Origin of the sequence: Kutzneria sp. CA-103260 (assembly GCF_018263855.1) — a bacterium.
In the GTDB taxonomy this organism is placed as follows: Bacteria; Actinomycetota; Actinomycetes; order Mycobacteriales; family Pseudonocardiaceae; genus Kutzneria.
This window is the reverse complement of record NZ_CP073318.1, coordinates 1,953,446-2,180,243: the sequence shown is the minus strand read 5'-3', so window position 1 is coordinate 2,180,243 and position 226,798 is coordinate 1,953,446. Positions and strand designations below refer to the sequence as shown.

221 protein-coding genes and 2 pseudogenes (1 of these 223 only partly in view) are annotated in these 226,798 nt (G+C 70.9%); 123 read left to right on the top strand and 100 right to left on the bottom strand.

Going from position 1 to position 226,798, the window contains the following annotated elements:
• The 7 genes from JJ691_RS09650 to JJ691_RS09620 all read left to right on the top strand — a co-directional run.
• Positions 1-941, top strand: the 3' portion of a protein-coding gene (locus JJ691_RS09650; RefSeq protein WP_249227798.1) for an alpha/beta hydrolase. Its footprint begins 508 nt before the window's first position; 941 of the gene's 1,449 nt are visible here — the last part of the coding sequence; the start codon falls outside the window, past its left edge; its stop codon occupies positions 939-941.
• Between the two features lie 404 nt (positions 942-1,345).
• Entirely contained in the window at positions 1,346-2,377 is a 1,032-nt protein-coding gene (locus JJ691_RS09645; protein WP_249227797.1) for a LacI family DNA-binding transcriptional regulator, read from the top strand.
• Positions 2,378-2,509: 132 nt separating this feature from the next.
• The gene (locus JJ691_RS09640; protein ID WP_211768432.1) at positions 2,510-2,722 is read left to right on the top strand and encodes a hypothetical protein; all 213 of its coding nucleotides are present in this window, start codon (positions 2,510-2,512) and stop codon (positions 2,720-2,722) included.
• An 11-nt stretch (positions 2,723-2,733) separates the two neighbouring features.
• Complete coding sequence (locus JJ691_RS09635; RefSeq protein WP_211768431.1) at positions 2,734-4,110, top strand: glycoside hydrolase family 6 protein; 1,377 nt, start codon at positions 2,734-2,736, stop codon at positions 4,108-4,110.
• 50 nt (positions 4,111-4,160) lie between these two features.
• Positions 4,161-5,186 carry a lytic polysaccharide monooxygenase gene (locus JJ691_RS09630; protein ID WP_249227796.1) on the top strand — a complete coding sequence of 342 codons (1,026 nt, stop codon included), beginning with the start codon at positions 4,161-4,163 and terminating at the stop codon, positions 5,184-5,186.
• 140 nt (positions 5,187-5,326) lie between these two features.
• Entirely contained in the window at positions 5,327-5,758 is a 432-nt protein-coding gene (locus JJ691_RS52150) for a hypothetical protein (RefSeq protein WP_249227795.1), read from the top strand.
• 184 nt (positions 5,759-5,942) lie between these two features.
• Positions 5,943-6,968, top strand: a complete 1,026-nt coding sequence (locus JJ691_RS09620; protein WP_211768430.1) for an MBL fold metallo-hydrolase — start codon at positions 5,943-5,945, stop codon at positions 6,966-6,968.
• 8 nt (positions 6,969-6,976) lie between these two features.
• Here JJ691_RS09620 and JJ691_RS09615 read toward each other — a convergent pair whose 3' ends face one another.
• Positions 6,977-7,825 carry a hypothetical protein gene (locus JJ691_RS09615; RefSeq protein WP_211768429.1) on the bottom strand — a complete coding sequence of 283 codons (849 nt, stop codon included), beginning with the start codon at positions 7,823-7,825 and terminating at the stop codon, positions 6,977-6,979.
• 347 nt (positions 7,826-8,172) lie between these two features.
• Positions 8,173-10,341, bottom strand: coding sequence for a HelD family protein (locus JJ691_RS09610; RefSeq protein WP_211768428.1), 2,169 nt, complete (start codon positions 10,339-10,341; stop codon positions 8,173-8,175).
• Positions 10,342-11,369: 1,028 nt separating this feature from the next.
• Between JJ691_RS09610 and JJ691_RS09605 the strand changes: the two genes are divergently transcribed.
• The gene (locus JJ691_RS09605) at positions 11,370-12,167 is read left to right on the top strand and encodes an Ig domain-containing protein (RefSeq protein WP_211768427.1); all 798 of its coding nucleotides are present in this window, start codon (positions 11,370-11,372) and stop codon (positions 12,165-12,167) included.
• Positions 12,168-12,854: 687 nt separating this feature from the next.
• A complete protein-coding gene (locus JJ691_RS09600) occupies positions 12,855-13,397 on the top strand; it encodes a hypothetical protein (RefSeq protein ID WP_211768426.1) in 543 nt (180 codons plus the stop codon).
• Positions 13,398-13,606: 209 nt separating this feature from the next.
• Here JJ691_RS09600 and JJ691_RS09595 read toward each other — a convergent pair whose 3' ends face one another.
• Genes JJ691_RS09595 through JJ691_RS09580 form a run of 4 tightly spaced genes read right to left on the bottom strand, consistent with a single transcriptional unit; the run spans position 13,607 to position 18,686 of the window.
• A complete protein-coding gene (locus tag JJ691_RS09595; RefSeq protein ID WP_211768425.1) occupies positions 13,607-14,347 on the bottom strand; it encodes an FkbM family methyltransferase in 741 nt (246 codons plus the stop codon).
• Between the two features lies 1 nt (position 14,348).
• Positions 14,349-15,542 (bottom strand): cytochrome P450, encoded by a 1,194-nt coding sequence (locus JJ691_RS09590; protein ID WP_211768424.1) that lies wholly within the window; start codon positions 15,540-15,542, stop codon positions 14,349-14,351.
• Positions 15,539-17,149 (bottom strand): FAD-dependent monooxygenase, encoded by a 1,611-nt coding sequence (locus JJ691_RS09585; RefSeq protein WP_211768423.1) that lies wholly within the window; start codon positions 17,147-17,149, stop codon positions 15,539-15,541. The genes JJ691_RS09590 and JJ691_RS09585 overlap by 4 nt, the downstream gene beginning before the upstream one ends.
• 25 nt (positions 17,150-17,174) lie before the next feature.
• Positions 17,175-18,686: a flavin monoamine oxidase family protein gene (locus JJ691_RS09580; protein ID WP_211768422.1), complete on the bottom strand. Its 1,512-nt coding sequence runs from the start codon at positions 18,684-18,686 to the stop codon at positions 17,175-17,177.
• Between the two features lie 227 nt (positions 18,687-18,913).
• On the opposite strand from JJ691_RS09580, the gene JJ691_RS09575 reads away from it, so the two are divergent.
• A complete protein-coding gene (locus JJ691_RS09575) occupies positions 18,914-19,705 on the top strand; it encodes an alpha/beta hydrolase (RefSeq protein WP_211768421.1) in 792 nt (263 codons plus the stop codon).
• 45 nt (positions 19,706-19,750) lie between these two features.
• Here JJ691_RS09575 and JJ691_RS09570 read toward each other — a convergent pair whose 3' ends face one another.
• Genes JJ691_RS09570 through JJ691_RS09540 form a run of 7 tightly spaced genes read right to left on the bottom strand, consistent with a single transcriptional unit; the run spans position 19,751 to position 29,206 of the window.
• Positions 19,751-20,251: a flavin reductase family protein gene (locus JJ691_RS09570; protein ID WP_211768420.1), complete on the bottom strand. Its 501-nt coding sequence runs from the start codon at positions 20,249-20,251 to the stop codon at positions 19,751-19,753.
• Positions 20,248-21,504, bottom strand: coding sequence for a cation:proton antiporter (locus JJ691_RS09565; RefSeq protein ID WP_211768419.1), 1,257 nt, complete (start codon positions 21,502-21,504; stop codon positions 20,248-20,250). The genes JJ691_RS09570 and JJ691_RS09565 overlap by 4 nt, the downstream gene beginning before the upstream one ends.
• A 12-nt stretch (positions 21,505-21,516) precedes the next feature.
• Entirely contained in the window at positions 21,517-23,058 is a 1,542-nt protein-coding gene (locus tag JJ691_RS09560) for a tryptophan halogenase family protein (protein ID WP_211768418.1), read from the bottom strand.
• A gap of 34 nt (positions 23,059-23,092) precedes the next feature.
• On the bottom strand, positions 23,093-24,091 hold the full coding sequence (locus tag JJ691_RS09555; RefSeq protein WP_211768417.1) for a methyltransferase: 999 nt from the start codon (positions 24,089-24,091) through the stop codon (positions 23,093-23,095).
• The gene (locus JJ691_RS09550) at positions 24,088-25,344 is read right to left on the bottom strand and encodes an FAD-dependent oxidoreductase (protein WP_211768416.1); all 1,257 of its coding nucleotides are present in this window, start codon (positions 25,342-25,344) and stop codon (positions 24,088-24,090) included. Before JJ691_RS09550 ends, JJ691_RS09555 begins: the two co-directional genes overlap by 4 nt.
• Positions 25,344-28,517, bottom strand: a complete 3,174-nt coding sequence (locus JJ691_RS09545) for a ferritin-like domain-containing protein (protein WP_211768415.1) — start codon at positions 28,515-28,517, stop codon at positions 25,344-25,346. Before JJ691_RS09545 ends, JJ691_RS09550 begins: the two co-directional genes overlap by 1 nt.
• Complete coding sequence (locus JJ691_RS09540; RefSeq protein WP_211768414.1) at positions 28,514-29,206, bottom strand: class I SAM-dependent methyltransferase; 693 nt, start codon at positions 29,204-29,206, stop codon at positions 28,514-28,516. The genes JJ691_RS09545 and JJ691_RS09540 overlap by 4 nt, the downstream gene beginning before the upstream one ends.
• A gap of 208 nt (positions 29,207-29,414) precedes the next feature.
• On the opposite strand from JJ691_RS09540, the gene JJ691_RS09535 reads away from it, so the two are divergent.
• The 5 genes from JJ691_RS09535 to JJ691_RS09515 all read left to right on the top strand — a co-directional run bounded on the left by JJ691_RS09535 (position 29,415) and on the right by JJ691_RS09515 (position 36,033).
• Complete coding sequence (locus tag JJ691_RS09535) at positions 29,415-31,031, top strand: FAD-dependent monooxygenase (protein ID WP_211768413.1); 1,617 nt, start codon at positions 29,415-29,417, stop codon at positions 31,029-31,031.
• A 23-nt stretch (positions 31,032-31,054) separates the two neighbouring features.
• The gene (locus JJ691_RS09530; protein WP_211768412.1) at positions 31,055-32,740 is read left to right on the top strand and encodes a GMC family oxidoreductase; all 1,686 of its coding nucleotides are present in this window, start codon (positions 31,055-31,057) and stop codon (positions 32,738-32,740) included.
• Positions 32,740-33,897, top strand: a complete 1,158-nt coding sequence (locus JJ691_RS09525; RefSeq protein ID WP_211768411.1) for a nucleotide disphospho-sugar-binding domain-containing protein — start codon at positions 32,740-32,742, stop codon at positions 33,895-33,897. The genes JJ691_RS09530 and JJ691_RS09525 overlap by 1 nt, the downstream gene beginning before the upstream one ends.
• Before the next feature lie 162 nt (positions 33,898-34,059).
• Positions 34,060-34,767 (top strand): class I SAM-dependent methyltransferase, encoded by a 708-nt coding sequence (locus JJ691_RS09520; protein WP_211768410.1) that lies wholly within the window; start codon positions 34,060-34,062, stop codon positions 34,765-34,767.
• Between the two features lie 69 nt (positions 34,768-34,836).
• Positions 34,837-36,033, top strand: a complete 1,197-nt coding sequence (locus JJ691_RS09515) for a cytochrome P450 (protein WP_211768409.1) — start codon at positions 34,837-34,839, stop codon at positions 36,031-36,033.
• A 321-nt stretch (positions 36,034-36,354) separates the two neighbouring features.
• Here the strand turns inward: JJ691_RS09515 and JJ691_RS09510 are convergent, their stop codons facing one another.
• Positions 36,355-36,627: a hypothetical protein gene (locus JJ691_RS09510; RefSeq protein WP_211768408.1), complete on the bottom strand. Its 273-nt coding sequence runs from the start codon at positions 36,625-36,627 to the stop codon at positions 36,355-36,357.
• 221 nt (positions 36,628-36,848) lie between these two features.
• Here JJ691_RS09510 and JJ691_RS09505 point away from each other — a divergent pair, with 221 nt between their 5' ends.
• Entirely contained in the window at positions 36,849-39,617 is a 2,769-nt protein-coding gene (locus tag JJ691_RS09505; protein WP_211768407.1) for a helix-turn-helix transcriptional regulator, read from the top strand.
• Between the two features lies 1 nt (position 39,618).
• Here the strand turns inward: JJ691_RS09505 and JJ691_RS09500 are convergent, their stop codons facing one another.
• On the bottom strand, positions 39,619-40,002 hold the full coding sequence (locus JJ691_RS09500; RefSeq protein ID WP_211768406.1) for a winged helix-turn-helix transcriptional regulator: 384 nt from the start codon (positions 40,000-40,002) through the stop codon (positions 39,619-39,621).
• Between the two features lie 73 nt (positions 40,003-40,075).
• Here JJ691_RS09500 and JJ691_RS09495 point away from each other — a divergent pair, with 73 nt between their 5' ends.
• Positions 40,076-41,002 carry an NADP-dependent oxidoreductase gene (locus JJ691_RS09495; protein ID WP_211768405.1) on the top strand — a complete coding sequence of 309 codons (927 nt, stop codon included), beginning with the start codon at positions 40,076-40,078 and terminating at the stop codon, positions 41,000-41,002.
• On the opposite strand, the gene JJ691_RS09490 is transcribed toward JJ691_RS09495, so the two are convergent.
• Together JJ691_RS09490 and JJ691_RS09485 are read right to left on the bottom strand one after the other, a co-directional pair.
• Entirely contained in the window at positions 40,992-42,236 is a 1,245-nt protein-coding gene (locus JJ691_RS09490) for a cytochrome P450 (protein WP_211768404.1), read from the bottom strand. The two genes, JJ691_RS09495 and JJ691_RS09490, sit on opposite strands and share 11 nt — an antisense overlap.
• Before the next feature lie 27 nt (positions 42,237-42,263).
• A complete protein-coding gene (locus tag JJ691_RS09485; protein WP_249227794.1) occupies positions 42,264-43,889 on the bottom strand; it encodes an FAD-dependent oxidoreductase in 1,626 nt (541 codons plus the stop codon).
• Between the two features lie 415 nt (positions 43,890-44,304).
• On the opposite strand from JJ691_RS09485, the gene JJ691_RS09480 reads away from it, so the two are divergent.
• From JJ691_RS09480 to JJ691_RS09445, 8 genes are all read left to right on the top strand, one after another.
• Complete coding sequence (locus JJ691_RS09480; RefSeq protein WP_211768403.1) at positions 44,305-44,535, top strand: hypothetical protein; 231 nt, start codon at positions 44,305-44,307, stop codon at positions 44,533-44,535.
• Positions 44,532-46,148, top strand: coding sequence for an AMP-binding protein (locus JJ691_RS09475; protein WP_211768402.1), 1,617 nt, complete (start codon positions 44,532-44,534; stop codon positions 46,146-46,148). Before JJ691_RS09480 ends, JJ691_RS09475 begins: the two co-directional genes overlap by 4 nt.
• Positions 46,149-46,161: 13 nt before the next feature.
• A complete protein-coding gene (locus JJ691_RS09470; protein WP_211768401.1) occupies positions 46,162-46,950 on the top strand; it encodes a ferritin-like domain-containing protein in 789 nt (262 codons plus the stop codon).
• Positions 46,947-47,462 carry a PaaI family thioesterase gene (locus JJ691_RS09465; RefSeq protein ID WP_211768400.1) on the top strand — a complete coding sequence of 172 codons (516 nt, stop codon included), beginning with the start codon at positions 46,947-46,949 and terminating at the stop codon, positions 47,460-47,462. Before JJ691_RS09470 ends, JJ691_RS09465 begins: the two co-directional genes overlap by 4 nt.
• A 13-nt stretch (positions 47,463-47,475) precedes the next feature.
• Positions 47,476-47,748 carry an acyl carrier protein gene (locus tag JJ691_RS09460; protein WP_211768399.1) on the top strand — a complete coding sequence of 91 codons (273 nt, stop codon included), beginning with the start codon at positions 47,476-47,478 and terminating at the stop codon, positions 47,746-47,748.
• Positions 47,745-48,575, top strand: a complete 831-nt coding sequence (locus JJ691_RS09455) for an SAM-dependent methyltransferase (RefSeq protein ID WP_211768398.1) — start codon at positions 47,745-47,747, stop codon at positions 48,573-48,575. The genes JJ691_RS09460 and JJ691_RS09455 overlap by 4 nt, the downstream gene beginning before the upstream one ends.
• A gap of 13 nt (positions 48,576-48,588) precedes the next feature.
• Positions 48,589-49,434 (top strand): acyl-ACP desaturase, encoded by an 846-nt coding sequence (locus JJ691_RS09450; RefSeq protein WP_249227793.1) that lies wholly within the window; start codon positions 48,589-48,591, stop codon positions 49,432-49,434.
• A gap of 84 nt (positions 49,435-49,518) precedes the next feature.
• Complete coding sequence (locus JJ691_RS09445; RefSeq protein WP_211768397.1) at positions 49,519-50,337, top strand: amidohydrolase family protein; 819 nt, start codon at positions 49,519-49,521, stop codon at positions 50,335-50,337.
• On the opposite strand, the gene JJ691_RS09440 is transcribed toward JJ691_RS09445, so the two are convergent.
• Together JJ691_RS09440 and JJ691_RS09435 are read right to left on the bottom strand one after the other, a co-directional pair.
• A complete protein-coding gene (locus JJ691_RS09440) occupies positions 50,330-50,956 on the bottom strand; it encodes a TNT domain-containing protein (protein WP_249228208.1) in 627 nt (208 codons plus the stop codon). The genes JJ691_RS09445 and JJ691_RS09440 overlap by 8 nt on opposite strands.
• 199 nt (positions 50,957-51,155) lie before the next feature.
• Entirely contained in the window at positions 51,156-51,944 is a 789-nt protein-coding gene (locus JJ691_RS09435; RefSeq protein ID WP_305874574.1) for an SAM-dependent methyltransferase, read from the bottom strand.
• A 264-nt stretch (positions 51,945-52,208) separates the two neighbouring features.
• Between JJ691_RS09435 and JJ691_RS09430 the strand changes: the two genes are divergently transcribed.
• On the top strand, positions 52,209-53,249 hold the full coding sequence (locus JJ691_RS09430) for an alpha/beta fold hydrolase (protein WP_211768394.1): 1,041 nt from the start codon (positions 52,209-52,211) through the stop codon (positions 53,247-53,249).
• Between the two features lie 31 nt (positions 53,250-53,280).
• Here the strand turns inward: JJ691_RS09430 and JJ691_RS09425 are convergent, their stop codons facing one another.
• The 3 genes from JJ691_RS09425 to JJ691_RS09415 all read right to left on the bottom strand — a co-directional run bounded on the left by JJ691_RS09425 (position 53,281) and on the right by JJ691_RS09415 (position 58,357).
• Positions 53,281-54,477 (bottom strand): AI-2E family transporter, encoded by a 1,197-nt coding sequence (locus JJ691_RS09425; RefSeq protein WP_249227792.1) that lies wholly within the window; start codon positions 54,475-54,477, stop codon positions 53,281-53,283.
• Positions 54,478-54,698: 221 nt separating this feature from the next.
• Complete coding sequence (locus tag JJ691_RS09420; RefSeq protein WP_211768393.1) at positions 54,699-57,407, bottom strand: cation-translocating P-type ATPase; 2,709 nt, start codon at positions 57,405-57,407, stop codon at positions 54,699-54,701.
• 14 nt (positions 57,408-57,421) lie between these two features.
• Complete coding sequence (locus JJ691_RS09415) at positions 57,422-58,357, bottom strand: polyphosphate kinase 2 family protein (protein ID WP_211768392.1); 936 nt, start codon at positions 58,355-58,357, stop codon at positions 57,422-57,424.
• Positions 58,358-58,520: 163 nt separating this feature from the next.
• Here JJ691_RS09415 and JJ691_RS09410 point away from each other — a divergent pair, with 163 nt between their 5' ends.
• Positions 58,521-60,257 (top strand): SulP family inorganic anion transporter, encoded by a 1,737-nt coding sequence (locus JJ691_RS09410; RefSeq protein WP_211768391.1) that lies wholly within the window; start codon positions 58,521-58,523, stop codon positions 60,255-60,257.
• Here the strand turns inward: JJ691_RS09410 and JJ691_RS09405 are convergent.
• From JJ691_RS09405 to JJ691_RS52140, 3 genes and pseudogenes are all read right to left on the bottom strand, one after another.
• Positions 60,214-60,714: a hypothetical protein gene (locus JJ691_RS09405; protein WP_211768390.1), complete on the bottom strand. Its 501-nt coding sequence runs from the start codon at positions 60,712-60,714 to the stop codon at positions 60,214-60,216. The genes JJ691_RS09410 and JJ691_RS09405 overlap by 44 nt on opposite strands.
• The gene (locus JJ691_RS52145; RefSeq protein WP_249228380.1) at positions 60,695-60,991 is read right to left on the bottom strand and encodes a hypothetical protein; all 297 of its coding nucleotides are present in this window, start codon (positions 60,989-60,991) and stop codon (positions 60,695-60,697) included. The genes JJ691_RS09405 and JJ691_RS52145 overlap by 20 nt, the downstream gene beginning before the upstream one ends.
• Before the next feature lie 6 nt (positions 60,992-60,997).
• Positions 60,998-61,456: pseudogene (locus JJ691_RS52140) on the bottom strand (HD domain-containing protein); the annotation flags it as partial.
• A gap of 214 nt (positions 61,457-61,670) precedes the next feature.
• Here JJ691_RS52140 and JJ691_RS09395 point away from each other — a divergent pair.
• A complete protein-coding gene (locus tag JJ691_RS09395; RefSeq protein ID WP_249227791.1) occupies positions 61,671-63,005 on the top strand; it encodes a diacylglycerol/lipid kinase family protein in 1,335 nt (444 codons plus the stop codon).
• Between the two features lie 11 nt (positions 63,006-63,016).
• Here JJ691_RS09395 and JJ691_RS09390 read toward each other — a convergent pair whose 3' ends face one another.
• The 7 genes from JJ691_RS09390 to JJ691_RS09360 form a co-directional block, all read right to left on the bottom strand.
• Entirely contained in the window at positions 63,017-63,568 is a 552-nt protein-coding gene (locus JJ691_RS09390; protein ID WP_211768387.1) for a GNAT family N-acetyltransferase, read from the bottom strand.
• Entirely contained in the window at positions 63,540-65,243 is a 1,704-nt protein-coding gene (locus JJ691_RS09385) for an ATP-binding cassette domain-containing protein (RefSeq protein ID WP_211768386.1), read from the bottom strand. The genes JJ691_RS09390 and JJ691_RS09385 overlap by 29 nt, the downstream gene beginning before the upstream one ends.
• Positions 65,240-66,286, bottom strand: coding sequence for a DUF1611 domain-containing protein (locus JJ691_RS09380; RefSeq protein WP_211768385.1), 1,047 nt, complete (start codon positions 66,284-66,286; stop codon positions 65,240-65,242). Before JJ691_RS09380 ends, JJ691_RS09385 begins: the two co-directional genes overlap by 4 nt.
• A 126-nt stretch (positions 66,287-66,412) precedes the next feature.
• Positions 66,413-67,573 (bottom strand): sensor histidine kinase, encoded by a 1,161-nt coding sequence (locus tag JJ691_RS09375; protein WP_211768384.1) that lies wholly within the window; start codon positions 67,571-67,573, stop codon positions 66,413-66,415.
• Between the two features lie 19 nt (positions 67,574-67,592).
• Positions 67,593-68,258, bottom strand: a complete 666-nt coding sequence (locus tag JJ691_RS09370) for a winged helix-turn-helix domain-containing protein (RefSeq protein WP_211768383.1) — start codon at positions 68,256-68,258, stop codon at positions 67,593-67,595.
• A 260-nt stretch (positions 68,259-68,518) separates the two neighbouring features.
• Complete coding sequence (locus JJ691_RS09365) at positions 68,519-69,307, bottom strand: GAF and ANTAR domain-containing protein (RefSeq protein WP_211768382.1); 789 nt, start codon at positions 69,305-69,307, stop codon at positions 68,519-68,521.
• On the bottom strand, positions 69,304-70,017 hold the full coding sequence (locus JJ691_RS09360; protein ID WP_211768381.1) for a GAF and ANTAR domain-containing protein: 714 nt from the start codon (positions 70,015-70,017) through the stop codon (positions 69,304-69,306). The genes JJ691_RS09365 and JJ691_RS09360 overlap by 4 nt, the downstream gene beginning before the upstream one ends.
• A gap of 348 nt (positions 70,018-70,365) precedes the next feature.
• Between JJ691_RS09360 and JJ691_RS09355 the strand changes: the two genes are divergently transcribed.
• On the top strand, positions 70,366-70,851 hold the full coding sequence (locus JJ691_RS09355) for a nuclear transport factor 2 family protein (protein ID WP_211768380.1): 486 nt from the start codon (positions 70,366-70,368) through the stop codon (positions 70,849-70,851).
• Positions 70,848-71,477 carry a TetR/AcrR family transcriptional regulator gene (locus JJ691_RS09350; protein WP_211768379.1) on the top strand — a complete coding sequence of 210 codons (630 nt, stop codon included), beginning with the start codon at positions 70,848-70,850 and terminating at the stop codon, positions 71,475-71,477. Before JJ691_RS09355 ends, JJ691_RS09350 begins: the two co-directional genes overlap by 4 nt.
• A 73-nt stretch (positions 71,478-71,550) precedes the next feature.
• Here JJ691_RS09350 and JJ691_RS09345 read toward each other — a convergent pair whose 3' ends face one another.
• From JJ691_RS09345 to JJ691_RS09335, 3 genes are all read right to left on the bottom strand, one after another.
• Entirely contained in the window at positions 71,551-72,429 is an 879-nt protein-coding gene (locus tag JJ691_RS09345; RefSeq protein ID WP_211768378.1) for a LysR family transcriptional regulator, read from the bottom strand.
• A gap of 18 nt (positions 72,430-72,447) precedes the next feature.
• Positions 72,448-73,305: an NAD-dependent epimerase/dehydratase family protein gene (locus JJ691_RS09340; protein WP_211768377.1), complete on the bottom strand. Its 858-nt coding sequence runs from the start codon at positions 73,303-73,305 to the stop codon at positions 72,448-72,450.
• Positions 73,306-73,459: 154 nt separating this feature from the next.
• Positions 73,460-74,197 (bottom strand): NADPH-dependent F420 reductase, encoded by a 738-nt coding sequence (locus JJ691_RS09335; protein WP_211768376.1) that lies wholly within the window; start codon positions 74,195-74,197, stop codon positions 73,460-73,462.
• Positions 74,198-74,308: 111 nt separating this feature from the next.
• On the opposite strand from JJ691_RS09335, the gene JJ691_RS09330 reads away from it, so the two are divergent.
• Positions 74,309-74,896, top strand: a complete 588-nt coding sequence (locus JJ691_RS09330; RefSeq protein WP_211768375.1) for a TetR/AcrR family transcriptional regulator — start codon at positions 74,309-74,311, stop codon at positions 74,894-74,896.
• A 261-nt stretch (positions 74,897-75,157) separates the two neighbouring features.
• Here the strand turns inward: JJ691_RS09330 and JJ691_RS53280 are convergent, their stop codons facing one another.
• Positions 75,158-75,397, bottom strand: coding sequence for a chitosanase (locus JJ691_RS53280; RefSeq protein WP_442912768.1), 240 nt, complete (start codon positions 75,395-75,397; stop codon positions 75,158-75,160).
• A gap of 52 nt (positions 75,398-75,449) precedes the next feature.
• Positions 75,450-76,913, bottom strand: a complete 1,464-nt coding sequence (locus tag JJ691_RS09320; RefSeq protein WP_211768373.1) for a carboxylesterase/lipase family protein — start codon at positions 76,911-76,913, stop codon at positions 75,450-75,452.
• A 108-nt stretch (positions 76,914-77,021) separates the two neighbouring features.
• Between JJ691_RS09320 and JJ691_RS09315 the strand changes: the two genes are divergently transcribed.
• Genes JJ691_RS09315 through JJ691_RS09305 form a run of 3 tightly spaced genes read left to right on the top strand, consistent with a single transcriptional unit; the run spans position 77,022 to position 79,575 of the window.
• On the top strand, positions 77,022-78,035 hold the full coding sequence (locus tag JJ691_RS09315; protein ID WP_211768372.1) for an extracellular catalytic domain type 1 short-chain-length polyhydroxyalkanoate depolymerase: 1,014 nt from the start codon (positions 77,022-77,024) through the stop codon (positions 78,033-78,035).
• 38 nt (positions 78,036-78,073) lie between these two features.
• Positions 78,074-78,703, top strand: a complete 630-nt coding sequence (locus tag JJ691_RS09310; protein WP_211768371.1) for a TetR/AcrR family transcriptional regulator — start codon at positions 78,074-78,076, stop codon at positions 78,701-78,703.
• A gap of 26 nt (positions 78,704-78,729) precedes the next feature.
• Complete coding sequence (locus JJ691_RS09305) at positions 78,730-79,575, top strand: phosphotransferase (protein WP_211768370.1); 846 nt, start codon at positions 78,730-78,732, stop codon at positions 79,573-79,575.
• A 235-nt stretch (positions 79,576-79,810) separates the two neighbouring features.
• Here the strand turns inward: JJ691_RS09305 and JJ691_RS09300 are convergent, their stop codons facing one another.
• On the bottom strand, positions 79,811-80,266 hold the full coding sequence (locus JJ691_RS09300) for a hypothetical protein (protein ID WP_211768369.1): 456 nt from the start codon (positions 80,264-80,266) through the stop codon (positions 79,811-79,813).
• Between the two features lie 41 nt (positions 80,267-80,307).
• Between JJ691_RS09300 and JJ691_RS09295 the strand changes: the two genes are divergently transcribed.
• Positions 80,308-80,688, top strand: coding sequence for a hypothetical protein (locus JJ691_RS09295; protein ID WP_211768368.1), 381 nt, complete (start codon positions 80,308-80,310; stop codon positions 80,686-80,688).
• A gap of 22 nt (positions 80,689-80,710) precedes the next feature.
• Here the strand turns inward: JJ691_RS09295 and JJ691_RS09290 are convergent, their stop codons facing one another.
• Positions 80,711-81,301 (bottom strand): TetR/AcrR family transcriptional regulator, encoded by a 591-nt coding sequence (locus tag JJ691_RS09290; RefSeq protein WP_211768367.1) that lies wholly within the window; start codon positions 81,299-81,301, stop codon positions 80,711-80,713.
• Between the two features lie 94 nt (positions 81,302-81,395).
• On the opposite strand from JJ691_RS09290, the gene JJ691_RS09285 reads away from it, so the two are divergent.
• The 5 genes from JJ691_RS09285 to JJ691_RS09265 are packed head-to-tail and all read left to right on the top strand — an operon-like array spanning position 81,396 to position 86,527.
• Positions 81,396-82,292 (top strand): MBL fold metallo-hydrolase, encoded by an 897-nt coding sequence (locus tag JJ691_RS09285; RefSeq protein WP_211768366.1) that lies wholly within the window; start codon positions 81,396-81,398, stop codon positions 82,290-82,292.
• Entirely contained in the window at positions 82,289-83,776 is a 1,488-nt protein-coding gene (locus JJ691_RS09280) for an MFS transporter (protein WP_211768365.1), read from the top strand. Before JJ691_RS09285 ends, JJ691_RS09280 begins: the two co-directional genes overlap by 4 nt.
• A complete protein-coding gene (locus tag JJ691_RS09275) occupies positions 83,777-84,730 on the top strand; it encodes a fumarylacetoacetate hydrolase family protein (protein ID WP_211768364.1) in 954 nt (317 codons plus the stop codon). It begins immediately after the preceding gene.
• Positions 84,654-85,070, top strand: a complete 417-nt coding sequence (locus tag JJ691_RS53275) for a transposase (RefSeq protein WP_211768363.1) — start codon at positions 84,654-84,656, stop codon at positions 85,068-85,070. Before JJ691_RS09275 ends, JJ691_RS53275 begins: the two co-directional genes overlap by 77 nt.
• Positions 85,071-85,084: 14 nt before the next feature.
• Entirely contained in the window at positions 85,085-86,527 is a 1,443-nt protein-coding gene (locus JJ691_RS09265; RefSeq protein ID WP_211768362.1) for a M1 family metallopeptidase, read from the top strand.
• 49 nt (positions 86,528-86,576) lie between these two features.
• On the opposite strand, the gene JJ691_RS09260 is transcribed toward JJ691_RS09265, so the two are convergent.
• Both JJ691_RS09260 and JJ691_RS09255 read right to left on the bottom strand, forming a co-directional pair.
• Positions 86,577-86,840, bottom strand: a complete 264-nt coding sequence (locus tag JJ691_RS09260) for a hypothetical protein (RefSeq protein ID WP_211768361.1) — start codon at positions 86,838-86,840, stop codon at positions 86,577-86,579.
• Positions 86,841-87,209: 369 nt separating this feature from the next.
• Positions 87,210-87,614 carry a peptidase inhibitor family I36 protein gene (locus tag JJ691_RS09255; RefSeq protein WP_211768360.1) on the bottom strand — a complete coding sequence of 135 codons (405 nt, stop codon included), beginning with the start codon at positions 87,612-87,614 and terminating at the stop codon, positions 87,210-87,212.
• Between the two features lie 436 nt (positions 87,615-88,050).
• Between JJ691_RS09255 and JJ691_RS09250 the strand changes: the two genes are divergently transcribed.
• Positions 88,051-88,971: an alpha/beta fold hydrolase gene (locus JJ691_RS09250; RefSeq protein WP_211768359.1), complete on the top strand. Its 921-nt coding sequence runs from the start codon at positions 88,051-88,053 to the stop codon at positions 88,969-88,971.
• A gap of 97 nt (positions 88,972-89,068) precedes the next feature.
• Here JJ691_RS09250 and JJ691_RS09245 read toward each other — a convergent pair whose 3' ends face one another.
• On the bottom strand, positions 89,069-89,521 hold the full coding sequence (locus JJ691_RS09245) for a MarR family winged helix-turn-helix transcriptional regulator (protein WP_211768358.1): 453 nt from the start codon (positions 89,519-89,521) through the stop codon (positions 89,069-89,071).
• A 63-nt stretch (positions 89,522-89,584) separates the two neighbouring features.
• Here JJ691_RS09245 and JJ691_RS09240 point away from each other — a divergent pair, with 63 nt between their 5' ends.
• The gene (locus JJ691_RS09240; RefSeq protein ID WP_211768357.1) at positions 89,585-89,953 is read left to right on the top strand and encodes a VOC family protein; all 369 of its coding nucleotides are present in this window, start codon (positions 89,585-89,587) and stop codon (positions 89,951-89,953) included.
• A 135-nt stretch (positions 89,954-90,088) separates the two neighbouring features.
• Here JJ691_RS09240 and JJ691_RS09235 read toward each other — a convergent pair whose 3' ends face one another.
• Positions 90,089-90,916, bottom strand: coding sequence for a helix-turn-helix transcriptional regulator (locus tag JJ691_RS09235; RefSeq protein WP_249227790.1), 828 nt, complete (start codon positions 90,914-90,916; stop codon positions 90,089-90,091).
• A 173-nt stretch (positions 90,917-91,089) separates the two neighbouring features.
• On the opposite strand from JJ691_RS09235, the gene JJ691_RS09230 reads away from it, so the two are divergent.
• From JJ691_RS09230 to JJ691_RS09215, 4 genes are all read left to right on the top strand, one after another.
• The gene (locus JJ691_RS09230; protein WP_211768355.1) at positions 91,090-91,815 is read left to right on the top strand and encodes an SDR family oxidoreductase; all 726 of its coding nucleotides are present in this window, start codon (positions 91,090-91,092) and stop codon (positions 91,813-91,815) included.
• A gap of 57 nt (positions 91,816-91,872) precedes the next feature.
• Positions 91,873-92,619: a GAF and ANTAR domain-containing protein gene (locus JJ691_RS09225; RefSeq protein ID WP_211768354.1), complete on the top strand. Its 747-nt coding sequence runs from the start codon at positions 91,873-91,875 to the stop codon at positions 92,617-92,619.
• 123 nt (positions 92,620-92,742) lie between these two features.
• A complete protein-coding gene (locus JJ691_RS09220) occupies positions 92,743-93,270 on the top strand; it encodes a snapalysin family zinc-dependent metalloprotease (protein WP_211768353.1) in 528 nt (175 codons plus the stop codon).
• A 491-nt stretch (positions 93,271-93,761) separates the two neighbouring features.
• A complete protein-coding gene (locus JJ691_RS09215) occupies positions 93,762-94,643 on the top strand; it encodes a GAF domain-containing protein (RefSeq protein ID WP_211768352.1) in 882 nt (293 codons plus the stop codon).
• A gap of 60 nt (positions 94,644-94,703) precedes the next feature.
• Here JJ691_RS09215 and JJ691_RS09210 read toward each other — a convergent pair whose 3' ends face one another.
• On the bottom strand, positions 94,704-95,504 hold the full coding sequence (locus JJ691_RS09210; RefSeq protein WP_211768351.1) for a hypothetical protein: 801 nt from the start codon (positions 95,502-95,504) through the stop codon (positions 94,704-94,706).
• 366 nt (positions 95,505-95,870) lie between these two features.
• Positions 95,871-96,572: a GAF and ANTAR domain-containing protein gene (locus JJ691_RS09205; protein WP_249227789.1), complete on the bottom strand. Its 702-nt coding sequence runs from the start codon at positions 96,570-96,572 to the stop codon at positions 95,871-95,873.
• Between the two features lie 630 nt (positions 96,573-97,202).
• Here JJ691_RS09205 and shbA point away from each other — a divergent pair.
• The gene (gene shbA, locus JJ691_RS09200) at positions 97,203-97,919 is read left to right on the top strand and encodes an RNA polymerase sigma factor ShbA (protein WP_211768350.1); all 717 of its coding nucleotides are present in this window, start codon (positions 97,203-97,205) and stop codon (positions 97,917-97,919) included.
• Positions 97,920-97,963: 44 nt separating this feature from the next.
• Here shbA and JJ691_RS52130 read toward each other — a convergent pair whose 3' ends face one another.
• The gene (locus JJ691_RS52130; protein ID WP_249227788.1) at positions 97,964-100,195 is read right to left on the bottom strand and encodes a glutamate--cysteine ligase; all 2,232 of its coding nucleotides are present in this window, start codon (positions 100,193-100,195) and stop codon (positions 97,964-97,966) included.
• Between the two features lie 521 nt (positions 100,196-100,716).
• Between JJ691_RS52130 and JJ691_RS09185 the strand changes: the two genes are divergently transcribed.
• Together JJ691_RS09185 and JJ691_RS09180 are read left to right on the top strand one after the other, a co-directional pair.
• A complete protein-coding gene (locus tag JJ691_RS09185) occupies positions 100,717-100,929 on the top strand; it encodes a DUF1918 domain-containing protein (RefSeq protein WP_211768349.1) in 213 nt (70 codons plus the stop codon).
• 339 nt (positions 100,930-101,268) lie between these two features.
• Complete coding sequence (locus JJ691_RS09180; RefSeq protein ID WP_211768348.1) at positions 101,269-102,054, top strand: GAF domain-containing protein; 786 nt, start codon at positions 101,269-101,271, stop codon at positions 102,052-102,054.
• A 21-nt stretch (positions 102,055-102,075) separates the two neighbouring features.
• Here JJ691_RS09180 and JJ691_RS09175 read toward each other — a convergent pair whose 3' ends face one another.
• On the bottom strand, positions 102,076-103,275 hold the full coding sequence (locus JJ691_RS09175; protein WP_211768347.1) for a PucR family transcriptional regulator: 1,200 nt from the start codon (positions 103,273-103,275) through the stop codon (positions 102,076-102,078).
• 200 nt (positions 103,276-103,475) lie between these two features.
• On the opposite strand from JJ691_RS09175, the gene JJ691_RS09170 reads away from it, so the two are divergent.
• From JJ691_RS09170 to JJ691_RS09135, 8 genes are read left to right on the top strand one after another with little or no spacing between them, the layout of a single operon-like run.
• Positions 103,476-105,989, top strand: a complete 2,514-nt coding sequence (locus tag JJ691_RS09170) for a PEP/pyruvate-binding domain-containing protein (RefSeq protein ID WP_211768346.1) — start codon at positions 103,476-103,478, stop codon at positions 105,987-105,989.
• Positions 105,986-107,494: a nucleotidyltransferase domain-containing protein gene (locus JJ691_RS09165; RefSeq protein ID WP_211768345.1), complete on the top strand. Its 1,509-nt coding sequence runs from the start codon at positions 105,986-105,988 to the stop codon at positions 107,492-107,494. Before JJ691_RS09170 ends, JJ691_RS09165 begins: the two co-directional genes overlap by 4 nt.
• Positions 107,491-108,444 carry an SDR family oxidoreductase gene (locus JJ691_RS09160; protein WP_211768344.1) on the top strand — a complete coding sequence of 318 codons (954 nt, stop codon included), beginning with the start codon at positions 107,491-107,493 and terminating at the stop codon, positions 108,442-108,444. Before JJ691_RS09165 ends, JJ691_RS09160 begins: the two co-directional genes overlap by 4 nt.
• On the top strand, positions 108,441-109,316 hold the full coding sequence (locus JJ691_RS09155) for a nucleoside-diphosphate kinase (RefSeq protein WP_211768343.1): 876 nt from the start codon (positions 108,441-108,443) through the stop codon (positions 109,314-109,316). The genes JJ691_RS09160 and JJ691_RS09155 overlap by 4 nt, the downstream gene beginning before the upstream one ends.
• The gene (locus JJ691_RS09150; protein WP_211768342.1) at positions 109,304-110,278 is read left to right on the top strand and encodes a ScbA/BarX family gamma-butyrolactone biosynthesis protein; all 975 of its coding nucleotides are present in this window, start codon (positions 109,304-109,306) and stop codon (positions 110,276-110,278) included. The genes JJ691_RS09155 and JJ691_RS09150 overlap by 13 nt, the downstream gene beginning before the upstream one ends.
• Positions 110,272-110,874 carry a nitroreductase family protein gene (locus JJ691_RS09145; RefSeq protein WP_211768341.1) on the top strand — a complete coding sequence of 201 codons (603 nt, stop codon included), beginning with the start codon at positions 110,272-110,274 and terminating at the stop codon, positions 110,872-110,874. Before JJ691_RS09150 ends, JJ691_RS09145 begins: the two co-directional genes overlap by 7 nt.
• Before the next feature lie 2 nt (positions 110,875-110,876).
• Complete coding sequence (locus JJ691_RS09140) at positions 110,877-111,707, top strand: hypothetical protein (protein WP_211768340.1); 831 nt, start codon at positions 110,877-110,879, stop codon at positions 111,705-111,707.
• On the top strand, positions 111,707-113,758 hold the full coding sequence (locus JJ691_RS09135; RefSeq protein ID WP_211768339.1) for an MMPL family transporter: 2,052 nt from the start codon (positions 111,707-111,709) through the stop codon (positions 113,756-113,758). Before JJ691_RS09140 ends, JJ691_RS09135 begins: the two co-directional genes overlap by 1 nt.
• A 48-nt stretch (positions 113,759-113,806) precedes the next feature.
• Here JJ691_RS09135 and JJ691_RS09130 read toward each other — a convergent pair whose 3' ends face one another.
• Complete coding sequence (locus tag JJ691_RS09130; protein WP_211768338.1) at positions 113,807-114,994, bottom strand: RNA-guided endonuclease InsQ/TnpB family protein; 1,188 nt, start codon at positions 114,992-114,994, stop codon at positions 113,807-113,809.
• Between the two features lie 113 nt (positions 114,995-115,107).
• Here JJ691_RS09130 and JJ691_RS09125 point away from each other — a divergent pair, with 113 nt between their 5' ends.
• From JJ691_RS09125 to JJ691_RS09115, 3 genes are all read left to right on the top strand, one after another.
• Entirely contained in the window at positions 115,108-116,382 is a 1,275-nt protein-coding gene (locus JJ691_RS09125) for a cytochrome P450 (protein ID WP_211768337.1), read from the top strand.
• 97 nt (positions 116,383-116,479) lie between these two features.
• Complete coding sequence (locus tag JJ691_RS09120) at positions 116,480-117,217, top strand: GAF and ANTAR domain-containing protein (RefSeq protein WP_211768336.1); 738 nt, start codon at positions 116,480-116,482, stop codon at positions 117,215-117,217.
• Positions 117,214-117,969, top strand: coding sequence for a GAF and ANTAR domain-containing protein (locus tag JJ691_RS09115; protein ID WP_211768335.1), 756 nt, complete (start codon positions 117,214-117,216; stop codon positions 117,967-117,969). The genes JJ691_RS09120 and JJ691_RS09115 overlap by 4 nt, the downstream gene beginning before the upstream one ends.
• A 382-nt stretch (positions 117,970-118,351) precedes the next feature.
• Here JJ691_RS09115 and JJ691_RS09110 read toward each other — a convergent pair whose 3' ends face one another.
• The gene (locus JJ691_RS09110) at positions 118,352-118,768 is read right to left on the bottom strand and encodes an Hsp20/alpha crystallin family protein (RefSeq protein ID WP_211768334.1); all 417 of its coding nucleotides are present in this window, start codon (positions 118,766-118,768) and stop codon (positions 118,352-118,354) included.
• 77 nt (positions 118,769-118,845) lie between these two features.
• Entirely contained in the window at positions 118,846-119,541 is a 696-nt protein-coding gene (locus JJ691_RS09105) for a GAF and ANTAR domain-containing protein (protein ID WP_249228207.1), read from the bottom strand.
• Positions 119,542-119,617: 76 nt separating this feature from the next.
• Between JJ691_RS09105 and JJ691_RS52905 the strand changes: the two genes are divergently transcribed.
• The 7 genes from JJ691_RS52905 (at position 119,618) to JJ691_RS09075 (ending at position 124,765) form a co-directional block, all read left to right on the top strand.
• Complete coding sequence (locus tag JJ691_RS52905; RefSeq protein ID WP_256449377.1) at positions 119,618-119,752, top strand: hypothetical protein; 135 nt, start codon at positions 119,618-119,620, stop codon at positions 119,750-119,752.
• Positions 119,753-119,898: 146 nt separating this feature from the next.
• Positions 119,899-120,330 (top strand): hypothetical protein, encoded by a 432-nt coding sequence (locus tag JJ691_RS09100; protein ID WP_211768332.1) that lies wholly within the window; start codon positions 119,899-119,901, stop codon positions 120,328-120,330.
• Between the two features lie 14 nt (positions 120,331-120,344).
• Positions 120,345-121,793, top strand: coding sequence for a nicotinate phosphoribosyltransferase (locus JJ691_RS09095; protein WP_211768331.1), 1,449 nt, complete (start codon positions 120,345-120,347; stop codon positions 121,791-121,793).
• A gap of 71 nt (positions 121,794-121,864) precedes the next feature.
• Positions 121,865-122,719 carry a universal stress protein gene (locus JJ691_RS09090; RefSeq protein ID WP_211768330.1) on the top strand — a complete coding sequence of 285 codons (855 nt, stop codon included), beginning with the start codon at positions 121,865-121,867 and terminating at the stop codon, positions 122,717-122,719.
• On the top strand, positions 122,719-123,315 hold the full coding sequence (locus tag JJ691_RS09085) for a DUF4232 domain-containing protein (protein WP_211768329.1): 597 nt from the start codon (positions 122,719-122,721) through the stop codon (positions 123,313-123,315). Before JJ691_RS09090 ends, JJ691_RS09085 begins: the two co-directional genes overlap by 1 nt.
• A gap of 14 nt (positions 123,316-123,329) precedes the next feature.
• Positions 123,330-123,599: a DUF1876 domain-containing protein gene (locus tag JJ691_RS09080; protein ID WP_211768328.1), complete on the top strand. Its 270-nt coding sequence runs from the start codon at positions 123,330-123,332 to the stop codon at positions 123,597-123,599.
• 8 nt (positions 123,600-123,607) lie between these two features.
• Positions 123,608-124,765: a site-2 protease family protein gene (locus tag JJ691_RS09075; RefSeq protein WP_211768327.1), complete on the top strand. Its 1,158-nt coding sequence runs from the start codon at positions 123,608-123,610 to the stop codon at positions 124,763-124,765.
• On the opposite strand, the gene JJ691_RS09070 is transcribed toward JJ691_RS09075, so the two are convergent.
• Positions 124,736-125,404, bottom strand: a complete 669-nt coding sequence (locus tag JJ691_RS09070) for a phosphoribosyltransferase (RefSeq protein WP_211768326.1) — start codon at positions 125,402-125,404, stop codon at positions 124,736-124,738. The two genes, JJ691_RS09075 and JJ691_RS09070, sit on opposite strands and share 30 nt — an antisense overlap.
• 170 nt (positions 125,405-125,574) lie before the next feature.
• On the opposite strand from JJ691_RS09070, the gene JJ691_RS09065 reads away from it, so the two are divergent.
• Positions 125,575-126,414 (top strand): hypothetical protein, encoded by an 840-nt coding sequence (locus JJ691_RS09065; protein WP_211768325.1) that lies wholly within the window; start codon positions 125,575-125,577, stop codon positions 126,412-126,414.
• A gap of 17 nt (positions 126,415-126,431) precedes the next feature.
• Here JJ691_RS09065 and JJ691_RS09060 read toward each other — a convergent pair whose 3' ends face one another.
• From JJ691_RS09060 to JJ691_RS09040, 5 genes are all read right to left on the bottom strand, one after another.
• Positions 126,432-127,721 carry an SDR family NAD(P)-dependent oxidoreductase gene (locus JJ691_RS09060; protein ID WP_211768324.1) on the bottom strand — a complete coding sequence of 430 codons (1,290 nt, stop codon included), beginning with the start codon at positions 127,719-127,721 and terminating at the stop codon, positions 126,432-126,434.
• 109 nt (positions 127,722-127,830) lie between these two features.
• Complete coding sequence (locus tag JJ691_RS09055; RefSeq protein ID WP_211768323.1) at positions 127,831-128,502, bottom strand: potassium channel family protein; 672 nt, start codon at positions 128,500-128,502, stop codon at positions 127,831-127,833.
• On the bottom strand, positions 128,499-129,158 hold the full coding sequence (locus JJ691_RS09050; RefSeq protein WP_211768322.1) for a potassium channel family protein: 660 nt from the start codon (positions 129,156-129,158) through the stop codon (positions 128,499-128,501). Before JJ691_RS09050 ends, JJ691_RS09055 begins: the two co-directional genes overlap by 4 nt.
• Positions 129,155-131,932 (bottom strand): cation-translocating P-type ATPase, encoded by a 2,778-nt coding sequence (locus JJ691_RS09045; RefSeq protein ID WP_211768321.1) that lies wholly within the window; start codon positions 131,930-131,932, stop codon positions 129,155-129,157. The genes JJ691_RS09050 and JJ691_RS09045 overlap by 4 nt, the downstream gene beginning before the upstream one ends.
• A gap of 148 nt (positions 131,933-132,080) precedes the next feature.
• A complete protein-coding gene (locus JJ691_RS09040) occupies positions 132,081-132,734 on the bottom strand; it encodes a TetR/AcrR family transcriptional regulator (RefSeq protein WP_211768320.1) in 654 nt (217 codons plus the stop codon).
• A 217-nt stretch (positions 132,735-132,951) separates the two neighbouring features.
• On the opposite strand from JJ691_RS09040, the gene JJ691_RS09035 reads away from it, so the two are divergent.
• Complete coding sequence (locus tag JJ691_RS09035; RefSeq protein ID WP_211768319.1) at positions 132,952-133,842, top strand: universal stress protein; 891 nt, start codon at positions 132,952-132,954, stop codon at positions 133,840-133,842.
• 71 nt (positions 133,843-133,913) lie between these two features.
• Complete coding sequence (locus tag JJ691_RS09030; RefSeq protein ID WP_211768318.1) at positions 133,914-135,137, top strand: NAD(P)/FAD-dependent oxidoreductase; 1,224 nt, start codon at positions 133,914-133,916, stop codon at positions 135,135-135,137.
• A gap of 40 nt (positions 135,138-135,177) precedes the next feature.
• Here JJ691_RS09030 and JJ691_RS09025 read toward each other — a convergent pair whose 3' ends face one another.
• Positions 135,178-136,662 (bottom strand): CYTH and CHAD domain-containing protein, encoded by a 1,485-nt coding sequence (locus tag JJ691_RS09025; protein ID WP_211768317.1) that lies wholly within the window; start codon positions 136,660-136,662, stop codon positions 135,178-135,180.
• A 156-nt stretch (positions 136,663-136,818) separates the two neighbouring features.
• The gene (locus JJ691_RS09020; protein WP_211768316.1) at positions 136,819-138,498 is read right to left on the bottom strand and encodes a sensor histidine kinase; all 1,680 of its coding nucleotides are present in this window, start codon (positions 138,496-138,498) and stop codon (positions 136,819-136,821) included.
• 233 nt (positions 138,499-138,731) lie between these two features.
• Here JJ691_RS09020 and JJ691_RS09015 point away from each other — a divergent pair.
• The 5 genes and pseudogenes from JJ691_RS09015 to JJ691_RS08995 form a co-directional block, all read left to right on the top strand.
• Positions 138,732-138,920, top strand: a pseudogene (locus JJ691_RS09015) (ABC transporter ATP-binding protein); the annotation flags it as partial.
• Between the two features lie 5 nt (positions 138,921-138,925).
• Positions 138,926-139,744 (top strand): polyphosphate kinase 2, encoded by an 819-nt coding sequence (gene ppk2, locus JJ691_RS09010; protein ID WP_211768315.1) that lies wholly within the window; start codon positions 138,926-138,928, stop codon positions 139,742-139,744.
• Positions 139,741-140,751 (top strand): zinc-dependent alcohol dehydrogenase, encoded by a 1,011-nt coding sequence (locus tag JJ691_RS09005; RefSeq protein WP_211768314.1) that lies wholly within the window; start codon positions 139,741-139,743, stop codon positions 140,749-140,751. The genes ppk2 and JJ691_RS09005 overlap by 4 nt, the downstream gene beginning before the upstream one ends.
• A 1-nt stretch (position 140,752) precedes the next feature.
• A complete protein-coding gene (locus JJ691_RS09000; protein WP_211768313.1) occupies positions 140,753-141,277 on the top strand; it encodes a flavodoxin domain-containing protein in 525 nt (174 codons plus the stop codon).
• 150 nt (positions 141,278-141,427) lie between these two features.
• Positions 141,428-142,837 carry a bifunctional aminoglycoside phosphotransferase/ATP-binding protein gene (locus JJ691_RS08995; protein WP_211768312.1) on the top strand — a complete coding sequence of 470 codons (1,410 nt, stop codon included), beginning with the start codon at positions 141,428-141,430 and terminating at the stop codon, positions 142,835-142,837.
• A gap of 19 nt (positions 142,838-142,856) precedes the next feature.
• Here JJ691_RS08995 and JJ691_RS08990 read toward each other — a convergent pair whose 3' ends face one another.
• Positions 142,857-143,024, bottom strand: coding sequence for a hypothetical protein (locus tag JJ691_RS08990; protein ID WP_211768311.1), 168 nt, complete (start codon positions 143,022-143,024; stop codon positions 142,857-142,859).
• 247 nt (positions 143,025-143,271) lie between these two features.
• On the opposite strand from JJ691_RS08990, the gene phoU reads away from it, so the two are divergent.
• Positions 143,272-143,904 (top strand): phosphate signaling complex protein PhoU, encoded by a 633-nt coding sequence (gene phoU / locus JJ691_RS08985; protein WP_211768310.1) that lies wholly within the window; start codon positions 143,272-143,274, stop codon positions 143,902-143,904.
• A 25-nt stretch (positions 143,905-143,929) separates the two neighbouring features.
• On the opposite strand, the gene JJ691_RS08980 is transcribed toward phoU, so the two are convergent.
• Positions 143,930-145,414: an MFS transporter gene (locus JJ691_RS08980; protein WP_211768309.1), complete on the bottom strand. Its 1,485-nt coding sequence runs from the start codon at positions 145,412-145,414 to the stop codon at positions 143,930-143,932.
• On the bottom strand, positions 145,411-146,085 hold the full coding sequence (locus tag JJ691_RS08975; RefSeq protein WP_211768308.1) for a dihydrofolate reductase family protein: 675 nt from the start codon (positions 146,083-146,085) through the stop codon (positions 145,411-145,413). The genes JJ691_RS08980 and JJ691_RS08975 overlap by 4 nt, the downstream gene beginning before the upstream one ends.
• Positions 146,086-146,312: 227 nt before the next feature.
• On the opposite strand from JJ691_RS08975, the gene JJ691_RS08970 reads away from it, so the two are divergent.
• The gene (locus tag JJ691_RS08970) at positions 146,313-146,837 is read left to right on the top strand and encodes a hypothetical protein (RefSeq protein WP_211768307.1); all 525 of its coding nucleotides are present in this window, start codon (positions 146,313-146,315) and stop codon (positions 146,835-146,837) included.
• Positions 146,838-146,891: 54 nt separating this feature from the next.
• Here the strand turns inward: JJ691_RS08970 and JJ691_RS08965 are convergent, their stop codons facing one another.
• From JJ691_RS08965 to JJ691_RS08955, 3 genes are all read right to left on the bottom strand, one after another.
• Complete coding sequence (locus tag JJ691_RS08965) at positions 146,892-147,881, bottom strand: zinc-binding alcohol dehydrogenase family protein (protein ID WP_211768306.1); 990 nt, start codon at positions 147,879-147,881, stop codon at positions 146,892-146,894.
• 77 nt (positions 147,882-147,958) lie between these two features.
• Positions 147,959-148,159 (bottom strand): DUF1918 domain-containing protein, encoded by a 201-nt coding sequence (locus tag JJ691_RS08960; protein ID WP_211768305.1) that lies wholly within the window; start codon positions 148,157-148,159, stop codon positions 147,959-147,961.
• 11 nt (positions 148,160-148,170) lie between these two features.
• The gene (locus JJ691_RS08955) at positions 148,171-148,749 is read right to left on the bottom strand and encodes an Rv1733c family protein (RefSeq protein ID WP_211768304.1); all 579 of its coding nucleotides are present in this window, start codon (positions 148,747-148,749) and stop codon (positions 148,171-148,173) included.
• A gap of 226 nt (positions 148,750-148,975) precedes the next feature.
• Here JJ691_RS08955 and JJ691_RS08950 point away from each other — a divergent pair, with 226 nt between their 5' ends.
• The 11 genes from JJ691_RS08950 to JJ691_RS08900 all read left to right on the top strand — a co-directional run bounded on the left by JJ691_RS08950 (position 148,976) and on the right by JJ691_RS08900 (position 158,549).
• Positions 148,976-149,407, top strand: coding sequence for an Hsp20/alpha crystallin family protein (locus tag JJ691_RS08950; protein WP_211768303.1), 432 nt, complete (start codon positions 148,976-148,978; stop codon positions 149,405-149,407).
• Between the two features lie 73 nt (positions 149,408-149,480).
• On the top strand, positions 149,481-150,194 hold the full coding sequence (locus JJ691_RS08945; RefSeq protein WP_211768302.1) for a CBS domain-containing protein: 714 nt from the start codon (positions 149,481-149,483) through the stop codon (positions 150,192-150,194).
• Positions 150,191-150,421 (top strand): SHOCT domain-containing protein, encoded by a 231-nt coding sequence (locus JJ691_RS08940; protein WP_211768301.1) that lies wholly within the window; start codon positions 150,191-150,193, stop codon positions 150,419-150,421. Before JJ691_RS08945 ends, JJ691_RS08940 begins: the two co-directional genes overlap by 4 nt.
• Before the next feature lie 10 nt (positions 150,422-150,431).
• Positions 150,432-152,702 carry a phosphoenolpyruvate synthase gene (gene ppsA, locus JJ691_RS08935; protein WP_211768300.1) on the top strand — a complete coding sequence of 757 codons (2,271 nt, stop codon included), beginning with the start codon at positions 150,432-150,434 and terminating at the stop codon, positions 152,700-152,702.
• Positions 152,699-153,688 (top strand): Acg family FMN-binding oxidoreductase, encoded by a 990-nt coding sequence (locus JJ691_RS08930; RefSeq protein WP_211768299.1) that lies wholly within the window; start codon positions 152,699-152,701, stop codon positions 153,686-153,688. Before ppsA ends, JJ691_RS08930 begins: the two co-directional genes overlap by 4 nt.
• Before the next feature lie 25 nt (positions 153,689-153,713).
• Positions 153,714-154,790, top strand: a complete 1,077-nt coding sequence (locus tag JJ691_RS08925; protein ID WP_211768298.1) for a 4Fe-4S dicluster domain-containing protein — start codon at positions 153,714-153,716, stop codon at positions 154,788-154,790.
• Positions 154,777-155,256, top strand: a complete 480-nt coding sequence (locus tag JJ691_RS08920) for a Crp/Fnr family transcriptional regulator (RefSeq protein ID WP_211768297.1) — start codon at positions 154,777-154,779, stop codon at positions 155,254-155,256. Before JJ691_RS08925 ends, JJ691_RS08920 begins: the two co-directional genes overlap by 14 nt.
• 5 nt (positions 155,257-155,261) lie before the next feature.
• Complete coding sequence (locus JJ691_RS08915; RefSeq protein WP_211771369.1) at positions 155,262-156,077, top strand: FAD/NAD(P)-binding protein; 816 nt, start codon at positions 155,262-155,264, stop codon at positions 156,075-156,077.
• A complete protein-coding gene (locus JJ691_RS08910) occupies positions 156,077-156,826 on the top strand; it encodes an oxidoreductase (protein ID WP_211768296.1) in 750 nt (249 codons plus the stop codon). Before JJ691_RS08915 ends, JJ691_RS08910 begins: the two co-directional genes overlap by 1 nt.
• The gene (locus JJ691_RS08905; protein WP_211768295.1) at positions 156,823-158,115 is read left to right on the top strand and encodes a Ni/Fe hydrogenase subunit alpha; all 1,293 of its coding nucleotides are present in this window, start codon (positions 156,823-156,825) and stop codon (positions 158,113-158,115) included. Before JJ691_RS08910 ends, JJ691_RS08905 begins: the two co-directional genes overlap by 4 nt.
• The gene (locus tag JJ691_RS08900) at positions 158,112-158,549 is read left to right on the top strand and encodes a hydrogenase maturation protease (protein ID WP_211768294.1); all 438 of its coding nucleotides are present in this window, start codon (positions 158,112-158,114) and stop codon (positions 158,547-158,549) included. Before JJ691_RS08905 ends, JJ691_RS08900 begins: the two co-directional genes overlap by 4 nt.
• Positions 158,550-158,564: 15 nt before the next feature.
• Here the strand turns inward: JJ691_RS08900 and JJ691_RS08895 are convergent, their stop codons facing one another.
• The gene (locus JJ691_RS08895) at positions 158,565-159,074 is read right to left on the bottom strand and encodes a universal stress protein (protein WP_211768293.1); all 510 of its coding nucleotides are present in this window, start codon (positions 159,072-159,074) and stop codon (positions 158,565-158,567) included.
• A gap of 179 nt (positions 159,075-159,253) precedes the next feature.
• Between JJ691_RS08895 and JJ691_RS08890 the strand changes: the two genes are divergently transcribed.
• Genes JJ691_RS08890 through JJ691_RS08880 form a run of 3 tightly spaced genes read left to right on the top strand, consistent with a single transcriptional unit; the run spans position 159,254 to position 161,656 of the window.
• On the top strand, positions 159,254-159,925 hold the full coding sequence (locus JJ691_RS08890; RefSeq protein ID WP_211768292.1) for an HPF/RaiA family ribosome-associated protein: 672 nt from the start codon (positions 159,254-159,256) through the stop codon (positions 159,923-159,925).
• A gap of 22 nt (positions 159,926-159,947) precedes the next feature.
• Entirely contained in the window at positions 159,948-160,802 is an 855-nt protein-coding gene (locus JJ691_RS08885) for a universal stress protein (RefSeq protein WP_211768291.1), read from the top strand.
• Positions 160,799-161,656 carry a universal stress protein gene (locus JJ691_RS08880; protein WP_211768290.1) on the top strand — a complete coding sequence of 286 codons (858 nt, stop codon included), beginning with the start codon at positions 160,799-160,801 and terminating at the stop codon, positions 161,654-161,656. The genes JJ691_RS08885 and JJ691_RS08880 overlap by 4 nt, the downstream gene beginning before the upstream one ends.
• Here JJ691_RS08880 and JJ691_RS08875 read toward each other — a convergent pair whose 3' ends face one another.
• The 8 genes from JJ691_RS08875 to JJ691_RS08840 all read right to left on the bottom strand — a co-directional run bounded on the left by JJ691_RS08875 (position 161,657) and on the right by JJ691_RS08840 (position 167,128).
• Positions 161,657-162,250 carry a bifunctional DNA primase/polymerase gene (locus JJ691_RS08875; protein WP_211768289.1) on the bottom strand — a complete coding sequence of 198 codons (594 nt, stop codon included), beginning with the start codon at positions 162,248-162,250 and terminating at the stop codon, positions 161,657-161,659.
• On the bottom strand, positions 162,247-163,368 hold the full coding sequence (locus JJ691_RS08870; protein ID WP_211768288.1) for a GAF domain-containing protein: 1,122 nt from the start codon (positions 163,366-163,368) through the stop codon (positions 162,247-162,249). Before JJ691_RS08870 ends, JJ691_RS08875 begins: the two co-directional genes overlap by 4 nt.
• A gap of 255 nt (positions 163,369-163,623) precedes the next feature.
• Positions 163,624-164,022, bottom strand: coding sequence for a hypothetical protein (locus tag JJ691_RS08865; RefSeq protein ID WP_211768287.1), 399 nt, complete (start codon positions 164,020-164,022; stop codon positions 163,624-163,626).
• A gap of 5 nt (positions 164,023-164,027) precedes the next feature.
• Complete coding sequence (locus JJ691_RS08860; protein ID WP_211768286.1) at positions 164,028-164,876, bottom strand: universal stress protein; 849 nt, start codon at positions 164,874-164,876, stop codon at positions 164,028-164,030.
• On the bottom strand, positions 164,873-165,706 hold the full coding sequence (locus tag JJ691_RS08855) for a hypothetical protein (RefSeq protein ID WP_211768285.1): 834 nt from the start codon (positions 165,704-165,706) through the stop codon (positions 164,873-164,875). The genes JJ691_RS08860 and JJ691_RS08855 overlap by 4 nt, the downstream gene beginning before the upstream one ends.
• Positions 165,703-166,041 (bottom strand): CBS domain-containing protein, encoded by a 339-nt coding sequence (locus JJ691_RS08850; protein ID WP_211768284.1) that lies wholly within the window; start codon positions 166,039-166,041, stop codon positions 165,703-165,705. Before JJ691_RS08850 ends, JJ691_RS08855 begins: the two co-directional genes overlap by 4 nt.
• Complete coding sequence (locus JJ691_RS08845; protein ID WP_211768283.1) at positions 166,034-166,594, bottom strand: Rv1733c family protein; 561 nt, start codon at positions 166,592-166,594, stop codon at positions 166,034-166,036. The genes JJ691_RS08850 and JJ691_RS08845 overlap by 8 nt, the downstream gene beginning before the upstream one ends.
• 126 nt (positions 166,595-166,720) lie before the next feature.
• Positions 166,721-167,128 (bottom strand): universal stress protein, encoded by a 408-nt coding sequence (locus tag JJ691_RS08840; RefSeq protein ID WP_211768282.1) that lies wholly within the window; start codon positions 167,126-167,128, stop codon positions 166,721-166,723.
• Between the two features lie 179 nt (positions 167,129-167,307).
• On the opposite strand from JJ691_RS08840, the gene JJ691_RS08835 reads away from it, so the two are divergent.
• A complete protein-coding gene (locus JJ691_RS08835) occupies positions 167,308-167,946 on the top strand; it encodes a CBS domain-containing protein (RefSeq protein ID WP_211768281.1) in 639 nt (212 codons plus the stop codon).
• 44 nt (positions 167,947-167,990) lie between these two features.
• The gene (locus JJ691_RS08830) at positions 167,991-168,638 is read left to right on the top strand and encodes a response regulator (protein ID WP_211771368.1); all 648 of its coding nucleotides are present in this window, start codon (positions 167,991-167,993) and stop codon (positions 168,636-168,638) included.
• Here the strand turns inward: JJ691_RS08830 and JJ691_RS08825 are convergent.
• Positions 168,633-169,232 (bottom strand): cadmium resistance transporter, encoded by a 600-nt coding sequence (locus JJ691_RS08825; protein WP_211771367.1) that lies wholly within the window; start codon positions 169,230-169,232, stop codon positions 168,633-168,635. The two genes, JJ691_RS08830 and JJ691_RS08825, sit on opposite strands and share 6 nt — an antisense overlap.
• Positions 169,233-169,277: 45 nt before the next feature.
• Entirely contained in the window at positions 169,278-170,951 is a 1,674-nt protein-coding gene (locus JJ691_RS08820) for a sensor histidine kinase (RefSeq protein ID WP_211768280.1), read from the bottom strand.
• Positions 170,952-171,104: 153 nt separating this feature from the next.
• Here JJ691_RS08820 and JJ691_RS08815 point away from each other — a divergent pair, with 153 nt between their 5' ends.
• Genes JJ691_RS08815 through JJ691_RS08795 form a run of 5 tightly spaced genes read left to right on the top strand, consistent with a single transcriptional unit; the run spans position 171,105 to position 176,815 of the window.
• A complete protein-coding gene (locus tag JJ691_RS08815) occupies positions 171,105-172,118 on the top strand; it encodes an Acg family FMN-binding oxidoreductase (RefSeq protein ID WP_211768279.1) in 1,014 nt (337 codons plus the stop codon).
• Positions 172,115-172,897 carry a universal stress protein gene (locus tag JJ691_RS08810; protein WP_211768278.1) on the top strand — a complete coding sequence of 261 codons (783 nt, stop codon included), beginning with the start codon at positions 172,115-172,117 and terminating at the stop codon, positions 172,895-172,897. The genes JJ691_RS08815 and JJ691_RS08810 overlap by 4 nt, the downstream gene beginning before the upstream one ends.
• Before the next feature lie 2 nt (positions 172,898-172,899).
• Positions 172,900-173,511: a CBS domain-containing protein gene (locus tag JJ691_RS08805; protein ID WP_211768277.1), complete on the top strand. Its 612-nt coding sequence runs from the start codon at positions 172,900-172,902 to the stop codon at positions 173,509-173,511.
• Complete coding sequence (locus JJ691_RS08800) at positions 173,508-176,147, top strand: bifunctional acetate--CoA ligase family protein/GNAT family N-acetyltransferase (RefSeq protein WP_211768276.1); 2,640 nt, start codon at positions 173,508-173,510, stop codon at positions 176,145-176,147. The genes JJ691_RS08805 and JJ691_RS08800 overlap by 4 nt, the downstream gene beginning before the upstream one ends.
• A gap of 56 nt (positions 176,148-176,203) precedes the next feature.
• Positions 176,204-176,815, top strand: a complete 612-nt coding sequence (locus JJ691_RS08795) for an AbiTii domain-containing protein (protein ID WP_211768275.1) — start codon at positions 176,204-176,206, stop codon at positions 176,813-176,815.
• A 7-nt stretch (positions 176,816-176,822) separates the two neighbouring features.
• On the opposite strand, the gene JJ691_RS08790 is transcribed toward JJ691_RS08795, so the two are convergent.
• The 4 genes from JJ691_RS08790 to JJ691_RS08775 all read right to left on the bottom strand — a co-directional run bounded on the left by JJ691_RS08790 (position 176,823) and on the right by JJ691_RS08775 (position 181,260).
• Positions 176,823-177,236 carry a pyridoxamine 5'-phosphate oxidase family protein gene (locus JJ691_RS08790; RefSeq protein WP_211768274.1) on the bottom strand — a complete coding sequence of 138 codons (414 nt, stop codon included), beginning with the start codon at positions 177,234-177,236 and terminating at the stop codon, positions 176,823-176,825.
• 79 nt (positions 177,237-177,315) lie between these two features.
• Entirely contained in the window at positions 177,316-177,882 is a 567-nt protein-coding gene (locus JJ691_RS08785; RefSeq protein ID WP_211768273.1) for a DoxX family membrane protein, read from the bottom strand.
• A 10-nt stretch (positions 177,883-177,892) separates the two neighbouring features.
• A complete protein-coding gene (locus tag JJ691_RS08780; RefSeq protein WP_211768272.1) occupies positions 177,893-178,897 on the bottom strand; it encodes an acetate/propionate family kinase in 1,005 nt (334 codons plus the stop codon).
• Positions 178,894-181,260 carry a phosphoketolase family protein gene (locus JJ691_RS08775; RefSeq protein ID WP_211768271.1) on the bottom strand — a complete coding sequence of 789 codons (2,367 nt, stop codon included), beginning with the start codon at positions 181,258-181,260 and terminating at the stop codon, positions 178,894-178,896. The genes JJ691_RS08780 and JJ691_RS08775 overlap by 4 nt, the downstream gene beginning before the upstream one ends.
• A gap of 179 nt (positions 181,261-181,439) precedes the next feature.
• Here JJ691_RS08775 and JJ691_RS08770 point away from each other — a divergent pair, with 179 nt between their 5' ends.
• Positions 181,440-182,234: a universal stress protein gene (locus JJ691_RS08770; RefSeq protein WP_211768270.1), complete on the top strand. Its 795-nt coding sequence runs from the start codon at positions 181,440-181,442 to the stop codon at positions 182,232-182,234.
• On the opposite strand, the gene JJ691_RS08765 is transcribed toward JJ691_RS08770, so the two are convergent.
• The 3 genes from JJ691_RS08765 to JJ691_RS08755 all read right to left on the bottom strand — a co-directional run bounded on the left by JJ691_RS08765 (position 182,221) and on the right by JJ691_RS08755 (position 184,468).
• Positions 182,221-182,388 carry a hypothetical protein gene (locus JJ691_RS08765; protein ID WP_211768269.1) on the bottom strand — a complete coding sequence of 56 codons (168 nt, stop codon included), beginning with the start codon at positions 182,386-182,388 and terminating at the stop codon, positions 182,221-182,223. The two genes, JJ691_RS08770 and JJ691_RS08765, sit on opposite strands and share 14 nt — an antisense overlap.
• A gap of 311 nt (positions 182,389-182,699) precedes the next feature.
• Positions 182,700-184,310: a SpoIIE family protein phosphatase gene (locus tag JJ691_RS08760; RefSeq protein ID WP_211768268.1), complete on the bottom strand. Its 1,611-nt coding sequence runs from the start codon at positions 184,308-184,310 to the stop codon at positions 182,700-182,702.
• A complete protein-coding gene (locus tag JJ691_RS08755) occupies positions 184,307-184,468 on the bottom strand; it encodes a hypothetical protein (protein ID WP_211768267.1) in 162 nt (53 codons plus the stop codon). The genes JJ691_RS08760 and JJ691_RS08755 overlap by 4 nt, the downstream gene beginning before the upstream one ends.
• Before the next feature lie 275 nt (positions 184,469-184,743).
• Between JJ691_RS08755 and JJ691_RS08750 the strand changes: the two genes are divergently transcribed.
• Positions 184,744-185,346, top strand: a complete 603-nt coding sequence (locus JJ691_RS08750) for a hypothetical protein (RefSeq protein ID WP_211768266.1) — start codon at positions 184,744-184,746, stop codon at positions 185,344-185,346.
• 35 nt (positions 185,347-185,381) lie between these two features.
• Here JJ691_RS08750 and JJ691_RS08745 read toward each other — a convergent pair whose 3' ends face one another.
• Positions 185,382-185,624 (bottom strand): hypothetical protein, encoded by a 243-nt coding sequence (locus tag JJ691_RS08745; protein WP_211768265.1) that lies wholly within the window; start codon positions 185,622-185,624, stop codon positions 185,382-185,384.
• Positions 185,625-185,696: 72 nt separating this feature from the next.
• Complete coding sequence (locus JJ691_RS08740) at positions 185,697-185,918, bottom strand: hypothetical protein (RefSeq protein WP_211768264.1); 222 nt, start codon at positions 185,916-185,918, stop codon at positions 185,697-185,699.
• 227 nt (positions 185,919-186,145) lie between these two features.
• Between JJ691_RS08740 and JJ691_RS08735 the strand changes: the two genes are divergently transcribed.
• The 3 genes from JJ691_RS08735 to JJ691_RS08725 are packed head-to-tail and all read left to right on the top strand — an operon-like array spanning position 186,146 to position 189,793.
• The gene (locus JJ691_RS08735) at positions 186,146-187,159 is read left to right on the top strand and encodes a chemotaxis protein CheB (protein WP_211768263.1); all 1,014 of its coding nucleotides are present in this window, start codon (positions 186,146-186,148) and stop codon (positions 187,157-187,159) included.
• Positions 187,156-187,905 (top strand): ATP-binding protein, encoded by a 750-nt coding sequence (locus JJ691_RS08730; RefSeq protein ID WP_211768262.1) that lies wholly within the window; start codon positions 187,156-187,158, stop codon positions 187,903-187,905. The genes JJ691_RS08735 and JJ691_RS08730 overlap by 4 nt, the downstream gene beginning before the upstream one ends.
• A gap of 31 nt (positions 187,906-187,936) precedes the next feature.
• A complete protein-coding gene (locus tag JJ691_RS08725; protein WP_249228205.1) occupies positions 187,937-189,793 on the top strand; it encodes a CheR family methyltransferase in 1,857 nt (618 codons plus the stop codon).
• A gap of 39 nt (positions 189,794-189,832) precedes the next feature.
• Here the strand turns inward: JJ691_RS08725 and JJ691_RS08720 are convergent, their stop codons facing one another.
• The 4 genes from JJ691_RS08720 to JJ691_RS08705 form a co-directional block, all read right to left on the bottom strand.
• The gene (locus tag JJ691_RS08720) at positions 189,833-190,465 is read right to left on the bottom strand and encodes a GTP pyrophosphokinase (RefSeq protein ID WP_249227787.1); all 633 of its coding nucleotides are present in this window, start codon (positions 190,463-190,465) and stop codon (positions 189,833-189,835) included.
• 76 nt (positions 190,466-190,541) lie between these two features.
• Positions 190,542-191,222 carry a YoaK family protein gene (locus JJ691_RS08715; protein WP_211768259.1) on the bottom strand — a complete coding sequence of 227 codons (681 nt, stop codon included), beginning with the start codon at positions 191,220-191,222 and terminating at the stop codon, positions 190,542-190,544.
• Between the two features lie 105 nt (positions 191,223-191,327).
• A complete protein-coding gene (locus JJ691_RS08710) occupies positions 191,328-192,038 on the bottom strand; it encodes a hypothetical protein (RefSeq protein WP_211768258.1) in 711 nt (236 codons plus the stop codon).
• A 38-nt stretch (positions 192,039-192,076) separates the two neighbouring features.
• Positions 192,077-193,594, bottom strand: coding sequence for an LCP family protein (locus JJ691_RS08705; protein ID WP_249227786.1), 1,518 nt, complete (start codon positions 193,592-193,594; stop codon positions 192,077-192,079).
• 157 nt (positions 193,595-193,751) lie between these two features.
• On the opposite strand from JJ691_RS08705, the gene JJ691_RS08700 reads away from it, so the two are divergent.
• Positions 193,752-194,237, top strand: coding sequence for a DUF6542 domain-containing protein (locus JJ691_RS08700; RefSeq protein WP_211768257.1), 486 nt, complete (start codon positions 193,752-193,754; stop codon positions 194,235-194,237).
• Here the strand turns inward: JJ691_RS08700 and JJ691_RS08695 are convergent, their stop codons facing one another.
• Genes JJ691_RS08695 through JJ691_RS08685 form a run of 3 tightly spaced genes read right to left on the bottom strand, consistent with a single transcriptional unit; the run spans position 194,238 to position 198,275 of the window.
• Positions 194,238-195,914, bottom strand: a complete 1,677-nt coding sequence (locus JJ691_RS08695; protein ID WP_211768256.1) for a potassium channel family protein — start codon at positions 195,912-195,914, stop codon at positions 194,238-194,240.
• A gap of 58 nt (positions 195,915-195,972) precedes the next feature.
• Complete coding sequence (locus JJ691_RS08690; RefSeq protein WP_211768255.1) at positions 195,973-196,644, bottom strand: response regulator; 672 nt, start codon at positions 196,642-196,644, stop codon at positions 195,973-195,975.
• Positions 196,641-198,275 (bottom strand): ATP-binding protein, encoded by a 1,635-nt coding sequence (locus JJ691_RS08685; RefSeq protein ID WP_249227785.1) that lies wholly within the window; start codon positions 198,273-198,275, stop codon positions 196,641-196,643. The genes JJ691_RS08690 and JJ691_RS08685 overlap by 4 nt, the downstream gene beginning before the upstream one ends.
• Before the next feature lie 194 nt (positions 198,276-198,469).
• Here JJ691_RS08685 and JJ691_RS08680 point away from each other — a divergent pair, with 194 nt between their 5' ends.
• The 8 genes from JJ691_RS08680 to JJ691_RS08645 all read left to right on the top strand — a co-directional run bounded on the left by JJ691_RS08680 (position 198,470) and on the right by JJ691_RS08645 (position 207,291).
• Positions 198,470-199,306: an ABC transporter ATP-binding protein gene (locus JJ691_RS08680; RefSeq protein ID WP_211768254.1), complete on the top strand. Its 837-nt coding sequence runs from the start codon at positions 198,470-198,472 to the stop codon at positions 199,304-199,306.
• Entirely contained in the window at positions 199,303-200,160 is an 858-nt protein-coding gene (locus JJ691_RS08675; RefSeq protein ID WP_211768253.1) for an ABC transporter permease, read from the top strand. The genes JJ691_RS08680 and JJ691_RS08675 overlap by 4 nt, the downstream gene beginning before the upstream one ends.
• Before the next feature lie 29 nt (positions 200,161-200,189).
• A complete protein-coding gene (locus JJ691_RS08670; protein WP_249227784.1) occupies positions 200,190-201,230 on the top strand; it encodes an ABC transporter substrate-binding protein in 1,041 nt (346 codons plus the stop codon).
• A gap of 190 nt (positions 201,231-201,420) precedes the next feature.
• Complete coding sequence (locus JJ691_RS08665; protein ID WP_211768252.1) at positions 201,421-203,154, top strand: phospholipase D-like domain-containing protein; 1,734 nt, start codon at positions 201,421-201,423, stop codon at positions 203,152-203,154.
• 108 nt (positions 203,155-203,262) lie between these two features.
• Positions 203,263-204,471, top strand: coding sequence for an alpha/beta hydrolase (locus JJ691_RS08660; RefSeq protein WP_249227783.1), 1,209 nt, complete (start codon positions 203,263-203,265; stop codon positions 204,469-204,471).
• A 123-nt stretch (positions 204,472-204,594) separates the two neighbouring features.
• The gene (locus JJ691_RS08655) at positions 204,595-205,863 is read left to right on the top strand and encodes a glycosyltransferase (RefSeq protein WP_249227782.1); all 1,269 of its coding nucleotides are present in this window, start codon (positions 204,595-204,597) and stop codon (positions 205,861-205,863) included.
• A 269-nt stretch (positions 205,864-206,132) separates the two neighbouring features.
• The gene (locus JJ691_RS08650; protein ID WP_211768251.1) at positions 206,133-206,597 is read left to right on the top strand and encodes a hypothetical protein; all 465 of its coding nucleotides are present in this window, start codon (positions 206,133-206,135) and stop codon (positions 206,595-206,597) included.
• Between the two features lie 85 nt (positions 206,598-206,682).
• Positions 206,683-207,291 (top strand): colicin immunity domain-containing protein, encoded by a 609-nt coding sequence (locus tag JJ691_RS08645; RefSeq protein ID WP_211768250.1) that lies wholly within the window; start codon positions 206,683-206,685, stop codon positions 207,289-207,291.
• Between the two features lie 27 nt (positions 207,292-207,318).
• Here JJ691_RS08645 and JJ691_RS08640 read toward each other — a convergent pair whose 3' ends face one another.
• Positions 207,319-207,933 carry a GDSL-type esterase/lipase family protein gene (locus JJ691_RS08640; RefSeq protein ID WP_211768249.1) on the bottom strand — a complete coding sequence of 205 codons (615 nt, stop codon included), beginning with the start codon at positions 207,931-207,933 and terminating at the stop codon, positions 207,319-207,321.
• 16 nt (positions 207,934-207,949) lie between these two features.
• Entirely contained in the window at positions 207,950-210,490 is a 2,541-nt protein-coding gene (locus tag JJ691_RS08635; RefSeq protein WP_211768248.1) for a glycoside hydrolase family 2 protein, read from the bottom strand.
• A gap of 92 nt (positions 210,491-210,582) precedes the next feature.
• Between JJ691_RS08635 and JJ691_RS08630 the strand changes: the two genes are divergently transcribed.
• The 3 genes from JJ691_RS08630 to JJ691_RS08620 all read left to right on the top strand — a co-directional run bounded on the left by JJ691_RS08630 (position 210,583) and on the right by JJ691_RS08620 (position 213,875).
• On the top strand, positions 210,583-211,209 hold the full coding sequence (locus tag JJ691_RS08630; RefSeq protein WP_211768247.1) for a TetR/AcrR family transcriptional regulator: 627 nt from the start codon (positions 210,583-210,585) through the stop codon (positions 211,207-211,209).
• 247 nt (positions 211,210-211,456) lie between these two features.
• Positions 211,457-212,968, top strand: coding sequence for an arabinofuranosidase catalytic domain-containing protein (locus tag JJ691_RS08625; protein ID WP_249227781.1), 1,512 nt, complete (start codon positions 211,457-211,459; stop codon positions 212,966-212,968).
• 145 nt (positions 212,969-213,113) lie between these two features.
• Positions 213,114-213,875: an IclR family transcriptional regulator gene (locus JJ691_RS08620; RefSeq protein WP_211768246.1), complete on the top strand. Its 762-nt coding sequence runs from the start codon at positions 213,114-213,116 to the stop codon at positions 213,873-213,875.
• On the opposite strand, the gene JJ691_RS08615 is transcribed toward JJ691_RS08620, so the two are convergent.
• Positions 213,872-215,221, bottom strand: a complete 1,350-nt coding sequence (locus JJ691_RS08615; protein WP_211768245.1) for a carboxylesterase family protein — start codon at positions 215,219-215,221, stop codon at positions 213,872-213,874. The genes JJ691_RS08620 and JJ691_RS08615 overlap by 4 nt on opposite strands.
• A gap of 30 nt (positions 215,222-215,251) precedes the next feature.
• Positions 215,252-215,962 carry a type 1 glutamine amidotransferase domain-containing protein gene (locus JJ691_RS08610; RefSeq protein ID WP_211768244.1) on the bottom strand — a complete coding sequence of 237 codons (711 nt, stop codon included), beginning with the start codon at positions 215,960-215,962 and terminating at the stop codon, positions 215,252-215,254.
• A 216-nt stretch (positions 215,963-216,178) separates the two neighbouring features.
• Between JJ691_RS08610 and JJ691_RS08605 the strand changes: the two genes are divergently transcribed.
• Together JJ691_RS08605 and JJ691_RS08600 are read left to right on the top strand one after the other, a co-directional pair.
• Positions 216,179-217,612, top strand: a complete 1,434-nt coding sequence (locus tag JJ691_RS08605) for an aldehyde dehydrogenase (RefSeq protein WP_211768243.1) — start codon at positions 216,179-216,181, stop codon at positions 217,610-217,612.
• A gap of 97 nt (positions 217,613-217,709) precedes the next feature.
• Positions 217,710-218,135, top strand: coding sequence for a hypothetical protein (locus tag JJ691_RS08600; RefSeq protein WP_211768242.1), 426 nt, complete (start codon positions 217,710-217,712; stop codon positions 218,133-218,135).
• Positions 218,136-218,181: 46 nt separating this feature from the next.
• On the opposite strand, the gene JJ691_RS08595 is transcribed toward JJ691_RS08600, so the two are convergent.
• Positions 218,182-218,664 carry a hypothetical protein gene (locus JJ691_RS08595; protein ID WP_211768241.1) on the bottom strand — a complete coding sequence of 161 codons (483 nt, stop codon included), beginning with the start codon at positions 218,662-218,664 and terminating at the stop codon, positions 218,182-218,184.
• A gap of 61 nt (positions 218,665-218,725) precedes the next feature.
• Between JJ691_RS08595 and JJ691_RS08590 the strand changes: the two genes are divergently transcribed.
• A complete protein-coding gene (locus JJ691_RS08590; RefSeq protein WP_116176430.1) occupies positions 218,726-218,980 on the top strand; it encodes a Smr/MutS family protein in 255 nt (84 codons plus the stop codon).
• Positions 218,981-218,989: 9 nt separating this feature from the next.
• On the opposite strand, the gene JJ691_RS08585 is transcribed toward JJ691_RS08590, so the two are convergent.
• The gene (locus JJ691_RS08585) at positions 218,990-220,243 is read right to left on the bottom strand and encodes an APC family permease (protein WP_442912718.1); all 1,254 of its coding nucleotides are present in this window, start codon (positions 220,241-220,243) and stop codon (positions 218,990-218,992) included.
• Between the two features lie 115 nt (positions 220,244-220,358).
• Between JJ691_RS08585 and JJ691_RS08580 the strand changes: the two genes are divergently transcribed.
• Positions 220,359-220,751, top strand: a complete 393-nt coding sequence (locus JJ691_RS08580) for a GntR family transcriptional regulator (protein ID WP_211768240.1) — start codon at positions 220,359-220,361, stop codon at positions 220,749-220,751.
• Entirely contained in the window at positions 220,748-221,827 is a 1,080-nt protein-coding gene (locus JJ691_RS08575; protein WP_211768239.1) for a DUF1648 domain-containing protein, read from the top strand. The genes JJ691_RS08580 and JJ691_RS08575 overlap by 4 nt, the downstream gene beginning before the upstream one ends.
• 5 nt (positions 221,828-221,832) lie before the next feature.
• On the opposite strand, the gene JJ691_RS08570 is transcribed toward JJ691_RS08575, so the two are convergent.
• The gene (locus JJ691_RS08570; protein ID WP_211768238.1) at positions 221,833-222,345 is read right to left on the bottom strand and encodes a DUF2231 domain-containing protein; all 513 of its coding nucleotides are present in this window, start codon (positions 222,343-222,345) and stop codon (positions 221,833-221,835) included.
• 177 nt (positions 222,346-222,522) lie between these two features.
• On the opposite strand from JJ691_RS08570, the gene JJ691_RS08565 reads away from it, so the two are divergent.
• The 3 genes from JJ691_RS08565 to JJ691_RS08555 are packed head-to-tail and all read left to right on the top strand — an operon-like array spanning position 222,523 to position 225,118.
• Positions 222,523-223,263 (top strand): hypothetical protein, encoded by a 741-nt coding sequence (locus JJ691_RS08565; protein WP_211768237.1) that lies wholly within the window; start codon positions 222,523-222,525, stop codon positions 223,261-223,263.
• On the top strand, positions 223,260-223,931 hold the full coding sequence (locus JJ691_RS08560; RefSeq protein ID WP_256449376.1) for a response regulator transcription factor: 672 nt from the start codon (positions 223,260-223,262) through the stop codon (positions 223,929-223,931). Before JJ691_RS08565 ends, JJ691_RS08560 begins: the two co-directional genes overlap by 4 nt.
• Positions 223,928-225,118 (top strand): sensor histidine kinase, encoded by a 1,191-nt coding sequence (locus JJ691_RS08555; protein WP_211768236.1) that lies wholly within the window; start codon positions 223,928-223,930, stop codon positions 225,116-225,118. The genes JJ691_RS08560 and JJ691_RS08555 overlap by 4 nt, the downstream gene beginning before the upstream one ends.
• Positions 225,119-225,125: 7 nt before the next feature.
• Here JJ691_RS08555 and JJ691_RS08550 read toward each other — a convergent pair whose 3' ends face one another.
• Positions 225,126-225,665, bottom strand: a complete 540-nt coding sequence (locus JJ691_RS08550; protein ID WP_211768235.1) for a TetR/AcrR family transcriptional regulator — start codon at positions 225,663-225,665, stop codon at positions 225,126-225,128.
• 70 nt (positions 225,666-225,735) lie between these two features.
• A complete protein-coding gene (locus JJ691_RS08545; protein ID WP_211768234.1) occupies positions 225,736-226,752 on the bottom strand; it encodes an SDR family oxidoreductase in 1,017 nt (338 codons plus the stop codon).
• Between the last annotated feature and the right edge of the window lie 46 nt (positions 226,753-226,798).

Here is a 226,798-nt window from a genome sequence, read left to right as displayed (position 1 = left end):
CGCACCTCGACACGATCAGCGTAGCCCGCGATCTGGACGCGATCCGTGTCGCCCTGGGCGAGGACAAGCTGAACTTCCTCGGCCTCTCCTACGGCAGCCTGATCGGCAATCTCTACGCGCGCCGGTACCCGCAGCACGTCCGCGCCATGGTGCTGGACGGCCCGATGGACCACTCGTTGGGCAGTGCCCGGTTGGTGGCCGACGAGAACACCACGACCGAGGTGAGCCTTCGTCACTTCTTCGCCTGGTGCGATCAGCAGACCAGCTGTGCGCTGCACGCCCGGGGAGCCGAGGCGACCTATGACGAACTGTTGCGTCTGACCGCCAAGGGTCCGTTGCCCGCCAACGGCATTCCCGGCGGCAGCCCCGGCGAGGTGGTGCTCCAGGGCGTCTACGAATACCTCAACGTCACGTCCCAGTGGCCCAACCTGGCCACCGCGATCCAGCAGGCGGTCGCCGGCGACGCCGGTCTGCTCGCCGACGCCGCCGACAACGGGCCGGACAGCCCGAGCGACCCGACGCACGTGGCTGGCGCCAACACCTACCTGGCGATCGCCTGCCAGGATTTCCCTTCTGACGTAACGACGTTCGGGCAGCTGCGACAGCAGATCACCCAGGCCGCCCGGACCGCGCCGCACGCCGCCGGCCACGTCGAGGCGTGGCTGGTCCAGGCCGGCTGCACCGGCTGGCCGGTGCCCGCCGCCGATCCGTGGCGGCCCGAGCCGGTTCGCGGCGCGCCACCGATCCTCGTCGTGGCCGGCAAGTACGACCTGGCGACCCCCTACTCGTGGGGTGTCGGCCTGGCCCATCAGATCGCCGGCTCGATCCTGCTCACCCGCTCCTCCGACGGCCACACCGGGCTTTTCAACGACCCCTGCGCCGTGCAACGAGAAGCCGACTACCTGACTGATCCGGCCGCGCGGGTGCAGCCCTGCCGTTAGTTCGTCCAGTCAGCGCAGCCGTATTGGGCCGTCGTCCCGATTTCCCACCTGCCGAACGGAATACACGGCGTCCAGTACTACCCGAACGGCGCAGGGCAGGCCGCGACCATGGGCTCCACCATGGGCGAGGACTACCAGATCGGTCCCACCGGCACGGTGTCGTCGCGGGGAACCCAGTGTCAGATCAGGGTCACCGACGCGGCGGACGCACCGCTCGCGGGCAATCGAATCTGTCGGTTCGCACTGCCTTCCCCCTGCGCCAACGGCTGCGGCCCCGCGTACACGGCGGTCGCTTACACGACATCGTGGGTGAACACGGCTTCCTTGCCCCCGGCATATGTTTGCGGTAACACTGAGGTCAGGTACGTCCCTCCGCTGGACAATGTCGTCGTATGGGGTGCAGCGTGACCGCTGTCGATTTCCGCCCGGCGCGCCCGACGCTCGCCGACGTCGCGCGAGCGGCCGGGGTGTCCTGCGCGACCGCGTCCCGTGTGCTCAACGGCTATCCGCGGGTGCGTCCCGAGACACGCAGACAGGTCGAGTCCGCGATGGCCGCACTCGGCTACGAACGCCAGCGCGCCGCCCGGTCCGCCACCCAGAAGCTCAGCCGCTCGATCGCGTTCGTGGTGTGCGAGGAAGGGCTGCGGCTGTTCTCCGATCCGTACTTCGCGCGGATCGTGGTCGGGGTGAGTCGCGAGGTCACCGCGGCCGGCCTACAGCTCGTCCTGCTCACCGTGCCGTCCACAAAGGACTGTCAGGCGCCCGCGATGCACTTCCTGGGCAGCGGCCATGTCGACGGCGCGTTGTTCGTGAGCATGCACGGACGCAGCCCGCTGGACCTCGATCGAATCGGCGTCCCCGTGGTCGTCGGCGGCCGGCCGGTCTTCGGGGAGAAGGAATACGAGGTCTCCTACGTCGACGCGGACAACCACGGCGGGGCCGCGCGAGCCGTTCGACACCTCATCGACAGCGGGCGCTCCGCGATCGCCACCGTGGCGGGACCCCGAGACATGGCCGCGGGAATGGACCGCCTCGCCGGCTACCGGCAGGTCATGGCGGACGCGGAGCGATCCGACCATGGCCTGGTGTTCTTCGGCGACTTCGGCCAGGCCTCCGGCGAACACGCGACGGCCCGCTTGCTGGACCGCAGACCCGACGTGGACGCCATCTTCACCGCCTCGGACCTGATGGCCGTCGGAGTGCTTCGCGCGCTTCGGCGAGCCGGCCGCCGCGTGCCCGACGATGTCGCCGTGGTCGGTTTCGACGACCTGCCCATAGGCCGGCGCACCGATCCCCCGCTGACCACCGTCCGCCAGCCCATCGAGGAGATGGGCGCCCGGATGACGCGCGATCTGCTCGGCCTGATCGTCGGCGGTCGGACCGGGCGGCGCGGCGTCGTGCTCGACACCGAACTGGTGCTCCGCGCCTCGGCGTGAAAGATACATCGGACACGACGCCGGTCCGCCCAGGTCAGCGGGTATCCAGCCAGCAGCTCGGGTTCGGTCGCGACGTGAATATGTTGCCGGGCTCTACATTTCTCCCGCCGCTCGAGCGGGAGGAGCACACCTATGCGACGACGACGTCGTTTCGCACTCTGGCTGGAAGCGGACCACGGCACCGGCACCTCCAAGTCCAATGAGGACACGTATCTGCTCGCCTGGCACTACGCGTGGGGCACCGCCGCCGACAACTCCTCCACCACGACCTTCCCTTCCCCGCGGCGTTCGACGCGTTCGCCCGGCTGCTCCCGAACGTGGCTCCCCCTGCCGGTTTCTGACTAGGAGACACCAGAATGACGTTGCGACCACTGGCGGCCGCGGCACTGGCCGCGGCCACGACGATCGGCTTGTTCGCGGTGGCGCCCGCGACAGCGACATCCTCGCCGCTGGCAGGCCACGTGGCGAACCCTTATCTGGGCGCGAGTTCATACCTGAATCCCGACTACGTCAGCGAGGTCAAGGCCCAGGCGAACGCCGACGGCTCGGCCGCCGAGGCCTCGGTCGCCAACTACCAGACCGGCATCTGGCTGGACACCATGGCCGCGATCGGCGGCGTCGGCGGCCGACTGGGCCTGCGGGCGCACATGGACAAGGCGCTCGCCCAGGCGGCGAAGGGCCCGGTCGTGATCGAGATCGTGGTCTACGACCTGCCTGGCCGCGACTGCGCCGCACTCGCGTCCAACGGCGAGATCCCGGCCACGACGGCCGGCCTGACCACCTACGAGTCCCAGTACATCGACCCGATCGCCTCGACTCTGGGCAGCTCCAAGTACACCGGCAACAGCAACCTGCGTGTCGTCGCGGTGATCGAACCCGACTCGCTGCCCAACGCGGTCACCAACCAGAGCAAGCCGGCCTGCTCGACCGCGACGCCGTTCTACGAGCAGGGCATCGAGTACACGCTGAACAAGCTGCACGCGATCCCGAACGTCTACAACTACCTGGACATCGCCCACTCGGCCTGGCTCGGTTGGGACAGCAACATGGGACCGGCCGGGCAGGAGTTCGCCAAGGTCGTCCGGGCCACCACCGGCGGCTTCGCCAGCGTGGACGGGTTCATCAGCGACACCGCCAACTACACGCCGACCACCGAGCCCTTCCTGCCCGACAGCGGGATCCAGGTCGGCGGGCAGCCGCTGTTCTCGGCCAACTTCTACCAGTGGAACCACTACTTCGACGAGCACACCTACGACACCGCGATGTACAACACGCTCGTCTCCACCGGGTTCCCGAGTCGGATCGGGTTCCTCATCGACACCTCCCGCAACGGCTGGGGCGGGCCGAACCGGCCAACCCGGGTCGACACCTCGCCGACCACGCCGGGCGCCTACGTGGCCGCGAACAAGATCGACCAGCGGCCGTTCCGCGGTGACTGGTGCAACCAGAACGGCGCCGGCATCGGCACGCGTCCGCAGGCGCAGCCGTTCGGGACGGCCGACCACGTGATCGCCTTCGTCTGGATCAAGCCGCCCGGCGAGTCCGACGGCGACTACCCCAGCGGCTCGCACACCCACGGCGACCCGCACTGCGACCCGGCCGGCACCAACACCGACGGCAACGGCGGCACCTACTCCACCGGCTCGATCCCCGGCTACGACGTGCCGGCCGGCCAGTGGTTCGCCGCGCAGTTCAAGCAGCTCGTGGCCAACGCCTACCCGGCGCTGTCCTGACCTCGTCCGGGGGACCGCGCCGCGGTCCCCCCTCGTCGAAGGGGTTCACCGTGAGAAGACCGACACTGTGGTTGGTCGCCGTCCTGGCGGCGGTGACGGCCCTGGTCCTGGGCGGCACGCCCGCCTGGGCCCACGGGGCGATGACGTTCGCCGGCAGCAGGACTTTCCTCTGCTACGAGGACGGCATCACCGCGACCGGCCAGATCGTGCCCCACAACCCCGCGTGCCAGGCGGCCATCGCCCACAGCGGGCCGACTCCGCTGTACAACTGGTTCGCCGTGGGCAACCGGACCGCCAACGGCGGCACCGTCGGGGTGATCCCGGACGGCAAGCTGTGCAGCGGCAACAGCGACTACTACGACTTCGCCGGCTTCGACCTGGCCCGCGACGACTGGCCGGTCACCCACCTGACCAGCGGGGCGACCATCCAGGTCAAGTACAACAAGTGGGCCGCGCACCCCGGCACGTTCCGGCTCTACATCACCAAGGACGGCTGGGACCGGACCCGGCCGCTGACCTGGAACGATCTGGAGAGCATGCCGTTCTCCACCGCGGTGCAGCCACCGTCGGTGGGATCACCCGGGAGCCTGAGCAGCTACTACTACTGGAACGCCACCCTGCCGGCAGCCAAGACCGGGCCTCACGTCATCTACTCGATCTGGGCCCGGTCGGACAGCACGGAGACGTTCTACGGCTGTTCGGACGTCCTGTTCGACGGCGGCAACGGCCAGGTCACCGGCATCGGCGGTGGCCAGACACCGCCGCCCAGCACGCCGTGCACCGCGACGTACGCGATCACCGGTTCCTGGGCCGGCGGCTTCCAGGGACAGGTGACCGTGACGAACTCGACCTCGGCGCCGATCGGCAGCTGGGACGCGAGTTGGACGCTGCCGGACGGCGAGAATGTCTCCAGCGTCTGGAACGGAGCCCTTTCCCGGTCCGGATCGCTGGCGACCGTCGCCAACGCCAGCTGGAACGGCCAGCTCGCGCCCGGCGCCAGCACGACGTTCGGGTTCACCGCCGACTATCCCGGCACGCCCGCGGTCCCCTCGCAGGTGTCCTGCTCCGCCGCGTGACCGCAGGTCGCCCGGCCCGGACACCCGGACCGGGCGACCGTCCACAAGGGATTGAACGTCGAATCAGTCGAACGCTGAACGGCTCCCGCGGCGGCCACGTACCGGACGGTGGGGCGTGGCGAATGTGACGGGAGTGGGCAATGAGGATCAGTTACGCGGCGGTTCCCCGGAGGGTCCGAGTGGCCGCCGTGTTGCTCGGCGCGGCGGCTGTTGTCGGCGGCGCGGCCGTGGTCGTCACGAACAGCGGCGGCGGCACCGCGAACGCGGCCGCGGCCGTGCCGACCGTGGTCTGCCCCTCCGTCCAGGACAAGCTGCCGGCGATCCCCGCCGCGGCCCAGGCCGAGGTGACCCGGAACCTGAACCTGCTCAACACCCAGATCGCCGAGGCCGACAAGCGGCTCGTCACCTCGCAGGGGCAGGGCGGCCCCAACTTCGTCAACAACGCGATTTTGGGTCCGCTCAAGGACAAGCGGATCGCCGTGCTGGACCGGATCGCCATCGACATCGGCCGCGTCGCCGGCGCCAAGCCCGCCGGCCTGGACGCCCTCGCCGCCTGCACCCTCAACGGCTGAGCCCACCTGTCTCGGGGCCGGGGCGGCTTGCGGCAACCGCCCCGGCCCCGTTCGGCTGTGGGTGAACGGGCGTCCGGCCGGGGAACATCGCGCCGCGGCGGATCGTTGCGCCTTCAAACAGGTCACTCGCCTCGTGAAGTCAACGGCTCACATTCCGGGCGGTGCACGACCCGGAGGAGAAGCCATGACGTTGATCGGCACGGCAGCGCTCGGCGGTCGCCCGACCGGCGACCGGCTGGCGCGGATGCGGCACTCGCCGAACTATCGGGACGGGGCCTTCCAGAACCCGGCCGGCCCCGCGCAGCCCGTGCCGTCGCCCCACCACCCGGCGGCCACCGTGGCGAGACGCCGGCCGGCTGGACCGGTGCCGCTCGTCCGCCCCGACCTGGCCACGCCCCCGGCCGGCGTCAGAACAACCTGGCTCGGACATTCCACCGTTCTCGTGGAACTCGACGGCGGCACCGTGCTGTTCGATCCGGTGTGGAGCAACCGCGTCTCGCCGTCCGCGCTGATCGGCCCACGGCGGCTGCACCCCGTGCCGGTCGAACTGGCCGACCTGCCGCCGGTCGACGCCGTGGTCATCTCCCACGACCACTACGACCACCTCGACACGGCGACCATCAGGAGAATCGCCGTCCGGTGGCCGAGAATCCGGTTCGTGGTGCCGCTCGGCGTCGGGGCGCACCTGGCGCGCTGGCGCATCCCGGCCGCCCGCGTCGACGAAGTGGACTGGACGGAGTCGGTGACCGTCGCCGGCCTCACACTCACGGCGACGGCGGCCCGGCACTTCTCCGGGCGGGTCCGGCCGGGCAGCAACGGTACCCTGTGGGCCGGCTGGGTGGTGGCCGGCGCGGCGCACCGGGTGTTCTACACCGGCGACTCCGGCTATTTCGACGGGTACCGGGAGATCGGCCAGCAGCATGGTCCGTTCGACGTGACGCTGGTCCAGATAGGCGCGTACTCGCACCTCTGGCCGGACGTCCACATGACACCGGAGGAAGGCGTTGCCGCGCACCGCGCGTTGCGGGGCGAGTTGCTGATCCCGGTCCACTGGGGCACTTTCGCCCTCGCCGGGCACTCCTGGTCCGAGCCGATCGAGCGGCTGCTGGCCGAAGCCAGCGCGCACGACGTCCGCGTAGCCGTCCCGCGTCCTGGCGAACCCGTCACCGACGCGCCCACCACGGACCGGTGGTGGCGCGAGATCGCGTGAATTGCCGGTCAGCCGAGGCGCGCGGCGGCGATGGCCCGCTCGGTGACCGGGTTGAACACCGACGAGTTCACACTCCAGCGGATGCCCGTGAACACGCCGGTGGCCGTGTCCGCGTACAGCATCAGGTGCCCGAAGCCGCCGCCGGACCACTCGCTGGTGCTGGTGATGCGACTGTCCGGATAGGACGAATAGGCGCCAACGCCGTAGACCCCGTGTGGATTCTTGGTGCAGTCCACCACTTGGACAGCGTGTTGGGTGCTGCCGGCCTGGTTGCCCACCCCGTCGTACGTGCCGGCGCGGCGGCGCACCAGCATCATGTGGCCGGTGTCGGTGTCACCGGGCTGGCGGGTCAGGTCGTCGAGCGCGATCAGGTCACCGACCCGGAGGTCGTCGACGGTCAGCACCGGGGTGAAGTGCGGCGCCGAGCCGTGCCGTCCGGTGAAGACGCGGTGGTACTGCCAGGCTTGCGGGCTGGGCGAGCCGAAGTGCTGGGCGAAGAACTCCGCCGTGGCCCACTGCGGGTAGGAGTGTTTGAGGATGCCGGTCTGGAACGACGCGCACTGGGCGAGGTTGCGATAGGACGCCGGGTCGCCCGGGTCGCCCCACGTCATCTGGTCCGGCACGTCGGGCTGGCCGGGCGGCGCGGGCAGCCGGTACTTGTTGTTGCCCGCCTCCCACGGCAGCAGGTCGAGGTAGCCCAGCAGCCGTTCCGCTTCGAGCAGGTGTGGCGGATAGGGGCCGTAGGGAGCCGAAACGCCCTCGCGTGGCGCGGCCGTCGCGGGACCGGCCAGCACTGTCGCCGACGCCGCGCCGGCGGCCGCCGACAGCACGGCGCGCCGAGTGATCGACCTGACCATGACGCCACCTATTTGTTAAGAAAGTTTCCTTATCTGGGTCGACGGTACGCGGGCTCTCGACGACCGGTCAAGCGACGATCATTCACGGATACCACCAATCCCAGCGCCGCGCGCCAAAGCCACTACCGAAGTGTTGCCCGCATCCGGAGCTCGCCCGGTCCGAATGACGCTCCCAGGACGGGGCGGACCTGTTGCTGGCCGGGCAGGTGTCGCAGGCTCCAGCGGGCGCTACGCTCTCGTGGGTCCGGTCGCCTTGCTGTAGCGCGTTTCCTGGTCAGCGGTGGGGGTGCCGGTAGCGCTCACATCCCGATCCTGGTCATACATCACTTCGGTGCGCAAGACGTCGATCATGGGCAGCACGGAGTTGAGCTTGAGGTGCCCTCGAACGGCGGACGGCGGGGCTTCGATGGCCGCTCGGAGTGACGTCGTTCCTGGATCCGCGACAGTTCGGCCGGCGCTGGGCCAGGATGCACGATCCCCAGTCGCCGGGTCGCGCGGGTCATGGCCACGTAGAGATCGTTGTAGCCCAAGGGAGCGGTGAGGATCGCGGCCGGGTCGACGATCAGCACGGAGTCGAATTCCAGCCCTTTGGCCTGCTCTGGCGTCAGCATGACGACGGGATCGGTGATCGCGGGTGGCGTGGTGAGGCGCAAAGCCTTCCTGAGCAAGGAAAGGTGAGAAGGCACCGTGATGATCGCCAACTGGCCGTCGGTGTGCCCGCTGGCGATGTCGGCGACGACGTCGGGCAACTCGGCGAGCGTGGTGTGCTGACGCCAGGGTGATTCACCGGCGGCGCGTACGGATCGGGGCGGCCGCAGGTCGGCATGGTGCGCGGCGAACAGGTCGCTGGTGGCGGCCATGATCTCCGCTGGGGTTCGATAGTTGATGGTGAGCTGGGTCAACCGCCAGCGATCGTCCACCTGTGGCCGCAGTGCGCGATCCCATGACGAGGCACCGGCCGGATCGCTGGTTTGAGCGAGGTCTCCGACGATGGTCATCGATCTGGTGGGACAGCGACGCATCACCATCCGCCAGGCCATGGCGGACAGTTCCTGCGCCTCGTCGACGACCACGTGCCCGAACATCACCCCACCTCCGCCCTCAGCGCTGGTCTCGCCGAGCATCGCGGCGGCCTCGTCCAGCAACGGAATGTCCGCCGCACTCCACTCCCCCGCTGGCTGGGCGAGCAGATCGGCCACCACCTGCCGCGCGGTCAGCGGCGGCCACAACTCGTCCAGCACACGGCACACCTCCGCATCGGCCGACAGGGTGCTGCGCAGGCGGCGAAGGTCAACGTCGTCAAGCAGGCGCTTCGGACCGTCACGGTCGTCGTCCCGGTCGGGGTCGAGCACCACACCCGCGGCGGCCAACGCACGCAAGTCGGCCGCGCTGAGCCGGCCGTCGGCGCTGCCACCGTCAAGGGCCTGGCCGGTATCGGTGAACACCACCCCTTCCATCCGGTCGATCAGGCGCTGTGCGAGCAGGTCGACGATCCGTTGCTGGAACACCAACCGTGCCTGGTTGTACGGCAGTCCGGCACGGGAAGCCATGGTCCGAGCGCGGCGGCACTCACCCGGATCCAGCCGCACGACCTGCTGCTCGAACTCCACCGCGACCGGCTCATCGGGAATGCGCACCCGCGACCGCACCGCGACCGCGATCCGATCGGCCATGTCGGCCCGGCCCTTGGCCTCGGCGATCTCAGGCAGGTCCGTGCGGCTGATCTGGATGTCCGGCCGTAGCAGGGGGATAGTCCGTGTCACCACGGCGTGCTCGCCCAGACCGGGCAGCACCTGCCCGATGTAGTCCAGGAAGACCTCGCTGGGGCCGACGATCAACACGCCCCGCGTGCGCAGGTGCGGACGGGTGTACAGCAGGTAGGCCAGCCGGTGCAGCGCGACCGCCGTCTTGCCAGTCCCCGGGCCGCCCTGCACCACCAGCACACCGGCGTATCCGTCACGGACAATGTGGTCCTGCTCGGCCTGCAGCGTGGTCACGATGTCGCGCATTCGACCGGTTCGATCCGCCGTCAGCGCCGCCACCAACGCCGCCTCCCCGAGCAGGGCGCCTTCCCCAGCGGCACCGGCGGTGTCCGGATCGAGCAGTTCGTCGTCCAGCGCGAGGACTACCCGCCGTCGGGTCGTGATGCGGCGTCGCCGTCGCACCCCGTGCGCGTCGGCCATGGTCGCGGTGTAGAACGGCTGGGCCGCCGGTGCTCGCCAATCGAGCAGCAATGGCTCGTCGTCCTCGTCCTGGAACAGGCCCAGCCGGCCGATGTACAGGCGACGCCCATCACGCATGTCCAGCCGTCCGAAGCACAGTCCGTCCTCCACGGACTCCAGGCGGGCCAATTCCGCCCGCCACAACGCCATCGCTTCCTGGTCCGCCGCGGCATCCCGAGCCGCGGACAACCAGGTCGCCGCCTGCTCGCGCAGGGCGTCCAGCCTGGCGTACAGGGCGGTCACGAACTCCTGCTCCAGGACAAGCTCACGATCGACCTCTTCGCTGGTCGGCATTCCGTTCCCCGCTGTTCGACGATCAGTGGCATCGAGGGTGCACGGCGACGTCGCGAAGAAAAAGCCTTGTTCTTTCCCGTGGCTTCAGCCGACCGAGACGAGGCTCGCCGGTCAGCACACGGTGTTGTCGTCGGCCGATGTCGCCGGGACGACCTGGATCACGTCCCAGTGCTCGACGATCCTGCCGTCCCGCACTCGGAAGATGTCGACGACGGCCGACCCGAGATCGCCCTGGCCTTGGCAGCCGCGACTCCACCGGGGGACTGCGGGTTGTGCTGGTGGTACGGGTCGGCGACGTGCCGGTCGACTTCCGCCTGCTGTGGGGGGGGTGATCGTGCCCTCGTCCATGGCGCCGATCATGACGATGTGCGTGCTGGTAGCGATGTGGACGTGGAACGAGTTCCTGCTCCCGCTCGTGCTCATCACGAACGAGGACCACCGCACCGCTGGGCCTGGCCTTCGTCAAGGGCGAACACCTGACCGGCTACTCGGCGCTGTCCACGGCGGGCATCATCGTGGCGCTGCCGATCGTGATCCTCTACTTCTGCCTGCAGAAGTAGAGGATCATCTCCGGCATGCTCAACGGAACAGCCACCAAGTGACTGTCCCTCGACGAAGAGCCCCGCGACGGATGGCCGACGAGATCGTTCACGGGCACATCGGTGTGCGTGGCTGACATGAAAGTGCCAACCGTATCGGAGCCGGGCAGCCGTCACTCTCTGTCGTTCTCGCAGGAGAGGAGACGAAGTCGAGGGGTCCTCTTCACCCGACCGCGGCACAGTGGCAAGCTTTCCCGCAGCCGGTAAACCCGTTGCAGGAAAAGCAAAAGAGGGCGCGTGAACGAAGAGCAGCACGGTCGTCCACCTGGCGCACGAACCGTGCACCCGGACGCCGCAACGTCATCTCCTCGCCAACCGTGGACGATCCTCAGCCGCGAGACCACCCTGCCGTCCACTCCCCACGCGGGACGACGCCGTAGACGCCGCGCGGTACCCGTCCGGCCGCACCCCCGGCGCAGCCGCCTGGCCGTGATCTGCCTGGCCGCGGTCGCCGCCGGAACGGCCGGCTCCCTGGTCGTCTTCTCCGCCGGCCAACAAGCGGCCGGCATCGCCGAACCGGAACCAGTGATCACCGGTGGCGGACCTTCGACGACGCCGCGGACCACTGCACTGACCATCGCCGAACCGAACGACCAACACGGCTCCGTCGGCACTCCCGTGCACCTGCACATCGCGCTCAGCGGCGCGTTCGGCGCACAGACCTTCCACACCACCGGCCTGCCCACCGGACTCACCATCGACACGTTCACCGGCGACATCTCCGGCACCCCCACCACCGCCGGCACCACCCGGGTGACCGTGACCGCCACCGACGCCGGCGGCAACTCCGGCGAAACCGGGTTCAACTGGACCATCGCGCCGGTCACCATTTCCCTGACCACGCCAGATGATCAGCACACGAGTGTGGGCGACGCCGTCTCCCTCGCCCTCAACGCGCACGCCAGCGATCAGGGCCCGCTGACCTACCAAGCGTCGCCGCTGCCCACGGGACTCTCGATCGCCCCCTCGACCGGCCGTATCAGTGGCAGTCCCGCCGCACCGGGAACCTGGACCGTGACGATCACGATCATCCGCGCCACTGCCGCCGCGGCGACGGTTTCGTTCCACTGGACCGTCAGCCCACCCGTTGTCCGCGGCTCGGCGCCGCCGGAGGGTCCGGACACCACCTCGCCGGCTCCCCCACCGGGAAGCGCCGATCCCCAGCCCGGCACCGGGAATCAGCCGGGTTGTGCCGACGACACATATCCCTGGGATTGGGACTGTTAGGCCGCTGCCATCGCGATGGGACCAGGAGGTTGCCAGTCGATGGACCATGTGACGATTGCTTCCAGCTAGAACGCGTTCTAGGAGGTGGGTTCGGTTGGAGTGAGCGCTTCGGGTGATGCGCCGCGGATCGGGCGGTGAAATGACGGCGGCCGGGGCACGTCGCGTGTGGCACGGCAGGTGATCACGGGGAGCCTTCTGGTACAGGCTTGATCTTCGTAAATCCAGTCTCACCAGGGGCTCCTCGGACACCTTCCCGGGCCCGGTTTGATCAGCGGCGCACCTTGTCGGTGTGGGACTCGCGGTACTCCTTCGAGTTCAAGCGCCAGAATCTTGGTGAGATCATCTCAGTCAGCCTTGCGGTCCTGGGGCACCCTGATATCACGCGAAGGGCCACGTGAATGGCCTCCTTGCGCCGAGCACTTGACGCGCCCACCCTGAAATCGACCCCTTATCACCAGCACAGGAACCCGGGTCTTCCCGGGGATGCCTGACCCCGTGAATCATCCCTCCGACAACGGTTGGCGAGGGGCTCACGAACAAAGTGACTGATTTCGCCTGCGGCTTCGTGACAACAGGCGGCCGGAGTGGTTCCCGGGGATGTACCGGCTGCCGGGATCGCCCCCGATTACCGGTGTCGGCCAACGCGACGAAGCGCTTCACCACTATTCCGAGAAGGAGGCAACACCGATGAGGCGTTCCCTCACAGCTCTCATTACGGCCGGCATCACGGCCCTCTCACTGGTCACCGGCGCCACCGCCGCGTCCGCGGCGCCGAACGCGACGGCGACCCCCTCCCACACCTTGGTGATCGACCAGTTCGCCACCTCCGGCCCCAACGGCCGGTACATCCAGATCCAGAACATCAGCCTGGCCACGCTGGACCTGTCCAACTTCACCGTCGACGCCTGGACCGGCTCGGTCCGGCCGATCTCCTCGGTCCCGATCCCGTGGCCCACGACCCTGCGGCCCAGCCAGGTCTATGTGCTCGCCAACCCGGACCTGCCCTCGGACGGTCGGGTCGGCATCTGTCTGCGGAACCCGCTCGGCGACGCAGTCGACGCGGTGGCCACCATGCCAGGCACGCCGTGCCAGCAGGGGCGCCCAGCCAACCCCCAGCCGTTCGGGCCCTTTGCGGTCGCCCTCACCCGGGTCTGCAACACCGGCGACAACCTGCGTGACTTCCAACTCCTGCCCGCGACCAAGTTCCGCCCCAGCCCCATCACGTGCTGACCATCCCACCCGACCGGTGACCGGATGACCTGGGAACTCGCCGGTCGAGCACGAGTTGGCGCGAACACGATGGGGCCCAACGGGAATCACTCCCGGTGGGCCCCATCGCCGCGGCCGGGCGACGAATTACGACGTGCTCACCCCAGTAACCAGGCCCGCGGCTGACAACAGGCCGATGGGTGTTCTCGCCGGCTCCAGGACGTCCCCGGTCATCGGACGGCGTGAACCATAAAGGTCCGGATGGTTTCCGGGATCATCGGGGAAGATCGGACCTGCGGCGCCAGCCCATGCCGCGCCAGCAGGTCGCACACCAGCGCGAGCCGGTTGTCCAGATCCTGCACTTCCAGCACGGCCTGCTGGACCAGCGGCCAGTGGCCGGGGTCAATCCCTTGCAGGACCTCCAGTTCAGCGCCCTCGACATCGATCTTGAGCAGGTCGATGGCACGGTCGGGCTTCAGGAACGACGACAGGCGCTCCACCCGCACGTTCACCGTGCGTCCCGTGTACTGGAGCTCGATCTCCTCGGCCGGCAGCACCGCGCCGAGGGCCTGCTTCTGGAGTTCCTTCTCATCGGGGTAGCGGGTCGAATTCGCTGGCAGGGCGGGATAGTAGGTGAACTGCACGTCTACTTCACGCGTCGCGCCGAGGGCGCATGCTTCGACCTCGACGCCGTCGAGCCGATGGCCGGCGATGTTGCGACGGAGCGCGTCCAGCGTTTCGGGCATCGGCTCGAAAGCGTGCACGGTAGCGTCGGGCCACGTCTTCTTCACCAGGTAGGAGAACAGTCCGACGTTCGCCCCGGCGTCGATGACAAAAGCCTGGGCCGGCAGGGTGATCCCGTCATAGCCGCCCTGTTCGAAGATCTCCTCGTACTGCCACCTCAGCTCACTTTCGCTGGGCGCGAAGAAAGTGATGTCCGGGCGAACCTCGAAAGCCTCGATGTCGGTCATGTCAGCAGCCTTTCCTCACGACGACGCTGGACGGACCGTGGAAAACCAGGTCATACGGGTACTCCACGCTCTCCACGGTGAACTCGCCGAGGGCCGCGAGCAGCAACCCGAGTCCGATCTCGACCTCCGCCCGCGCCAGCGTCGCGCCGAGGCAGTAGTGGATGCCCAACCCGAAACTCAGTCCTCGGCCACCCGACCGGTCCAGTTGCAGCTCGGTGGGCGCGGCGAACCGCCCGGGGTCGCGGTTCGCCGCGCCGAGCATGACCATCACCTTGCTGCCAAGGAGGATCTCCACACCGCCAACGGTGGCGTCCGCGTAGGCCCACCGGCTCACCGCCTGCACGGGCGCGTCGATGCGCACCAGTTCCTCCACGGCTGCCGGATCCACCCCGGACGACCGGAGCACGGCCAGCTCCTGCCGGCTCGACGACAACGTCAGCACCGCCTTGCTCAGCACATTCGTCGTCGTCTCGTGGCCGGCGGTCATCAGGTGCACGCAGGTGGCGACGATCTCGTCGGACGACAGCGGCTCACCACTCGTCTGCGCGGACACCAACAGCGACAGCAGATCGGCGCCGGGCGACTCGCGTCGCTCGGCCGCCAGGGCGAGGAAGAAGTCCCGAAGTTCGCCCGCGGCTCGCTCGGCGACCTCGTGGGCGCGGGGATTGCGGGCGGCGCGGCTGCTGCTCGCCTCCTGGAGGCCGACGGCCTGGCGGCGCAGCCAGCTCCATCGTTCGCGCGGCACGCCGAGCAGCTCCGAGATCACCAGGATCGGCAACGGCGCGCTGAACGTCTCCACGAGATCGAAGACGGGGGGCAGGTCGTGCAGCAGGTCCGCGGCGATCTCAGTGATCCGCTGCCGCAGGTTCGTCACCACGGTCGGCGAGAACTCCCGGTTGACCACGGACCGCAGTTCGGTGTGCCGGGGCGGGTCCAGGAACACCAGCCAGTTCTCCACCATCGCGCGCAGCGCCGAGTGCCCGGTCGGAACCGGTCCGCCCGACGCCGCCCGCCGGCCGAAGACCTGACTGGACAGCACGGTCGACGCGGCGTCGTGGCCGAAGACGTAGTAGACACCGTCGGCCAGATGCACCGGCGACTCCGCGAGGTACCGCTCGTACCGCGGGTACGGATCACGAACGTCGGCATCGGTCCAGCCCTGGAGGCTGAACGGCGGCAGGATCGTCGCGGTCATCGCGCACCGCCGCGCACCTGGTCGGCGATCTCCCCGGCGGCAGCGGGTGCCGGCAGTGAGTGGCCGCGCCAAGCCACGTGTCCGTCCGGGCGGACGAGCACGAACGGCCGCTCGTAGACCTTCGCGATCTCCTCGTTGTCCAGCACGACGACGCTGAAGGGGATTCCGCGCGAGCCGAAGGCGTCCGTGAACGCGGCCGTCCGGTCGGACTCGGCGAAGCACAGCAACACGAAGCCGTCGCCGAAAAGGTCCAGTGTGGACATTCCCGGCTTGACCCAGGCGTGCGGCGCGCGGGAGCCCGGTCGGGTGTTGGGCCGCCGGTCCTCGGTGTTCTCCGCGGTGGGATCCGGCACGATCAGCGGCGAGCCCGCGTAGGTGAAGCCGAGGTGGATCTCGGGCGCGTCGAACTCACGGGCCACGCCACCGCGCCGCAGTCCCTCGCTGATCTTGGCCCGGACGAACTCGCCCTCCGGGGTGTCGTCGTTGAGCTCGGCCGGGATCTGACGCCGCATCGCGCGTTCGAGGTTGCGGTTGGCTTCCTCCAGTCCCTCCAGCGCGACCGGCTTGCGCTCGGTGGTGTAGCTGCCGAGCAGGCCCGGTCCCGCCCAGCCCCCCAGCTCGGCCGCCAGCTTCCAGCCGAGGTCGGCCGCGCCGCAGATACCGGTGTTCATGCCGAAGCCGCCGGACGGGGACAGCGTGTGGGCGGCGTCGCCGACCAGGAAGACCCGGCCGTGCCGGAAGGTGTCGGCGACGCGGTGCACGAGATGCCATTCGTTGTCGGACAGCACCTCGACCGGCGTCTCGAACGCGATGGCCGCACGCACCAAGGTCTCCGCGTCCTGCCGCGACTCCGGATCTCCCTGGAGGCCGACGGTGAGCCGGTACAGGCCCGCGCCGTCGAGGGCACGCACCGGGAACCGCAGCGCGGAGGAGATCATCAGGTAGAAGAAGTTGGCGTTGCGCTCGCCGAGGCGCTCCCGCAGTTCCGGCGCACGGAACAGGATGTTGCGGAACACCTGGGTCTCGTGCCGGGCCGGCGCGCCGATCCCGCACTGCTTGCGGATCTCCGACCCGGTGCCGTCGCAGGCGATCAGGCACTGGGCCCGGACCGTCGTCACCGCGCCCGTCTCCAGGTCGGTGATGGTCGCGGTCACGCCGTCGGCGTCCTGCGTGAAATCGTCCAGCTGCGTGCGCATCCGCACTGGCCCGTCGGGGTGCTCACCGAGTTCGGACCGCAGCAGCGGGCCGAGCCAGTGCTGCGGGCAGATCGCGTCGGGCTCCGGGGTGTGCCGGAACTCCGGGCGGGTGTCCATGGTGTGCCGGTCGAGGCGGAACAGCTCGTGACCGCCGATGCGAGTGGTCCACACGCAGTCCAGTGGGTGGTCGCCCGGCCAGCCGGCGTGCCGGATCCGGTCGGCGATGCCCCAGCGCCGGAAGAACTCCATCGAGCGCGGGCCGATGCCGCTGACCCTGGGGTGGCCCACCGCGCCGTCGCCCGCCTCCACCAGCACGAAGCTGACACCGCGCGAGCGCAGCTCCAGACCCATCGCCATGCCGGTCGGGCCACCGCCGACGACAAGCACCTCGGTGGTGAGTAGCGAGCTCATCTGTCTTCCCCTTCGTAGCACGGCATCAGGCGGCGCCGCCGGGAATCCGGCGGTAGCCGTGGGAGCGGACCGGCTGGGCGACCGGCGCGCACGCGTGGATCTCCTGGGCGGCGGCGAGCCCGGACTCGATCGCGCCCTCGATCCACGCGGGGTACGACGAGCAGTGCTCGCCGGCGAAGAACAGCGTGCCCTGCGGCTGCGCCGCGAGGGCCCGTTCCTCCTCCGCGGTCACGATGTCCTTGCTCCAGCGCACCGATGCCCCGCCGAGGCTGGCAGCGTCCTCGCCCCACGCCTGGGTCACGACGTCCAGCACCATGCCGGGCTCGGTCAACTGCGGGTGGATCACGCTCAGCTCGTCCAGCACCACACGGGTCCGCTTCTCCCGCGGCACCTTGACCAGGGCGTCCGGCTCCGGTCCGATGCGGTAACTGGCCAGCAGCGCGGCCCCCAGCAACGGATCGCTCTCCACCGGCGGGTAGTAGGTCTGTCCCACCAGACCGCCGGTGTACGAGCCTCCCCCGCTGATGCCGTCCCGTTCCCAGAACGCCTCCCGGCAGTGCACCGCGATCTTCGTCGCCGGCCAGTACTGCATGTCGTGCACGGCCGCCAGCTTGGCGTCGTCGAACCCGGTGAGCCGGATCCCGCGCAACACCGAGAACGGCACGGTACACAGCACGTAGTCGCAGTGGCTGGCCGCGGTGGCCAGCCCGCGTCGCGTCTCCACCACCACACCGTCGTCGCGCACGTGCAGGCCGACCACCTTGCGCCCGTGGTGCACGGGCCCGCGCAGGCGGTCGGCCAGCCGGCGGGCGATCTGGTCCATGCCGCCTTCGAGCCGGGACAACTCCGAGGAGGTCTCGGTGGTGATGTCGTCGAAGAAGTGCTGCAACCGGCTGCGCGCGGCGAATCCCGCGTTGTTGGCCAGGAATCGGTTGAGGTCGACGCGTTCGGCGGCGCCGTCGACCAGGAACGGCCGCACGTCGATGCCGTCGAGCAGATCCAGCAACTCCAGGTTGAGGTCGGCGTGCAGGTTCTGCTGGAAGGCGCCGGGCGCGACCGCGTTGACGCTGGCCGTCAGCCAGGCCGCGCACAGGACGGACTCGTCCCGATAGGACCGGTCGGCCGGCAGGCGCCGGCGGAACTCCTCGACCAACACCGGCGACGCGTCGCGCACCCGCCGGTGCCCGGCCGGCGTCTCCAGGAAGTTGCCGTCGTCGGAGAACAGCGTGCGGAACTGGCGCACGCGGTCACTCAGGCCCAGCCGGTCGATCCACTGCATCGTTCGGTGGTGGGACGCCGGAATTCGCATCGCGCCCAACTCGGCCAGCGGGCCGCGAGCGCGCCCCGCGAAGCCGTGCGTCCGCACCCGGCCACCGACCCACAGTCGCGATTCCAGCACCTCGACGCTGTGTCCGAGCCGCTCCAGCTCGTACGCGGCGACCAGGCCGGCGACCCCCGCGCCGATGACAGTGACCCGTTTCGGATTCCGCCGCGTGCGCCACCGTGCCGCGTCGGCGGGGAGAAGGTTGGTGTGCAACGGATTCCCTTCGGCAGAACGGGGGTCGATCGGCTGACCGCTTCGGGGCGGGACCAATCCTGGCCAACCGACGGGCCGTCCCACATCCCCAGCCGCCGCTCGCGATGGAGTGTTTGTGGCGCCCGCGCCACGCGATCGCCAGCCGGACGGGCCGCCGACATCACACGAGGCAATGGAATCCGGCACGCACACGTGCCGGCGCGCTGTACACGGGCGACTCTTGTGCCATGTCACTGCGCACAGTCGAAACACAGCGCCACATCACGGTGCGCGCCCACGACGGCCTGCGGCTGGCCGCAACCCTGGTGACGCCCGCGACGACAGCCCGCCGGGCCGTGCTGATGTTGCACGGCGAAGGCGCGACGCGCGAGCAGGACGGCTTCTACCCGCGGCTGGCGTCCGACCTGGCCGGGCGCGGCGCGACCAGCCTGCGCCTCGACCTCCCCGGACACGGTGAGAGCGAGGGCCGCCAGGAGGAACTGAGCCTCTCCGGGCTGCTGAACATCATCGGCGCCGGACTGGCGCACCTGCGTGAGAACGTCCCGGACACGTCGGTCGCCCTGGTCGCCACCGGGCTGACCGGTGGCGTCGCGGCCGGCTACGCCGCGCGCAAGGGCCCAGAGGTCGATCGGCTGGTGCTGCTCAATCCGCTGATCGACTACAAGGAGCACTTCGTCGACGCGCAGCCCGCGTGGACCGGCGACTTCCTCGACGAGCCGGCGGCCCGGACCTTGTCGGCCGACGGGCGGCTTGCGCTGTCGCCGACATTCGCAGTCGGCCGAGCCATGCTCAACGAGGTGTTCTGGCTCCAGCCGCGCGGTGTGCTGGGCATGATCGCCGCGCCGACGCTGATCGTGCACGGCGCCGGTCCGACCGACGTGCCGGTGGAGTCCTCCCGCGCCGCCGCCGACGCGCTCACCTGCTCGCACCGGTTGGTGGAGATCACCGGTCCGCAGCGCGATTACTGGCAGGCTCCGGTGATCCGGGTGGCGACCGACTGGATCATCGCTGACAACTGAAAGCCAGCAACGGCGGGGGTGCGCGCACCCCCGCCGTTCCTGTGTTCAGCTGACCGGCCAGGCCGCGTACTGCCGCATCCCGTACAGCAGCGGGTGCTCCCCCGGCCGCTGCGTGACGTGCACGACCTCGCCGAAGACCACGACATGCGTGGCGACCTGCTGCCGGCGGCTGATCCGGCAGTCGGCCACCGCGTGCGCGTCCCGCACCAGGTGGGGACCGCCCGACACCGGCGGCACCGCCCAGTCGACGCGGTCGAACCGGTCGGGATCGCCGGACGCGAACAACTCCGCCACCGGACGCGCGCCGTGGTGCAGCAGGTTGACGGTGAACTCACCGCGGCGCAGCATGGCCGCGAGGGTGGGGCTGCCGGCCCGCACGCACACCAGCAGCGTCGGCGGTTCCACCGAGACGCTGCACACCGACGAGCACGTCATGCCCCACGGCTCGCCGTCGGGGCCGAACGTAGTGATCACCGCGACGCCGGTCGGAAATCCCGCCATCAGCGATCGGAATCCGGCCGAGGTGGCCGCGTAGGAAATGGTCATCGGACAGCGCTCTCGCCCACTGGAAGCGCTTTCCCCGCGGCCGTGCGGCGATCGACGAGATCGAGCAGCGGCCCGGTCAGCGCCGTGGTGAGCAGCGCCATCACCAGCAGCGCCACCAACAGTCCCGGCGTGAGCAGCCCGGCGGTGTAACCGACCTGGAGCACGACGATCTCGGTCAGTCCCCTGGTGTTGACCAGCACGCCGATCCGCACCGAGGTCAGCCGGTCCTCACCGCCCCAGCGGGCGCCGAGGTAGCCGCCGAGGACCTTCCCGAGGATGCCGAGCGCGACCGCCAACACAACCGCGAGCCACGGCAGCGCGGCCACGCCGCCGGTGAACACCGTCGTGCCGGCGACCACGAAGTACACCGGGACCAGAGCCCGGCCGATGCGGCCGATCCACCTCACCACCACCGACCAGCCCTCGGTCCTGGGCACCATGATGCCGACCAGGAACGCGCCGAAGACCGCGGTCAGTCCGGCCAGCCGTATCCCCGTGCCGGCCGTGATCGCGACGGCGCCGAGCACCACCGCGACCAGGCGAGGACTGCTCGCGCACAGCCGCGTCGACCAAGCGGTGGCCAGGCCCCGGTGGGCCGCCCAGGCGATGGCACCACCGACCGCCAGCACCACGAACGCCTGGAGGACACCGCCGATGCCACCGGTCCGCAGACCCAACGCGACCGCGAGCAGCAGCCACGACAGGGTGTCGATCAGCATGGACGCCATCATCGCCAGCTCGGCGGAGCGGCCGAGGGCCGCCTTGCGTTCCTCGATGATGCGCGCCAGCACCGGAACCGCGGTCACGCTCATCGTCACCGCGAGCATCAGCACCAGTGCGGACGCGTTCGCATGGCCCCGCAGTTCCGGCGGCGCCAACCAGAGCACCCAGCCGGCGAACGCCAGCCCGGCCACCAGCGGGATCCCGAGCGACCCGATGGTGATCCGCCGGACTCCCCTGCCGCGCAAGCCGCCCGGCCCATGGTCGAGCCGGTGGACGAGGCCCACCAGGTACAGCACCAGGCCGGCCTCACCGATCTCCTTGAGCACCGCGAGGAGATCCTGGGGCAGCACCGCGGCGTACACCGCCGGGCCCCCGGTGGCCAGCAGCGCCGGGCCGAGCAGCAGACTCACGACGATCTCGCCGATCACCGAGGGCAACCGGGCCAGCCGGGCCAGCAGCCGCCCGACCGCGGCCGCGACGCAGAGCGCGCCCAGCAGCGCGAGCAGTTGTAGGACGTTCTGCAGGACCATGATCGCTCTCCGTCAGCGGAACTGGGCGAAGTACTCGTACTGGGTGGGCAGCGTGCGTTCGAGCTCGGCGGCCTGCTCGGCGACGAGCTTGAGCTCGTGCCGGGCCGACGACGGGTCCAACAGGGCCAGCGCGGGCGAGGACTTGAGGTCGATGCCACCGAGCCCCAGCAGCATGCAGACGTACGAGTACGACTCGAATCCGTGGTAGTGCGGGTAGACCGTCTCCGCGTCGGGCAGGCGAGTGCGCCAGCGCTCGATCCGCTCGGCCAGCCCGTCCGGCAGCGGGCGCTTCTTCGCGTCCTGCCAGTACTGGTTGTCCCGCCGCCTGGCCGCGTAGTAGTGCAGGACGAGGAACTCCCGCACGCCGTCCATGCATCGGCTGATCAGCTGGTTGTACGAGTCGCGCAGCCCCTCGTCCCAGTCCGCGTCCGGGAAGTGCTTCACCAGCTGCTCGATGCCGTTCTGGATGAAGAAGATGCCGGTCGACTCCAGCGGCTCGACGAAGCCGCTGGACAGCCCGATCGCGACGCAGTTGCGCACCCAGTGCCGGCGGCTGCGGCCGATGCGCATCTTGATGTGGTTGGCCGGCAGGTCCTCGGCCGCCGGGCCGACGAACTCCCGCAGCCGCTGCTCGGCCTGCTCGGGTGTGCTGTAGTCACTGGCGTAGACATAGCCGGTGCCGATGCGGTCGAACAGCGGGATCGTCCAGATCCAGCCGGCCTCCTGAGCGGTGGCGGTGGTGCACGGCCGCAGGCCCTTGTGCGCCATGTCCAGCGGCACCCGCAGGGCCACCGCGCTGTCGTTGGGCAGAGTGTCCTGATAGGACACGAACGGCTCCGCCAGCGTCTTGCCCAGCAGGATGCTGCGGAAGCCGGTGCAGTCCACGAACAGGTCGCCGGCGAGGTCGCCGCTCTGCTTGGTGGTGACGTGGCTGAGCCAGCCGCGCTCGTCCTGTGCCACGTGCACCACGTCGTCCACGACGTGCCGCACGCCCCGCGCCATCGCGTAGTCCCGCAGGTAGTTCGCGAGCAGCGTGGCGTCGAAGTGGTAGGCGTAGGGGAACTGTGTCGACTGCTCCGACAACGTGGTCCGGTAAGTGGACCGGTCCCCGGACAGGTCACCCTCGAACAGCGCCCCGTCCATGCGGCGCGGGGACTTGAGGTTGTCGCACAGCGTGCCGACGAGGAAGCAGTCCCTGTCGAAACGGTCCGACGCCGGCGCGCTCAGCCACCAGTCGGGCAGGGTGAACCCGTCGACGACGCGCTGCCGTTCGAACGGGTGGTAGAAGTGGTGTCCGGGCTCCCGCCAGTTCTCGAACCGGATCGCCAGCTTGTAGGTGGCGTTGCACGCCGGCATCCAGTCCTTCTCCTCCAACCCCAGATAGGTGAAGAAGTGGCGCACCGTGCTGAACGTGGCCTCGCCGACGCCGATCGCGCCGATGCGCTCGGACTCCACCACGGTCACCGAGACCCGGTCGCCGAACGCCGCGGTCAGGTACGATGCGGTCATCCACCCCGCGGTGCCGCCGCCGACGACCACAACATGCTTCACCATCAAGATCCTCCGTTGGTCGGTGTCAGTGAGCCGGTCACGCCGTGACCGCCTCGATCAGGCACTGCGGCGAGCGGGTCGGCGTCATCCGGGTCCGCCGCAGTCCGGCCGCGGCGAACAGGTCGTCGTAGTGGTCGAGGTCGCGTTCCCGGCCGGACACCACGGCGAGCATGTTCAGGTCCAGCAGCGGGGCGAAGCCGGGTTCGCCCATCGGGCCCAGCGGCATCTCCACCACCACGACCCGGCCGCCGGGATTCAGCGCGGCTCGGCAGTTGCTCAGGATGCGCACGCAGGCCTCGTCGTCCCAGTTGTGCAGCACCGCCTTGAGCAGGAACAGATCGCCGGCCGGGATCGGATCGAAGAACGAGCCGCCGACCACCGTGACCCGGTCGCTCAACCCGGCCTTCGCCGCCTCGGCAGTCGCCGTCGCCGTGACGGCGGGCAGGTCCAGCAACAACCCCCGCATCTCGGCATTGGACCGCAGCACCGCGTGCAGCAACGCGCCGTTCGCGCCGCCCACGTCCACCGCGACACCGACGCCGGTGACGTCCAGCAGCCCGGCGATCTCCTCGGACAGCCCCGCGGTGAGTTCGGTCATGGAGTTGACGAACCGGCCGTGCTCGACGGGGTTGTCGGCGAAGTGGTCCCAGATGTCCATGCCCAGTGCGGCCTTGGTCTGCGGCTCGCCGGCCCGCACCGCGTCCGGCAACCGGCCCCAGGACAGCCAGTGCCCCGGCGAGCCGTGCACGATTGCGATGTCGCGGAACGAGTGCGGCACGCCTTCGGACAGCAGCGCCAGCATCGGTGTCGTCTCGAACGTGCCGTCGGACCGAACGCCGACCAGTTCCTGCGCGGCGCACGCCCGCAGCAGCCGGGACATCGCGTCGGGGTCGCAGCCAGTGAGCTCCGCCAGCTCGGCTGAGGTGCGCGGGCCGTCCGCCAGATGGTCGGCGATGCCCAACTCGGCGACGGCGTGCACGATCTGGGTCACCCAGTAGCCGGTGATCATCGACATCATCCGCTGGTGCGGGGTCATCCTCGGGTCCCTTCGGTCTGCGCCGGACTGGCGGCCGGGGTGCGCACGTGCTCGGGTCGGAAGCCGAGCCCGATGATCCGGCTCATCAACCACTGCGCGGGGGCGAGCTTCTCGAACAACTTGGGTGCGGGTGGCTGGCCCGAACCGTTGAGGGCGTCGTCGATGCCGAAGCGCTGGGTCGCCCGTTGCAGTCCCTGGGACAGGGCGGTGGCCAGGCGCCGGCGCCGTTGGATCGCGGCCAGCCGCGAGTGGTCGAACGCGGCGCCGGTTCGCTGCGCCCGCAGCAGCGGGGCGACGAGCGCGTTGGCCGTGGCGACCGCGTCCTGCACCGCGAGGTTCACGCCGAACCCCGCGACCGGAGACATCGCGTGCGCCGCGTCGCCGATGAACAGCAAACCGGGCTGGTGCCACCGGTCCAGCCGGTCGATGCGAGCCTCCAGCAGGCTCAGATCCTCGTAGGAGGCCACTTCGTGCACACGGTCGGCCAGGAACGGCACCATCGCGGCGAGATCGGCCCGGAAGGCGTCGAGCCCGGCGGCGATCACCTTCGCCATGCCGCCCGCGGTGGTCTCGTACGACATCTGCCAGTAGGTGCGGCGATCGGTGGCGCCGAATATCTTGCCGTTGCCGATGCGCACGCAGATGCCCTCGTCCGGATCGGTGTCCCGGCGCGAGATCCGGAAGAAGATCACGTCCAGCGAGCGGCCGATCAGCCGGGGCGTCACGCCGACGGCGCGGCGGATCGCCGAGTGCCGCCCGTCTGCGGCGACGACCACCGTGGACCGGATGTCGAGCTCGCCCTCCGGCCCGCGCGCCCGCACGCCGACGACGCGGCCGCCGTCCCGCAGCACGTCCACCGCCTCGGTGCGCATCATCAGCCGGAAAGCGGGATACCGGGCGGCTTCGGCGGTGATCAGGTCGAGGAAGTCCCACTGCGGCACGAAGGCCATGTACGGATAGCGCACCCGCAGCCGGCGGAAGTCGGCGATGTCGATGCGCCGGCCGTCCTGCACCACGCCGATCGTCGGGACCTTCTGGTGCGGCAGCTCGTGGAACCGGTCCACCAGGCCGATTTCGTCCAGGATCTGCAGCGTCGCCGGGTGCACGGTGTCGCCGCGGAAGTCGCGGTGGAAGTCGGCGTGCTTCTCCAGCACCACGACGTCCACACCGGACCGGGCCAGCAGCAACCCCAGCATCGCGCCGGCCGGACCGCCGCCGGCCACGCAGACCGTGGTGTTCTTCGTTCTGGTCATCACAGTTCCTTGAGGTCCATCGCCCGCAGCTGCTCGCCGAGGAACGCCAGCAGGTCCGCGACGGTCGGGGTGAGACCCGCGCACTTGCGGGCCAGCACGGCGATCTCGTCGAACTCGCGCGCCATCCACTCCACGGCGATGTCCGGGCGTGGGATGTAGACGGGCTCCTCGTCGAGCTCGAAGGACGGGCCGGCGGTGCGGCCGGGACGGCCCGACGGCAGCGTGACGATCAGCTCGCCGAGGGGGCGCAGCACGCCGGTCATGATGTCCAGTGCCCAGTTCATCAGCCGCGAGCGCCGCAGGCTCTTGTCGGAGCTGTGGCCGAAGTGCTGCACCATCAGTTGCATCGCCATGAAGTACGAGCGGTTGAACACCGTCATCGCCAGCCGGGCAGGCTCGTGCGTGACCAGGTCCATCGTCGGATTTCCGGGTCGCAGCGTGGGATTGCGCAGCACCGGGTAGGCCGGGTGCCACGGGATCCGGCGGTCGTTGGGGCCGGTGGCCCGCTCGTGCACCAGCAGATCGCAGATGCGCAGGAAGGTGTCGAAGTGCGATTCCTCGGCCGGCAGCGTGGACGGGATATGGCCGCCCTCGCCGTGCTCGGTGACGAAGTCGATGGCGAACACCGCGCTGGCGACGTCGTCGACCTCCAGCTGGTAGTCCGGATGCACGGCGTTGACCGACTCGCGCATGAACAGGTGGTGCGCGCCGCCGGCCCGGCCCTTCTTCACCAGGAACACGCCGGGCACCGCCTGGATGCCCTCGCGGATCGCCGCGTACAGCTCGCTCAACGACCCGTACCGGTACGGCTCGCCGTCCGGCCGCAGCACCGTCGAGTCGTTGCCCTCGACCTCGTCGATCAGGTCGTGCGGCTGCTCCAGTTCGATGAAACGCTGCACACTGGCCAGGTTGAGCGCCTCCAGCGAGAACTCCAGCGGCACGCAGACCTTGCTGTTGAACTCGCCGAAGTCCAGCCGCGGCAGGTGGAACGGCCGGCCCATCGCCATCAGGATGTTGTTGATGGTCAGGAAATGCATCATCTCCTCGCGGGCGACGCACATCAGGTTGCCGCGGATGCCGTTCTTCCACGACTGCGTGCCGTCACCGCAGGCGATGAGCAGTTGCTCCGGGGTCCACTCGCCGCGAGCCACGTACTGCCGGCCCGCGCTGTGGAGCGGCACCGAGTACGCCGCGTAGAGATACTGGATCATCGTGGCCAGTTCGATGGCCGCCGCCTGGTACAACGCGTGCAGCAGCTGCTCCTTGGTGGTGATCACGCCGAGCTTGCGGTGCTGCGGCACCATCGTCGGCGGGGTCTGCCGCCGCGCCTCGTCGGCCAGCAGGTAGCGCCGCATCAGGCGAACCTGCGGTGCGCTCATGTCACGGGTCGGCGGCATGTAGTACGTCTTGGACTTGCGCTCGGGTTCGGAGGCGTGGCACATCAGCCGCGCGTACGGCTCGACCTTGAACTCGTCGGCCAGGCTGAACACCTCGGCCCGCATGAACGAGTACTGGAGCTCGTAATACGCCAGCGCCTCGCGGTAGAGCGTGGGGAAGGTGATCTCGTTGTCCGGCAGGTCGTCGAGGTGCCAGTGGTTGGGCAGCACCCGCAGCGCCACGCTGCCGACCGCCGACCAGTAGCCCTGCTCGTCGTCGTTGTCGTAGCGCTCGGCGGTATTCACCCCACGCGGCAGATCCTGCCCGTCGGGCAGCAGCAGGATCTTGGCCGCACCGCCGCGAATTCCCTTGATCGCGATCGCGCCCCGCCCGTGCTCGTCGGTCGACGCCACGCAGTCGGGCCGGTAGTCCTGTTGCCCAGCAACCAGAAACTCCGCGATTCTCACCTGCTCGTGGTCGTCGTCGAGCGGCCGCCCGCGCGGGTTGACGTACTGCCGCACTAGGATGCGGTCCACGCGGCCCGGTTCACCGCGCACGTATGAGCGGATGGGGATCTCGACCGCGTGGTCCTCCCCCGTCTTCGGGTTCTCGTGTTCGAGGAACAGCGACGCCTCGTCGGACTCGACGACCGTCTCCTCCTCGCGGGCCAGCACGGTGCCGTCGGCTGCGGTGATCATCAAGGCTTCGCCGGGATTGCCGGTGCCACCGTCGACCCGTTGCGCCACAAGCACACCCGAGGTGAGCCGATACGCATCGCCGAGATAGGCGGCACGGGGAATGGTCGCGAGCACCGTGCCCGAACTGGTCCGAACGTCGAGATCGCCGAGGTCGATGAACGGCCCGAGCCGGTGTGTCGGACCGGGACCACGGGTGTCGGCCCGACTGGTCACCGGGATCGCGCTGACCAGATTCGCGGTGACGACGTCGTCTCCGACGTGCACGGACAGGTTGTGCAAAGCCGAATTCGCGGCAGCGCGCGGGGTGAGCAGCCGGCCGACCGGGTAGGTGCGCAGTTCTGTCCCGTGCCAGGGGGCGATCGTGCCGCGCAGGTCCCAGAAGTCCGGCTCGCCGTCGGCGGTGGGCGTGGCCATGTTGGTGAGCGCGAACTGCACGACCAACCCGTCGGCCGCGCCGGACTCGACCAGTTCGCGTAGGCGCGCCAACGTGGGCGAGTCCTCCGCGCCGGACAGCCAGTGCAGACCCTCCGCCCGGTCCACCACGAACTGGTGCAGCACCGACCGCCGGAACCGGGGATCGACGCCGTCGTCCCGGACGTACGCGGTGTTCTGCCAGCGCGGCGGGCACATCCCGGAGACGTCCCCGGTGACCAGGTAGCCGACCTCGTGGGAACGGCCGAGCCGGCCGAGCGCGAGCTGGCCCACCATGACCGTGGTCGTCCAGTTCGAGGCCGGGTCCACGTCGAAGACACGCGACCGGTTCGCGGTCCCGGCGGTGTATTCGTAGTAGTGGCCCCACAGGTCGAGCTGCCGCCCCACCAACAGGTCCTCGACGTCGACCACGCCCGGCGCCCGCTCGCAGCCGACGACCGCCGCGTCGATCCAGAAGTGGCCGTTGCCGGCGAAGTTCGTTCCCTCGACCCCCTTGGCCGCCAGGAACTCGTGGTACTCCCGCGCGGGGCGGGCGGTGTCGAACACCCCGTCGTCGGTCACCGCCCGGTTGGTCTCCAGGTCGAGCAGTCCCGCGCGCGGACCAGTCGGCAGCCGGGTGACGGCCACGCCGGCGAAGTGCACCCGCGGCAGGTCGAACACGCTCACGCCGCGTCCCAGACAGCCGCGCTCATGGTGGGGATGACGTTCTTGGTGATGCGCACGCCCGGCAGCGCCTTCTCGTACTGGACCGTGAACTCGGTCTCGGACAGCGGCGCCGCCTGCGCGCTCATCTCCAGCCAGCGCGGGTGCAGCATCATCCGGATCGAGTCCACCGCCGCCGCCACGTCGCCGGAGACGTCATAAACGATCTTCCCGGTCTCGAACGCGTAGGCGCTCTGCTCGCGCGGCTCGGCCCCGTCGTCCGGCTGGGTCACATCGATGATCACCAGCCGGCCGCCGGGCGCCACCAGGTCGCGCAGCGTCGGCAGCACGACCTCGGCCGGTCCCATGTGGAACACCGCGTTCACCGACATCACCAGGTCGAACTGCCCGTCCCGGTCGGGCGTCAGATCGGTGGCGCTGCGGCACTCGTAGCGCACCGGCACCCGCGTCGGCTTGGTGCTGGCGATGTCCAGCATCTTCTGCGAGATGTCCACGCCGACCACCTCGTCGTAGCGATCGGCGAGCAGGCCGCAGTTGTTGCCGCCGCCGCAGCCGACGTCGATCGCCCGGGCCCCGGTCGACAGCTGTGCGGTGAGCCACGACCGCACCGGACTCGTCGCGGCGTCCCGGACCTGGGTGAACCGCTCGTAGAGCTCGGCCAGGTCGTCGAAGTACGGTTCCGCAGCGGTCATGGCAGTCCCCGGATTCGTAGCGGTCGATGCGTGGTCAGGTGCCACCATCGAGCCCGCCCGGCCGGGCCCAAAAGGGGCCGGTGGGAGAACCTGCGCACTCGCGTGGGGTGATCGCCGCAGCACGCACCGCGCCGGGCGATGTGGCGCGTGCCGCCCAGTCGCGATACTCGCTCACACCGAAGTTGATCGATGCGAACGGGGACTGCCGATGCGCGACGAACACGACTGCGACGTCCTCGTGGTGGGGGCGGGCCCGACCGGCCTGTGCGCCGCGCTTGTGCTGGCGCAGCAGGGCGTGCGCGTCCGGATCGTCGACCGCAAGGCCGGGCCGGTCGAGCAGGCGCGGGCCGCCATCGTGCACGCGCGGACCCTGGAGTACCTCGACCGGCTCGGCGTCGCGGACGCGGCGGTGGCTCGGGGCCGGCTCATCACGAACGTGGCGATCCACGAAGGCGGGCGGCACGCCGGCGACATGCCGCTGGCCGGCAAGGGCACCACCGACCAGACCCGCTTCCCCTACGCGCTCGCCCTCGAACAGTTCGAGACCGAACGATTGCTGGCGGAAGCCTTGGCGGAGCACGAAGTCGCCGTCGGATGGAACTGCGAGGTGCGGGACCTGACCGACACCGGCGACGGCGTGCGCGTCCAACTCGCCGCCGAGGCCGGCCCCACCACGATCACCGCGCGCTGGCTCGTCGGCGCGGACGGCGCGAGCAGCACCATCCGACGGATCCTCGGCCAGGAGTTCGAGGGCGAGACCTACGAGCAGGCCGGCATGCTCGCCGACGTCACTCTGGACGTCGAGCTGGGCGTCCAGGGCATGCGACTGAGCCTCACCCGCGGCGGCTTCGTCGGCATCCTTCCGCTGGCCAGCGGCCGCTGCCGGCTGTTCGGCGTGGTGCCGCCCGAGCTGCACCAGGCGCCCGCACAGCGCGGCGGGCCGTCGCACGAGTCGTACGCCCCGCTGGCCCACGCCGACCTTCAGCGCTGGTTCGACGACTACTTCACCGTGGACGCCAACCTCCGCGAGGTCAGCTGGGCCTCGATGTTCCGCTTCCACAGCCGGCTTGCCGCCCGGTTCCGGGTCGGCAACGCGTTCCTGGTCGGCGACGCCGCGCACATCCACAACCCGGCCGGCGGCCAGGGCCTCAACCTCGGGATCGGCGACGCGGTCAACCTCGCGTGGAAACTCGCGCAGGTCGTCAACGGCGAGGCCCCGGAGTGGCTGCTGGACACCTACGAGTCCGAGCGCCGGCCGATCGCCGAAACCGTGCTGAAGCGCACCGACGTGGGATTCAAGCTGGAGACCACCGACAATCCCGTGGCCACCTGGATGCGGGCCAACGTGGCCACCCGCGTCGTCGGCGTGGTCAGCCGGCTGGCCCCGGTGCGCCGGCTGGTCTTCCACATGTTCTCGCAGTTGTGGATCAACTACCGCGGCAGCCGCGCGGTCGGTCCCGGCGTCGGCGCCCTGAAACCCGGCGACCGCGCCCCTTTCGCCCCCATCGAGTCCACCCGTGACGGCGCGCGCAGCGTCCTGGACCTGACCCATGGCGCGGGCTACCACTTGCTGGTGTTCTCCGCCGACAACACGGACACCGACGAACTCGCGTCCCAGCTCACTGCCCGCTACCACGCGTCCGTCACCACTCACGTGATCCCGGCCGGTGAGCACGCGGCGTACCGGGCCTATCAGGTGGACGGTCCACGCCTGGTGCTGGTGCGACCAGACGGGCACATCGCCGCGCTTGCCGCTCCCTCGTCTGTGGACCCGCTCATCACGTACCTGGACACCGTGCTGACCAAAGCCCGCGTGCCGCGCTGAATTCGGAGAGAGGAGAGTCCGCGGTGAAGTCCCTTGAAGCTGACTGGATCGTGGTCGGCGGCGGCCCCGCCGGCTGTGTGCTGGCCAGTCGGCTCAGCGAAGACGCGAGCAAGCGAGTCATCCTGCTCGAAGCAGGACCGGACTGGCGATCGTCGGCGGCCCCGCGCGAAATCCGCAGTCTCAACGGCTGGCGGCCGCTTGACTCCGCCGAGTGCCGCCGCTTCTACTGGCCCGGCCTCGAAGCACTCCGGACCCCACACCAAGCCACGCGCCCCTACCTGCGCGGCCGTGGCCTCGGGGGCTCCTCGCTGATCAACGGCATGATGGCCATCCACGCGCGGCCCGACGACTACGACCGGTGGGCGGCAGCCGGCTGCGACGGCTGGTCCTACCAAGACATGCTGCCCTACCTGCGTCGCATGGAGGCTGACGCCGACTTCGGCAACCAGACCTACCACGGCAGCGACGGGCCCATGCCGGTCGAGCGCCTCCCACGCGAGCGGTGGGAGCTCCTCGACGATCGCTTCGCCGTCGCCACGCTCGACCTCGGATACCCGTGGTGCGAGGACTACAACGCGCCGACCGGGACCGGTGTGTCGCCGATCGCGCTCAGTGTGCGTGACGGGGCGCGTGTCACGACCAACGACGCTTACCTCGAACCGGTGCGCGAGCGGGCGAACCTCCAGATCGTCGGCGACGCCACCGTTGAGCGCGTGTTGCTGGACGGCCATCGGACAACGGGCGTACGGGTGCGCGTCGGCGAGGAGCGGATCGACGTCCGCGGTGGGGCTGTCGTCCTGTGCGCGGGGGCGATCCACTCGCCGGCGATCCTGTTGCGGTCCGGCATCGGGCCCGGGAAAGAGGTGGCGGATCTCCCGGTCGGGGACGGCCTCCAGGACCATCCGCTGGCGCTGTTCTGGCTTGACTTGCAGCCGGAGGCGCATCCCGCCGGCATCGACAGCCGTCAGTACAACTGCTGCGTTCGCTATTCGTCGGGCCTCGCGGGCGAGAACGACTTGATGATGATCCACATGAACCGTCCGCCCGCGATGACGTCGCTGGGCGTCGAGGGCGATGCTCCCGCTCAGGAAGCGACGGGTACCTGGGGAGTCGGCCTCGGCGACAACCACGATCACCAGCCAGAAGTCCGTCCGAGCACTGACCCGAGTTTGTTGGCGCTGGTCGAGAACCAGGTCGTCTCGCGAGGGCGACTCGTGCTCGCCTCGGACGATCCCGATGCCCCGCCGCGAATCGAGCACAACATGCTCGGAGAGGCATCCGACCTGGTGCGTCTGCGCGAGGGCGTCCGGCGCGTTCGCGAACTGGTCGCCACCCCACCATTCGCCGAGGTGATCCGTCATGTCGCGATAGATCCGATGGGCCGGGGGCTCGACTCGCTGGCCGACGACGCCGAGATCGACCGCTGGCTGCTTGAGACCGTGGGCGACGCCGCGCACCTCAGCGGCACCTGTCGCATGGGATCGCCCGACGACGCGCGGACCGTCGTCGATCCCACCGGCCGCGTGCTGGGCGTGGACGGGCTGTGGGTCGCCGACGCGTCCGTTTTCCCGGAGATCCCCCGCGCCAACACACACTTCCCCACGCTCGCCGCGGCAGAACGCATCTCCGACCTCGCCCGCGGCATCGCGGAACCTGCCGCGACTGCTGGTGCGAGCGGGGCAGCGAGCTTTCCGCACCGGGGGTTCTGATGAGGGTTCTCGTCACGGCTTCGCCCGGCCTCGGCCACATGCTGCCGATGGTGTCGATCTCCTGGGCGCTGCGCGCCGCGGGCCACGAGGTGCTGCTCGCCATGGCCGGCAGCGGTGCACAGCACGTGCCAACGCTGGCCGCGTCCGGCCTGCACGTCGTGGAGACACAGCCGTACGAGTCGGTCGTGCGGCTGATCGACGCGGCCCACGCCAGCATGGACATCCAGGCGGTGCAGCAGATGATCCGCGAGGCGTCCCGCGACGTCGAGCGGCTGATCGGCTTCGGCGCGCAGGTGTTCGCCCCGCAGTCGGACCTCGTCGCCGACACCGTGGTGGCGATCGCCGACGAGTGGCGGCCCGACCTGGTGGTGCACTCGCCGATAGACGGCGCCGGCCCGCTGGCCGCGGCCAAGCTCGGCGTGCCCGCGGTCGAACAGGCTTACGGCCTGCTCAGCGCCGAGGACCAGGTCACGCAGGTCGCCGAGGCTCTTACCGACACCTACCGCCGGCACGGAGTCGACGGCCCGCCCACGCGGCACGCCCTGCTCAACGTGGCGCCGCCGAGCATGGGGACGCCCGATCTGGGTTGGGCGATGCGGTACGTGCCGTTCAACGGCGGTGGCCAGCTGCCGGACTGGCTGCTGCACCGGCCGGACCGGCCGCGGGTGATCGTCACAATCGGCACGGTGATCCCCGGCCTCGTGGGGCTCGGCCCGTTGCAGTGGCTGGCCGACGTGGCCGGCGGCTTCGACGCGGAGTTCGTCGTCACGCTCGACAACGCCGAGGCCGGGCAGTTCGGCGCGCTGCCGGACAACGTGCGGCCGGTGTCGTACACGCCGTTGAACGCGCTGCTGGCCACCAGCACCGCGGTGGTCCACCATGGCGGCGCTGGCTCCACCATGACGTCGCTGGCGATGGGTGTGCCGCAGCTGGTCGTGCCGCAGGGCTCGGACCAGTTCCACAACGCCCGCGAGGTGACCAAGCGCGGCGTCGGCTTCGAGGTCGACACCGCGGTGGCCCCCGTCGACGCCAACGACGTGACGCGATTGCTGACCGACGCCTCGCTGGCGACCGCGGCCGCCGAGGTCAAGGCCGAGATCGCCGCCCAGCCGGCGCCGGCCGATCTCGTGCCCCGACTCGTCGAACTGGTGGGCTGACCCCACGGACATGCGCAAGCTGCTCGCAGCCCCTCACCCGCGGGTCATGGCGACGCCCGTACCCACGCAGTCGCACCCGTCGACGGTTTTCCACCCCGCACAACGCAACAGGATTCATCCCACGCGAACCCTCGGGTCGGTTCGATAGGCGAGACTGGAGTCATGACCGAGCCTACCGGGTTAGAGAATCCAGAATTCTTGGCTACCGGGTTCGAGAATCCAGAATTCTGGAATTCCATGTACGACAACAACACCGCGCCCTGGCTTATCGGCGAGCCGCAGCCGGCGATCGTCGCGCTCGAACGCGAAGGGCTGATTCGCGGTCGGGTGCTGGAACCGGGCTGCGGCTCGGGGGAACACACCATTCTGTTCACCAAGCTCGGCTACGACGCGATCGGTGTCGACCTCTCCCCCAGCGCCGTGGCGTACGCTCGCCGCACAGCCGCCGAGAAGGGGGTGCCCAACGCCCGGTTCGAGGTGGCCAACATGCTCCACCCCGGCGATCACTCCGCGCTCACACCGGCCTTCGACACGATCGTCGACTGCGCGCTGTTCCACGGCTTCGGCGCGTATGGCCGAGACATGGGGACACCCAAAGCGTATGCGAAGGTGCTGCACTCGATCTGCAACCCGGGCGGCCTGGTCCATATTCTCGCACACTCGGACGCCGAGCCGGGCCTCAGTTCACAGATCAGCGATGCGGTGATCCGCGAATCCTTCGACGACGGCTGGGAACTGGAAGACCTACAGCCGGCTCGTTATCAGGGTTACGTCACCGAGCAGATAGCCGAGACAGCGACAAACGCCGGTCTGCCCGCACACGGCCCGATCGACCTCGCGGCGTGGCTTGCGCGAATCCGTCGCATCTGACCTCACTGAGGCGCGAGAGCCGTCATCCTCCACCCGCAGACGCCGGAGTTCTGACCAGGAAGTGCGGTAATGGAAACTGTTCCTTTCTACCCGATGCAGCGGGCCACCGAGTGTCCGTTCGACCCACCACCCGGTCTGCGCGAAATGGGGCCGATCGGCCGGGTCCGAATCTGGGACGGCAGCACGCCGTGGGTGGTGACCGGATACGAGGCGCATCGATTCGTGCTGTCCGACCAGAGGTTCAGCGCCGACGCGCGCCGGGACGGCTACCCCGCCGAGTCCGCCGCCGTCGCCGAGCGGATCCACGATTTCCGGTCGCTGATCATGATGGACGAGCCGGAGCACGGCGCGCAGCGCCGCATGCTGAGCAAGAACTTCACCCTGAAAAGCGTCGAGGCCATGCGCCCCAGGGTTGCGCAGATCGTGGACGGACTGATCGACGACCTGCTCGCCGGACCGAATCCGGTCGACCTGGTGGCGGCGTTCGCGTTGCCGGTGCCGTCACTGGTGATCTGCGAACTTCTCGGCGTTCCCTACGACGGCCACGACTTCTTCCAGGACTGCAGCAGGAAGCTCTTCTCCCAGTCGTGCACCGTGGAGGAAACGCTCGAAGCGCATGTGGCGCTGCAGGAGTACATGCTCAAGCTGGTCGACGCCAAGGACACCGAGCCTGGCGACGACATGATTTCCAGGCTGGTGGCCGAACAGCTGCGGCCGGGCAACCTGAGCCGCGCGGAGATCGCCGAAATGGCCCTGCTGATGCTGGTCGCCGGCCATGAGTCGACCGCGAACATGATCGCGCTGGGCACGTTGGCCCTGCTGCGGCATCCGGACCAGCTCGCCGCCCTGCGGGACGCCGACGACCCGAAGGAGATCGCCGGCGCCGTCGACGAACTGTTGCGCTACCTCAGCGTCGTGCACGTCGGACGGCGGCGCGTCGCCACCGAGGACGTCGAACTCGCGGGCCAGTTGGTGAAGGCGGGCGAAGGGGTCATTCTCGCCGACGGGGCCAGCAACCGGGACGAGTCGGTGTTCCCGGCTCCGGACACGCTCGACCTCCAGCGAAAAGGCCGCCAACATGTGGCTTTCGGCTACGGCTCCCACCAGTGCCTCGGCCAGTTGCTGGCCCGGATGGAGCTGCAGGTCGTCTGCGGCACGCTGTACCGACGGATCCCGACGCTGAAACTGGCGATTCCGTTCGACGAGGTGCAGTTCAAGCACGACATGGTGGTGTACGGCGTTCGCTCACTTCCGGTTTCCTGGTAGCCGAACCCGCCGTATGGCGAGCTCGCCCACCGTGTTCGCGACGCGGGCGGCGGCGATCGCACAACCAGAGATCCCGTTACAGCAGGCCGAGTTCTGTCCGAGGTGACACCACCGTTCGGACAGAACTCGGCCCACCGTGGCGACCCGGTGCCGCCGAGGGTCGTGTCCGCTGTCCGCGGTGGACCAGCCGATGCCCCCGCATCCAGCAGACGCTGCGGGCACGCGCCTTCGGGGAACATCGGCCGGTCCGGCTCGACACAGGTCGGCAATTGGGCATGCACGGTGACGCATAGACATTCCGAGCGGCGCACGGCGAACTCGTCAGCGGATCACCGAAGCCAACATGATCATCGACTGCGCCGATTGCCGTAACACCGGAATCGCGAATCCGAGCGCGGCGGCCATCCACCGCGGCGCCCGTTTTTCACGTGCGATGTGTATACACTTTCCGATTCGTCGATGCGGGATGAACGGAGCGGCGCAGGTCAACGGGGAGTTCGCGGCCACGAAGGCGCCGCACAGCGCCGATTCCAACGCCGATGATGATCGAAAAGGCCGATAACGGGCACGATCGGCCACGGCGGCGGAATGCAATCCGATGAGTGTAAGACCGTGCAAGGATCGATGCCCGCACGCCGTCGACAGTTGACGCGAGCTTGACCCACCAATCACGCGTACCGTAGTTTTTTCGAGGTGGTGGAGCCATACCGACAACAGCTATGACGATAATCGGGCGGACGCCGCGCCCGATCCACCAATAAAATTGAATAACACCACGTGACCGAGAGATGAATCACCACGACTGGGGGCAGTTCGTGCAACGGGCTCTCGAGAAGCTCACGGAACCGCCGGCCTCGGCCGCGTGGCCGCTGCGCGGCCATGACGAGCCGATCCGCCGCATCAAGCGGCTGATGCGCGAGACGACCGAGCAGCACCAGGGACACCTGGCGCTGCTGGTCTCCGGCGCCGGCACCGGCAAGACCAGGCTGCTCCTCGAAGCGATGTCGTTGGCCGCGCAGAGCGGCTTCACGGTGCTCGACGGCGCGCCGAAGTCGCTCACCACGGTCGGCCCTCGCCACGGCCGCCACGACAACGACCAGATCAGCTGGCTCGACGGGCACCTGCGCCGCGGCCCGGTGCTGGTGGTGCTGGACGACGTGCAGTGGACCGACCCGGCGATGCTGCGCGCCGTCGGCGCGCTGACATCCAGGCTGGACGACGCACCGGTGCTCTGGCTGTTCGCGCTACGTGCCGAGCACGCGGAGTCGGCCAACGGCCTGTGGCTGCGGAACCTGGCGCGGACCTGCCGAAGCGAGTGGCTCGGGCCGCTCGAGCCGTTGTCCGGCGATGCCGTCGTCGACATCGTCGGCGACCTGCTCGGCGCGGTTCCGGACGACGACCTGGTCATGATCTGCGAAAGCGTCGGCGGCACCCCGCAGGCCATCGTCGACCTGGCGCTCGGGCTCCGGGAGCAGGGCTTGATCACCGTCGACGACCGCGGCGCGCGGCTCGTCTCGGGGCCGCTGACCTCGGGCATCCCCTGCGCTGTCGTCGCCGAGCCCGGCGCGCAGCTGCCGCGGCCATTGCTCCAGGTTGTGCGCGGCCGCCTCAGTGAGCTCTCGTCACGGGCCCAGGACGTGTTGCAGGTCGCCGCGGTGCTCGGCCGCGGCTTCGCCCCGACCGACCTCGCCGAGATGCTGAACGAGCCGCCCGCCCAACTGCTGGGACCGCTGCGGGAGGCGCTGGACTCGAGGCTGCTCAGCTGCGGCGGCGGGGAGTTCGCCTTCCACCGCGAACCGGTGTGGCAAGCGGTGCTCGACACCGTGCCCGAACCACTGCGGTCGATGTTGCACCGGCAGGCCGCCACGATGCTGCTCGGACGCGGCGAGGACCGGCCCGAGGCCGCCGCGGTGCACCTGGTGCACTGTGCCGAGACCGGCGACGCGCACGCCATCGCCACCATCCGCGAGGCCGCCCAGCGGCTGCTCCCCGCCTCGCCGCACGCCGCCGCGGCGCTGGCCACCCGTGGCATGGAGATCACGGAGCCGGCCGGCCCGGACCACATCGCGCTGGCGATCACGGCGACCGCGGCGCTGGTCCGGCTGGGTGAGCTGACCAGGGCCATCGACCTCGCGCGAGCGTTGCTGCCGGAGAACGGCCACCCGTCGGCGATGCGCCCGCTGCGCATCTGGCTGGCCACCGCGCTGATGCTCCGCGGCGACTCCTCCACGTGGGACGTGTCGCAGGAGATCTTCGGCACGGGTTCCGTCGACGGCGCCGATCTGCCGCCAAGCCTGTTGCTGTTGAACGCGTTGTCCCACAACAACCGGGCCGCCGTGATCGGACTCGCCGACCGGGTGCTGGCGGTCCCCGGCGCACACTGCGACGACGTCCGGGCCGCGGCGTTGAACGTGCGGGCGATGGCCAGCTGGTGCGACGGCCGGATCGATGATGCGCTCGCGACCGTGGAGGAGGCGGTACGGCTTCGCGAACAGCTCAACCGGATGTGGCATTTCGATCCACTGTGGACGAAGGCCTGGCTGCTGACCCGGATCCGCCGACTCGACGAGGCGCTCGCCGTGGCCGAGGCCGCCTACCGCGCGATCGAGGCCGAGCGGATGGACGTGCTCATCCCGGTTCCGCTCGCCCTGCGCGCGACGATCCTGCTCGCCAAGGGCGACATCACCGCGGCCGAAGCGGACGCGACGGCCGGCCTCGCCGCGTCGGACATGACGGAGATGCCGCTCTACGAGCCGCAGTTGCGGGCGGTGCTGGTGATCATCGCCCTACGCCGCGGCGATCTCGCCGCCGCCGCGGACGGGCTCCAGAAGCTGGCCGAGGCCTCGCCGGCCGAGCGCGCTCGGCCGTGGTCGGCGGTGCGCTGCACGCTCGCCGGGTTGGTCGCCTTGGCCCGGCGCGGACCGCGGGCTGCGATCGACGAGATCGGCGAGGTGCTGGCCGACCCCGCTCTGCGCACGCAGTTCGTGCTCGAGGACCCGTCGGTGGCGGCGTGGACGGTGCGCACCGCACTCGCGGCCGACCAGCGTCGCACCGCCGAACTCATGGTGGCCACCGCCGAGGAGATCGCCGCGGCCAACCGCGATCACGGCGTGGTGGCCGCGGCCGCCCGGCACTGCCGGGCGCTGCTGGACGGCGATGTGCAGGCGTTCGCCGGCATCGAGGACCTGTACGGCGACCCGTGGGCGGCCGCGTCGGTCATCGAGGACATCGGCTCGCTGCACTGCGACACCGACCGCGAGCAGGCAGTCGAGGAGCTCAACCGCGCGCTGGCGAGCTACGACGAGCTGGGCGCCGAATGGGACTCGGCGCGGATCCGGCACAAGCTCCGGCAGCTCGGCGTCCGGCGACGGCACTGGAGCCACGAGGCCCGGTCCGAGGCCGGCTGGGGCAGCCTCACCGGCACCGAGGAGAAGGTCGCGCGGCTGGTGGCCAGGGGCCTGACCAACCGCCAGGTGGCCAGCGAGCTGTTCATCTCGCCGCACACCGTGGGTTTCCATCTGCGCCAGATCTACCGCAAGCTGTCCATCCAGTCCAGAGTGGACCTCGCTCGGATCGCGCCGTGACTCAGCCGTGCTGGGCGGCCGGCTCGGCATCGGCGTCGAGCGCGTCGAGGACCGCTTCGCCGTTCGTCTTCGCCCACTCGGTCAGCGTGTGGATCGGATCGATCAGCGTCGCCCCGAGCGGGGTGAGCTCGTACTCGACGCGGGGCGGCGCCTCGGCGTAGGCCTGGCGGCGGACGAGTCCGTGCGACTCGAGTCGTCGCAGCGTCTGGGTGAGCACCTTGCGAGAGATGCCGCCGCCGATCAACTCGATCAGCTCGCCATGGCGCACCGGGCCTTTGCTGAGGCCGGCGAGCACGACCACGGTCCACTTGTCGGCGATCAGCTCGACCGCCAGCCGCGCCGGGCAGTCGGCGAGAAAGGAACCACCGGGACCGAACTCGCTCATGACATCGAAGGGTACCTGGCGGTTCCTGTCGGAAACCTACTCTGGGGTTCTCCCACCCAGAGCCAGGAGAGTCATGCGAGTCATCACCCAACAGAAGCTCGGCGGTCCCGAGGTGCTCACCATCGTGGACGCGCCCGCGCCCCGGCCGCTGCCGACCGAGGTCCTCGTCCGGGTCAAGGCGATCGGGCTGAACCCGCTGGAGGCGCGCCTGCGCGCCGGCGAGTTCCCGCTGATCGGCCAGCCGCCGTTCATCCTCGGCTGGGACGTCAGCGGTGTGGTCGAAGACGCGCAGACATGGCGATTCAGGCCCGGCGACGAAGTGTTCGGGATGTCGCTGTTCCCGCGGGCGGCCAACGCGTATGCCGAAGTCGTGTCTGCTCCGGCATTGCACCTGGCCCGCAAGCCGGCGTCGCTCTCGCACGTCGAGGCTTCGGCGTTGCCGGTCGTCGGGCTGACGGCGTGGCAGGGCCTCGTCGACCTCGCCGGCGTGACCGCGGGCGACCGCGTCCTGGTCCACGGCGGTGGCGGCGGGGTCGGCCACGTCGCGATCCAGATCGCGAAAGCCCTCGGCGCGCACGTGATCGCGACCGCCAGCGGGAGCAAGCGGGAGTTCGTCGAGGGCTTCGGCGCCGACGAGGTGATCGACTACACGGCGGTCGACTTCACCGAGGTGGTCAGTGACGTCGACGTCGTGCTCGACACGCTCGGCGGCGACACCGTCGAGCGGTCGCTCGCAGTGCTCCGCTCAGGCGGTCACCTGGTGACGGCGGTCGCCGAGGAGGATTCCGAGCTCGCCGCCAAGTTCGAGGCGGCCGGCATGCGCTTCAGCGGCATCGCGGTCGACCCCGATCCGGTCGCGCTGCGAGGTCTCGTCGAACTCGTCGAGCAGGGCAGGCTCCGGGTCCACGTGCAGGAGACGTTCCCGTTCGAGCGCGTCGCCGACGCGCACCGAATGCTCGACGGCGGTCACCTCCAGGGCAAGCTCGTCCTCACCGTCTGACGCCGTCGATGTCGACGAGGAGGTGGCGAGGACCACGCAGGCTCGGATTCGCCCGGTACGGAGGCGGATCGGCGACGAGTCGGGGATTGCGCAGCCGGTGTGCGAGTTCGGTGAGGGCGATTCGCGTCTCGGGACGGGCCAACGGTGCGCCGAAGCAGTAGTGGATGCCGCCGCCGAAGCCCAGGTGTTCGTTGTGCGCGCGATCCGGGTCGAAACGGTCCGGGTCGGAGACCACGGCGGGGTCGCGGCTGCCGGCGGCGAGCACGAGCGTCACTCGCGACCCCGCGGGGATGGTGGTGCCGGCGATGTCGATGTCGTCGAGGGTGTTGCGGCTTTCGGCCAGGAAATGCACCGGTGGTTCGTAACGCAGGAGTTCCTCGACCACCCGGGCGGCCAGATCGGGTTCGTCGCCGCGACGGAGCCGGTCGAGCACCGCTGGGTGCCGCAGCAGGGTGAGCATGCCGTTGGCGATGAGGTTGACCGTCGTTTCGTGGCCCGCGACGAGCAGTAGCGCCGCGTTGCTCAGCACCTGTTCTCGCGTGATCGGCTCTTCCTCGCCGCCACCGCGCAGCAGTCCGGAGAGCAGGTCGTCACCGGCGGGCCGGCCGGCGCGGGCATCAAGCAGGGCGGTGAAGTACTGCCCCAGGTCGGCGTTGGCCTTGACCCGTTGACGGTATCGCTCCGCGATTCCTCCGGTGGTCGGGTCGACGGACTTGACGAGCGCGTCGGACAACGCCTGGAAACGCGCCTCGTCCTCGCGAGGCACGTCCAGCAACCGGCAGATCACCGTGACCGGGAACGGATAGGCGAACTCGTCGACGATGTCCACGCGAGTCCGGTCCGCGAAGTCGTCGATCAGGCCCGTGACGATCTCGCGCATGTCGGGGAGCATGTCGTCGATGCGACCGGGACGGTGCGGCGGCCCGAAATTCCACGTCAGCAGGCGCCGGGTTCGGTCGTGCTCGGGTGGGTCGATCCGGATGAAACTCGGTGGCAGCCCGGGAAGACCCTCCCCGGGCACGGAGCCGTCGGCGCCCACCTCGGGAATGTTGCGTAGATCCGAGCTCACGCGCGGGTCGTGCAGCAGGGCCACGATCTCCTGGTAGGTGCTCACCACGTAGCTGCCGTCCTCGACCCGCCGCACCGGTGTCTGGCGTAGCTCGGTGTAGAGCGGGTACGGGTCGGCGCGGTTGGAGTGGTCGAGGACCTGCTGCCAGACGCTGCTTCCGGTCATGGTGGGCATCTCCGGCATGGATGGGTGTCACAGGTAGGGTCTGCGGACCAGGGCGGCCCGCCGCTGGCTGGGGGTGTGGCCGGTGACCACGACGGTGGCCTGATAGGTGGGCATCTCCGGCACCTCGGCCGGGACCGGGTGACCGCCGGCGGGCTGGTCGACGGTGCGGACAGTGGGCGGGAACGGCGCCGCCTGGTTGATCAGTCCGGCGTAGAACTCCAACCACTTCGACTGGTTGAAGGCGACCGCGGCGGTGACGCGCCCGCGGTAGCCGTAGACGGCGACGAAGCGGCGTTGGGCCACCGATCCCTGGGCGATGAGGACGTGGTCGGCGTAGGTCGGGACGCCGACCGACTTGATCTCGGCGTCGAACTGGGTGGACCAGAACTCGGGCAGCCTCAGGTGCGGCCAGCGTCGGCTCTGAGGGCTGATCATGTTGTGGGCGGCGATCTCCGCCTGGGCGACGGCGTTGCCCCAGTGCTCGAGGGCGAGGTACTGGAACCCGTAGACGGGATGGGGGAAGCGCGCCACGTCACCGGCGACGAACACGTCGTCGGTCACGACGCCGTTGACATCCACGGCGCGACAGCCGGCATCGCACGCCACCCCCCAAGGCCCGGCCGCCAGCCCCGAGCCCTCCAGCCACTCGACGTTGCGGACGCTGCCCAGCGCGGCCACCGCCACGTCGACCTCCACGGTGCTGCCGTCGGACAGTCGGGCTCGCCGCAGCCGGCCGTCCCGGTCGCCCTCCAGCGCCTCGACCTGAACGCCGCAGCGCAGGTCGACCCCGTGGTCGCGGTGCATCTGCGCCGCGACACGGCCGATCACCGCGCCCAGGGCCCCCGCCAGCGGGGCGGGTCCCCGATCGATCACGGTGACCGGCACGCCCAACTCGCGGCAGGCGGACGCCACCTCGGAGCCGGTGAACCCGGCGCCGATGACCAGCACCCGGCCGGGGCCGGCGGACAGACGCTGCCGCAGTCCATCCGCGTCCTCCGGGGTGCGGATCGTGTACACCCCGTCGAGCCGGGCCTCTGTCCCCTTCGGCCACGGGCGGGCCCGCACCCCGGTCGCGATGAGCAACCGGTCGAATCCCACGCGCTGGCCGTCGGCCAAAATGACTCGCTTGCCGGCCAGGTCGAGACCCGCGGCCGCGACTCCCAATCGCCACTGCACGTCGAACTCGCCACGACGGGGCAGCACGGTCCCCCGTGCCGAAGCCTGGCCGATCAGGACCTGCTTGGACAGCGGCGGCCGGTCGTAAGGGACGTGGGGTTCGTCCCCGATCATGGTCAGCGAGCCGGTGAAGCCGTCCCGACGCAGCACCGAGGCGGCCCGCAGGCCGGCCAGTGACGCCCCGACGATGACAACGCGCCCAGTGCGCTCAGCCGCTTCCTCAGGGCCGCCCAAGGTCCCGACCGCCGCCGCCTCACGCGGCGGGTGCGGCTGCCAGCGCTGTCCGTCCTCCGCGTCAATGACGATGGCTTGAACCGGGCAGGCCGCGACAGCCCGCTCGATCTTCTCCTGCTGTCCCTGGTCCGGATCCGAGTCGTACAGCAACGCCTCGTCACCCCGCATGACGAACACCTCTGGTGCGGCGAACGCGCACTGCGCGTATCCCTGGCACCGAGTGAGGTCCACGATGACCTTCATCAAGGCCTCCGTTCCCGAACCCCGCGAAGCCCGTTCTTTCGGCGAACCACGACATGGTCGAGTTCCAGCATCCGCCCGCATGTCCGGCCGTGGCCACGCTATGCATGGCGGATAGGCGTCACTGGCACGGTGCGGCGGGACAGGAACAGGGCGGTCAGGCGGCCGCCCGCGTGGATCAGTGCTCGTCGAAATAGATCGCGTGCACCTCGCGGGCGGCGTACGCCAGCAGGCGAACGCGGCCTCGAACAGTCGAAGCGCCTGCCGAGCGGGGGCCATTTCGGTGGCCTCTTGTGAAGAACCTGTCTTTGGCCAATCCTATTGGTGGACGTGGGGAGGTCCCCTTTTCGGACGGCCACGACAGGCTGCCGGATACCCATGTGAAGAACCCGACGGAAATGGCGGAGACTTGCTCAAGTTGGACTATGAGGTCGACAAGGAGGTCGACAAGAAAAATATTTGCAAGCTGCTCAGGACTGACATCTTCACCATGCTTTACCTACCACATCGCTTTCTGAGCCTCGCTCGGACCGCTGATGAAGCGCCGGCCGCGTTGCGCACGCGCATCCTGACCTCGGACCTGCTGCCGGACACGCTCGGCCAATGGCGGCCTCGCGTGCTGGCGACCATCGACGGGTTGGCGGGATGAGCCTGCACGCCGCGCTGGAGCGCACCGCGGCGGCCGCGCCGGCCGCGGCCCTGACCTTCGTCAGCGAGCATGAGCGACTGCGCGTCGACCAGCTCTGTGAGCAGTCGCGGGCGATGGCAGGAGCCTTGGCCCGCAACGGGATCCGGCCGGGTGACCGGGTCGGTGTGCTGTGCGCCAACGAATCCGCGTTCTTCCGCTGCCTGTTCGCGCTGAGCCGGCTCGGCGCGACCGCGTGCCCGCTGCCGTTGCCCACGACCGGGCGTGACGGCTACGTCGCCAAGGTCAGCGGCGTGCTCGCGGTCGCGGACGCCCGAGTGGTGCTGGTCTCCCGCAAGGTGGACAGGCTGCGCCGGCTGGTCGGCGACGCGGTCGGCGACGCCCGGGTGATCGTGGTCGACGACCTGCCGGCCGCGGCCGGCGTGGACGGCGTCGACATCGCCGACCAGGACGACCTGATCGTGCAGTTCACCTCGGGCAGCACCGCCAGCCCCAAGGGCGTCCGGCTCACCCACGCGAACGTGCTCGCCGGCGTCGACGCCATCAGAACCGGCATCGACCTCGGCCGGCCGGGCGACAAGCCGGCGATATGGCTGCCGCTGTTCCACGACATGGGCCTGTTCGGCACGCTCACCGCGCTGCTGACCGGGGTGTCGATGAGCGTGTGGGCGCCGTCGGCGTTCGTGAAGGACCCGGCCCGCTGGCTGCGCGCGATCTGCGACGGCGGGTACACCGCTTGGGCGCTGCCCAACTTCGGCTACGACTACCTGCGCCGGGCGGTACCGGCCGACGAGGTCCCCGACTACGACCTGAGCCGGCTGCGGGTGGCGCTCAACGGCGCCGAGCCGATCGCGCCCGACTCCGTCGCGGCCTTCACCGAGCACTTCGGGCCCGCCGGGTTCCGGCCGGAGGCGATGCTCTCGGTGTACGGGCTGGCTGAGGCGACGCTGGCCGTGACGTTCCCTGAGTTGGGCACGCGGCCGGTCGTCGACTGGGTCGACAGGGCGGCGCTGGCGGACGAACGGCGGGCCGTGCCGGTCGCCGCCGGCGCCCCTGGCGCGCGCGGCGTGGTCGCGCTCGGTGGCCCGGTGCGGGGACTCGACGTGCGCATCGCCGATCCGGAGAACTGCCGACCACTCGGCGAGCGGAACCTCGGCGAGGTGCAGGTGCGCGGGCTCTCGGTGACCACGGGCTATCTCGGCGCGACCGCGCAACCCTTCTCGGCCGACGGCTGGCTGCGCACCGGGGACCTGGGCTACTTCGCCGGCGGGCAACTGCACGTGACCGGTCGCAGCAAGGAGATGCTGATCGTCCGGGGCGGCAACTTCTATCCCGAGGACATCGAAGCCGCGGCACGTGCCGATCCCGGCGTGCACCGCAGACGTTGTGTCGCCTTCGTCAGCGATGGCGACGGTGACGGGACCATCGTGCTCGTCGCGGAGTCCACAGTGGACTCCGAGGTGGAGCGGGACAAGCTGGCCGGCCGGCTGCGCGAGCTGGTCAAGGCCGTCACCGGCCTCGACCAGCTGCGGGTCGTGCTGGTCGGCCCGCACGCCATTCCACGTACCAGCAGCGGAAAACTCCAGCGGATCGCGTCGCGGACCGCGTTCACCTGACGCCGGGAGAACTGTGCATACCTTTGAGGTTTTCAAGCAGTACGAGCGCAATCACTGGCAGCTCAGGGACATCGACTTCGACGCCGTGCGCACCGATCTCGTCCGGCCCGAGTACGTCACGATGGCCAAGAGCGGCGTGATGGGCGAGTCCAACGTCATCGCGGCGGTGCACGGCTTCCTCAACGAGTTCGTCGACGACTACGACTTCTCCACCTTCGCGGTGGTGTGGGGCTACCAGGAGGTGCAGCACCACTACGCGTTCAAGAGCTGGCTGGCCGCCGTCGGCGAGCACGTGCCCGACGCCACGGTGCAGGCCATGCGTGAGCCCTACGCGCCGGGCACCACGCCATCGGCGACGCTGGCCACCAACGTCATCTCCGAGCTGACCGTCAACCACGTGTACCGCAGGGTCGCCGCGGCCGTCGAGGAACCCGTCCTGCGGCAGATCCTGACCAACGCCAGCCTCGACGAGGCCGGCCACGCCAGGGAGTTCATCCACTTCGTCAAGCAGCGACTGGCGGCGCATCCGGAGGAGACGGCGTCGGTGCTGGAGACGCTGTACGTCTACACCTCCGACGGCCGGATCAAGCACCCGGTCAGCATGTTCAAGAGCAACCTGACCGAGCTGGCCGACCACGAGACCATCGACACCGGCTTCGAGCTGTTCCTGGAGCAGATCGCCGACGCCGGTGAGCTCGAGGAGCTGCAGGACAAGATCCGCAAGGTGTTCGGTGGCATCGTGGACGTGGACCTGTCCAGCAACGGCCGGGTGCGCCGGGCGCTGGCCGAGGCCATCGCGTGACCGGCGGGCCGATCGAGGTCCCGTGGAACGTGCTGTCGGACTACCGCTGTTTCGGCTGTTCTCCCCGCAACGAGCACGGGTTGCGGCTGCGGTTCGAGCGGGCCGAGGACGGCATCGCGTGCCGGCTCCGGTTCGACCGGTCCTTCGAGTCCTATCCCGGCATGGTGCACGGCGGTGTCATCACCACGGTCTGCGACGAGATCATGGGCAAACTGCTGGTGCTGCGGACAGGCGTCATCGTGCTCACCACCACCCTCCGCACCCGGTTCGTCTCCTCGCTCGCCGTCGGGCAGGACTACCGGTGCGTGGCCGGCACCCACGTGCGGGCCGGTGACGAGGGGCCGTACCGGGCATGGGCCGAGGTGCACGGCGCCGACGGCACACTGGCCGTCACCGCGGCCGGGCAGTACCAGCCGGTGACCGCCGAGCAGGCCCGGGAGCGCATCACCATGACCGACGCCGAGGCACAACTGGTCGCCGGCGCGCTCGCGCTGGCCAGTTCCGAGTACTGACAGGAGATTCGAGATGGACACGACTGCTGATTTCGACGACATCGTGGCGACCGTGACGGCGATGGTGGTCGAGCAGGTCGGCGAGGACGCGGCGAAGGCGGGGCCGGACGCCGATCTGACCGCGATGGACGGCGTCGACTCGGTGAAGGTGCTGCGGGTGGTGGCGGCCATCGAGCGCACCTACGACATCGAGTTGGAGGACGAGGACGTCTTCGGGGTCAAGACGATCAGGGACGTCGCCAAGTGCGTCAGCGCCGCGGTGCGCGACAAGGTCGGCGCCCGGTGAAGGTGGCCGACACCAACCAGCACTACGACCTGGACCCGCGGGTCTTCGAGCTCTACCTCGACCCGACAAGGAAGTACAGCTCGGGCCTGTACCGGTCCGCCGGCGACACCCTGGAGGCCGCGCAACAGCACAAGCTGCACTACGTCGCCGACCGGTTGGGTCTGCGGCCGGGGCAGTCGCTGCTGGACATCGGCAGTGGTTGGGGTGCGCTGATCCTGTTCATGGCGGCCAACTACGGCGTGCGGACGCAGGGCATCAGCCCGGCACCGCACCAGCGGGAGCACATCGAGCGGCGGGCGACCGAACTCGGCCTCACCGACCGGGTGTCGGTGCACACCGGCCACTTCGAGGAGTACGAGCCGCAGCCGCGCGGCGTCGACGCGATCACGATGCTCGGCTCGATCGTGCACATGCCCAACCTCGACGCGGTGTTCGCCAAGTGCTGGCGGGCACTGCGGCCGGGCGGCATGCTCTACGTGTCGGAGAGCTGCTACCGCAACGCGGCGCGGCGGGCCGAGTTCGCCGAGCGCGCCAACTCCGTGTTCGTCCGCGACTCCATCTTCGGGTGGGGCGACATGCGGCCACTGTCGGAACTGGTCCGTGGAGCGGAGGACGCCGGCTTCGCGATCACCGCCGTCGACGACCTCACCCCGCACTACCACCGCACCATCGAGGACTGGCTGGCCAACGTGGCGCGTAACGCGGCGGAGCTGGACGCCCTTGAGGACGGGTTGGCGGCCAAGCTGACCCGCTACCTGGAGACGGCCAACGCGGGCTGGGGTTTCACCACCAAACACTACGCGCTGGTGTGCCGGCGCGGGCGCTAGGAAGAAGGTGACCGTGATCGGCGGAAAGCTCATCACGACGGACGACGTGGACTCGGCGGTACGCGCGTTCATGCGCACCACGCCGCCGCAGCAGCGTTGGGACGTCGAGTTCAGCTTCGACTGGAGCACAGCCGACGCCGATCGGCTCACCGTGGGCGAGCGCTCGGCCGTCGAGTTCGTGACGATCATCGAGGACCACCTGCCCGGCTATTTCGCCATGTACGACCGGTACTTCCCGGTCGACGGCAGCGTCGACCTGCCCACCTTCGCGCACAACCGCGAGCTGTACCACTTCTCGGTGCGGTGGGCCCAGGAGGAGGACACCCACGCCCGCGTGTTGGAGCAGTACCAGATCGCGTCCGGCATGGCGCAGCCGCAGCAGCTGCGCACCGCGCTCGCCGTGGAGGGGCAGAAACTGTTCGACCTGCCCTACGAGCACGCGGTGCAGTTCTTCACCTATCCACTGGTGCAGGAGAAGGCCACCCAGATCTACTACCAACACCTGCGCCAGGCGGTCGGCGACCCGCTGCTGCGGGACATCCTGACCCGGCTGAGCCGGGACGAGGCCAGGCACTTCTCGTTCTTCGCCGACGTCGTGCAGAAGTACCTGCAGCGCTACGGCGACGCGATGGCCGACCCGATCAGGGACGTGATCGCCGAGTTCCGGATGCCGCTCGCGGACACGATCCGAGGCTACTGGCGGTGGGCGCTGCGCATCGCCGACGTCGCCAGGTACGACCACACCGAGGCATACGAGTACCTGATCAAGGTGATCAACCGCGCGGTGGACGCGAAATCCGACAAGGTCACGGAGCTGGTGGCCTTCGTCGAGGCGTGTCGCACGCTGTCGGTGCGGTGACCGTCTCCGCGCGCGGGCGGTAGACCGGGCTCGCGTCATCTATCTGCCGGATGCCGACTGGTCAGGGCGCGGATACTCGATGGCATGCCTGTCATCGACGTGTGGATGCAGCACCCGACACCGCGTTTCCTGCGGGACAGCATGTTCGCCTCGATTCTGCGGTGGACCGGCGACCGGCTGCCCGAGTCGATTCCGATCGGCGCGACGGTCGCCGCCATGGACGAGGCCGGCGTCGACATCGGCTTGATCAGCGCCTGGCACGGCCCACAGGGCGCACTGATCAGCAACGACGAAGTCGCCGGTTTCGTCGCCGAGGCGCCGGGCCGATTGCGCGGGCTGGCCACGGTCGACCTGATGCGTCCCCAGCACGCCGTGCGTGAGCTGCGCCGTGCCGTGCACGAGCTCGGCTTCGTCGGGCTACGGATAGTGCCGTGGTTGTGGGGGTTGCCGCCGAACGACCGCCGCTACTATCCGCTGTACGCCGAATGCGTTGAGCTCGGCGTGCCGTTCTGCACCCAGGTCGGGCACACCGGGCCGCTGCGCACTTCTGAGACCGGGCGGCCGATCCCGTATCTTGACGACGTCGCGCTGGACTTCCCCGGTCTGACCATAGTGGCCGGGCACATCGGGTATCCGTGGACCGAAGAGATGATATCGGTGGCGCGTAAGCATGTCGGCGTGCACATCGACACCAGCGCCTACACCGTCAAGCGCTATCCGCCCGAGCTGGTCCGCTATCTCCGCGGTGACGGACGGGAGAAGGTGCTGTTCGGCACCAACTACCCGATGCTCACCGCCTCGCGGGCGCTGCGTGACCTGGCTGCGCTGGGGCTGGATCAGCAGAGCCTAGACCAGTTCCTCGAAGGCAACGCGCGCCGTGTGTTCGGACTGTCCACTACCTGACACGCTCGAGATATCCCTTCTCCAGCAACCACGTCACAGTGAGCTTGGCCGGTGCGCCTGACACCCAGCGGGAGTCCAACTGGTACTGAGTGCCGCCGCCTGCTTGTCGGAACCACGGCGCGACCGGCCCGGAGTCGACGATGAACGGCCGCACCACGCGGTAGTCGTGGTAGTCGCATCGCGCCGGCGGGGTGCCGACGAGGTTCTGCGGCGGGATTGAGCGATCGGTGTAGGACAGTCCCTCGGGAGCGAGGAACGATCCACCCTCGTCGCCGAAGCGGTCGATGTTCACGCCTGGCGCGAGTCGCCGCTGCGACACCTCGGGGCGACCGTCCGGTCCGATGACGTAACCGTCGCCAGGCGGGTACCGCCAGCCACCCGCGCCGGCTTTGGCTTCCGGGTCCCAGAACCTGGCCAGGAACTGCCGAATGGAAAGGTCGCCGGTGCGCTTGTAGCCACGAACCACGCGTCCGAGCGGGCCCGCCGTCGGCAGATCGAGCGGGCCCAGTCGCCGGTCATTGTCGAAGAACGCCGCCGAGCACTCGGTCGGCGGGGTCGACCGGGAAACAGCTTGAGCTGCGACCGGGCCGCTCACCAACGCCAGGCCGGCGACAGTCACCGTAGTCAACACACGACGCAACCACATTGCACGCTCTCCTCAGGCAGGTGCCGTCAAGGTCAGTCGTGAGTGAACTGTCCGGGACTGTCCGATGTCGATCGTCTGACCGACTGATCAACACGGGTAGCCCGTTCGCCATGGCGCTCGGCCATCCAGGTCACGCGCAGCCGAGGACGCAGCATGCCCGCCGAAGGGCCCGTCACGCTTTCCGCGCCACCGCTGCCAACATCGAGTCGTGCCAAGGGGTGTCGTCCACCGGGCGCGCCGAATCCGGACGCCAGCACGACGGGTAGACCAGCCCGGGGTCGAGCATTTCCAGGCCGTCCAGCACCGCCGCGATCCACTCCCGGGACCGGGGGGTCGCGGAGCTGGTCAGCGATTTGGTCATCTCGAGCACCGCACCGAGCTCCAGCATGTCCCGCTGGCGCTGGTCGAGCGTGGTGTGCGAGAGCACGACGTGACTGCCGGGGGCGAGCAGGGACTTGTACCGGGCCGCCATGGCCGCTGCCTCGTCGGCGTCCGGCAGGTAGTACAGCGACGCGGTCATCAGCAGGCCGATCGGTTCCTCGAAGTTCAGCAGCCGACGGGTGACCGGGTTCCTGAGCACGGCGGTGACGTGTCGCATGTCGGCCTCCACGATGCCCACGCCCGTCTCCCCGCCGAGGGTCAGCATGCTGTGCGCGACCGCGACTTCCTCGTTGTCGACGTAGACCACGCGGCTGTCGGGCAGCACCCGCCGGGCCATCTGGTGCACACTCTCGCCGGTCGGGATGCCCGAGCCGAGATCAAGATACTGGCGCACGCCCGCCTCGGCGCAGGTGATCACCGCCCGCCGCAGGAACGCCCGGTTGGACCGCGCGGCAGCCCGCAGCCAGGGCATCCGTTCGATGGCCCGCTCGGCCCACTCGCGGTCCACGGCGAAGTTGCAGGCGCCGCCGATGAGATAGTCGTACACCCTGGACGGACTCGGTCTGCTCAGATCGACCACCCAGGGTACGGGTCTTGACGCCTTCTCACCCACAAAATCACCTCTCCGAGGTGAGCGACCGTACCGGACGCCGATGTCGACAGTGATCAACACCACCCGTTCGTCGGCACCGAATACCCTTTCAGCGCAGAGAAATCAGCCGCCCGGACGGTTACCTCATCACGCCGAATTTCACACGATCGTGTCGAGCCGGTGTCGCCGGGGCCGAGCGGGGATAGCGTCCCAGGCCGCCAACGCTTCCCGCCGCCTGGAGGCACTTTCCCCATGAGACTGAGACCCTTGGCCGCTCTCGCGGCATCCCTCGTCGCCGGCTGCTCGCTGCTCGCCGTCGCGCCCACCGCATCCGCCGACCCCGCCCACTGTTCCGAATACAACCTGCCAGTGTCCACCAACCCGCTGTTACCGCTGACCATGCACGGGCAGTTGTGCCTGCCGGCGGGCACTGTCTCCGGCACGGTGCAGCTGCTGCTGCACGGCGCCACCTACAACAGGATGTACTGGGACCTGCCCTACCAACCCGGCACCTATTCGTACCAACAGGACATGGCCGCCAACGGGCTGGCCACCTTCGCCGTCGACGAGATCGGCGTCGGGCAGAGCACCCGGCCGTTGAGCGCCGTGATCACCGGCGCCATGCAGGCCGCTGCCGTGCACGTGGTCGTGGGCGACCTGCGCGCCGGCGCCGTCGGCGGCATCGCCTTCGGCAAGGTCGTGCTCGTCGGCCACTCCGCCGGCTCGGCCATCTCGATCATCGAGGCGGCCAACTACCACGACGTGGACGGCGTGCTGCTGACCGGCATGACCCACCTGCCCAACGCCCCCGTCGTGATCGACGACGTCGCCCTCGGCCTGCATCCGGTGACGCTGGACCCGCAGCTGGCCCCGCGCGGCGGCGATCCCGGCTACCTCACCACCGTTCCCGGAAGCCGCGGCACGATGTACTACTCCGCCGGCGATCTCGACCCGCTCGCGGTCGCCGCCGACGAGACGTACGCCAAGGACCAGGTCTCCGCGAGCAGCCTGCTCGACATTGTCGGGGTGGGGCTGGCGAGCCCGATCTCGCTGAACATCACCGCGCCGGTGTTCCTCGTCGACGGCACCAACGACACCGGCTTCTGCGGGCTGTTTCGCGACTGCGCCTACGCCGGCACGTTGCAGGACGAGGAGGCCCCGTACTTCGCTCCCGCCGCCCACCTGACGACCTACGTGTTGCCCGGGTCCGGACACTCGGTCGCACTCGCCGCCAACGCCTCGCTGTACCGCGACGCCAGTCGCGCCTGGCTGAGCCAGTACGTCGGCATCTGAGCGCACGACCGGGCCGCGGTGGTCAGCGCCCTCAGCCGTGGCGCTGACCACTGCGGCGCCGATGCTGTCCGGTCGCCTTCCTCCCCCGCCCCGCGCCGGCCGTCCGCGACGGGACGAACGAGCGCAACCGGTGGTGCTCGGCCCGTGGCGGCGCCCGAAGCAGCGCGGCGACCCAGCCGGCCTGCGGATCGATGTCGACCAGCACGACCATGAGCAGCAACGTCGCCGGTATCGCCAGCAGCAGGCCCAACGGGCCGAGCACCCAGGCCCAGAACACCATCGCCATGAACACGGTCGCGGCGGAAAGCCCGACGGCGTCGCCCACATAGCGCGGCTGGATCAACGACTGCGCGACGAAATTGACCGCCGTGTAGACCAGGATGACGATCAGCGTGAGTCGCCAGCCGCCGGTGAGCAGGGCGAGCACCGCGGGCGGGAGCAGCCCCAGGGCGAACCCGACGTTCGGAATATAGTTGGTCACGAACGACAGCAGGCCCCACAGCACCACCAGCGGAATGCCCAGCCACGCCAGCGCGATCGTGTCCAACGCGGCCACGATCAGTCCGAAGATCGTGGTGACGACCAGGTACCGCCGGGTTCTGCGGGTGAAGCCCTTCATCGCGACGGTGACCTGGGGGCGCGCCGCGGCGATCTCCAGCAGCCTCGCGTCGATGCCGGTGGCCTCCATACTGAGGAACAGCAGGAGCGCGAGCAGGAACACGACGTTTGTCGTCACCCCGGTCAGGTCGGCCAGTAAGGCGCCGACCAGGGACAGCAGCTTGCCGGCGTCCAGCCCACCGGCGACATGGCGGAGCTCCGCCGAGCCGACCCCGAACCGGCCCAGCGCGTCAGTGGCCTCGGCGACGAGCGCCTGCAACCGATCGGTGTACTGGGGCAGCAGCGTGGCCAGCTTCGCGACGGAGACGATCATCACCACGCTGAACGCGATGAGCACGCCGTAGACCAGCAGGACGAGCGCCAGCGTCGCGGCCCAACCGGGGACCCGGTGCCGCCGCAACCACTGGTGCACCGGGCTGATCACGATCACGATGACGAGCGCCAGAAACGTCGGCGCGATCAGCCACGCCGCCGCCCTGATGCCGGCCACCGCGACGACCAGCGCGGCGGCGCCCAGGAGGATCACCAGACCGCGTGGCATCACCGCGCCGGCACGCGGTGCGGCCGCCGAATCGGCCTCGCTCCGGCCGGCTGCGGTCGGAGTCGTCACCCGCCGAAGCCGCATTCGTCGCTGCGTGCGGCACGCCGCTCGCACCCCGGCCCGGGTCCCCCGCCCGACCTGGCGCCGAGTCGCCGTTCCCAACCTCAGCGCTCCTCGATCACCACCCGGCATGGCCGTCACTGTGGCACGCCCGCAACGGCAAGCTCCTCATCCGCCCGGGGTGATACGGTCCCCGGCGTGGCGTCGGTCTCCGCGTCACAGCCCTCGCGTCACGTTCGACGGGACCATTCGCGGGCCGCCAGTTTGCCCAGTTCCCACACCGCCAGCAGCACCACCGGCGGCACCATCGCCCAGCCGAACTGCAGCACGTTCAGCTCGGTGGTGCCGAGCAGTCGCTGGAACCCGTCCATCTGCGTCACCAGCACCGCGAGGACGAACTCGCCGAGCACCACCCAGTTCAGCTGCTTGCTGTCGAACGTGTCCGTCGTCAGCACGGACGCGGTCTCGCTGCGGCATTCGAGGGCGGCCACGATGAGGCACAGCGCGAACGTGGTGAACGCGATCGTGTTGGCGACACGTGGATCGCCGAAGCGGGACTCGCCCAGGTACAGGACCGCGAGCAGCATCGCACTGATCACCAGGCCGGCCGCGCCGACCGTCACCATCACCGCGTTGCTCACGACCGAGGCGCCACGGGCACGCGGGGCGCGGGCCATGAGGCCGGGGCTCTCCCGGTCGAACCCGAGCGCGAAACCGAAGGCCGCGTTGACGACGAAGTGGATCCACAACACCTGCCCGGGGTGGAACGGTTCCCCGGCCGCGATGTCGAACAGCGCCGCCCCGAGAAAGGTCAGCACGAACACGACCAGCAGGACGAGAACGAACCGGATGTACTTGGTGAGGTTGTCGTAGATCTTGCGACCCTGCTCGACCGCGAACACGATGGTGGCGAAGTTGTCGTCGGACAGCACCATCCGGCCGGCGTTCTTGGCCACCTCGGTGCCGCTGCCCATCGCGATGCCGATGTCGGCGGCCTTGATGGCCGGGGCGTCGTTGACGCCGTCGCCGGTCATCGCGACCACATCGCCCTTCTTCTTCAGCGTCTCGGCCAGCAACACCTTGTCCTCGGGGGCGACCCGGCCCAGCACACCGATCCCGTCGATGCGAGCCAGCCGCTCGGCCTCGGGCAGGGCGGCGAAGTCGGCGCCGAGCATGGCGTCGCCGGTGATGCCGAGCTGCTCGGCGATCGCGGCGCCGGTGATGACGTCGTCCCCGGTCACCATGCGGACGCGGATGTGCGCCTGCTGCGCGCTGGCGACCGCCGCCTTCGAGGTGTCCCTCGGCGGATCGACCATGCCCACCAGGCTCGTGACCCGCAGCCCGGTGACATGACCGAGCAGGTCGCCGTGCGGGTCGAATCCTTCGGGGTCGATGTCCCGCGTGGCGGCGGCCATCACGCGTTTGCCCTCGCCCTCCATCCGCTCCAGGTGCGCCTGGGCGCCAGCGGACAGGTCCCGGTCCCATGGAACGGTTTTCTCACCGGCCAGGGCGGAGGCCGCCCTGGACAGCACGGCCGGGGCCGCGCCCTTGACGAAGCAGCGGACGACCGGGCGCCCCGAGTCGTCCTGGGCCTGGTGGAACGTCGCCATCAGCTTGTAGGTCGGGTCGAAGGGCAGGGTGGCCAGCCGGGGAAACGCCGCGCGAGTGGCCTCGACGTCGATGCCGGCCTTGTGCCCCAACACGAGCAAGGCCCCCTCCGTGGGATCGCCGACGACCTTTCCCTCGACGAGCTTCGCGTCGCTGGCCAGCAGGTAGGGCAGGATGGCGTCCTCGATCGTGTCCGTGGCCCCGGCCACGCGATGCACGCTGCCCGCCAGGTCGTACCCGCTGCCGGAGATCGTGTAGCGATCGGTGGGGTCCACGACCTCGACCGCGGTCATCTGGTTCATCGTGAGGGTGCCGGTCTTGTCGGAGTTGATCGCCGAGGTGAACCCGAGCGTCTCCACCGAGGGCAGGTCCTTCACGATCGCGTTGCGCTGGGCCAGGTCCACGCCGCCGAGCGAGAGGATGGTCTGGGTGACGGTCGGCAGGGCCTCCGGGATCGCCGCGATCGCCAGCGAGACCGCGCCGACGAACAGCGCGTCCCAGGTCTGCCCCCGGCTGAGCCCGAGCACGAACATCACGATCATGGTCAGCCCCGCGGCGGCGGCGATCCACAGGGTGAGCCGGTCGAGCTCGCGGGTCAGCGGTGACTGCTCCGGCGGCGTGGCCGCCAGCATCCCGGAGATCCGGCCCAGCTCCGTGGCGGAACCGGTCGCGGTGACGACCATCGTGCCGCTGCCGTGGGTGACGGGGGTGTGCATGAACGCCATGTTCACCTGGTCCCCCGGACCGAGCCGGACAACCGGGAGCGGCTGCGCGCTCTTGGCCGCGGGCACACTCTCGCCGGTCAGCGCCGACTCGTCGATCTGCAGCGAACTGGCGCTCAGGATCCGCCCGTCCGCGGGGACCTCATCGCCGGCCGCGAGCAGCACGATGTCGCCCACGACGAGCTCCTCCGCCGGGACGACCGCCTCCGCCCCGTCCCGACGCACCCTGGCCGTCGCCTTCATCATCGACCGCAGCGCGTTCATCGCGCTGTCGGCCTTGCCCTGCTGCCGCAGTCCAACAACCGCGTTCAGCACGGTCAGGACCGCCAGCAGGATCGCCGTGGTCCATTGCTGGATCGCCAGCGAGACCACCGCGGCGACGACCAGAATGATCTGCATGTAGCTGCGGTACTCCTCGAGGAACCGCAGCCAGCCGGGCCGTGGTTTCTCCTCCGGCAACGCGTTGGGGCCGTTGGCGCGCAACAACTCCGCCGCGCGGGCCGCGGACAGCCCGCGGGCCGGATCGACACCGAACGCGGCAGTGGTCTCCTCGGCGGTGCGGGCGTACCACGGTCCGGCCGACACCGGGACGTCGAAACGTCGCGTCATCTCGTCACCTCTTCTCAGGCTCGGCGTGAACCGCCGGCCGGCGCGGGAGGTCCCTGTTCGGCCTCGAGCTCCGTCCTGGCCTTCGACAGCTCGTCACGCGCCTCGTCGCTCACGCGCGGGTACTGGGGATCGAGTTCCAACAGCGTGTGCGCCAGAACCGCACCGGCGCACAGGCGTGCGAACCACTTCCGGTCCGCCGGGATCACGTACCACGGCGCCCAGGGTTTGCTCGTGGCCGACAGCATCTCGGCGAACGCGTGCTGGTAGTCCTTCCAGAACCGCCGTTCCCGGATGTCGGCGGCGGAGAACTTCCAGTTCCGCTCGGGCACGTCGATCCGTTTCAGGAACCGCGCACGCTGTTCCTCCCAGGACAGGTTGAGGAAGAGCTTCACCACGACGAATCCGTTGTCGGTCAGGTACCGCTCCCAGTCGTTGATCTCGCGGAACCGCCGGGTCCAGACGTTCTTGCCCACGGACGAGGCGGGAAGGCGCTGCCGGCCCAGGTTCTCCGGATGCACCCGGACCACGAGGACCTCCTCGTAGTGCGACCGGTTGAAGATCCCGATCTCGCCGCGGGCGGGCAGCTGGCACGCGTAGCGCCACAGGTAGTCGTGGTCGAGCTCGGTGGCCGAGGGGACCTTGAAGCTGCTCACCTTCACGCCCTGCGGGTTGACGCCGCTCATCACGTGCCGGATCGTGCCGTCCTTGCCACCGGCATCGAGCGCCTGCAGGCACAACAGCACCCCGTGGGTCTTCTCCGCGGCCAGCCTGCGCTGGTACTCGGCGAGCAGTTCGACCCCGACCCGCAACAGCTCGCGGCCGTCCCGCTTCTTCGTGACCCCGGCCTTGAAGGCGGGGTCGAAGTCCTTGGCCAGCCTCACTTTCGAGTCCGGCTCGACGCGCAGCGGCCCGATGAAGTCGGCTATCCGCTTGGCCCGTACGTCGTTCATGCGACGCCTCCTCGGTTCCGGCCCCCGGTCGAGGCTCGGCAGATTTTTCCGTTGTGTCGAGGGTCTTTCGTCTCCTCCACTGAGGACAAGCTCCCCGGGACGGCTGTCCGCGCCCCGGCTACCATCGCAGGCACCGCCCCACCCGCAGAAGGGATTTGGCGCCATGTCCCAGTGGATCCCCGGTCTGCGGCAGATCAGGTCCTACCGTCGCGGCTGGCTGGCCAAGGACGTCGTCGCGGGTGTCGTCCTCACCACGCTGCTGGTGCCACAGGGCATGGCCTACGCGCAACTGGCCGGACTGCCCGCGATCACCGGGTTGTACACGTCCATCCTGTGCCTGCTGGGCTACGCGGCGTTCGGGCCGTCGCGGATCCTCGTGCTGGGGCCGGATTCCGCGCTCGGGCCGATGATCGCCGCGACGATCCTGCCGCTGGTCGCGGCGCACGGCGACCCGGCTCGTGCCGTCGCGCTCGCGTCGATGCTGGCGATCCTGGTCGCGGCCGTCATGATCCTCGCCGCGGTCGCCAAACTCGGTTTCATCGCCGATCTCATCTCCAAGCCCACGATGATCGGATACCTCAACGGGCTGGCGCTGACCATCGTGGTGGGCCAGTTGCCCAAGTTGTGCGGGTTCAGCGTCGACGCGACCGGCCTCATCGCCGAGATCGGCGCTGTGGTGCGGGGAATCGCCGGCGGCCAGGTGGTCGGCGCGGCCGCCGCGGTGGGAGTCGGCGGTATCGCGACGATCCTGGTGCTGCAACGCTGGGTGCGCAAGATTCCCGCGGTCCTGGTCGTCGTCGTGCTCGCCATCGCCGCGGCCACGCTGTTCGACCTGGCGGCGCGCGGCGTGGCGCTGGTCGGCGTCCTGCCGGGCGGCTTTCCACCGCTGACCATCCCGGATGTGCGGCTGGCCGATCTGGCGCCGCTGTTCGCCGGAGCGCTGGGCATCGCGGTCGTGTCGCTGGCCGACACGATCTCCACGGCCTCGGCGTTCGCCGTGCGCACCGGACAGGAGATCCACGGCAACCGGGAGATGACCGGCATCGGCGTGGCGAACCTGGCGGCCGGTCTCTTCCAGGGTTTTCCGGTCAGCACCAGTGGTTCGCGAACCGCGGTCGCCCAGCAGGCCGGGGCGCGGACCCAGCTGGCCGGAGTCGTCGGCGCCGTGCTGATCACGGTGATGATCGTGGTCGCACCCGGACTGTTCCGGAACCTTCCCCAGCCCGTGCTCGCCGCGATCGTGATCACCGCGGCGCTGTCGTTGGCCGACGTGCCGGCGACGGCGCGGCTGTGGCGGCAGCGGCGGACCGAGTTCCTGCTGTCGGTCGCCGCACTGGCCGGAGTCGCCCTGCTCGGTGTGCTGCCCGGAATCGCGATCGCGGTGGTCCTGTCGATCCTGAACGTGTTCCGGCACGCGTGGCTGCCTTACCAGACGGTGCTCGGCAAGGTCGAGAACCTGCCCGGATTCCACGACGTCCGCTCCTACCCGGAGGCGCTCCGGTTGCCCGGCCTGGTGATCTTCCGGTTCGACGCGCCGCTGATGTTCGCCAACGCCAGGACCTTCCGCGACGAGATCCGCCGGCTGGCGACGACGAGTCCCGCACCCCACTGGATCGTCGTGGCCGCCGAGCCGGTGACCGATGTGGACGCCACCGCGGCCGACATGCTCCGCGACCTCGACGACGAGCTCGACAAGCACGGCACCCAGCTGGTGTTCGCCGAGTTGAAGGACCCGGTGCGGCGCAAGATCGACCGCTTCGAGCTGACCCGTACCCTTGATCCGGACCATTTCTACCCCACCATCGACTCCGCCGTGGCCGCGTTCCGCGACGAGCGGAACACCGACTGGGTTCCCTTCAGTGCAGGTGAACCAGAACGAGGTTCTTCATCAGGATCATGACGACGCCGAGCAGCCCGGCCGCACAGGTCGCCACGACCAGCGTCGGTCCGCGCAGCCGGGCGGCCCGCGCCGCCGACCACGAGTGGTACACCAGCAGCAACACCGCCGCGGCCAGCCCGACGTTGGCCGCGGTCACCGGTGAGGCGCCGGCCAGCCGGGCCAGCAGCAGCGTGGCGAGCGGGACGTAGGAGGCCGTCACCATGGGCCAGGTGGCGCGCAGCTCGGCGACGATCTGGGCCATGTCGGGGAACTTGCCGTCGCGGACATGGCCGCCCAGCAGTTCCGCGTATTCCTCGGCTGTCCAGTAGACCAGGAGCGTGACCACGACCGCGATCGCAAGGGGTACGGTCGGCAGCTGCCCGCCCGCCGCGGTCAGGATGGCCGCGGTGACGATCGCCCCGTAGATTCCCGAAGCCCGGCGCCGCCCGGCGGTCCGTTCAGCCGTGTCGTCGGCCATGTCCCGCGTCCCCGTTCTGGCCGGAAAGGACCGGGAGCAACAGCGACTCGGTCCGGCGAACCGCCCTCTCCCGCTCCGCGCCGTTGTCCGTGAGGGCCCGCACCACGGGATCGTCCGGACCCCGCCGTGCGCGCAACTCCGCCGTCCGAGTCCGTAACGAGACGGGCCGGCCGTCGGGGCTCGTGGTCAGGTCGCAGTACCACAGCGCGTCCCGGACCGGGCCGCGTTCCTCCGGGAACTCCGCGAGCTGGGGACCGAGGCCCACCAGCGCTGCCACCGACGCCGCTCCCGAATGGTGGGCGACCAGTCCGCACACCCGACCGGGGACACCGAGCGCAGCGAGGTAACGCGCGCCGTCAAGCTGGTGCAGCCCGCTCCTTCTCGCCACGCCGGCATATCCGATGTCATGCAACCAGGCCGCGGCGATCAGCACCGGCCGGTCCACAGGTTCAACGGCGAGGGCGACTCTTTCGGCCTTGTGTCCCACTCCCTGGCTGTGCGCCCATCTCCGCGGCAGCCCCGCCAGCAGCCGACCCGCTGTCGACCGCGCCCACTCCTCAAGCGGTATGCCACCAGGAACCGCTTCGTCCGGACCGGGCCGGTCACCGGACAGCACGGGGCACGTCCGCCCACCCCTTTCGCTCGGCGGTGGTCCGGGCGGCGCGGCCACCGTCCATGACAGGAATGCCGCCAACGGTTCCGCGCCGCCCGGTGAGATCGTCGGGCCCCAGGGCTCCTCCATGTGCGCGACGTTAGGGCGGCGGCACCGCCCCTCTGCTCATCCCGGCCGGGTGAATCAGACGCCTCGCGCGGTCGCCGGCGCAGGACAACGAACACGATCAGCATCCCAGCGGCGAAACCACGTGAGACAAGCTCTGAAACCTCACCCGCGCGGGGTGAAGCCCGCCGTAGCGGGCTCAGAGACAGTGTTGGCCGCCGGCAGGAGGGTGATGGTGATGACCTGGCATGCAGTTCGCTCCCCTACGGCACGGCGGGTCTTCGCGCTCGCCGCGCTGGCCACCGGCGCCGCGCCACTCGTCCTCACGGTTTTCTTGCTGCTGCGGGATCCGCTCGAGTTGATCGCCGCCGTCCTGCTCGTCGGCTGCGCGGTCGCGGCCGCGTGGGCGGCACTGGTCCGCCGGGGATGGCGCCGCATTCCGGCCGCCGTGATCGCCGTGCTCGCACTGACCGCCACCGCGGCCATGCCGGATCTGCGTGCGTACCTGTGGTTCCTGGTGTCGGCCGCCCTGGTCGTGTTGTCCGCGGGCGCGGCCAGGGCGGCATTGGGGCACGCACCCGCCAGTGCCGCCAGCCGGACCGGGCCGGCGCGTCACGGCGTCCTGCTGACGAATCCGCGCTCCGGCGCCGGGAAGGCCACCCGGTTCGGCCTGGCCGACAAGGCCCGCGCCCTCGGGGTCGAGCCCATCGAACTGCGGCCAGGCGACGACCTGCGGACGCTGGCCGAACAAGCGGTCGCGAACGGTGCGGACGTGCTCGGGATGGCCGGTGGCGACGGATCCCAGGCATTGGTCGCCGACGTGGCCCGCCAGCACGGTGTGGCGTTCGTCTGTGTCCCGGCGGGCACCCGCAACCACTTCGCGCTCGACCTCGGGCTGGACCGCGACGACGTGCCCGCGGCACTCGCCGCGTTCGGCGACGCCGTCGAACGGCGCGTCGACCTGGCCGAGCTCAACGGGCGGGTCTTCGTCAACAACGTCTCGCTCGGGATCTACGCGACCGTTGTCCAGTCGCCCGCCTACCGCGACGCCAAGGCGGCGACGGTGGTCCGGCAACTGCCCGATCTGCTCGGCCCGAACGCGCAACGCCCGGACCTGCGATTCGCCCTGCCCGACGGAACCCGTCGCGAATCGGCCGATGTGCTGCTCGTCTCCAACGACCCGTACCGACTCGAGCACCTGAGCGGATTCGGCACCCGGGCACGCCTTGACGCCGGAACCCTCGGCATCGTCACTGTGACGGTGAACCAGGCCGCCGAGGTGCCGGCGCTGATCTCGGCCGAGCTGGCCGGCCGGATCTCACGTTTCCCCGGCTACCGGTCGTGGTCGGCGCCGGAGTTCACGGTGGGCTCCGGGCGATCCCCGATCGAGGCGAGCGTCGACGGCGAGGCGATGCGGTTCGCGCCTCCGCTGCATTTCCGGAGCCTGCCCGGCGCGCTACGGGTCCGTATACCGCTCGACGCACCGGGCACGTCCCCGGCGGCGACACTGCCGCCCGGGACACGAGCCACGATCGTCGCCCTGCTCCACGTGCTGCGCGGCCGGGCCAGCTGACCGTCCGGCGCTCAGCCTGCGACCCACGAGTCGAGGGTGAACATCCCGGTTCCGGTGCGGACCTCGGATGGCCGCTCGAACAGCGCGGCGGAGCCGGTCCGCCGCTCGGGCATGGTGCGGACGTGCCGGAAACCGTGTCGCAGGTAGTAGCGGTGCAGCGAGGTGTTGGTCGTCCAAGCGTCGATGCGCAGCCACGGCTTGCCCCGGCGCTGGGCGAGTTGGCAGGCGAAGTCGAGCAGCTCCACGCCGATGCCCTGGCCGGCAAGCGAGCGGTCCGTCATCATGCTGTGGCAGAACAGCGCGCTGTCGGTCTCCTCCGGGGCCCACAACCTCTTGCCGGTGAACGAGTTGACGGTCATCGTCCCGACCGGCGATCCGTCGTCGTCCACCATCCAGGTCTCGCCGGCCTCGACCCAGCGGGCCAGCCGCCGCCGCAACGCGGCCAGGCTTCGCCGGCGGGACCACTGGTCGGAGTGCTTCGCCGTGCGGATCCACTCCGCCACCTCACGGCGCATCCGCAGGATCTCGTGCACGTCATCCGCCGTGGCCGGCCGCAAGATCATTCTTGGTTCCCTCCTCCATGTCGAAGGCGGCGCGCGGCTCGCGGCCGGTGATCGACAGCCCGCCACCACGCAGCCACCACACCGCGTCCACCCGGGCCAGCAACGCCGGGTCCCTCGTCACCAGCACAACCGTGCCCGGGTACTCGGCGACCAGCCTGCGCGTCAGCGACCGTGTGACGTCGTCGAGGCCTTCGTCGACGTCGCCGAGCAGCAGCACCCGCGGCCTGCTGACCAGCGCCCTGGCCAGCGCGAGCTGCCGACGCTGGCCCCGGGACAGTCCCTGCCCGAACTCGCCGACCCTGGTCTGCCCGCCGCGGGGCAACGAGCGCATCAGCGCATCCAGCCCGCACAGCTCGGACACCTCGTCGACCACCTCGGGGTCGGCCCCGCCATAGGTGAGGTTCTGCGCCACCGTGCCGCGCAGCAACGGCAGCTCGGCACTGACCAGACGAACGGCCCGCCGAGCGCTGTCCTGGTCGACCTGCGCGAGATCCTGGCCGTCCAGCCGCACGGCGCCGGCATCGGGCGGCAACAGCCGCGCGATCACCGCGAGCAAGGTCGCCTTGCCCGAGCCCGGTGCGCCGTGCAGGGCGACACGCTGCCCCGCCTCGACGATCGCGGTGGCCGCCGAGAACACACCGTCCACTCCGATCTCGTCCAGCTCCAGCCGACCGGGGCCGGGCGCCACCGGGCCGGCGCCACCCGGCGCGGCCAGCCGGGCCGGGACGGTGAACATCTCACCGATCCGCTGTCGCGCCACCAGCGCCTCCTGTCGGTACCGCACCGCCTCGGCCAGGTCCAGCAGCGGGGAGCCCAGCAGGTGCACCACGGTGAGCGCGGCGCCGACCGCGCCCGGACTCTGGCCGCCGAGCAGCCCCGCCGCGACGGCCGTCACCACCAGGCCCGACCGGGCCAACTCGACGACCGCCAACAGGACGCCGTCCAACCGAGCCCGTCGCACCATCGCCTTGCGCAGCAGCGCACTGTCCCGGGCCAGCCGGCCGCGTTCCCCGGCCACGTCGCCCATCGCCTGCACCACCAATGCCTGCGTGATCCGCTCGTTGACGCGGGTGTTCAACCTTCCCCGGCGCCGGCGCACCTGCCGGACGAGCTCCTGCAGGTGCGGACCGATCACACACACGACGCCGACCACGAGCGCGACCAGCACGACCGCGGCCGCCCCCAACACCGGAGAGATCACGACCAGCGCGCCGACCGCGCCCACCACCGCGGACCCGCCCACCACGACGGCGGCCAGCCCTCGACTGATCCACATCCGCAGGCCGTTGGCGTCACCGGTCATGCGCAACACGGTCACGCCGATCGAGCGCCGCCGCCGGTCGCGCACGGCGGAGGCGGCGACGTGGTCGAACATCGCCAGGCGAAGGCAGTGCACGTAGTCCTGGGCGAGCCTTTCGGCCACCGGGCGGCCCACCGCGCGCAGCCCCGCCGTCGCCGCCATCGCCAGCAGCAAGCCCACGCCGACTTCGGCCGTGGAGAATCCGGCGAACGGGTCGAACGCGCCACCGCGGTGCCCGCCATGGGTCAGCCGGTCGACTGCGGTGTGCACCAACAGCGCGAACAGCACACCGCAGCCGGACTCCCCGACACCGATCGCCACCAGCAGCGCGAACGGCCGCCGCCGGGAGCCGCCCAGCGGACGAGGCAGGCTCACGCCGCCGCAGTGATCGGCAACTCCGCGATCAGCTTGGTGGCGACCGCCGGGTCCGCGAGTTCGCTCACCGAGCGTGTCGGCAGGCCCAGGTGCGCGGCCGCCTCCCGGGCCGCCAGCGGCGACGCCATCAGGCGACCGGTCACCGCCAGCATCGGCACTCCGATCTCGTGCAGCATGCGCACCCCGGCGACCGCGCCCATCGCGTCACCAGCGGCGAACAGCACACCGTCCAGGCCACACACGAATTCCGGCGAGTTGAGCAGCAGACTCGTCTCCCGCTGGAGCACGCCGTCGGCGACCTCGAATACGATCGCCTCCGCGCCGGCGGCGAGCAGGTGGCCGCGCAGCAGTGTGACGACGTCCAGCAGTTCGCCAGTGTTGAGCCCGCACGTGCTCGGGTAACCGGCGTCAGTGAAGTCCAGTGCCCGGATCGCGCCGCTGTCGTGCATCTGCCACACGTCGCCGCCCGCGCCGGTGCCGGTGACCTTCGCCGCGCCCACCGCGAGCCCCGCCCTGGTGAGCCCGTGGATCAAGGCGGCGGCGGTGGTGGTCTTCCCCGCGTTCATCGACGTGCCGACCACCGCCAGCGTGGGCGGCCGCCGGGACGCCTCGGGGAGGGGCGCGAGCGCCTGTGCGCGCAGGTTCACCACGCCACCCGCCGGCCCGGCCAGCAGGCCGAGCGGCTCGAGACAGGTCGGCTCACCGATCGCGGCGTGCCGCGTGAGCACCCGTGCGGCCAGCCCGCCCGCGGCGGCGAGATGGCAGTTCCCCAAGTCCTCCGGGACGACGGCCTCGAACTGGTCGGGCGCGTATCGGTGACCGTACGCCACCAGCACCTCATCCCCCGGATACAGGGTGTTCCGCCGTCCATCGGGCTGTTCAAGCGCCTTGTGCTGGCCGACCAGCTCCACTCGGGCCAGCACGATGTCGCCGGCCGACGGCCGGTGGCCGGGCAGGAGGCCGGTCACGCCGGACAGGTCCGTCCGGCGAACGACATAGGAGACCTTCAGTCGGCCGAGTCGCTCCGCGGTCAGTTTCGCCACGAGCACAGTGCACCTTCCTCTTCGGTGAGGTTTCAGCGGTTGATCACAGCCTGGCCGGACCTCCATGAACGGTCCATGAAGACGACCCGCCTCCCGACCCGGTGGCCACCCGGCACAGTGGCGTGCTCACGCCACGCTCCACGGCAGCGTCACCCGCAACTCGGCGCCGCCCGTCGGCCGGTTGGCCGCCTCGACCTGTCCGCCGTGCAGATTCACGATCGTCTTCACCAGGGCCAGACCGATGCCGCGGTCGCCGCTGGCCGTCCGGGCGAACCGCTCGAAGGCACGCGGCAGGAAGTCGGGCTCGAAGCCCGGACCGTCGTCGGACACGGTGACGGTCGCCTGGCCGTCCTGGCAGACGACCCCGACCGTCACCGTCTCGGCCCGCGGCGCCGCGTTGCGGACCAGGTTGTCCAGGGCCTGCCGCAGCAGGTCGTCGTTGGCGTCCACCACGACCGGCTCGACGGGGGACAGCGCGACCTTGGACCCGGCGGCCGCCCAGGTGGCCACGATCTCCTCGGCGAGCAGGTCCAGCCGCACCGGAACCCGGTCCAGCTCCACCGTCCCGGTGTCGAACCTGGCGAGGTCGAGAAACTGCGCGACGCCGCGGCTGGCGCCCTCCACCGCCGAGCGGATCTCGGCCAGCGACGCCGCATAGTCCTCCGCCGTCCGTGGCCGCACCAGCGCATGGCTGGCCGCCGACTGGACGACCGCGAGCGGGGTGCGCAGCTCGTGGGCGGCGTGCGCGAGAAAGTCCTGCTGTAGCACCTGGGCCCGCCGCATCGGCCGCAGCGCCGCACCGGTCATCAGCCAGACCATCGCGACAAGCCCGATCACCACCGCGGCCGCGACGCCAACGGTGATCCACACGCCCCGGTGGACCGCCGCGTCGGCGGTGGCGAGCGCCCAGGCGCCCACCAGCACGCGGCCGGCGGGCAGCGCTTGGGCAACCGCCAGAAAGTGCGCCTCGTTCTCGCGGTGGTCGACGACCACCAGGCCGGCGGCTCTCGCACTGGACGCGAGCGAGTCGGTGGACGGCTCGAAGTCGTACGGGCCCAGCGACGTCGCGTCGTCATCGTCGTCGATCAGCCAGGTGTTCGCCTGCTGCAGTCCGGAGTCGAGGTCCTGTCGGGCTGCTGTCTCGGCGACCCAGCGGATGGCGCTGTCCCGCTCGCCGGCGTACATGTTCGCCGTTCGGGCGTCCGCGACAACCCAGGCGAACGGAATGACCAGTGCGACGACAGCCGCCCCGGCCAACGAGGTGAGCCGCACCTGCAACCGCCGCAACGCGACCCGTCCACCACGGCTATACATGCAACCGGTAGCCAATGCCTCGAAGGGTCTCCAGTCGCAACCGGGCGGTCGACAGGGACAACTTCCGACGCAGGTTCGCGACATGAACGTCCACGACGTTCGACAGGCCGTCGTAGTTCATGTCCCATACCTGCTCGAGCAACTCGGCGCGGGGCACCGCCGTGCCCAACCGGTGCATGAGGTATTCGAGCAGGGAGAACTCCCTTGGCGTCAGCGGTATCAGCACGCCGTCCCGCCACACCCGACGCGCCGCCAGGTCCAGCCGCACCTCGCCGGCCTCCAGCACCGAGCCGCCCACCGTCACCGGTCTTCGCAGCAGTGCGCGCACCCTGGCGGTCAGTTCGGGCAGGTCGAACGGTTTGGTCAGGTAGTCGCTGGCCCCGCTGTCCAGGCCCCGCACCCGATCGGCCAGGGAGTCCCTACAGGTCAGCAGGAGCACGCGGGCCACGCCCTCGTCGGCGAGCCGCCGGCACAGGACGATGCCGTCGCCGTCGGGCAGACCGAGGTCGAGCACGACGAGGGCGTAGGAGGTGTACGCGCAGAGCTCGTCGGCCTCGGCCAGATTGTCGGCGTGGTCGACGGCGTGGCCGGCCTCCCGCAGGCCTCGGAGGATGACCGTGGCGAGCGCGAGCTCGTCCTCAACCAGAAGCACACGCACATCCCGATTATTGAGGAAGGCCCGACTTTGAGAATGCACACCCCACCCGTACAGCGACGGCATGATCGTCGGTCACCCTCCGCAGGTGTGTGCGCAATGCGGTCCCCAAGGACATGACGGCCTTTGCGCGGCAGCCAATCTAGCCCGTCGCCCGGCGGGACAGCGAACCTCCGCGGTGGCCAGAAAGCGACCATGGCGCAGAACCGCCGATCGGCGACGGCCCGGTCATCCCGCCACCGGACATGAGCTGTCGTCAGGAATCAGCGGACACGATCATGCCCCGCCCCCGGTGGGGTGATATCCGCGGCAGTGAGGCGTTTGACCACGAGGTCGTGCGCGACGTCGACCAGCCATCGTCCGGCGCGGCTGGCGTACTGGCGGATCAGGTCGAAGGCCTCGTCGGGCGTGAGACCCGTCTGGTGCGCGATGACGCCTTTGGCGTGCTCGATGTCGATCCGTGAGGTCAACGCGTGCTGGAGTTGCGCGCTGAGCATCCGTGACTCGCGCATGGCTCGTTCCTGCAACAGGCCGACCGAGGCGACGTCGGCCATGGCGCGCGCGGTGAACATCTCGCCGTCAGTGAAAGGCTCTTCGCTGGCGTGGAACAGGTTCAGCGCCCCGATGCTCTCGTCTTCCAGCGCCAGCGGCACCGCGGCCATCGTCTGGAAACCGAGCTGGAACACCGCGGGAGCGAACTGCGGCCACCGCTCGGCCGCCGCGGCCCCGCTGGCCTGCACAGCATCCGCGGACCGATAGGCGTCCAGGCACGGTCCTTGGCTGCCCTGGACCTCGAACAGTTCCAGCAGCCGGGTCTGCTCGGTCGAGGACGCGATCACGTGCAGGTCGCCGTAGGTGTCCGCCAGCACCACCCCGGCCGCGTTCGCCCCGGCCAGCAGCACGGCGTAGCTGGTGAGTTTGTGCAGGAACTCGACGACGTCGAACTGGCGGACCAGCGTGTTGGTCAGTGCGACCAACGCACGGGCCAACAACGCCGAGCGACCGAGTTCGCTGTCGGCCAGATGATCGGCTGGCTCGGACGTCTGGTTCATAGCTCCAACCTCACGGTGCCCGCCACTATTTCGCGGGCGAGCTGGTACAACGACCCACCATTGGCCAGCGCGTGGGCGCGCAGCCGCGCCAACGCGTCCTCCGGCGTGATGTCCAGTTGCGAGGACAGGAAACCGGTGGCCTGGTGCACCACCATCGTCTCGCGACCGACCTCGCCGAGAAGCCTGGTCAGCTGGTCCTGTCCGTCCGGACTGGACTGCAGCAGCAGAATCGCCTTGGTCGCCACGTCGGCGGCCAGCAGCAGGTCGGCCAGCGCGTCGTCGGGCAGCGCAGCCGGGCTGTCCCAGGTCAGATCCAGGCTGCCGATGGCCGATCCGCCGGCCTGCAACGGTATCGAGAGGACCGACCGGATACCGGCCTCCAGGGCCATGGCGCAGAACCCGGGCCAGCGCAACGGATCCACCTGCTCAAGGTCAGCCACGGCCACCACCTGGCAGCCGCGATAGGCCTCCAGGCACGGCCCCTCTCCCAGGGCGAACTGGGTGTCCGGCAGAACGCCGTCGTGGTCGCCGACAGTGGCCACCACGTGGACCACGGTGCTTGACGACATCAGGCTGATCGCGGCGTCTGCCGCGCCGACGCGCCGAGCGCTGTAGTCGCACACCCGACGTGCCGTGTCGACCGCGTTGATCAGGCCTGCCGTGCCCATGATCGCGGCCAGCACCTGCCATCTGCGTCCATCCATCGACATGGCAGCCACCTTTCTGCCGCCACCCTCCGCGAGCCAGCCTACGCGGCCGTGCGCATGACCAGAGGTGGTGCGGCCCGTGCCGCAGTGGCGAGAAGACGCCGTCGACACTTGTGCGCCCCTTCCCTCGCAAGGCAATTCGGCGATATCCCGTGCCACACCACGTCGCCTCGGAATGCGAGGACGGCCGCTGTCGACACGCCTGGAGCTCATGCGTGATCCGGAAGCCGGCGACGAGGAGATCCTGGTGTGAGCCTCGACGCAGCGGTGGCACGCGGCGGCGGCGAGTCGTACCATCACGGTTATCCGGAAACGTTTTTCCGGATAACCGTCCGATCGAGGAGAACGACCATGACCGGCTCAGCGCAGGACGTGGTGGACGTGACGCAGACCGTCCTGCGGCACTTCACGACCGCGGACGCGAACGACTTCGAGGCCTACCGGGCCCTGCTCGCCGACGAGATCGAGGTCGACTTCGGCGGGGTCAACGACGCCGGCGACGGCCCGGCCGCCGCCGGACGGATCAGCGCCGACCAGCTGGCCGCCTCCGCCCGCGACCTCGTCGGCCCGGTCGAACTGACCCAGCACCAGATCACCAACCTCATCGCCGAGGTCAACGGCGACGACGCGACGGTGACCTTCTACGAATCCGCGCTGCACGTGCACCGCGCGCTGGGCGAGGACCCCGACCTCAACAGCTGGACCGTCTACGGCCGTGGCGTGCACAGACTCCGCCGGACCAGCGCCGGCTGGAAGATCGTCGCGGCCAAGCTCACGCCGGTGCACAACGTCGGCAACGCCAATCTGCTCGGCGACGTCGCCGCCCTGTCCCGATGACGTCGGCGGGACGGCCACGACGGCCACGCCGCGACGCGCTGGAGAACCTGGACCGCATCCTGCGGGCGGCCCGCGAAGTCTTCGCCGCGGAGGGCACAGAGGTGAGTATCGAGGCCGTCGCGGCGCGGTCCGGCCTCGGCCTGGGCACGATCTACCGCCACTTCGCCAACAAGGACGCCCTGATCACCGACCTCGCTCGCCGACTGCTCACCGACGCCGTCGAACTCGCTGAGACACACGCCGCCTCGGGCGATCCCGCGGCGCTCACCGGCTATCTGTGGGACGTGAGCCGGCTGCTGGCCGGCCAGCCGGGAATCATCCGGCGCAGCTGGAAGTTCCCCGGCTCCGACGAGCTCACCGACCGTTCCCGGCAGGCACAGGCGCGACTCGTGGCGCAGGCTCAGGCCGCCGGCCTGATCCGCCGCGACCTGTCCCCCGAGGACGTCGCCGTGACGCTGTGGGCGATCACCGGCATCCTCGACACGGCAAGGCAACTGCCGCGATCCGGGTGGGAACGCCACCTCGAGACCGTGCTCGCCGCGTGGCAGCCCGGAACTCCGCCCTTCACCCAGCCGAGCCTCACCCCGGCCGACATCGACGCGATCATCGACGGCACCGCGGTGTGACGCCGCCGATCCCGCTGCGGCCCAGGGTCTTCACCCGACCCATCCCACCGTCCAAAAAGGACCTATTGGGCGGTCATGCGTCCGGGGGCTCGGGCAGCAGCGCGGTGGCGGCCTCGACGAACTCCCGCACCAGGGCGGTGTCGCGCCCGGTCGGCCACGCCGCCGCCACCTGGTTGGGCCCCAGATCCTCGACGGGAATCACCTCGATCCCCGGCCTCGTGTAGAAACTGGCCGTGGACCGGGGAAGCACCGAGATCCCCTCGCCACCGGCGACCAGTTCGAGCTTCTCCTCCACACTGTGGATCGCCGGCACCCGGCGGCGCTCGCCGGTGCGCAACTCGACCGCGACGTCCCGCCATTCCGGCACGGCGTCGGGGTCCTGGAGCAGGTGTTCGGCCGCCAGGTCCCCGATCCGAATCGACTCCTTGCCGGCCAGGCGGTGGCCCGAGGCCACCACGACCACCCGCGGTTCCGCGTACAGCGGGCTGACCGCCAGGCCCGCCCGGTCGATCGGCAGCCGGACGATGCCGACGTCGACGCGGCCGTCCCGCAGCACCTCCACCTGGTCGTGCCAGCCGGTGCGCAGCATCCGCACGTCCAGACCGGGGTGACGGTTCCGCAGCAGCCGCACGACCGGCGTCAACGTGATGCCCGGCATGAACCCGATCGTGAACCGGCAGACGCCCTCCCCCACCGCCCGTACCCGCCGCACCAACGCCGCCGCGTTGCCCAGCAAGGACTTCGCGTCCACGAGCAACTGCTCGCCGGCCGGCGTGAGCTCCGTGCCGCGACGGTCACGCACGAAGAGCTCCGCGCGCAGTTCGTTCTCCAGCACGCGAATCTGCCGGGACAGCACGGGCTGCGCGATGTGCAGCCGCTCCGCGGCCCGTCCGAAGTGGCGCTCCTCGGCCACCGCCACGAAATAGCGGAGCCGCCGCAGATCGACGTCCATGCCGTCCCTTTCGCCGAATCAGCCCTGCTCGAACACGGCCAGCGGGTTGTGGTGCCGCGGCGCCCAGCCCAGCTCACGCTGCGCCTTGGCCGAGGTCAGCTGCTGGTCCAGCGCGAACGCCTCGGCGATGGGCCCCATCGCGGTCCGGGCCTGCTCCAGCGTGATCGACACGGTCTTGCCGTCCAGCCCGGCGCCGCGTGCCGCCGCCTCGGCGACCTCCTTGGCGGTGGGGTGCTCGTCCCCGACGCCGAGGTAGACCGAGCCGGCCTTCGCCGACAACGCGGCGACGTAGAGCGGGGCCAGGTCGTCGATGTGGATCAGCGCCCACCGGTTGGCCCCGTCGCCGATGTACGGCACGGCCCCGGTCTCCTTGCCCGGCTGCACGAAGAAAACGTCGATCAGGCGGTTGTCTCCGCCGTACAGCAACCCCGGCTGCACAACCACCGGACGGCCGCCGCCGGCCGCCCGCGCCAGCACCGCGTCCTCGACCGCCTTGCGCCACGCCACCACAGCCGGCGGGTTCCACGGCGCGGTCTCGTCGCGCAGGCCGTCCGTGTCGCCGTAGACCCAGCTGCCGCCGGTGTGCACGTAGGTGCCGGCGCCGACGCCGTCCTGCATCGCCGTGGCCGCGGCCAGGTCCTCCTCCGCCGTGCTCGCCTGCGCGAGGTGGATCACTGCCTCGGCCCGGGCCGCCGCGTGGTTGAGCACGTCCACATCGGACAGTCCACCATGGACCGCCGCCGCCCCGGCCTCCGTCACCGCCTTGGCCGACTTCTCGTTGCGCGCCAACGCCTCCACGGTGTGACCCTGCCGCACCAACTCCACGATCACGGCCCGCCCGATGTAGCCGGATCCGCCCGTCACAAAAACCTTCATCATTCACTCCCTGATGGTCATCGGGTCCGGTCACAGCATGCGTCGCCACCGAGCCGGCCGTCCAAGACCTCTTCCGCGTCCTGTGATGCCCTCGGGGTATCAACCCGGCTGGTGCACGGCATAGCCGAAGACGAGCCCCGGCCACGAGGAGGGCTCAGGCCTCGACGATGCCCGCCGGGCCGCGGGTCGCCAGGGAAGCCAACTCGGCGATCCGCGCCACCGGAGCGGGCACGCCGGTGTGGGAGTACACGAATTCCATGGCCTGCCGCAGGTCCAGACCTGCCGGGAACGGCATCGAGTACGGGAGGACGAACAGCGGGGTTCCCGGCTCGCTGCGCCAGCTCTCGGCCAGCTTGCCCAGGTCGACGGCGTCGTAGCCGAGCTCGTCCAGCAGTCGCACCGCCTCGGCCTTGGCCGCGTCGTCGTCGGCCGCGACGGGCAGCGCGCTGCGGTCCGCGGCGCCGGCCGGGCGCGGGAGTTCGCCGAGGTGTCGGGCGATCAGGTTGTTGAACGCCTTGACCACGTGGGAGTCGGGCAGCTGACGCTGGACCAGTTCGCTCGCGGTCAGGCTCAGGTCGTCCAGCTCGGCGATGCGGCCGTCGCGGTCGGGGACGTAGTTGGTCGCGTCGATGACGGTCTTGCCGGTCAGCGCGGCGGCGGGCAGCTGGCCGAGAGCCAGCAGCGGAATGCTCACCACCACCAGGTCCGCCGCGGCCGCGGCCTGCTCGGGGGTGGCGGCCGACGCGCGGTCACCGAGTTCGGCCACCAGGTCGGCCAGGGTCTGTGGGCCGCGGGAGTTGCTGACCACGACGTGCCATCCGGCCGTGACGGCCAGGCGGGCGAGCGTGCCGCCGACGGCGCCGCTGCCGATCAGCGCGAGAGTCTTGGACATGGTTTCTGCCTCCGATGGGGGATCTCCGACGCCGGACCGTATCTCGACCGACCGGTCGAGTTGGACGCTAACACAACTCGACCGGCCGGTCGAGTTGTGTAGACTGCCCGCATGGCAACGACTCCGAACCAGGGCCGGACGATGCGCGCGGACGCGGTGCGAACCCGCCGAGCCCTGTTGGCCGCGGCGTCGGACGTGTTCGCCGAGCTGGGCACGGACGCCTCCGTGGCCCAGGTCGCGGCGCGGGCCGGCATCGGCAAGGGCACCGTCTTCGGCCACTTCCCGACCAAGGAGACCCTGCTGGCCGCCATCGTGACCGACGAGGTCGACGACCTGGTCACCGCGATCGGGCAGCTACCCGGCGACCTCGACCCCGACGGGGCCGTCCTGGCCTTCATGAAGGTGCAGGTCGACCGCTATGCCGCCAACCGCGCCTTCATCGAACTCCTACGCGCCGCCCGCGCCTCGGCGCAGCCGGAGATCCAGGCTCAGGTGGACCGCCTGGTCGAGGCCGGCAAGCCACTCGTGAAACGCGCGCACGACAGCGGCACCCTGCGCGCCGACCTCACCGCTCACGATGTGGTCCTGCTCGCCTGCGGCGTCTACTGCGCGGCGGAACCGCTCCTGGACCACGACCGCGACGCCAGCGACCGCTACCTGCACGTGGTCTTCGACGGAATGCGGACGTCCCCGCACTGACCGGAGACGCCCAGATCGAGCCAAGCACGACTCACTGGATCTGATACGAGGCGCCGAACGCGGTGACGGACAACGGCTTGTCCAGGCCGAGTTTCCGGTCTCGGCGATGCGCTGAACGCAGTCGACACGATCGACGGACCTGGACCATTCCTCCGCTGTCGCCTTGTTCGCGGGGTGCTGAAGGTCGTCGATGCGGACCTTGAAGAAGGCGTCGAGCCAGGCCCGTTCACCGGCCTGCGACGGTGTCGTTCGTCCGACTGATCAGCGCGGGAAGAGCATCGCGGTCGGTTCCGACACCGTGCTGGATGGCGGCGACGTAGTTCGATTCCGGCAGGCCCGAGGTGTCGTCGTTCCCGTCGGCCAGCCGCTGCAACTCCGAAGTGAAGCGCGCGAGCGGTTTCCGGGATTCGTGGCGGTGAATGCGGTGATCACCCTGAGCACGTCGCCGTCGCCGGTGGTGAATCCGGCACGCCCGGCGGTGACGCCCCGGCCATCGTGCAGGTTGACGGCGTAGTCGTAGGCGATTGCCGTGGAGCCGTTCCGGCGCCTGAGCTCACCCGCGCCGGTCGGACTCCCGTTTCCGCCAGGCGGCCAGCTGAGCGTCGCGCGGGCCGGCCTGCACCTCGGAGACCGGGTCCCGGAACACCATGGTCGACCGCGCGGCGTCCCAGCTCGGCCATCCGGGGTCGCCTGTCGTAGCGAACCGGATCCACGCGCCGTGCATCTCGTCGGCGATCCGCTGCGGGGCGTCCGGCCCGGCGAGTTTGATCCAGTCAGGCGAGGAAAGCCGGTCGAAGACGAACGGCAGCTCCATCACGTGCGCGGCGCCCAGCCCGTCGACAGGGCTGCGCCACTGGAACTCGAAGACGTGGGTCGAGGCGGCGCCGCGCGCCAGTCGTGCGTCGGCGATGCGGTGCACCGGGATCCGCAGGATCCGGTCGATCATCATGGTGGCCAGGAGGTCCCCGCTGCCGGCGTCCGGATACGCGGCGCGGTAGGCCTTTCGCACCCGGCGACCCGCGCCCATCCGCAAACGCACCAGGGCGGACAACAGCGGACCGACCCGGTCGAAACCGCCGTCGGCGTTGAAGAGCCGATGCTCTTCGGCGGTCCAGCCGACCAGCAGCGGGATGTCGTCCCCCGCTCCGGTCAGTGCCGCCTCCTGCGGGTCCCGAGGCAGGTCGGCGCTGCCGATGGTCGGCGAGTATCCGGATCCGACGTTGAGCGCACTCCCGCCCTGGGCCATCTCGCGGTCGACCTCCAGCAGGCGTTCGACCGGCACGGCCGCGAAGGCAGCCCGCGTGGTCGGGATGCCGAGGCGTTTCGCCGCTTCCCGCGTCACCTTCGCCGCCGACTTCCGGTTCTGCGCGGACGGCATGCCGCTCTGCGCGATCACGCGATGGAACAGCGTGCCGGCGTGGGGCCCGGCCAGCAGGTTGCTCACGGTGACACCACCGGCGGACTCCCCGAAGATCGTCACCGCGCCGGGGTCGCCGCCGAACGCGGTGATCTCGCGCTGCACCCAGCGCAACGCGGCGACGACGTCCGAATAGCCAAGGCTCAACGGCGCGTCGTCCAACACCGAGAAACCCTCGACACCCAGCCGGTAGTTCACGCTCACCAGCACCACGCCGTCGCGAGCGAAGGCGGAGCCGTCGTAGCCGTCGAGCGCGTTCGAGCCGTGTCGGAACGATCCGCCGTGAATCCAGACCATGACCGGGCGGGCCGAGGCGCCGGCCGGCGTCCACACGTTGACGTTGAGGCACTCGTCGCCCGGAGCGATGACGTTGGCGAGATAGCGAGCCGTGGTCGGGCTCATCGGATTCTGCGGGGCCGTGGGGCCCATCCGCGTCGCGTCCCGCGTTCCCGACCACGACGCGGCCGGCTCGGGCTCGGCGAAGCGCCGGTCGCCGACGGGCGCCGCGGCATAGGGGATGCCGAGGTAGCGGTCGATCCCGTCCGCGCGCACACCGGCCAGCTCCCCGCTGGAGATCCGGACAGTGATCTGTTCGCTCATGTTCTCCTCCGCCGACGAGATGCAGTTGACGGTTACGGCCTGTCTAGTTTAACTGACGCCTTGTAAAGTTAACCGAAGCGACACGCGACACGGATCGGGAGTGGAGCGATGACACGACGGAACAGCCGCCGGGCGGGTCTGATCGCGCTGGTCACGAGCGTCGGCCTCGTCTTAGGGTTCGGCACGGCCGCGCCAGCCCAGGCAGCCGCCGCTGAGGACCACAACGCGTGGTACACCGAGGACGACGGATCGGTGCTCACCTACCAGGTGCACCTGCCACCGGCCTACTCCTCGGGCAAGCCGCTTCCGGTCGTGGTCGCCCTGCACGGGTGCGCCATGACCGGCTTCGGGCTCAACTCGATGAAGGACCTGACCAACCTGAACCCGCTGGCCGACGAGCAGGGCTTCATCGTCGTCTACCCCGACCAGGCTCTGCTCAAGGGCGGGCTGCTGCACTGCTGGAACGGGCAGTACCCCGAGCAGCAGCATCGCGGCCACGGCGAGCCGGCCGCGATCGCCGGGATCACCGAGAACGTGCTGACGGCCTATCACGGCGACCGTTCGCGGGTGCACGTGCTCGGCGCGTCCTCCGGCGCCGGGCTCGCGGTGATCATGGGCGTCACCTACCCCGACGTCTACGCCAGCGTGCTGTCCATGGCCGGCGCCGAGTACGCCATCGACGAGGTCGACCCCAACAATCCCAACGAGATCGGCCCGGTCGACACCGCCAAGCGCGCCTGGGCGCAGATGGGTCGGCACGCCCGGCCGGTGCCGGTGATGATCGCCCAGGGCACGGCCGACACCACGGTGCCGCCGTTTCTGGCCGACCGGCTGGTGACGCACTGGGCCGCGATCGACGACCTGGCGATGAACGGCTGCCTCGACGGACAGATGGACGACAAGCCGGATCACACCGTGACCGTCACGAAGCCCGGCCAGCACACGTACATCGAGCGCACCTACGTGCCGCGCGACGGCGGCCCGGCGCTCATCGACTATGTGGTGGTCGACGGCATGAAGCACGCGTGGCCGGGACCGGGGAAGGGGACGTTCGTGGACAACAGCGGCCCCGATCTCGCCCGCCTGTGGTGGAGCTTCGCATCGAGGCAGCACCTGCCCTGACTATTGTTGGCCCGTCCCGAATCGAGAGGAGACAACCGTTGGCCGAGCCACCAGCGGCGGCGCCACGCACGCGGTTGTCCCGCGAAGCCCGCAACGCCCAACTGCTCGACGTGGCCGAGGGCCTGTTCGCCGAGCGCGGGTTCGAGGGCACGTCGATGGAGGACGTCGCCCGCGCGGCCGGCGTCACCAGGCCGGTGATCTACTCGCACTACGCCAGCAAGGACGAGGTCTTCCTGGCCTGCGTCCGGCGGGCCCGCGGCGAGCTCGAGGCCGGCATCCGCGAACCGGAGATCATGATCGAGGCCGGTGCGAGCGTCGAGATCGTGATGGAGCGCGCCGGGGAGGTGTTCTTCTCCCTCCTCGAGCGCGACCCACGCCGGTGGATGGTGCTGTTCAATCCGAGCATCGCCTTGTCGGCGGAACTGTCCGAGCGGCTCGTCGCGATGCGCCGACACACCATCGCCCGGATCGCCGAGATGCTCGGCCACTTCTCCGCGGGCGACGAGGAGGCCAACACCGCCTTCGCCTACGCCGTCAGCGGCGTGGGCGAACAGCTGGGCCGCTGGTGGCTGGCCAACCCGAACATCCCGAAAGCCCGTCTGATCGCCTACTACCGCGACTTCATCACCGGTGGCCTGACCGCCTGGCAGGCCGCGGCCCCCGACTGACCGGCCCCGTCCGGCAGAATGGCGGGATGCCGCAACCGGTCCCCGCTGACCTGCTGGAAATCGCCGAAGCACTTGTCCCCGACGCTCCTGTCGGCTCCGCACGCCTTGCCGGGCAAGGGAATATGCACCACGTCGTGCTGTTCCCCGGCGTCGCCGCGGTACGTGTCAGCAAGCGCCCCAGTGCCGCCGCCGAGTTGCCGCGGCGGGTCGAGGTTCTTCGAGCTGTCGCGGCGGCCGGTCTGCCTTTCGCCGTGCCGGAGCCGCTGACCGCGGTGGCCACGTTCGGAGAACGCGCGGCTGTCGCGGTTTCGTGGATCGACGGCGAGGGGTTGCCGGAGGGCATCGGGGACCCGGCGGCGTTCGGCCCGCTCTTGGCGGCGCTGCGCGAGGTTGAGATATCGCCGGAGCTCGAGGCCGTTCTCCACGAGCCGCGCCGGTACGCCGACGGCGTGGGGTGGGCCGACATCCTGAACGACGAGGTCATTCCGCGCCTGCCGACGGCGTGGCGTGACGGAGTTCGGCAACGACTGGACACGCTGCTGGCGCTCGAAGAGGTCCCGGCCCGGCTCGTCCACGGCGATCTCGGCGGCAGCAATGTCCACTTCGGCGAGGACGGCAAGCTGACCGGCGTCCTCGACTGGGACATGGCGATCCGGTCCGACCCCGCGATCGACGCGGCACTCGTCGCGACCTGGCACGGCTGGGACGTCCTCCGCGCGGCCACCGACGAGCCGACCTACCGACGCGCCCGGGCCTGGCACGACGCGGTCGGGGTCGGGCACCTCCACGCGGTGTTCGCCGGCAAACCCTTGTCGCACGTCGACGGTTTCGTCAGTTCCGTCGTCGCTTGGTTGCAGGAGCGCGGCTACTAGCGTCGGAGAGGAAGACCTCCTTGACCCCGAGGGTGCAGCGTAGGAATCGGGTCAGTGTGTCCGTTGGTTGCGAGACTTGGTATTCCTGCCGCGCGAGTCCCGAGTCTTCATCCAAGGTGGCCGCCAACATCCGTGCAAAGGGGTCGGTCAGCGGGGTGGTGGCGGCACGAGCGAGCAGGCGCTGTGCCTGCTCTCGGTCACCGAGATCATCGAGGATCAGGGCAGCGCGCGTATATCAGAACTGCCGGCGTGGAGCGCCATCAGCTGCCACAGCGGCGAACAAGTCCGCAGCCAACCGGTTCGCGCTATACGCGATGGCTAGCTCAGCCGCGACGATACGAGCATCCAGGGGCGCCGACACAAGCCAGGCAGGCGGATCAGCCTGCCACTGCCCAAGAAGCTGGTCTGGCTCCTCCTCCGGATTAGTCAGCGCAACCACGATCGCCCAAACCGCAGCCTTCGCATTGTGCCAGCGCTGCACAAAGGCCTCACGATCGATCACTGGCAGCAACCGAAGCCGCTGAAGAAGTTCGGCAAGACTGGCATTCGCCGCCGTGGCCCTTGTGATCTCTGCGATCTCGTCAACCCGCGCGAGCGTCTCGACCGGGTTGTCCCGTAGCTCGGTCAGACGCGCCAAGATCTCGCCGAACGCGGCGACTTGGAAGTCAGGCAGCTTCGTGACAATTCGCACGACCTCACCGCTGTCGTAAGCCAGTTCACGGAAGCTACATCGTGCTGCATCGCTGGGACCTCACCGGCGACGACGGCACCGCCACCACTTCGCTGATGCAGCCCTGGATGACCAGGCACAGCGTCCAGGACGTCGGCAAGCCGCTGCTGGCCTGCGGCGCCGCCGGCCTGAACCTCGGGCCCGGCGGGCGGTTCGAGGGCCGGCTGCGCTCGCCCGGCAGCGACGACATCCTCGTCACCGCAACCGAAGCCGGCAACACGATCGCCCTCGTGGCCCCCGAGGGCGAGGCCACCATCGAGAGCGACGCCGCCGTGCGAACGTTGTTCCTGTGGGGCCGTCGGCCGGCCGACGGGTCCCGTTGGCACAGCCAGGCCGGGCCCGAGGCGCTGGGCATGCTCCGAACGCTGCTCAGCGGGTACTGACCGGGGACAGCACCTCGCCGATCTACATGACCAGGCCGCGCAGCACCATGTCCAGCATGCCGTCCAGGTACTTCGGCAGGTCGAACGGCTCCGGCTCGGCGCCGATCCAGCGCAGCACGGCGGTGAAGTAGGCCGCCGCCAACAGGGTTCCGGCCTGGGTGCTGTCCACATCGGACCGGAACTCGCCGGCGGCGCGGCCGGCGTCGACCAGTTCGGCGAGCTTCAGGTCCAGGCTGGGCTCGCGCAGCGCGTCGCCGAGACGTAGGGAGGCGTCCATCAGGGTCACGGTGGCGCGCCGGGAGGCGGTGTTGAGCTCGGCCAGCACGCCCAGGTACCGCCGGAGCCGCTCGCCGGCGGACAGCTGCTCGGCCTGCTCGGCGGCCATCACCTCGGCGACCCGTTCGCGCCGGCGCTGCCCCCACTCGTACAGGAACGCGGCCTTCTGCGGGTAGTGGTTGAACGCGGTGGCCCGGGCGACGTCGGCGCGTTCGGCGATCTCGTCCATGGTGGCGGCCTCGAAGCCGCGCTCCACGATCAGCTCGATCGCGGCCGTGTAGAGCCGGTCGCGGATCTCGAGGCGCCGGCGCTCGCGACGCCCCAGCTCGTTCGGCATGTCCTCAGTAGAGCACGCGCCCTTGACCCGACATCCGGCGTGACTTAGATTCACGTCCATATTTGGACTGTAGTCCACCAATGGAGGTGGCGGGATGTCCCACCGAGCCCTGAACGGGGTCTGCCACGCCTGGCTCCAGCCCGGCGGCTGGGGTCTGAGCAATGCCGGGCTGATCACCGGCCGCGGCGAATCGCTGCTGGTCGACACGCTGATGGACGTGCGGCTGACCCGCGACATGCTGGCCGGGCTGGCCCCCGTGACCGCGGACAAGCCGATCACCCGGCTGGTCAACACGCACGGCAATCCGGACCACTGGTTCGGCAACCAGCTGCTGGCCGACGCCGAGATCATCACGGCCGAGGCCGCGGCCCGGGAGATGCGCGCGATCGGACCCGGTGACCTGCTGGCGATGTGCGCGGGCGGTGCCTTCGCCCACGAGGTGTTCGGCCGCTTCGCGATCGACGAAGTCGTGCCGACCTACCCGAACCGCACCTTTGACGGCCGGCTCGACCTGGATGTCGGCGGCGTGGCGGTGCGGCTGATCGACGTCGGTCCCGCGCACACCGCGGCCGATGTGGTGGTGCACGTTCCCGAGGCGCGGACGGTGTTCGCCGGCGACATCGTGTTCGCCGGGACCACGCCGGTCGTCTGGGCCGGCCCGGTCGGCAACTGGCTCAAGGCCTGCCGGCTGCTGCTGGACCTCGACGTCGACACCGTCGTCCCCGGCCACGGACCGGTCTGCGGCCCGCCGGCCGTGCGTGCGATGGAGCAGTACCTCGAATTCGTGCTCGACGAGGCCGGCCGCCGGTTCGCCGCCGGGATGCCCTTCGCCGACGCCGCAAGGGACATCGACCTCGGCCCGTTCGCCGGGCTGGGCGAGCCGGAGAGGCTGGCCGTCAACGTGCACGCGGTCTACCGCGAACTGGATCCCACCCTGCCCCCGCTGCCCGGCCCACAGGCGTTCGCCCGCATGGGAGAGGAGCTCTCATGACCGCCACCGCCGCCGAGCCTTCCTTACGCGCCGGCACATTGTGGGCCGGCTGCGTCGCGGTCGGCATCGCCCAGATCGGGATCGTGCTGCCGGCGGTGGTCAACGGCCCCATCCAGGCCGGCCTGCACGCGTCCGGCACGGAGATCAGCTGGATCGGCGACGCCTTCCTGCTGCCGATCGCGGTGCTGGGCCTGACCTTCGGCGTGCTCGGGGATCTGCACGGCCGTAAGAAGGTGCTCGTCGGCGGCGGCCTGCTGATGGCGGTGGGCTACCTCGTCGCTGCGGCCGCGTCCACGGTGCCGCTGCTGATCGCCGGGCACGCGGTGGCCGGCATCGGCGCGGCGGCGCTGTTCCAGTCCTCGCTCGCGGTAGTCACCGCCACGACGCCGGAGCCGCGGCAGCGCGCCCGCGGGCTGGCCGCGTGGGCGGTCGCGATCTCCGTCGGCGCACTGATCGCGCCGCTGCTGGCTGGGGTGCTCACCGAGGCGACTTCGTTCCACTGGGTGTTCGGCGCGTGCGCGGTGATCGCGCTCTGCTCGGCCGGCCTGAGCGCGGTGTCGGTGACGGATTCCTCTGCGCCGCAAGGCCGTGCCCCCGACTGGCCGGGGCAGGCCGCCCTCGCCCTGGCGGTGCTGGCCCTGCTCTACGGCGTGATCCAGGGCCCGATCGACGGCTGGGAGAGCCTGCCCGTGCTGCTCGCGTTCGTCGTCGGGATCATCGCGTTCACCGCCTTTGTGCGGATCGAGGCGCGGTCGAAGACGCCATTGCTGCGCCTGGAACTGTTCGGTGTGCCGGCGTTCGCGACCGCCGCGGTGGTCGCGGTGCTGGGCATGTTCGCCTTCATCGGCGGCGGCTACGTGCTCAGCATCCGGCTCGGCGTGATCCAGCACGAGACGGCGATGGGCATCGCCTGGCCGTTTGTGCTGCTCCAGACCGTCCCGTTGCTGCTGGGCCCGGTGCTGGCCCGGCTGCTCCGCGGCGTGGGCCCGCGCCGGCTGCTTGTCACGGGCCTGCTCGCGCTGGCCGCCGGGCAGCTCTGGCTGGCGGCCGTGCCGGTGTCCGCGACCGGCCTGGTTCCGATCCTCGGTGTGTTGGCGCTCAACGGAATCGGGTTCGTGCTGCTGGTGTCCGGCCTCACCGCCGCGATGGTGAACGCCGTGCCGGTAGAGCTGGCCGGCATGGCCAGCGGCGCCGCCAGCGTGGTCCGCGATCTCGGCCAGACCCTCGGCCCGGCGGTGATCGGCACGGTGGCCTTGAGCCAGGCGGCGCCGGTGTTGGCCCAGGGCCTCGCCGGCCAGCCGGCCGCGCAGGCCGTCCTCGCCGGGGGCGGGCCGATGGCCGTCGCTGGTGCCCGGTTGGGCCCTCGAATCGACGAGATCGCCGCCGAGGCGCTGGCCCATGGCTACTCGGTCGGCCTTGTTGTCACCGCCAGCACGGCTGTCGTCGCCTCGCTGGTCGCGGCGTTGTTCTTGCGGGAGCGGTAGATGCGACTCGTCAGCTACGTCCACAACGGGATCCAGGGGGCCGGCGTCATCGACGGCGAGCTGATCCGGCCGCTGCCGTACGGGGTTCGGCTGCTGGACCTGCTGGAGCAGGACGCCCTTGCCGACGCCGAGCTGCACGTGGTCGATCCGCCGGTGCCGCTGGCCGACGCCAGGCTGCTGCCGCCGCTGACCCCGCCGTCGGTTCGCGACTTCGTGACGTTCGAGCAGCACGTCGAGGGCATCGCCCAGCGGTTCGGCGGCCGCATCGCCCCCGAGTGGTACGCCGCGCCGACCTTCTACTTCACCAATCCACACGCCATGATCGGCGCCCACGACGACCTGCCCGTGCCGCCCGGCTGCCGCGTCCTCGACTACGAGCTGGAGGTGGCCGCCGTCATCGGGCGCGCCGGCCGCGACCTGTCGCCCGAGCAGGCGCGGGACCACATCGCCGGGTATGTGATCTTCAACGACTGGTCCGCCCGCGACCTCCAGGCCCGTGAGATGCCGGTCCAGCTGGGACCGGCCAAGGGCAAGGACTTCGCCACGACGCTCGGCCCGTTCCTCGTCACCGCCGACGAGCTGGAGCCGTGCCGAACCGCCGAGGGCCTGCTCGACCTGGCCATGACCGTGCAGGTCAACGGCGTCGAGACCGGCCGGGACAGCCTGGCCAACATGGCTTGGACGTTCGAGGAGCTGACCGCCTACGCCGCCCGCGGCGCCTGGGTCCGCCCCGGCGACGTGCTCGGCTCCGGCACCTGCGGCTCCGGCTGCCTGGCCGAGCTGTGGGGCCGCAGCGGCGCCGAGGACCCGCCGCCGCTGCGGGTCGGCGACGTCGTGACGATGACCGTCACCGGGCTCGGCACCATCTCCAACCGGGTTGTGCCCGGAGTGGACCCCGTGCCGCTGCCTCCGGCCCGGGTCCGTCACAGCTCCCGAGCGTGCTCGTCGGAGTAGCGGTCGCAAGCGGTTTATCGTCACCGACACCCTCGGACTGCTGCTGGCCGTGGTAGTGCTGCCGGCGTGGATACAGGACCGGGACGGCGCCAAGCGCCTACTGCTGGAGCTGCACCACCGCCAGCACCCGCTGCTGTCGACCACCCGCCGCCGGACCCGGCACCTGTTCGCCGACGGCGGCTTCGCCGGGGCGCTGCTGGAGTGGGCCCGCCCGGGCGGCACGTCCCTGATCGCTTCCCGCATCCGCTCGTGCAGTGCCTTGTCCAGGCGGCGACTATGCCCGGTCTGTGACAGGTTCTTGACCGTTCCGCACATCGGCCGGCCCGGGGGCCCGGCGTGATTAGCGTCGCGGACATGCGACGAAGCATCACGGCCGCGGCGATGTCCGCGGCACTCAGCATCGGGGTCGCCGCGCCGGCGTTCGCGAATCCGACGCCCGGGGCCGACAACCTCGGGGAGCGGGTGTTCCCCACCCTGGGGAACGGCGGTTATGACGTCGGGCACTACGACGTCTCCTTCGACTACGAGCCGGGCACGCCGCTGATGGACTCGGCCGTCCGGGTCGACGCGACGGCGACCCAGGATCTGTCGGCGTTCAGCCTGGACTCGATCGTCCGGAAGATCAATTCGGTGAAGGTCGACGGGCGGCCGGCGCCGTTCCGGACGCAGGACAGCACCGAGAAGCTGTACGTCACGCCGGATCGACCGCTGGCCAGGGGAAAACGGTTCACGGTAGAGATCTCCTATCTCTCCGACCGCGGCTACGACCCGAAGTCGCCGGCCCCGGCCGACCCCGAGGGTGTGCACTGGTTCGCCAAGCCGGACGGGTTCGTGACGTTCGCGCAGCCGGACCGGGCCCACGAGTTCTTTCCCAGCAACGACCATCCCAGCGACAAGGCCACGATCACCTCGCATATCACTGTTCCCGACGACGTGCAGGCGGTGTCGAACGGCACGCTGCGGGACAAGAAGACCGTGGGCAACCGGACCACGTACACCTACGGCACCAAGGATCCGATTCCCACCGACACGGCGGTGTTCGCGGTCGGCCACTTCGCCGAGATTGACGCCAAGGGGCCGAACGGCCTGCCGCTGCGCAGCTACGTGGCATCGTCCCAGGTGGACGCCAGCAGGGCGTTCGTGGACGACATTCCGAGCCAGGTCGCGTGGGTGGAGAAGCAGTTCGGGCCCTACCCGTTCGAGACCTACGGCGTGCTCGGCGTCGAGGGAGGCTACTTCGCGGCGATGGAGAACGCCACGCTCTCCACGTTCGACGCCAAGTCCGGCCTGCAGGGGCCGATCGAGCGCACCGCCACCATGGTGCACGAACTCGTGCACCAGTGGTTCGGCGACGCCGTCTCCGTCGACCGCTGGAGCGACGACATGTGGATCAGCGAGGGCCACGCCAGCTTCTACAGCTTCCTCTACCAGGGCGACAAGGGTATCCGGCCGGCCGAAGTCGGCCTGAAGCAGTGGTACGAGCAGGACAACAGCTTCCGCGCCTCCGATGGCCCACCCGGCCGGCCGAAGGACACGATCAGCGTGCTGGGCGCCACCAACAGCGCCGCGCTGATGCTGTACGGCCTGCGCAATGAGGTCGGCGCGGACACGTTCCAGCGCATCGAGAGGACGTTCTTCGAGAAGTTCCGCAACTGTGCGGCGTCCACTCGGGACTACATCGACGTGACGAACCACGTGACCGGCAAGGACTTCACCGGCTACTTCAAGGACTGGCTGTACGGCGACCACACACCGCCGATGCCCGGCCACCCGGACTGGGCGCCCGGCAAGGCGTAAACAGTAAGGCGCTGCCGGTCGATGCGGCCGGCACCGCCTCTTCACGTGGTCACAGCGCTGAGCATTGCCCGACCGACCCGCCGCGCACGGTGTTCGGCGCGGCGATGTTGCTGGGTGCAGGGGCGTTTCCGGCGCAGGGGAGCGTGCCGGAGACCGAGATCCCGGCCACCTCCGGCTGCCGCGATCCGGTGTGGTTGCCGGACAACGTCAGCGCGCCGGCGATGGCGCCGCCGGCGATCGTCACGTCCTGGGCGGTGCCGGCGATTGTCGCCGCCCCATGTACGGTCGTGTCCAGCAGTTCCATCGCGTTCACACAGATCGCCGCGAGGTGGACGCGTTCGACGCGGCCAATCCCGTGTTGTCGCCGAACGGCCGCCGGGTCGCGTACGAGCTGTGGTCGGTCGGCGAGGTGTGGCTGGCCGGCATCGACACGCCGCCGCCGTAGCAGACCCTGGCCTTTCAACCTCTGTAGCAGTCCCCACTCACGAACATCGGGAACCGAGGATCGCTCGTCACAGCGCACCGCGGTGACGGCTGCCGACCCCGATCACCACCGATGCGAGGCGATCCTGTCCGCATGGCGGCGACGCGCCGAAAACACGTCTCCAGCAAGGTGACCATCTCACGAGTCGGGCGGTCCCGAAACGCGCCCGCGTTCCGGGACCGCTCTGACACCGCTATGTCAGCAGTCGATCTTCTCCGAGTAGATGTGGTGCTTGAGACTCGGCGCGGCGGTCCTGAGATTCAAGACCCGCTCCCCCGGCGGCAGCACATATCGCGCCCCACGGAATCGAACCTTCTCGTACAGGGTGACAGTGCAGTCGGTGTTGTTGTAGACCGACTCGACACGCGTGTAGAAAACTTCGTGCTCTGGCTCATCCGTCAGGTCGGGGTCGGTAACCTTCGTCGAGCTCATCTCGCCGAAGAGTTCCTCCTCGGAGTACGCGCACACCGCGTTGTCGGGGCACACCCCTGGAGGTTGGCGCAGAGAATTGGCCGTCACGGCCGAACTCACCCCGGCCAAGGCAAGGCCGGCCGCGAGAACACCAGGAATGATCACAGCCATACCGCGAAACACGCCATTCATGAGAACACCCTTTCGTTCGAACCTTTCCCTGCTGACAGGCCGACAGAACTCTGAATCCACGGGCGCAGGCAAGCGCACCACGGGTTCCGGCAGATTGCGCGAGTTGTTCTGTTCGCCTCCCGCGAACAGCTTTCGCAGAACTTTGTCTGTACTCAGTGATACACGGACAATCAGCGAACGCAAGAGGCCAGCCAGTCGGCCTCCAAGGCGGAACCCGTTGCCACGATTGACAAGCAGCGCACATGAAGGAGCCGTGGCAGACCAGCTCCCCTGGCACGTGTCGGACAGCGGCGCCGTCGCGTCACCACTGTGCGGTGCGGCACACGGGCCTACGTGTTCGGGCAGAACATGTTGCCGTACCGAGGTCCTCACCGTCCCCCGCTGTATCGTGCGCGGAGCGGGCCTCATATTCGATCAGCACGGCGGGAGCCAGACCATGTTCACACACCGGGACGTCTCGGTCGGTGACATCACCATGCACATTCTCGAAGAGGGCGAGGGCCCGCTGGTGCTGCTGTTGCACGGCTGGCCGGAAACCTCGCACTCGTGGCGACACCAGTTGGGCCCGCTGGCGGACGCCGGATACCACGTGGTGGCGCCGGACCAACGCGGATACGGTCACACGGACTGTCCGTCCGGTGTGGACAAGTACACACTTCTGCACCTGGTCGGTGACGTGGTCGGGCTCATCCACGCCCTCGGCGAACGCGAGGCGATCGTGGTGGGCCACGACTGGGGCGCTCCGGTGGCGTGGCACACCGCCCTCCTGCGCCCGGACGTGGTTCGCGGCGTCGCCGGCATCAGCGTGCCGCCGACCCCGCGCGCGGCGCTGCCGCCCCTGGGCTTGCTGCGCAAGGGTTTCGGCGACGGCTTCTACCAGCTCTACTTCCAGGAGCCGGGCGTCGCGGAGGCCGAGTTCGGCGCCGATGTGACCACCACGTTCCGCAAGCTGCTCGGCGGCTCCGCCGGGGCTCCGGTCGTCCGCGACGGCGAGGGCTTCCTCGACCTGTTCACCGCGCCCGACCCGTTGCCGGAGTGGTTGGCCGACGAGGACGTCGCGGTGTCGGTGGAGTCCTTCACCCACTCCGGTTTCACCGGCGGGCTCAACTGGTACCGCAACATCGACCGCAACTGGGAGCTCCTGGCCGCCTGGCAGGGAAAGCCGATCACGCCGCCGTCGTTCTACCTGTGCGGCGACGGGGACATCACCCGCGCGTTCACGAACACCGAGCGCATCGCCGAGGTCGCCACGGACCTGCGGGGCGTCGTGGATGTCGAGGGCGCCGGACACTGGGTCCAGATGCAGCGTCCCGACGAGGTGAACTCGGCCCTGCTGGGGTTCTTCGAGCAGTTGTGACGCACACGTGGTCGGGTGCGCCGTCGGTCGGCGCACCCGACCACCGAGAAGCCCTCAGCGCCGCCCGACACGGACGGAGACTGCGCCGGGGAACGGGCTATGCACCGTCGTTGCCATCGCGCAGGGAATGGATCATCTTCCGCAGGATCCGGAACGCGCCTGACTGCTCGGACTCGGTCATGCCGGCCAGCATTCTGACCTCGACGGACCGGACCGCTACGGTCGCCTTCTCCAGGCTCCGTCGGCCGCGCGGCGTGAGCCGCGTGGGAAGAACCTTCCCGACGGGCGCCTCCACAGGCCTGGTCACGTAGCCGTCTCGTTCCAGGGCCTGAAGCAGCACGTTCATCGACTGCCGTGTCACGAACGCGCCCCGCGCGAGCTCGGAGTTCGACAAGCCCGGTCGTTGAGCCAGCAGCTCGAGGCAGGAGTAGTGCGTCACGCTCATCCCGAGCGGCCGCAGCACCTCCTCCATGGCCGTGCGCAGGACGCTCGACGCCTCTTTCAGCAGATAGCCCAGTGACGTCTCCAGGTCGACACCGTCTTGACTCATGTCAGGATTTTGACATAGATTGATCCGTGTCAGGAACCTGACATGAAGAGAAGGAGCATCATCATGCCCGCCACCGGCCCCGACTTCATCTCGCTGCAAGCGCGCGACCTGGACGCTTCGCAGGCGTTCTACGAGCAGTATCTCGGCCTCGTCCGCTCGCCGGCCGGACCTCCGCACGCCGTCGTCTTCGAGACGAAGCCGATCGCGTTCGCACTCCGCGACATCGTTCCCGGCACCGATCTCGCATCCGTTGCCCAGCCCGGCATCGGCGCCGCGATCTGGCTCCACGCCACCGACGTCCAGGCCATTCACGATGCTCTCGTCGCCGACGGTCACACCATCGTCTCCGCACCGGTTGACGGCCCCTTCGGCCGGACATTCACCTTCGCCGACCCCGACGGCTACCAGGTCACTCTCCACGACCGCGCCTGACAAGCCAAACGCCGGCGCCCGGGGGCAGAGGTCGAGGTCTTCCGAGGATGAGGGTTCCCGCACCGCTCATCTGGAAGACCTCGACGTGCGTGACGCCATGAGCCGGACTGGCGCGGACCACGCCGTCGACGGCGATCAGGCCGGAGCGGCCATCGAGGCAAGGTAGGCAACGGCTTCTTCGCTGCGGCTGCCGGGCTCCGCGGTACCCACGAGCAATTGCTGCCCGGCGGCATCGTGCACGTCGAAAGTCTGGTACGTCAGCTCGATCCGTCCGACCTCGGGATGGACGAACACCTTGTACGCCCGGGCCAGCGCGCCGACGGTGTGGTCGGCCCACAGCTCACGGAACTCCGCCGACCGCTCGTCGAGCTCGGCGACCAGCCCGGTGATGTCGTCGTCCGCCGGGAAGTAGCCGGAGTTCAGGCGCAGCGCGTGGACCGTGGCGCCGGCGACGACGGGCCACTCGGCGAACACGGTCTTCGCCCGCGGATGTGTGAACAGGATGCGCGGCATGTTCCGCTCATCGCCGAACGGGGACAGCAGCGCATCGGCGATCGCGTTGGTGGCCAGCACATCGAAGGCGGGCCCGAGCACGTACGCGGCCGCACGAGGGAACATGTCCAGCAACTGCGACAGGGAGGGATGGACGAGATCCCGGGGCGTGACCGGCGCCAGCCTTGGATTCAGTCCGGCCAGCCGGTACAGGTGGCCCCGTGCGTCAGCGGGGAGCCGCAGCGCCCGCCCGATCGCGTCAGCCACCTGGGCGGACGGGTTGCGCTCGCGTCCCTGCTCCAAGCGTGCGTAGTAGTCGGCGCTGACGCCGGCCAACACGGCGACCTCCTCGCGGCGCAGCCCGGCGACCCGACGGCCGGACCCGCCGCCGGGCAGCCCTACCTCGGCCGGGTCGAGCCGCGATCGGCTCGCCCGGAGGAACTCGCCGAGTTCATTGCCGCTGGGCGCCACGGGGCCGAGCGTAGTACGCACGGGTGCTCGCCTCATGGTCCGAGCTTCGACGCCGCCGCCATGGTGTGCCAGGGGGCGCCAACCTGGGTGCCGGGCACCCTGGTTCGCGCTGCCTTCCGGATCACGTCGCCGTGGGATGCACTGGGACCAAGTCCCCGCACCGAAGGAACAAAGTGACTGCCACCACCTCGAAGGTCGTCCTCGTCACCGGCGCCAGCAGTGGCATCGGCGAGGCCACGGCCCGCCTCCTCGCCGCCACTGGCCACCATGTCGTCGCGGGCGCGCGTCGCACCGACCGACTGGACGCCCTGGCCGAGGAAGCTGACGGCGTCATCGACACCTGCGAACTCGACGTGACCAACTTGGACAGCGTCCGGGCGTTCGTCGCCGCCGCGGTGGTCCGGCATGGGCGGGTCGACGTGTTGGTCAACAACGCCGGCGTGATGGCCCTGTCCCCCATCGCCGACCTGCGGATCGACGAGTGGAACCAGATGATCGACGTCAACCTGCGCGGCCCGCTGCACGGCATCGCCGCGGTGTTGCCGCACATGCGTGCGCGGGGCGAGGGCCACATCGTCAACGTCTCGTCGGTGTCCGGACACCGCGTCGACCCCACCGCGTCCGTGTACAGCGCCACCAAGTTCGCCGTGCGGGCACTGTCCGAGGGCCTGCGCCAGGAGAACCACGACATCCGCGTCACTGTCGTCAGCCCGGGATTCACGAAGAGCGAGTTGACGGATCGGGGCGGGGCGGCCGAGGCGCGGGCCGCCGCCCGCGCCGCCGCCGAACAGCTCGCCATCCCTGCCTCGGCGATCGCGGAGGCCATCAGCTTCGCCATCGCCCAACCACCGGCGGTGGACGTCAACGAGCTCGTCGTCCGCCCCACCGCCCAGCCCTAGAAACCGGTCGGCTCACTAGGATGGCGGTTCTCGACCAGCCGCACCGAGGAGACGACAGTGCCCGCAGCAGAGCCGGATTCGGTGCCTCAGCAGCTCGACGACATCACCGAGGCGCTGTCCAACCTCCGCGCGACCGTGGCCGAGGACACCCGTCCGGACACCGTCATGACCGCCGTCGTCCAGGAGGTGCTGCGCGCGGTGCCCGGCGCGGACATGGCCAGCGTGACCGTGATCGACGCCGCCGGACCGCGCACCCTGGTGCCGACCGACGAACGGGCCCGGGCGATCGACGAGGGCCAGTACGCCGACGGCGACGGCCCCTGCCTGCGCGCCGCGCGGACCGGCGAGCTGACCAGGATGACCATCGCCACCACGGCCGCGCTGTGGCCGCACTTCAGCGACATGTCCCACCGGCTCGGTGTCGGCAGCTACCTCGCCGCACCGTTCATGATCACCGGCGGCGGGCACGGCGCGATCAACCTGTTCGGTTTCGGCGACCACGGCTTCGCGGAGCTGGACGCGAAGTACCTGGAGCTGTACACGGTGGTCGCCGAGACCGCCCTGCACACCACCGCCCGACTGCACATGGCCCGCACGCAGATCGAGCAGTTGCAGGCCGCCCTGTCGTCCCGCGCCGTGATCGAACAGGCCAAGGGCATCCTGATGGCCGCCCGCGGGCTCACCGAGGAGGCGGCGTTCCAGGAGCTGGTCGACCAGTCCCAGCGCCGCAACATCAAGCTGCGCGTCGTGGCCGCCTCGTTCGTCGACGACGCGACCAGGCACCGTCCCGCCGCCACGGACTGAGCACACGGCGAGACGTCAAAGGTGAATGATCCCCTCCTTTGGTCGCTTAGAGGAACGCACCGGTGGCTGCGACGCTGGGGCGGCATCGTCGACCCCTGCCATCACGTGCGAGAAGGAGAGCTCATGTTGCGACGTCTCACCCTGGGCATGGCCGTGATCATGCTGCCGTTCGCCGCGGCCCAGCTGGTCGCGGCGCCTGCCGAGGCCGCTCCCAGTGTCGTGACCCTGCACTACGACGCGAGCGACCTTCCCGACTATCAGGCCGAAACCGCCCAGGCGGTGGCGAACTGGAACGGCCTCGAGCACAACGTGCAGCTGTCCGCCGGCGGCAACGCCACCATCCTCCTGCACGAGGTCAACGGCGGCGGCTCGTACACCCAGACCGACGGCCACGGCAACGGCGACATCTACATCGACGTCCAGCAGGTGGCCCAGGGCTTCGACCCGACCAGGATCATCGCCCACGAGTTCGGGCACAACCTCGGCCTGCCCGACGACTACTCCGGCCCGTGCGAGGAGGTCATGTCCGGCCACGGACCCGGCACCTCCTGCAAGAACGCCGTCCCGGACGCCCAGGAGGCGGCGCAGGTCGACCAGAACTTCGCCAACGGCTTCGCGGCGACCAGCAGCCGTCGAGTCACGCAGGACTAGGACGCGGCCGCCGTGGCGCAGCCGGACCACGCCACGGCCGCACGCCCGGAGACGGATCTCGCGCCGCCCCTCGCCGGCGCGAGATCCGCCGGCGGCCGGTCAGTGGAACGTGTTCATGTGCCGCCACAACTGCCGCACCGCAACTGCTTCCCGCAACGCGAAGCCGAAAAGCAACGCGGCAACCGCAGCGCACATCACCGCACCCGTCAGGCTGTCCACCGTCCACCGTCGACCGTCCCTTCCGTCTCGCCCGGCACGCTGATTCCTCGCGGACGAGGGCCCGCAGTGAAGGTCGTCTGCCGCGACCGTGCGCCGCGCGAGCTCAGGACGGAGGATGCCGCGCTTGAGCTGCCACCCGTACGGCGGAGGTCTCGCGCACCCCGGCCCCTCTCCGTTCAGCAGATCGGCGGAATCCGCCGGCGTCGTGCGGCCGTAGCCTTGGTGGCTGCACCTGGACTGCGCAGGTCACAGGCGTGAGGTGAGCCATGTCGATGAGCACGAGCCAGAACCTGACCGAGCCGCTGGCCCATGTCACGGCCTCCTATCTCGACCCGGCGGTGTGGTCCCGTCCGAGGCCCGCGGCGACGAGCACTCCGACCGCCGACCAACTGCTCGGCTTCGCCGATCTCGCCCTCAACGGACCCCGGCTGGTCCAGAGCCTGAACGCCGCGACCGCGTCGCCGCACGAACGCCCCCCGCTCGCGGCGGTCCTGCCGACGCTGCTCGAGGACGCGTTGTCGCTCATGGCCGCCGAGGCCGGGAACATCCAGCTCATCGACCCGGCCGACGACTCACTGGTGCTGGTCACCCAGTTCGGGTTCGGCGCCGAGTTCGTGGATCACTTCGCGATCGTCAACGACAGCGGTTCCGTCTGCGGACGGGCCGCGTCCTGCGGCGCGCAGGTGGTCGTGGCCGACGTCCGGGAGGACCCGGCCTGCACACCGCACCAACAAGTGTTCCGCGCCGCCGGCGTTCGCGCCGTCCAGTCCACGCCGCTGCTGGACGGCGGCGGCCGCATGATCGGCATGATCTCCACCCACCGGCGGCAGCCCACTGAGCCGGATGAACGGCAACTGCAGTTCATGGGGCTCTACGGCCACCTCGCCGGCGCCGTCGTCGCGCACCATCTGGGCAGCGTGCCTCCGGGTGTGTCGAGCGGCTCCGGGCACGGGGCGGTGTCGCGAGAGGCGGCGCTGGCCCAGGTCCTCGACGACGCGGTCAACGGGATCCTCCAGGCGGGGCTGAGTTTCGCCGAGTCCACGTCGCTGATCACCGACGATCACGTCGCCCGGCGAGTGCAGGCCGGGATCGCCGCGCTGGACGACACCATCCGCGCGATTCGACTGACCGCGTACGAACTCGGCGTGCTCTAGAGCCGGGCGCAGGCGTGCCCAACGCCAGTAGCCCGGCGAGGGCGAGCAGGAGCCCGGCGGCTAGACCGGCTTGCCGATGAGTTCCAGCGTCGCCCGCCGGCACCCGACCGTGATGACACCGTCGACGTATCTGCTGATCGACGCTTCGGCCAGACCGGTCATGGGGGCGGTCAGCGCGGCGGCGAGCTCGGCGGCCGCGACCTCGCTGCCGCCGCGCAGTGTCCAGCGCAGCCCCGTGCCCCACAGCGAGTACCACCGCCGCACCGATCTCTCTGCCGCGGTCAGGCCGGTCCGACCGCTGCACGCCAGCCGGGCCAGCACGGCCGCGAGCAGATGCTGGACGTCCGGATGTGTCCGTGACATCACTTGCAGCGCTCGCCGCTCCACATCGGCCAACTGCGGCGCGGCTGGCAGCGTGTGCTCGGCCCCGGGCAGCCGGGTGGCGGTGACGTCCGGCCGAACCGTCGGCAGCCTGGTGGATCTCGCCTGCGCCAGCCCGCGCGTCGGAGGATGCCAGAACCTGAACCACGCGCCGTCCGGATGGGCGTCGAGCAACTGGAGGCCGGGTATGCCACTCGGGCGTGGGCCGGCCAGGCGCACGGACATGGCCTCGGCCAGGTGGCGCGGCTGGTCGGAGAGCACGATCAACTCGTCTCGTTGCGGCACGAACGAGAAGTCGTGCCGCTCCCAGTCGCTGAGGTCCCACCACGCGACAGCCCGGTGGACGTCGGCGACGAATTCGTCGCAGGCCTCGGCCCGGTGCGCGCGGGCGCCGTCGTTGAGCAACAGGATCGCGAGGAATGCGCGGAAACGCCGCTGGCCGGCGCTGGGCCGGTCGATGCCGTCCAGTCCGGACGGCACACTTCGACGGGTGACCGCTCTCCTGGCGGACTCACCGGTCCGGCCGGAACTCCGATCAGGCGGAGGGTACTGGGACATGCCCCATACCTCCTGCGTGTGTCACATGCGGGAGCGTCGGCATCGTTCGCCTCCTGACGACAGATGATCGCGGAGCCGCAGGGAGGCCGGGGCGGTACTGGGCGAGAGAGCAGGTACCCAGACAATTCTGCGCACGACGCGGGGTCGGCGAGCACCGCCGTTCAGAGCATGAACCACATCATTGCCGAGCGACGCAAGCAAAAAATGCACTTTGCGTTGCGCATATCGATGCCGGGGCGGGGAGCAGCCGGGTCCGAACCGGCCAACCGGTGCCGACAGTCGCCCGATTCACGAGGCGGCCAGCTCCTTGAGGTCGAGCGTGCCGGCGACTATCGCCTCGCCAACCGCACTGATTCGCGCATGGTGCGCACGGGCGTAACCGCGCACCAATTCGAAGGCGACGTCGACATCGAGCCCCAGTCGCCCGGCCACCACACCCTTCGCCTGCTCTATCACCACTCTGCTGTTCAGCGCTTGCTGCAACTGCGCGGCCACCGCCTCCTGGTGACCGATCGCGCGTTTCTGCAATAGACCGATCGTCGCCACATCAGCCATTGCCTGAGCTGTTTCCACCGCCGCGTCGTCGAACGAACCAGATTCGACACGGAACAGACTCAGCGCGCCGATGATCTCGCTGCGCAACCGCATCGGAACCGTGTGCACGGCGTCGAATCCCCACCGCCGAGCCATCGGCGTGAACAGCGGCCACCGTCGCGCCGAGGCGTCCAGGTCGGGCACGCTCACGGCGACGCCCGTCCGGTAGCACTCCAGCGTCGGCCCCTCATCGCGCTGAAGCTGGAACGCGTGCAGGGCCCTGACGCGCTCACACGAGGCACCGACCTGCTGGAGCCGGCCGCGCAGGTCGACAAGCACCCCAGCGGCGGCGACATCGAACAATTCCACACACCTGTCGGCGAGCAGCTGCACGAAGTCGTCGGGATCGAAATCGGGAATCAGCGTATCCGCCAGCTCCACGAATGCGTCGGTCACGCTGCGCGATGAAATGGACGCTCCTTCAATCAGAGGCGGGCCGCCACCCCGCCGCGGCACCGTGCGGATCCGGGCCGCGTCCCGCCATACCGGCACTCACCCCCAGAGTAGCGATGACATCACGCCGAGCGGAGAGGCCATCGTGCATGACTGCCGACGGCCTAACGCATACACCCGCCGGCATGGCAGCGTGTCCTCCGCAAGCACCTGCCCACGCCTTGCGCGTCACAGTTCGGGTTCGGCCGAATCGGGGAAAGCGTAAACACTTTTGAGCTTGTGACCGCTCGCGACGCGGCGTCTGGTCTACCCTGGTGGTTCGCAGTATGACGGCGGCCGGCGCAACCGATGCCACGGGCACAGTCGCCCGGCCGGTCGTCGAACGCGGTTCTGCCCCAGCCCACGGCAGCGTCGTGCATCACTCATGACGGCCAGGCTGCGGATCCCACCACCTCCGGGGCTCACCGCCCCTCGCAGCTCCCCACCGGCCTCGTCGTGCGCCCGGTCGACTCCGGGGCCGCAACCGGCATGCGGCGCTCCACACGCCGGCTGCCCCATGCGACCCCGCGCCCGCCAGTGGCCACATCGTCTAGGGTCCGCGCCCCGAATGCACCGATCAAGGAAGCGCCAACGATGGACAGCAACCGGACCGACGCCACTGCGACCCGCCCGACGCCGAGCGCTCGATGCCGAGCCCTCACCACCGGGCCCGGGACACCTCAGCGCCCGCCCTGCCGGCGGGAAGCCTGGCTCAGCGAGCTCGTCGATGCCGCGAGCAACCGCGATCCGGTTGCCACGCAGCGGGTTCTGGAGTCGATCAGACCACTGGTGGTGCGGTACTGCCGGGCCCGGATGGGCCGGCTGAGCGAGTCGTACACCTCCGCCGACGACGTGGTGCAGGAGGTGTGCCTCTCGGTGGCGTCGGCCCTGCCCACCTACCGCAACGTGGGACAGCCGTTCCTGGCCTTCGTGTACGGCATCGCCCAGCACAAGGTCGCGGACGCCCGCCGGGCGGTGGCCCGCGACCGGTCGCTGCCGGTGCCCGAGGTGCCCGACCGGCCGGCGACCACGGCCGGCCCGGAACAGCGGCTCCTGCGGCAGGAGTTGAGCGACTCCCTACGCGAGCTACTCACGGTGCTGACGGACCGACAGCGCGAGATCGTGGCGCTGCGGGTGGTCGCCGGCCTGTCCGCCGAGGAGACCGCCGACCTGGTCGGGTCCACCCCGGGAGCGGTCCGGGTGGCCCAGCACCGGGCGCTCACCGCGCTGCGCGACCAGATCGGCAACGTCCAGGAGTTCCGCGCCTGCAACGGATTCCCCCCGACTTCTCCCCGCGGACGAACGACGTGAACCGGTCACCTCGGGTCCCGCACCTATCGGGACCCGAGGCTTCCTCATGCCGAAGACGACGCCGGCGCGGCCGTCGCGCCGGCGACCGCCGCCAGGAACTCGGCCGGGGAGTCCGTGCCGGCCCACAGCGCGCGCTGGCGGTCCGCGCCGGTGCCGCGCGCGGCGACGTCGGCCGCCAGCCGCTGCACCTCGGCCCCGTCGCCGGTCGTGCGCAGGCCGGGCCGCAGGTGATCGAGCAACCGGTCGACCAGATGTCGCTGCGGCACTGCATCGCCGGTCACGACGTCGATGCCTGGACCGCCGATGCCGTTTCGGGCGGCGGCCACCAGCGCGGCCGTGATCGTCCGCGTGTGGACCACCGGCGGCGGCCGGCCGTCGCGGAACTGCTCGACCGCTGTCGCCGCCAGCGCGCGAACGAGGCCGGCCAGCAGCACGGCCTGGTCGACGGCCAGGCAGACGTCGGCCACACGCACCTCCACCGTCGGGTATCGCGGCGACAGCCGGGCATGGAAGTGCACGCTGCGCCGGTCGACGGCGGCGCCGGTGTCGACCAGACCCCGCACGGACGCGTCGTAGTGGGCGACGTCGACCCAGGTCTCCGGCGTCCGAACCGTCGGCCAGCACGACCACGTCGGGTAACGCCAACTCGCCCAGCCGGTGTCACGCCCCCACGCCAGGGGTGAGTTGGCGGTGATGGCCAGCAGCTGCGGCAGCCAGGGCCGAATGCGGGACAGCACCTCGACGCCGAGCGCACGGGACGGCACACCGACGTGCACGTGGCACCCACAGGTGCCGCCATTGGCGACGAGTGCCGGGAACCGGTCGGCGAGCTGCCGGTAGCGCGGCAGCTCGGTGACCGCGGCGCGCCCCGGTCGTTCGCCGAACGGCACGACGCCGCTGGCCACGAGGACACAGCCCGCCCGCTGCGCGGCGGCGGCCAGCAGCCCACGCAGCCGCCCCAGCTCCGACCGCACCTGGTCGAGCCCCTCGCACACCATGCTGGCCGTCTCGATCTGGTAGCGCATGAACTCCGCGGCCACGGCCGGCTCGCCGTCGAGCAGCCGGAGCATCTCGGCCGAGGCGAGCACGGCGTGCCCGGATTCAGCTTCCAGCAGCAGGAACTCCTCCTCGACACCGAGCGTGAACGCCAGTCCGGCGGTCGTCGGCATGACGCCTCTCCCCTGCGCTGTCGTCGTCAGCTGTGACGAGCATTCCCCATCGTCGACGGCCCTGAACAGAGCTGGGCGGGGTCGGCTCCCCCTAGCCGGCCAGGCAGGCCGGTGGCAGCGGGAACCAGCGCAGGGCCTCGAAGTCCGCGGACAGTCCGGTCGGGTCGGCGTGCCGCCCTCCTCGCGCGCGACGGGATCGTCGAGATAGCGGTGACTGGTCGGATCGACGAAGGCGACCGTGCCGCCGCCGGGCGCGGTCGGCACCGTGTTGGCGACCAGATCCCGGTGCATCACCAGCACGCCGGGGGTCTGCGGTCCGCCGACGAACTTGTGCGGCGACAGGAAGATCGCGTCCTTGTGGTCGCCACGACCGGGTGCGCTCTCCCGCATGCGGATCGGCACGTACGGGCCGGCGGCCGCGTAGTCCCAGAACGACAGCGCGCCGTGCTCGTGCAGCAGGGCGGCGATGCGGTCGGTGTCGGTGGGCAGACCGGTCACGTTGGACGCCGCCGAGAAGCTGCCGATCCGCAGCGGCCGGTCGGCATGCCGGTCGAGTTCCCGTCGCAGGTGGTCGGTGTCGACATGGCCGAACGCGTCCTCGTCGATGACGACGACATCGGCGATCGACTCCCGCCACGGCAGCGCGTTGGAGTGGTGTTCGTACGGACCGACGAACACCACCGGCCGCTGCCGCGCGGGGATGTGCTCGCGCAGCCGGTGACGCGCGTCGAGCTCGGCGGGGATCCGGATTTCCAGGATGCCGACCAGCTTGTTCACCGCCGCCGTCGCGCCCGACCCGCAGAAGACGACCACGTGGTCGGCACTGCCACCGACGGAATCCCGGATCAGCCGGCGAGCCTGCTCGCGCAGCCGCGTGGTCCACAGGCCGGTGCCCGAGCTCTCGGTGTGCGTGTTGGCGTAGCGCGGCAGCACCCGGTCGCGGATGAACTCCTCCACGAAGTCCAACGACCGCCCGGACGCGGTGTCGTCGGCGTAGGTGATGCGCCGAGGCCCGTACGGACCGTCCAGCACCTCCCCCTCCCCGACAAGGCCGCGCCGAATGCGGTCCAGCATGTCGAACTCGCCGTCCTGAGCCAAAGCGCCCATGCCTGCCGCTCCCTTCCCCGGTTGGGTTCCAGGGTGCGCCGGGACCGGGCGACGGAGTGCCCCACATGCGCGGACATCCGCCACTGGTTGCCCGCACGACCCCATTTCCCCGGGTGCGAGCGGGGCGTGGAACTCCCCGACGGTGCTGACGTCCCGCACCTGTTCGATGAACTCCGCCTTGGACAGTCCGAACAAGTCCACCGAGGTCCTGCCCATGGCCTGCGTCGAAGGTCGGCCGCACGCCCAGCGGTGGCGAAGGTCCCGCCCGCGGCGGTCGCTTCGACTCTGCCTGCCCCACGGCCCGTGCGCGGACGATTACTCGGGGCACATCCGACGCGTGAGCGAGAGGAGCCGACGTCACGACTGCGTCGCCCGGCGGCGCTGACAGACCACAGTGGACAGTGCAACACCGCCCGGGCCAATGGCCCCCTGTCGCGGTCGGCAGCGGCTCCCCTAGCCTGCCAATCGAGTCGCGGAAACCACACATGCCCGGCGGCCGAGAGGACCACAAGGAGCACATCATGCGCGCGCAGCCCGGGGACATTCTCGTGATCGAGGGATTCCGCACCGGTCAGCCGGCCCGGAGGGGGACGATCGTCGAGGTCGGATCAGCGGACGGCGCACCACCCTACGTCGTGAGCTGGCTCGACGCCGGCGGCCTCACCACCATGTACCCGGGGCCGGACGCTCACGTCGTGCCCGCCGGCCAGCCCACCGACGCCCCGGGCTCCTGAGCCGCCCGTCCCGCTTGCGGTGCGGATTCGGGGAATTGGCCCTGGCCGCCCTGTGCCCAAGGACTCTGCGACGGTGAGCCGGCGGGCAGGACAATCCAGATGTTGGTTCCAATCCAGATGTTGGTTCCAGAGAAGCGCGCGAGGCGACGAGGCGGTCGTCCCGCGACCGCGCGCGCTCGCGCGCGGAAAGCCTGGCGGAAGGCTTGGCGCTGCGGGAGAAGCGGGACCGGATCAGGAGCCTGATGTCGGACGCGGCGCCCGGTCTCCCGGTCCCTCCCCCGCGCGGACCGTAAGGAGGAGCCGATCGGCCGCACCGACCTGTGACCAGAGGTAACCGACATGGCGAAACCACCGAGGGCGCGCTCAGTGCCGCTGTCCACGATCAGCCGACTCGTCCGGGAGATGGGCGCCGCCACCAGCACGACGGGCGCCGTCGACATCGCCGCCGAGCTGGGCCATCGGCTGTTGCGTATGCCGGTCGGCATCCTGCTCCAGGACGGCCGGGATGATCCCATCATCGCCGGATCGCCGGTGGACGAACGGTACACGTTGCTGTACCGAGCACAGACTCGGAACGGGCCATGGCAGGAGAGCCGCCGCACCGGGCAACCGGTCAGCTGTTCCTACCGCACGGCGCAGAGCCGCGACTGGACGAGCCTGGCGACAGCCATGGGATACGGTGGCATCGCGGCGATCGACACCATGCCGCTGCACGCGTGCGGCCGGGCGGTCGGCATGCTTTCCGTGTTCCGGTTCGACAACGCCACCGCCGCTGTCCTGCGCGCTCGGAACATGGTGCGCGACTTCATCGAAATCGGCCTGACCACGCTCTGGCTGCGCCACGAGGTGTCGGCCATCGCCGAGCGGGCCGAGCCGGTCCTGAAGAGCCTGCGGGCAGGCAACCACATCGCGCTCGCCACCGGCATCATGGCCGGGCGGCACGGTTTGTCGCCGCCGCAGGCCGCGCTCGCGCTGAACGAGCACGCCCGTCGACGGGAACTGCCGCTGGACAAGGCCGCCCGGCTGATCGTCTACGGGCTGGTGAGCGCGCACGAGCTGGACCTGGCTGTCTCCAACGCCATCGGCCGCAGCGGCGGAGACCACTACGCCGGGCGGGATCCCTGATGACCAAGGCGCCGACCAGTCCTATGTGGACTTTCCGCTGGGCTGATCTCGCATGCCCAGGACGTCCACGATGTCCAGCGCCAGGTGCAGCCGCGCCACATCGGCCGGCCTGCCGAGGTCGCGGTCGGTCAGCTCCGCCACCCGGCGCAGCCGGTAGCCGACCGTGTTGCGGTGGCAGTGCAGCAGCCCGGCGGCCGCCGCCGGCGAACCGCCCTGCTCCAGCCAGGCCTGCAAGGTGGTCAGCAACGTCTCGCGTTCCCGCCGTTCCAGCGCGAGAATCCCGCCGAGCACGGCGTTGGCCAGTCGCCGTGCGGCGGCGGGAGCCGAGGCGATCAGCAGTGGCACCAACGCCTGGTCGTGCCGGACCACGTCGGCGCTGCCGGGCCGCCCCGCCGAGCGCGCGATGCTCGCCTCGGCGAGGGCGGCCCGGACGTGGTCGAGATCGTGGAAGACCTCGCTGACGCCGGTCGGCGTGGTGGCCCGATCGGCGAGTTCCGCGCACAACTGGTCCAGATCGAATCGCAGGCCCAGCACCACAAGGCCGTGTTCGGCCTCGTGGGCGCGCTGCCACACCGACATGACGCCGCGGGCCAGCAGCCGGTCCTCCAGTCCGCACAGCGGCCCCCGGCCGTGCTCACTCACGCCGGTGACGACGACGAAGTCACCGTCCAGCGGCAGCCGCAGTTCCGCGGCGATCTCCAGTGAACATCCCCGCTCGCCGTGGAACAGCGCGTCGAGCAGTTCGGCGCGACGGCGGCTGTTGCGCCGCGCGCCGCGCGCCTCGCGCAGGTCGTACGCGTCCGTCACGGCCTGGGACAGCGCGTCCACCGTCGCCCAGACTCGGCTGGACGCGTCCACCAGGCCGGTCCGCCGGGTCTCGGCCGTCATCACCGCCATCCACACGATCTGACCGCCGATACGGAGGGCGTGCAGCGCCGCGGTGACCGGAACTCCTTGTTCGGCGTGCAGAAGCGCGCCCGCCCGCATCTGCGCGAGCGCCACGGCGCTGTCGTCCGACAGGACCGCGGCCGCGTTCGCGAGCGCGTGCCGGCACATCGCCGTGACCTCCTCGCCGGTCAGCAGCGCTCCCGGCCGATAGGCCGATTCCCGCTCGGCTATCCGATCGGCCATCTCCGACACGAGTTCGTCGGCGTGTCCCCGGACGAACTGGACCACGCGTCGCACGGCCGGCGCCGCTGTCCGGGCATCCTCGAGCGTCACTCGCGAAGGATAGCGACGGGTGCATGTCCCTGTGTCAGGGCACAAAGTCCTCGATCCGATCTTTGTGCCCACTCCCCTACCCCGGCCCGACCCGATACGCCAGGCTCGAACGAGTCGCCGGCCCCTGCCTCCCGGCTCGCTCCCGGGCACAGCGCAGTGCTCGCCTTTCACCCTGTTGCCGCCAACAGCACGGAGGACGCTTGCCCGCGCGACACGGCACGGCCCGCGAACACCGAGGCGCCAAGGCCGCCAATCTGGATTTGTTGCAACGTGAAGGATTTCCGGTACCCGCATGGGGTGTCGTCGAGGTCGACGTGTTCCGCCGGTTCGCCGCGGCCCGCCACATCGCCAATCCCATCGGCGTCGCGCTGGGCGAGGTCACGGCGGACAACGCGGGCATCATCGCGGACCGGATCCGACACCTGGTGACCACCGCGGAGCTCACGACGGACGCCCGCCAGGCCATTGCCCGCGCCTGTCAGGACGCCGGCGGCGACGAGTTCGCGGTGCGCTCGTCCAGCCCGGACGAGGACGGGCTGCTGTTCTCCTTCGCCGGCCAGTTCGACACTTTCCTCAATGTCACCGGGTTCGACGAGGTGTGCGCACGGGTGCGCGACTGCTGGGCGTCCGCCTTCTCCGAGCGGGCGCTGCGCTACCGCCTGGCCCATCGCCTCGCACCGGTCTCGGTCGGGCTGGCGGTGATCGTGCAGGCGATGGTGCACGCCGACAAGAGCGGCGTGCTGTTCACCGCGGATCCGGTCACCGGCAGCCGCGACGAGTACGTCATCAGCGCGACGCACGGGCTCGGGGACGCGCTCATGTCGGGCACGGCGTCGGCCGGCAACGTGCGTGTGGACGCGGCCACCGGAGCCGCGCGGCGCGACGGCGACGTCTGCCTGACCGACCAGGAAGTCACCGCGCTGTGGGGAGTCGCGGGCGATGTCCGCGACATGTTCGACGCGCCGCGGGACCTGGAGTGGGCGATCGAGGAGGACCGGCTGTGGCTGGTGCAGTGCCGGCCGATCACCACGCGGCTCGGCGGCGAACGCCGGATCTGGGACAACTCCAACATCGTCGAGAGCTTCAGTGGCGTCACCTCGCCACTGACGTACACCTTCGCGGCGGACGTGTACGCGCGGGTGTACCAGGAATACGCACGCGCGTTGCGGGTTCCTCGCGGCGCGCGGCGCCAACTGGCCGACTGGCTGCCGGCCCTGCTCGGATACTTCCACGGCCGTGTCTACTACAACTTGCAGCACTGGTATCGGATGGTACGGCTGGCGCCCGGATACCGGCTCAACCGCAAGGTGTTCGAGGTCTCCCTCGGCGTGCCGCCGCTCGACGATGAGATCGCCGACGGACTCCGCCCGTACCGGCGGTCTCCGCTGGCGGCGCTGGCCACCGGCGCCGTGTTCGCCGTGCGGTCGCTGGCCATCGGCCGCACGGTTCGCCGGTTCTGCCGCGAATTCGACGCCGCCGCAACGGAATTCGACCGAGTCGACTACGACGGCATGCCCTGCGACGAGGTGTACGGCCGGTTTCGGCTGCTCCAGCGGGAACTCATCGAGCGCTGGGGGCCGGTCATGGTCCTGGACGCGTCGCTGCTGACCTCGGTCGGCGTGCTGCACCTGTTGACCCGCCGGTGGTTGCCGGCCGCACCCGACTGGTTCTTCTGGGCGGCCGCCGGTCCCGGGCCGGCGGTGGAATCCACCGAACCGGTGACCGTCCTGCGCCGACTGGCCCTGGAACTGCACGGGGATCCCGAGTTGGCCGCGCTGGTCCGGGACACGCCGGCCGACCAGGTGCGGGCGCGGCTGGCCGCGACCGGCCGGCACGGGTTCCTCGACGCGGTGGACGACTACATCGCGCGGTTCGGGTTCCGCGGCGTCGACGAGATGAAGCTGGAGACACCGGATCTGACCGAGGATCCCTCAGCACTGTTCACGATGCTGCGGGAGCCGCCGGCCACCTTGGACGCCACCCGCGGCGATGTGGACGGTTACCTCGACGCGCACCTGGGCAGCGTGCGCCGAATCGCCTACGGTGTCGTCCGCCGCAAGGTCAGCGCCGGCATGGCCGATCGGGAGCGGCTGCGCTGGCGGCGCGCGAAGGCGTTCGGCATGGCCAAGCGGATGCTGCGGGCGATCGGGAAGGACCTGGCCCGACTCGGCGCGCTCGACGACTGGCAGGACGTATTCCTGCTGCGCCTGGACGAGGTGCGCGGGTGCTGCGAGGGAACCACCGCGCACGTCGAACTCAAACCGGTCGTGTGGCTGCGCCGCGAGCAGCGGCTCCGGGACGAGCGCGTCACCGCGCCCGCGCGCTTCGAGACTCGCGGCGCGCCGTACTGGCTGGGCAATCTCCAACGCGCGGGCTGGGGTGCGCCCGCCCGGACCGCGGACACGCCAGCACGCGTCCTGCGTGGCACGCCGTCAAGCCCGGGCGTGGTGGAGGGCACGGCCGTGCGCGCCGGTGACGGTGGGACCGGCATCCTGCTGGCGCGCCACACGGATCCGGGTTCCGTCGCCGCGCTGACCGGCGCCTCCGCCCTACTGGTCGAACGCGGCAGCCCGCTCACGCACGTCGCCGTCGTCGCCCGCGAACTCGGCATTCCGACCGTGGTGCAGATCAACGGCCTGCTCGCCAGTGTCCGCGCCGGCGCACGGCTGCGGGTCGACGGCGGCGCCGGTCTGGTGGAGGTGCTCGAACCGTGACGGACCTGGATTTCGACCAGCTGCTCAAGATGGCGCTGGCGGAGATCGACGCGCCGCCGACGAGCGCGGTCGTGCTGGAGGGCTCGATCGCCGAGGGGTTTGGCACCCCCTCCTCCGACATCGACTTCCTCGTGCTCGTGGACGGCGAGGACCAGCCGGGCATTCCCGCCGTGCTGTTCCTCGGCGGCCGTCGGGTCGAGGTGCGCATGCGGTCCCTGCGCCAGGTGGTCGAGGAGTTCGACACGGCGTTCACGGTGCCCGAGCCGGACGTCCTCGACCGGTGCCAACGGCTGCTCGGCGCTGTGCCGCTGCGGGGCTCGGACATGCTGCACCGCATCAGAGACGCGGTGTCGGCCGAGGCGTTCGCCGACCAGGTGTCGGACTGGTTCGCCGACCGGTCCAGGCACGCGTTGCGATTCGCACAGGCCATGGCCGAACTCGAACAGCCGGACGAGGCCGACGACTGGGCCAGGTTCGGCCTGCTGCAGAGCGCGAAGTCGTGGGCCGCGCACCGCGGCGAGACCTACCTGGAGCCGAAGTGGCTGTCGGCTCAGCTCGACCGGATCGAGGCGCGGGCCGGCAGCCCCCAGGATCTCGTGCGCCGCTACCGCGAGGGCGTCGCCGGCACGGCGGCCTGCGTCGAGCTGGCCGAGGATTTCGGCGTCACGGGGTGTCGGCCCGAACCGGGCGGCGTGCGGCTGCGCCGGATCCCGCAGGTGACCACCTGGCCGATCGGGGACCGGGTGCACGTGCTCCGCGACGGCGCCGACGTGTTCACGCTGGACGAGCCGGCCGGCCGGGTGTGGCAGTCGATCGTGTTCGACCGGCCGCCCGCCGACGGCGTCGACCGGGGGACGCTGGCGCTCTTCGTCCGGCTCGGCCTCGTCGGCCTTTCCTGGCCCGACGGGACGGCCATCAGGCCGGCCGCGCCCCCCACCACGCCGCCGCCCGGTCGGGCCAGCCCGGCGCTGACCGCGCTGGGGGGCACGGTCGTCGGGCCGGTGACGCTCGTGCCGCTGCCGGCGGACCGGTTCTGCGCCGCCGGCCTCGACCTGGTGTGGTCCAACGTGCTGGCGGAGAACGCCCGGGAAGACCTGCTCGGCGCGCTGGCCGTCGGCAGCGATGAGACCGCCGGGTTCGCCGCGCGTCGGATGGCGCAGGTGGCGTGCCGCGCGCTGTTCAGCGCCGCCGGCATACACCCGCTGCCGCCGGACGACACGCTGACCCGCTCGATGGCCGAACTGCCGTTCGTCGACGGTGCGGTGGTGGCACTGGCCCGGCGGGCCGAGCGGCCGCCGGTCTCGCTCGCCAAGCTGGACCATCTCGTGGCGGCGGTGCGCGGGTACGCCGGCGCGACCGGCTTCCCGGCCTCCTTCGACTCCGCCGCGGAGTGGCAGCGCACGATCGAGCTCGGCCACGACTGGTTGCGACTGGCCGCCCACCTCGACGCTGACCTGCCCATCCGCGACGCCGCGGACCTGTTCACCCCGAGGCGGACGGCATGAACGTGATCGTCACCGGCGCCGCCGGCCTGGTCGGGGCCGAGGTCTGCGTCCGGCTCGCCGTGGCCGGGCACAACGTGCTCGGCCTGACCCACCACCGCAAGCCCCCGTTCCCGACGACACCGTCCGTCCAGTGGTTCGCCGCCGACGTCACCCGGCCCGATCTCGGGCTGCCCCCGAGATCGGTCGACCGGCTGCGCGCCGACCGGTGCGTCCTGGTGCACGCGGCGGCCGTCACGGCCTTCGGCCGCGACGACAGCGTCTACGACGCGGTCAACGTGGGGGGCACGGCGCACGCGCTGGCACTGGCCGGCCGCGGTGAGATGCCGTTCGTGCACATCAGCACCGCGTACGTCGACCAGCCGTACGCGAACGGCTACGAGCGCAGCAAAGCAGCGGCCGAGAGCCTCGTCCACGGCAGCGGCGTCGACGCGGTGGTGATCCGGCCGAGCATCGTGGTCGGCGCGGAGGCCACTGGCGCGATCCGCCTGTTCCGCCACATGTACGTGCTGCTGCGGCTGGTCCTGGAGGGCAAGGTCGGTGTGCTTCCCGGCCGCTACGACGCGTGCCTCGACCTGGTCCCGGTCGACCGGGTCGCGGACCTCGTCACGGACGTCGTGCAGCGGTTCGGCGAGGTGCGCAACAGCACGCTGCCGGCGATCGCCGGGAGTCCCGTCACGCTGCGGGAGTGCTCGGAGGTGTTCGCCGAGTACCCCTCGTTCCGGGTGCCGCGATTCGTGCCGCCGGACGTGTTCCGGCCGGACGCGCTGCCCGACACCCAGCGCCGCTACCACGATCGCGTGGTCCGGCTGTACGAGCCGTACCTGCGCAGCCGGACCGTCTTCGACGACAGCGCGACCCGGGCGTTTCACGGCCGCCGGCCCGAACTGACCGGCGTGGCGCACCTGCGGCGGCTGCTGGACTACTGCCTGGCGATGGGCTACCTCCGATGACCGACGTCTACCTGGATGACTGTGCGGCGCAACTGGACCGCCTCGCGACGGACCCGGCGACGTTCGGCCGCGACCACGGCCTGCTCCTGCTCAAGCCGGACGCCGTGGTGGCGCGACGGCTGCTGCCGGCCGTCGACTGGTTGTCACACCACGGCTTCCGGATCGTCGCGGCCGAGCGAGTCAGCCTGGACCGGCACGCCATCCGCGCCGTGTGGCGGGAGCCATGGCGGGCCGCGACGTGGCAGCGGCGGCGACTGGCCGATCTGCTGGCGACCGCGGCCGACTCGCTCGTGCTCCTGGTGCGGGCCGAGAACGCCGGGCCGACGCCGGTATGTGTCCGGCTCACCGAGATGAAGGGCGACGGCGATCCGCGCCGGCAACGGCCGGGTCAGCTGCGGCACGCGCTCGGCTCGCCCGGCTTCCTGCTCAACATGGCCCACACGGCCGACGAGCCCGCCGACGTGCTGCGGGAGTTGGCCATCTACTTCGGCGACGACGACCTCCAGCGGGTGCTGCGCGGCGCGCTGACCGGCGTGGACCAGTCCATGCGCGCCAAGCAGATCGCCGCCGAGCTGCACGCGTGCTTCCCGTCGCAGTGCCTGGACCTGGCCGAGCGAGCCGCCACGCTGTTGGGCGAGGTCGACAACCTGCTCGCCGGCGACGTCGTGACCGCGGTGGCCCGCGAATGCCTGCGGGACGCGGTCGGCCCGCGGAACGCGGACCTGCGCGCGGCGCTCGCCGGGCTGCTGCTCTGGGCCTGGCAGCAGGGCGTCGATCTCGACCCGTGGAACGTGATCGTCGTCGGCGCCGCGGTGCTGCCGATGAGCAACCAGCAGACCGAAACGAGACTAGGGGCGGCATGCACCAGCTGACGTTCTCCCGAACCGTGCCCCGTGAGCTGGTGCACCGGTCGTCGGTCGCCGAAGTGTTCGTCACGTCGCTCGTCGAGCACGGCGGCCAGATCGAGGTCGGCGTCCAGCTGCCCCGGTCGCACGCGTTCTTCGGGGACACCGACCACGGCCACCACGACCCGCTGGCGTTCACGGAGGCGGCCCGCCAGGCGTGCCTCGCGGTGGCGCACCAGTGCTTCGACGTGCCCGCCGAAGCGCGGTTCGTGCTGCGCGGGTTCGAGCTCCGGGTGCTCGACCCGGCCGGCATCGCCATCGGCGACACCCCGTGCGACGCTGTCCTGCACTGCCACGTGGTTCGACGGTTCACGCGGGACTCCCGCCTGCACGGCCTGCAACTCCGGCACCGGGCCGAGATCGGCGGCCGGCACGTGCTGACCGCCGACTTCGCCTTCTCCTGGCTGCCCGAGAACGAGTGGGCCGCGATACGCGGCACCATCGAGCCGGCGCCGGCGGCGCGGCCACAGCCCAGGTGCGCGGCTTCCGTCGTCGGGCGGGCGTGCGCCCGCAACGTGGTGATCGGTCCCCCGCACGTCGAGGGCAGCTTCGCCCGCGCCGCCGTCGTCGTGGACACCTCCCATCCGACCCTGTTCGACCACGCGCTCGACCACACTCCGGGAATGGTGCTGGTCGAGGCGTCCCGGCAGCTGGCGACGGCGTGCGCCTCGGTGTCCGCGAACCTGAGCGCCGGCCTGGTGACCGGGCTGCGCTGCCGGTTCACCGAATTCACCGAACTCGGCGCCGAGACCACGTGCCACTGCCAGCTGGGCTCGGTCCAACCGGCGGGCGCCGGCCGTGAGGTGCATGCCTGGTGCTGGCTCAACCAGTCCGGTCGCTCGGTCGCCGAGGCGCAGCTGCGGCTGAGCTTCCCGGACACGGCGGTGGCCGGGCCGCACGTCGACTGCCAGGCGGAGCGCACATGCTGATCGACGAGGCGCTCACCACCACGCGGGCCGTGCGTCGCGGCATCGACCTGCGCCGGCCGGTCACGCGTGGCGTCATCGAGCAGTGCCTGCGGATCGCGGTGCAGGCGCCGACCGCCGCGAACCGACAGGACTGGCGGTTCGTCGGAATCGACGACCCCGGGCTGAAGCACACGATCGCCGACTACTACCGCGCGGCCTCGACGGCGTACCTGGAGCGGGCGCCGAACACCGCGGACACCGAATCCGCCCGGTTCCTGGCCCAGCACATCGACCGCATGCCGGTGCTGCTGCTCCCGTGCGTCAACGGCCGGCACTCCCCCAGTGAGCACCCGGCACGGACCGCCAGCCGCTACGGCTCGCTGTACCCGGCGGTCTGGAGCTTCATGCTCGCCGCACGGTCCAGGGGCCTCGCGACCGCCTTCACCACCGTGCACCTGGCCTACGAGCGGGAGGTCGCCGATCTGCTCGGCATCCCGTACGAGGAGGTCACCCAGGGGTGTCTGGTGCCGGTCGGCTACGCCAGGCGCTGGTTCGGCCCGGCGCCCCGGCGGCCGGTCACCGAGGTGACCAACTGGAACCGCTGGCGGCACGGATGATCGTGTCCGCGTCGCGGTTGTGGAGCTTCGTGCTGGTCAGGTTCCGCCCCGAGGTGTACGTCAGCTACGGCGTGCTGTGGTCGCTCGCCCTGGAGGCGGTGGCGAGCGACCACTGGAGACCGTCACCGGCCACGGTTGCCCGCGCCGCGAGCGTTGTGCTGACGTTGCTGTTCCTGCGGATGCTCGACGAGCAGAAGGATCTCGACTACGACCGCCGGCACCACCCGGACCGACCGCTGGTGACGGGGGCGATCACCTCTTCGGAGCTGCGCTCGGCGATGATGGTGTGCACGCTGTGCGTGCTGGCGCTCAACTCCCTGCTGTCGGTGGTGTCGCTCGTATTGGCCACGCTGCCCCTCGGCTACGGACTCGCCCTCGCCGCGGCGGAGCGCCGGTTCCCGGCCGTGCGCGACGGTGTCCTGGTGAGCCTCGCGGCCAGCTACCCGGTGCAGCTGCTGGTCAGCTGCTACCTCTACGTGTCGTCGACCGGCGCGGTCGGCTGGCGTGCGGTGCCGGTGGTGCTCGTCTTCGCCTTTGCGTTCCTGCACTTCGAATTCGCCCGCAAGACGCGGTGGCTCGGCATGGCCGGGGAGCGGCTGTACTCGCTGGCACTCGGCCCGGCGCTGAGTGGCACCGTGACGCTCTGCTGGGCCGTCGCCGCGGTTGTGCTCATCGTGTCGCTCACCACGACATGGTTCGTCGTGCTGTTGGTGCCGCCCGTCCTCGCGGCCCGGCGGTTCCTCGCCGGCACCAGCGAGTCCTGGCCGCTGCCGGCCGCCATGGCCTTCGTGCTGCTGAGCTACCTGTCCCTCATCGCTTACGGGCTGCGCTGATGTCCGGCGGCACCACCTTGCTCAACCGCGTCGCCGACTTCGCCGTCACGCGTCCCCGCGTCGTCCTCGTCGGCGCGGCCGTGTTCCTGCTCCTGTCCGTCGTCTGCGGCTATGGCGTGGCCGACCAGTTGCGTGGTCTCGGCGCGACGGATCCGTCAGCGCCCTCGTCGGTGGCAGCCCGCACGTTGTCGGCGGACTTTCCCGGCAGCGCCCCCAATCTCGTCCTGCTCGTGGACTGCGACCGCGGTGTGGACGCGCCGGCCTGCGTCGCCGACGGCTCCGCCGTCGCGGGCCGGCTGGCCGGCGAGGCGTCCGTCACCGGTGTCACGTCGTACTGGCAGGGCCGCTCGGCGACGCTGCGCTCACGCGACGGCCGGCAGGCGTTGATCACCGCCCGGATCCTCGGCTCCGAACTGGCCGCGGCCGACCAGTCCGCCCGGCTCGCCGCCGCCTACGACGGCCGTCACGGCAGCGTGCTGGTGCGGACCGGCGGCCAGGCCGCGGTGGCCGACCAAGCACGGCGCGCGATCGCCGACGACCTGGCCCGCGCGGAACTGCTTTCGCTGCCGCTGACGCTGGCGGTCCTCGTCCTGGTGTTCGGCAGTGCGGTCACGGCGCTGCTGCCGCTCGCGGTCGGCGCGATCGCCATGGTGGGCACGGGCGCCGTGCTGCGGGCCGTCAGCGCGTTCGCCGATGTGTCGGTCTTCGCCCAGGAGCTCAGCGTCGCGCTCGGCCTCGGGTTGGCCATCGACTACGCGCTGTTCATCGTGCGACGGTTCCGCGAGGAGCGGCCGCATCCCGACGCGGTCCGACGGGCCGTGCTGACGGCCGGCCGCACGGTCGTGTACTCCGCCGCCACCGTCGCCGTGTCGCTCGGCGCCCTCTTCCTGTTTCCCCTGGGTTTCCTGCGCTCGTTCGCGTACGTCGGCGTGAGCGTCGTGCTGCTCGCCGCGGTCGCCGCGCTCACGGTCGTGCCGGCCGCGCTGACGGTGCTCGGCGACCGCGTCGACGCCGGCCGTCTGGTCCGATCGTCCGATGTGGATGGTCGCGGGTGGACGCGTGTGGTCATCAGGTTCGCACCCCTGGTCGCCATCCTCGTGGCGCTGCCGCTGGTGCTGGCGGCGCTGCCGTTCCGCGACGTCCGCTTCGGCTCGATCGACGACCGGCAACTGTCGGCCGACGCGCCCGCCCGCGTGGTGCAGCAGGAGATCCGCGACCACTTCAGCGGCGACGCCGCCGGGCGGATCAACGTTCTCACCTCGGCGCCCGCGGCGGCGGTGGCAGCTCGCCTGGCCACCCTGCCCTCGGTGGTCGCCGTGACCCCGCTCGGCCGGGTCGGCGACACCAGCGTCCTCGCGGTGGAGTCGGCCGACGACGCCGTGTCGCCGGCCAGCCAGGATCTCGTCCGCGCGATTCGCGCCCAGCACAAGGACTTCCCGTTGGAAGTCGCCGGCCCGACCGCGGAGCTCGTCGACGCCCAGGCCGCCGTGGGCAGCCGCCTCCCCCTCGCGCTGGCGTGCATCGCCGCCGCGACCCTGCTGCTGGTGTTCCTGATGACCGGGACCGTCCTGCTCCCGGTCAAGACCCTGCTGCTCAACGCGCTCAGTCTCACCGCGACGTTCGGCGCGGTGGTGTGGGTGTTCCAGGACGGTCACCTGTCAGGTCCACTCGGGTTCACCCCGGTCGGCGCCATCGACACCACGCTCCCGGTGCTCATGTTCTGCCTGGCGTTCGGGCTGTCCATGGACTACGGCCTGCTCGTGCAGTCCCGGATCCAGGAGGAGTACGCGCGGACCGGCGACGGCCGGGAAGCCGTGGCCGTCGGGCTGGACCGCGGCGCCCGGGTCGTCACCGCGGCGGCGGCCGTCCTCGTCATCGTGCTCGTCGCGGTCGGCACGTCGAGCGTGCTCAACATGAAGATGCTGGGCCTGGGATCCGCCCTCGCGATCGCCGTCGACGCCACCGTGGTCCGCTGTCTGCTCGTCCCCGCCGTGATGGTCCTGTTCGGACGGATTACGTGGTGGAGCCCGTTCACCAGGGAGAAACGTTGACGTCCTCCCCGTCGTGAACGACGGGGATTCCAACCCGTATCAGTCCCGCTACGCGGCGGAAGGAGGTCCGAGTTGAGGTTCACGGTTCGCCGGCCCGGCCAACGCCCGGCCTCCCCGCGCGGTCACGGCACGCCCTGCCGCGATGTTCCTGGCCGCGTTCACATCGGCGTTGGCCTGGTGTCCGCAGGCCACGCATCGGAAGACCGCTTGGCTCTCGCGGTTTTCCGACGCGCAGTGCCCACAGACCGAGCAGGTCTGCGACGTGAAGGCGGGATTGATCTTTTCGACCCGGCCCGGCGCCTTGTGCTCCAAGCGGGCCACCAGCCGGCCCCACCCAGCGGCGAGGATGCCCCGGTTCAACCCGGCCTTCTGACGCACATTCCGGCCGGGCCGCACGACGGTGCCCCTGGCCGAGCCAGTCATGCCCCGGATGTTGAGATCCTCGACGCGGATCAGGTCGAACCGGCGGGCCAGGTCGGTGCTGGTTTTCTCGACCCAGTCCTTACGCCGGTCCACGGCCCTGGCCTTCAGCTTCGCGATCGCGGCCTTCACCCGACCGCGCCGATTCGAACCCCGCCGCGCGCGGGCCAGGCACCGCTGCAACTTACGCAACCGGCGTTGCTCCCGTTCGGACAGACCAGGGCAGTGCAGGAACTCTCCCGTGGACAACGCCGCAGACACGGCCACTCCGCGGTCCACGCCGACGATCTCACCGGTGCTCGGCGCCGCGATCGGCTCAGGGACCACAGCGAAGGCGACATGCCAGCGACCGGCCCGGTCGCGGGTGACCCGGTAGGACTTCACCCCGGCCGCAACAGCACGGGTCCAGCGGAACTGCACCCAGCCAACCTTGGGCGCCCACACCCGACCAGTCCGGCGGTTGAGCTTGCGGACATGCTCAGGCCGCACGCCGACCTGCCGGAACCCCTCATGCCGCCCGGCCTTACGCCATGTGGGCCTGCGGTGAGTGCCACCGAAGAAATTCCGCATGGCTTGGGCGAAGTCCCGCAACGCCTGCTGCTGCACCGTCTGGCTGCCCGCGCGCAACCAATAGAACTCGGCACGCGCTTCGGTCAACTGGCGGGCCTGCTCGATGTAGTTCGGGGCCCAGGCGCGTCCGGGCTGCCAGTGAGAGTGCTGTTCAACGGCGAGGTTCCACACATACCGCGCGAGCGCGCAGTGCTCCACCAGCCCTGTCTCCTGGGCGGCCGTGGGCAGCAGGCGATAGCGGGACACGACGATCACCGTAGTCGGGGCCACCGACAATCCCGGCCGCCGACGCGGCCGCGGGCGGTCGGATCGGCTCCTCCCCGGCCTGAACTCCGGGGTCTCCACCGATTGGAGACTTGATGAACACCGTCACCACCATGCCCCACCGGCTGCCGCTGGTCGGCCACGGCCTGCCGCTGCTGCGCCGGCCACTGCGGTTCGTCACTTCCCTTCGCGGGCGCGGCGATGTCGTCCGGATCCACCTGGGTCGGCTGCCGGTGTACGTGGTGACCACGCCCGAACTGACCCATCGCGTCCTGACCGGCGCCGCCGGGGAGTTCACCCGCGACGACGTCGCCGACGCCGTGCGGGCGATGTTCGGCCGGGCGCTGGCCACCCTCGCCGGCGAGGAGCACCTGCGGCGGCGGCGCCTGGTGGCGCCGGCGATGCGTGCCGCCCGGATCCGCCAGCACGTGCCGACCATGGCGCGGCTGGCCGACCAGCGCGTCCGGTCCTGGCGTGATGGCGACCGCGTCGCCGTCGACACCGAGTTGTTCGAGCTGTCGCTCGCGACCTTGGCGACGACCTTGCTCGGCGCCGGCATCGGCCCGACCGCGGTGGCCGAGATCCGCCGATGGCTGCCGGTGGCGCTGGCCGAGATCCCCCGTCGGCTGCTGCTGCCGCGTCGGCTCCGGCAGTTGCCCACCACCGCCAACCGGCGGTTCGCCACCGCCGCCTTTCGGCTGCGCCAGGTGTTCCATCCGGTGGTCACGCAGCGCCGGGCCGCCGGCCCCGGCGACGGGAACCTGTTGTCGGCGCTGCTGTTCGAGGCCGGCCTCTCCGACGACGAGGCAGTCGACGAACTGGTCGGGCTGCTCGTCGCCGGTGTGGACACGCCCGCGGCCGCCGTCGGCTGGGTCATGCACGAACTCGCCGCGCATCCCGACTTCGAGGCGCGGGTGCACGCCGAGGTGGACGCCATGCTCGGCGACGGGCCGCTCACCGCCGACACCGTGGCCGGGCTCCGCATGACCGGTCTCGTGATCACGGAGGCGCTGCGCAAGTACCCGGCCTGGATCAACCTGTTGCAGGCCGCGACCGAGGCGGACCTCGGCACGGTGCGGCTGCCGCCGGGCAGCACCGTCGCCGTCAGCCCACACCTGCTGCACCACGACCCCGAGGTGTTCCCCCGACCAGGTGTTTTCGACGCCGATCGCTCGTTCGCCGGCTCGCTGCCGTTCAGCACCGGCGTGCGCAAGTGTCCTGGCGAGCCCTTCGCGCTGACGGAGATGGCGGTGCAGGTCGCGGCGATCACGCGGCGGTGGCGACTGCGTCCGGCCGGCCCGGTCCGGCCCGTCGCCCGGGGTGTCGTGGTGCATCCGCACCGGCTCGTCATGGTCGCGCGGAACCGGTGATGACACGCACCGGTGCGGTGGTGCCCGCGCGGCCCGGCCGCGAGGGTTACGCTGGCCCGGCATCGGCGCCGCCGGCGTCAACCGACTAGGGGCAGTTGTGGATCCCGACCGGGAACTCCAGATCACCGAGGCGATCCGTGACCGGGCCCGGGCCGAGGGCACCACCATCGCGGTACGCCACGTGTGCACCGCCGCAGCGGTCATGTTCGATGCCACCGGGGTCGGCGTCTATCTCGTCTCCGACCTGGGACTGATCGAGCCCATCCACGCCACCGACCCGGTCAGCGTCCGGCTGACCGAGCTCCAGGTCGTGCTCGGCGCGGGTCCCGCCACCGTGGCGGTGACCCAGGACCTGCCGGTGCTGGTGGCCGACCTCGACACCCCGGCCAGCCGCGACTACTGGCCGATGTTCGCGCCCGAGGCGCTGGCCGAGGGCGTTCACGCGGTCTTCACCTTCCCCATCGGGGCCGGCGGGATGACCATCGGCGCCCTGGAGATCTACCGGGCCAGCGCCGGCCTGCTGTCGAACAGCGAGCAGCAGGACGCGTGGCTGTTCGCCGACGCCGCCATGGCGCTGATCCTGGCCGGTGTCGGCGACGCGCCGAACGTCACCGAGTACAGCCTGTTCGCCGGCGAGTTCGGCGAACGCTGGGCGGAGATCCACCAGGCCACCGGCATGGTCGCCGCCCAGCTGGGCGTCGACCTCACCACGGCGTTCCTCCGGCTGCGGGCCCAGGCGTTCGCCACCGGCGAGAACCTGTCCCAGCTGGCCGAGGACATACTGGCCAGACGCATCCGACTGGACGCCGACGGCAAAGACAGGGAAGGGCCATGACTCAAGCGCACAGCCCACGCGGCCCCTCGTCGGCTCGCGACCGGCGCCTCGCCGCCACGTTCGTCGAACTGGCCGACACCCTGGTAGCCGGCTTCGACATCATCGACATGCTGCACACGCTCACCGAGCGCTGTGTCGAGCTGCTCGATGTCGACGCCGCCGCCGTGCTGCTGCCCGACCGCCGCCGCGCGCTCCAACTCGTCGCCTCCACCGAGCAGTCACACCTGATCGAGCTCATGCGGCTGCGCAACCAGGAGGGGCCGTTCCTGGACACGTATCGCACCGGAGCGCCGGCAGCCAGCGCCGATCTGACCGCCGAAGGCGATCGGTGGCCGCAGCTGGCCGCGGCCGCGCGGCAGAGTGGCTATGGCGGCGTGCAGGCGCTGCCGCTGCGACTGCACGCGGAGTCACTGGGGGTGTTGGGCCTGTTCCAGGGCACTGTGGGGAGCCTGCCGCCGGACACGATGGCGATCGGCCAGTCGATGGCCGACATCGCGACGATCAGCATCCTGCACAGCGGCACGACGCGACGCCGCGAGCAACTGGCCGAGCAGCTGAACCTGACCCTCAACGCCCGGATCACCATCGAGCAGGCCAAGGGCTACCTCGCGGAGAAGCTCCAGGTCGGTGTGGCCGAGGCGTTCGCCATCATGCGCGACCACGCGCACGACAGCGGGATGCCGCTCACCGACCTCGCTCGCGCCGTGCTGACCGCCCGGATCGATCCGGCGGAGCTCGCCGACCGCACGTGAGAGCCGCCGGGTCCCCCGGCCGTGGCGTGCGCCGGGTCAGCGCGCACCGGACCCGGTCTCGGTCTGGCGCTCGCGTTGCGACCGCACTGAGCCGAGCGGTCCAGGACTTCGACCGCGACCACGCGGCTCCTCGACGGCGGCGCACTGTCCACATCGGATCACCGGTACCGCACGGCCCGGTTCCAGCTGCTGTGCGCGCACACCAGTTGCCACCGCTACTGGGTCAGCCTGTGCCGGTTCGGCTGACCGCGGCACCAGTGCGGCCGGCCATGCGCCAGTCATGGTCAGCCGCACCCGAGCGCCGACGGTTCCCCCAGGCAATGGCTTTCCCGGCGGGACGCCCGCCCACGGATGCCAGTGCCCGCTCCGCCCGCCGGCTCCGTCAGGGGGCCGCTTCCCGGTTCTCCACCGGTATCCGGTGAGCGGGCCGGTCGCCGGCCGCCGTGCCGACCGAGATGGTGAGCATTCCCTCCGCACAGCTGGCGTGGATGTCGTCCGCGTCGGCGTCGTCGGGGAGGGCGATGGTCCGCCGCAGGGTGCCGTACCGCAGGTCGGTCCGGATCGTGTGGCCGCCAGGCGCACGCCGGGTGGCCTCGATGACCAGCGCGCCGTCGTGCAACGCGAGGTCCACCTCGCCGGGCGCGACCCCCGGGATCTCCGCGCGGATCAGGAACTTTCCGTTCTCGGTCGACTCCTCGACGGGCAGCGCGCGGCGTCCGAGGTGGGACGGCAGCTCGCCGACCCACCGGATGAGGCGCGTCAACGCCGCTGACGGAGGTGCTTGCCGAGTTGTGCTCATCTCTCCTCCGATGTGGTTGGTTGTGCCTGTCCTGCCATCGGAGCGCGTGAAGCCGGTGCGGGCAAGGGGCCGATGGCTCAGTCGAACAGGTCGTTCCGGCCCGCGACCACCTGCGCCGCCAGCTCGTGCAGCGGCACCCGGCGCGCCTGCGCGCACTCCCGAAGCATGCTCGCGGCGTCGCCGATGGTGACCTGCCACCGTTCCGCCATGACCCCGGTGGCCTGCTCGATCGCGGCGCGCTGGGCGATCGCCGCGGCCAGCTCCTCGATCGTGTCGGTGGCCGAACAGAGGTCGTGTCGGAGTTCGTACGCGGTGAGGCCGAGCCCGGCCACGACCTGCACGAGCTGGCTCAGCCGGCGGTAGGACGGCGTCGGTGTGGCGTCCAGGTACACCGCCAGCGCCCCGATGGTCACCTGGTGCACCCGCAGCGGCGCCGCGTCGACGGCCGTCACCTCGGCCCGGGACATCTCCGCCGCGAGGTCGGCGAGCCCCTGTTCGAGCGCGCCTTCGTAGCTGAGCACGACCGGACTGCCGGCGCGGTAGCACTCGCTGACCGGCCCGGACCGGGCCTGGCGGGCGAACAGGCCGGCGAACCGCTCCCCGTCCGGCGCGCCGCCGGTCACGACCATCCCGTCGTGGTCGACCAGCAGCACCCCGACTGCCGGCACGTCCAGCACGCGGCGGGGCAGTTCGGTGACCAGGCGAACGAAGCCGGCACGGGAGCAGGTGCCGGCCAACGAACCCGCGAACCGGGCCAGCAGCCTGGTGTGCACCAAGTCGCGACCACCTTGCCGCACTGGGACATCCCCTCCTCTCCGGTCGTGACGCCTGTGGCCACAGGCTACGGCGGTGTCGATTCAGGCCGTCAGGATCCAGTTCCGCGGCGGACTCACGATCACCGGGATGACCGAGGAGCAGGTCACCGACCGGCTGCCGGAGCATGTCCGGTCTCGTGTCCCGCTCGGGAACGGCGATGGCTGGTGACCGGATCCGACTGGCCACGTCGCCGGCGGACCGGGTCCGTCAGCCTCCCGGACGGAGTCCTTCGCCTCTCGAACTCCGGGGCCGGACCGCGCCATCATGGTACGGACCGAGAATCGGCGGGGGATCCGGATATCGAGGTCGAGACGATGGAAAAGAACCCATTCCGAGCGATGCTCGCCCTGGCCGGCCGACTGCGTCGCAAACGCGGCCGACGTCCACACCGGCCGCTGGCCGTGTCCGGCCCGGAAGCACTGGAGCGGTGGGCCACCGCCGGCCTGGTCGGCCACGGGCTCGACGTGGCCGAGTACCGGACCGCCATGGCGGAGGCGGCCGCGATCGTCGACCGGCAGCCGGCCGTGGCCGCTCTCGTGTGGGGCGGCAAGGGCGTCCGCGCGGCCGAGGAACTCGAGCGGCTGGCCGCCGGCCTGGCCACCCGCCTGCCGGAGCTGCCGGAATCCACGATCCGCGCCGCGCTGGCGCTGAATCGGGCCGGCACCGACAGCGACGAGCTGATCCGCCTGCTGCGCCTGACGAGGGTGCAGGCGCGCACCATCATCGTCGCCGTCGAGACCCGCTGAGCCCGGGGACCGCGATGACCGGACTGCGCACCGACCTCTACGAGATCCGGATGGCCGTCAGCTACCTGCGCCAGTCGATGTCGGCCCCCGCGACGTTCAGCCTGTTCGTGCGGCAGCTGCCGGCCGACCGTGGCTTCCTGGTGGCCGCCGGCCTCGCCGACTGCCTGGCCTTCCTCGGCGACTTCCGGTTCACCGCCCGGGAACTGCGCTACCTCGGCGACGCGGTCGAACTGTCCGAGGCCGACCTCACCGCCCTGGCGGGGCTGCGGTTCACCGGCGACGTGCGGGCGATCCCCGAGGGCCGCGTCGTGTTCGCCGGCGAACCCCTGCTCGAAGTGACCGCGCCCATAGCGCAGGCGCAGCTCGTCGAGACCGCGCTGCTGAATCTGGTGACCTACCAGACCGCGCTGGCGTCGAAGGCGGCGCGCTGCCGCCTGGCCGCCGACGGGGCCGCCCTCGTCGACTTCTCAGCCCGCCGGACCCACGGCTGGGATGCCGCGATGGCAGCGGCCCGCTCCGCCGCGATCGTGGGATTCGCGTCGACCAGCAACGCGGCCGCCGCGCGCCGCTACGGCCTGCCGCCGGCGGGCACCATGGCCCATTCCTACGTCGAGGCGTTCCCGAGCGAACTGGCGGCGTTCTCCGCGTTCGTCGCTGACTTTCCCGACGCCGCCGTCCTGTTGGTGGACACCTACGACACGGCCGCCGGTGTCCGGGCGGCCATCGACGTCGCCCGGCGCACGGGCACGGTGCTGGGGATCCGGCTGGACTCGGGCGACCTGTGGGAGGAATCGCTGCGGGCCCGCCGGATGCTCGACGACGCCGACCTGCCCCGCGTCCAGATCATGGCCAGCGGCGGCTTGGACGAACACGCCATCGCCTCGCTGGTCGCCCGCGGCGCTCCGATCGACCACTACGGCGTCGGCACCAGGATGGGGGTGTCCGCCGACGCGCCGGCGCTGGACAGCGCGTACAAGCTCGTGGAGTACGCCGGCGAACCGGTGATGAAGCTGTCGCCGGGTAAGGAGACCCTGCCCGGCGCGAAGCAGGTGTTCCGCGGTGCCGCCGGCGGCACCGACGTCCTGGCCCTGCGCCACGACCCGGCACCGGACGGCATGGAACCGTTGCTGGTGCCGGTCATGAGAGACGGGCGACCGGTGAACCCGCGGCTGCCGGCACGCGCCACCGTGGCCGCCGCCCGAGCCCGCTTCGAGGCCGACCTGGAGTGGTTGCCGGCACGGGCGCGCCAGGTCGCCGGGGCCGCGCCAGTGCCGGTTCGGCCCAGCGCCGCGCTCAGCGCACTGGCCGAGCGGGTCCGGGAGTCCGGCCAGCGGTACCCGGTGCTCCCCCGTCCGGCGGCGGAGGTCGACAGCTCGGCCACCCCCTCCGGTGTCCGGTCAGCCACCTCGGACGGGCCGCAGCCCGGCCTGGTTTCCGGTTCCCGGGCGCGCTCACGGCAATAAGGTCCTTGTGCCCCAACGCCGAGCGTCTGCCGGCACTACCGGCGCCGACGCCGGGCGGCGATGGTGGAGACGTGAAAGGTCAGACGGTCGCAGTGGGCACGGACGGCTCCCAGTGGGGTGAGGCCGCCCTGCACTGGGCGGCGCGCCACGCCTGGAACCGGGGTGCCGAACTCCTGGTGCTGTGCGGCGCCCAGCGGCCGCCGGCGCGACCGATCACCCGCGACTTCCCGTTGCTGCCGATGAGGATCCTCGTCACCACCGACGCCCCACTCGCCGCCTTCACCGAGGCCAGCCGGGAATCCGAACTACTGGTCCTCGGATGCCGCGGCGACCGCCACCGGCACCTCGGGATCGGCGCCCTGGTGCTGCCGACGATTCTGACCGCCCAGTGCGACACGGTCATCGTGCGCGGCGCCGACGCCGCGGTGGACGGCCGTCATCGGCGGGTCACGGCGATGGTCTCCGGTGGTCAGGACGACCCTGTCGTCGTCACGCACGCGGCCGAGGCGGCGCTCACGCTCCGCGCGGATCTGCTCGTCCTGCACGCCAAACCGGAGCCGCTGACGCACCGACCGATCTCGCCGGAGCGGGATCCGGACTCGGTGCTGGCCGCCGCCGAGAAGGCGACCACCGGGCTGGGCCGGCGGCCGGAGACCGCGTTCGAGTTGGTCCGGACGCACCCGCACGAGGTCATCGCCGCCCGCGCCGACACCGATCTGCTCGTGGTCGGCCACGGTAGGAGCGGGGCCGTCACCAGGACCGCGCTGCACCTCGCGCCGTGCCCGGTGCTGGTCGTGCGGGAAGACACGAGCCCGCGGGAAGTCCCGCCGGCCAGCCGACTGACGACCAGAACGCCCTGCCTGCCGTGGCCGTCTGACGATCGTCTGTCCATCCATTTGGAACGGATCACCACAGGAGGCACCTGATGTACGGGAGAACCATGGTTCTGGCCGCCGCGTGCGCGCTGATCGCGGCCTGCGGCACCGGCGGCACCAGCGCGGCACCGGCGACGACGGCGGCGACGACTCCGACCACGGTGATCGCGACCGCCACGATGTCCGGCAACCCGCCGGCGACCGGGGCGACAACCGCGTGCGCCACGGCTTCCCTGCGGGTGACGCTGGGACAGGGTGAGGGCGCGGCCGGGCACTACTACGTGCCGATCGTCTTCACCAACACCGGGCGCGCCTGCACGATCACCGGATACCCCGGCGTGTCCTACTACGCGGGCGCGGACCAACACCAGGTCGGCGACCCCGCCGCCCGGGAGCCCGACACCGTCCGCACGCTCGTGCTGGGCACCGGCGAATCCGCCTACGCCGCGCTCAACCAGGTCAACGTGGACAACTTCGACCCGGCGGTCTGCCAGCCCGTCGCGGCGACCGGCCTGCGGGTGTACCCGCCGAACAACACCGGTTCGGTGCTGCTGCCCGAGCCCAACGCGCGGGGCTGCGCCCGGTCCATGGTCGGACAGCAGCAGCTGACCGTGCGCGCGGTCGCCGAGGGCAGCGGACCGAACTGATCCGAGGAGGAATCATGCTGCAGGCCAGGAAGTGGCACGTGGAGATCTACATCGACGAGCACGAGGACCACACCCGCACGCAGGCGCGGCTGACCACGCAGGACGGTGCGGTGACGGTCGGCCGCGGTCAGGCCCACAGGAACCCCCGTGACGCGAACGTGCCGGAGATCGGCGACGAGCTCGCGACCGCCCGGGCGTTGGCCGATCTCAGCCACCAGCTGCTGGACGCGGCCGCGCAGGACGTCGCGGCCGTCACGCACCGGCCGGCGCACTTCGCCGAATGAGTCCGGCGATGAAGGGCACGGTCCGTTGTGGACGGTGGGCCGGCATCCCGATCGGGATGCACTGGTCCGCCCTGGTCATCGTCGCGCTCATCGCCTGCCTGGTGGCGGTCGGCGTGCTGCCCGGTCTCGCCCCCGGGTTGTCGGCCGCCGTGTACTGGACGGCCGGTGCGGCCGCGGCGGTGCTGCTGATGGCTTCGCTGCTGGTGCACGAACTCGCCCACGCGGCAACGGCCCTGCGGCTGGGGATGCGGGTGCGCGCCATGACGCTGTGGCTGATGGGCGGCCAGACGGAGCTGGACAGCGAGGCGCCGGACCCGCGCACCGAGCTGCGGATCGCCATCGCCGGCCCGGTGGCCAGCGCCGCGGTGGGCGGGTTCTTCGCGGGTGTGACCGTGCTGGCCGGATACGCCGGCTGGCCGAACGTCATCCGGGCCGGCCTGGCCTGGCTGGCGCTGGTCAACCTGGTGCTGGCGGTGTTCAACCTGCTGCCGGCGGCGCCGATGGACGGCGGCCGGGTGCTGCACGCCCTGCTGTGGCCGCATCGCGGCGACGCGCGGGCGACCGCGATCACCGCGCTGGCCGGCCGCATGACCGGCGCGGTGTTCCTCGGTTTCGGCCTCGTCCTGGTGGTCGGCGGCGACCTGTTCGACGGCATGTGGCTGGGTCTGATCGGCTGGTTCCTCATGGCGTCCGCGGCCGGCACCGAGGCCGACGCCGTGCGCCGTGCCCGGTTCACCACCGTCGCAGTGCGCGACGTGATGGCCCCGGCCGACGTGATCGCGCCGTCGTGGTTCACCGTGGACGCGTTCCTCGACCAGGTGGCGGCGTCCGCGCACCGACGGGTGTTCCCGGTCGTCGACTTCACCGGCCGGCCGTTCGGCGTGCTGAGTCTGGGCATGCTGACCCGCAAGCCGGCCGCCGGACTGCGCACGGCCCGGGTCGCGGACGTCTGCCAGCCGCTGGACGGCGCGGTCGTGCTGGCGCCCGGCGACACCCTGGCCGACCTGGTCACGGCCCGGCGGCGGCGCGGCGGCACCGCGCCGGCGCTGATCGTCGACGACGACGGAACCGTGGTCGGCACGGTCGGCGACGACGACATCGCCCGGGCCGTGGAACTCATCCTGCTGCGCTGTGATTCAGGGACCGCCGAGGCGGTCCGCCCGTGACCGCGACAGCAGGTCCACGACCTCGTCGTCGGAGGTCGGGCGGAAGTCCCGGTACCACCGCCCGACCGCACCGAACTCGGTCGGGCACAGCGGGCAGACGACCTCGTCCGCGTCACGCTCGAGCCAGGTCGCGGCCTCGGGCGCGGCGACCGGCACGGCGAGGACGATCCGGGCGGCGCCATGGGCACGGGCGACGGCGCAAGCCACGCGCGCGGTCGATCCGGTGGCCATGCCGTCGTCGATGATCACGGTGGTGCGGCCGGTCAGGTCGAGCCGAGGCACGGTGTCCCGGTACCGCCGGCCCCGCCGCACCACCGCCGCCTGCTCGCGGGCGAGCACGGCGCGGAACTCCGGTTCGGTGACGTGCGCCTGCCACAGCACCGGCTCGTCGGCCACGTGGACGCCGTCTTCGCCGACAGCGCCCATCGCGAGCTCGGCATGGCCGGGCACGCCCAGCTTGCGCACGACGATGACGTCCAGCGGCGCCCGCAGCGCGGCGGCGACCTCGTACGCGACCGGCACACCACCGCACGGCAGCCCCAACACCGTCACTTCGGCCCCGCGCAGGTGGGCCAGCGCGGACACCAGCCGGCGGCCGGCGTCCCGGCGGTCCGCGTACCTCTCGACCTCCTCGACCACACCTGCGAGTCCACCGCCGTCACGCCGCGGCGGCAACCGCGAAAAGGAGCACCTGGGCCCAGGGTCCCCGGTGCGGCGGGGTCCTCGCGCTCGGGCTGGACGCGGCGGTCAAGACGCTGGTCGGTAACGGGCCGGGCAGCGCGGCGAACTGTGTGCAGGAGGTGGATGTCATGAATGACCCGAATCGCCCCTCTCCGCGCTCGCGACTGTGGTGGATCCTCGCCGTGGTCGTCGTGGTGGCCGGTCTGGTGACGGCCGTGGTCGTCTCCCAGCTGCGGTCCACCACCGCGGGCCCGCCCACGACGACCGCGACGACGACGACGGCGCTGACGACCACGGCGGCGTCCGCGCTGGCCACGAAGCCGACCACCACGACGCCGGCCGCCGGCTCGGGCTACCAGTTGCTGTGGCCGTTCGCCGACGAGAAGGAGGCGGCGGACTGGCAGGTCAGCTACCGCGAGGGCGGCCATCAGCCCTGGCACCTCGACGCCGGCCAGACGGCCCAGTCGTTCACGCAGGGCTATCTGGGCTACCACAGCCTCGACCAGATCACCGCCATGACCGTGGCCGGCACTGACGCGCGTGTCGGCGTCGGCTACCGGACGCCGGGCGGGCGGCAGAACACAGCCGCCCTGCTCCACCTGGTCAAGGTGGGCTCGGGCCAGGACGCGCCCTGGGAGGTCGTCGGCAGCGACGACGTGCCCGGGCTGACGCTGACCACCCCCGCGTACGGCGCGACCGTCTCGTCGCCGATGACCGTCGGCGGCCGGATCACCGGCGTGGACGAGAGCCTGCGGGTGCTGGTGTTCCGCCTCGGCCAGGAGCAGCCGATCGGGCAGGCCGGCGGCATCCCGGCCGGCGGCCAGGATGCCGCGTGGACGGCTCACGTCTCGTTCTCCGCGCCGACGGGCAGCACGCTCACCGTCGCGGTGTCGACCGGCGGACACATCAACGACGTCGAACGCATCGCGATCACCGGTGTGCGCTCGGGCGTGACCGCGACCGGCTGACAGCCCGGCGTGACGCGTCAGTGCGGGCTTGCCGACGTGTTCGACAGCCGCGACGGCCGGGCGTCGCTGTCGTGGCCGGGTCCTCCGACGGCGCCGGCAAGATCGCGCAGCCATGCCGTGTTCGACGCCCGCAGGTGAGCGGCCAGCGGCCACCTGGCCAGGCTCGGCAGCGGCCCGGTCTGGGTCTCGTGGCTGACGACCCGCACGCCCTGCGGCGTGGGGTGGAGAGTGACCGTGTGGATGGCCGACAGGCCGCGCGCGACGGCTCGGAAGCTGAAGACGCGTCGCGGGTCGGCCGCCAGCACGGTGCTGTCCAGCGTGACCGGGTGCGCCTTCCAGGTGAAGGTGGCACCCGGCCCCACCGGCCCGCCGCCGGCTCCGTCGCTCCGCACCCAACGGCAGGCGCGGTACCAGGTGGGCCATTCGTCCACTGTGGTCAGCACGCGCCAGACATCGTCGATGTCCGCATCGATCGTGACCTCGGTGGTGACGTCGATCGGGGGCCGCGTGGCAGCCGAACCAGCCGGCGCCAGCAACCTCTCGGCGACGGCGGTCGCCACATCGCGAGGCATCATCGGGGCCATCCGGGCGCCGATCCGGTTGCGCCAGCCGGACACCGCCACGGACCGGTTGCGGTCCAGGGCCCGCAGGCCCAGGTCGACCACGGGCCCCGGCTCGGCCAGCCGTCGATAGATCCGCGTCCCCGAGACGTTCGCGTCCAGCGCCGCGACGAATCCGGTGCGGGTGGGGCCGGGGCACAGCGCGACGACCGCGACCCCGTGCGGGCGGGCCTCCGCGCGCAGCGCCTGGCTGAACGACAGGACGAAGGCCTTGCTGGCCCCGTAGACGGCCTGGTACGGCGAGGGCTGGAAGGCGATGGTGGAGGCGACGTTCAGCACGCCGCCCGAGCCGCGCTCGACCATGCCGGGCAACAGGGCCCGGGTCAGTCCGACGAGCGCGGTCACGTCGACGGCCACCTCATCGAGCATCCGCTCGGGAGTCTCCGTGGTGAACGGGCCGTAGGTGCCGAACCCGGCGTTGTTGACCAGCACCTCCACCGGCCGGTCCCCGACCTGCGACAGCAGTTGCTCGACCCCTCCGTCCGAGGCCAGGTCGGCCGTCGCGGTCTCGATCTCGACGTCGGGGAACAGCCGGCGGGTGCGCACGGCGACATCCGTCAACCGGCCGTGGTCCCGGCCGGTCAACACCAGTGACATGCCACGCTCGGCCAGCCGCTGCGCGAACAGCTCGCCGAAACCGGACGACGCGCCGGTCACCACGCCCCAGCGGGCTCGATACTCGATCATCGGAAGATCCCTCCGCGCCGACCGCGAACCGGGAACGTCGCGGCGCCAATGTTGATGCCTTTAACATACGGGTCGATGTTAAAGGCGTCAACATTGGGCGTGCCTCGGGTCAGCCGGCGGGCTCCCGCTGGAAAGCCGCTCGGATGTCGCTTTCGGTGGCGTTGCCGGTGATGACGAGCACGGCGTCGGCCGGCCGGAAGCGGTAGTCCCCGCCGGGCACGCTCAGCGCGCCGTCGTGGATGACCGCGGCGACCACCGTGTTGGGCGGCAGCGCGAGCTCGTCGACCGCGCGGCCGGCGGCGAAGGAGTCCACAGTGATCTTCGTTTCGATCAGCGTGACGCCCGCGCTGGCCAGCCGGACCAGTCCGATGGTGTCGGCGATGTCGGCGGCCTCCTCGATCAGCGACACGAGCGGGGCCGAGGCGGGCAGCGCCGCGTCGACGCCCCAGCGGCCGTCGAACAGCCAGGCGTTGTCCGGGTCGTTGACCCGCGCGAGCGTGCGGTGGATCTGGAACTGGCGCTTGGCCAGCAGCGAGATGACCAGGTTGTCCTCGTCCTCGCCGGTCGCGGCCAGCAGCAGGTCGGCGGTGAGCGCGCCGGCGGACTCCAGGACCACCGGTTCGCAGGCGTCGCCGTGCACGAGCCGGACGAGATGGTCGGCCGCGAGCGCGTCGGCCCGCGCCCGGTCCCGCTCGATGGCGGTGACCTGGTGGCCGGCGGCTGCCAGCAGGTGACCGGCCTGCTCGCCGAGGTGGCCGAGGCCAGCGATGATGATCTTCATGTGCCGAGCTCCCGGTCCAGGAACGACCGCAGCCGCGGCAGGGCGGCCATGGCCACCGCGAAGCTGACCGTGTCGTCGGCGGCCGCGAGGCTGTGCGCGGCCGGCAGGAACGCGTGGCCGCAGCGGGTGACGGCGACGACCCGGATCTGCTCGTCGACTTCGAGTTCGCGCAGCGGGCGGCCGGCCAGCCACACGGGCAGCGTCTCCCGCACCAGCAGCACCTCGCCGTTGCCGAAGGTGACGTCCGGGTCGAGGTAGCGGTGGGCGAGCATCTGGTGGATGCGGCCGGCCGTCCAGCGCACGCTGGCCACGGTCGGGATGCCGAGTTCGCGGTAGATGTCGGCGCGGCGCGGGTCGTAGATGCGGGCCACCACTCGGGGCACCCGGTAGTCCTCCTTGGCGATCCGGGCGGCGACGATGTTCGTGTTGTCGCCGGAGGTCACCGCGACGACCGCGTCGGCGTCGCCGATCCCGGCCTGCTCCAGCAGATCCCGGTTGTAGCCGTTGCCGACAAGGAAGTCGCCGGTGTAGCCGGCGGACAACAGCTTGCGCGTGGCTGCGTCGCGGTCGAGCACGCAGACGTGATGCCGCTCCGCGCGGAGTTGGTGCGCCAGGGTCGACCCGACCCGTCCGCACCCGATGATGATGACGTTCACGTTGGGGTCTCCCTTCGGCGCAGCACGAACTTGCGGATCTCGTCGGCCACCAGCACCATCGCGCCCAGCGCGATCAGCAGGGCCCAGTCGGCGAGCGAGAGCGGGGCGGTGTGGAACAGCGCCTGCAGCGGCGGCAGGTAGCTGATCCCGCAGATCAGCAGGATGCTGACGCCCTGGGCGGCGAGCAGCGGCGGGTTGCTGAACAGTCCGATGTGGACGATGCTGTGCCGGTCGCTGCGCACCGCGAGGCCGTTGAACAGCTGGCTCACCACGATGGCCGCCTGTGTCATGGTGATCGCCTCGCGGTAGCCGGGCAGCTGCGCGGTGGCGCCGGTGAACGGCACGCCGGCCGCGTGCAGCGTCCAGAAGAAGGCGAAGGTCACCCCGACCGCCTGGATGCCGCCCAGGAACAGGAAACGGCGCACCAGCGAACCGGAGAACAGCGTCTGGGTCTGCCGGCGCGGCGGCAGGTCCATGGCGCCCGGCTCCGGCGGCTCGGCGCCGAGAGCCAGCGCCGGCAGCACGTCGGCCCCGAGGTCGATGGCGAGGATCTGCAGCGTGGTGATCGGCACCAGTGGGAACCCGGCGAACGTGGCGACCAGGATCGGCACCAGCTCGCCCATGTTGTGGCTGAACAGGTAGATCAGGAACTTGCGGATGTTGCCGTAGACCGACCGGCCGAGCTCGACGGCGGCGGCGATGGAGGCGAACGAGTCGTCGAGCAGCACCATCACCGACGCCTCGCGGGCCACGTCCGTGCCCGACTCCCCCATGGACACGCCGATGTCCGCGCGCTTGAGCGCGGGCGCGTCGTTGGCCCCGTCCCCGGTGACCGCGACGACCTCGCCCAGATCCTTGAACGCCCCGACGACACGCATCTTGTGCTCGGGCTTGACCCGCGCGAACAGCACGTGCGGCGAGTCGGCCAGCAACGTCCGCAGCGACACGTCGTCGATGGCGTCGAGCTCCACGCCGGTCACGGTCCGCACCACCGCGCCGGCCGGCAGGATGCCGACCTTGCGGGCGATCGCCTCGGCCGTGAGCGCGTAGTCGCCGGTCACCATCACGACCCGGATGCCGGCGTGCCGGCAGGCCCGCACGGCGGCCACCACCTCGGGCCGGGGCGGGTCGAGCATGCCGACGAGGCCGAGCAGGGTAAGCCCCTGTTCGGCTTCGTCCTGGTCCGCCCGGGCCGAGCTCACCGCCCGTGACGCCACCGCGAGCACCCGCAGCGCCGACCGGGCCATGTCGTCGTTGGCGGCAAGCACCTGCCGCCGCAGCTCGTCGTCGAGCACCACGGTCTCGGCGCCGACCCGGATGTGCGAGCACCGGGCGAGCAGTTCCTGCGGCGCACCCTTGACGTTCGCCCGGACGCCACCGTCGACACGGTGCAGAGTGGTCATCAGCTTGCGCGCCGAGTCGAACGGGAACTCCCCGACCCGGGGCCACGCCGCCTGGGTCGCCGCGAGGTCCACGCCGGCCTTGGCCGCGGCCACCAGCAGCGCGCCTTCCGTGGTGTCACCGAGAATTCGCCAGCCCTGCCGGCCTTCGGGCGGCAGCAGCCGGGCATCACAGCACAGCGCCGCCGCGCTCAGCAGGTCCCGAACCTCGTCCGCGTCCTCGACCTCTCCCTCGGGCGCGTAGCCGACACCGCCGACCCGGTGCGTGCGGCCGCCGGACCACACCGTCTGCACGGTCATCTCGGCCCGGGTCAGGGTGCCCGTCTTGTCGGTGCAGATGACCGTGGTCGAGCCGAGCGTCTCCACCGCGAGCAACTTCTTGATCAGCGCCTGTCGTCGTGCCATCCGGCGCACCCCGATGGCCAGCGCCACCGACATCGTCGCGGGCAACCCCTCGGGCACCAGCGCCACCATCACGCCCAACGCGAAGACGAAGGTGGAGGTGAGCGAATCCCCCGCGGGCAGTCGCACGACGAACAGCATCGCGCCGAGCGCGAACGCCGCCAGCGCGACCCGCCGGGCCATGATGGCGATCTGGCGCTGGAGCGGGCTGCGGTCGGCGCGCACGTCCGTCGTCAGCCGGAAGATCCGGCCGAACTCGGTCGCCGCGCCGGTCGCCGCGACCACCGCCTTGCCGGTGCCGCCGGACACCACCGTGCCCATCCACACCAGGTTGCGGGCCTCCAACCGGGCCATCCCGGCCGGCGCCGGCGCGGTGTTCCGCCCGACCGGGTCGCTCTCCCCGGTCAGCGCCATGTTGTTGACCGTCAGGTCGTGGGCCTCGACCACCCGGCAGTCGGCCGACACCGCGTCTCCGGCCTCCAGCACGACGAGGTCGCCGATCACCAGTTCCACGGCCGGCACCTCGACGCGGGCGCCGTCCCGCACCACGACCGCGCGGTGCGGGACCATGGCCTGCAACGTCTCCGCCGTCCGCTCGGCCATGTACTCCTGCATGAAGCCGATCACGGCGTTGAGCACGACAACCGCGGCGATCGCCGCGGACAGCTGGAGGTTGCCCACGTCTCTCGGCGTGGCCACCAGGTACGACAACAGGGTCACGACCGCCGCGACGAGCAGCACGATCGCGAACAGATCGGTGAACTGCCACGCGAACCGCGCGACCGGCGAGGCCCGCCGGGGTCTCGGCAACTCGTTGCGGCCGTTGACCGTCAGCCGACGTGCGGCCTCCGCCCCGGACAGGCCGCGGGCGGACGACCCCACTGCGGCGAACCCGTCGCCGACGGAAAGCTCCTGCACCGGAACGACTTCGCCGTTCTTCGCCGCGGGCGGCGCCGCCAGTCCGTGTTCCATCCGGTCGACACTAGGAAGGCCGCTCCCCCACCGGGCAGTGCCCAAAGCCCTGGGCCGCACCGCACAACGACACTTCCCGAACCCCTTGCGGGCCAACCGTTCTGCCCGTCCCGGGTTTCCCCGGCGACTCGGCCGACATGGACCGCCGTCAGCGCGCGGCCGCGATCTCCGGGGAGTCCAGCAGCGCGGTGACCGTGCGGGTCGTCAGGGAGTCCGCGGACTCCCTGATGCCGACGGCGCGGAACTTCCGGCCGATCTGCAGCAACGCGATCCCGTGCATGACCGACCACAGCGGGCCGGCGACCGCGCGCGGGTCCTGCGGCCGGATCACCCCGGCCGCCTGGCAGGCCTGGATGACGTCCAGCAGCTTCTCGAACAGCTGCCGTCCGGCCGGCCGGACGTCGTCGAAGTCCTCCACGCCGTAGGCGTCGCCGAACATGACCCGGTAGTAGTCGGGATTCGCCACGGCCCACCGCACATAGGCACGAGCCATCCGGACCGCCAGGTCGCGGGGCTCCCGGCCGCGCGCGTAGGCCCGGTCGAGCGCCTGTCCCATGATGACGAAGCCCTGTTCGGCGACCTCGGCCAGCAGCGCGTCCTTGTCGGCGAAATGCCGGTACGGGGCGGCCACGCTGACACCGGCGCGCTTCGCGGCCTCCGTCATGGTGAAGCCCTGCGGCCCCTTTTCCGCCACCAGCTCGCGTGCCGCCGCGACCAGGGCCCGCTTGAGATCACCGTGGTGGTAAGAGCCCGACGGCGTGGCGTTGGCCTTGGCACCGGCGTCGGAGCTGCGAGGCGACATGTTGCGGATTTTAACATCGTGATCAGCGCCCGACGGAAAGCGACGCCCAGCGCCCGACGGCCGCAATGTAACTGCCATTAACATGAGGGCGGGACGCGTGCGCCGAACAGGGCACTTCGGCCGTGGCCCGCCGGGCCCTGGTTCTCTTCGCCCCGGTCGCCGGTCTTCCTAGCGTCGAGGTGCACCGCTTTCGTGCCCTGACGTCGAGGAGAACGAAGTGACCAGCAGCGTTGTCGGCCGCCACATCGTGGCCGCCGTGGACGGATCCGATTCCGCGCTCGACGCCGTCCGCTGGGCGGCCGACGAGGCGGCTCGACGGGGCATGTCGCTGCGGCTGACGCACGCGGTGGACTTCGCGGCCATCGCCTACGGCGGATCGTTCGGGTTGGCGAGGGACTACTTCGAGGCGATGCGGCAGTCCGGCCGCACCTGTCTCAAGGACGCCGGCGAACTGGTCAAGGCCCTGCACCCGGACCTGTCCGTCACGACCGGGCTACACGAGGGCTCGCCGATCCCGATCCTGGTGGACGAGTCGAAGCAGGCGGCGCTGGTCGTGCTCGGCTCGCGGGGGCTGGGCGGCTTCACCGGCATCCTGATCGGTTCCACCGCGATCGCGACCATCGCGCGGGCCCACTGTCCGGTCGTGGTGGTCCGCGGTGAGCAGCCCACCGCCGACGGACCGGTCGTGGTCGGCGTCGACGGCACCCCCACCAGCGAGAGCGCGCTGGCCTGGGCGTACGAGGAGGCGTCGTCCCGCGGCGTCGAACTGGTCGCCGTGCACGGCTGGACCGAGTTCGCCTCCGAGAACTCCTACGCGTTCGCGCGCCAGTTCATCGTGGACTGGGAAGTCGTGCAGACCAGACAGGAGGAACAGCTGGCCGAGCGCCTCGCCGGCTACGGCGAGAAATACCCGGACGTGACCGTTCGCCGCGTGGTCGAGGGCGGCCGGGCCAGGCAGCTGCTGCTCGACCACGCGCGCGGCGCCCAGCTGGTTGTCGTCGGCAGCCGGGGCCGCGCCGAACTCGGCGGCCTGCTGCTCGGTTCCACCAGCCAGGCCCTCGTCTACCACGCGCCCTGCCCGGTGCTGGTCGTCCGCGCCGAACGCTGACCCCGCACCCGGCACTCCGGACCGGTGGAACCACCGCGGTGAGCCTTCGCCGACATCCCGAGAGGAGAACCATGCTCGCCGACCGTGTTGTCGTCCTGGGCGGCGGATTCGCCGGCCTGGAGACGGCGTTCCAGCTCCGCGCCATGGTCAAGCCGACTCGCCTGCACCTGACGGTGGTGGCGGACCGGGATCATTTCCTGTATCGGCCCGGCCTGGCGGGGTTGCCGTTCGGCGCGGCCGAGGCCCCGCTGCACGTGCCGCTCTCCGCCGCGTTGGGCCGGTGGGGCATAACCTGGCGGCTGGCCGCCGTGGAGAGCCTCGACACCGCGCTCCAGGTCGTGCGCACGAACCGGACACAGCCGATCCACTACGACCACCTCGTGATCGCCACCGGCGCGCGGGTGCACCCCCAGCGGGTGCCCGGCCTGGCCGAGCACGCCGTCCAGATCTCCACGGCCGGACAGCTGCACCAGCTCGGCGAGCGGTTCCAGTGGGTCGCGCACAACGCCGGGCACGGACGGCCGCAGCAGGTGCTGTTCGTGGTCGCGCCGGACACGGTGTGGCCCGGGCCGGCGTACGAGATCGCACTCACGCTGGACACCTGGCTGCGGCGCCGGCAGGTGCGCCACCAGGTCCGGATCACCTTCGTCACCTCGGAGCGGGCCTACGGCGAGCAGCTCGGCCCCGGCCTGCACCGCGTCCTGGCCGGCGAATTCGCCACCAGGGGCATCACCGGCGACACGCGGCTGGCGGTCACCGAGATCGGCGAGGCGCACACGTGCTTCGACGACGGGTCGAAGTTGGAGCACGACCTCGTCGTCGCGATGCCGCCGCACGCGGCGGCGATGTGGCACGACGGGCTGCCGGCCGACAATCGAGGATTCCTCACCTGCCGGCCGGAAGACCGGTCCGTCACCGGCCTGGACGGCGTGTACGCGCCCGGCGACGCCGGCGACTTCCCGGTCAAACAGTCGTTCCTGGCGATGACGCAGGGCTGGGCGGTGGCCACGGCGATCGCGGCCCGGGTCGAGGGCCGGCCGGCTGCCCCCCGGTTCGAGCCGACGGCGTTCTGCGTGCTGGACACCGTGGACAAGGGCATCCTCGTCGAGGCGCCGCTCACCGCCGAGGGTCTGGTCCGGGTGGATCACGACCGGGTGCTGACCGGAGCCGCCTGGCACGCCGCCAAGCACGCGCTCGCCCGGTACGTGCCGATGCGCTACCGCCGCGGCCGGCCGGCACTGCCGCGCACCGGTCACGGCCTGCTGACCGCGGCGCGGCGCCTGCTGGAGCGGTAGGCCGAGGGCTTGCGGTCGCGTCAGTCCCAGCCATCGCCGCTCACATCCAGTCGCGAAGCTCCCGGGCACTGGCCGTGTGCCAGGCCTGCGGCCACAGCTCCCGCAGCCGGACGCGCTCGGCCCGTTCGACGGCGATCAGCTCGCCGGCGACGACCCGGCCGCCGCGCGTCACCTCGGCGGCCGCGCGGAGCCAGTGCTCGGCGACGACGGTGTCCTGGTGGTCGCCGAGCACGGTCTGGATCTCGGCCACGGCGCCGGCGAACCGCTGGGCCGGCCGGCCCACGACCGGCGCGACCGCCTCGGCCGCGTACCGGCAGCGCTTGGCCAGAATGCGGATCTTGTGCAGGTCGGCGTCGGTCGGATCGACGCCCGCCGACCGCACCGCGTGGGCCAGCCGGCGCCACGGGTGCGTCACGAGGCCCGGCGCGGACTTCCGGGCCGGGCGAGCCTCCACCACCGTGAACCGCGGACCGCGTACGGCGTCAACCAGCTTGTCCAGCAGCGCCAGGTAGCGGTGACCGCGCAGCGCGCCGAGCAGTTCGACGCGGGCGGCCGCGGTCTCGTCGGCCAGCACGGACAACAGCGCGGCCATGCCGTCCCGGTCAGCGGCCGGCAGGAGCTTGGCGTCCTGCCGGAGGCGATCGGCCAGCACGTCCCGGTCGCGGACGTCGCCGGCGCAGGCGGCGAGCCAGTGCAGCTCTTCGCGCAGGCCGGCCACCCACGCCTTGTCCAGCAGGCTGCCAAAGGTGTGCAGGTCGGCCCGCAGCCGCCGGGTCCCGACCCGGAACTGGTGGACGTGTTCGGCATCCTCGCCGATCCGGACGCCGGAGTCATGCCGGACGATCCGCTCCACGGAGACCGCGAACGCGTGGCGGACCAGGTCAAGCAGGCCCGCGTCCCGGCTCAGGGCGGGCACCACGACATCGGGGGGCAGTTGGGCCCGCTGGCCGAGCACCCGGGTCAGCTTCGGCGCCGGCGGCCGCGGCTCGCAGCCGGCGGCGACCAGCGCGGCCACCACGGCGTCGGCCAGGCCGTTGCCGCCGGCCGTCGACTCGACCTCGATCTCGCGGAACTTGCGGGGTCCGTGCACCCGGTCGTGTCCGGTCACCAGGTCGTCGACGACCTCGACCTGCTCGCTGCCGGCGTCCACGACCACCGTGCGGCGGTCGGTGTCGACCTCGGCGACCTCCACGAGCCGCTCGGTACGAAGGTAGGCCCGGACCAGATCGGCCGCCTTGTCCGCCAGCACGTCCGGTGTTCCGGCGAAGTCGAACTCGCGCCGGACGATCAGGCTTCCCCGCAGCGACACCGGCAGCTTCACCGTCCACACGGGAGCGTCCTCGCCCGTCCGGTACCGCAGCGTCACGCCGGCCCGCGCCAGGCGGAGATCCGCGCTGTCGTAGTAGTGCGCGAACAGCGTCCGCTGCGGGGCCGGTTCGGCGACCGCACCGTCCACGACGCCGGTCAGGTCGGGCAGCTGGAACTCCGGTGGCGCACCGAGCTTCGACTCCCGCTCGACGCCCATCTCACACCCCGGTCCGCGCGGGTTGCCGCCCGTTCGCCATGGCCAGTCGCTTCCCTTCCGGTTGGCTGCTCCCGGCACCGACGATAGAATCTCTCGGAGTTCCGTTACAGGGCAGCAGGAATCGCGCTGCCAGGGCCGTTGGTCACCGGCCGTTGGTCACCGTCCGGTGAGCGGCGCTCGCCACTGCACCAGGGTGCCTCCGCCGGCCTGCTTGGAGATGCTGAAGCTGCCGCCGGCGGCGCGGGCGCGCTCGGCCATGTCCCGCAGCCCGCCCCCGTCGGCGTCGTCGTGCACGCCGACGCCGTCGTCCTCCACCTCCATGTCGAACCCGTCGGCGGCGGTCACCGACACCCGCACAGCATGCGCATGGCTGTGCCGAACCACGTTCGACATCGCCGCGGTCAGCACGACCACGGCGTGGTCGCCGAGCCCGACGGGAACGGCGGCGGAGTCGACGGAACCGTGCATCCGGGTCGTGGGAACGAGGACGGTGTCCCCGGTCGCCGCCACGACGACGTCGAGCAGACGGCCTCGCAGCGGCTGCGGCTCGGCCGAGTTCTGCAGGTCGTAGATGGACGTGCGGACCTCGGTGATCACGTCGTCGATCTGCTTGACCGATTCCCGGACCGCCCTGGCCTCGGCGCCGGCGAGAGTCGGCAGCATGCCCTGCAACCGCAGGCCGACCGCGAACATCCGCTGGATGACGTGCTCGTGGAGCTCCGCGCCGATCCGATCGCGGTCGGACACGACGTCCAGCTGGCGTCGCATCAGCTGCTTCATGGCCAGTTCCAGAGCCAGCGACGCCTGGCTGCCGAAGAACTCCAGCAGCGGCAGCTGCTCGCCGACGAACGACGGCTGCCCTTTGCCGCGCAGCACCAGCAGCACGCCGGTGATGTGCTCGCCGGACCGCATGGAGACCGCCATCGACTGCTGGTAGCCGGCCAGCGCGTCGGCCAGCGCGGACTGGCCGCGGTTACCGGGCAGATCGGTCTCGATCAGCGCCGTGCCGCTGGTGACGACGTCCGCGATGAGCGCGTCGTCGCTGCTGATCACCCGGCCGAGCACGGCGGCGTCGATGTCGCCGACGGCCGCCTGGACCACCCTGCGGTCGTGGTGGCCGGCCGGCGTCAGCAACACGACCGCCGCGCTGGCGGCCGTCAGGTCGGCCACGCGGCGCGCGACCAGGTCCATCGCCTTGTCCCGGTCCACGCCGGAAAGCAGGTCGGTGGTCAGTCCCGTCAGCGCCTCCAGCCAGCGCTGCCGCTGCCGGGTCTGCTCGAACAGACGGGCGTTGTCCACGGCGATGCCGGCCGCGGCGGCGAGCGCCTGCACGACGACCTCGTCGTCCTCGGTGAACCGGCCGCCGCGTTTGTCGGTCAGGTACAGGTTGCCGAACACCGTGTCGCGGATCAGCACCGGCACGCCCAGGAAGGTCCGCATGGGCGGATGGTGCGCGGGGAAGCCGACCGACGACGAGTGCGCGGCGATGCTCGGCAGCCGCAGCGGCTGCGGGTCGGCGATGACCTTGCCGAGCAGACCGTGGCCGGTCGGCAGCGGGCCCATCCGCGCCCGGGTCTCGTCGTCGATGCCGATGGTCAGGAAGCTGGCCAGCTGGCCGTCCGGTCCCAGCACGCCCAGCGCCCCGTACTCGGCGTCGACGAGCTGCACGGCCGCCTGCACGATCCGGTGCAGGGTCACGTCGAGGTCCAGGCCGGTGGACACCGCAATCACGGCGTCCAGCAGACCCTGCACCTGACTCCGCGCCGTCGCCAACTCCGCCAGGTGCTCGGACAGTTCCGAGACCAGCTCGTTGAGGCGGAGGCGCGACAGGTCCACGGCAAGCTCCCTGCTCGACTTGCTCGACTCTTCGAGTTGTAGTCCCGTCCCCCGGCGGCTTCAAGTGGCCACGGGTCCCAACGCCCCTTCCCCGACCGGGCCAGAGGTCCCGGCACGCGGTGGCCTTGGCCACTCCTGCCAGTGGTTTCGGCGTTCCTACGCTCGATTCCATGACGGACGCGATCTCCGCGTCGGGCCTGCGTAAATATTTGGGCCGGACGCGTGCACTCGACGGCCTGGACCCGTTGATGGAGGCGGAGTTCCGCGTCTGTGTGGAGCAGGAACGCGACCGTGGCCGAACAGTGTTGTTGTCCAGCCACATCCTCTCCGAGGTCGAAGCGCGGTGCGACCGGGTGAGCATCATTCACAACGGCCGCGTGGTCAATTCCGCGACACTGTCGGATCTGCGCCACCGGGTGCGGCTGGCATGAGCAAGCGCCTCGCGCTCAACCTGTACGGGCCGGAGCTGTCCCGTCTCCAGTCGGAGCTGGTCAAGCTCCAGGAGTGGGTGCGCAGCGAGGGGGCCCGTGTGGTGGTCGTGTTCGAGGGCCGCGACGCGGCCGGCAAGGGCAGCGCCATCAAGCGGGTCACCGAGTACCTCAATCCTCGTGTGGTGCGGATCGCCGCGCTGCCGGCCCCCACCGAGCGCGAGCGGACCCAGTTCTACTTCCAGCGCTACCTGGCGCAGCTGCCGGCCGCCGGCGAGATCGTGCTGTTCGACCGCAGCTGGTACAACCGCGCCGGCGTCGAGCGGGTGATGGGCTTCTGCACGTCCGACGAGTACCGCCGCTTCCTGCACCAGTGCCCGATCGTGGAGCGGCTGCTGGTCGAGGACGGCCTGCTGCTGCGCAAGTACTGGTTCTCCGTCTCCGACGCCGAGCAGCAGAAGCGGTTCAAGGCCCGGCTGCACGACCCGATGCGGCGCTGGAAGCTGTCCCCGATCGACCTGGAGTCCGTCAACCGGTGGGAGGACTACTCCCGCGCCAAGGACGAGATGTTCGTGCACACCGACATCCCCGAGGCGCCATGGCACGTCGTGGACAGCGACGACAAGCGGGCGGCCCGGATCAACATGATCGCCCACCTGCTGTCCTCGATCCCCTACCGCGACGTGCGCCGGCCGCCGGTGCACCTGCCGCCGCGGCCGGCGCCCCAGGGCTACGTCCGGCCGCCGCTGACCAGTCAGACCTTCGTCCCGGACCACGCGGCGTCGCTGCGTGCCACACCGCAGAGGAGAACGTCATGAAGGCCGCCGTCGTGCCCGAGTTGGGCGCACCGCTGGAGATCCGCGACATTCCCGTGCCGCAGCCCGGCCCCGGCCAAGTGCTCGTGCGCATGATCGCCTGCGGGGTCTGCCACACCGACATCCACGCCGCCCAGGGCGACTGGCCGGTCAAGCCGCACGCCCCGTTCATCCCCGGCCACGAGGGCGTCGGCATCATCGACACCCTCGGCGAGGGCTGCACGCTGCGCCAGGTCGGCGACCGGGTGGCCATCGCCTGGCTGGGCTCGGCCTGCGGCATCTGCTCGTACTGCGTGTCCGGCTGGGAGACGCTGTGCGAGTCTCAGCGCAACAGCGGCTACAGCGTGGACGGCGCCTACGCCGAGTACGCGGTGGCCGACGAGCGCTATGTCGTGCCGGTGCCCGACGGAGTGTCCGCTGTGGACGCCGCGCCGCTGACCTGCGCCGGTGTCACCGCGTTCAAGGCGGTGAAGGTCGCCGGCATCCAGCCGGCGGAGCAGGTGGCGGTGTTCGGCATCGGCGGCATCGGCCACCTGGCTATCCAGTACGCCCGGCTGCGCGGCGCGGAGATCATCGCCGTCGATGTCACCGAGGAGAAGCTGGAAGTGGCCGAGGAGGCCGGCGCGGACCGGTTGGTCAACGCCGCGACCCACGATGCCGCCACGACGATCGAGGCACTGGGCGGCGCGGACGTCGCCATCGTGCTGGCCGCCGTGCCGGACGCGTTCGAGCAGGGCTTCCGGTCGCTGCGCCGGGGTGGCCGGCTGGTCTGCGTCGGCACGCCCGCGGACGGCCGGCTGACGCTGCCGATCTTCGACATCGTGCTGCGCGGCATCGCCGTGCGGGGCTCGATCGGCGGCACCCGCCAGGACCTCGCCGACGTCTTCGAACTGCACGCCGCCGGCCGCACGAAGATCATCTCCGAGACGCACAGGCTCGAGGAGATCAACGGCGTGTTCGCCGGGGTGCTGGCCGGCCGGGTGCCCGCCCGAGTCGTGCTGGAGTTCTGACATGGCCGCCGTTCTCGTCGCCTACGCCAGCGCGCACGGCTCCACCGAGGAGATCGCCAGCCGGATCGCGGTCCGGCTGGCGGCCGGCGACGCCGACGTCGACCTGTCGCGCACGACCGAGCTCCGCGACGTCGGCCGCTACGACGCCGTTGTGCTCGGCAGCGCCATCCACGACCAACAGTGGCTGCCCGAGGCGGTCGCCTTCACCACCCGATTCCGCCTCGACCTCAGCTCGAAGTCGTTGTGGGCCTTCAGTGTCGGCCTGCCCGACACGCTACCCGGGCCGCTGCGGCCGTTCGCGATGCGCGAAGAGGCCAAGATCCGCGCGCTCGCGGTCGAGTCGCTGCACCCTCGCGGCCACCGGCTGTTCAGCGGCGTCGTCCGGACCGAGCACTTCCCGCCGCTCAGCCGCGTGCTGTTCCGCGCGGTGGGCGGCAGGTTCGGCGACTTCCGTGACTGGGAGGAGATCGACCGCTGGACCGACGACATCGCGGCGGCGCTGCACGGCGACCGGGTCACGCCGTGACCGAGCTTGCGAGGGCACCATTCAGCGCAGTGGCCTTGGTCGCAGACTCGCCGAGCGCTAGCGAGGTGGGACTGTGACCGAGCTTGCGAGGGCACCATTGAGCGCAGTGGCCTTGGTCGCAGACTCGCCGAGCGCTAGCGAGGTGGGACTGTGACCGAGGCCGCGGTCCGGGAGACGCACTGCGCCACCGTCTTCTTCACCGGCGACCACGCGTACAAGGTGAAGAAGGCGGTGCATCTCGGGTTCCTCGACTTCACCACGCGCCGAGCCCGCCGGGCGGCGTGCCACCGCGAGGTGCGGCTCAACCGCCGGCTCGCGCCGGACGTGTACCTGGGTGTGGCCGAGGTGCGTGATCCGGCCGGCGAGCCGTGCGACTGGATCGTGGTGATGCGGCGGATGCCGGCCGAGCGGTCGCTGGCCCGCCTCCTGGCCGATGGCGTGCCCGTGCGCGACGAACTGCGGCAGGTGGCCCGTCTGATCGCCACCTTCCACGCCACGGCGGACCGCAGTCCGGAGATCGACCGGGTGGCGTTGCTGGACGGGCTGCGCGAACGCTGGACGGCCAACCTGACCGAACTGGTCCCGTTCCGCGGCGACCCGCTCGACGCCGGCGTGCTGGCCGAGATCACCGACCTGGTCAACCGCTACCTCGCCGGCCGGCAGCCGCTGCTGGCGGCTCGGGCGCGGGCCGGCGTGGCCTGCGACGGCCACGGCGACCTCATCGCCGACGACATCTTCTGTCTGCCGGACGGCCCCCGCGTGCTGGACTGTCTGGAGTTCGACGACCACCTGCGCTGGGTCGACGCACTGGACGACGCCGCGTTCCTCGCCATGGACCTGGAACGGCTCGGCCGTCCCGACCTCGGCGCGTGGTTCCTCGACCGCTACGCGGAATTCGCCGGCACCGAGCGCAATGTCTCGCTCGAACACCACTACATCGCCTACCGCGCCGTGGTTCGGTCCAAGGTCGCCTGCCTGCGCCACGCCCAGGGCGTCGCCGGACAGGACGGGCAGGCCCGGCAGCTGGCCGAGTCGGCGTTGCGGCACCTGCGCCTGGCCGAGCCCCGCCTGGTGCTCGTCGGCGGCCGTCCGGGCACCGGAAAGTCCACAGTGGCCGGTCGGCTGGCCGACGAACTCGGCGGCGTGCTGGTGCAGTCCGACCGCGTCCGCAAGGAGATGGCCGGGATCTCACCGGCGACGAGCGCCGCCGCGGGCTGGCAGGAAGGCATCTACAGCGCCGCGAGCACCGTGCACACGTACCGGGAGATGCTGCGACGGGCCGAACTTCTGCTCGGCCGAGGCGAGACCGTGGTGCTCGACGCGAGCTGGCGGGTTGCCGCGCACCGGCAGCTGGCCCGGGCCGTGGCGGCCGGCACGTCCAGCCGGATGGTGGAGCTGGTCTGCCGTGCGTCGGACGAAGTCGCCGACGCGCGCATCAGGACCCGGGCCGTCGGGCCGCACCTGTCCGACGCGACACCGGAGATCGCCGCGACGATGGCCCGCGAGTTCGATCCCTGGCCCGAGGCGGACATCGTGAAGACGGACTCGCCGGCCCGCTGAGCGGGCCGGCGGGCCGGGGTCACTCGGCCTTCTCGTCCCTGTTCTCGTCCTTCTTCTTGTTCTCCTGGTACGTCACCGCACCGAGATACCGAACCAGCGGACCGCCGTGCTTCGCCGTCGCCGTCGGATCGGTGGTCATCTGCTCGCGGGCTTCGGCAGCCGCCCTGCCGGACTCGACGTTCGTCACGTCGTCCACCTCCTTCCACCACGATCGTCCCGCTTGTCCGATCCGCCCACAGGTGCCGAAAGCCCTTGTCCCCCAACTGCCTGTGGCCCTTCGGCCGAGCCCGGTCCGCACCTCGCGCACGCCGTGCTCCCGCTGGCCTGAACCGGGCCGGAAGTCCCTGCCCGGCAAGGAATCCCGCCACTGTCCGAAGGCCCCGGGCGTGCCTAACGTTGATCCGTAAGGTGTTCCCCGACGTCGGGAGTTCGTCATGCGCACGACGTTCCACCAGGAGCTGGACATCATCGATCAGAAGCTGATCGGCATGACACAGCTGGTCCAGTCGGCCATGGGTCGGGCCACCACCGCGCTGTTGGAGGCCGACCGCACCACCGCCAACGAGGTGATCAGCGACGACGCCACCGTGGACGCCCTGCGGCGCGAGATCGACGAGCACATCCTGCGCGTGCTGGCCACCCAGCAGCCCGTCGCCGGCGACCTGCGGGCGCTCGTCGCCGGGCTGCGCATCGACCGCGACCTCGAGCGTATGGGCGATCTCGCCCGGCACATCGCCGAGACCGCCGCCGGCGACTTCCCGCGCACCGCCGTCCCCCCGAAGCTGACCGGCATCGTGCACTCGATGAACCGCGTCGCGCTCCGCCTCGCCGAGCAGGCCAAGGAGGCCATCGTCTACCGCGACAAGGACTCCGCCGCCGAACTCGAGCGCGAGGACGACGAGATGGACTCCCTGCAGTCCGCCCTCTACCTCGAACTGCTGCACACCGACGTCACGGTGCAGACCGCCCTCGAACTGGGCCTGCTCGGCCGCTACTACGAGCGCTACGGCGACCACGCCGTCGCGGTCGCCGACAGCGTCCGCTTCGAGACCGGCGCGCCGGCATGAGCCGCGGCGCCCGAGTGACCGGCGGCTATCCGAGTGTCCGACGAAGCGCTGGCGGGCGAACGGTGAGCAGCAGGACGACCAGCATGACCGCGAAGCTGGTCGCCCCCGCGGCGTGGAATCCCGTGGTGAAGGCGTCGCGGACCTTGTCGAGCAGGGCGGGATCGTGCTGGTCGGTGGCCTGTTTGAGGCCGTCGACCCACGACCCGTCGGCGTGGCCGGCAGTCGAGGCCAGCTGGTGCCGGTAGGCCACCGTGCCGATGGTGCCCAGCACGACCAGGCCCAGGGCGATGCCGAGCTCGTTCGCGGTCTGGGCGAACGAGGCAGCCGTTCCCGCCCGCTCCGGCGGCGCGTGACCGATCACGTCGTTCATCAGGAACGGGAACGCCGCGCCGATGCCGCCGGTGGTGAGCACGGTGCCGCCGACCAGCACGACCAGGCCGGCGGGGCCAACCGGGACCAGCGCGAACAGCGCGAACCCGGCGGCCATCAGGGCCATGCACACCGCGGTGATGCGGGCCGGCGGCAGCCGGCGGCCGAGCCAGGGCCCGAGGTTGGACGCGACGATCATGCTGGCCATCTGCGGCAGCAGCCACAGCGCGGCGGCCAGCGGCGTCAGCCCCCGCACCGACTGCAGGTAGAACGCCACGAACAGGGACGTCCCGCCCATCACCAGCGCGGTCAGCAGCAGCACCCACATCGTCCTGGCCACGCCGGGCCGCCGGAGCAGCCCGAGGTCGACCAGCGGGTGCTCCAGCCGGTGCTGGCGGCGCACGAACGCCACCCCGAGCGCGACGCCCACGGCCACCGCGACGACGACCGACCAGGACAAGCCGCTGTTGACCAGCGCTTTGAGCGCGTACACGACCAGCAGGATCGACGCCAGGCACAGCGCGGCGCTGCGAAGGTCGAGCCGGCCGGGATCAGGCGCGCGGAACTCCGGCAGCACCCGGGGCGCGGCCACCACGGTCAGCAGCATCACCGGCACACCCATCAGGAAGACCGAGCCCCAGCCCCAGTGCTCGATCAGCACACCGCCGACCAGCGGGGCCACCGCCATCCCGGTCAGGAAGCACGTCATGTACGCGCCCATCGCCGACACCGAGGACTTCGGGTCGGGGTAGATCCGCCCGAGCAACGCCATCGAGGCCGGCATGATCGCGGCGCCGGCGACGCCCATCACGGCCCGGGTCGCGATGATCATCCACGGTGCGACGGCAACCGCCGCGACCGCCGAGGCCAGCGCGAACACCGCCGCGCAGACGATGATCAGCCGGCGGCGGCCGATCCGGTCGCCGACCGTGCCCATCGTGATCATGGTGCCAGCGACCATGAAGCCGTAGATGTCGTTCATCCACAGCAGCTCGGTCGGCGTCGGGTTCAGGTCGGCCGCCATCCGGGGCAGCGCGACGGCCAGCACGCTGATGTCGATCGCGATCAGCAGGGACGGCAGCGCGAGCAGCGCCAGCGCCACCCGCGGGCTACGGGTGCGCGGCGAGGACATGAAGGTCATGACGTGCGCCGGCGGAAGATCACGTGCGAGACCCCGGCGGGCGAGGCGACCGTCTCCACGTCGAAACGCTCCTCGACGCCCTCCAACCCGTCCCACAACCGGACGCCGCGGCCGAGCACGATCGGCACGATCACCACGTGCAGCAGATCGACCAGGTCGGCGGCCAGGAAGTCCCGCACCACGGTGGGGCCGCCGCCGATGCGGACGTCCAGGCCGCCGGCCGCTTTCCTGGCCTCGGCGAGCACATCCTGCGGCGAGCTGTCGCGGAAGTGGAACACCGTGCCGCCGTCCATCTCCAGCGACGGCCGCGGGTAGTGGGTCAGAACGTAGACCGGGGTGTGGAACGGCGGCTCCTCGCCCCACCAGCCCCGCCACGACTCGTCCTCCCACGGCCCGCGCTGCGGCCCGAACTTGTTCCGGCCCATGATCTCCGCGCCGACACCCCGGAAGCCGGACTCGGTCAGGGCGTTGTCCGCGCCCCGGCTGCCGCCCGGGCCGCGTCCCATCAACTCGCGGCCCATCGCGGTGTCGAAGAACCACTCGGTCAGCCGCGACCCCGCATGCCCGAACGGGGCCCGCAGCGTCTGGCCGTCGCCGGTGGCGAACCCGTCCAGCGACACGCCCAGGTTGTGCACCCGGACCAGTTGCTCCCCGGCCGGTGATGTTGTCATGACTGCCCCTTCCCATCTGCGGTTTCACAGACACGTCGGATGAGTGCGGCGGTTCTCGACATCGTCCGGGGACTAGTTCGCGAGATTTTCGGACCGCGGTTCAGGTGCGCGGGTGGGACGCGCCGATCGCGTCGAGGAGGGCCGTCGAGATACGCGCTATTCGGCGTGACCGGACATCGTGCGTGCCTCCCCGTCACGCCGTTCGAGCGGCCAGCGAGCATGCTGACGTGGTGTCCAAGCAGCGTTACCTCGTTCTGCACGACTACGGCATGGGCGGCCTGCGGTGGTGGATTCACGCTCGGTCCGCCCGTGAGGTGCTGGAAACCTTCGCCGAGGTCGAAGTCATCGACACCGCAGCCGCCATCTCACAGGCCGAGGAGCGGCATCCCGAGGAGATAGACATCGACGCATCGGTGATGCCCCCGGGCCTCGACGAGTTGCGCGCCACGCGTGACAGCCAGCGTGGCGTACCTGGCTTCGGTGCGCTCGCCGACCGGGAGGTGGTGTATCTGCGGCAGAACTGGGACGGTGACGACCCCGCGACGTACCTGGTGGAGATCGGGCGTGATGGCCGCCGCATCCGACAGGTGGAGACCAGTGAAGACGGGGTCGCGACCAAGACGGACGCGGCGGACTGGCCGTTCAATCCGCCTCTCGTGGACCTCTTCGATCCGCACCTGCGGGACCAGGAGATCGATCGCGACGAGTTCGAGCGGGCATGGGCAGGCGCACAGTGGGAGAACGGCCGGTAGGCATCGGCTGTCACCGATCCCGTCGGCGCCTCCTCAGGCAGGCAACGGCGTGCATCACGGCACCAGGACGGCGGCGCCGTTCACTCGGTCGCCGGCAAGGTCGGACAGCGCGCGGTCGGCCTGGTCCAGCGAGTACGGCGTCGTCGTCACGCGCAGCCGGTGCCGGCCGGCGAAGGCCATGAAGTCCGCGCCGTCCGCACGGGTGTTGGCGGTGACGCTGCGCAGCTGGCGCTCCTGGAACAGGTGCCGCTGGTAGTTCAGCGCGGGGATGTCGGACAGGTGGATGCCGGCGATCGAGAGCGTGCCACCGCGGTCCAGGGCGGTCAGTGCGGGCAGCACGAGATCACCGACGGGCGCGAACAGGATGGCGGCGTCCAGCGGTTCGGTCGGCACGGCGTCGGCGGCCCCGGCGGACGCGGCGCCGAGGCTCAGGGCCAGTTCGCGGGCGGCGGGGCTGCGGGTCAGCACGTGCACGGTCGCCCCACGAGCCAGCGCGACCTGTGCCGCGAGGTGGGCGCTGGCGCCGAAGCCGTAGATGCCCAGCCGGCCGCCCTCGGGCAACTCAGCGCGTTCGAGTACGCGGTAGCCGATGATGCCCGCGCACAACAGCGGCGCCAGCTCGGCGTCCGAGTAGCCGATGGGCAGGCGGTACGCGTACGCCTCGGGCGCCACGGTGTAGTCGGCGTACCCGCCGTCGGCATCCCAGCCGGTGTACCGCGAACGAGGGCACAGGTTCTCCGCGCCGCGGCGGCAGTAGCGGCACTCCCCGCACGTGTGCCGCAGCCACGCGATGCCGACCCGCTCCCCCACCGCGAACCGCGAGCCGGCCGACACCACCTCGCCGACCACCTCGTGCCCGGGCACCACCGACGGCCGGTGCACGTCCAGGTCGCCCTCGGCCACGTGCAGGTCCGTCCGGCACACGCCGCACGCCAGCACGCGGACCAGCACCTCGCCGGGTCCCGGCTCAGGTCGCGGCAGCTCCGACAGCTGGAGCGGCCCGGTCGCCATGGGGCCCGGCCGGGTCACACACCAAGCCCTCATGGTCATCTCCTCCGGCCGAGCTCCACGAACACAGTGTCGAAGCTGGCGGGCACCTCCGCCAGCGCGCCGACGGAAACTCACCGCGTTGTCGAGTTCGCCGTCTCGATGTGCGCGTCCGGCCCGGGGAACACGATCGCCTCACGGTCGTTGTCGGTCCAGCGCACGACGTAGGGCGGCGTGCCGTCGAAGCCGTGCACCTCGGTGATCAGCCCGCGGCGGGGCGGCCGGTCCAGCGTCGCCGACTTGATCACCAGCCAGTCACCGGTGTTCGCGTGCACAGCTCCTCCATTCACCGGGCCGACAGCTGGGCCCATTCGAGATCGATCGCGGCGAACTTCCTCCGCTCCATCCGCCAGCGGACGTAGAGGTACACGGCGAGCAGCAGCCCCTCCGCTCCGCCGGCGGCGCACGTGCCCGCGGTGACGCCGTTGACGACCGCGTCGTCCGGCGTCAGCGGATCCGGCGCGATGGCGCCGCTGCCGTCCAACCACACCGGCACGCTCGTGCCGGCGGGGAGACCGACGGCCTCAACGGTCTCGGCGGTGCGGGTGACACCTGTCTGGTCGATGTACCGCACCTGCACCGACATCCGCATCGCCGTGCTGCCCGGTGCGGCGATCGAGCTGTCGAGCATCACTCCGGTCGTGGGATGCGACTGCGCGATCTGCCGCGCCGAGGTCGCGAGGTCGGACTGCGTGACCGTCAGCCCGAGCACGACTCCGCCCAACATGATCACCGTGCTGGCCAGCCACACCAGCACGACCGAGGCCGCCTCGCAACGGTCGATGGTCCGGCGCAGCGTGTTGCGGCCCCAACCGATTCGGCGGGCCAGCCCCAGCAACGGATCCGGCTGCGTGAACCTGCCCATCGTCGTTCCCTTCTCAGTCGTCCGTGATTCGACATGAGCATCGCCGCCACGCGCGGCCGCCCCCAGAGTCGTTGGCCGGTCAAGTGGTCCCGTGCCGACAGAGACTTCCGACCCCGTCGGCCGCGCCGGATGGCGGCCAGCACGGGGCCTTCTCCTCTGCGCCGCCAGCACTCCCCGGGAGTGCGATGGCAGGGCAGGACCACCGAGAAGACAAGGAGGCACCGAGATGGCGACGCCGGTCCGCAGGCAGCACGGACTGCTGCCGGACCTGATGGACTGGGCCGAGTCCTTCCCGTCCCTGTTCGGATTCCGGTCGATGCTGGGCGTGCAGGGCATTCGGGTCGAGGACTTCGTCGAGGACGGCATGTACGTCGTGCGCGCCGAACTGCCGGGCATCGACCCGGGCAAGGACGTCACGATCACCGTGGACGACCGGCTGCTGACGATCAGCGCCGAGCGCACGGAGGAGACGACCGACAAGAACCACACCGAGTTCCGCTACGGCTCCTTCTCGCGCACGGTCGCGCTGCCCGCCGACGCCAAGGAGGAGGACATCAAGGCCAGCTATGCCAAGGGGATTCTCACCGTGAGGGTGCCCGTCGACGAGACGGCCAAGGTGCACCGCAAGATCCAGATCGAGACCGGGGACGAGGGCTGACGTCCCCGGGCCGTGGCCGCCGCACCCGGCGGCGGCCACGGCGCGCGGCCGGTCGGCGGGAGAGGAGAAGACGGTGAGGCACCGAGAGATCAGCGCCGTGATGACCACCGACGTGGCCGTCGTGCGCGGCGACACCCCGTTCAAGGACGTCGTCGCGCTGCTCGCCGAACGGCGCGTCAGCGGCGTTCCCGTGCTGGACAAGGACGATCGCGTGGTCGGCATCGTGTCGGAGACCGACCTGCTGCACGGCACCACCGAGAAGCGCAAGCCGTTCTGGGCCGGCGGCCGGCACGGCTACCACCCGCACCGCGTCGCCGCCCAGCTGATGACCTCGCCGGCGGTGTGCGTGCACCCGGACGCCACCGTGGCGCACGCGGCGAAACTGCTGGCCGAGGAGGGCGTCCGCCGGTTGCCGGTGGTCGACGCCGAAGGCCGGCTGGTCGGCGTCGTGAGCCGCCGCGACATGCTCGGCGTGTTCCTGCGCTCGGACCGCGACCTGCGGGAGGAGATCCTGACGGAAGTCTTCGGCCGCGCGCTGTGGATGGACCCGAACGAGGTGTCCGTCGAGGTGCAGTCCGGCGTCGCGAACCTGCGCGGGCAGGTGGAGACCGAGGCGCTGGTCGACATCGCCGGCACGTTGACACGTGGCGTCGACGGCGTGGTGGACGTGCACAACCAGCTGACCTTCGCCCGTGACGACCGCGAGATCGACCGTGCGCACGGCAAGTTCGTGGACTTCGACCACGAGCCGCTCAAACCGGTCCCGCGCCACGGAGGCACGTCATGATGCCCTGGTACTACGGCCCCGACGCGGGTTGGGTGATGCCGCTGACGGCGGCGATCGGCATGCTCGTGTTCTGGGGCGGCGTGGTCACGGTGCTCGTGCTGGCGCTGCGGCACGTCGGCACGCGGCGGCACGCGAGCGCCGAGCAGGCGCTGGCCGAGCGGCTGGCCCGCGGCGAGATCGACGAGCAGGAATACACCCGGCTGCGCGACATCCTGCGCGCTCAATGAAGGAGCTGGCATGTCGCGCTATGTGAAGAACTTCGGCGAACTCGGCAGGGACGACACCGCGGTCGCCGGCGGCAAGGGCGCCAACCTGGGCGAGCTGACCCGGGCCGGGCTGCCGGTGCCGGCCGGCTTCGTGGTCACCGCGCAGGCGTACCTGGACTCGCTGGACCGCGCCGGTCTGCGCGGCGAGGTCGCCGAGGCGTTCCGCACGGCGTTCGACTTGTCGCAGACGCCCGAGTTGGCGGCCGCCAGTGAGCGGGTCCAGGCGCTGGTGCGCAAGGCGGGGGTCGCCGACGAGATCCGGGCGGAGATCGAAGCCGCGTATCGCGAACTGGGCGACGGCGCCGAGGTGGCGGTCCGGTCGTCGGCGACGTCCGAGGACACCGCCGGCACGTCCTTCGCCGGCATGAACGCCACCTACACCAACACCCACGGCATCCAGGAGGTGCTGGCGCGCCTGGTCGACTGCTGGGCCTCGCTGTTCGGGCCCCGGGTGGTGGCCTACCGCGCCAGCACGCAGGTCGACGAGGAGCCGGCGATCGCCGTCGCGGTGCAGCTGATGGTCGACTCGGCCCGGTCCGGCGTGGCGTTCACCGCCGACCCGTCCACCGGCGACCGCGGCCGCATCGTCATCGAGGGTGCGTACGGGCTGGGTGAGGTGGTGGTCAGCGGCGCCGTCGAACCGGACACCTACGTCGTGGCCAAGCAGGGGCCGCGCCTGCTGCACGCCCGCACCGGGCGCCAGACCCACAAGATCGTGCGCGGCCCGGATGGCCACGACCTGCGGATCGATCTCGACGCGCAGACCGGCGCGAGCCGGGTGCTGACCGACGACGAGGCAATCGAGCTGGCCCGGCTGGCGCTGCGGGTGGAGGAGCACTACGGCAGCCCCCAGGACCTGGAGTGGGCGATCGCCGACGGCCGGACCTGGCTGGTGCAGTCCCGCCCGATCACCACCCTCGGCCGGGAATCCGCCCAGGCCGCCGGTTCCGAACTGCTCGCCGGGCTCGCGGCGTCTCCGGGCCGGGCCGCCGGGCGGGTGCGCCGGCTGGCCGGCCCGAGCGAGGGCAACCGGTTCCAGGACGGGGAGATCCTGGTCGCGGTCATGACCACTCCGGACTGGGTCCCGACCATGCGCCGCGCCGCCGCGCTGGTCACCGACGGCGGCGGCATGACCTGCCACGCCGCGATCGTGGCCCGAGAGCTGGGCGTGCCCTGCGTCGTGGGCACGCGCAACGCCACGGAGGTGCTGCGGGACGGCGAGACCGTCACCGTCGACGGCGCGGCCGGCAAGGTCTTCGCCGGCCGGCTGGAGCCCGCCGCACACACCGTTCCGCAGATCACGCCCGTGGCCGCGCCGACCACGGAAACCTTGGGCACCAAGGTGTACGTCAATCTGGCGATGCCCGAGCACGCCGAGGAGGTCGCGGCGCTGCCCGTCGACGGCGTCGGGCTGCTGCGCGCGGAGTTCATGGTCACCGAGGCGCTGGACGGCGAGCACCCGCGGGCGCTGATGGCCCGCGACGGCGGCAGCGAGAAGTTCACCGCACGGATGACGGAGTCGCTGCTGCGGGTGACCCGCGCCTTCGCGCCGCGGCCGGTGATCTACCGGGCGATCGACTTCCGCACCAATGAGTTCCGGCACCTGAACGGCGGCGGCGACTTCGAGCCGGTCGAGGACAACCCGATGATCGGCTACCGCGGCTGCTACCGCTACGTCCGCGAGCCCAAGTTGTTCGCGCTGGAACTGGCCGTGCTGGCCAAGGTTCGGGAGCAGACGCCCAACCTGCACCTGATGATTCCGTTCGTGCGCACGCTGTGGGAGCTGCGTGCCTGCCTCGCCGCCATCGACGCCAGCCCGCTGGGGCACGACCGCCGGCTGCACCGCTGGGTGATGGCCGAGGTTCCCTCGGTGGCGTACTGGATTCCGGAGTACGCGCGGCTGGGCATCGACGGGATCTCCATCGGCAGCAACGACCTCACCCAGTTGGTGCTGGGCGTGGATCGCGACTCCGAGATCTGCGCCGACCTGTTCGACGAGGCCGACCCGGCGGTGCTGGACACCATCGAGCGGATCATCACCGCCGCCCGCGAGAACGGCATGACCACCTCGCTGTGCGGCCAGGCCCCGTCCACCAAGCCGGGTTTCGCCGAGCAGCTGGTGCGGATGGGCATCACATCGGTGTCGGTCAATCGGGACGCGCTCGCCGCCACCCGGGCCGAGATCGGCTCGGCCGAGCGCCGGCTGCTGCTGCGGGCGGCACGGGAGAGGTGCGCACCATGATGGCGACTCCGGACCTGCAGACGCTGCGCGCCGCGGTGGCGCTGGCGGCGCGAGCGCCGTCGATCCACAACTCGCAGCCGTGGCGCTGGCTGCACGGCACGACCTCGCTGCACCTGTACGCCGACGCCGCCCGGCTGCTGCCGGCGACCGACCCCGACGGGCGGGACCTGATGCTGTCCTGCGGAGCCGCGCTGCACCACCTCCAGGTGACGATGGCCGCGTCCGGCTGGGCCACGCACGTGCACCGGCTGCCCAACCCCAACCAGCCCGATCACCTCGCCGCGGTGGACTTCCGGCCACGGGAACCGAGCCGGGACGACATCGCGCTGGCGGCGGCGATCCAGCGCCGCCGCACCGACCGCCGCCGCTACACCTCCTGGCCGGTGCCCGCCGAGCTGCTCGCCGACCTGGCCCGCACGGCCGGCACGTTCGGCGCCGTGCTGATGCCGACGACCGAGCCCGACGACCGCTACCAGCTGGTGCGGGCGCTGGCGGAGGCTTCGACCCGGCAGGAGGCCGACCTCGCCTACGCCGCCGAGCTGGCGGCCTGGGCCGGACGCAGCCCGTTCGTCGCCGAAGGCGTGCCGGCGACCAACATCCCCGCCGGCGAGCGCCGCCACGGCGACACCACCATGCGGGCCTTTCCCAACGGCCAGCTCACCGACCCGGGCGACCGGTGGGAGGACGACGCCGGCGAGCTGCTGGTCCTGGCCACGGCCACCGACACCACCGAGTCGCGGCTGCGGGCCGGCGAGCCGATGAGCTCGGTCCTGTTGTGGGCCACCGACTTCCGGATGGCCACCTGCCCGCTCAGCCAGGTGCTGGAGGTCGAGGCGACCCGCGACCTGGTCCGCGACCGCGTGCTGGACGGCTTCGGCGTGCCGCAGATCGTGCTGCGGGTCGGCTGGGCCCCGGTCAACACCGCGCCGCTGCCGGCCACGCCGCGGCGTCCCATCGACGACATCTTCGGGAGGCAGGGGCAATGAGCGTGCGGGTCGGCGAGGTGCTGTGATGGACGCCTTCGGCCTGGACGGCTTGGACGAGCTGGTGCGGGCGTTGATCGCCGACGGGCGCCGTGTGATCGGACCGCGCCTGCGTGACAACGCGATTGTGCTGGACGACATCACCGGTGTCGCCGACCTGCCGGCCGGCTGGGGCGTGGACGTGGCACCGGGCCGCTACCGGGTCCGGCGCCGAGACGACGAGGCGCTGTTCTGCCACTCCGCCGGGCCGCAGTCGTGGAAGCAGTTCGTCCACCCGGCACGGCGAAAGCTCTGGGAGACAACGGAAACCGGCTTCGAGGAACCGCCGCCGGACAACCGCGAGCTGGCCTTCCTCGGGGTGCGCGGCTGCGATCTCGCGGCGCTGGGCGTGCTCGGTCGTGTCGTCGGCAACCGGATCCGGCCGTTCATCGTGGCGGTCGACTGCACCGAGCCCGGCGGACTGTGCTTCTGCGCCAGCACCGGCACCGGCCCTGGCGTCCGCCAGGGCTACGACCTGGCGCTGACGGAACGGATCGACGACACCGGGCACTGGTTCCTCGCCGAGGCCGGCACCGGGGCCGGCGAGCGCATGCTGCGCATGGTCACGCGCCGGCAAGCTCGGTTCGACGAGGTCGCGGCGGCGCTGCGGGACGTCACGGCCGCGGCCGACCGGATGGGCCGCGCGATGCCGGAGCTGGACCTTCGGGAGCTGCTGCGGGACAGTCGGCAGGCGCGGCGCTGGAACGACGTCGCCGAGCGCTGCCTGACCTGCGGCAACTGCACGATGGTCTGTCCGACGTGCTTCTGCACCACCACCGAGGACGTCACCGACCTCACCGGCGAGCACGCCGAGCGTTGGGAGCACTGGGCTTCCTGCTTCGAGGTCGACTTCTCGTACCTGCACGGCGGCAGCGTCCGCACCTCCGCGGCGAGCCGCTACCGGCAGTGGCTCACCCACAAGCTCGGCACCTGGCACGACCAGTTCGGCGAGTCCGGCTGTGTCGGCTGCGGCCGGTGCATCGCCTGGTGCCCGGTGGGGATCGACATCACCGCCGAGGTGGCCGCGCTGGCGGCGGAAAGGAGTGGCGACGATGTCGATGTCTGACCGGCTCAGCGCGTTCCCGCTGCTGACGGGCCTGTCGCAGACGCACATCGCGGTGCTGTCCGGCGCCGCCCAGGAGGTGACCTTCGCCGCGGGCGACCGGCTGTTCACCGAAGGGACGCCGGCCCGGGGCTGCTGGCTGGTGCAGCGCGGGTGCGTGGCCATCGACGCCGGGATTCCCGGTCGCGGGCCGGTGGTCGTGCAGACCGTCGGCCCCGGCGAGGTGGTCGGGTGGTCCTGGCTGGTCGACCCGCCACGCTGGCACTTCGGCGCGGTCGCCGTCGCCCCGACGGTGGCCATCGAGCTGGACACCGACCAGCTGCGGGCCTTCGCCGAGCACGACCCGACCTTCGGCTACCCGGTGGCGGTCGCGATGCTGGCCATGGTGCTGGACCGGTTGCAGACCACCCGGGCCCGGCTGCTGGACCTGTACCGCAATCCCGCCGAGACGCCGATGAGCCCGCTGTGACGGACATGCTCCCGGCGCGGTACGTGGTCACCGGCCGGACCGTGGAGACCGTCGATTCCGTCACGCTGCGTCTGACGCCGCTCGACCGGTCGATCCCCCGGTTCCAGCCGGGACAGTTCACCATGCTGTACGCGCACGGCGTCGGCGAGATCGCGGTGTCGGTCAGCGGAGATCCGTCCGTTGTGGACTCCGTGCTGACGCAGACGATCCGCGCCGTCGGGGCGGTGAGCCGCGCCCTGCACGACGCCGAGCCCGGCGCTGTCGTCGGCGTTCGCGGTCCGTACGGCGTCGGGTGGGAGCCTTGGCGCGCTTGGGAACGGGACGTGCTGGTCGTCGCCGGTGGCGTCGGGCTGGCCCCACTGCGACCCGTGGTGCTGGCAGTGCTGGCCCAGCGCTGGCGGTACCGCCGGGTGATCGTCGTCGCCGGGGCACGGACGCCACGGGAGTTCCTGTACGCCGACGAGCTGAAGTGGTGGTCGGCCCGGGACGACATGGCCATGGAACTGACCGTGGACCACGCCGCCGACGGCTGGACCGGGTCGGTCGGGTTCGTCACGCAGCCGCTGTCCCGGCTGCCGATCGACCCGGCGGCGACGACCGCGTTCATCTGCGGCCCGGAGCCGATGATGCGGTTCAGCGCGGACATCCTGCTGCGGCGCGGAGTTCCCGCCGACCGGATCCGGATCTCGTTGGAGCGCAACATGCAGTGCGGCGTCGCCCGGTGCGGGCACTGCCAGCTCGGTCCGCTGCTGGTGTGCCGGGACGGGCCGGTCGTGGACTACGCCCGGGCCGCGGACCTGTTGTCCGTCAGGGAGTTGTGATGAGTCCACCCAGTCTGGCCGTGTGGAAGTTCACCTCGTGCGACGGCTGCCAGCTGACCCTGCTCGACTGCGAGGACGAGTTGCTCACCCTCGCCGGCGCGGTGCGCATAGCGCGGTTCACCGAGGCCAGCAGCGCCGTGGCGCCCGGCCCGTACGACGTCTCGCTGGTGGAAGGCTCCATCACCACGCCGGAGGAGGTCGAACGGATCCGCGAGGTCCGCACGCAGTCACGGGTGCTGGTCGTGATCGGCGCGTGCGCGACCGCCGGCGGCATCCAGGCGCTGCGGAACTTCGCCGACGTCGAGGAGTTCCGGTCGCTCGTCTACGCCAGCCCGTCCCACATCGAGACACTGGCCACGTCCACGCCGATCTCCGCGCACGTGCCCGTCGACTACGAGCTGCGCGGCTGCCCGATCGACCGGCGCCAACTGCTGGAGGTGCTGTCGGCGTTCCTGGTGGGGCGCAAGCCCGATCTGCCGGATGCCAGCGTCTGCACCGAGTGCAAGCGCCGCGGCCTGACGTGCGTGATGGTCGCCGACGGCACGCCCTGCCTCGGCCCGGTCACGCACGCCGGCTGTGGGGCGCTGTGTCCGGCGTACCGGCGCGGCTGCTTCGGCTGCTTCGGTCCGGTCGATCAGCCGAACATCGTGGCCCTGACCGCGCAACTGCGCGCCTGCGGCCTGTCCGAGGACGCCATCGACCGGGCGTTCCGCACGTTCACCGACTTCCGCCGGGAGGCGGCGAGATGAGCCACCGGGCGCGTCAGCTCCGGGTCAGCGCGCTGGCCCGGGTCGAGGGCGAGGGGGCGCTCAACGTCGTGGTCCGGGACGGCGCGGTCGAACGCGCCGAGCTCCGGATCTACGAGCCGCCCCGGTTCTTCGAGGCGCTGCTGCGCGGCCGCGCGCACACCGAGCCGCCGGACATCACCGCCCGCATCTGCGGCATCTGCCCGGTCGCCTACCAACTCAGCGCGTGCCACGCCATCGAGGACGCCTGCGAGGTGACCGTGCCCGAGCCGATCGAGACACTGCGCCGGCTGCTGTACTGCGGCGAGTGGATCTCCAGCCACGCCCTGCACGTGTACCTGCTGCACGCGCCCGACTTCCTCGGCTACCCGGACGCCATGACCATGGCCGCCGACCACCGTGGCGCCGTGGAACGCGGCCTGGCGCTGAAAAAGGCCGGCAACGCGTTACTGCAAGCCGTCGGCGGGCGGCCCATCCATCCGATCAACGTGCGGGTCGGCGGTTTCTTTCGGGCACCGACCCGGGCCGAGCTCGCGCCGGTCGCCGAACAGCTGCGCGCCGCCCTGGACGTCGCGCTGGCGACGGTCCGCTGGGTCGGCGGCTTCGACTTCCCCGATCTGGAGCTGGCGCACGAACTTCTCGCCGTGCATGAGGACGACCGCTACGCCATCACCCGGGGCCGGCTGGTTTCCAGCAGCGGCCTGGACTTTCCCGTGGCGGCCTTCTCCTCACACGTCGTCGAGCGCCAGGTGCCGCACTCCACCGCCCTGCACGCTTCCCTCGACGGCCGGCGCTACCTCACCGGCCCGCTCGCCCGCTACACCGTCAACCACGCCCAGCTGTCCCCGCTGGCCCGGGAGGCCGCCGCGGCCGCCGGTCTCGGGTCGTCGTGCCGGAATCCGTTCCGCAGCATCGTGGTCCGGGCCGTCGAGCTGGTCTACGCCGTCGACGAGGCCCTGCGGCTGATCTCCGGGTACGAGCCGCCGGAGCCCGCACACGTTGACGTGCCACCGCTTCCCAGCGTCGGCCACGGCGTCACCGAGGCCCCTCGCGGCCTGCTCTACCACCGCTACGGCGTCGACGACGACGGGCTGCTCATCTCCGCCGAGATCGTGCCGCCGACGTCGCAGAACCAGGCCGCCATCGAGGCCGACCTGCACAGCCTGGTCACCGCCAACCTCGCCCTCCCCGATGACGAGCTGACATCCCTGTGTGAGCGGACCATCCGCAACTACGACCCGTGCATCTCCTGCTCCGCGCACTTCCTCGACTTCACCCGGACCCAGGCGTGAACGTCGTCATCGGCGTCGGCAGCCCCTACCGCAGGGACGACGCCGTCGGCCTGCACGTCGCCGTGGCGGTTGCCCAGCGCGGCGGTCATGCCGTGCAGTCCGACGGCGAACCCGCCGGTCTGCTGCTGGCCTGGGAGGACGCCGACCTGGCCGTGATCGTGGACGCCGTCGTGTGCGAACCGGCCACGCCCGGCCGGATCCACCGCACGGCCACGGCGCCGCCCACACACGGCGGCGCCAGCTCCCACGGCCTCGGCATCCCGGAAGCGGTGGCGCTGGCGACCGCCCTTGGCCGCATGCCCCGCCGGCTCGTCGTCTACGCCGTGGAGGCCGCCGACCTGAGTCTCGGCGTCGGCCTGAGCAACCAGGTGGCGCGGGCTGTGCCGGCGCTGGTCGATCAGGTGCTGGGCGAGCTCGGGGCGAGGCTGAAGTAGCCCTGTTCCTCCATGTCAGTACAGGGGGCCAGGCGTCGCGGGCGCTTCGACCAGGTGGTGCTCCTCCGCCTTCACGGTCGGCCGAGCCGGGGTGATCACGACCGGGCAGGTGGCGTGCCGCACGCAGTAGGCGCTCACCGAGCCGAGCAGCTTCTCCGCCAGCCACGAGTGACCCTGCCGGCCGAGCACGAGCAGGTCGGCGTCGGCGGAGATGTGCACCAGGGCCCGCTGCGGCCACTGGGCGACCATGTGCCGGTGCACGGCGACGCCCTCAGCCACGCCCTGGACAGCGTCCATGACGCGGTCCTGCATGGCCTGCGCGTCCGCGAGGGCGGATTCCTTGGCCCGATACGGAATGCCGACCATCGGCGGCGGTCCCTCGACCGGCGGCGGGTCGGTGTGCCACACGGTCACCGCGTGCACCTCGGCACCGCGCCGACGGGCCTCGTCCAACGCCCAGCGCACAGCGTCCAGGCTCGCGTCCGAGCCGTCCACGCCTACCACGATCTTTCCGTTGCCAGCCATCATCGCTCACTCCTTCCGCCACCCAGGCTCGTCCGTCCGCCGAGCCGGCGCCACGGCCCGCGGTCATCTCGGTTTCACGCCGTTCGGCCGGGGCCGGACAGGGCTTTGTGCCCTGCTGAACGGGTTTGCGGCGGAGTGCCATGGAGGTGGCACAACTTCATGGCCGATCGGAGCCCACGATGCGAGTCGAACCGTTGGCACAGTCGTCGACCATCGACGTGGAACTCGGCGGACTCGCCGCCGACGGCGCGTACCGGGTGCGCGCGAGAATCCTCTCCCTCGCCCGGTACGCGCCACGGCCGATCATCGGCGGCACTGTCCGGTTCTCCACCCCGTCCGATCGGGTGCGGACACCCGTGGTCGCGCACGCCACCCTCGCGATGCGCGGCGCCCGGCTGGTCGCAGTCGGCACCGGCGCCACCATCGGCGAGGCCACCGACCGGGTGCGCACCACCCTCCGCCGTCAACTGCTCGACCTGGCCCACGGCCGGCGCAAGCACTCCCGGGTCGATGATCCGTCCACAGTGGACGAGACTCCGGTGGTCGTCCGGCACGTGACCCGGATGCCCGCGTGCGCTTCGCCGGAACAGGCCGTGCTCGCGCTCGACCAACTGGGGCAGGAATTCGGCCTGCACGTGGACGCCACCACCGGCCGCGAGGCGATCGTGTGGCGAAACCCCGACGGCGAGTACGGGTTCGTCACCGAACGGCCGACGCTCACCGAGACCGCGGCGATCCAGCGCCTGGTGCTGACCGGCGAGCCCTGGCTGTTCTACACCGACCGGCGCACCGGCCGCGGACACGTCGCGCACCGGCGCGGGGACCACCGCTTCGGCGTGATCACGCCGTAGGCACGACCGGGAGGAGGTCGTCATGAGCAAGGCGCCGATCGTCGTCGGCTTCGACGGTTCCGACTCGGCCCATCGGGCCGTGCTCTGGGCGGTGCGGGAAGCCGCCCGCCGGGACGTCCCGCTCACCATCGCGCATGTCGTGGCCAACGTCGACACGGCGCAGACCCAGGCCCATCTCTGGCTCACCGACGCCACGTCCGCCGCCGGGCGGGCCGCGCCGACGGTCACGACGACCACCGAGCTGCTGTCCGGCCACGTCGTCGACGCCCTGGTGGCCGCGTCGACCAGAGCCGACACGATGGTCCTCGGCACGCGCGGGATCGGCGGGTTCGCCGGCCTGCTCACCGGGTCCACGGCCATCGGCGTCACCACCCGGGGCCACTGCCCGGTCGTCGTCGTCCGGTCGCCCGGACCCCAGGTGCCGCCGCCCACCTCCGGGCCGATCGTGGTCGGTGTCGACGGCGGCAGCGCCGACGAGGCGACCGAATGGGCGTTCGCCGAGGCCGCGCTGCGTGACGTGCCGCTGATCGCCGTGCACACCTGGACCGAGGGCGCGCTCGGCCGAGGCTGGGACACCGTGCCGTACGCCCCGGACTTCGAGACGCTGAACGACTCGATGCGCGGCATGCTGGCCGAGCGGATGACCCAGTGGCGGGAGAAGTTCCCGACCGTTCGCCTCGAACTGGCAACCGCGCTCGACAACCCGGCGCACGCCCTCGTCGAACGGTCCAAGCACGCGCAGCTCGTGGTCGTCGGCACGCGCGGCCGCGGTCCGGTCGCCGGGGTCCTGCTCGGATCCACCAGCCACGCCCTGCTGCACCATGCCGCCTGCCCGGTCGCCGTGGTGCGCACCGCTTCGTGCCGGAGGCCATCATGACTCTGCCCGTCACCGTGGGCGTCGACGGATCGGGCGCCGCCGAGCGGGCCCTGGGCTGGGCCGCCGTCGAGGCCGAGCTCCGACACCTGCCGCTCGACATCGTGCACGTCGGCCACCTGATCACCGTGCCGCCCGGGGAGCCGCCCGCCACCAGCATGAACGCCGACATGGCCGCACGGTGCCGCAAGCTGCTCGACGAGGCGGTCTCCGTCGTCAGGACCATCGCCCCCGAGGTCTCCGCCACCACCGAGCTCGTCGACGACGGGGTCCTCGACGCCCTCAGCGACAAGTCGTCCCACTCCAGTCTGCTCGTGCTCGGATCCCGTGGCAGCGGTGGCTTCGCCGAGCTGCTCGCCGGCTCCGTCACCGTCAACCTCTCCGCCCACGCGCGCTGCCCCGTGGCCGTCATCCGTGGCGGCATCGCCGATCCGCACGCTCCCGTTGTCGTCGGCATCGACGGCTCTCCCACCAGCGACGCCGCCCTCGCCTTCGCGATGGACGAGGCCGCCCTGCGGTCCGTGCCGCTGATCGCCTACCACGTGTGGAACGACACCTCGTTCGAGCCCGGCGTGCAGAACCAGCCCTTCGTGCTCGACTGGGACGCCATCCGCGACGCCGAGGAACAGGTCCTCGCCGAGCGCCTGGCCGGCTGGCCGGTGCGTTACCCCGAGGTCGAGATCCGCCGGGTCGTCGAACGCGACCGCCCCGCCCGCGGCCTGGTCCGCCAGTCCGCCCGCGCCCAACTCGTCGTCGTCGGCTCCCGCGGCCGCGGCGGACTGGCCGGCATGCTGCTCGGCTCCACCAGCCACGCCCTCATCCACCACGCGGCCTGCCCGGTCATCGTGGCCCGCTGATCAGGGGCGGTCGGCGTCGACGGCGGCGAGCGCGTTGTGGAAGGCCTCGTGCCCGACGAAGCCCCAGTCGGTCTGCTCGGGCGGCATAGCCCATTGCAGTTGTCCGTACCGGGTCGGTGTCGGCGGCACCGGCACCCAGTCGCCGTCGCCGTGCACCCGCGCCTCGACATGCTCCAGGGCAGCTCGCCACGGCAGGTCGTGGGCCACCCAGAACAGCCGCCGGCGACGCTCCCGCCACACCGCGACCGGCGTCGGCGTGTGCTGTGCCGCGAGCGCCGCCTGCACCCTCGTCGCGACCACGTCCGGCACGCTGACGACGTCGAAGCAGACGCCGGTGCGGACCGCCACCGCGAAGGCGAGCAGGCCGTACCAGGCCGCGACCGTCTTCGGATTCGCGCTGGCGCGCCCCTGCCACATCCGCCAGACCGGGTGGAGGGTGTTCTCGGCACAGTCGGCCTGCACGCAGGTGTAGCGCCCGGCCTGGTAGAACGACACCGGCACGACCGGCCAGCCGTGCCCCGCGTACTCGACGGCGGCCTGTTTGAGCTGCCGCTGTGCCCCCGATCCGGAGAACCGGGTCTGCGCGGCGTTCACCGCGCGCTTCCGCCGCTCGTGTCGAACGACCGGGCCACCACCACCGTGCGTTCGGCGTCCCCGCGCGAGGTCACGTCACCGGCCAGCGACGGCACCCCGAACCGGGCCAGCGTGGCCTCGTCGGGCAGGCGTCCCTCATAGCGCAGCGCGAGTTCGACCGAGGTCGGGCCGGCTGAGATCGTCAGCTGCGCCCAGCGGTTGACGCCGCACTGCCCGGCCAGCCGAACGCCTCGGCCGAGCCACTCGGACATCGCCCGGCGGACGTCGTCCGGGGCGTCCCCCAGCGGCGTCGGGATCTCCACGTGGGCGGCGAGCTGCTGTTCCGCGGTCTCGGCCAGGAAGGTCGCCAGCAGCTCCGCGCGCAGCAACGATCCCGGCCGGTGCGTCGGCCTGGCCTCGCCGTCCAGCCTGCTCATCACGGCCGCGAGCGCGGCGATCGGGCCGGCCAGGCGGAGCGCGACGCCGTCGCCGGCGCTGGCCGCGATCCGGGACAGCTCGAGGGTGATGTCGAACAGCTGCGCCGCCGTCGGGTCCCGCCGTTCGACGTCGCTGCTCGGCGGCGCCTCCGCCCCGGTGTGGGCCACCGCCCACCCCATGTGCTCGGCGAAGCCGGCCAGCATCTCCCGGTCGGCCAGGCCGAAGGCCGGCCGGCCCGCGAACCGCCCGAGCGCGACCACCCCGACGATCCGCGCTCCCAGCCACACCGGCGCCACCAGGATGGGCCCGAGGTGCGCGGCGCGCGCCGAGTGCACGGTGCGGGCGTCGAGCGTGGCGTCGTCGACTATCACCGCGCGTCCGGCCTCGATGGCCAGCGCCGCCACCGATCCGGCCACCGGGAGCCACCGGCCGGTCCACTCCCGCAGGCCGCCGGCCGTGATCGCCACCTGGAGCCACCGGCCCTGCTCGACCAGCACCGTCAGCGTGCCGGTGTCCGCGTCGCCGACGCCGGCGGCCCCCTCCACCAGGGCTTGCAGGAACGCCTTGGGGTCGTCCTTGGGGTTGGCGTCCAGCAGCACCCGCCCCAGCACCACGCGCCAGTCCGGTCTTCGGTCGCGCACCCCCACGTACCTGGCCATCGCGGCCAGCGTTCTGCGCAGCGTCTCCCCGGCGGTCTCCACGGCGTTTCCCTTCTCCCAGCGGCGACCGTGGCATCGTCGTTGAAACTTCAACGTTAACCCCGCGAGCGCCGCCGAGCGCCAAGACCGCACCTTCGGGTGTAACACGCTGACGGGCTCCCCCGAAGTGATCGACAAGCGGCCGCCCACACCTCCACAACTTCGTGCACAGCACACAATAAAGTCGGGCCGGTCAGGCCACCGGGATGTGCGCGGTGGAGACGCGCCCGCGGAACACCCCGTAGGTGTCCAGCGCGTTCACTGGTTTTCCCGCTTGTTCACGGTCTTCTCGTCCTGCAGCGCGTCGACACAGCCGACCAGCAGGGCGTTCTGCCGGATGGCCGTCACGCGGGAGCGCAGGCCGTCCGGCACGGGCGGCTTGTCGTGCCAGCCCAGCCCGGTCAGCACGACCGGCAGCCCGGCCCGGGCCCCGCACACCGCGCCGTATTCGTGGGCGGTGAACTCCTTCTCCCCGCGCACGTCGATCACCATGGCCGCGGGCCGCAGGCCCTCCAGCGGACAGCCGCCGGGCACGACGCCGTTGCAGATGTCGGTGTTGTCGGAGTGGCAGGTGCTCACCGTGCAGCCGAGGTAGCGCAGCCGGAGGGCCAAGTCCTTGCCCTGTCCGGGATTCTGTTCCGTCAGCAAGACATGCATGACAATCACTCCGACTTCACGACGGCGACGGGGCACGGCGCGTGGTGCAGCACCGCATGGCTGACCGACCCGAGCAGCGCGTTGGCCAGCGCGCCCCGGCCGAGGGAACCGACGACGAGCAGCTGCGCGCCCCCGGATTCGGCGATCAGTCGCTGCGCCGGCCGGTCCTCGTACACGACCTGGCGCACCGGGGTGTCCGGGTAGCGCTCACGCCAGCCGGCCAGCCGCTCGGACAACACGATTCGCTCATCGGTGGCGACGGCGTCCCAGTCCAGGTCCGGGATCGGCACCGAACCGCCCCACACGGACACGACGTCACTCCACACATGCACCGCGACCAGCTCGGCCCCACGCCGCGAGGCAATGTCGTAGGCGAAGGCCAACGCCGCCTCGCTCGCCCGCGAACCGTCCACGCCAACGACAATCGGCCCGCCGGCGGTCTCCCTGCCCCGCACGACAATCACCGGGCAGCGCGCGCGAGCGGTCAGGGCCACGGCCGTGGAACCCACCACCAGCTCGCGGAAGCCGCCGCGGCCGCGAACTCCGATCACGACCATGACGGCCTTCTCGGACTCGTCGGCCAGCAGGTCGATGCCGGGCTTGAGCTCCAGCACGGGTTCCACGTCCAGTACCGGGCACGCCTCCTGCGCCGCTTTCACGGCGTCGCGCAGGCAGTGCTGGGCCGCGGCCCTGGCCTCGACCAGGAACCCGGACGGCAGCCTCGGCGTGGTGATCGAGTGCCCGTGCACCACGCGGAGCACCGCGTGCCGCCGGTGCGCCTCCCCGGCGGCCCAATGGACCGCGCTCATCGACGGCGCGGAGCCGTCGACGCCTACGGTTATGGTGTTCGTCATGTCTGGCTCCAGGGGTTGAGCTCGGCCGGGGTGAGGCCGAGCAGGGCTTGGGGAAAACCGCTGAACGCGAAGGCGTTCATCAGCCGCAGCCGGGTGTCACGAAGGTGCATGGGCCGCACCACCGCGTGCGGGATGAAGCCGAGCCCCGGCGCGGCGAGCATCGCGACCTGTATGACGGCGCCGGCGAGCACGTGGTCCGACCGGACGTCGGAGTCCGTGACGACCGCGAGCATCGGTCGGACGGCCAGGCGGTCGGCCATGGCGGCGATCGCACTGCGCCGGGCCGTCGGTCCCGTGAGCGCCAACTGCCGCTGCCAGGGGGCGAGCTCGGCGGCGCACCGCCGATCGCCGTCCAGCTGCCGGCTCGCGTCGTGCAGGATGGCCGCGAACGGGACGCCGCCGACCGGTTCGAGGCGTGCAGTCCGGAAATGGGAGATCGCTGTCAGGCGGTGCAGTTCCTCGGCGCCGCCGTGGCCGCGGCGCATGACGTCCGGCGCGGCGATGCTTCGGTACAGCTCCAGTTCCCGCGGGCACGGCGGCTCGGACCGCACGGCTGTCACGCGGCCGACGAGATCCGCCCCGGCCTCCACCTCAAGGGTGATGTCCCAGCCAAGAGCGCGGACCGCGAGCACGACGTTGGCCAGCGCCGCACCGCATGACAGCAGCCGGTCGATGCCGCCCGGGTCGCGGCGCTCGCCGCCGATCACCTCCCGGAGCTCGACGCCGTGTCCCCGGAACTCCAGCACCCACGGCTGCTCGCGGCACAGCACCGGCGCGCCACGGGCGGCTCGTACGATCGCGGCAGTCTCGATGGCGGTCCACTCGCTCACAGCTGATCTCCCTCCAGCAGGCCGACGAACCGCACGCCGTCGAGCACACCGAGCGCGTCGGCGTGCTCGCGACACAACTGCTCGTCGATGCGGCGGCGGTCCGCGTCCGGCGGCACGCACGGCGCGGGGCGTCGGCACAGCAGGCCGACGAGGTCGTCGGGGCCGGTGGCGCCGGCCAGTTCCCGTTCCCCCACCAGGCCGACGCACTGGCGCTGCTCGACCACCGGCAGGTGGCGCACGCCCATCCGGCGCATCAGGCGGATCACCGTGGCGACGTCGGTCTCCGGCGCGACCGCCGGCACCTCAAGCATCAAAGTCCGGGCCGTGTCAGCCATGACGGCGCTGCTTCCAGCGGGGCGCGGTCCGCGCCCAGTCACGGTCCCAGGCCCGGGCGCTCCACCGCTCGATCGGCAGCCGCGCCAGGAACACCAGGCCACGCAACAGAATGAAGGCCACGCTGTAGCCGGCGGCCAGCGTCACGACGACCAGCAGCACAACTTCCAGCAAGCCGATCGGGCGGCTCACGACCGCGCCGGTCGGGTCGGTCCAGATCTGCACGGTCGTCCCCGCGCGCTGCTCCGCGACGACGTCGATGGATCCGGTGTGGACAGCGCCGTCGGCGGTGGTCCAGCGGGCCAGCGCGGTCTGGGAGGCGTCGGAATCCCCCAGCAACACCGCGGTGGTCGTCGTCCTGGTGGCCTGCTGCTGGGCCGCGACGCCCGCCTCATAGCCGCCGAGCTGGAGGCCGAACACGACACCGGCGACGACGATCGCCGCGCCCAGCAGGACCGCGAGCCCGACCACGACGCCGTCGACGCGGTCCAGCGGGCGGCGCAGGCTGTTGCGCCCGAACCCCAGCCGCCGGGCGAGCCGCCACACCGGGTTCATCGTCACCACTCTCCCGCCGTGTCCCTGAATTCGTCGGTCCCTGAATTCGTCGCATTCAGCGTCGCGGCAGGCGGCGGTGGGTCCCAGGGCCGTAGGCCACGGCCGAGGTCCCTACCTACCCAGGACTTACGACCCTGCGGCCGGCACCACCACGACCGGGCAGGTGGCGTGCCGCACGCATTCCCGGCTCACCGAGCCCAGCAGCAACTCGCCGACCGGGCCGCGCTGGTGGCTGCCCAGCACGAGCAGGTCCGCGCCCTCGCTGACCTCGTGCAGCACGCGCGCGGCGTCGCCCTGGACGCTGGAGTAGCTGATGTTCTCCGGCCGCGGCACGCCGGTCACGGTCGCGACCTGGCGGGCGAGCAGCGCGGTGGAATCCTCCTTCGACTGCTCCCTCGGCAGCGGATCCGTCGTCGGGTCGAACTGCCACGCGTGCACCACGTGCACCAGCGTGTGCCGGACCTGCCCCTCGTTGACGGCCCACTCCAGGGCCTTCCGCGACATCTCGGTGCCGTCGACTCCCACCACGATCATGTCTTCCTCACTCGTCCGGACCGGCGGCGCCGGGCTCGTCGGCGCCCGTGTCATCGAGGCTCACGCCCGCGCGCCCGTGGCAACCAGAGCCACAGGTCCCATGGGTCCCGGGCGCGATGGCACTGTCCGCGCGCGTCCGCACGCGGTGTGCTGGTGCCATCCCGAACTGGAGGCCAGCCATGAGCTACCCGACCGTGCGATCGGTGATGACCACCCCGGTCATCGCCGTGACCGCCGACGCCCCGTTCAAGGAGATCGTGCGGGCGCTGGCCGAGCACCGGGTCAGCGCCGTGCCGGTGGTCGACGCCGCCGGCCACGTCGCCGGCGTGGTCTCCGAGGCCGATCTGATCCACAAGGAGGAGATGCGCGGCGGCCTGGACGAGGTGCTGTCCTCCGGGTACGGGGTGCGCAGCCAGAAGGCGCACGCCGGCACCGCGGAGCGGCTGATGAGCTCGCCCGTCGTCACGATCGGCCCGGACGCCACCGTCGAGGACGCGGCGAGCAAGCTCAGCCGCGCCGACGTCCGCCGGCTGTTCGTGGTCGAGGGCGACGGCCGGCTGATCGGCGTCCTGTCCCGCGCCGACGTGCTGCGCCTGTTCCTCGTCCCCGACGACGTGATCCGCGGCCGGGTGCTCAGGGCCCTGCCCGCGGGCGTCACCGCGACCGTCGACGAAGGCGTCGTGACCCTGGGCGGCCGGGTCCCCCGGCGCAGCCAGGCCGTCGCCGCCATCCGCATCGCCTGGGCCATGCCCGGCGTCGTCGGCGTCACCGGGGCCATCCAGCACGAGACCGACGACGTGAACCTGGGTGTGGCGTGACCGACTCACTCGACCGTGGAACGCTCTACCCGGAGGTGGCGGCGATGACCATTGGCGTGTTCCTGGTGGACGACCACGAGATCGTCCGGCGCGGGATCTCCGACCTGCTGGAGGGCGAGTCCGACCTCAAGGTCGTCGGCGAGGCGGGCATGGTCGCCGAGGCCCTGGTCCGGATTCCCGCCTCCCAGCCCGAGGTCGCCGTCCTCGACGTGCGGCTGCCCGACGGCAACGGCGTCGAGCTGTGCCGGGAGCTGCGCTCCGCCATGCCGCAGCTGCAGTGCCTGATGCTCACGTCGTTCTCCGACGACGACGCCCTGTTCGACGCCATCATGGCCGGCGCCGCCGGCTTCCTGCTCAAGCAGGTCCTCGGCAGCGACCTGGTCAACGCCATCCGCACCGTCGCCGGCGGCCAGTCCCTGCTCGACACCCACACCACCTCGGCGCTGCTCGCCCGCCTGCGCCGCGACCAGCAACAGCGCTCCGACCCGCTGGCCGTCCTGTCCGACCAGGAACGCGTCGTGCTCGAACTCATCGGCGAGGGCCTGACCAACCGCCAGATCGCCGAACGCATGTTCCTGGCCGAGAAGACCGTCAAGAACTACGTCTCCCACCTGCTGGCCAAACTCGGCATGCAGCGCCGCACCCAGGCCGCCGTGCTGGCCACCGAGCTCAAGGACAAGCGCGGGTCATAGCCCGAACGCGCCGCCGTCGACGAGGATCAGCGCGCCGATGCCGATCAGAACCGCCGGCAGCACGAGATGTCCCCACCGCGACAAGGCCCTGGCGCTCGCCGGCCGGGTCGCGAGAAACCGGCCGAACGCGCACCAGATCCCGGTGAGCACCAGGAAGACCACCGTGAACACGACCAGTCCCCCGTCCCCAGCGGAGGCGAACACCGGCACGTAGACGCCGATGTTGTCGCCGCCGTTGGCGAACGTCACGGCGGCGACGGCGAGAACGGTCGGACCGGCGTCCGCGATCGGCTCGCCTCCGGCGGCCGCCCCGCGGCGGTCGCGCCAGGCGGTCCAGCCGGCGCGCACACCCAGGGCCAGCGGCACCAGGCCCAGGTAGGGCACAACCCGGTCCGGCAGCAGATCGGCGCCGAACGCGCCCACGACCGACGTCGCCAGGATCGCCGCGAACCCCAGGTACTGGCCGACCACGACCCTGGCCTCAGCGCCGCGCCGCTGCCGGCACTGCCCGAAGAACACCGCCAGGATCACGAGGTCGTCGATGTTGGTGACCGCGAACATGCCCACGGCCTGGCCGAGCAGCCCCAGGTCCACCCGTTCCCTCTCCACGCCACCGGTCGACGCCGCCGACGATACGGGTCACGTGCCCGGCCGGATCGGGACCTTCCAGGTGTAGCGGGTGCCGCCGTCCGGGCAGGGGACGACGGTGAGGGTGCCGCCGAACGTCGAGGCCCGGTTCTCGATGTTGGCCAGGCCGCTGCGGGCCAGGGTCTCCGGCACGCCGACGCCGTCGTCCAACACGTCCACGATGAAGTCCTTGGCGGCCTCGATGGTGACGACGATCTGCGTGGCCCGGGCGTGGCGCAGAGCGTTGCTCAGGCCCTCGCGGAGGGCGGCCTCGGCGTGCGGGGCGACCTCGGGCGGGACCAGGGTGTCGACGGCGCCGGACATGCGGACCGACGGGGAGACGTCGGTGCCGTCGGTGAGCTCGGAGACGACGTCGAGCAGGGTGCGGCGCAGGCTGGAGACCTCGTCGGCGGTGTGCAGGTCGAAGATGGAGGTGCGGATCTCCATGACGGTCTGGTCGAGCTGGCCGACGGCGTGCTGGATCCGTTTGCGGGCCTCGGCGTCGGGGATCATGCGCAGCGAGCCCTGCAGGCTCAGACCGGTGGCGAACAGCCGCTGGATGACGTGGTCGTGCAGGTCCCGGGCGATCCGGTCGCGATCGGCCAGCAGGTCGAGCAGGCCCTTGGTCCGCTGCTTGTCGGCCAGCTCCAGGGCCATGGCGGCCTGGTCGGCGAAGGACGTCACCAGCGGGACGTCGTCGGGGCGGTACTCGACACCGCCCTTCTCACGGGCGGTGAGCAGGGCGCCGGAACCGCCGTCGGAGGTGCGGAACTCGACGACCAGGCCGGGACCGAGCACGTCGCCGGCCAGACCGCCGTCGAGCTCCTGGGCGAGGTCGGCGATCAGGCGCGGGGCGTCGTCGAGCAGCCGACGTCCGTGGGGCAGCGCGACATCGGCGAGCTGATCGGCGCGGGACCCCACCGCACCGCTGACGGTGAGCGTGTCATCGCCGTCGGCCAGCAGCGCCATCGCGCACGTCGAGTCGGTCAACTCCAAGGCCCGCAGGGCGACCAGCCGCAGCGCATCGTCCACAGTGGCCCCACCGAGCAGTTCGGCGCGGATCTCGGACGACGCCTCCAGCCACCGCTGCCGCTGCTGGGACCGCTCGAACAGGCGGGCGTTCTCGATCGCCACGCCGGCGGCCGCGGCCAGCGCCCGCAGCACGACCTCGTCGTCGGCGGTGAACTCGCCGCCGCCGCGCTTCTCGGTCATGTACAGGTTGCCGAAGACCTCGTTGCGGACGAGCACGGGCGCGCCGAGGAAGCTGTGCATCGGCGGGTGGTTGGCCGGGAAGCCGACCGAAGCCGGATGGGTGGTCAGGTCGGCCAGCCGGATCGGCTTGGGATCGTGGATGAGCAATCCGAGCAGGCCTCGCCCCTCCGGCAGATGCCCCATCAGCTTGCGTTGGTCGGCGTCGATGCCCAGGTAGACGAACTCGGAAAGCCCGTCACCGGTGTTGGCCAGCACGCCGAGCGCCCCGTAGCGGGCGTCGACCAGGTCCGCCGCCGCCCGCACGATGCGGTTGAGCGTGGAGTCCAGCTCGATGCCGGAGCCGACGGCCAGCACCGCGTCCAGCAGGCCCTGGACCCGGTCCCTGGTCTTGACGATCTCGGCCAGCCGCTCCTGAACCTCGGCCAGCAGCTCGTCCAGCCGCAGGCTGCCGAGCATTCTCGAGGGATCTGGCATCCGGCGCTCCCGTTGATCTGGCGTTGACTCCGGAAAGCCTGCCACCGCATCGGGTCGGGGCAAAGGGTCGTACGGATCTCGTGGTCGAGGGCCCTGGTCCACCATGACTTTGGACCGTGTCCGCGACGTTGTCCCGACAATCATCGTGGAGCCATGACCAGTCCAGTTCCCGCCAGCCTCGGGCTCAGCCCGGCCGAGGTGGCCGCCGTCCTCGAGGCGGCGGCGACGGCGCCATCGGTGCACAACAGCCAGCCGTGGCAGTTCCGGGTGCTGCCCGACCGGATCGAGCTGCACGCCGACCTGACGCGCCGGCTGCTGGCCACCGACCCGGACGACAAGGAGCTGCGGCTGGCGTGCGGCGCGGCCCTGGCCAACCTGCGCATCGCGCTGGAGGCCCTGGGCGTCCGACCACTGTTGACGCTGCTGCCCCGGGGCACGAGGGCACTGGCCGTGGTCCGGCGGGGCGGACACGTGACGCCGGCCGACGGCGTCCTCGACCTGCGTCGGGCGATCCCGGCCCGGCACACCAACCGAAAGCCGTTCCTGAACGACCGGGTGACGCCGGTCGAGCTGAGCGAGCTGGTCCACGCGGCGCAGTCCGAACGCTCCTGGCTGCACCCGGTCACCGATCCCGTCCAGCGCAACCGCCTGCACGCCCTGGTCGTCCGGGCCCACCAGGTCCAGCTGGCCAACGTGGAGTTCCGGGCCGAGCTGGAGCGCTGGACCGGGCACGGCGGCGAGCGCCGCGACGGTGTGCCGGCCCGTGCGGCCGGACCCGCGCACGAGCCGCAGGACCAGTGGGTGCTGCGCGACTTCAGCGGCGGCCGGGCGCGGGAACGGCTGCCGGGCAAGGACTTCGAGCCGGAGCCGCTGATCGCGGTCGTCTGCTCCTACTACGAGGGCCGGCTGGCCGAGCTGCACGCCGGCCAGGCCATGCAGCGGGTGCTGTTGACCGCCACCACGCTCGGGTTGTCGGCCTCGTTCATCGCCCAGCCGATCGAGGTGCCCTCCTGCCGTGAGGAGCTGCGACGCCTGCTGGGCGCCGGCGTCAACGCCCAGACCATCCTGCGCGTGGGCCACGGCAGCCCGGTCGCGTCCACTCCCCGACGTCCGGTGGCCGAACTGCTCATCGACGCCGAGCCCGTACTACCGGGAGGCACCCCATGAAGGCCGTTCTGCTCGGGCTGTCGCCCGACACCGATTCGCTGGCGACGATCACCTGGGCAGCCGAGTACGCCGGCCGACTGCACGCGCCGCTGCGAGTCGTGCTCGCCGACGGCGGCCACCTGTCGGCGCTGTACAACGCGGCCGCGGCGGTCCGCAGCCGCTACCCCGAGCTGTCGCTGGCCGCCACGACAGCCGATGACGGTCTCGCCGACGCGCTGCTGGACCGGGTCGCCGACGCGCACGTGGTTGTCGTGGACCGGAATTCCGCCACGGCCGGCATCGCCACGGCGGTGGCGGCCACGGCGAGCTGCCCGGTCGCGGCTGTCGCGCCGGGCACGGCCTGGCCCGACCAGACCCGGCCGATCCTGGTCGGCGCGGACGGCACCGAGCAGTCCGAGCAGGCGCTGCGCTGGGCGTTCGTCGAGGCGCACCGCCTCGGCCGCGGCGTCCGGGCCATGCACTGCCAGCCGCACGGCCCGTACGGCGCGACCGCGAACGGGCGCCGCAACTCCGTGTTCGACCTGGTCTCGCTGTTCGCCGGCCGATACCCGGAGACGGCCGTGCAGCTGCACACGCTGGCGTGCAAACCGGCCGACGCGCTGGCCTGGCACTCCCAGTTCGCGTCGATGGTCGTCGTCGGCTACCGCGAACACAGCCTCGGCGGCCGGACCTACCGCAAGGTGCTGAGCGAGGCGGCCTGCCCGGTCGTCATCGCCGGCCCCGACACCACCATCGACGTCGCGGTCGCGGCGTCCGCACTGCACACCGCGAGGAGCTGACGATGAGGGCCCAGGACGTGATGAGCAGCCCGGTGGTCACGGCGCGTCCGGACCAGTCGGTCAAGGAGATCGCCACGCTGCTGGCCGAACGGGGATTCACCTCGATGCCGGTGGTCGACGACGACCACGTGGTCGGCATGGTGACCGAGGCGGACGTGCTGCGCGACCGCATCCCGGTCGACGCCCGCACCCGCATCTGGCGGGACGAGAACGTCCAGACGCATCCGGCCCCGACCGTCGCCGAGGTGATGAGCACGCCGGCCGTGGCCGTCACGCCCGGCGTGGACTGCGCGGTGCTGGCGCGGATGATGCTGGACGACCACGTGCGCGCGGTGCCCGTCGTGGACGGTGGCCGGGGCGTCGTCGGCATCGTGACCAGGCGGGACCTGCTGCGGGCCATCGCCACCGACGACGCGACGGTGCTGATCGCCGTGCGGTCGCGCCTGGCCGCGTACGGCGGCGCCGACCGCTGGTCGGTGACCGTGCACGACGGCGTGGTCGAGATCGTGGACGACTTCGACGACGCCACCGACCGGCACGTGGCCCAGGTCATCGCCGAGTCCGTGGCCGGCGCCGCCGAGGTCCGGGTGCGCAGTCGGGAATCGGTGCGATGACCGGGGTGCGCGCGCTGCTGGCGGACGGGCGGGTGGCGCTCGTCCGCCGTCTCACACCGGCGGACACCGACGCCGTGTGCCTGCTGCACAAGGCGTTGCCCGAACGTGACATCTACCTGCGCTTCTTCACCCTGCGGCCACCGCGGCTGGAGGCCTTCGCCGACCACCTGACCGCGCCGGACGTCCGGCACGCCACGCTCGGCGCGCATGTCGACGGCGTGCTCACCGGCGTCGCCACCTACGAGGTCGTCGCCGATCCGGCCGAGGCGGAGGTGGCGCTCGCCGTCGACCACCGGCAGCAGGCGCATGGTGTCGGCACGCTCCTGCTGGAGCACCTGGCGTCGCTGGCGCGCGAGCACGGCATCCGGCGGTTCGTCGCGGACGTCCTGGCGGAGAACACCGGCATGCTGCGCGTGTTCCACGACCTCGGGCTGCCGTGTGAGGTCGTCCGCGGTGGCCCCGAAGTGCGTGTGGTGGTCCCGCTCGATCCCGACGACCGCTACCTGGACTCGGTCACGGACCGGGAGGTCCGCGCCGACGTCGCCAGCCTGGCCCGGCTGCTCCGGCCCCGGAGCATCGCCGTGGTCGGGGCCGGCCGCAGGCCCGGCACCGTCGGACACGCGATCCTCCAGCGGCTGGTCGAGGCGGGCTTCACCGGCCGGATCATGGCCGTCAACCCGAACGCCGTCGAGATCGCCGGGGTTCGCTGCTATCCGTCCGTGCCGGAGCTGCCCGTGGTTCCCGACCTCACCGTGGTCGCCGTGCCGGCGGCCGCGGTGCCGTCAGTGCTCGCCGAGTGCGCCCGGCGCAAGGCCCCGGCCGTGGTCGTGATCACCGCCGGCATCACCGGCGAGGAGAGGCTGCACGGCGAGGTGCTGGGCACCGTCCAGGGCGGCGGATTCCGCCTCGTGGGGCCGAACTGCCTCGGCATCGTCAACACCGATCCGGACATCCGCCTGGACGCCTCGTTCTCCGACCGGCCGGCCCGCGCCGGCGACGTCGGTGTGGTCACCCAGTCCGGTGGGGCCGGCATCGCCCTGGTCGACCAGCTGGCCGCGGCCGGCCTCGGAGTGTCCACAATGGTCTCCACCGGCGACAAGTACGACGTCAGCGGCAACGACATGCTGCGCTGGTGGGAGTTCGACGACGCCACCCGGGTAGCTGTGCTGTACCTGGAGTCCTTCGGCAACCCCCGCAAGTTCTCCCGGCTGGCCCGGCGGCTGGCCCGCCGGATGCCGGTCGTCGCGCTGCGCACCGGCACCAGCGAGGTCGCCCGCCGAGCCGCCGCCTCGCACACCGCCGCCGGCGCCACGCCGGCCGTCACCCGTGACGCCCTGTACCGACAGGCCGGCGTCATCGCCGTGGACACGCTCACCGACCTGACGGCCACCGTCGCGGTGCTCGACAAGCAGCCCTTGCCCGATGGCCTCCGCGTCGCCGTGATCACCAACGCCGGTGGCGGCGGAGTCCTTGCCGCGGACCAATGCGCGGCTCACCACCTGCACGTCCGGCCGCCCTCGAAGACGCTGCGCGCCGCGCTCGGCAGTCTGCTGCCGGCGACCGCGAGCCTCGGCAACCCGATCGACACCACCGCCGCCGTCTCGGCCGTGGAATTCGGCCGCTGCGTGCGCGCGGCGATGGACGACGTGGCGGTCGACGCCGTGCTCGCGATCACCGTGCCGACTGCCCTCGGCGACCCGTCCACCGAGTTGGCCGAGATCATCGTCAAGGCCCGCGCGGCCGGTCGGAACACGCCGGTGGTCGCGGTGCGTCTGACCCAGCCCGAGAGCCTGCGGCTGGTCGGCGCCGAGCTCCCCAGCTTCGCCGAACCCGCCGTGGCCGTGGCCGCACTCGCCCGCGCCGCCCACTACGGCCAGTGGCTGCGGCGCCCGGCCGGTCTTGTGCCCGCACTGGCCGGCATCGACGTCGTCGGCGCGCGTGAACTCGTCGACGGCTTCCTCGCCGACCACTCGGACGGCGGTTGGCTGTCGGCCCCGGACGTGACGACATTGCTGCGCTGCTTCGGCATTCCGGCGCTCGACGTCATCGCGGCGGCCGATGAGGACGCGGCCGCCGCGGCCTTCCAGACACTGTCCGGGCCCGTCGCGCTCAAGGCGGTGGCACGGGGTCTGCTGCACAAGAGCGCCGGCGGCGGTGTCGCACTCGGCATCACCGACGAGTCCCAGCTGCGCGACCGGGCGAAGTCCATGCGCACCCACTTCGGCGGCGACCTGCTCGGCTATCTCGTGCAGCCGATGGCCGCCCCTGGCCGGGAGCTTCTGGTCGGCGTCGTCGGCGACGCCTCGTTCGGGCCGCTGGTCGTGTTCGGTCTGGGCGGCACCGACACCGACGTGATCGACAAACGGGTCAGCTGCCTGGTGCCGGTCACCGACGTCGACAGCCACGACCTGCTTCGTGCCCTGCCGGCGCCGAAGGCGCTGGCCGGCGTCGACGTGGACGCCGTCGCGGCCACGGTGATGCGGGTCGGTCGGCTGGCCGAGCTGCTGCCCGAGGTCGCGGAGATGGATCTCAACCCGCTCATCGCGTACGCGACCGGCTGCGTCATCGCCGACGCCCGGATCCTGCTCCGTCCGGTCGAGCGGACGGACGCCACGCTGCGCGCACTGCGGGTCTAAGGGACAGAGCCGGACGGACGATGCCATGGTGACCGGCGCACGGCAACACTCGACCTGTGGGATTCCTGGACAAGCTGATCCATGCCGTGCGCCGGAATTCCAGCACCGCCGACGTGCTGTTGGCCGTCGAGGCCCTCGCCACCCGAATCGGTTCGGCCGAACTGGCCGACTGGGCGGACCGCGAACTCCACGGATATCCGGAGGAGGAGCGGGTGCCGGCGTACCGGGGACCGTTCACCGCCGAGATCAACGTGCGGCTGCACCGCCAGCCGGACCGGACGCGACCACTGGCCCGGACGGCGTTCGCCGCGGAGCTGCGGGACTCCAAGCTGATGCGCCTCTACGACGTGACCGTCGTCGAAGCCGTCACACACCTCGAACGGCTCGCCGGCGAGCACCTGGTTCGGCCCTGGGGCGCCGTGCATGTCGACCTGCTGAACCAGCTCATCGACATCGGCGGTCTGTCGATCGTTCCCGGTGGCACCGTCGTGGCAGCGGAGAACCAGCTGGCCGGCAGCCTCGTTCGCGCTACCGTCAACGCGGTGCGCGACCGGGCGCTGGGACTGGCGCTCACCCTCGAACGAGTGGCGCCGGACGCGGGCGACCGGGGCGGGCCGTCGGAGCCCACCCCAGCCATGCGCGATGTCATCGCGAAGACCGTCGGCTGAGCCCCGGTCAGAATGACGGGAGCTGGGCGACCCGTCGTCCGCTGATCGTGCCGATCACGATGCGAATCAGGTGATCCCGGCCGCCGACCCAGGTCCGCGGCGCCGCCCGCGCCGCCTCGGCCAACTCCGCGGGATGGTCGACGACACCGGAACGGCCGACCACCACCACGCTCCAGCCCTTGCCGGTGTCCAGATCGATGTCGTCCACCTCGAACGCCACCACGGCGTTGCGGGTGGCCGCGGCCAGCTTGCCATCCGCACCGGTCCGGATCAGCAGCGATCCATCCCACACCGAGAAGTTCACCGGCAGCACCGCCGGCAGCGCCAGGTCGGTGAACACGATCCGGCCCAGCGGCACGGTCGTCAGCAGCGCCACGCACTCGGCGCGGTCGAGGATCTCCAGACCCGCGGCGTCGAACATCCGTACCCCACTCTCTCGCGGACATGGCTGTGTGACCAGAGTGCGGGCCCTGGTCACACAGGTGGTGCCTGGCCGGCGGTCAGCGCAGCCACGGGGTGTCGCGCACGACGGCCAGCCTCTCCCACTGCCGGCCCAGCCCCCAGGTCGCGCCGGCGCCGAACAGCGCGGCGACGATGAGCACGAGGGCGTAGACGATGTGGTAGTCGATCAACGGGTTGGTCGAGCCGCTGGCCTTGCCGGCGGCGGTCAGGGTGTCCGGCGGCCACTCGGCGGCCCACATCATCAGCAGCATGACCGTGCCGGCCACCGCGGAGATCCGCAGCGCCACGCCGAGCGTGACGGCCAGGCCGATGCCGAGCAGGCCCAGCATGAACAGCCAGTCCGCCCACACGGCGCCGGCCCAGGCGTGGAACATCGACTGGAACGGGCCGACGTCGACGTTGCCCAGGAAGCCCTTGGTCGGCGAGCCGCCGTTCAGCCACGAGTGCGCGGCCGGCGTCGCGTAGCCGAATCCGAACAGCTTGTCCACGAACGCCCACAGGAAGACCAGGCCGACGGCGATGCGCAGCACGGCCAGCCACTGGCGAGCGGCCGGGCGGGCGCCCACCGGCGCCGGGCCGGCGGTCGGACGCTCCTTGACGGACATCGTTTCCTCCTCAGTTCAGTGTTTCCTCGGTCTGCCTCGCCATCTCCAGGTCCTCACGGGCCGGCGTCACGGTCGGCTCGACACCGAGGAACTCCAGGCCGGCGGCCAGCTCGTCGAGCAGGCCCGGCTGGTGCTCCGCGACGCCGCCGGTGAGGACCAGCGCGTCCAGTCGTGGCAAGGACGTTCGGGCGGCCGCGATCTCCCGACGCAGCCGGTGCAGGTAGACGCGGACGGCCAGGTCCGCCTCGGGACAGCCCTGCTCGCGGACGGCGAGCACCTCGCGCAGGTCGCCGGTCGTGCCGGACAGGCCGGCCAGTCCACTGTGGTGGTTCAACGCGTTGTCCAGCGTCTGCAACGGGATCTCCCGCGCCAGGTACAGCAGCAGACCCGGGTCGAGCGCGCCCGGCCGGGTCGCCATCGGGACGCCGTCCAGTGGTGTGAAGCCCATCGACGTGTCGACGCTGCGCCCGCCGTCGATGGCCGTGACGGAGACGCCGGAGCCGAGGTGGCAGCAGATCATCGCCACGCCCTCGGGGCGCCGCCCCAGCGTCTCCGCGGTCGTGCGCAACGCGTTGGCGCACGACAGGCCGTGGAAGCCGTACCGCCGAACGCCGTACTTCCGCGTCCACTCCATCGGGATCGGGTAGGTCGAGGCCGCCGGCGGCAGGCGCGTGTGGAAGCTGGTGTCGAAGCACGCCACCAGCGGCGTGTCCGGCCACCAGGTCCGCAACGCCCGGCCCAGCAACAGGGATCGCGGCTGATGGATCGGCGCCATGGGGACCAGCGTCCGCAGGCTCTCCTCCTGTTTGGCGTCCAACACGACCGGGCCGGGTCGGTCACCGCCGTGCACGAACCGCAGCGCGACGGCATCCACCGGGCCGACCTCCTCGACGGCGGCCGGATCCGGCAGCCCGTCCCAGTCCTGGACGGCCCACTCGCCGATCGTCTCACCACTGTCCACAACGGACACCTTCAGGCTGGACGATCCCGGGTTCACGGTGAGCACGCGGCTCATGGCGTCCACGTCCAGTTCCGGATCTCCGGCAGGTCCTCGCCGGTGCGCCGGATGTGGTCGTGGTGCACGGCCAGCCGCTCCAGCAGCTGCTGCCGCACATGCCCGAGCCGCCCGGCGACGCGGGGCACCCGCTCCAGCGCGGCCAGCGCCAGGTGGTAGCGGTCGATCTCGTTCAGCACGCACATGTCGAACGGCGTCGTGGTGGTGCCGTTCTCATGGAAGCCGTGCACGTGCATGTCGTCGTGGCCGGGCCGGCGGTAGGTCAGCCGGTGGATCAGCCACGGGTAGCCGTGGTAGGCGAAGATGACCGGCGCGTCGGTGAAGATCTCCCGGTACGCCCTGTCGTCGATGCCGTGCGGATGCTGTCCGGGCGCGGCCAGCCGGGCCAGGTTGACCACGTTGACCACGCGGATCCGCAGGTCCGGCACGAACTCCTTGAGCACCTGCACCGCGGCCAGCGTCTCCTGCGTCGGCACGTCGCCGGCACAGGCCAGCACCACGTCGGTGTCCCCGTCGGCATCCGTGCTGGCCCAGCGCCACACGCCCAGGCCCTGCTCGCAGTGCGCCGCCGCCTCGTCGGCGGTCAGGTACTGCAACGCCGGCTGCTTGCCGGAGACGATCACGTTGACCAGGCCGTGGCTGCGCAGGCAGTGATCGGCCACCGCCAGCAGGCAGTTGGCGTCCGGCGGCAGGTAGACCCGCACGACCTCGGGCCGCTTGTTCAGCACGTGGTCGACGAAGCCGGGATCCTGGTGCGAGGCGCCGTTGTGGTCCTGCCGCCACACGTGCGAGGTCAGCAGGTAGTTCAGGCTCGGGATCGGCCGCCGCCACGGGATCCGCGCCGCGGTGTGCAACCACTTCGCGTGCTGGGCGACCATCGAGTCCACCACGTGCGCGAACGCCTCGTAGCTGGACAGCAGGCCGTGCCGGCCGGTCAGCAGGTAGCCCTCCAACCAGCCCTGGCACAGGTGCTCGGACAGCACCTCCAGCACCCGGCCGTCGCGGTCCAGGTGGTCGTCGCCGGGCTCGGTCTCCAGCTGCCAGCGGCGGCCGGTCACGTCGAAGACTGCGTCCAGGCGGTTGGAGGCGTGCTCGTCCGGGGCGAACAGCAACAGGTTGTGGGGATTCAGCTCCACCGCGTCGCGGAGGTACTTGCCCAGCTGCCGCGTCGACTCGGCGGCGACTTCGCCCCGCGCGGGAACGTCCACCGCGTGGGTGGCCGGATCCGGCAGCCGCAGGTCGCGCTGGACCTGGCCGTGGGCAACGGGTTTCGCGCTGATCCGGTCCGTCCCGAGTGGACGGTGGTCGCGGATCATCGGCACCGGCGAGCCGTCCTGCTCGAACAGCTCCTCCGGGCGGTAGGACTGCATCCACTGTTCCAGGCGGGCCAGGTGGTGGGCGTTCTCACGGACCGCCGCGAACGGCACCTGGTGCGCGCGCCAGCTGCCCTCCACCTGCTTGCCGTCGATCTCGTGCGGACCGGTCCAGCCCTTCGGCGTGCGCAGCACGATCATCGGCCACTTGCGGTCCCGGCCGCCGTAGCCGCGGCGGGCGGCGGCCTGGATCTCCTGGATGCCCAGCACGCACTTCTCCAGCGCGTCCGAATAGCTCTCGTGCACCTCGTGCGGGTCGCTGCCGCCGACCTCCAGCGGCCGCCAGCCGTGCCCGATCAGCAACGAGTTCAGCTCGTGGCGCGGCATCCGGGCCAGCACCGCCGGGTTGGCGATCTTGTAACCGTTCAGGTGCAGGATCGGCAGCACCGCGCCGTCCCGCTCCGGCGACAGGAAGGCCGTCGCGTGCCAACTGGTCGCCAGCGGGCCGGTCTCGGCCTCGCCGTCGCCGATCACGCAGGCCGCGATCAGGCCCGGGTTGTCCAGCGCCGCGCCGGTCGCGTGAGCCAGGGAGTAGCCGAGCTCGCCGCCCTCGTGGACGGAACCCGGCAGGTGCGCCGAGGCGTGGCTGGGCACGCCGCCGGGAAAGGAGAACTGCCGGAACAGGCGGCGCATGCCGTCCTCGTCCTGGGCGATCTCCGGGTAGCACTCCGAGTACGTGCCCTCCAGCCAGGCTGCCGCGTTCAGGCCGGCCGCGCCGTGACCGGGTCCGGTCACCAGCATGAGGTCCAGCCTGTGCCGCATGATCATGCGCGACAGGTGGGCGTAGGTCAGGGTCAGGCCGGGCACGGTCCCCCAGTGCCCGAGCAGTCGCGGCTTGACGTGCCCGGGCTGCAACGGCTCCCGCAGCAGCGGGTTGTCCAGCAGGTAGATCTGGCCGACGGACAGGTAGTTCGCCGCGCGCCACCAGGCGTCCAGGCGCTGCACCCAACGCGTGGTCGGCTGCTGCTCGATCGAGCCTGCGGTGATCATCGATGCTCCCGTGGTCGCTGCTCTCGATTCAGCTCCACAGTCGCCGGTCCCTCCAGGCGCGGGCCGCAGGCGGCGGACCCGAACCACCGGGGTCTTTCGGCCCCGTGCCGTCCTTACGACGGTCCCTGTCGCAGGTCAGAGGCCTGCGCGACGGTTGGTGCACACCCGAGGAGGACCCGATGCCCGCCGCCGCCCCGCTGCACGACATCCGCCCCGTCCAGACCAGGCCCGCCAAGGCGGTGACCGTTGGCGTCGACGGTTCGTACTGGGGCGGCCTGGCCCTCGACTGGGCCGCCTGCCACGCCTGGTCGCGCGGGGCCTCGCTGCGCGTCCTGCGGGCCCGCGACGAAGTCCCCTCCGACGTCCCGACCGACCTCGGTCTCAGCCACGCCCACCGGCTCTACCCGCTGCTGCCCATCATGTCCCGCCCCGTCGGCGCCGCACCCGTCGTCGACCTCACCACCGCCAGCGCCGACAGCTCCCTGCTTGTCCTCGGCTGCCGCGGCCACCGCCACTTCGGCCTCGGCGACCTCGTCATCCCCGTCCTCACCGGCGCCCGGTGCGACGTCCTCGTCGTCCGCGGCACTCCCCCCGCCGTCCACGGCGACCACCGGCGCGTCACCGCCATGATCAGCGGCGGCCCCGACGACACTCTCGTCCTCCGCCACGCCGCCGAGTTCGCCGCCTCCCGCCGCGCCCGCCTCCGCGTCGTGCACGCCGCCCCCGACGAACTCCGTCTGGAGCCCGCTCCCGAAGACGTCCTGCACATCGCCGAACTCCAACTCAAGTCGCTCGCCCTGGCCGTCCGCGCCTCGTTCACCCTCGCGCGGCAACTGCCCCACGAGACAGTGCAGCGCCTCATCGACACCGACCTCGTCGTGCTGGCCACCGGCCAGTCCCCTCGGCACCCCATCGGCACCGTCACCAGGACCGCCCTGTACCACGCACCTTGCCCCGTGCTCATCGTCCGATAAGGACCGTCCGCGCGACGTTGAGCGCGGTGTCGTCGAGGACAAAAGAGGTCTGTGGCGAGGAATCCTCGGTACCGGAGAAGCTGACCGTGATGGTCTGCCCGGCCAGCGAGGAGACGTCGAACGTCTGCTGCGCGTAGCCGGAGTTCTTGTCCAAGTTGGAGAACGTGGCCACCGTGGTGGCGCCGGCCTTGACAGCCGGCCGGGATGGTCACCGACTGGGTCAGGGTGTCGGTGTGGGTGTAACCGTCGAGCCACGCGTCCCAGGTGCCGGACCGCGCGGGCTCGTCCCGTTGACGTTGGACAGAGGCCAGTCAGAAGGAAGGTTTGGCGGGCCCCGTCGATGGCGCACTCGCTGTGGCGAACAGTCCGCCGGGACAACCTGTTCGTCAAGATCCCGGCCACGGTCGAGGGCTGCCGGCGATCACGGCGTCCACCGTGGACGGCGCCCGGCAACCGCCATGACCGCTAAACAGCGCCCTTGCGGTGCACGACAAGCAGGGCGACATCGTCAGCGGTGGCCTGCCCCTCGACGAACTCCGCCATGAGCTCGGCGCACACCGTCTCCGACGGCACGGCGGCAACGGCGTCCAACAGCTCGGACAAGCCGACATCGATGGGACGATCCCGACGCTCCACCAGTCCATCGGTGTAGAAGCACACCGTGGCGCCGGGCGGAATGTCGACGACCCGGCCACGACGGGGCCGACCCCGCAGGGCGAAGCCGATGGGCGGATCAACAGGGACGTCCACGAACTCGCCCCGACAACCGGGCACAGCCAGCACCGGACGCAGATGCCCGGCCAGGCACAACGTCAACCGACCAGCAGCCGGCTCAACCACGGCATACGCCACCGTGGCCATCACACCAGCCTCAAAATGACTGGCCTTGCGGTCCAACTTGTCCAACACCACCTCCGGAGCATCGTTGTCCAACGCATACGCCCGAAGAGCACTCCGCAGCCGACCCATCACCACCGCAGCAGGAAAACCATGCCCGGCCACGTCACCGATGACAATGCCAATCCGACCATCCGACAACGAAAACACGTCATACCAGTCACCACCGACCCCCAACTCCGCACCCGGCGCATAACGACCCGCGAAATCAAGCCCGGCAACCGCCGGCAGACGACTGGGCAACAAGCTGCGCTGCAACGCAGTCGTCGCAGCGCTCTCCGCATCAGACGCATGCGCCTGCACAGCCAGCGCCAACCGGTCAGCAGCGACCTGAAGCAGACCCAGATCATCGTCGGTGAACGTCCGGTCATCCCGCGCGCCCACCCGCAGCACACCGACGAGCGCACCGCCGGCCACCATGGGCGCGGCGGCCATGGCCCGAACGCCGTTGTCCAGCAGGCGATCCGCCTCGAAGGCCGTGGCGTCCACCCGGTCGGTGGCCGCCGCCCGCATGGTCGCCGCCGCCCGGCCGGCCAGCCCGTCGCCGGGCCGGATTCGCGTCGGACGGCCGAACCGGTCCTCAAGGCCGACGGCGACACCGGTCGCCAGGTGGCCGGCGTGGCCGTCGTGGACCAGCACCGCCACCGTGTCCACCCGCAGCAGGTCGTGCACGCGGGTCAGCAGCTCGCGGAGCACCGCGTCCGTGTCCAGCCGAGCCAGCACGACGTCAGCCATCGCCTCCAGGAACCGCAGCCGCGCCGCGTCGTCCGGGCGGGCCGGCACGACCGCGATCGGCCAGCGCATGCACACGGTCGTGCCGGTGGGCGAGGGCATCACCGACACCTGTTCGGTCAGGCGCTCGATCAGCTCCAGGCCGCGGCCCCGGTGCAGCCGCTCGGCCGGCGTGCTCACGTGCCAGTGGCCCTCGTCGCCCACGGTCACGACCACGGCGTCGCCGTCATGCCGGATCTCGACGTCGAGCGTGCCCGGCCCGTCATCGCGGTAGGCGTGCTCCACGACGTTGGCCATCGCCTCGTACACCGCCAGCGCCACCGTCTGTGACAGGTCCGCGGACAGCCGGGCCCGCTCCGTCCACTGCTCGATGTCACGGCGGATACCGGTCAGCTGCTCGACCTTGGCCAGCCCCTGCCATCTCCACGGTGGTTCGACGCCGTTCATCCGCCGAGGGCCGCCCTCAGGCTGGTACAGCTCACGAGGTCCTCGGTCAGGCCGGTCAGCTCCATCGGGCGCAGCACCGCCGAGTGGTCCTCAGCCAGCCGCTCAACGACGACGGTCGCCACCCCTGCCTCCGGTTCCTCCGCGCTGCATCCGCTCACACCGACATCGTGCCGCCGCTCGGGCGCGCACGCGCGCGTGTACCCCGGCGGCGCGTGGTTCAAACCTCACGGTCGCAGCACCTTCCTGCGGCTGCGTCCCGACGACACCGGCGTGGCGACGACCAGGGAGCAGCGGGTGCGGGCGGCGCAAGCCACCGGCAGAGCAGGCCGTCGAATCGTCGTCGGGCTACACCGGACGGCCGAATCACCAGTCCCGACACTGTGGTACAACCAGATTGAAAACGTTTACAGCCACCTGGACACCAGGAGCGCACATGTCTCGGATACGCACCACGGCCGCCCTGTGCGGCGCCGTCTGCGGGGCGGCGCTGATGATCGCGCCCGCGGCCTCGGCGCAGACGCCGGCCGCGACCTGGATCGAGTACTCGCCGAGCTTCAAGGTGCAGCAGGAGGGCTGCGGCAAGGTCGACGACCTCACGTTCCAGCTGACCTGTTCGCAGTCCGGCGCCTCGCACGACCGGGCCGAACGCCGGTACGCCGACTACAGCGACGGACCGCGCAAGTTCGAGGGCACGTTCCGCATCACCAGCCAGAGCGGCTCGCGGATCAGCCTCAAGCAGACCTTCCACGGCACGCAGGGCCCGTACTTCCTGCTGGCCGTGGAGAACGGCGGCCGCCTGTACTCGGTGGAGAACCAGAAGACCATCGCCACCGGCGCGACCGTCGGCACGCCGGTGACCGTGGACACCGTGCACACCCCCGGCAAGACGATCCAGGTGTACATCAACGGCAGCCTGAAGTACACGGAGTCCAGCCCCGGCGGCACGTTCTACGACAAGTTCGGCGCCTACCGCACCGCCAGCGGCAAGGGCCCGATCGCCGTGCAGTGGAGCAACGTGCACTTCTACCACCAGTGACGATCACCGCCGGCCTCCGCCCGGGCCGGCACCCGTCACCGAGCCACCCGGAACCGGCGCAGCCACCGGACGAGCGGCCCGTGCCGGCGCGGCCTGGCGATCGACCGGTGCCGACGGGCCAGATGCGCCTTGCTTCCCACGGACATCAGCAGCAACTCCTGGTCGACACTCGGACAGCCGTCGGCCATCGCCTGCTCGGCGCGGGCCAGTTCGTCCAGCTCGGCCCACCGTGGACCGTCCCGTCCGGCCGCCGCCGCGGGAATCCTGTGCGCAGTCACGTCCACTCCTCCGCCGCCGGGCCAACCTGGGCCCGCCGGCAGTACCCGGCGCAGGCCGGCTCAATCCGCACGTCACCTGATCGGCGCAGGCGCAGTTCCCGGCGACAGGTTTGAGCCGGAGCGGAGAAGGTAGCCAGGGCCGCACGGGACCACCGGGGTCAGGAGCACGTCGGCGACGCGCACCTCCACAGTCGGCTGGTGCACGGAAAGCCGGACGTCCCAATAGATCATGCCCCGGTCGAGGACGGCGCCAGCGGCGGCCAGCGCGTCCACTTTGGACTCGTAGGCGTCCACCGACTCGAAATGCTGCGGCGGGCCGCACCTCGCGCTGGAGAAATCCTCGTGCGCCGTTTCACCCGTCGCGGAAGGGGAAGACCACTGCCATGAGGAGCAGAAGGGCCGTGCCCGGCCGGTCGAGGACCTGTGGTCTCGGACGCGCACGGTTCCCAGCTAGGTGTCAGGCTCCCTAACCAGGGGTAACCTCCGATCCGGGGGACGAGCCACCGAAGAAGGTGACGGAATTGCCGCAGCACCGCGACGTGGTCGTGGTCGGCGCGTCCGCCGGCGGAGTCGAGTCGCTGCGGGGGCTGCTGGCGACGCTGCCCGCGGATCTGGCCGCCGCGGTGCTGGTGGTGCTGCACATGCCCAGCGGCTGCACGAGCGCGCTGCCGGCGATCCTCAACCGCGCCGGCCTGCTGCCGGCGCGGCCGGCGTCGCACGGCGCGCCGCTGCGCCACGGCCACGTCTACACCGCCATCCCCGACCACCACCTGCTGGTCCTCGATGACTTGATGGGTCTGTCGAGAGGGCCGGCGGAGAACGGACACCGGCCAGCAGTGGACGCTCTGTTCCGGTCCACGGCCCGAGCGGTCGGGCCACGGGCCATCGGCGTCGTGCTGTCCGGCGCCCTCGACGACGGCGCCTCCGGCCTGACGTCGATCGTCGCCCGCGGCGGGGCCGCGGTCGTGCAGGACCCGGCCGACGCCCTCTGCCCGGGGATGCCGGAGAACGCGCTGCGTGAGGTGCCCACAGCCCGGGTCGCGCCGGTGGCGGAACTGGCCGAGGTGCTCACCAAGCTCATCGCCGAACCGGTGGCCGCCGGACCGGCGAACACGATGTCCCCCCTCGATCTGGTCGAGGCGGACATCGCCGCGCACGGACTCAAGGAAGGCCGCCCCAACATGGATACCATGGGCGATCCGTCGGGCTTCACCTGCCCGGACTGCGACGGGAGCCTGATGACCGTGCCGGGCACACGGAGGTACCGGTGCCGCGTCGGGCACGCCTGGAGCCTGGAGGCCCTGGCCGAACGGAAGGACGGGCAGCTGGAACGGGCGCTGTGGACCGCGCTGCGCACGCTAGACGAGAAAATCACCCTGGGCCGGCGGATGGAGCAGACCGCGGTGGAGCGGGGCAACGGTCTGGTCGCGAAGCGATACGCGGCGTCGGTCGCCGAGGCCGCGCAGGCCGCGGACGTGCTGCGCGAGTTCATCCGGGCCGACGTGCTGCCCACCGGCGAGGAGGCGACGCTGTGAGCCCACGACGGGCCCTTGACATCGACGTCAGCTCCCGGGGGCGGGCAGTGCTCGTCCAACTGGCGGGTGAGCTGGGCCTGGCCCATGTGGCCGCCGTGCGCAACGCCCTGCTCAAGTGCGTCGCCGACGAGCCGTCCGGGGTCATCGCGCAGCTTGACCGCGTGACCGTGATCACACCGCTCGCCCTGAGCGTGTTCGGCGTGGTGGCGCGCAAGGCCAACGACTGGCCCGGTCTCCAACTCGCGCTGGTCTCCCGGCCCGGCTACACCCGGGAGCTGCTGCGGCGCAGCGCCGTCGACCGCTTCGTGCCGACGTTCCCGCTGGTGGCGGAGGCCGTGCGCGCGCTGGACGGCAATCCCGCCCGCCAGCTCGCCACGCTGGAACTGCCGCTGGCCACCGGCAGTCCGGCGGCTGCCCGCCGTTTCGTCACCGACACCCTGCGGAAGTGGCAGCTCGACACGGTCGCTGACGACGCGCGCCTGATCGTGTCCGAACTCGTGGAGAACGCCATCGTGCACGGCCGCTCGGCCGCCAAGCTCCGGCTGGAGCTGCGCCGCGGGCTGCTCACCCTGGCGGTGCGGGACGCCAGCGGCACGCCGCCGCCGCGACCGGACCCGGACGCCGCCGCGACGGATGGCCGGGGTGTCTTCATCGTGCAGGCCTTGTCGAAGGCCTGGGGCACGGCCCCCACCTGGGACGGCGGCAAGGTGGTGTGGGCCGTGCTCGCCGTGGCGGCCGACGACTGATCCCGCGGGCCGAGTACGGTTCGGTGTCGTGGTGGACACAACTGCCGACGAAAGCACGGACGCGGGGTTCGAGTCGGTGCTGCTGTACCTCAAGGAGACTCGCGGTTTCGACTTCACCGGGTACAAGCGCACCAGCCTCTCGCGGCGGGTGCGGCGGCGCATGGCTCAGGTGGGCATCGACGACTACGGCGAGTACATCGACCACCTGCAGGTGAACGCCGACGAGTTCGCCGCGCTGTTCAACGTGCTGCTGATCAACGTCACCAGCTTCCTGCGCGACCCCGAGGCCTGGCAGCACCTGCGCGACGAGGTGCTGCCGCAGCTGCTGGCCGAGCTGGAGCCGGAGTCACCGATCCGGGTGTGGAGCGCGGGCTGCGCGTCTGGCGAGGAGGCGTACAGCCTGGCCATCCTGCTCACCGAGGCGCTCGGCGTGGAGGGCTTCCGGCACCGGGTGAAGATCTACGCCACCGACGTTGACGAGGAGGCGCTGGCCCAGGCCCGGCAGGCCAACTACGGTGAGCGCGAGGTCGAGGGCGTGCCGGCGGATCTGCTCGAGCGCTACTTCGAGCACCAGGGCAGCCGCTACGTGTTCCGGCAGGACCTGCGCCGCTCGGTGATCTTCGGCCGCAACGACCTCGTCCAGGACGCGCCGATCTCCCGGATCCACCTGCTGGTGTGCCGCAACACGCTGATGTACTTCAACGCCGAGACCCAGGCCAAGATCCTGGCCCGGTTGAACTTCGCGCTGCTGCCCAACGGCGTGCTCTTCCTGGGCAAGGCCGAGATGCTGCTCAGCTACGACAACCTGTTCACCCCGCTCGACCTCAAGCGCCGGCTGTTCCGCAAGGTGCCCACGCACGGCGTCGCCCAGGGCACGCTGTTCGCCCACCCGGTGTCGCCGGCCCGGAGGTCGGGCCACAACCCCACCGACGAGCTGCGCGAGCAGGCCTTCTCGGCCGGGCCGGTGGCCCAGGTCGTGATCAACACGGATGACGAGATCGCGCTGATCAACCACCAGGCCGAGGAGCTGTTCGGGCTCACCCCGAGGGACATCGGGCGCCCGCTGCGCGACCTGGAGCTGTCCTACCGCCCGGTGGAGCTGCGCGCCCAGCTGGAGCGGGCGAAGGTGGAACACCGCCCGCTGCGGCTACGGGACGTCGAGTGGCAGCGCGGGCCCAACGACGTCATCTGGCTCGACGTCCGCCTCAATCCGCTGCTCAGCGAACGGGAGCTGCTCGGCGTCTCGGTGGTGTTCCACGACGTCAGCGCGGCGCGGCGGCTGCTGGACGAGCTGGAGCACGCCAACCGGCAGCTGGAGTCGGCCTACGAGGAGCTCCAGTCCACCAACGAGGAGCTGGAGACCACCAACGAGGAGCTCCAGTCCACCGTGGAGGAGCTGGAGACCACCAACGAGGAGCTCCAGTCCACCAACGAGGAGCTGGAGACGATAAACGAGGAGCTCCAGTCGACCAACGACGAGCTCCAGACCATCAACGACCGGCTCAGCGAGCGGTCGGTGGAGCTGGACGACCTCAACAGCTTCCTGGAGTCGATTCTCACCTCACTGCGGTCAGGCGTCATCGTGGTGGACCCGGAGATGCGGGTCATCGTGTGGAACCGCGTCTCGGAGGAGATGTGGGGGCTGCGCCGGGACGAGGCGGACGGGCAGCACCTGCTCAACCTCGACATCGGCCTGCCGCTCGCGGACCTGCGGCCGCTGGTGCGCAACGCGCTGGTGGACGCGGACTCGACCGGGGAGGTCACGATCGCCGCGGTCAACCGGCGCGGCCGCACAGTGTCGGTGCGGGTCGTGGCGAGCCCGCTGCGGGGCCGCAACGGGGACACCGAGGGCGCGATCCTGGTGCTGGAGGAGAACCGCCCCAGCTGACGGCCTCAGCCAGGTCGTCGTCGTACGGGCGCCGGCCGGTCAGTGGAGGCGCTGGTGCAGGTTCTCCATGCGGGAGTCGAGGTGGGCGGCGAGCACGGCCGCGTCCGCCAGTTCGGTGGCGAAGTCGGCCGGGACCTGGCTCTCGTACTTGTAGAAGAGCTTGTGTTCCAGGGTCGCCCAGAAGTCCATCGCGATGGTGCGCAGCTGCACCTCGACCTTGACCTTCTCGACACGGTCGGACAAGAACACCGGGATGCGCGCGATCAGGTGCAGGCTGCGGTAGCCGTTGTCCTTCGGGGCCGCGATGTAGTCCTTGCGGCGCAACAGTTCCACGTCATCCTGGCGGGTGAGCATCTCGGCCACGTTGTACACGTCCGAGACGAACGGGCACACCACCCGGATCCCGGCCACGTCGTCGAGGCCCTCGGCGATCGCCGCCAGGTCCGTGGCCAGTCCGCGCCGGCGCACCTTGGCCTCGATCGCCTCGGGGCGCTTGACCCGGCTGGTGATGTGCTCGATCGGGTCATGCCGGTGCGCGAGGTCGAATTCCTCGCTCAGGATCCGGAGCTTGGTCATGAGCTCGTCGATGGCGAACTTGTACAGCTGCAAGAACTTCGGTTGCTGCCGGACCAGGTCCGCCACGCATTCCCGCTCCAGCACGTCATCGCTCATAGAACGTCGCCACATCCCACACCGGTCGTCACGAACACCACGATACCTGCCCGCTTCGCGACGCAGCCGCTACGTCTCAGCCGACCTCGGCCCGCGCCCGATCGATGTGGAAGTACGTGTAGGCGCTGACAACAGCGCACACCACGGTCGTCGCCAACAGCAGCTGGGCGCCACTGGTCACCAGAGCGAGAAACCCGCCGACCACCGCCCCGACAATGAACGAGAGGTACACGAGGGCGTAACCGAGCCATTCGAAGACAGTGCCTCCGCTGAGGTGCCGTTCGATACCTTGGCCGAGTTTCACCAGGGTTCCCGTCACGTAGCTGAGCGGAATGGACACCTCGCCGTTGCGCACGAACGAGACGTTCAGCGCCCCCATGCCGAACGAGATCAGCAGAATGGGCGGGAACGTCACCTCACGCCCGGTCCAGCCGTTCACCTCCAAGTCCACCGCGGTCGCCAGCACCAACGCCAGCGTGGTCAGCACGCAGGCGCCGTGCGCGTGACGCTCCCACAGATGGCGGCGCAGCAGCGAGGCGACCACGACGCCGACGAGGAACGCGACGATCAGCAGCGTCGCCGCCAGAGCCAGATGGGGCGTGCCGGTGAAATAACCGAGAACCGATCGCTCGGTATTGCCCGTCATGAACGTGACGAAATAGCCGGAGCTGTGCGTGAACGCCGTCGCCCCGACCATCCCGGCAAGCCCGGAAAGCATCCAGGACAGAGTTGTCTCACTGTCAAAACGTCGACGCACGTCGGCGACGCTACCGGAGCGGATCCGCGGCCACCACCGGCGACTCGTCACACCAACGTGAACAGCAGGCCGCCACCAGGATTCATGAACAACCCTCATTCGGGGTCAGCCGATGGGCTTGTCCGAATCGCCGCCGAGCAGCATCTGGGGAACCTGAGCGAACCGCCAGCCGCCGCCGTCGCGGGTGAACACCCACACCACGTCGAACCGGTCGTCCGGCCACGAGGTGGGGGCGGCCGGTGTCACGCCGCGCAGGCGCTCGACGATGGCGGGAATGGCCTCGTGCTGCCAGGCGACGAGGGTGACGCCGTGCCGGCCGTCGAGTTCGGCGGCCAGCGCCGACTCCTGGCCCTTCTTGAACTTGATGTTGACCTGCACACCCAGTTTCGCGGCCAGCGGCGTGACTGTCTGCTGTGGACGCTTGCTCCCGTCGCCGCCCGGGTTGGACGCCCACACCGTGGTCGGTGTGAACAGGCCCGACCGCATCGGCCCCGCGGCCGGGGCGAACAGGTCGGTCAGCGCCCCGGCCCGGTTCCAGCCGCGAACAGTCAACGACTCCGGATCCTGCTGGCCGTCCGCGGTGATCCCGAACGGGGCCGCGTTGCCCGTGGGCTTCTCGGCATGACGAATGATCATGATCACATCAACGGCAGTGCCTCCGGCGGCGGGCGCCGAGGTCGGGTCAGCGGCGGTGTCATGGTGGGAGGTATTGGCGCACGCCGCGGTCACGGGAAGGGCCACGGCGGTGCCGAGGCTGATCGCCAACGACCGCAGCACTCGACGCCGTGGCGTGCCGCCCTCAACCGGATTGTCCATCTGTCATTCCCCCACCAGACGCCGAACCAAAGGACTGATCACTTCACGCAGGGCACACTGCCGCCCTGCAAGGCATCCATCGGCCCGGACGCGCTGCTGCTCGTCGCCGGCGGGGCGGTGGAGCTGGATGGCGCGGGCGGTGCCGCCGAGGTCGGCGCGGTTGACGTCGGCGCCGTCAGCGCCGCGGGCATGGAGAAGTCCGTGCCCACCACGACTCGCACCGTGCCAGCGGCCACGTTGGTGTCCGATTCGACATCATCGATGCCGAGCATGGTGCCCACCGCGTTGGCCGCGTCCGCCCCGCCGGTCCCGTAGTACACCGTGCTCTGCGACAGCATCGACCGGCCGCTGCTCGCCACACCCTTGACCGCGCCCTTGCCGACCAAGGCCGCCTCCAGGTCGCCGGCCAGCCCGGCCTGACCGTTCGCGTTCACCACGTTCACCGTCACCGCGGGCAGCGTGGTCGGCGGTGGCGGCGTGCCGCCGACGAGCGTGCGGACCATGGTGCGGATCTGGTTGAGGTCGACCAGGTTGACGTCCTCGCCGTTGATCTGGCCGAAGGTCTTGATCGGCAGCGTGACGTAGGTGACGCCGCCGCCGACCAGCGAGCTGGACTGCTGGATGAACGAGAGCAGGTCGAAGCCGCTGTCGAACACGATGTCCTTCTTGGCCGCGTCCACCAGCGCCGACATCTTGGCCGGGTCGGCCAGCGTGCCCGCGCTCTTGAGCTGCTGCGAGGCCGACGCGAGGAACGCCTGCTGGCGGCGTTCCCGATCCAGGTCGGTGAAGTTCAGCTCCGGGTGCACGTAGTCCCGGCGCTGCCGCACGAACGCCAGCGCCTGAGCGGCATTCAGTTGCTGCACGCCCTTCTGGAAGTTCGCGCCGGAGAAGCTGTCCTGGGTCGGGCCCTGCAGGCACACCGTGATCGATCCGAGCGCCTGCGCCAGGTCGTAGAACCCGACCAGGGTGACCTCGACGAAGTGGTCGATCGGGATGCCGCCGAGGAACGCTCGCGCGTCGTCCACGGTCTGCTTGCGCCCGGCCTCGCGGCCCTGCTGCTCCAGGGTGGCCCGGTCGCTGACGCCCTGCGCGGCGAGCTGCTTCTCCTTGGCGTCCTTGGCCAGACCGTAGCCCTGCTTGATCTTCTCCTTCGCGATCCCGTCCGGCGCGCCGACCAGGGTGGCGTAGTCGTCCCGGGGAATGGAGATCAAGGTCGCCTTGCTGCCGTCATTCGGGACATGCAGCACCATCATCACATTGGTGTTGTAACCGCCGTTGCTGTCGTCCCCGGCGTGCAACTGGTCGTAGATCGCCTTGGGCAGCGGGTTGCCGTTCTGGTCCAGCCGGCTGTCCAGGCCCATGATCAGGATGTTGGTGGCGCCATCCTTCGACTTCGGCTCGTCGCCATTGAGCGCGGACGAGGTGGTCAGACCGGTGCTGAAGTCGCGGTAGAACGTCCAGGCGTAGCCGGTCACCGACAGCACCAGCACCGACACCACGCCCAGCGCGGTGCGACGGACGATCACCGGCCACCGCGGCCTCTGCTCGCGCCCCATGCACACCCTCCATGCCCGGTCGAACCCACTGCGCCGCGGGTTATACGCACTGCGGCGGGGAATGGTTGCACACACGCTCGTCCCTTCCGGACACTGGGCTTCCACCACACCGCTAGAGTTGCCGGCCGAGTGCGGGAGACGACACGGGAGGTGCCGGATGCGGGCACACAAACCGACCGATTCGGGCCAACCCGCCGCAACGGCGTCGACATCCGACCGCGGCTGGCCGTGGTGGGCCGCGATCCTGTTGACCGTTAGCATCAGCGCCGTCGGCACGGTGGTCGACATGCGAATCAACCACAGCATCGGCGAAATCTGCCAGACATCCTTCGGAATCGGTTGCGTCGCCGCGGTCTGCGTGGCGCGGCGCAGTCACATGTTCGGGCCGATGTTCCAGCCGCCGCTCATCCTCGTCGGTGTGGTTCTGCCGGTGGTGCTGCTCTGGCTGCCGGCACACGACTCCCTGCCGGCACGCGTGCTCGCCGCCGGCACGCCCGTGATCGACAACTTCCCGCTGGCCGCCGGCACGACGGCGGTGACCGTCGCCATCGGGATCGCTCGGACACTGCGCCGCAAACCCGCTGAACCGCGAAATTCGGAAATCGCCGAGGAAAGCTCACCTACGTCGCGATGGGCGGCCTGACTAGCCGGAGACGGCCGGCATGCTGCTGCTGCTGAACACGTTGCCCATGCCGGTGCGGGTGGTCACGACCAGCACCCGATCACCCTCGACCAGCACGTGGTCCAGGTCCGGCTGCCAGTCCAGCAACGACGTGTCCGGCCCCCGTAGCGCCAGCACCCGGGCCTCGCCGAACTCGTTGACCTCGCCCAGCCGCTGGCCGATCAGCTCGGCCCCGGCTGCCAGCGGGATCTCGGCGATCAGCAGCACCCGCCGGCCCACGACGATGGTGTCGATCACCTGCCGTTCCAGCATGGTGGCGGCGAACACCGGGGCCACGAGCGAGGACACGCTGCGGGAGCCGCCGATGCCGAACGTGCGCTGGACCCGCTCGGCCAGGTCCCCGTCGAACAGCCGCAGCACGGTCCGCAGTTCGGACCGCAGCCGGCGACTGTGCAGGGCGACCTGGAGGTTGGTCACGTCATCGCTGGTCACGGCCAACAGGGCCTGGGCCGTGCCGACCGAGGCCGAACGCAGCGTGTCCTCCCGCGCGGCGTCGCCCAGGATCACCGACGCGCCGAGCCGGCGGGCCAGCGCGACCCCGGGCGCGGTCGCGTCGCGCTCCACGCACACCACCGGCATGCCCAGATCCCGCAGCTGGCCGACCACCCGGGAGCCGATGTTGCCCAGGCCGACCACCACCATGTGGTCGCGAATCGGCGCCCGCCTGGTGCCGAGGCGGTCCGACAGCTGCGCGGTGACCACGCCGCCGACCACGGCCGCGGTGATCACCGGGATCAGCACGATCCCCAACAGCGTGTCCAACACCTGAATGATTTTGTTGGGACCGGCCAACGTGATGTCGGGCTGGGCCGCACCGGCCGCGTCCAGGACCGTCAGGTACAGCGCGTCCGACAGGTTGTTGCCGCCGACGGTGGCGAACAGGATGGTGCTGACCACCAACAGGCAGGCCGTGACGACGAAGGCGATCACCAGTGGGCGGTTGATCGTCCGAATCCAGTCCAGCAGCCTGGTCACCGGGTTGCGCCACCGGCGGTGCCGCTGCAACGGATCGGTGGCGGCGGGGTCGGCCACCGCCAGCACGAGGTCCGCCGCGCCTTCCTCCGGCGGCAGCAGCCGCGCCTGGCCGCCGTGCTCGGTGTCGGCGATCCCGCAGATCACCGCGGCCGGGGCCACCTCGTCGCGACGGGCGACGTACAGCGTCCGGCCAGGCAGCCGCACATGGCTGGGCGCCAGCTCCCCCAGCGCGGCCGCCACGAACCAGGGGGCGGCCATCCGCGAGTCCGACAGCATCGCGCAGTCCGCGAACAGCGTGCGGATCTCGTTGCCCAGCCCCGTGTTGAACATCCGGATCACCAGCCGGATGTCCGGCCGGGTCTCGCCGGCCCGCAACGCGGCGTGGATGTTGCCCAGGTCGTCCTGGTCGACCAGGGCCAGCGCACGGGCGCCGGCCAGCCCGGCCGCCTCGAACGCCTCGTCGGACACCTCCTCGGACTCCACGACCCGGACGCCGGGCATGGCCGCGATCCGCTTGCCCCGACCGCGCTGCGCAGACGGGAGGATGACCACGACCTCCTCCCCCAGCCGCACGGTCAACTCCTCGACCAGACGCTGGGCGAGCGGATTGTCGCCGCAGACGATGAAATGGGGACGAGGGCTCCTGGGCACATGCGACGACACGATCGCTCATCTTAGGTGGTCGACCGCGTGGCTGGACGCCAAACAGCAGGACGGACGCTCAGCTGATGGCGTAGCGGTGCACCGGACGGCCGGCGCGACCGTATTCCAGGTGGAGTTGAACGGCGCCACGGCGGTGGAGCTCGCTCAGGTATCGCTGGGCGGTCGGACGGCTCACGCCGAGGCGGTCAGCGAGGGCGCAGGCGCCGACGGGCTCGCCGGAAACCCGGACCGCGTCCAGGATCTTGCGCATGGTCGGCGGCATCATGCCGACGGTGGGCGGTGGCGTGGATGCGCCGCGCAGCAACGTGTAGAGAGCGTCCACAGTGGCCTGATCGGCCTCGCCGGCGCCGCTGGCCTGCACCCGCCACAGCCGGTACGCGTCGAGCTGGTGGCGCAGCTGCGGCAGCCCGAACGGCTTGACGAGGTAGTAGATCGCGCCCATCTGCATGGCGGAGCGCACAGTGGCCAGGTCCCGGGCGGCGGTGATCACGATGCAGTCCGGGGTGGCGCCGTCGGCGGCGTTGAGGTCCCGCAGCAGGGAAAGGCCGTCGCCGTCGGGCAGGTAGAAGTCGAGCAGCAGCAAGTCGGGTGCGGAGTCGAGAACCGCCTGTCTGGCCTCGACGACGCTGTGCGCCTCGCCGACGCAGGCGAAGCCGGGGACGCGCTCGACGCTGGCGGCGTGGATGCGGGCCACCCGGTAGTCGTCGTCGACGACCAGTGTTCTGATCATCTCGTCACCTCCAGTTCGGCCGTGCGCAACGGAAGCGTGATGTCGAACCGGGCGCCGGGCCCGGGGGCCACCTCGATCGAGCCACCCGCGCGCACCACGAGCCGGCGGACCAAGGCCAGTCCCAGCCCGCGGCGTATACCGTCCCGTGTGGACTTGGTCGAGTAGCCGTCGAGGAAGATCTTCGCCAGCTCCGTGCGGGAAATGCCCGGCCCGGTGTCGGTGACGACCAGGTGCGCGACGTCGTCGATGTCGGAGATCCGCACCGTGACCTCGCGGGGCTGCGAGCCACCGGCCGCCGCGTCGACCGCGTTGTCGATGAGGTTGCCGAGCACCGTCAGCAGCGGCTCGGCCTCCGCGTACCCGCGGTCCAGCTCCGACTCCGGGTCGATGACCAGCCGCACGCCCGACTCGGCGGCCGTGGTCACCTTCGCCACCAGGAGTGCGGCGAGCTCGGCCGGCGCGATCCGCACCTGGATGTCGCCGGCCTGCGCGGCCGCGCCACCGGCGACCTCGGCCAGGTAGCGCGCCGCCTCGTCGGCCTCCCCCAGCCCGAGCAGCCCCGACAGCACGTGCAGGCGGTTGGTGAACTCGTGTTCCTGGGCCCGCAGGGCGTTGGTGAGGCCGGTCAGCGCGTGCAGTTCCCGCATCAGCCCTTCCAACTCGGTGCGGTCGCGCAGGGTCACGACGTGCCCGGCCGGCCGCCCGGCGAGCAGCACCGGCATCCTGTTCACCACCAACAGGAATTCGTCGGTGAGCACGACCTCGTCCCGCCCCAGCGGGCCGTCCACCAGCAGGTTCCGCAGCCGCCCGGGCGGGAGCAGGTCCGCGACCGGGCGGCCGGCGCCGGCGCTGCGGATGCCGGTCAGCCGGCGCGCCTCGTCGTTGATCACGCTGACGCAGCCTCGGTCGTCGATGCCGACGACGCCTTCCCGGATGCCGTGCAGCATCGCCTCGCGTTCCTGCAGCAGCGTGGCGATCTCGGCCAGTTCCAACCCGAAGGTCACGCGCTTGAGCGCGCGGGCCAGCAGCCACGACGCCACGACTCCGATAGCCAGCGCCAGCAGCGAGTAGAGCACGATCTCGCCGATCTGGGCGTGCAACCGGGTGGTGACCTGCTCCTCGAGAATGCCCACGGAGACCTGGCCGACGATCGTGCCGTCGGCGGCACACAGCGGCACGCGGCCGTTGGCCGAGCGGCCGAGGCTGCCGTTGTCGACGCCGACGTGACCGTTGCCGTCCAGTGCGACCACGGGTTCCTCGATGCGCTGGCCGATCAGCGACGGTGTCGGATGGGAGTAGCGCACGCCGTCCCGGTCGGTCACCACGACGTAGCTGGCGCTGGTGTTCTTCCGCACCTGCTCGGCCAGCGCCTGGATGCGGCGTCCGGGATCGTTGTGCGCCAAGGCATCCGGGATCTCCGGCAACTGCGCGACGGTGGCGGCGATGTCCAGCGCGCGCTGCTTGTACTGGTCGTCCAGGGTGTCCCCGGTCAAGGTGGCGTACAGCGCGGCGCCGGCCGCGATCGTCACCAGCAGGATGGCCAGCACCCACAACAGGATCTGGGTCGCCAGCGGACGGGCTCGCCACATGGCCACTCCGATCTGCCACGTCTCGTCGGGGCGTTGGCGCATGACATCACGTCGTCACGCCGACGCCAAGCCGTCGGTCCGTTTTGCGGCAATCGGGACTGAACACAACGAGCAGAAATCGCTGAAACGCACTCCTCGACGGGTTTCGAGCGCAACATTTCCGGCTCGTTTCGTCCCGCCTAGCGTCCTGCGGCAACCGAAACCGCCACCACCGCCGTGACAGAGGGAAGCCTACCGTGAGCGCAGAGAAACCAGAGCCCGCCATCGAGCTACGGCGGGTGACCAAACAGTTCACCACCGACAGCGGCGCCCCCTACACGGCGCTGCGCGACCTCGACCTGACCGTCGCGCCGGGCGAGTTCTGCGCCGTGGTCGGGCCGACGGGGTGCGGCAAGTCGACCACGCTGACCTTGGTGTCCGGCCTGGAACGACCGTCGGCCGGCGCGGTGACCGTGCACGGCGCCCCGGTCGACGGCATCACGCCGGGGGTCGGCTTCATGTTCCAGACCGATGCCATCCTGCCGTGGAAAACCGTGCTGGACAACGTGTCCGCCGGTCCGCGGTTTCGCGGCGTGCCGAAGAAGAACGCGCTGGAGTCGGCCCGCGACTGGATCCGGCGGGTCGGGCTGGCCGGCTTCGAGGACCGCTTCCCGCACCAGCTGTCCGGCGGCATGCGCAAGCGGGTCGCGCTGGCGCAGAACCTGATCACCGAGCCACGGGTGATCCTGATGGACGAGCCGTTCTCCGCGCTGGACGTGCAGACCAGGGCCAAGATGTCCGACGAGCTGCTGGCGCTGTGGGACCTGACCCGCCCGGCGGTCGTGTTCGTCACGCACGACCTGGAGGAGGCCATCGCGCTGGCCGACACCGTGGTGGTGCTGACCGCCGGCCCGGCCGCGACGATCAAGGCCCGGTTCCCGGTGGATCTGCCCCGGCCGCGGGTCGTGCAGGAGATCCGGTTCGACCGCCGGTTCCTGGACATCTACCACCAGATCTGGGACGCGTTGCGGGCCGAGGTGGACATCGCCTACTCGCAGAGCACCCGGCTCGACGCCGATCGGAGGGCGTCGTGACGACCGCGCAGGAAACGCGGACCGAGGTCGCGACGGTCGAGTCCAGGCATCGCGGGGCCGCCCGCCGGCACCGGATCCTGGTGCACCTGACCCAGGTCGCGGTGTTGCTGGCGGTCGTCGGCGGCTGGCAGCTGACCGTCCAGGGCAGTCCGCGCAGCGTGATCCTCTACGGCGTGCCGTCGGGCATCCTCGACCGGCTGGGCACGTGGATCAGCCAGGGCACGGCGATCGGCTCGCTCGGCGACCAGATCCTGACGACGCTGGAGGAGGCGCTGCTCGGGTTCGTGATCGGCACCGCGCTGGGCATCGTGTGCGGCATCGCGCTGGGCCGGATCCGGTTCCTGTCCGAGGTGTTCGGGCCGTTCATCAAGGTGCTCAACGCGATTCCCCGCATCGTGCTGGGCTCGGTGTTCGTGCTGGCCTTCGGGTTGGGCCTGGAGTCGAAGATCCTGCTGGTGATCGTGCTGGTGTTCTTCGGCGTGTTCTTCAACGCCTTCCAGGGAACCCGCGAGGTGGACCGCAACTTCGTGGCCAACGCCAGCATTCTCGGCGCCTCGCGGTGGCAGGTGACCAGCCAGGTGGTGCTGCCCTCGGCGTTCACCTGGATCATCGCCAGCCTGCACGTCAGTTTCGGCTTCGCCCTGATCGGCGCGATCGTCGGCGAGTTCCTGGGCGGCTACTCGGGTCTGGGCGTGCTGATCAAGAACGCCCAGGGCACCTTCGACGCCAACGGCGTCTGGGCGGCCATGGTGATCATGGGCGCGGTCGCGCTGGTCGCCGAGTGGCTCATCACCCGCCTGGAGAATCGCCTGCTGCGCTGGCGCCCGGCCCGGCTGGCCGGCCCCGATCTGTGAGCACTTTCCCGCCGTACAAGGAGATCACTGTGTCGAAGAAGATGTGGATCGGTCTGGCGGCCGCGGCCGCGCTGATGGTGACCGGGTGCGCCAACAACGCCTCGACGACCGCGGGCAGCGGCTCGTCCGGTGGTTCGGGTCAGGCGGTGTCCATCATGGTCGGCGGCCTGAACAAGCAGATCTACCTGCCGTTCATGCTGGCCGAGCGGCTGGGCTACTACAAGGACCAGGGCCTGAACGTCACGCTGCAGGACGAGGGCGCCGGCGTCGACGCCACCACCAACATGATCGCCGGCAAGGTGGACGGCGTCGGCGGCTTCTACGACCACACCATCGCCATGCAGGGCCTCGGGCAGCAGGTCGAGTCGGTGGTCTCGATGCTCACCACGCCCGGCGAGGTCGAGCTGTGCCGCAACGAGGTCAAGGACCAGGTGCACTCCCCCGCCGACTGGAAGGGCCGCAACCTCGGCATCACCGACATCGGCTCCTCCACCGACTTCCTCACCCAGTACCTGGCCCAGAAGAACGGCGTCGACCCGGCCGGCATCCACCGCATCGGCGTGCAGTCCGGCGCCACCCTGATCGGCGCCATGCAGCACGGCAACGTCGACTGCGCGATGACCACCGAGCCGACGGTGTCCACGCTGCTGGCGACCGGCTCGGCGTACCTGCTCCTCGACATGCGCACCGCCACCGGCACCGCTCAGCAACTCGGCGGCGAGTACCCGGCGACTTCGCTCTACATGACCACCGACTACGTCGACAAGCACCCCGACATCGTGCAGAAGCTGGTCAACGCCTACGTCAAGACGCTGAGCTGGATCCAGCAGCACACCGGCGCCGACGTGGCCAACCAGATGCCGGCCGACTACTACGCCGGTTCCGGCAAGGACGCCTACGCCAAGGCCTTCGACAGCGAGAAGGGCATCTACAACCCGACGGGCATCATGCCGCCCAGCGGGCCCGGCACCGACCTCAAGGTGTTGCAGGCGTTCAACCCGGACGTCAAGGGCAAATCGATCGACCTGAGCAGGACCTACACCGACAAGTTCGTCCAGGCCGCCAAGTAGCCGTGGCCGTCCGCCGTCGCGCTGACGGCGGACGGCGTCGTTCACCGCCACGTCACCCAGTTGTCGACGGCGTATCCCACCCCTTTGCTGTGTTCGTCCGCAATGGGAAAGTCACACGGGTTCTCTTCTCCGCATGCGTCCGGGACGATCAGGCGCGCCGACTTTTGCCGTTCCCACGCGAGGAGTCCGCATGTCCGCTACCCCTGCCCGCCGCTGGAGAATCGCGGTCGCCGCGATCATCTCGACGGCGATCTCCCTGGCCCTGCCGGCCGCCGCGCACGCGGCCGGCACGTATTCCCTGCTGGTCCTGCCCGACCAGGGCGAGAGCGCGATCGACAACTTCATCAACTCGGCCACGAAGTCCATCGACGTCACGATGTACGAGTTACGCGACACCACCGTGACCACGGATCTGGTGAACCGGCACAAGGCCGGCGTCACGGTCCGCGTGATCCTGGACGGACAGCACACCTCGGTCAACGGCGCGGCGTACAGCGCGTTACAGGCCGGCGGTGTCTCGGTGACTTACTCGTCGACCGCTTACGTCTACACCCACCAGAAGACGATAACCGTTGACGGCACAGAGTCCTACATCAGCACCGGCAATCTGGACACCACCTACTATTCCACCTCCCGCGACTTCGGCGTGTTCGACACCGACGCCAATGACGTCGCCGCGGTCGAGTCGGTGTTCAACGCCGACTTCGCCAAGACCTCGGTCACCCCGGCCGACGGCGACGACCTGGTCTGGTCGCCCACCGACTCGCAGAGCCACCTGCTCGCGCTGATCCAGGGCGCCCAGCGCACGCTCGACGTGGAGCAGGAGGAGTTCGGCGACGCCACCCTGGTCAACGCCATGGTCGCGGACGCGCAGCGCGGCGTGGCGGTCCGCGCGGTGCTGGAGAACCAGAACGGCTCGTACAACAGCCAGATCAGCCAACTCACCGCGGCCGGCGGCCAGGTCAAGACCTACACCTCGTCGACCGGGTACTACATCCACGCCAAGACGATCCTGGCCGACGTCGGCGCCAGCGGCGCGAAGGTGTTCCAGGGCTCGGAGAACTTCTCCGACAACTCCCTGAACCACAACCGGGAACTCGGCCTGATCATCAGCGACAGCGGTGTCGCCGCCGGCCTGGAGTCCGCCTTCAACGCCGACTTCGGCTCCACCGGCGGCACCGGCGCCGTCACCGTCGCCAACCCGGGCAACCAGACCGGCACCGTCGGCACGGCTGCCAGCATGCAGCTCTCCGCCACCGACACCGCCGGCGGCACGCTCTCCTACACCGCCAGCGGCCTGCCCGGCGGCCTGTCCATCGACTCCGCGTCCGGCTTGATCTCCGGCACCCCGACCACCGCCGGCACTTCCTCGGTGACCGTCACCGCGACCGACTCCACCGGGCCTTCGGGTTCGACGTCGTTCACCTGGACCGTCTCCGGCTCGTCCGGCGGATGCACGGCGGCGCAACTGCTCGGCAACCCCGGCTTCGAGACCGGCGCCGCAGCGCCGTGGACGACGTCCGGCGTGATCAACACCAGCAGCTCGGAGCCGCCGCACAGCGGGTCCTGGGACGCCTGGCTGGACGGACACGGCACCACCCACACCGACACGCTCACGCAGACGGTCACCCTGCCCGCCGGCTGCACCATCTACCAGTTGGGCTTCTGGCTGCACGTCGACACGGCGGAAACCCTGAACACGGCCTACGACAAGCTGACCATCCAGGTCGTGAACGGCGCCGGCACGGTGCTGTCCACTCTGCACACCTACTCCAACCTCGACCACAACACCGGATACGCCCAGCACACGTTCGACCTGTCCGCCTATGCCGGCCAGAGCGTCACGCTGAAGTTCACCGGCAGCGAGGACTACGAGAAGCAGACCTCGTTCGTCATCGACGACGCCTCGCTCACCGTCAGCTGACACCGCCACGGTCACCGCCTCCAACCGGGGGCGGTGACCCGGTGACAGGCTCAAGGCTGTGTGCCGCGGCAGCGGTCCCTCAGCGAGGACGGTGAATACTATCCGGGCGTGAAGCGATGGTTGCGCACCCTGCTCGTCCTGGCGCTCGTGGTCGTCCTGGCGATCGGGGGTTATGTCGCCTACGTCGCCATCAGGTCAGCGCAGCCGGTCACACTGCCCGCTCCCACCGGCGTGTATCCGATCGGCCGAGTCACGGCCGACTGGACGGACAGATCCCGCACCGATCCGCTTGCCCCGCGCCCCGGCACGCCTCGACAGTTGTCCGTTTGGGTGTGGTACCCCGCTGCGCTCGGACCCGCCCTCGCCCCTGCGGCGTACGCGCCCGGCCCGTGGGCGGGCCTCCATCTGGGCGGTCCGGCCGGAGTGGCCGAGACCGCCTTCGACGACGTGCACGGCCATGCCTTCGCCGAAGCTCCCATCGCCGACGGCAGATTCCCCGTCGCCGTCCTCGAACCCGGCCTGGGGTTCGCCGCACCGCAGTACACCACGTTGGCGGAAAGCCTGGCCAGCAACGGGTACCTCGTCGTCGGCGTCACGCCCACCTACAGCGCGAACCTGACCGTCCTCGGCGGCGAGCCCGTGTCCGCGACCGATGCCGGCAACCCGGCGGCGTTCAGCGGGCCCGATGAGCACGCGAGCCCGGCCCAAGCCGCGGGTGACCGACTGATCGAGGTGTGGGCGGCCGACGACCGATTCGCGGCGGCGCAGGCCGGCACGCTGGACAGCGCCGGTCGTTTCGCCGGACATGTCGACGCCACGAAGGTCGTCTACCTCGGGCATTCCTTCGGCGGCGCTGCCGCGCTCGAGGCCTGTCGCACGGACCAGCACTGCGCCGGGGCTGCCGACCTCGACGGGACGCAGTACGGCCCGGTCGTCCACGCTGGACTGCGCAAGCCGATGCTGCTCCTCAGCAGCGAGAACTCCTGCGTCACCGGAACCTGCCAACCGACCGCCGGCGCGGACCGGTCCAGCCTCGACACCGCCCGGACCTTGTTGGCCGCGAGCAGCGGACCGACTTGGTGCTACCAGCTCAACGGCGCCGAGCACTTCAACTTCAGCGACTACGGCGCCTACTACATCGCCGCCCCAGTCCGATCCCAGCTCGCACTCGGCACGATCGACGGCGATGACGCGCTCGACATCACCAACGCCTACCTGGCCGCGTTCGTCGGGCAGGTGACCAGCGGCCGCCCCGAACCCCTGCTTGCCGGACAGGCGACACCGTATCCACAGGTGGCCGTCCAACACACGCCTTGACACCCCTGCGGCGCGCTCGACGCTCCGGTGATGGCTCGCCACGACCATCCGACAGCGGATAAACAGGTTCTCGACATCATTTCCCCAGCCAAGCTACTACACGAACGTAGTAGCTTGGCTGGCATGACCTCGAACGCGATGGCGGACGCCACGACCGACAGCGCCGGATCGTCCACAGTGGAGCCGCTTGGGGCGTCGCACGCGCCGTTTCCCGCCGCGGCAACCGAAAAGGCCACACTGCGAATCGTGATCGGGGCGGACACGTACCCGCCGGACGTGAACGGCGCCGCCAACTTCGCCGCCAGGCTCGCGACCGGACTCGCGCAGCGTGGCCACGATGTGCACGTGGTGTGCCCGTCGACGACCGCCCGTTCGACTGTCGAGTCGAACGGCCTGGTCACCGTGCACCGAGTGGGATCCTGGGCCACGTCGCATCCGACGTTCCGCGTGGTTCCCCCGGCCCGCGCGATGAGGCAAGCCCGGGCGCTGCTCGCGGAACTCGCGCCCGACGTCGCGCACATCCAGGCCCACTTCCTGCTCGGGCGGGGTCTTGCGGCCGCTGCCCGTCGCACCGGCGTTGCGCTGATCGCGACCAACCACTTCATGCCCGAGAACCTGCACGGCCACCTGCGCCTGCCGCGGCCTCTGCGGTCAGCGGCATCACGTCTGGGATGGTGGGACTTGCGACGTGTGTTGCGCCGCGCCCAGATCGTCACCGCCCCGACTCCTCGTGCCGTGCAGTTGCTCGCCGAGCACGGTGTGCCTTCCGCTGTCCCCGTGTCGTGCGGGATCGACCTCGACCGGTTCCCCCGGCCCGAACGTGCCCCGATGCCGGATCACTTGGCGCCGCATGTGCTTTTCGTCGGGCGGCTGGACGAGGAGAAGCGGGTCCACGAACTGCTGCTCGCCGCGCACCGGCTCCGGCGCGACCACCGCGTCCGGGTGGAGATCGTCGGCGACGGCAAGTGTCGCGGGGCGCTACGGAAGCTCGCCGGCCGACTGGGAATCGCCGGCGACGTCACCTTCCACGGCTACGTCGATGAGCGGGCCCTCGTCGACGCGTACCTGCGGGCCGACGTGTTCTGCATGCCCGGTGTCGCCGAGCTGCAGAGCCTGGCCACGATGGACGCGCTGGCGGCCGGCAAGCCGGTGGTGGCGGCCGACGCGATGGCCCTGCCGCACCTGGTGTCCAACGGCGTGACCGGTTGGCTGTACCCGCCCGGAGATGTCGCGGCGCTCGCGGACCGCCTACGGCGGCTCATCGAGGATCCGGCCGCGCGCATACGCATGGGCATCGCCGGCCGCCGGCACATCGCCCAGCACACGATGGCGAGCACGCTGGATCGCTTCGAAGGGCTGTACTCGGAGCTGGCGATGGCGGCGCGACCATAGGCGGACAGCTGCGGCTCAAGGCCTGGAGATCCGGGCCGACGCCCCTACGGCCGCAGCCGTGCCGACCGGCCCGCCGGGAACGGGGAACGGGCACTCAGGCGTGGTTAACACTTGACGATCCATATGAGACTTGGCTCAACTGTGCGACCATCTGCTTCGTGAATCATCTTCACGTTCAATCGGGACCGGATCCAGTGGTCATCCGGGCGTTAGCGGGTGCACGGCGGCGGAGGAGCCGTCGCAGACGCGAAGCGCAGTAGGAGGACCCTGTGAAACTGAACCGCTTGGTCGTGGGTGTCGCCGCCGTCGCCGGCAGCGTGCTCCTGGCGGTCCCTGCCTACGCCGCCACCGGACAGGTCGACGGCAACATCACCGTGAGCGGCTCTAGCTGCTCCTGGACCAACGCGACCACCAGTGACGTGCCGCCCAACACCCTGACCATCGACCACACGACCGTCAAGCCGAGCTGCAGCGGCAGCATCACGGCCAGCCTGACCAACGACCCTCAGGTCACCTTCGACGACTCGGCCGGCACCGTGTCCGCGCCCGAGGTCGACGTCAACGGGACGGTGCTCGGCATCACCTGCTCGTACAAGGTGACCAACGTGAAGTACTCCCGCCAGGGAACCGGGCGGGCCTACACCGGCGGCCCCTTCACGGCCAACCTCAGCAGTGGCGGCGGCCTGTGCCCCAGCACGGAAACCGTCAACTCCGCTTCGCTAACCTTCCACTGACCGACAACGCAGCGGCGCGTCCCCTCCTCGGGAGGGGGCGCGTTGCGGCGTCCCAGCATCGCACTGTCCACAAAGGATTTCGAGGGTGCACGACGAGGTGGCCGACTTCCGCCGGCGGTGGGGCGCGGAGGCCGTGGTTCCGTTGGCCGCCGACGACCTCACCCGACGGCTGGGCATCGAGCCCGCCGACACCGTCGTCGAGGAGCCCGACGGCGCGGTGCTCGTCACGACCCAGGGCTACGGTCTGGTCGGCGGCACACCGGACTTCGTGCGCGGGCACGTCCCCGAAGGCAGCGACGAGGCACGGGCACGGTTCGCCCGCTACGCGCGCCGGACAGGGTCCTCGGTGCTCATCGACATCGCCGCCGAGTTTCCGCCCCTGCGGCACAGCTGGTCCAGGCCCGCGGACGTGGATCCGGACAGCAACGTCGCCGAGCAGCTGGAACTCATGCGGTCACTCGCCGACGGCCGGATCCTGCCCGCCGACTTCGCCCGGCGCTGGCTCGCCGCCCGGCTGCGTTCGCTCAGCGATCGCGAGCGGACCAGGTCGCCGCTGACCGAGATGCTGAACCGGATGTTCTACGCGCTGGACGACTACGCGATCGACCCGAGTGTGCGCGAGCCCGGCGACCTCACCGACGAAGAGCTCACCGACGTGGCCCGCACGGCGCTGGAGAAGCTTGCCGGGGCGTGACGCCGTGCCCCGCCGGACACCGGTCGTTCACGCGCTCCGCACGGGCGAGTCTCCCAGCACCGCTTCGAGACGGGGACGCAGCACGTCGACCCACGCCTGGTAGCCATGTCCGTTGAGGTGCAGGCCGTCGCCCGTGTACGACGCCCGCAGCGCGTCGCCGTCGGCGAGGGCCGGCCAGAGGTCGACGTAGGCGTCGCCGGCGATCGCCGCATACCGGGCGTTGAGCTCACGAATCCGGCCCGCCCACTTCGCTCCCCGCGGCATGACGCCGTTGACGATCAGCGGCGCGTCCGGCGCCAGTGCGCGGATCTCGTGCACCAACGCCTCGAACTGCGCCTCGATGCCGGGCACCTTGGCCGTGCGGCCCTGTCCGTTGAGATCGTTGGTGCCGATCAGCAGGGAGATGGCCGCCGGACGGTTGACCGCGGTCGCCAACCGGCCGCGGACACCGTCGACGGTGTCCCCGCCGACACCGCGGTTCACCGTCGGACAGTGCGGGAACCACTCGTTCCAGTGCCCGCCCTCGGTGATGCTGTCGCCGAGGAACAGCACCCGTCCCTCGGGCAACGGCAGCACGTCGAACTGGTTGCGGCGCATGGCCATGTGGCGGCGCATCAACGGAGCAAGCAGTCGTCCGAGCATGGTGGTGGATCTCCTTTCAGCGGGGCGGCCAGGCCCGGACCTCGATGGCGGCGGGGTCGAAGCCGTCCGGCAGGCCGGTGACCTCGATCGTGGCGGTGTCGCCGTCGCGCAGGTCGAGATAGTTGGTGTGGAACCGGGCTCCGGGCACGGGGGTGAGCGCGTGCACGAAGTAGGCGAAGCCGGTGGCGGTGATGGCCAGCGAGGCCCGGCCGGGGCCGGTTGTGGTGGCCACGACGTCGAGTTCGGGCTCCCCGAACGGAATGTCCTTGATCTCGGCGAAGAACAGCCGGTTCGACGGGAAGTCGCCGTCCACCCAGGCATAGCGGTCCGCTGTCAGCTCCAGGCCGCCGACTGTCCACACCGGACGGGAGTCGCCGGCCGCCACGGTCGCGGTGACGTCCTCGCGAAGGTGTTCCGTGCCGTCGAAGCCGGCAATGGCGACGGTCGCGGTGGAGGTGACCACCGTGCGGCCGCTGTTGCTCAGCCACAGTTCCAGGGTGTCGCCGTCCCGCCGGAAGCTGGCCAGCACCGGCACGTACGCCCGGGACAGGTAGTGGTAGCCGGCCTTCGGCACCAGGTCGTGGTCCACGACCGACCAGCTGAAGCCGGGCCAGACGTCGTTGAACTGCCACACCAGCGTGCCGTTGCAGTGCGGCTGCCGGCGGCGGTAGTGCTCGACGCCGAACTTCAGCCCCTCGGCCTGCGACACCATGGTGAAGTCCACGTACTGCTCGATCGTCTCGGGCAGCCCGGTCACGATCGCCAGCACGGCGTCGTGCTTGTCCTTCGGGCTGTCCTTGTTGTGGTGATCAAACGATCCACTGTGGACGTGCAGCTGGTCCGGCGGCAGGCACCGGCGCAGGGTGGCCAGTTCCGGCGCGGCGTGGATGCCGAACTCGCTGATGAACTTGCCTTTGTCGTCGGCGTAACGGCGATAGTGCCGCGCGTCCCCAAGGCTGTCGAACTGTGGCGCGTTCGGATCGAGGCTGATGCCGTGCCACACCTCCCAGGCATGGCGGTCGCCGTCCCGAACCCCGTTGACGGCCGCGAAACCCTCGCTGGCGTCCTCACCCCACGGGCTGCCCGGCCAGTACGGGGTCCGGCCGTCGAACTCGGCGACCGCGTCGGGCAGCACACGGTGGAAGAAGTCGTAGCCCCAGTCGCCGGGATCGTAGTTCCGATACGCGGCGCCGTGGATCATCTGCACCTCGTTGTTGCCGCACCACAACGCCAGGCTCGCGTGGTTGCGCAGCCGCTTGACCTGATGCTCCGCCTCCCGCGCGACTTCGTCAGCCAGTGCGGGCATGCTCTCCGGATAGTCGGTGCAGGCGAAGAGAAAGTCCTGCCACACCAACACTCCCTGCTCGTCGCAGGCGCGGTAGAAGGCATCCTGCTCGTAGATGCCGCCGCCCCAGACCCGCAGCATGTTCATGCCGCCGTCCCGCGCGAGCCCGACCAGCGCCCGGACGCGGTCCTCGGCCACGGATCCGACCAGCATGTCCGCCGGCAGCCACGACGCGCCCCGGGCGAACACCGGAACACCGTTGAGCAGGAAGCGAAACAGCCGTCCGCCCGCCGGATCGGGGCCGCGGTCCAGCACAATCGTGCGCAACCCGATCCGATCCGTCACACGGTCCAGGACTTCTCCCCCGTCCAGCAACACGATCGTCACGTCGTACAGCGCCTGGTCGCCGAGGTCGTGGGTCCACCACAGTTCCGCCGCCGGCAGGGTGATCACGCGGTGCGCCCGCCCCTGCGACACGGGCAGCCGCACGGTCGTGCGCAGACCGGACGGCGCGGTCAGCGTGACCTGCGCGGTGAGCGGAGCGTCGGTGTCGAACTGGTCGACCTCGACGAGCACGCCCACGGTCGCCGAACCGTCCGCGGCGATCGCATGAGTACGGATGTGGTGCCCGGTCAGCACGGCCGCCCGCGCCACGCGCAGCTCGACCGGACGCCAGAGGCCGATCGACGGCACGCGTGGCCCGAAGTCCCAGCCCCAGGAGAAGGCGGCCTTGCGGCGCTGGGACGCGATCGGCAGCGTCGACATCATGCCGCTGCTCTCGGACGGGCGCTCCGCGGCCTGCTCGTCGTCGCCCTGGGCGAACACCGCGGCGAGCCGTGACAGGAGCTCGACGCCGGACCGCGGAACCGTCAAACCGTGCAGCGGCGGGGAAAAGCGCAGCAGCAGCTCGTTGTCCGCACGCAGCCGCTCCGTCACGTCGAACTCCGCCGGCCGGAACATGTTCTCGTGATGTCCGAGCGGTTCGCCGTTCAGCCAGATGTCCACCACCGTGTCCAGGCCATGGAACACCAGCCGGGCGCGGCCGTCCGCGGCCGGGCGCGCGAACGAGGCCCGGAACCACCAGTCGCGGTCCTCGATCCAGCGGATGTCGAGCTCGTTGCGGTCCTGGTACGGGGGCTCGATCCGCCCGGCGGCCAGCAGCGACTCGTGCACGCCGCCCGGCACCACGGCCGGCAGCCAGCCGTCGGCCGGCAGCTCGGCCCCGGAGCGTCCGATCTCGGTGTCGACCAGCTCGAAATCGTTGATGTACAAGCGCACCCCTTCGTACGACGGCAGTCGGAACCTATCCCGAATGGCAAGTCTTGCCAAGTGGGAAGACTTCCCACTTCTGTTAGGGTGACCGGGTGGGACTCCGGGAGAAGAAGGCGCAGAAGGTCCGCGAGGCGATCTACGACGCGATGCTCACGCTGGTGGAGCGCAACGGGTACGAGGCGGCCACACTGGAGCAGGTGGCCGAGCGGGCCGAGGTGGGGATCTCCACCGTCTACCGGCACTTCGAGAACAAGGACGCCATCCTGCTCGACCCGATCGCGCGCAACACCAGCGGCCTCGCCGACCTGCTGCGCGCCCGCCCCGACGACGAGGACGTCCCGGTCTCGCTCGGCGTGGTCGTGCACACGGTGCTGGACGTCGACGAGAACGCCCGGATCCGGCTGCGTCGGCTGCGCGCGCAACTGGACCACGCCCCGGGGCCGCGGGCGCGGCTCTGGGACCTCTGGCACCAGCAGCGCCTACTGCTGGAGGACGCGATCGCGGAGCGCAGCGGCGAGGACCAGCTGTGGAACTCGGCCGCCGCGCACCTCACGATCATGATCATCACCATGGCCGCCGACCACGAGCGGGACAGCCTGGACGCGACCGCGCCGGCCGATTACGCGGACCGGATCATCGCGATGCTGCACGGCGCCGGATCGCCGCTGCCGGTGCGGACGTCCACGGATTCACCGACGTCGTCTCCGGGCCGGCGATAACTCGGTAAGACCGTCTAGTTGTGCCGCCTTTGCACTAAAGGACAGGTCTCGATCGCGGCCAACGCGCGTCCAGCGATCAGATTTACTCCAAAGGTTGACTTAAACGGGTGCCATCTGTTGCTACTTTCCTTGACTTAGGCCTAAAGCCGGTCGAACATGTGTGCCGCACCACGTCGGCGGCGCTCGTGGCTCCTTGTCACCACGAAGCGCTGTCCGGGCAACTCCCGACAATGACGACGGAGGTTTCGTGCACGCCCTACCCACACTCCGACGGCGCACGCGGTTGCTGGCCACCCTGCTGCTGGCAGTCGCGCTCGCCGTGCCGGTCGTCGGCTTCGCGACGGCCCCGACTTCGGCCGCGGCGACACAGAAGGCCTGCGACATCTACGCGTCCGGCGGCACACCGTGCGAGGCGGCTTACAGCACCACGCGCGCGTTGTTCGCCTCCTATGCCGGTCCCCTGTACCAGATTCAGCGCGCCTCGGACAACAACACGCTGAACATCGGCCTGGCGTCGACCGGCGGGGTGGTCAACTCCGCGCCGCAGGTCTCCTTCTGCTCCGGCACGACCTGCACCATCACCCAGCTCTACGACCAGACCGCCAACGGCAACAACCTGGGCATCTCCCCGGGCTCGTCGTGTTCGGGCTGCTCGGGCGGGCTCCACGGGCCCGGCCCCAACGGCGCCGACATCGGCGCGAACGCGATGGCCCTGCCCGTCACGGTCGGCGGCAAGCCGGCGTACGGGGTGCTGGTCAACGACATCGGCACCGGATACCGCAACAACGCCGTCCGGAACGTGCCCACCGGCTCCCAGCCCGAGGGTATGTACATGATGACGTCGTCCATGCTCACCAGCGGCTCCTGCTGCTTCGACTTCGGCTCGGCCGAGACCGACGACTCCGACGACGGCAACTCGACCATGAACGCGATCTACTACGGATCGGCGTGCTGGGTCGGCGGCTGCAGCGGCCCGGGCCCCTGGGTCGGCGGCGACCTCGAGAACGGCATGTACTTCAGCAACACCGGCGTGAACCCGTCGAACATCCCGAGCGAGACCGGCATGTTCGTGTCGGCCTGGGAGAAGAACAACGGCACCACCAACTTCACCCTCAAGTACGGCAACGGCCAGTCGGGCGGGTTGACGACCTCGTACTCCGGCGCCCTGCCCAACGGCTACAACCCGATGAAGGTGCAGCCCTCCATCGAGCTGGGCACCGGCGGCGACAACAGCCCGATGGGCAAGGGTGAGTTCTTCGAAGGTGCCGTCACCGCCGGCTTCCCCACCGACGCCACCGAGAACGCGGTGCAGGCCGACCTCGCGGGGGCCGGCTACGCCAACAACACCACCACGTTCAAGACCAGCACGTCCGTGGTGAGCTTCCGGGCCCACGCCAACGGCAAGTACGTCGACGCGGCGAACAACACCACGTCGCTGATCGCCGACGCCACCTCGGTCGGCACGGCGGAGACCTTCGACATGTTCACCAACACCGACGGCACTGTCAATCTCCGGGCGCACTCGGACAACCAGTGGGTCACCGCGGAGAGCAACGGATCCGCGCCACTGATCGCCAACCGGGGCGGGCCCGGCCCCTGGGAGACGTTCTACCTGATCCACAACGGCGACGGCAGCGTGAGCTTGCGCGCGTACAACAACCAGCACCTCGTGACCGCGGAGAACGCCGGCGCGGCAGCGCTGATCGCCAACCGCACAGCGATCGGCCCGTGGGAGGAGTTCGACCTCACCACCCACTGACGACTGGTGGAGCAGAACGGTTCTCGGGTTCGGGGCGGCGGACGTGGCCGCCCCGGGCTCGGGGCGACGAGCTCGGCACGGAGACGCGGCCTCCGAACTCGTACGATGGGGATCGACCGTCCATGTCGGACCCGAAGGCGAACTCATGAGCGATTCGACGCGACCCCGGTCCGACTCCCATGTCGGGCGGGTTTTCGGCCTGCTCGACCTGCTCGGCGAGGAGCTGGGCGAGCTGACGCTGAGCGAGTTGGCCCGCCGCGCGGGGCTGCCCGTGTCCACCACGCACCGGCTGCTGGGCGAGCTGACGGCCTGGGGCGGCGTGGAGCGCACCCCGGACGGCGCCTACCGGCTCGGCGAGAAGGTGTGGCGGCTCGGCATGGCCTCGGCCTGGGAGCGCCGGCTGCGCGAGGCGGCCCTCCCCCACGCCCGGGCCCTGGCCGGCGCCACCGGCAACGCGGTCGCGGTGAGCACGATGGTGCAGGACCGGCTGATCTGCCTGGACACCGTGCGCGGCCGGGCCGAGAACATCTACCTCGCCCACGCCGGCGACGAGATCCCGCTGTTCGCCACCAGCGCCGGCAAGCTGCTGATGTCCGGGGCCGAGCCGGCGACGGTGTCGGCGGCGCTGCGCACCCGGTTGGAGCGACGCACCCCGTACACGCAGATCCAGCCCCGGCTTGTGCTGGCCCAGTTGGAGAACGCCCGCCGAGCGGGCTTCGCGGTGACGCACTCGGAGAGCACCGCCGGCCAGTCGTCGGTGTCGGTCCCGGTGGCCGTCCGTGACGGGCAGAGCCCGATCGCGTTGACTGTGCTCACTCCGTCCACAGTGGATGGACTGACCAAACTTGTGCCAGTCATGCGCCGGTACGCCGCGTCGATCTCCCAGGCCATGAGGAACGTCGGCTAAATCTCGTGCACGTACGGTTCCACGACTGTCCACACCGGACGATCGAGAGCTGAGCGGTGCAGGAAGTCCTTGTATTCGCGGCGCATCCGTGCCGACACCTCGTCCACGCCGGGGTCATTGGCGAACAACCGCGCTAGCTCCGGGCGGCGGTGGTTGCCGAACAGCACCGGCACGTCCAGCGTGTGCGTCGCCCCGAGCCAGCCGTCCCACAGCGTCGCCGGCCGCACGTAGCGGAACCGCCAGACCGGTCCAGCCTGTGCCGCCCAGGCATCGGCCGGCTCGTCCATCAGCGCGGTGGTCACCGCGGCCGCCAACGCCCAGCGCGGGTCGCAGGCCCGTTCGGCCAGTAGGTTCGCGGCAGCGATCCCGTACCGCCGCACGGCGTCGCCGGGCAGCAGGCCGGCCGCCACCCGCTCCGCCTCGACCTTCGTGAACTCCCGCGGCGACTGCTCGTCGACCAGGTAGAACGTCCCCTCGTCGGCGGTGGTGACCAGCAAGGTCGGCAGGCCAGCCGGGTCGGGCAGGCCACCGTCGAGTTCGCCCGCGGCCACCGGTCCGAAGGGGTACAGCGGACCGAGATCCATCGCCCCGGCGATCAGCACCTCGTCGTCCAGCTCCGCGAGCCCGCGCACCGGCACGCCGATGAGCGCGGCCAACTGTTCGACGATGTCGGCGACGGCCGCCGGCTCTCGCAAGCTGGGCACGCCGCCGTGCAACGCCAGCGCGGCCGGCCGCCGCGTCCCGGGCAGGACAGACTGGATCGCCGCGCTCATCGCCCCGGCCGAGTCGCCGCCGAGCGTGAGCCGGCCGGGGTCGCCGCCGAAGCCCTCGATGTTGCGGTGCACCCAGTCCAGGGCGGCCCGCTGGTCGAGCAGCCCCAGGTTGGCGTGCTCGCCCGTCAATTCCGGGTGCGTGGCGAAACCGAACGGTCCCAGGCGGTAGTTGACCGTGACCACGACCGCCTCGGCCTCCCGGGCAAGCGTGTCCCCGCGCAGCGCGGGCACGCTACCTGAGCCGTTGATCCACCCGCCGCCGTGCTGCCACACCAGAACCGGCAGGCCGGCCGACGGGTCGAGCCGCGGCGTCCACACGTTCAGCACCAAGCAGTCCGGGCCGCTGGGCGTGGACGGGCCGAGCACCAGCTCAGCCCGGATGCCGCCCGGTTGCGGTGCGGACGGCCCGAACTCGTTGGCCGCCCGGGTGCCGGTCCACCGGGGTAGCGGGGCCGGCGGGCGGAATCGCGCCGCGCCGATCACCGGTGCGGCATAAGGGATGCCGAGGAACGCCGTCACGCCGTTCCGGGTTTTCCCTGCCAGTTCGCCGGATTCGACGCGCACGCGAGTCATCCGCCCGCCTCCTGTCGTTCGGGTTCGGGCTCAGCCGCGGGCGGCCAGCTCCTTGAGGATCGCCTCGGCGGCGGCGTCCGCGGACGCCGGGTTCTGGCCGGTCACCAGGTTGCCGTCGACCACCACGTGCGAGCCCCACGGCTCACCGGACTCGTAGACCGCGCCGGCGTCCCGCAGGCGGGTCTCCAACAGCCACGGCGCGTTGGCGGCCAGGCCGGTCTGGGTCTCCTCGGCGTCCATGAACGCGGTCATGCGGCGACCGCGGAACAGCCAGCCGTCCTCGGTGCCGGCGCCGAGGAACGCGGCTTGGCCGTGGCACAGCGAGGCGACGACCTTGTGCTCGTTGGGCAGCATCGCGCTGAGGATGCGGGCCACCTCGGGGTCGACGGCAAGATCCTGCATGGGGCCGTGCCCGCCGGGCGTGAGCACGCCGTCGAACTCGGCGGGGTCGATGTCGGACAGCGAGCGCGGGTGGTCCAGCTCGGTCTGGATGGACTCCAGGTAGGCGCGGATCTCGGCGACCTTCGCCGGGTTGCCGCCGTTGACCTCCGGGGCGAGGCTGAACTCGTCCAGCGACGCCGGCCGGCCGCCAGGGGTGGCGATGACCAGTTCCACCCCGGCGTCGCGCAGGATCCGGTGCGGCGTGGCGACTTCTTCGGCCCAGAACCCGGTAGGCCGCTGCGAGCCGTCCTTCTGCGACCACTGCTGCGCCGCGGTCAGGATGACGAGGATTCGGGACATGATTGCTTCTCCTAGCTGGGTTTTCGAACTCCGCCACCACTGTGCGCCGGGCCGGCGCGCACCGTCGAGCGGGGCTTTCCACGTCACGGAAAGGGCCGGCCGTGACGCGGGTCGCACCGATGGTTTCCGTGTCACGGAAAGACCCGGTCGACGCGCGGACTCCCGAAGCCGTTCCCTGGCCATGACAATCGACCGCAGTTCGAAGGAGAGTGCGCCGTGACCATCGACTACTCCTCGCTGTTCATCGGCGGGGCCTGGGTCGCACCTCGGTCCAGCCGGCGCATCACCGTCCACTCGGCCTCGACCGAGCGGCAGCTGGGCTCGGTGCCCGAGGCCGACGAGGCGGACGTCGACCGGGCGGTGTCCGCAGCCCGTCAGGGCTTCGCGGGCTGGTCACGTCTGAGTGGCGCGGACCGCGCCGAGGCGTTGCTGCGCCTGGCGACCGCGCTGGAGAACCGCGGCGCCGAGATGGCGCATCGGGTCAGTGCCCAGAACGGCATGCCGATCACCATGTCCAGGGCCGCCGAGGCGGAACTCCCGGTGCGACTGCTGCGGTACTACGCCGGGCTGGCGACCGAACCCACTGAGCACACACAATCCGGGATGCGCGGCGGCACCACCACCGTGCGGCGCGAACCGCTCGGCGTGGTCGCCGCTATCGCGCCGTGGAACGCGCCCCAGACCCTCGCCTCGTTCAAGTACGCGCCCGCGCTGGCCGCCGGCTGCACCGTCGTGCTCAAGCCGTCGCCGGAAACCGTGCTGGACGCCAACCTGCTGGCCGAGGCGGCCGCCGAGGCCGGCCTGCCGCCCGGGGTGCTCAACGTCGTGCCGGCCGACCGGGACGTGAGCAGCTACCTGGTGGCTCATCCGGGAGTCGACAAGGTCGCGTTCACCGGGTCGACCGCCGCCGGCCGCGCGATCGCCGAGGTCTGCGGCCGGCTGCTGCGCCCGGTGACGCTCGAACTCGGCGGCAAGTCGGCCGCCGTCTTCCTCGACGACGTCGACCTCACCGAAACTGGCCTGCGCCAACGGCTCACGCGGGCGGTGGTAGGCCACAGTGGACAGACCTGTTACCTCGGCACCCGCATTCTCGTTCCGCACAGCCGCCACGACGAGATCGTGGAGTTCCTGGCCGACCTCGTCTCCTCGCTGACCATGGGCGACCCGCTGGATCCCGGCACGCAGCTGGGACCGCTGGTCACCGCCCGGCACCGTGATCGCGTCGAAGGCCTCGTCGAACGTGGCCGCGCCGACGGCGGCACGGTCGTCACCGGCGGGCGGCGGCCGGCCGACCTGACGACCGGGTGGTATCTCGAACCGACGATCTTCACCGGTCTTGGCCGGGACAGCGTGGTGGTCCGGGAGGAGGTCTTCGGCCCGGTGCTCACCGTGCACGGCTACGCCGACTCCGACGACGCGGTCCGCATCGCCAACGACAGCAGCTACGGCCTGGGCGGCAGCGTCTGGACAACCGATCCCGAGCGCGGTTTCACCGTGGCACGGGCAATTCGCACCGGCACCATCGGGATCAACGGCTACCTGGTCGACCCCGGCGCGCCGTTCGGCGGGCTGAAGGACAGCGGCCTGGGGCGCGAGCTCGGCCCCGACGCCCTGGCCGCCTACCAGGAAGTCAGGTCCATCTACCACTGACGGACCCCGGCGGAGCGGCTAGTGCTGCCATGCGGGACCGGTCCCGGGACGGCGGCCCTAGTCTGCCGGCTCCGCACCGGTCCGGAAGGAAGCCGCCATGTCCCAGTCGCCCGTGCCAACCCCGGTTCCGCTGCCCAGGCCGCTGCGCACCGCCCGGGTCATCCTGTGGATCCAGGCCGTGTGCATAGGCCTGCTGACCGTCCTGCAGTTCGCCGCGATCGCCGAACGCCAGGCCCACAACCAGGAGGTCGGCGGCTTCAACTCGTTCGCCGTCGTGGACAACATCCTTGTCTTCGTGCTGGCCCTCACGGCCGCCCTGTTCGTCGCCAAGCGGCGGTTCGGCCGGACGCTGGCGTTGGTGGTCGAGGCGCTCGGGGCACTCAACGGGATCCTCAACCTGGTCAACGGGGCGACGGCCGGCATCGTGGAGATCGGGTTCGCGGTCGGCGTCGCCTCGCTGCTGCTCAACCCCCAGGTCACCTTGTGGTACAAGGAAACCATCACAGGTCCGGCACATAACTGAGTTTCAGTCTACTATTCCGCGGCGAGCAGCCGGGTGTCCGCAGCGGCTACTGCTCATCCGGGTGATACGGCGAAGACCAGCCTGGTTCCACGTAGAGGCCGAGGGCTTCCACCGCAGGCACGACGCCGGTGACATCAACGGCGGCGCCGAGGTACATGTAGTAGTCCCAGCCGATGTGGGCAAAGCCGCCGTCAGCCTCCAGCCGGCACCAGAAGCCGGCTTCGCGCAGCAGGCCCCGAACGACGTCCAGCGCCTCGGGCAGGTTGAGGCGCTGCCCTTCCTGGAGATCCACCGTCGGCTTGCCATGGCGTTCAAGACCTCGCACGGAGAACTCGTCGATGCCGGCCGCGGTCGCGAAGATCCGTACGGCTTCGAGGTGGGCGTCCTCGACCCGACCGTATTCCTCGCGGGTGAGCACAACGCCGCCGAACTCACGGCCGATGTCGGAGCAGGCGGTCCAGTCGTCGGGATAGGAGCCGTGCTCGTCGCGGCGGTCCGGGTCGTACTTGGTGACGCGGTACTCGTGCATGGGATCAGTCTGCCGATCGTGTCGGTGACGACGGTCGCGTGGTAGGAGCACCATGGCCGGTATGAAGCTCAAGCTGGACCTGCACGACATCTACAACCGCGGCGGCGAGATCGACCGGGCGCTGCGCGCCGTCATCGACGAGGCCGTCGCGAAGAAGGCGCCGCTGGTGGAGATCATCCCCGGCAAGGGGTCCGGGGCGTTGAAGAAGCACGTGCTGCGGTTCCTGGACCGCAAGGAGATCAAGGCGCTCTACCACCGGGTGGAGAAGGACTCCGACAACTTCGGCCGGGTGTTCGTGCACTTCCGCTGGAAGTAGCCGGCCGGGTCAGGGCGCCGGAGCCGGGCGGCTGACGGCCCGGCCCGCGAGTCCGACGGCGAACATCGCTGCCCCGGCGACCACCGACTGCCAGGGCAGTGTCGCCACGAGGACCAGGCAGCCGACGCCGCCGAGCACGTTGAGCCAGCGGGGCCAGCGGCGCTGGTCGGCCGGCTGGGTGAAGGCCGAGGCGTTGGCGATGGCGTAGTAGATCAGCACCCCGAAGGACGAGAAGCCGATCACGCCACGGAGGTCGACGGTGGCCACGACGACGCTGACGACAACCGCCAGCGCGATCTCGGCGTGGTGCGGAACCTGGAAGCGGGGGTGGACGGCGGCCAGCCAGCTGGGCAGGTCCCGTTGGCGGGCCATGGCCAGGCTGGTGCGGCCGATGCCGGCGATCAGCGCCAGCAGCGCGCCGAGCGAGGCCAGGGCGGCGCCGATGCGCACGACCGGGTCCAGCCCGCCGGCCCCCGCCGCCTGCACGGCGATGGTCAGCGGCGCGGTCGCGGCGGCGAGCCGGTCCGGGCCGGCGGCCAGCAGGGCGGCGACGGCCACCACCAGGTAGACGGCGACCGCCCCGAACAGGGCGATCGGGATGGCGCGGGGAATCGTGCGCCGGGGGTCACGGACCTCCTCCCCCATCGTGGCGATCCGGGCGTAGCCGGCGAAGGCGAAGAACAACAGGCCGGCGGCCTGGAGGATGCCGTAGACACCGCCGGTGCCCCAACCGGTGAGGTTGGCCGGAGTGGCATGCCCGCCGACAGCGATCCCGACGACGACCACGGCCAGGGCGAGCAGGCTGCACGCGACCAGGATCCGGGTCAGCTGGGCGGTCCTGGTGACGCCGCGGTAGTTCAGCGCAGCCAGACCCACCACGGCCGCCACGGCGACGACACGCTGCGCCCACCAAGGCCCAGGTACCGCGTATGAGGCGAAGGTCAGTGCCATCGCCGCGCACGACGCGGTCTTGCCGACCACGAATCCCCAGCCGGCGGTGAACCCCCACCACTCGCCCAGCCGCTCCCGGCCGTAGACGTACGTGCCGCCCGAGGTCGGATAGGCCGCCGCCAACTGCGCCGACGCAGTGGCGTTGCAGTAGGCGATGACCGCGGCTATGGCCAAGCCGATCAGCAGCCCGGAGCCGGCGGCCCGGGCGGCGGGGCCGAACGCCGCGAACACCCCGGCCCCGATCATCGAGCCCAGGCCGATGACCACCGCGTCGCCCGTGCCGAGCCGACGGGCCAGCGCACCCTGATTCACGGGGACCATCATCTCCTGTCCCGGAGCGGGACCTCGACCACAAGCCCCACACTCCGGCTTGCCACCCACCTGGGCTTGTTCTATAACTTATAGAGCAACGGAGGAGGTGCACGCCATGATCCTCAACGTCGACCTGGCCAGCGAGGTGCCGATCTACCAGCAGCTCCGGGACCAGATCGTGGAGGCCATCGCGGACGGCGTGCTGGCCGAGGGCAGCCCGTTGCCGGCGACCAGGACGCTCGCCGCCGACTTCGGGATCAACTTCCACACCGTCAACAAGGCCTACGACCTCCTGCGCCAGCAGGGCCTGATCCGGCTCAACCGCGGCACCGGCGCGATCGTGACCGCCACGGTCGCGGAGGAGCCGTTCCGGACGGAGTGGACCGCGAAGGCGCGGACGCTGCTGGCCGAGGCCGTCGCCAAGGGACTGCCGGCCGACGAGGTCCTCGGGATCTGTCGGTCGCTGGTGGATTCCTTCAGTGCCAAGCGATCGGAGGACACGCCATGACCGTTGCCATCGCTCTGAGTTCCGGGTTCGCGGCACTGGTGCTCGTGCTCGCCCTGGTGCTGCCGGCGGTCTCCAGCCCGACCGTGCCGTTCGGGGTCCGGGTGCCGGCGCGGCACGCCGCCGACCCGGTCGTGGCCCGGCAGACCCGTGTCTACCGCTGGCGGGTGGTCGTCAGCGGCGTCGCCATCGTCGCGGTCGGGGCCGTCCTCTACGGCGTGACCGGTGAAGCGGTGCTGCTGCCGTTGTGGGTGCTGGTGCTGCTCGGCGCCTGGTACGGCTGCTTCTTCCTGGCCAACCACGAGATCCGGGCGGCCAAGGCCGCCGGCGGCTGGTACGAGGGCCTGCGCCAGGGCATCGCGGTGGACACCGACCTGCGCACGGATCCGCCGCGGTTCCCCTGGCTCTGGCTCACGCCGGCGGTGGCCATCACGGTGGCCACGGCGGTGCTCGGCGTGATCCTCTACCCGTCGATGCCCGAGACGCTGACCGTGCACTACGGCGCGAACGGCCCCGACCGGCTGGCCGCCAAGTCGATCGGCGCCGCGTTCGCGCTGGTGTTCGTGCAGATCGGTGTGACCGCGCTGCTCACCGCCATCACCGTGGCCGCCTTCCGCAGCCGGCCCGACCTCGACCCGGCGCACCCGGTCGGCTCCGCCCGGTGGCACCGCCGGTACCTGGCGCTGGGAGCCAAGACCCTGCTCGGGCTGGCCGCGATGATCGACCTGGCCATGCTGGGCTCGTCGGTGCTGATGTGGACCGGAACGGTCACCTGGTGGGCGCGGCTGGTGGTCGTCGTCCCGATCCTGGCCGCCGTCGTGGTGGCCCTCGTGGTGCTGGCCAGGAACAACCGCGAACGGGACGGGAGCGAGCGCGACACCGGCCTGACCCACCGTGACGACGACAAGCACTGGCGGGGCGGCCTGTTCTACGTCAACCGGGAGGACAGCGCCCTGGTGGTGCCGCGCCGCTTCGGTCTGGGCTGGACGCTCAACTTCGGCAACCCCAGGACGGCGATGCTGGCGGCCGGGGTGGTCGCGCTGATCGGACTGGCGATCACCCTCCGCTTCGCCGGCTGAGCCGGTCAGTTCTTCTTGCCGGACACCGGGTTCGCCGAGAAGTTGTCGTGCCAGGCCGCCTGCGCGCCGGAGTCGCCGATCCGGTAGACCTCGACCACCGAGCCGACCGACACCACGACCGCGAGGACGGCGACCACCACCGACGCCACCGGCAGCCACCGCGCCCTCGCCTCGGCCTCCGAGTGCCGGACCCGGTACCGGTGCAGCAGCCAGACCACCAGCGTGGCCAGGAATAGCCCGCCGGCCCACGGCAGCATCCCATCGCCGAGATGGGCATGGGCCCTGACCAACGGATCCGGCTGCACCCGCCGGATCAGCCACTCCCCGGCACTGGTGGTCAGCGGCACGGAAACCAGCGCCACCAGGCCGATCAGCGGTGTGATGATCCCCAGCCGACGCCGGGCGGCCGGCCACACCGCGCTGCACACGAGCAGGATCGCGGCCAGCGGCACGAACACGACCACGATGTGCACCAGCAACACGTGCGCGGGCAAGTCGTTGATGGTTGTCGGACCCATCGATTTCCTCCAGAACTCGGCCACGGAGCGCGGCGGCGTGCCCACGGAAGGTAAGAAGGCGATCTTGGAGGATTCTCGGAGCGGCCGCCGCGTTCAGCGGGTCCGACCAGGTCATGTCTGTCGACGCCGACAGCTGGGACCAAGAATTCACAAAGATCCGGGCGTGAAACTTCAGGAGTGCCGCCACACCACCGACCCGCGCCGACGCCCCTGCCGGGCTGGGCCACCGAGACGCTCGCGGAAGCGACGGGCCGCCACCGCCGCCACGACCCGGTCGACGCGGTCGGCGGCGGCCCCGCCGGCAACGCGCGGCTCACCGCCTGGCTGGGCGCGCTGCTGCTGGCGCTGTTCCTGGCCGAACTGGCCACCCTGCTCGACGTCACCGGCCTGTTGAGCTGGCACATCGTGATCGGCGTGCTGCTGGTGCCGCCCGCGTTGGCGAAAACCGCCAGCACCGGCTGGCGCATCGTCCGCTACTACACGGGACACGGGGCATACCGGGAGGCCGGGCCGCCGCCGATGGCGCTGCGGGTGCTCGGACCGCTGGTCGTGCTGTCGACGCTGGCCGTGTTGGGCACCGGACTGGCGCTGATCGCCATCGGCCCGGACGCGACGCGGGCCACGCTGCTGACCATCGTCGGGTACCGGGTCGACGCGCTCACCCTGCACCAGGGCACGTTCATCGTCTGGGCGATCGCCACCGGCCTGCACGTGCTCGGACGACTCGTGCCGGCGGTCCACATCCTGCGCCGAACGACCGTGCCGGGCAGCACGCCCCGGGGTGTCGTGCTCACGCTGACGGCGCTCGTCGCGGCGGTGGCGGCGATGGTGATCCTCACGGTCAGCACGCCATGGCTCACCGCCGACCTGCACCCGCACCGGCACGAACCGCCGCCAGCGGCGACAATCACCCCGTGAGCGAGGAAGGCAACCGGGTGCTGCTCGTCGAGGACGACGGCGAGCTGGCGGCGATGCTGGACCGCCTCCTGGTCTCCGAGGGCTACCAGGTGGACGTGGCCCTCAACGGCCACACCGGCCTGCACCTCGCGCTCACCAACCGCTACCAGGCCATGGTCATCGACCGGGGCCTGCCCGGCGTGGACGGGCTGGACCTGATCGGGCGGCTGCGCCGTCGCGGCGTGACGACACCGATTCTGGTGCTGTCCGCGCTGGGCACCGCCCGGGACCGGGTGCACGGCCTGGACGCCGGCGCAGAGGACTATCTGCCCAAGCCGTTCGACATCGACGAGCTGCTGGCCCGGCTGCGGGCGTTGCTGCGCCGGCACCTCCACCACGCCGAGGCGCTGCCGATCGGCCCGGACACCACTCTGGACATCGCCTCGCGCACGGTGTTCCGCGGTGACCGGCCACTGGAGGTGTTGTCCGAGCGGGAATGCGACCTGCTGACGCTGCTGGCCTCGCGGCCCGGTGTCGTGTTCACGCGCACGCAGCTGCTGGAGCTGGTCTTCGCCGACGCGATCACCGACACCACTGTGGACACCTACGTGTACTACCTGCGTCGCAAGCTGGGGCGGAAAGCGATCAGCACGGTCCGTGGCGTGGGCTACCGGCTGGGCACGGTATGACGCCCTCGACCGGCGAAGCCGTCGTTCGCCGCGCCGCCCGCCGGCTCGGCCTCCAGGCGGCGGGCATGGTCGCGGTGGTCGTGTTGGCGGTGGCCGGCTTCGGGGCGTGGATCACCGTGCGGCAGGAGTCCGCCAACGCCCAGATGCTCGTGGTCGCCGCGGCCAGCAACGCCGACGACGTGATCGATCCGCCGGCCGGCATGTGGCTGGCCATGCGCGATGCCGACGGTGTCCTCCACGCCACCAAGGGAATGCCGGCCGGACTGCCCGATCTGTCCGCATTGGACAGTCCGACCCCGCCCGCGGACAGCACCGTCGAGCTGGCCGCCGGCCACTTCCTCGTGCACACCGCGAAACCGCCGGACGGCAAGACCGTCCAGGCGGTGCTCGCCCTCCGGCCGTGGGAGGCGCAGCGCAACAGCCTGCTGGTCGGCCTGCTCGCCGCCGCGATCATCGGCCTGGCCTTCGCCGCCGTCGCCGGCGTCCTGCTCGCCCGCCGCGCCCTCACCCCGTTGCAGCGAACCCTTCGGCTGCAACGACAATTCGTCGCCGACGCCTCCCACGAGCTGCGCACCCCGCTGACCTTGTTGCACACCAGGGTCCAACTCCTCCACCGCGACCTGCGCGACGCACCCGAACGTCTGCGCGACGAAGCCGCCGGGGTGGTGCGGGACAGCAGCCGCCTCACCGAACTCGTCGAAGATCTCCTCCTGGCCGCCGACGGTGACGGCACGGCAACCGAAGTCGACCTGGAGCCACTGGTCGCCGACGTCATCGGCGCTTCGCGCTCGTACGCCGAGGAACACGGCATCACCATCGACCACGACCTCACGCCGGCCATCGCCCAGGCCTCGGCGGCCGCCCTGCACCGAGCGCTGACCGCCCTGGTGGACAACGCCATCGAGCACACCCCGCCCGGCGGCACGGTCACCATCACCGTCCGCGCTGCCGGCCACCACGCGCGGCTCGCCGTCCGCGACACCGGCACCGGTTTCTCCCCCGGCCAGGCCGCCGAGCTGACCACCCGCTTCCATTCCGGCGGCCAACGCTCCGGCCGCCGGCGCTACGGCCTCGGCCTGGCCCTGGTCAACGACATCGCCGACCGGTACGGCGGACGCCTCGAAGCGGACAGCGAACCCGGCCGCGGGGCCACGTTCACCTTGGTCCTCCCCCGCGCCAACCGCTAGGGGTGACTCAGGCCCGCACGCTGTCCAGGACGAGATCGAGCAGCCGGTTGGCCTGCTTCTGGCCGGCCCGGCCGGGCGGGGTCCGCCACACGCAGCTCATCATCATCAGCACGTCGTCGGGGTCGAGGTCCGGGCGGATGGTGCCGTCCTTCTCCCCGGCCCGCAGGATCAGCTCGATCGCCCCGATGACCGGGCCGTAGGTCTCGTTGGTGACGGCGTCCTGCGCGGCGGCGCTGAGCGCGTCGCCGAGGCCGTGCTTGATCCTGATCTGCGCGGCGAGGCGTTCGAACCACCGCCGCAGCGCCACCAGCGGCGGCTCCTTGTCCAGCAATTCCGGCGCCGCGTCCACCAGCCGTTGCACCTCGGCCCGGTAGACCGCGAGCACCAGCGCCTCGCGATTGGGGAAATGCCGGTAGAGCGTGCCCGGACCGACACCGGCCGCCTTGGCGATCGAGTTCAGCGAGGCGTCGCCGTCCTCGGCCAGCAGATCGCGCGCGACCTCCAGGATCCGGGCCCGGTTGGCCTGCGCGTCGCTGCGCTGAGACATCTGGGTGCGCCCCTTCCGTGAAAGCCGACATCGCCGTCCGGAGCGACACCCACCATGGTACGACCCGAGCTCAGGCCGCCGCGCCCAGCGCGAGCAGGCTCTCCGCGGTCTCGACGATGGTCTGCTCGATCGGGCGCGGCCGCCAGCCCAGGACCCGCCGGGCCTTCTCGGAGGTGGCGTCGAAGTTCTTGCCCAGCTGCGGAAGGATGAGCCGCAACTGGGGATTGACCTTGCCCACGGTGCGGGCGACCCAGATCGGCAGCTCGCGCGTCGGCACCTTGCTCGCCCGCTCGCCGAGGCGGTCACGAAGGACCTTCGCGATGTCCCGCATCCACAGGCTGGGCCCGGACTGGGCGATGAACCGCTCCCCCACCGCGGCCGGGTCGGTCATGGCGCGCAGGTGCAGATCGGCCACGTCGCGCACGTCGACATAGCCGGAGGCGAACTTCATGCTGGCCGGCACTTCGCCGTCCAGCATGCGCTTGATCAGCCCGAGCGACGGCGAGTAGTCGGCGCCCAGCACCGGGCCAAGCACGCCGACCGGGTTGACCGCGGCCAGCTCCAGCCCGTTGCCCTCGGTGGCGATGAAGTTCCACGCGGCGCGTTCGGCCAGGGTCTTGGACTTCTGGTACGGCGGGATCCCGCCGTCCACGTTGGTCCAGTCCTCCTCCGTGAACGGCGTCGAGCGATCAGGGTGGCCGTAGGCGACGGCGCCGATCGCCGAGGTCAGCACCACCCGCCGAACTCCCGTGTCGCGCGCGGCCCGCAGCACGCGCAGCACACCGTCACGGGCCGGCACCACCATCTCGTCATCGTTGCGCGGCACGCTCGTGAGCGTGGGCGACGCCACGTGCAGCACGAAGTCGCACCCGTCCACCGCTTCGCGCCATCCCTCGTCGTGTTGCAGATCGGCCGCCAGCACTCGAAGTTCACCATCGGCCCCGCCCCGCGCCAGCATCGCGCGCAGCCCGGGCTCCTTCGCGAGGTCGCGGACGGTGGTGCGCACCGAGTGGCCGGCGGCCAGCAGGTCGAGCACGCACCAGCTGCCGATATAGCCGGACCCGCCGGTCACCAGGACTTCAGCCATGATCGTTCACTCCGTTCGGTGTCCACAGGAGACGCGCTGTGCTCGC

What these genes read in the sequence shown, in the direction of transcription:
- JJ691_RS09640 (WP_211768432.1), top strand. Translation starts at nt 2,510, where the DNA reads ATGCGACGACGACGTCGTTTCGCACTCTGGCTGGAAGCGGACCACGGC.
- JJ691_RS09635 (WP_211768431.1), top strand. Translation starts at nt 2,734, where the DNA reads ATGACGTTGCGACCACTGGCGGCCGCGGCACTGGCCGCGGCCACGACG.
- JJ691_RS52150 (WP_249227795.1), top strand. Translation starts at nt 5,327, where the DNA reads ATGAGGATCAGTTACGCGGCGGTTCCCCGGAGGGTCCGAGTGGCCGCC.
- JJ691_RS09620 (WP_211768430.1), top strand. Translation starts at nt 5,943, where the DNA reads ATGACGTTGATCGGCACGGCAGCGCTCGGCGGTCGCCCGACCGGCGAC.
- JJ691_RS09615 (WP_211768429.1), bottom strand. Translation starts at nt 7,825, where the DNA reads ATGGTCAGGTCGATCACTCGGCGCGCCGTGCTGTCGGCGGCCGCCGGC.
- JJ691_RS09610 (WP_211768428.1), bottom strand. Translation starts at nt 10,341, where the DNA reads ATGCCGACCAGCGAAGAGGTCGATCGTGAGCTTGTCCTGGAGCAGGAG.
- JJ691_RS09600 (WP_211768426.1), top strand. Translation starts at nt 12,855, where the DNA reads ATGAGGCGTTCCCTCACAGCTCTCATTACGGCCGGCATCACGGCCCTC.
- JJ691_RS09595 (WP_211768425.1), bottom strand. Translation starts at nt 14,347, where the DNA reads ATGACCGACATCGAGGCTTTCGAGGTTCGCCCGGACATCACTTTCTTC.
- JJ691_RS09590 (WP_211768424.1), bottom strand. Translation starts at nt 15,542, where the DNA reads ATGACCGCGACGATCCTGCCGCCGTTCAGCCTCCAGGGCTGGACCGAT.
- JJ691_RS09585 (WP_211768423.1), bottom strand. Translation starts at nt 17,149, where the DNA reads ATGAGCTCGCTACTCACCACCGAGGTGCTTGTCGTCGGCGGTGGCCCG.
- JJ691_RS09575 (WP_211768421.1), top strand. Translation starts at nt 18,914, where the DNA reads ATGTCACTGCGCACAGTCGAAACACAGCGCCACATCACGGTGCGCGCC.
- JJ691_RS09570 (WP_211768420.1), bottom strand. Translation starts at nt 20,251, where the DNA reads ATGACCATTTCCTACGCGGCCACCTCGGCCGGATTCCGATCGCTGATG.
- JJ691_RS09565 (WP_211768419.1), bottom strand. Translation starts at nt 21,504, where the DNA reads ATGGTCCTGCAGAACGTCCTACAACTGCTCGCGCTGCTGGGCGCGCTC.
- JJ691_RS09560 (WP_211768418.1), bottom strand. Translation starts at nt 23,058, where the DNA reads ATGGTGAAGCATGTTGTGGTCGTCGGCGGCGGCACCGCGGGGTGGATG.
- JJ691_RS09555 (WP_211768417.1), bottom strand. Translation starts at nt 24,091, where the DNA reads ATGACCCCGCACCAGCGGATGATGTCGATGATCACCGGCTACTGGGTG.
- JJ691_RS09550 (WP_211768416.1), bottom strand. Translation starts at nt 25,344, where the DNA reads ATGACCAGAACGAAGAACACCACGGTCTGCGTGGCCGGCGGCGGTCCG.
- JJ691_RS09540 (WP_211768414.1), bottom strand. Translation starts at nt 29,206, where the DNA reads ATGACCGCTGCGGAACCGTACTTCGACGACCTGGCCGAGCTCTACGAG.
- JJ691_RS09535 (WP_211768413.1), top strand. Translation starts at nt 29,415, where the DNA reads ATGCGCGACGAACACGACTGCGACGTCCTCGTGGTGGGGGCGGGCCCG.
- JJ691_RS09525 (WP_211768411.1), top strand. Translation starts at nt 32,740, where the DNA reads ATGAGGGTTCTCGTCACGGCTTCGCCCGGCCTCGGCCACATGCTGCCG.
- JJ691_RS09520 (WP_211768410.1), top strand. Translation starts at nt 34,060, where the DNA reads ATGACCGAGCCTACCGGGTTAGAGAATCCAGAATTCTTGGCTACCGGG.
- JJ691_RS09515 (WP_211768409.1), top strand. Translation starts at nt 34,837, where the DNA reads ATGGAAACTGTTCCTTTCTACCCGATGCAGCGGGCCACCGAGTGTCCG.
- JJ691_RS09500 (WP_211768406.1), bottom strand. Translation starts at nt 40,002, where the DNA reads ATGAGCGAGTTCGGTCCCGGTGGTTCCTTTCTCGCCGACTGCCCGGCG.
- JJ691_RS09495 (WP_211768405.1), top strand. Translation starts at nt 40,076, where the DNA reads ATGCGAGTCATCACCCAACAGAAGCTCGGCGGTCCCGAGGTGCTCACC.
- JJ691_RS09490 (WP_211768404.1), bottom strand. Translation starts at nt 42,236, where the DNA reads ATGACCGGAAGCAGCGTCTGGCAGCAGGTCCTCGACCACTCCAACCGC.
- JJ691_RS09485 (WP_249227794.1), bottom strand. Translation starts at nt 43,889, where the DNA reads ATGAAGGTCATCGTGGACCTCACTCGGTGCCAGGGATACGCGCAGTGC.
- JJ691_RS09475 (WP_211768402.1), top strand. Translation starts at nt 44,532, where the DNA reads ATGAGCCTGCACGCCGCGCTGGAGCGCACCGCGGCGGCCGCGCCGGCC.
- JJ691_RS09460 (WP_211768399.1), top strand. Translation starts at nt 47,476, where the DNA reads ATGGACACGACTGCTGATTTCGACGACATCGTGGCGACCGTGACGGCG.
- JJ691_RS09445 (WP_211768397.1), top strand. Translation starts at nt 49,519, where the DNA reads ATGCCTGTCATCGACGTGTGGATGCAGCACCCGACACCGCGTTTCCTG.
- JJ691_RS09430 (WP_211768394.1), top strand. Translation starts at nt 52,209, where the DNA reads ATGAGACTGAGACCCTTGGCCGCTCTCGCGGCATCCCTCGTCGCCGGC.
- JJ691_RS09420 (WP_211768393.1), bottom strand. Translation starts at nt 57,407, where the DNA reads ATGACGCGACGTTTCGACGTCCCGGTGTCGGCCGGACCGTGGTACGCC.
- JJ691_RS09415 (WP_211768392.1), bottom strand. Translation starts at nt 58,357, where the DNA reads ATGAACGACGTACGGGCCAAGCGGATAGCCGACTTCATCGGGCCGCTG.
- JJ691_RS09410 (WP_211768391.1), top strand. Translation starts at nt 58,521, where the DNA reads ATGTCCCAGTGGATCCCCGGTCTGCGGCAGATCAGGTCCTACCGTCGC.
- JJ691_RS09405 (WP_211768390.1), bottom strand. Translation starts at nt 60,714, where the DNA reads ATGGCCGACGACACGGCTGAACGGACCGCCGGGCGGCGCCGGGCTTCG.
- JJ691_RS09395 (WP_249227791.1), top strand. Translation starts at nt 61,671, where the DNA reads ATGACCTGGCATGCAGTTCGCTCCCCTACGGCACGGCGGGTCTTCGCG.
- JJ691_RS09390 (WP_211768387.1), bottom strand. Translation starts at nt 63,568, where the DNA reads ATGATCTTGCGGCCGGCCACGGCGGATGACGTGCACGAGATCCTGCGG.
- JJ691_RS09365 (WP_211768382.1), bottom strand. Translation starts at nt 69,307, where the DNA reads ATGAACCAGACGTCCGAGCCAGCCGATCATCTGGCCGACAGCGAACTC.
- JJ691_RS09360 (WP_211768381.1), bottom strand. Translation starts at nt 70,017, where the DNA reads ATGTCGATGGATGGACGCAGATGGCAGGTGCTGGCCGCGATCATGGGC.
- JJ691_RS09355 (WP_211768380.1), top strand. Translation starts at nt 70,366, where the DNA reads ATGACCGGCTCAGCGCAGGACGTGGTGGACGTGACGCAGACCGTCCTG.
- JJ691_RS09350 (WP_211768379.1), top strand. Translation starts at nt 70,848, where the DNA reads ATGACGTCGGCGGGACGGCCACGACGGCCACGCCGCGACGCGCTGGAG.
- JJ691_RS09345 (WP_211768378.1), bottom strand. Translation starts at nt 72,429, where the DNA reads ATGGACGTCGATCTGCGGCGGCTCCGCTATTTCGTGGCGGTGGCCGAG.
- JJ691_RS09340 (WP_211768377.1), bottom strand. Translation starts at nt 73,305, where the DNA reads ATGAAGGTTTTTGTGACGGGCGGATCCGGCTACATCGGGCGGGCCGTG.
- JJ691_RS09335 (WP_211768376.1), bottom strand. Translation starts at nt 74,197, where the DNA reads ATGTCCAAGACTCTCGCGCTGATCGGCAGCGGCGCCGTCGGCGGCACG.
- JJ691_RS09330 (WP_211768375.1), top strand. Translation starts at nt 74,309, where the DNA reads ATGGCAACGACTCCGAACCAGGGCCGGACGATGCGCGCGGACGCGGTG.
- JJ691_RS09320 (WP_211768373.1), bottom strand. Translation starts at nt 76,913, where the DNA reads ATGAGCGAACAGATCACTGTCCGGATCTCCAGCGGGGAGCTGGCCGGT.
- JJ691_RS09315 (WP_211768372.1), top strand. Translation starts at nt 77,022, where the DNA reads ATGACACGACGGAACAGCCGCCGGGCGGGTCTGATCGCGCTGGTCACG.
- JJ691_RS09305 (WP_211768370.1), top strand. Translation starts at nt 78,730, where the DNA reads ATGCCGCAACCGGTCCCCGCTGACCTGCTGGAAATCGCCGAAGCACTT.
- JJ691_RS09290 (WP_211768367.1), bottom strand. Translation starts at nt 81,301, where the DNA reads ATGCCGAACGAGCTGGGGCGTCGCGAGCGCCGGCGCCTCGAGATCCGC.
- JJ691_RS09285 (WP_211768366.1), top strand. Translation starts at nt 81,396, where the DNA reads ATGTCCCACCGAGCCCTGAACGGGGTCTGCCACGCCTGGCTCCAGCCC.
- JJ691_RS09280 (WP_211768365.1), top strand. Translation starts at nt 82,289, where the DNA reads ATGACCGCCACCGCCGCCGAGCCTTCCTTACGCGCCGGCACATTGTGG.
- JJ691_RS09275 (WP_211768364.1), top strand. Translation starts at nt 83,777, where the DNA reads ATGCGACTCGTCAGCTACGTCCACAACGGGATCCAGGGGGCCGGCGTC.
- JJ691_RS09265 (WP_211768362.1), top strand. Translation starts at nt 85,085, where the DNA reads ATGCGACGAAGCATCACGGCCGCGGCGATGTCCGCGGCACTCAGCATC.
- JJ691_RS09255 (WP_211768360.1), bottom strand. Translation starts at nt 87,614, where the DNA reads ATGAATGGCGTGTTTCGCGGTATGGCTGTGATCATTCCTGGTGTTCTC.
- JJ691_RS09250 (WP_211768359.1), top strand. Translation starts at nt 88,051, where the DNA reads ATGTTCACACACCGGGACGTCTCGGTCGGTGACATCACCATGCACATT.
- JJ691_RS09245 (WP_211768358.1), bottom strand. Translation starts at nt 89,521, where the DNA reads ATGAGTCAAGACGGTGTCGACCTGGAGACGTCACTGGGCTATCTGCTG.
- JJ691_RS09240 (WP_211768357.1), top strand. Translation starts at nt 89,585, where the DNA reads ATGCCCGCCACCGGCCCCGACTTCATCTCGCTGCAAGCGCGCGACCTG.
- JJ691_RS09220 (WP_211768353.1), top strand. Translation starts at nt 92,743, where the DNA reads ATGTTGCGACGTCTCACCCTGGGCATGGCCGTGATCATGCTGCCGTTC.
- JJ691_RS09215 (WP_211768352.1), top strand. Translation starts at nt 93,762, where the DNA reads ATGAGCACGAGCCAGAACCTGACCGAGCCGCTGGCCCATGTCACGGCC.
- shbA (WP_211768350.1), top strand. Translation starts at nt 97,203, where the DNA reads ATGGACAGCAACCGGACCGACGCCACTGCGACCCGCCCGACGCCGAGC.
- JJ691_RS52130 (WP_249227788.1), bottom strand. Translation starts at nt 100,195, where the DNA reads ATGGGCGCTTTGGCTCAGGACGGCGAGTTCGACATGCTGGACCGCATT.
- JJ691_RS09185 (WP_211768349.1), top strand. Translation starts at nt 100,717, where the DNA reads ATGCGCGCGCAGCCCGGGGACATTCTCGTGATCGAGGGATTCCGCACC.
- JJ691_RS09180 (WP_211768348.1), top strand. Translation starts at nt 101,269, where the DNA reads ATGGCGAAACCACCGAGGGCGCGCTCAGTGCCGCTGTCCACGATCAGC.
- JJ691_RS09160 (WP_211768344.1), top strand. Translation starts at nt 107,491, where the DNA reads ATGAACGTGATCGTCACCGGCGCCGCCGGCCTGGTCGGGGCCGAGGTC.
- JJ691_RS09155 (WP_211768343.1), top strand. Translation starts at nt 108,441, where the DNA reads ATGACCGACGTCTACCTGGATGACTGTGCGGCGCAACTGGACCGCCTC.
- JJ691_RS09150 (WP_211768342.1), top strand. Translation starts at nt 109,304, where the DNA reads ATGCACCAGCTGACGTTCTCCCGAACCGTGCCCCGTGAGCTGGTGCAC.
- JJ691_RS09145 (WP_211768341.1), top strand. Translation starts at nt 110,272, where the DNA reads ATGCTGATCGACGAGGCGCTCACCACCACGCGGGCCGTGCGTCGCGGC.
- JJ691_RS09135 (WP_211768339.1), top strand. Translation starts at nt 111,707, where the DNA reads ATGTCCGGCGGCACCACCTTGCTCAACCGCGTCGCCGACTTCGCCGTC.
- JJ691_RS09125 (WP_211768337.1), top strand. Translation starts at nt 115,108, where the DNA reads ATGAACACCGTCACCACCATGCCCCACCGGCTGCCGCTGGTCGGCCAC.
- JJ691_RS09115 (WP_211768335.1), top strand. Translation starts at nt 117,214, where the DNA reads ATGACTCAAGCGCACAGCCCACGCGGCCCCTCGTCGGCTCGCGACCGG.
- JJ691_RS09110 (WP_211768334.1), bottom strand. Translation starts at nt 118,768, where the DNA reads ATGAGCACAACTCGGCAAGCACCTCCGTCAGCGGCGTTGACGCGCCTC.
- JJ691_RS09100 (WP_211768332.1), top strand. Translation starts at nt 119,899, where the DNA reads ATGGAAAAGAACCCATTCCGAGCGATGCTCGCCCTGGCCGGCCGACTG.
- JJ691_RS09095 (WP_211768331.1), top strand. Translation starts at nt 120,345, where the DNA reads ATGACCGGACTGCGCACCGACCTCTACGAGATCCGGATGGCCGTCAGC.
- JJ691_RS09085 (WP_211768329.1), top strand. Translation starts at nt 122,719, where the DNA reads ATGTACGGGAGAACCATGGTTCTGGCCGCCGCGTGCGCGCTGATCGCG.
- JJ691_RS09080 (WP_211768328.1), top strand. Translation starts at nt 123,330, where the DNA reads ATGCTGCAGGCCAGGAAGTGGCACGTGGAGATCTACATCGACGAGCAC.
- JJ691_RS09075 (WP_211768327.1), top strand. Translation starts at nt 123,608, where the DNA reads ATGAAGGGCACGGTCCGTTGTGGACGGTGGGCCGGCATCCCGATCGGG.
- JJ691_RS09065 (WP_211768325.1), top strand. Translation starts at nt 125,575, where the DNA reads ATGAATGACCCGAATCGCCCCTCTCCGCGCTCGCGACTGTGGTGGATC.
- JJ691_RS09060 (WP_211768324.1), bottom strand. Translation starts at nt 127,721, where the DNA reads ATGATCGAGTATCGAGCCCGCTGGGGCGTGGTGACCGGCGCGTCGTCC.
- JJ691_RS09055 (WP_211768323.1), bottom strand. Translation starts at nt 128,502, where the DNA reads ATGAAGATCATCATCGCTGGCCTCGGCCACCTCGGCGAGCAGGCCGGT.
- JJ691_RS09045 (WP_211768321.1), bottom strand. Translation starts at nt 131,932, where the DNA reads ATGGAACACGGACTGGCGGCGCCGCCCGCGGCGAAGAACGGCGAAGTC.
- JJ691_RS09040 (WP_211768320.1), bottom strand. Translation starts at nt 132,734, where the DNA reads ATGTCGCCTCGCAGCTCCGACGCCGGTGCCAAGGCCAACGCCACGCCG.
- JJ691_RS09030 (WP_211768318.1), top strand. Translation starts at nt 133,914, where the DNA reads ATGCTCGCCGACCGTGTTGTCGTCCTGGGCGGCGGATTCGCCGGCCTG.
- JJ691_RS09025 (WP_211768317.1), bottom strand. Translation starts at nt 136,662, where the DNA reads ATGGGCGTCGAGCGGGAGTCGAAGCTCGGTGCGCCACCGGAGTTCCAG.
- ppk2 (WP_211768315.1), top strand. Translation starts at nt 138,926, where the DNA reads ATGAGCAAGCGCCTCGCGCTCAACCTGTACGGGCCGGAGCTGTCCCGT.
- JJ691_RS09005 (WP_211768314.1), top strand. Translation starts at nt 139,741, where the DNA reads ATGAAGGCCGCCGTCGTGCCCGAGTTGGGCGCACCGCTGGAGATCCGC.
- JJ691_RS09000 (WP_211768313.1), top strand. Translation starts at nt 140,753, where the DNA reads ATGGCCGCCGTTCTCGTCGCCTACGCCAGCGCGCACGGCTCCACCGAG.
- phoU (WP_211768310.1), top strand. Translation starts at nt 143,272, where the DNA reads ATGCGCACGACGTTCCACCAGGAGCTGGACATCATCGATCAGAAGCTG.
- JJ691_RS08980 (WP_211768309.1), bottom strand. Translation starts at nt 145,414, where the DNA reads ATGACCTTCATGTCCTCGCCGCGCACCCGTAGCCCGCGGGTGGCGCTG.
- JJ691_RS08975 (WP_211768308.1), bottom strand. Translation starts at nt 146,085, where the DNA reads ATGACAACATCACCGGCCGGGGAGCAACTGGTCCGGGTGCACAACCTG.
- JJ691_RS08965 (WP_211768306.1), bottom strand. Translation starts at nt 147,881, where the DNA reads ATGAGGGCTTGGTGTGTGACCCGGCCGGGCCCCATGGCGACCGGGCCG.
- JJ691_RS08955 (WP_211768304.1), bottom strand. Translation starts at nt 148,749, where the DNA reads ATGGGCAGGTTCACGCAGCCGGATCCGTTGCTGGGGCTGGCCCGCCGA.
- JJ691_RS08950 (WP_211768303.1), top strand. Translation starts at nt 148,976, where the DNA reads ATGGCGACGCCGGTCCGCAGGCAGCACGGACTGCTGCCGGACCTGATG.
- JJ691_RS08940 (WP_211768301.1), top strand. Translation starts at nt 150,191, where the DNA reads ATGATGCCCTGGTACTACGGCCCCGACGCGGGTTGGGTGATGCCGCTG.
- ppsA (WP_211768300.1), top strand. Translation starts at nt 150,432, where the DNA reads ATGTCGCGCTATGTGAAGAACTTCGGCGAACTCGGCAGGGACGACACC.
- JJ691_RS08930 (WP_211768299.1), top strand. Translation starts at nt 152,699, where the DNA reads ATGATGGCGACTCCGGACCTGCAGACGCTGCGCGCCGCGGTGGCGCTG.
- JJ691_RS08925 (WP_211768298.1), top strand. Translation starts at nt 153,714, where the DNA reads ATGGACGCCTTCGGCCTGGACGGCTTGGACGAGCTGGTGCGGGCGTTG.
- JJ691_RS08920 (WP_211768297.1), top strand. Translation starts at nt 154,777, where the DNA reads ATGTCGATGTCTGACCGGCTCAGCGCGTTCCCGCTGCTGACGGGCCTG.
- JJ691_RS08915 (WP_211771369.1), top strand. Translation starts at nt 155,262, where the DNA reads ATGCTCCCGGCGCGGTACGTGGTCACCGGCCGGACCGTGGAGACCGTC.
- JJ691_RS08910 (WP_211768296.1), top strand. Translation starts at nt 156,077, where the DNA reads ATGAGTCCACCCAGTCTGGCCGTGTGGAAGTTCACCTCGTGCGACGGC.
- JJ691_RS08905 (WP_211768295.1), top strand. Translation starts at nt 156,823, where the DNA reads ATGAGCCACCGGGCGCGTCAGCTCCGGGTCAGCGCGCTGGCCCGGGTC.
- JJ691_RS08895 (WP_211768293.1), bottom strand. Translation starts at nt 159,074, where the DNA reads ATGGCTGGCAACGGAAAGATCGTGGTAGGCGTGGACGGCTCGGACGCG.
- JJ691_RS08890 (WP_211768292.1), top strand. Translation starts at nt 159,254, where the DNA reads ATGCGAGTCGAACCGTTGGCACAGTCGTCGACCATCGACGTGGAACTC.
- JJ691_RS08885 (WP_211768291.1), top strand. Translation starts at nt 159,948, where the DNA reads ATGAGCAAGGCGCCGATCGTCGTCGGCTTCGACGGTTCCGACTCGGCC.
- JJ691_RS08880 (WP_211768290.1), top strand. Translation starts at nt 160,799, where the DNA reads ATGACTCTGCCCGTCACCGTGGGCGTCGACGGATCGGGCGCCGCCGAG.
- JJ691_RS08865 (WP_211768287.1), bottom strand. Translation starts at nt 164,022, where the DNA reads ATGCATGTCTTGCTGACGGAACAGAATCCCGGACAGGGCAAGGACTTG.
- JJ691_RS08860 (WP_211768286.1), bottom strand. Translation starts at nt 164,876, where the DNA reads ATGACGAACACCATAACCGTAGGCGTCGACGGCTCCGCGCCGTCGATG.
- JJ691_RS08850 (WP_211768284.1), bottom strand. Translation starts at nt 166,041, where the DNA reads ATGGCTGACACGGCCCGGACTTTGATGCTTGAGGTGCCGGCGGTCGCG.
- JJ691_RS08845 (WP_211768283.1), bottom strand. Translation starts at nt 166,594, where the DNA reads ATGAACCCGGTGTGGCGGCTCGCCCGGCGGCTGGGGTTCGGGCGCAAC.
- JJ691_RS08840 (WP_211768282.1), bottom strand. Translation starts at nt 167,128, where the DNA reads ATGATCGTGGTGGGAGTCGACGGCACCGAGATGTCGCGGAAGGCCCTG.
- JJ691_RS08835 (WP_211768281.1), top strand. Translation starts at nt 167,308, where the DNA reads ATGAGCTACCCGACCGTGCGATCGGTGATGACCACCCCGGTCATCGCC.
- JJ691_RS08830 (WP_211771368.1), top strand. Translation starts at nt 167,991, where the DNA reads ATGACCATTGGCGTGTTCCTGGTGGACGACCACGAGATCGTCCGGCGC.
- JJ691_RS08820 (WP_211768280.1), bottom strand. Translation starts at nt 170,951, where the DNA reads ATGCCAGATCCCTCGAGAATGCTCGGCAGCCTGCGGCTGGACGAGCTG.
- JJ691_RS08815 (WP_211768279.1), top strand. Translation starts at nt 171,105, where the DNA reads ATGACCAGTCCAGTTCCCGCCAGCCTCGGGCTCAGCCCGGCCGAGGTG.
- JJ691_RS08810 (WP_211768278.1), top strand. Translation starts at nt 172,115, where the DNA reads ATGAAGGCCGTTCTGCTCGGGCTGTCGCCCGACACCGATTCGCTGGCG.
- JJ691_RS08805 (WP_211768277.1), top strand. Translation starts at nt 172,900, where the DNA reads ATGAGGGCCCAGGACGTGATGAGCAGCCCGGTGGTCACGGCGCGTCCG.
- JJ691_RS08800 (WP_211768276.1), top strand. Translation starts at nt 173,508, where the DNA reads ATGACCGGGGTGCGCGCGCTGCTGGCGGACGGGCGGGTGGCGCTCGTC.
- JJ691_RS08790 (WP_211768274.1), bottom strand. Translation starts at nt 177,236, where the DNA reads ATGTTCGACGCCGCGGGTCTGGAGATCCTCGACCGCGCCGAGTGCGTG.
- JJ691_RS08785 (WP_211768273.1), bottom strand. Translation starts at nt 177,882, where the DNA reads ATGTCCGTCAAGGAGCGTCCGACCGCCGGCCCGGCGCCGGTGGGCGCC.
- JJ691_RS08780 (WP_211768272.1), bottom strand. Translation starts at nt 178,897, where the DNA reads ATGAGCCGCGTGCTCACCGTGAACCCGGGATCGTCCAGCCTGAAGGTG.
- JJ691_RS08775 (WP_211768271.1), bottom strand. Translation starts at nt 181,260, where the DNA reads ATGATCACCGCAGGCTCGATCGAGCAGCAGCCGACCACGCGTTGGGTG.
- JJ691_RS08770 (WP_211768270.1), top strand. Translation starts at nt 181,440, where the DNA reads ATGCCCGCCGCCGCCCCGCTGCACGACATCCGCCCCGTCCAGACCAGG.
- JJ691_RS08760 (WP_211768268.1), bottom strand. Translation starts at nt 184,310, where the DNA reads ATGAACGGCGTCGAACCACCGTGGAGATGGCAGGGGCTGGCCAAGGTC.
- JJ691_RS08750 (WP_211768266.1), top strand. Translation starts at nt 184,744, where the DNA reads ATGTCTCGGATACGCACCACGGCCGCCCTGTGCGGCGCCGTCTGCGGG.
- JJ691_RS08720 (WP_249227787.1), bottom strand. Translation starts at nt 190,465, where the DNA reads ATGAGCGATGACGTGCTGGAGCGGGAATGCGTGGCGGACCTGGTCCGG.
- JJ691_RS08710 (WP_211768258.1), bottom strand. Translation starts at nt 192,038, where the DNA reads ATGGACAATCCGGTTGAGGGCGGCACGCCACGGCGTCGAGTGCTGCGG.
- JJ691_RS08705 (WP_249227786.1), bottom strand. Translation starts at nt 193,594, where the DNA reads ATGGGGCGCGAGCAGAGGCCGCGGTGGCCGGTGATCGTCCGTCGCACC.
- JJ691_RS08700 (WP_211768257.1), top strand. Translation starts at nt 193,752, where the DNA reads ATGCGGGCACACAAACCGACCGATTCGGGCCAACCCGCCGCAACGGCG.
- JJ691_RS08690 (WP_211768255.1), bottom strand. Translation starts at nt 196,644, where the DNA reads ATGATCAGAACACTGGTCGTCGACGACGACTACCGGGTGGCCCGCATC.
- JJ691_RS08685 (WP_249227785.1), bottom strand. Translation starts at nt 198,275, where the DNA reads ATGCGCCAACGCCCCGACGAGACGTGGCAGATCGGAGTGGCCATGTGG.
- JJ691_RS08665 (WP_211768252.1), top strand. Translation starts at nt 201,421, where the DNA reads ATGTCCGCTACCCCTGCCCGCCGCTGGAGAATCGCGGTCGCCGCGATC.
- JJ691_RS08655 (WP_249227782.1), top strand. Translation starts at nt 204,595, where the DNA reads ATGACCTCGAACGCGATGGCGGACGCCACGACCGACAGCGCCGGATCG.
- JJ691_RS08640 (WP_211768249.1), bottom strand. Translation starts at nt 207,933, where the DNA reads ATGCTCGGACGACTGCTTGCTCCGTTGATGCGCCGCCACATGGCCATG.
- JJ691_RS08620 (WP_211768246.1), top strand. Translation starts at nt 213,114, where the DNA reads ATGAGCGATTCGACGCGACCCCGGTCCGACTCCCATGTCGGGCGGGTT.
- JJ691_RS08615 (WP_211768245.1), bottom strand. Translation starts at nt 215,221, where the DNA reads ATGACTCGCGTGCGCGTCGAATCCGGCGAACTGGCAGGGAAAACCCGG.
- JJ691_RS08610 (WP_211768244.1), bottom strand. Translation starts at nt 215,962, where the DNA reads ATGTCCCGAATCCTCGTCATCCTGACCGCGGCGCAGCAGTGGTCGCAG.
- JJ691_RS08600 (WP_211768242.1), top strand. Translation starts at nt 217,710, where the DNA reads ATGTCCCAGTCGCCCGTGCCAACCCCGGTTCCGCTGCCCAGGCCGCTG.
- JJ691_RS08595 (WP_211768241.1), bottom strand. Translation starts at nt 218,664, where the DNA reads ATGCACGAGTACCGCGTCACCAAGTACGACCCGGACCGCCGCGACGAG.
- JJ691_RS08590 (WP_116176430.1), top strand. Translation starts at nt 218,726, where the DNA reads ATGAAGCTCAAGCTGGACCTGCACGACATCTACAACCGCGGCGGCGAG.
- JJ691_RS08580 (WP_211768240.1), top strand. Translation starts at nt 220,359, where the DNA reads ATGATCCTCAACGTCGACCTGGCCAGCGAGGTGCCGATCTACCAGCAG.
- JJ691_RS08575 (WP_211768239.1), top strand. Translation starts at nt 220,748, where the DNA reads ATGACCGTTGCCATCGCTCTGAGTTCCGGGTTCGCGGCACTGGTGCTC.
- JJ691_RS08570 (WP_211768238.1), bottom strand. Translation starts at nt 222,345, where the DNA reads ATGGGTCCGACAACCATCAACGACTTGCCCGCGCACGTGTTGCTGGTG.
- JJ691_RS08555 (WP_211768236.1), top strand. Translation starts at nt 223,928, where the DNA reads ATGACGCCCTCGACCGGCGAAGCCGTCGTTCGCCGCGCCGCCCGCCGG.
- JJ691_RS08550 (WP_211768235.1), bottom strand. Translation starts at nt 225,665, where the DNA reads ATGTCTCAGCGCAGCGACGCGCAGGCCAACCGGGCCCGGATCCTGGAG.
- JJ691_RS08545 (WP_211768234.1), bottom strand. Translation starts at nt 226,752, where the DNA reads ATGGCTGAAGTCCTGGTGACCGGCGGGTCCGGCTATATCGGCAGCTGG.